Genomic DNA, 226,724 nt, shown 5'->3' with positions numbered 1-226,724 from the left:
TGCCGAAGACCTCCGCCCAGCTGCCGGTGGAGCGCGCGCCCTGCGAGGTCCACAGCTCGCGGAGCCACGGCTGCAGGGCGTCGCCGCGCTCGGCGAGCCCGTCGAGCAGTGCCGGCGGCACCGGGGCCGACCAGGCCGCCTCGGCGAGGGGACCGCGGTCGCGGCTGTCGCCGAGCAGGCCGACCTCGTTCTGCACCTGCACGGCGATGACGGTGTGCTCGGGATCGACCTCGCGCAGGTGCGCCATCAGCGCGGTGAAGGCGCGCGCGTCGGCGCGGAGCAGGTCCTCGCCGAAGACGCTGAGGATCGGCCCGTCGAGGCTGAAGCGGCCGGTCAGCAGGTTCTCCTCGTCGCGCTCGGCCCGCGGGAAGCGCTCCTCGTCGCGGCGCACCCAGCTCGGCGCGTAGGACGACTCGGCGTTCTTGTACGAGCCGAACCAGATCAGGATCAGCCGGATGCCGCGGGCCCGAGCCTGGGCGATCTGGTCGTCGACGGCGGTGAAGTCGAAGACGCCCTCCTCCGGCTCGACGAGCTGCCAGCTCGCGGCGCCGATGACGGAGCGCACACCGGCGGCGGCCAAGCGATCCCAGACGGGAGCGAGGTAGGCCGGGCTGGACGGGCTGGAGTTGTGCAGCTCGCCGCCGAGGGCGAGGAAGGGCTCACCGTCGACGATCAGCCGCGAGCCGGAGCCGCGGCGCTCGATCCGCGGGAGGACACGGTCGGCGCTCACTGGACGGACCAGCCGCCGTCGGAGGCGAGCACGGCACCGTTGATGTTCACGCCGTCGTCGGAGAGCAGGAAGCAGATCGAGGCGGCGAGCTGCTCGGCGGTCGCGATCGTCGGGATCATCGCCTGGAACGGCTGCAGCCGGGCCGAGCCCTGCTCGGACATCGTCGGCGGCATCGGGATGCCGGTGGCGACTCCGCCGGGAGCGACCGCGTTCACGCGGATCCCCTGCGGACCGTACATGAAGGCCGCCGAGCGGGTGAGGCCGAGGACGCCGTGCTTGGAGACGGTGTAGGCGTTGCCGGAGCTGTTGCCGCGCAGCGCCGCCTCGCTGGCGACGTTGACCACCGAGCCCCGGCCGGCGGCGAGCATCGTCGGCAGCACCGCGCGGAGCACCTTGAACGGTCCGGTCAGGTTGATGGCGATGACGCGGTCCCAGACGGCGTCACTGGTCTCGTGCGCGGGGGAGAAGTCGTCGTTGATGCCCGCGACGTTCGCGAGGGCGTCGATCCGGCCGTCCGCCGCGGCGACGAGCGCGTCGACGTCGGCCTGCGCCGTGATGTCGGCGCGCACCGCGACGACCTCGAGACCGGGGTGGCTCGCCACCAGCTCGTCCAGGCGCTCCGCCGAGACGTCGACGGCGACGACGCGGCCGCCCTCGCGCGCGATCCGGGAGGCGGTGGCGTGGCCGATGCCGGAGGCGGCGCCGGTCACGACGACCGTGCGGCCGGCGAAGCGTCCGGGCGTCACCCGCTCGGCCCAGCCGGAGGACTCGGCGTCGGCGGGGAGCACTCCGTCGTTCGCAGCGAGCACCAGCTCGTCGATCACCGACTGCGGCATCTGCCCGTTGCTGACGGCGACGAGCTGCTGCAGGGGGAGGCCGCGCAGCGGCGCGAGCATCTCCTCCTGCGTGCCGCTCTGCGCGAGCAGGGCGCGCACGAGCGGCCCGCCCTCCGGGTGGTCGAGCCATTCGCCGATCGTGCTGCCGGCGGTGACGGGGGCTGTCGTGCTCACGGTGTGCTCATCTCTGATCGAGGGGACGACGGTCGAGGGATCGACGGTCGAGGGGTCGCGGGTCACCAGTCGTGGACGGTGCCGTCGGCGAGCCGGTTGTAGGGGAGGTAGGCCTGCACGTAGGGGTACTTGCCCGCCTCGTCGACGTCGAGCTCGACGCCCAGGCCGGGCTCGTCGCCGGGGTGCAGGAAGCCGTCGGTCCAGGTGAAGGACTGCTGGAACGTGGCGTTCGTCTTCGCGCCGTGCTGCATGTACTCCTGGATGCCGAAGTTGTGGATCGACAGCCCCAGGTGCATCGCGGCGGCCATGCCGACGGGCGAGATGTCGGTGGGCCCGTGCATGCCGGACTTGATCTGGTACTGCGCCGCGTACTCGAGGGTCTTCTTCAGCGCGGTGATGCCGCCCATGTGCGTGACGGCGCCGCGGACGTAGTCGATCTGCTGGTCGCGGATGAGGTCCTTGAAGTCCCAGACGGTGTTGAAGATCTCGCCGATCGCGAGCGGCGTGGTGGTGTGCTGGCGGACCAGGCGCAGCGCCTCCTGGTTCTCGGCCGGCGTGCAGTCCTCGAGCCAGAACAGGTCGTACGGCTCGAGCGACTTGCCGAGCTTCGCGGCCTGGATCGGCGTCATCCGGTGGTGGCCGTCGTGCAGCAGCGGCAGCTCGGGACCGAACTCGTTGCGCACCGCCTCGAACACGGTCGGCAGGTGGCGCAGGTAGGAGCGGGTGTCCCAGTCCTCCTCGGCCGGCAGGCCGCCGCGCTGGGCGGGCTCGTGGTCGTAGCGGACGCCCTTGTTCGCCTCGGCGGTGATGTTCGAGGCGATGCCGTAGATCGACTTCAGCCCCGGGACGGCCGTCTGCACGCGGATCGAGCGGTAGCCCTGCTCCTGGTGCGAGCGGATGCTGTCGAACAGCTCGCTGTTCGACTTGCCCGAGGCATGGCCGTAGGCCATCAGACCGGTGCGGGAGGCGCCGCCGAGCAGCTGGTAGACCGGCATGCCGGCGGCCTTGCCCTTGATGTCCCAGAGCGCCATGTCGACGGCGGCGATCGCGGCCATCGTCACCGGGCCGCGGCGCCAGTAGGCGGAGCGGTAGAGGAACTGCCAGGTGTCCTCGATGGTCGACGCGTCGCGGCCGATCAGCAGCGGCACGACGTGCTCGCGCAGATAGGCGACGACGGCGAGCTCGCGCCCGTTGAGCGTCGCGTCGCCGAGGCCGGTCAGGCCGTCGTCGGTGGTCAGCTTCAGGGTGACGAAGTTGCGGTCGGGACTGGTGACGATGACGTCGGCTCTGTCGATGCGCATGCGGCGGTCTCTCCGGTCTGGCCCGCGGGGAGCGCGTCGCAGGCGGTGCGGCGACGGCGCGGGCTCGGCCAGTGAAACAGACTCATCCACGGTTTGGCAAGCGGTTCCACACCGTCGAACCACCTAGGGTCAGAAGGTGGGTGGACGCGCGCGGCGTTAGGTTGACAAGCGATTGCCATCTGCCCAGACTGTCGGCATGCTCTCTCCACATCGTCGTGATCCTGACCGGCTGTTCCCGGCCGATCCGCGGACCCGCGAGATCGCTCGCGGTCTCTACGAGGCCGTCGCACAGGCCCCGATCCTCTCTCCGCACGGACACGTCCCCGTGGAGCTGCTCCGCGACGACCTCGCCTTCGAGGACCCGGTGGCCCTGCTGGTGACCAAGGACCACTACGTCACCCGCCTCCTGCACGCGGCCGGCGTCGACTACGCCGCGCTCGGCCTCGGCGGGCACCGGGCCGATCCCCGCGAGGTCTGGCGGACCCTCGGGGCGCACTGGCACCTCTTCGCCGGCACCGCCTCCGGCTACTGGCTCGAGGAGGAGCTGTCGCAGGTGCTCGGCGTCGACGCCGAGCTCGACGCCGGATCGGCCGACCGCCTCTACGACGCGATCACCGAGCGCCTGGCCGCGCCCGGCTTCCGGCCCCGGGCGCTCTTCGAGCGCTTCGGCATCGAGGTCCTCGCCACCACGGACGATCCGCTCGACGATCTCGCCGCCCACGCAGCCCTCGCCGGCACCCTCCCGGGCCGGGTCCTGCCGACCTTCCGGCCCGACCGCTACCTCGACCCCGACGCCGAGTGCTTCCGCGAAGACGTCGAGGCGCTGCTCGGCGGCACCGGGAAGCCGACGACGTTCGCCGGCTACCTCGGCGCCCTCGAGGAGCGGCGCGCACACTTCCGCGCCCACGGCGCCGTCTCGGCCGATCACGGCGTCGAGCAGCCGCTCACCGTCGATCTCGACGCAGTCGAGGCGCAGGCGCTGTTCGCGACCGTCGTCGCCGGCACCGCCACGGGGGAGGAGCGAGCGCTCTTCCGCGCGCACATGCTGCTGCAGATGGCGCGGATGAGCGTCGAGGACGGCCTGGTGATGACCGTCCACGCCGGTGTCCTGCGCAACCACAGCAGCGCGACCCGGCGCCGCTTCGGCCCGGATACCGGGCACGACCTCCCCGTCGCGACCGACTACGTCCGCGGTCTGCGGCCGCTGCTCGAGCGCTTCGGTCTCGAGCCCGACTTCCACCTGGTGCTCTTCGCGGTCGACGAGACCGTCTACTCGCGCGAGATCGCCCCGCTGGCCGGCTTCTACCCGTCGGTCTACATCGGCGCCCCGTGGTGGTTCCTCGACGCGCCCGACGCGATCGGCCGCTTCCGCTCGGCGGTGACCGAGACCGCCGGCTTCTCCCGCGGGTCGGGCTTCATCGACGACACCCGCGCCTTCCTCTCCATCCCCGCCCGCCACGACACCGCCCGACGAGCCGACGCGGCGTTCCTCGCGCGCCTGGTCGCCGAGGGCCGCCTGAGCGCCCGCGCCGCCGAGCGCATCCTCCTCGACGGTGTCGGGGACCAGCCCAGAAGGGTCTTCAAGCTGTGAGCACCACCACGACTACCGTCTCGACCGACGCCGCGCCGCACCTCGCCCGCGCCGTTCCCGCGCCTCCCGTCCGCATCGTCCACCTCGGCCTCGGCGCCTTCAGCCGATCGCACACCGCCTGGTACACCCAGGCGAGCGACGACGGCTCCGAGTGGGGGATCGCCGCCTACACCGGCCGCACTCGCGATCTCGCGGACCGGCTCACCCGGCAGGACGGGCTCTACACGCTCGTGGAGCGCGCGGAGGACGGCGACCGGGCCGAGGCGATCGGCAGCGTCGTCCGTGCGCACGCCGGCGACGATCTGCCGAGCCTGCTGCGCGATCTCTCCGCGCCGGAGACGGCGGTCGTCACGCTGACCATCACCGAGATCGGCTACCGGCTCGCAGCGGACGGCGGCCCCGACCTCGAAGATCCGCTCGTGCGGCGTGATCGCGAGGAGCTCACCGCTGTCGCCGCCGGCCGGCTCGGCCCGCAGGACGCGGCAGCGGAGACCGCCCTCGGCCGCCTGCTGCTGGGGCTAGAGTCCCGCCGCCGAGCGGGGAGCGGGCCGATCGCGATCGTCTCCTGCGACAACCTCCCCGACAACGGCGGTCGCCTCGCCCGCGGCGTCTCGGCCTGGGTCGAGGGGATCGCTCCGGAGCTCGGCGGCTGGCTCGACGCGCACGCCTCCTTCGTCTCCACCTCGATCGACCGCATCACCCCCCGGATCTCCGCCGAGGAGGAGGCCGTGCTCCGCGCCCGCTACGGGGACGAGGCGCCTGTGGTGGCCGAGCCGTTCCGCGACTGGGTGCTGAGCGGCCGCTTCCCGGCCGGCCGGCCGGCCTGGGAGAGCGCCGGCGCGCGCTTCGTCGACGACCTCGACCCGTGGGAGTCGCGCAAGCTCCGGCTCCTGAACGGCGCGCACACCCTGCTCGCGGCGCTCGGACGACTGCGCGGGCACGAGACCGTCGCGGCGGCCGTCGCCGACCCGGTCTGCCGTGCCGCGGTCGAGGCGCTCTGGGACGACGCCGCCATCGTGCTCCCCGCGGACCTCGGGATCCCTGAGTACCGAGTCGCGCTCCTCGAGCGCTTCGCGAACCCCCGCATCGAGCACCGGCTGCAGCAGATCGGGCAGGACACCGAGACCAAGCTCCGGCTGCGGATCATGCCGGTCGCCGAGCTCGTGCTCGCCGCCGATGGCCGGGCCGTGGGGAGTATCGCCGCGCTCGGAGCGTGCCTGGCCGCCCTGCGCCGCGGTCTCGTCGGCGCGAGCCCGGCGGACGTCACCGCACGCGACCTCGTCCGCGGCTCCTCGCCCGCGCTCCTCGACGGCGAGGTCCTCGAGCGCGTCGAGCGCGCCGCCTCGGCCCTCGCCGAGTAACGAATAGACCACACTTCCCGTCCGATCTGGCAATCGATTGTCAAATCGGATCAGCCCTGCTTTACTAGCCGCACGGCCGCCGAACTCGCTTCCCGCGCAATCGGTCTCCGCCCGCTCATCCAAAGGAGTATGAACACCATGCCGATCCCCCTGCCCCGCCGCCGAGGCGCCGCCGCCCTCGCGCTTCTGGCCGCGAGCACCCTGGTCCTCACCGGCTGCACGAGCGACGCCGCCGAGCCCGCCACCGGGGGAGCTGCCGCCGCCGCCCCCGATCTCAAGGTCGCGGCCGTCTCGGCGCCGAACTCGCTCGACCCGGCTCAGCTGGTCGACGGTCAGCAGATGCTGGTCTGGGGCTCGGTGCTCGACACCACGGCGAGCCCTTCTACTTCACCGGCTTCGGCAAGCACGAGGACACCCCGATCCGGGGCAAGGGCCACGACGACGCCTACCTCGTGCACGACTTCCAGCTGCTCGAGTGGATCGGCGCCAACTCGTTCCGCACCTCGCACTACCCCTACGCCGAGGAGGTCCTCGAGTTCGCCGACCGCCACGGCATCGTCGTGATCGACGAGACCGCCGCCGTCGGCCTGAACATGGGCGTCGTCGGCGGGATGAGCGGCACGCCGCCCTTCCCGACCTTCTCCGAGCAGTTCGCCAACGACAACACCCAGGCCGCGCACGCGCAGCACCTCCGCGAGCTGCTCGTCCGCGACCGCAACCACCCCTCTGTCGTGATGTGGAGCATCGCCAACGAACCGGCCTCGAACGAGGAGGGCGCCCGCGAGTACTTCGAGCCGCTCGTGAAGCTCGCCCGCGAACTCGACCCGACCCGCCCGCTCACCTACTCCCTGGTGATGTTCGCGACCTTCCAGAACGACCGGATCATCGACCTCTTCGACGTGATCAGCCTCAACCGCTACTACGGCTGGTACATCGCCGGCGGCGAGCTCGACGTCGCCCAGGCCTACCTGCAGGGCGACATCCAGGGCTGGATCGACCGCATCGACAAGCCGATCATGATGAGCGAGTACGGCGCCGACACCGAGCCCGGACTGCACTCCGTCTGGGAGGACCGCGTCTGGACCGAGGAGTACCAGATCGCCTACCTCGAGGCCAACCACCGCGTCTTCGACCGCTTCCCCCAGTTCGTCGGCGAGCAGGTCTGGAACTTCGCCGACTTCGCCACCGACAACGGTCTGCACCGGGTCGACGGCAACAAGAAGGGCGTCTTCTCCCGCGACCGCAAGCCCAAGGCCGCCGCCTGGGCGCTGCGCAAGCGCTGGCGCGGACTCGACGGCGCGAAGCCGTCCAGCGATGAGTAGCGAGGGCGGCGCCGACGCACCGCCGCTGCGCTGGGGGATCCTCGGCACCGGCCGCATCTCGGAGTCCTTCGTCCCCGACATCCGCGCGGCCGGCGGAGTCGTCGGCGCGGTGTGGGGGAGGCGCACCGAGACGGTCGAGGCCTTCGCCGCCGCGCACGGGGTCCCGCGCTCCACGACGGAGCCGGACGCCCTGCTCGGCGATCCCGACATCGACGTCGTCTACGTCGCCACGCCGCCGGCCACCCACCTCGAGTTCGCGACGCGCGCGCTCGAGGCGGGCAAGCACGTCCTCGTCGAGAAGCCGATGACGACCAGCGCCGCCGACTCCGCACGCCTCTTCGAGACCGCCGCGGAGCACGGCCGCTTCGTCATGGAGGCGATGTGGATGACGTTCAACCCCCTCCACCTCGAGGTCGCGCGCGAGGTGCGCGACGGCGTCCTCGGAACACCCCGCTACGTCCGCGCTGCCTTCGGGATGCCCTTCCCCGCCGGCGGCAGCCGCTGGCAGGCCGATCTCGGCGGCAGCACGGTGCTCGACCAGGGCATCTACCCGGTCACCCTCGCCGAGTGGCTGCTCGGGCCGGTCGTCTCGGTCTCCGCGACCGGGGTGGTGCGGGACGGTGTCGATGTGGCGGCGCAGATCTCGCTGCAGCACCGGGACGGCGGCTCGTCCCAGCTGGCCTGCTCCGTCCTCGAGTTCCTCGACCCGTCCGCCTCGGTCAGCGGCACCGCCGGCTGGATCGAGATCCCGGCCATGTTCTGGGCCGGCGACGTCGCCCGAGTGCACGCGGGCTCGCAGGGAGCGCTGTTCGGCGAGCCGATCCCGCTCCGGCGCCCGCGCGAGGGCAACGGCTACGTGCCGATGATCCGATCGGTGGCGGCGACGGTCTCGGCGGGTCTCCTCGAGCACCCCGAGCACGACGCCGCGGCGACCCTCTCCGTCGCGCGGGTGCTCGACGAGATCCGCGGACAGGTCTTCGCGGAGGCTGCCCGATGACCGTCGCGGGGGGTGGTGCCGCGGCCGCGGTGCGCGGCGGGTTGGCGTCGCGCACGGTCAGCAGGGATGATCGCTCCATGCCCCTCGCCGCACCCCTCCGCCGGTCGACCGATGCCTGACGGGATCGCGGCCGAGATCCCCGCCGAGCTGGCGGCCCGCCTGCACCGGCGCGGGGGCGCGGCGACGATCTACGACATCGCGGAGCTGGCCGGCGTCGCCCCCTCTACCGTCTCGCGCGCTCTGTCGAAGCCGGGGCGGATCAGCGCGAAGACCGAGGCGCGCGTCCGCGCGGCGGCGGATCAGCTCAACTTCCGCTTCAACCCGATGGCTCGCGCCCTGCTGTCCGGGCGGAGCCACACGCTCGCCCTGGTCGTCGCCGACATCACCAACCCCGTCGTCTTCGGTATCGTCCGCGGCGCCGAGCACGCCGCCAGTGCGGCGGGCTACACGCTCGTCATCGCCGAATCGCAGGAGTCCGGCGAGGCGGAGGCCGAGGCCATCGAACGGCTGATCCCGACCGTCGACGGCATCGTGCTGGCCACGACCCGCCTCTCCGACGAGCGGATCGTCAGCATCGCCGAGCGCAAGCCGGTCATCCTCATCAACCGCGCCGTCCCGGGGGTGCCGAGCATCCTTCCCGACGTCGAGAGCGGAGTCGGGGAGCTCCTCGAGCACCTGGCCGCGCTCGAGCACCGATCGATCGTCTACCTCTCGGGCCCGGACACCTCGTGGATCAGCGACCGGCGGTTCGAGCGCATGCTCGAGGACGCGGACCGTCTCGGCTTCGCCCTGGTCGAGATCGGGCCGAACGCGCCGACGATCGACGGCGGGAAGGACGCCTTGAGGCGAGTCCTCGCCGCTCGGCCGACGGCGGTCATCGCCTTCAACGACCTCCTCGCCCTCGGACTGATGCAGGCGGCGGCGGGACAGGGGATCCGCGTGCCGGAGGAGCTCAGCGTCGCCGGATTCGACGACATCTTCGGCAGCGAGCTGATCTCGCCGCCGCTGACGACCGTGCGCGCGCAGCTGGTCGAAGCGGGTCGGCGCGCCGTGGCCGACCTTCTCGCGGGCCTCGCCGGCGAGGCCATGAGCGAGGGCCGGCCGTCGCTGACGACCACCTTGGTCGTCCGGGGTTCGACGGGAGCCGCTGCGCCGAAGCGGCCGTGAGCGGTCGCGGGCCGTGGTTCATCACGATGTGCCGGTCGCAGACCTGGTAGGCGTGGTGCAGGTTGTGGGTGACGAGGATCGAGCTCACGCCCTCCGTCTTCAGCTGGCGCAGGCAGTTCAGCAGCGCCTCCGTCGCCCGGACCGCGACGGCCGAGGTCGGCTCGTCGAGGATCAGCAGGCTCCGCTTGAAGTGCACGGCCCGGGCCATGGTCACGGCCTGCGCCTGCCCACCGGAGAGCGAGGCGACGAGTTGACGCGAGCTCGTGGTGCCCTCGATGGTGACGACCGTGTCGAGGATCTCGGTCGCGATCGCGTCCATCTCCTTCGTCCTCGTGAAGCCGAGGCGGTCGGTGATCTCGCGGCCCCTGAAGATGTTGCGGCTGATCGACATCGTCGGCACGAGGGCCGAGTCCTGGAGGATCGTCTCCACGCCGAGCTCCTCGGTCACCGGGCGGTCCACCTCGGGCTGCAGCCTCCCGTCCCAGGAGTAATCGCCCCAGGTCATCGGGACGACTCCGGAGAGGATCTTCAGGAGGGTGCCTTGCCGGCGCCGTTGTCGCCGAGCAGGCCCACCACCTCGCTCTGGTCATGCTGATCGAGCAGCCCGCGCAGCGGGCGCATCGAGATCCACCCGCCTGAGGGCTACTTCAGGGTCACGGTGACGGGCGCGCTGACGGTGCTGTTGCCGGCGGCGTCGGTCGCCCGGGCGGTGAGCGGGAAGGTCCCGTGCGTGCCCGCGGTGCTGGTGGTCAGCGACCAGGTGCCGTCGGCGTTCCGCACGGCGTCGCCGACCTCGGTGCCGCCGAGGAGGAAGGTGACGCGGCTGACGACGGTGTCGTCCGTCGCGGTGATGGTGGCGGTCGTCGTGCCGCCCAGCACCGTGCCGGTGCGCGGCGAGGTGATCGCGACGGTCGGCGCGGTCCGGTCGACGGCGGCCTTCTTCGGAGCGGGCGTCGCGGCGGCCGGAGCAGGGGTGGCGGCGGGCGCGGGCGTCGCGGGAGCCTTCGGGGCTGTCGTGGCCTGCGGAGCGCTGGTCTTCGGAGCGCTGATCTTCGGAGTGGAGGTCGACTTCGGAGCCGGCGTGGCGGTCTTCGGCGAGGCCGAGGCTGCGGGCGTCGGAGCCGCCGTCCGTGTGGCGACCTTCGCGGACGCGGCGGTCGTGCCGCCCGAGACGGTCACCCGATCCCACGCGCCGGTGAGCAGGGCGGTGGTCGGCCGCGGAGCCAGCGCGTCGAGGCCGGCGGCGGTCAGCGCGCTGAGCGCGGTGTCGACGGAGAAGCCGCCGCTCCGGGCGACCTTGCCGGTGAGGGTGGTCCGGGAGCCGGAGACGGCGTTCCAGGTGGGCTGCAGCGAGCCGGTGAAGATCGAGTCGGTGGCGTCGACGTTGCCGCCGCCCTTGCCCTGGATCGCGCTGACGCTGCCCTTGCCGTTGATCGCGCCGGGGGAGCCCGCGCCGCCCGGGAGGAACGGGTAGCGCTGCGCGGCGACGTCGCCGCCGACGATCAGCGCGTGGTCGAAGAGGACGTTCTTCACGCCGCCGACGATGACGGCGCTGTTGTTCGAGCTGAACACGACGGAGTCGCGGACGGTGACCTGACCAGTGATACCGGCGCCCTCGATCTGGAGGCTGTCCGTGTGCGGGCGGGCGGGGTTCGCGCCGCCGCCGTACTGCTTGTCGAGGTAGTACGAGGGGGCGATGTAGTCGCCCGCGACCAGCACGTCGCTCACCGTGTTCGGCGCGTACGCCTTGATCTGCGCCGAGTCGCCGCTCTTGAGCTTCGACTCCGGCTCGACGATCTCGAGCAGCTCGACGTCGCGCACGGGGATCCCCGACGAGGCGGCGAGGCCGATCCAGTTGTTCGCGATCCGCAGCCAGGCGAACGAGGAGTGGGTCGCGCCCTTCACGTCGATCGAGCCGATGTCGAAGCGCATCAGAGTGATGCCGGTGACGCCCTTCAGCATCCAGCTGCCGCCGGTCACGGACTGGAAGCCGTCGCGCGCGGTGATCAGCACCTTGAGCGGGCCGGAGTTCGTATAGCCGTCGAGCGCGGAGAGGTCGTCGATGCGTCCCGGGGCCACGCGGACCACGGCACCGGCCGCGATCTGGGCGGGCGTCAGGGCGTCGAGCGCCGCGCGGACCGCGGAGCCCGAGGCGTCGACGTCGACGACGGTCGTGCCGGCGGGGAGCGCGGAGCGGATGTCGGGGGTGTCGGAGGGGTAGTGCGTGCCGTCCGGCCCGAAGGTCGAGGCGCTCGCGGCGGCCGCGGCCGGGGCGGCGGAGGCGGCCGGCGCGACCTGGAACGAGGCGCCGGTGACGGCGATCCCGACGGCGGCGGTGACCGCGAGGGAGCGGAGGAGCGCGCGGGTGCGGCGGGTGGACGGGGTGGCGGAGGTGATGCGCGACATGGCGGTGTCTTTCGATCGGAGGGCGGAGTGACGGATCGCCGACGCAGGGGTCGAGGACTCCGAGGCGCGACGGACCGGGGACCTCGCACGGGGGAGGAGCCCCGGAGACACGCAGCGGTGCGTTCCGGGCGGCTCAGCAACGGCCGGGCCGCCCGCACCCGGTCGCAGTGAGGACCGGTGGGGCGGCGGCACCCGGATGAACCGGGCCGTGCGCTGAGCAACAGTCGGAAACGTACGGCGACGCGTCCCGCGACCGAAAGAAAGTGGCACGGATTGTGCAACTTGTCCGAGATCGTCCTCGAACTCGCTTCAGAAGATGGAGATCATGCCGTGCCGGTGGGTGACCGCCATCACCCACCGGCACGGCACGGCGATCACTCGGTGGTGGTGCGGTTCCGCCGGCGGCGACCCAGGAACAGGCCGACGGCACCGAGCAGGGCGAGGACGCCGGCCGCGGGCAGCACGGCGGCTGCGTCGGAGCCCGTCGAGGCGAGCTGACCCGCCGCCGAACGCTTCGAGGCCGTGCTCGCAGCTCCCGAAGACGCCGTGGGCACCGTGACCTCAGCGGCCGGCCGAGTCGACGCGGCCGCGGCCGGCGCCGGGGTCGGCGTCCCGGTCGGAATCGGGGTCGGCGTGGGCGTCGGGGTCGGAGTCGGGACGGGCACGACCGCCGGGATCGCGAGGGTGCCGAGGGTGTTCTTCGTGAAGGTCGTGCCGTCGGGCGTGGTGGCCGTGGCGGGCGACGCGACCCAGATGGAGTGGTTGAAGACGTCGCGCTCGGTCACGGTGCTCTCGAAGGAGACCGTGCCGGTCTCCCCGACGGGGAGCTCGGCGATCTTCTCGCTGTCCGCGACCTGGACGTCGCGCAGAGCCACGTTCCCGGTGTTCATGACCGCGGCGACCCACTTCACCTTCGTCCCCGCGACGACCGGCTCACCCTCCTTCACCTGGAACGTACCGGAGACCTTCACATCCAGATCCGGCGCCTGAACGGGGATCGGAGGCTTCTCGGGGATCGGCAGCTTGTACACGAACGGTGCCGAGACCGTGACGCGCGACCCGTCGGGGAGGGTGCCCCTCACCAGCTTGGACTCGGCCGGGACGAACCCGTCCTTCAGGTTCTGCGCACTGACCACGGCCTCCGTCGTGTTCAGCAGGAACGACTCCCCGACCTTGAACGTCTTGTGCCCGAGGACGTCCCTCAGATCCACCCCGCCGGTGTTCTTCACGTCGTACGTGAACTGGACACGAGTGCCCTCCTTCACCAGCTCACCCGGCTCCGTCAGGAACTTCCCCGTGATGGTCACCGTCACCGCCGGGTCAGCGCTGGCCGGTTCAGTCGAAGGCGCGGGCGTCGGACTGCTCGGCGTGCTCGGCTGCGACGGCACAGGGGACGGCGTGGCGGGCTGCGACGGAGCAGGCGTCGGTTTCGCTCCGGGAACGGGCACTGAAGCATCGATACCTGCGTCGATGCTGACTCCCTGAGGGGTGTACGCCGCCCCGATCGTCCTGAAGCGCCAGAAACCGTTCACCAATTGGCGCTGAAAGACGATGACGTCTCCCGGGAGGTCTTTGGATTCGCCCACCGCGAGCGTGATCGGAGCATCATCCCGCTGCCTGTAGGCCTCGAGGAACACGTTGAGCGGAACATCGCCGGTGTTCTTGAGGTGAATCGTGAAGTCGGATCTGAAAAAGGGCTCGCCTCCCTCGGTCGTGGTCCCGAGGAGCTGGAACGTGGCGGTGACCGTCCGCTCGAGGGCGGGGTGCTCGACAGCCGGCGACGACGTCGGCGCGGGCGAGGGGGGCAGCGACGGTGCGGCCTGAGGCTGCGCGGTGGCCGCCGCGTCGGCCGCCAGGGCGGCGGGCGCGGCGGAGCCGAGCAGGCCGACGGTGAGGACGAGCGAGGCCGCGACCTCGAGCGGGCTGCTGCTCGAGCGGCGCGTGCCGTGCGGACGAGGTGAGGGTGTGTGCATCTGCGACTCCTGTAAGTGCTCGGCGGAGCAAGGTGTGTGACCCGAGGAAGCTTCACAGGTCTGTGCGGTACCGAGGGGCTTCGCATGGTGGTTGGCGCGGCGCGTCGGTCGCCGGGCGCGCAGAAGGGCCGCCATGCGTCGTGCACGGCGACCCTTCGAGGAGCGCGGGGCCGAGGCGGCGGGCGACAGAGCCCACCCACCGGCTCGGCGCATCGTCACTCGGTGGCGGTGCGGCTCCTGCGGCGGCGGCCCAGGAAGACGCCGACGGCGCCGAGCAGGGCGAGGACACCGGCAGCGGGCAGCATCGCGGCGGCATCGGAACCAGTGGAGGCGAGGTGACCCGCCGTCGACCGGGTCGCCCCCGAGGACGCCGAAGTGGCGACCTCACCGCGGCTGGACGAGGTGGCGACCTCGGTCACCGACCGGGCTGCCGCTGCGCTGGACGGCTGAGTGTCGGGTCCGGCTGGGGCGGGGGACACAGGTCCCGCCGACGCGGGGGTGTCGGGTCCGGCCGGGGCAGGAGCGACCGCAGGGATGGCGAGGGTGCCGAGGGTCTGCTTCGAGTAGTCGTAGCCGTCCCTCGTGATCGCCGTGGCCGCGGCGGCGACGGAGATCGAGTGATCGACCGCGTCCCACTCGCTGACGGTGCTCTCGAAGGTGACCTCGCCGGTCTTCCCGACCGGCAGCTCGGCGATCTTCTCGCTGTCGGCGACCTTGACGTCGCGGAGAGCGGTGTCCCCGGTGTTCGTGAGCGCGGCGACCCACTTCACCTTCGTGCCCGCGACGACGGGCCCACCCTCCTTCACCTGGAACGTGCCGGAGACCTTCACGTCCAGGTCCGGCGCCTCCGTGGACACCGGAGCCTTGTCGGGGATGGGCAGCTTCGGCGCCGTGACGATGACCCGGGTTCCGCCCGGAAGGATCTCGTTCGAGGACTCCGAGTCCGGCGTCACGAACCCGTCCTTGATGTTCTGCGCGGTGACGACGGCCTCGGTCGTGGTCAGGTGGAACGACTCGCCGACCGCGAGCTTGTCGTGCCCGAGGACGTTAGTGATGTCGACCGCTCCCGTGTTCTTCACGTCCTGCGAGAACTCGACGCGAGTGCCCTCCTTCACGAGCTCGCCCGGCTTCGTCAGGAACCTCCCAGTGACGGTCACCGTCATCTCCTGGGTGGCGACCGTCGGCGCCGGGACGGGTTCCGGGATCGGCTCGCTGGTGCTCGGCGCACTGGGACTCGGCTCAGGCTTCAGCGCGGACGGCTCCCAGAACCACGGGACACGCTTCTCCACCTGCGCGCTCGGAAGGGGGATGTCGGGAACGACCGTCACCGTTGTCGTCTCGTTGTACGAGGTGGTCCATGTCTTGAGCTCGATCGGGTCCGACCAGACGCCCTTGCGCAGTGAGTCACCGCCGAGGAACACGCTCTCGGAGAAGACCTTCGACTGACCCGGACCGAGAAGAACGGTGTTCCCGAAGCCCGGTGAGTCGGTGAGTTCCACGTTGAGCGGTGCGTCGGTGATGTTCGTGGCGGTGAGGACGTAGTGGACCCTCGAGTAGATGTTCAGGATCTTGTCGGGCGCGCTGCCGAAAGTCGCCGTGATCGACGTCGTCAGCCCCCCGTTCACCAGCGGGGCGGGCGACGGGGTGCCGGTCGGTGACGCGGTGCTTCCGGCGGCCGGCGTGGCGGCTGCCGCGGTCGACGGCGTCGTCTCGGCCTGGGCGACGGGCGCGGCTGCGCCGAGCAGTCCGACAGTGAGGACGAGGGACGCCGCGACGTCGAGCGGCCTGCTGCTCGGTCGGCGCTGTCCGTGGGATTGCGGTGGGCGTGTGTGCATCTGCGACTCCTGTAGGGGGCTCGGCGGAGCAAGCGGGTGACCTGAGGAAGTGTCACACCCTTCTCCCCGTCGTGCAGTGCAGGAGGCGCGAGTGGCGCGGGCTGTCGCGTCGCCCGGGCGCAGGGCGAAGGGCCGCCGTGCGCACAGCACGGCGGCCCCTCGTCGGTGCGCGGACGCTACTGCAACGTCACGGTGACCGGAGCGCTCTCGGTCACGTTGCCCGCCGCATCCGTCGCCCGGGCGGTGAGCGCGAACGTGCCCTGCACGCCCGCGGTGTCGGAGGCGAGCGACCAGGTGTCCTCGCCGGTCGCGACGCCGTCGCCGATCTCGACGCCCTCGACGAGGAACACGACTCCGGTCACGGCGACGTCGTCGGTCGCCGTGACGGTGGCGGTCGCCGGGCCGCCGAGCACGTCACCGGGCTCCGGCGCGGTGATCTCGACCTCGGGGGCGGTGGTGTCCTCCACGGGGGGCTCGGGCTCCTCGGGCGACTCGGGCTCGTCGGGCGCGGACGGGCTCGCCGTCGGTGCCGGAGCGGGGGTCGCCGGGGCGGTCGTGGGCGTCGGCGTCGGCGCGGCGCTCGGAGTCGCGGTCGCCGCCGGGGCGCTGCCGCCGCCGCGGAGGTCGACGTCGTCCCAGATGCCGGCGAGGTAGGCCGTGGTCGGCCGGGGGCTGCGCGCGTCGAGGTCGGCGGCGGTCAGCGAGCCGAGGCTCTGGTCGACCGTGAAGCCGCCCGACCGCGCCGTCTTGCCGGGCAGGTTCGTCCGCGTGTTCGTCACCGCGTCCCAGGAGGGCTGCAGCGAGCCGATGAAGGTCGAGCCGGAGGCGTCGACATTGCCGCCGCCCGAGCCCTGGATCGCGCTCAGGCTGCCGGGGCCGTTCTGCGCTCCGGCGGAACCGGCGCCGCCACGGAGGAACGGGTAGCGCTGCGCCGCGACGCTGCCGCCGACGATGAAGGCGTCGTCGAAGGCGACGTTCCGGACGCCGCCGATGATGACGGCGCTGTTGTTGGAGGCGAACACGACGGTGTCGCGGAGCGTGACCTGGCCGGTGATCCCGGAGCCCTCGATCTGCAGGGTGTCGGTGTGCGGGCGCGGCTCGCGGTTGCCGCCGTACCTCGCATCGACGTAGTAGGAGGGCGCGAAGTAGCCGCCCTCGACCAGGACGTCGCTCAGCTGGTCCGGAGCGTAGGCCTTGATCTGCGCCGAGTCGGCGTTCTTGACCGTCGAGTCTGGCTCGACGACCTCGATCAGCTCGACGTCCCGGACGGGCCGGCCCGCCGACGCGGCGAGACCGAGCCAGTTGTCGGCGATGCGGAGCCAGGCGAATGAGGCGTGCTTCGCGCCCTTGACGTCGAGCGAGTCGATGTCGAAGCGCATCAGCGTGATGCCCGTGACTCCGCGCAGCGCCCAGTCGCCGCCGGTCACCGAGCGGAAGCCGTCACGCGCGGTGATCAGGACCTTGGATGCCCCGCTGTTGGTGTAGCCGTTCAGGGCCGAGAGGTCGGCGACGCGGCCGGGGGCGACGCGGACGACCGCGCCGTTCGCGATCTGGTTCGCGGTGAGCCGGTCCAGTGCTGTGCGGATCGCCGGGCCCGAGGCCGCGACGTCCACGACGGTGGTGCCGCGGGGGAGCCCGGAGCGGATGTCGGGGGTGTCCGAGGGGTAGTGCGTGCCGTCGGGCCCGGAGGTCGTGGCGGAGACGGCGGCCGAGGCGGCCGGTGCGTCCTGGAGCACTGTCGCGCCGACGGCGATCCCGACGGCGGCGGTGATCGCGAGGATGCGGGCGAGGGCGGTCCTCGCTCGGGGGCGCGCGTGGCGCGCGGCGGGGCGGAGGGGACGGGAGGGGGACGACCTGGGGGGAGTGGCTCGTGCCATGGGGTGTCTTCCGATCGGGTCGGGCAGCGGGGGAAGGGGTGCCCGGAGCACGGCGCGGCAGGAGCCTCGAGGCGCTGAACGGTCCGGGGCTCCTGAAGGGGCCTCGGAGTCCCGCGGCGGTGCGGTCCGGGCGGTCGGTGCGGGGAGAGCAGGGCGGGTGGTGCGCGGAGGAGGATCGGGGACGGCGGCGCGTCGGAGTCGACGGGGGAGGTGGAGGCAGCGCGGCAGGAAAAGGGGAGGGGTGGCGTGCTTCCACGGCCAATGTACGGGACGTGCCCCGTCAGTGGGGCACTGGCGCTGACGCTGATTCGGGCTCTACTATGCCGCGGCCGGTGAGGGTGTGGGGACGGCGGGTCTCGATACGCCGCTGCGCGGCTACTCGACCAGCATGCGGGGGCCGCTGCGCGGCTACTCGACCAGCGTGCGGGGGGGCGCTGCGCGGCTACTCGACCAGCAGGGGGCGGGCTGCTGTGGGCCTGCGCGATCGGTGGGGACGGCGAAGGGCCGGCGCCTCGTCGCCGAGGGGCCGGCCCTTCAGGGCTGAGCGCGGGGAGCTAGCGCAGCGTCACCGTCACGGGAGCGCTCGCGGCGACGTTGCCCGCCGCGTCCGTCGCCCGGGCGGTGAGCGGGAAGGTGCCGCGCATCCCGGCGGTGCTGGTGGTCAGCGACCACGTGCTGCCGCCGGTCTTCGTGCCGTCGCCGACCTTGAGGTTGCCGAGGTAGAACGCCACGCCGGTGACGGCGGTGTCGTCGGTCGCGGTGACGGTGGCGGTGGTCGAGCCGCTGATCACGGCGCCGGCCGACGGCGAGGCGATCGCGACCTTCGGGGCGGTGGTGTCGGCGACGGGTCCGCTTCCGCCGTCCTCACCGTCGGGCGTCTCCGCGGGGAGCTCCGGGGTCTTGGTCGGCGTCGGGGTCGACGTCGGCTCGGGGGTCGCGGTCGGCTCGGGCGTCGCGGTGGGGGTCGCCGTCGGGGTCGCCGTCGGCGTCGCGGTCGGCTCCGGCGTCGCCGTGGGAGTCGCCGTCGGGGTCACGGTCGGGGTGGGCGTCGGCGTGGGCGTCGAAGTGTCGACGTCGTCCCAGATCCCGACCAGGCGGGACGTGGTCGGGCGGGGCGTCCTCGAGTCGAGCTCGTCGACGCTCATCGAGCTCAGCGTGCTGTCGAGCGTGAAGCCGCCGCGGGTCGCGGTCTTGCCCGCGATGTTCGTGACGGTGTTCGTCACGGTGTCCCACTTCGGCTGGAGCGAGCCGGCGAGGATCGAGTCGGAGGCGTCGATGTTGCCGCCTCCGGTGCCCTGGATCGCGCTGACGCTGCCCGCGCCGTTGATCGCACCGGCGTAGCCGGCACCGCCGCGCAGGAACGGGTAGCGCTTCATCGCGAGCGGGCCGCCGACGATGAACGAGTCCTCGAACGCCACGTTCCGGACGCCGCCGACGATGACGGCGCTGTTGTTGGAGGTGAACACGACCGTGTCGCGGAGGGTGATCTGGCCGGTGACGCCGCTGCCCTCGATCTGGAGGGTGTCCGTGTGCGGTCGCGCCGGGTTCGACCCGCCGTAGACGGCGTCGACGTAGTAGGAGGGCGCCAGGTAGCTGCCCTCGACCAGGACGTCGCCCATCACGTCCGGCGAGAACGCCTTGATCTGCGCGGAGTCGGCGCTCTTGACCGTCGAGTCCGGCACCACGACCTCGATCAGCTCGACGTCGCGCACCGGCACGCCCGCCGACGCGGCGAGGCCGAGCCAGTTCTTGTTGATCCGCAGCCACGCGAACGAGGCGTTCGTGGCGCCCTTCACGTCGAGCGAGTCGATGTCGAAGCGCATCAGCGTGATGCCGGTGACCGAGCGCAACGCCCAGTTGCCGCCGGTGACCGACTGGAAGCCGTCGCGGGCGGTGACCAGGACCTTCTCGCTGCCGGTGTTGCGGTAGCCGTTGAGCGCGGACAGGTCGGAGATGTGACCGGGAGCGACCCGGACGACGGCTCCCTCCGCGATCTGCGTGCGGGTGAGCGAGTCGAGGGCCTTGCGGATCGCCGCGCCCGAGGCGGCGGCGTCGACGACGGTGTAGTCCGCGACACCGGAGCGGATGTCGGGGGTGGCCGAGGGGTAGTGCGTGCCGTCCGGCCCGTGGGAGGCGCTGCCCTCCGCGGCCGACGCGGCCGGGATCGACACTCCGGTGACGCCGATCGCCACCGCGGCGGCGATCGCCAGGACGCGCAGGGCGTCCTTGGGGCGGCGGAGGAGGGGGAGAGCGGTTCTGGAGCGGGTGGTCGGGGGCATGTGGTGTCGTCCGATCGACTCGTGCTGTGCGGGGAGGGGACTGGTGCTGTGCGGGAGGTCGCCCGGTGCGCGTCGACGAGGGAGCCTCGAAGCGGGCGGCGGATCGGTGCCGCGCCGGGGAGCGGTGCCGAAGGACGCGTCGCTGCGGTCCGGGCTGTGGGGTGCGGCACTGCCGCGGTGACGCCGCCGCGGCGCGGACGCCGGAGCGGCCGTGCAGCGGGTGGTCGGGTAGGCGCTTCTCGACCCTCCCGAGGGAGGGCGAACCGCGTGCTCGCGGACCTCCGAGGGCGAACCTCCGGAGCGAGTGCCGAGCCTGTGGAAGGATTCAGGGAGCCTCCCAGCTTCGTCAGGATAGGGACTCCCTGACGAGCGACACACCACCCCGAGGGGGGTCGGAGCGGCAGACAGCCGCTCACCTTCGTCCGGCTACTCCAGAGCTCCCAGCACGACCGCCGCCGCCCGCGCGACGAGGGCGTCGTCGTAGTCCGCCTCCGGGTCGTTGCGGGAGGTCAGGACGGACAGCACGATCGGGTCGCGGCCGGGAGACGTGACGACGGCGACGTCGTTGCGGAGGCCGCCCGCTCCGCCCGACTTGTCCGCGACCGTCCAGCCCTCGGGAGCGCCCGCGCGGATCAGCGCGTCGCCGGTCGCGTTGCCGCTCATCCAGTCCAGGAGCAGCGCGCGATCCGCGCTGGGAAGGGCCTCGCCGAGTGCGACGGCGGTGAGATCGGCGGTGAACGCCGCCGGAGTCGTGGTGTTCGCGGTGCTGCCCGGGGCGATCGCGTTGAGCGCGGGCTCCTCGTCGACCACGTCGGTCGTCGTGTCGCCGAGCTGCTCGAGGGCCCGGTCGAGGGCGGCCGGTCCGCCGAGGCGGTCGAGCACCAGATTCAGCGCCGTGTTGTCGCTGCGGCGGACCGCGGCCTCGGCCAGCTGCGCCAGCGGCAGCCCGCCGTCGATGCTCTCGCCCGTGACGGGGGAGTAGCCGGCGGCCTCGACGTCGGCCGCGGTCCAGGTGACGACCTCGTCGCGCTCGTCCGCGGGGACGCTGCGCAGGAACTCCGCGGCGGCCAGGGCCTTGATGCTCGACGCGTAGGCGAAGCGCTCGTCCTGCCGGTGCAGGACCTGCCGGCCGATGCCGGTGTCGACGGCGCTGATGCCGATCCGCGCGTCGAACTCGGCCTCGAGGGCGGCGAGCTCGGCGGAGACGTCGACGGGGGCGGGTTCCGGAGACGATGCGGCGGAGATCGACGGGAGCGCCGTCGGCGGACTCGAGGTGGCGGGCCCGCTCGGCGCCGCGCACCCGGAGAGCACGAGCGCGAGGCCGGCGGCGAGGACGGGGAGGGATCGAGCGAGCGATCCGGGGCGGCGGCGGCTCACAGGACGGAGTAGACGACGACGAAGGCGAGCGCGGCCGCCGCCGTGACCGCGACGGCCGCGAGGGCGATCGGCCGGCGCGGTCGCCTCCGGATCACCGCGAGAGCGAGGAACGCCGTACCGAGGACGATCTCGAGCCACCAGTAGACCGGGCTGGTGGTGTCGGCGACGTTCTGCAGCGCCCAGACGCCCTCGCCGATCAGGACGCCGGACAGCGGGGCGACCGCGAGCACGCGCCAGGGCGTCGAGCCGTGCAGCGTCAGGGCGGCGGCGGCACCGAGGATCGGCCCGGCCGGCACGGCCAGCAGCCAGAACACGTCGGTGAAGGGCGGGGAGTAGCCGAAGCCGCGCGCGGCGGTCACCAGGTCGTAGCCCTCGAGCAGCGCCCAGAAGGTCAGGAGGCCGAGCGCCGCCGCCGCCACGGGCCGCGCGCCGCCGAGCCGCACCAGCGCGAAGACCAGCATCGACCAGCCGCCCGAGGAGTTGGCGAAGGAGTTCACCGGCCCGGGCAGCGAGCCCTGCAGGAGGCTGGTGAGCCCGCCCAGGAGCAGGCCGCCGACCAGGGCGACGAGGAGGGCGCGCGCGAGGCGCGGGCGGGACGGGGCAGGAGGCATGAGTCGATTCTCGGAGGTCGTGGGCGGCGCGGCATCGGGGATGACCCTGATCGCGGTGCTGAGTCGGACTGCGGGGGCGGGTCGGTCTCGATCCGCGCCATCAGCGCTGCTCGACCAGCAACGAGCGGGCGGGTCTGCATGCCCCCCGAGTGCGCCGCGGTTCAGTCGAGGACGGCGTAGGCCTCGAGCTCGACCAGGACGTCGGGCTCGAAGAGGAAGTCGACGCCGATGGCGGAGAGCGGCGGGAGCGGGTCCGGCAGGCCGAGCTCCTCGCGCACCTGCTCGATTCCCGCGACCCACTCGGCGAACATCTCGGGGGTGGAGCGGGTGAGGAAGAAGCGGAGCCGGACGACGTCGTCGAAGGTGGCGCCGGCTCCGGCGAGCCCCCGGGCGGTGCTGCGGAGGACCTGGGCGACCTGGCCGGCGAGATCGTCGGGGGCGAGGCGGTTCCCTGCGCCGTCGCGCGCGATCTGACCGGCGACGTGCACGTGACGGCTGCCGGTGGCGACCGCGACGTGGTCGTAGTTCACGGGCTGGAGCATGCCCTCGGGGGAGCTGGTGCTGACGGTCATGGTGTCCTTCTCTCGGGTAGGTGGTTCCTTCTGTCTACCTGGTGCACGAAGGGCACTTCAACGAGACTAGGTCGCATGGACGACACCGCGCCCGCCGCCCCGACCGCAGCAACCCCGACCGCAGCCGCCCCGACCGTGACCGAGCTGCTGCAGGTCGACGCTCCGCACCGGGAGCTGCTGGACGAGCTGCTCGACAAGTGGTCGCTGCAGGTGCTCGATCAGCTCTGCGAGCGGCCGCTGCGCTTCAACGAGCTGCGGCGGGCCGTTCCGGCGGTGGGGCAGAAGTCGCTGACCGCGACGCTGCGCCGGCTCGAGCGCAACGGGATGATCAGCCGCGTCGTCCTCGAGACCCGGCCGATCGCGGTCGAGTACCGCATCTCGCCGATCGGGGACACGCTGAACGAGCTGGTCGACGCGCTGCTGCGCTGGACCGACCGGCAGCTGCCGGCGGTGCAGGCGGCGCGGGCGCGGTACGACGGGGCGGAGCCGGCGGCGGGTGGGGGTGCGGTGGATCTCGATGCGCGCCCTGCGGGCGCTACTCGATCAGCATAAGGGGGCGCTCTGCGGATGCTGGTCGAGCAGCATGAGGGGGCGGGTCGGCGTCGTGCTGGTCGAGGAGCCGCGCAGCGGTGTATCGAGACCCGGCGTCCCTGCTCGAGCTAGGCGAGGCCGCCGTTCACGAAGAGGACCTGGCCGTTGATCCAGCGGCCGGGGCCGGCGAGGAAGGCGACGGTCTCGGCGATGTCCTCGGGCTGCCCGAGGCGCTCGAGCGGCACCGCGCCCGCGAGGCGGGCGACCTCCTCCTCCGACTTGCCGTCGAGGAAGAGGGGGGTGGCGGTCGGGCCGGGCGCGACGGCGTTGACGGTGATGTCCTTGCCGCGCAGCTCGCGGGCGAGGACGAGCGTGAGCGCCTCGACGGCCGCCTTCGACGCGACGTAGGGGCCGTAGCTCGGGAACGAGGTGCGGGTGACGCTGGTGGAGAAGGTGATGATCGCCCCGCCCGGTCGCAGGCGGGCAGCGGCGAGCTGCGCGACGACGAACGAGCCGCGGACGTTGGTGCGGTGCATCCGGTCGAGGTCCGCGAGATCGAAGGTCGCCACGGGGCCGAGGATCATGACGCCGGCGGTGTTCACCACGACGTCCAGGCCGCCGAGCGCGTCCTCCGCCTCGGTGAAGGCCGCGGCCATCGCGGCCTCGTCGGCGACGTCTCCGCCGACGACCACGGCCTCGACACCGTGCTTGCGTGCGGCAACCGCGACCTCCTCGGCGCGCTCGCGGTTGCCGGAGTAGTGCACGGCCACCGAGAGCCCGTCGCGGGCGAGCCGCTCGACCACGGCGCGGCCGATACCGCCGGACCCTCCGGTCACGAGGGCGGTGCGGGGCTGGTCCTGGGTGGTCATCGGTTCTCTCCCTGAGCTGCGGTCGTGGCGGGGACGCCGGTGTCGGCGGGGCTCAGCAGGTCCTGCATCCGGATCCGCTCGTAGAACTCGCGGCGGACCGTGTCGCCGAGCGCGAAGACGCGGGCGGCGCCGTCGTCGGCCGGGTCGATGACGACACGGAAGGGGCGCTCGCCGCGGGGCAGCCCGACGACACGGGTGATCTCGACAGCGATCTCGCGCGGGTCCGCGTCGGCCGGCGCGAGCTCGGCGAGGCGCGCCGAGACGTCGTCCATCAGGCCCGGATAGCGGTCCTCGTAGGCGGCGGCGATCTCCGCGCGCGCGGCCCGGCCGGCGTGCGCGAAGTGTTTGGTGCCCGTCGTGTACGAACCGGGGACGACGATGACGGTGTCGATCCCGAAGCGCGCGACCTCGACCGCGCAGCCGACGGCCAGCGCGTCCTCCGCCGCCTTCGCCGCGAAGTACGGCCCGAGGTACGGGGGCGTGCCGCCGCGGGAGCTGGACGAGCCGACCCAGACGAGCAGGCCGTCCTCCTGCGCGCGGAGGATCGGCAGCACCGCGTGGTTGAGCCGCTGGGTCGAGAGCACGTTGACGTCGTAGACCTCGGCGAGCTGCTCGACGGTGAACGCCTCGGTCGGCCCGAGGACCATGTGGCCGGCGTTGTGCACCACCACGTCGATCCGCTCGCACTCCTCGGCGATCCGGGCGACGGCGGCGTCGACCGACGCCTGGTCGGAGACGTCGAGCTCGACCGGGCGGAGGTCGACGCCGTGCTCACGGGCGAAGGCGCGGGCGTCCTCGGCGGCGGGAGCGTTGCGGCCGTCCATCGCCCGCATGCCCGCGTAGACGCGGTGGCCGGCGAGGGCGAGCTCGCGGACGGTCATCGCCCCGAAGCCGCTCGAGGCGCCCGAGACGATCACGACTCTCGACATGGTGGTCCTTTCCTGGGGGAGAACGGGTCGGTTCCACTCTCGGTCGGACGCGGCCGCCGCGGTGTCGTGATCCTGCGCAGGAGGAGCGCGATCCTGCGGAGTCGGTCGTCGGAGTCGCCGGGCAGCCGTTCGTGCTGGTCCAGCAGCCCGCAGGGCGGCCGGTCGTGCTGGTCGAGTAGCCGCCTCCGGCGGCGTATCGAAACCCACCATCGCCGAGACATCCGGGAGCGGGTCTCCTCCACACTCGCGATCCGACGGTGTTGTCCCCGATCAGCCGGTGGTTCCGTCCGAGCTGTCGGAGGCCCCTGCTTCACTACGCGTATGTCAGAAGATGAGATGCGGCAGCACTCGCGGAGGTGCGCGACTGCTTCACCGACGCCGCCGCCACCGAGCGCACCGCATCCCCGACGCGCCTGAGAACCGCGGAACGCATCCACCGCGGCTACCGCGTCGCGCTCACCGTCCCGGAATCATTCGCTCGCGGCACGTCCCGCAGTGAGACCCGAGACCTCGTCGAGCGCTCCATCCGCGCCGAACTCGCGGTCACGCTCGGCGTCTCCGAGCGGGAGGTCTGCCGACGGCTTGAGACCGCGCAGATGCTGATGGAGCACCTGCCGCTCACTCGCGCCCTGCTCAGGGACGCGCGGATCCTCTGGGAGGCGGGCGAGGCGATCTGTAGAACCGCAATCAACCTTCCCGAGGCCTCCCGCGCGGCCCTCGACGAGCGCGCGGCCGACGCCGTGCTCACGATGACGACGACCCAGCTGCGCCGCGCCCTGAGTCGATGGCGCGAGGAACTGCACGAGCAGCCCCTTGCCGAGCGCCACTCCCGCGCCACGCTGGACCGCGCGGTCTGGGTCACCCCGGATATCGACGGCATGGCCACGCTCTGCGTCCACGCTCCCGCGCCGGCGGTGACGGGCGCGTACGACCGGCTGCGCCGCATCGCGCGCACCCTCCGCGATGGCGGCGACCCCCGCACCCTGCAGCAGCTCAGCGCGGACGCCGCGGTCGATCTGCTCTGCGACGGCGACATCGCCGGCACCACCCCGGACCCCGAGCACCGACCCGACCCGACCTTCGTCCCCGGAGTGCGGGCCGAGGTGCGCCTCACCCTCGCCGCCTCGACCGCGGTCGGTCTCGACGACGCGCCCGCGGATCTCGACGGCTACGGCCCGGTCCCCGCGCCGATCGCCCGCGAGCTGATCCGCACCGCAGCCTCCTTCACCCGCGTCCTCACCGACTCCGATACCGGCGCGGTCGTCTCGGTGGGCCGCACCCACCGCGTCCCGCCACCGCAGATGCGCCTGCACCTGCAGCTGCGGGACCAGACCTGCCGCTTCGCCGGCTGCACCCGGCCCGCCGCGACCAGTGAGGCCGACCACACCCTCGAATGGCGCAACGGCGGCGAGACCTCCCTCGACAACCTCGTCTCTCTCTGCACCTCGCACCACCACGTCCGGCACGGGGACCAGTGGAGCTACGACAGAGTCGACGACCAGGGGACCCTCGTGTGGACGAGCCCCACCGGCCGCCGGATCAGCAACCGGCCGCCCCCACTGCCCGGGCGTCCGCCCGACCCGCCCCCTCGGCCGCACTTCGTCGATGTTCCCGCGCCGTTCTGATGGTGGGGGGATCTCGACACGCCCGCTCCGCGGGCTACTCGATCAGCATGCATCGCCCCCAGGACGTCGGTGTGAGCCTGCTCGTGCTGCAGGAACCGCACAGGGTGCGCCGGCGTGCGTCCGCACATGCTGGTCGAGTAGCGCGCAGCGCGTATCGAGACCTACGACGTGCAGAGCGGTGGATCTCGATACGCCCGCTGCGCGGGCTACTCGGTCAGCATGCATCGCCCGCAGGACGCGTCCGTGTGAGCCCGCACGCGCTGCCTGAAACGCGCGTTCGGTGCGCCGGCGTGCGTCTGCACATGCTGGTCGAGTAGCGCGCAGCGCGTATCGAGACCCACGTCGTGCAGGGCAGTGGATCTCGAGACGCCCGCTCCGCGGGCTACTCGATCAGCATGAATCGAGCGCGCAGGACGTCGGTGTGAGTCCGCACATGCTGGTCGAGGAGCCCGAAGGGCGTATCGGGACCCGCCGCGGTCAGGCAGGCACCCGCTCAGGCTGCGACACGGGGGACTCGGTGGGCACGGCGGCGGCGGCGATCGACGCCGGGTCCTCGCCGCTGCGCAGGGGGAGGAGGCGGAAGTGCTGGCGGTAGGGGCCCTTCTCCGGAGTGTTGCTGTACTTCTCCGGGCGGGTCTGCACGTCCCAGTTGCCGCCCTGGAGGCCCTCCTGGGCGGCGTCGACCCGGACGACCGTCCTCGTAGAGGCCGGTACCTCGTGCCAGTGTCGGCGGTCGGCCAGCTCGTCCGGGCTGTTCGGCTGAGCGTTGAAGAACATGCTCTCGACCGACGTGCCGCCGCCTGACGTGCCGCCGCCCGACGTGCCGCCGCCGGCCAGGACGAGCACGCCCGCGCCGCTGCCGTCGACGAGGGCGGCCCAGCGGGTATCGACCTTGTTCGCGCTGTCCTGCGGTCGGCTGTAGCGGGTCGGCTGGTCGGCCACGGCGCCGCTCCAGCGGCCGAAGAACGCCGACGCCCGGCGGTCGGCGGACGACTCGTGCAGGCCGCGGCCGTGCCAGTGCAGGGTCGAGAGCTCCGGCGCGAGCCCGAACGTGGTGCCGACGACCTGCGGGTTCGGCGTGCCCTCGACCGGCGAGAAGGTGGAGAGCACGTCGACCTGGCCCGTGCCGTGGATCGTGTAGACGATCGACTGCGGAGAGGTCGTCACCCGGCCGCTCGGCCGGAACGGCACCGCCGTGGTCACCGACCCGTCGACCGTGATGCGGACGGCGCCCGGCGTCTCCTCGACGTCGACCCGATCGATCGCCCACTCCTCGCCGACGCCGCGCCAGGGCAGCGACGGCTCCGGGCGCTCCAGCCGGATGTCCGGGATCGAGAGCTCGGGGTCGTTCGGGGTGCGCCAGAAGTTCGGCAGCAGCGGCGCGGCGAGCCGCTCGCGACCGCCGTAGCGGAGCGAGGTCAGGCGGCCGGTGGAGCGGTCGACGGTCGCGGAGAACGCGGGCCCGCGCACGACGATCGCCGTGCCCTCCTCGGTCGCGGTCACCGGCGGCAGATCCCGCGGCGCCCGGCGGCGGGCGGGCGAGGCGTCGACGGGCAGCTCGAACTGGGCGCGCGCGACGACGTGTCCCTCCTCCGCCCAGGCGGTGGGAGCGGCGAGGGCCAGCTGCACGTCGAGGCGGTACTCGCGCGCCGCGTCCTGCGCAGCCGGCTCCGGCAGCGGGTAGGGCAGCGTGACCCTCCCCTCCTCCTGCGGGCCGACGGCCCACTCCGCGCCGGGCAGCGAGCCCTGCTGCACCGGCTCGCCGTCCGCCGACACGGTCCAGTGCACGACGTAGCCGTCGAGTCCGGTGAACAGGTGCTCGTTGGCGACGAGGAGCGCGCCGGCGCGCAGATCGACCGCGGTGACGGAGACCGGCTGGTAGGCGAGCGCCGCCTCGGCCAGCTTCGGGGTCGGCGTGCGGTCGGCGAGGACGAGGCCGCTCATGTGGGCGCTCTCCTGGTTCGGCTCGTCGCCCCAGTCGCCGCCGTAGGCGAGGAACTCCTCCTCGGGCCGATCGGGGCGCGGCCAGTACAGGCCCTTGTCGGCCCAGTCCCAGAGGAAGCCGCCGGGCATCCCGCGCGGGTCCTCGCGGGCGGCCGCCCAGTACTCCTCGAGGTAGCCGGAGGTGTTGCCCTGGCTGAAGGCGTACTCGACCAGCAGGTAGGGCCGCGGATCCCGGCGCGAGCGCTCGGCGAACTGCGCGACCGGCGGGTAGAAGTCGCCGTCGAAGTCCGAGAGACCGGCCGGGACGACCCAGGTGCCGGAGCCGACGGGGTCCTGGTAGCTGACGGGGCGGGTCGGGTCGTCCTCCTTCGCCCACTCGTACATCGCCTGCAGGTTCGCGCCGACTCCGGACTCGTTGCCGATCGACCAGGCGATCACGCTGGGGTGGTTCTTGTCCCGCTCGACCATGCTGCGCATCCGCTGGAGCAGGGGAGCGCGCAGCTCCGGGCGGTCGCCGGGCAGGAAGGGCGCCCCGTCGTCGTCGATGCGGTTGATGTGCGTCTCGTTGTTCGCCTCGTCGACGAGGTAGAGCCCGTACTCGTCGGCCAGGTCGTACCAGCGCGGGTCGTTCGGGTAGTGCGAGGTGCGGACGGCCGTGATGTTGCTCTGCTTCATCAGCCGGATGTCCGCGATCATGTCGTCGCGGCTCAGCGTGCGGCCGGTGCGCGGGCTCCACTCGTGCCGGTTGACGCCGCGGAGCGAGACCACCCGGCCGTTCACGAGCAGCACGCCGTCCACGATCTCGACGCGGCGGAAGCCGACCCGCACGGCGACGCGCTCGAGGACGGCGCCGGTCGCGTCGCTCAGCTCGACGACGAGCGTGGAGAGCTCGGGCGTCTCCGCGGACCAGAGTCGCGGGGATGAGACGGGGATGCTCGCCAGGCTCGCCGCGCGGCCGTCGGCGTCGAGAGCGACCGTCCGGCTCTGCTCGCCGACCTCCGCCGCACCCGGCGCGGTGCCGTCGAACAGCCGTGCGCGGAGCTCGAGACCGGCCGCGGACGCTCCGGGGCGCGCGTCGACCGCGACCGAGACCTCGACCGACCCGGCGGTGAACGTGTCATCGAGCGGGGTGCGCACCGTGACGTCGCGGATCATCGCCGCCGCGCGCGAGAGCAGCCGCACGCTCCGGAAGATCCCGGAGAGGCGGACGTTGTCCTGGTTCTCGAGGTAGGAGCCCGTGCACCAGCGGTGCACCTCGACCGCGAGGACGTTCGAGCCGGCCCGCACGTGCTCCGTGACCTCGAACTCGCCCGTCGTGTAGCTGTCCTCCCGGTAGCCGAGGCGCTGCCCGTTGAGCCAGACCGAGTATGCCGACTCCACGCCGTCGAACTGGAGGAAGGTGCGGCGCTCGGCCCAGCCGTCCGGCAGCTCGAAGGCGGTGCGGTACTGGCCGACCGGGTTGTAGAGGGTCGGCGCGTTCGGGTAGTCGCCGCGCGGGTCCGGCTGCTCGTGCCGCCCGTTCGCGCCGGTCCACGGCAGCACGACATTGGTGCCGATCGGGAAGTCGTAGCCGTGCAGCTGCCAGCTGGCGGGGACCGGGACGGTCGGCCACGCCGAGTCGTCCCAGTCCTCGGCCGCGAAGCCGTCCAGGCGGGCGGCCGGGTTCGGCGCCCAGTGGAAGCGCCAGTCGCCGTCGAGGCTGTGCGCGAGCGGCGTGCTCGCACGGTCGCCCTCCAGTGCGGCGTCAAGCGTGGCGAAGGGAGTGAGCACGGCGTGCGCCGGCTCCGTGCCCCACTCGAACACGTCGGGGTCGTTCCACTCCTGGGCGAGGGTCATGCGGTGCTCCTTGGGGTGCGTCGTGCGGAAGGCGTGCGGTGCCGCGCGCCGGGCGCCGGGCGCGGCGTGCGTCGTACTGCGTGCGGCGTGCTGCGCGGTGACAGCGGAGTCCCCTCCCGCCGCCCGGGTCGCGGGCGAGGGGAGGGGACGGGTGAGCCGCTACTGGTCGTAGGCGCTCTGCCAGATCTCGGCGTAGCGGTCCGCGCCGAGGCTGGTCAGGGCGTCGAGGTAGGACTGCCAGTCGGCGTCGCTCGCGGGGTCGCGGACCCCGGTGACGAACTCGGCGGTCGCCGTCGCGACGCTGCTCTCGACGTTGGCGGTGAGGGTGGAGAGCTCGCTGGCGTCCTCGGAGGGGACCCAGATGTTCCAGTAGGGGAACATCGCGTCGGACTCCTTGCCGGCGTACTGGTCGGTCGCCTCGAACAGGCGGCGCTCGAAGCCCGCCTCGGTGTAGATGTCGAGCGGCTGGACCTGGCTGGCGCGGAACTCGGCCGTGTCGAACACCTGGGCCATCGGGCCCCAGTTGCCGTTGTAGTCGGCCTCGTTCGACTCGTCCATCTTGGTGTCGACGAGGGACGGCTCGAGGCTCTGGTCGAGCGCGATCTCGCCCTCCTCGGGGGCGCGCCAGCCGATGCCCTCCTCGCCGAACTCACCGCGGACGTGGCCCTCGGGCGAGAAGAGGTAGTCCATCATCTCGACGATGACCTTCTGCTCCACCTCGTCGGCCGCCTTGGTCACGACGAAGGTCGCACCGGGGACGCTCGGGAGCAGGAAGGTGGCGTTCTGGCCGCCGGGGCCCGTCAGCGGCGGGAGCAGGTCGTACTGCGTGTCGCGCCCGTCCTCCTGGCCGATGGTCACGGCGAAGCCGGGGTGGATGGCGGTGAAGCCGCCGATGAGCACGCCCTGCGCCGCGTTGCCGGTCGCGGTCATCTGGTCGCCGCCCTGCGAGAAGGTGGCGGGGTCGATCAGGCCGGCGTCCCACAGCTTGCGGAGGAACTTCAGGCCGTCGCGCCAGCCGTCCTGCATGGTCTGCAGCTGCACGGTGTCGCCGTCGAGTCCGAGCGAGACGGGCTGCCCGTTCGCGCCGGAGCCGGTGTTGAACGCGTTGTAGATGAAGGCGTTCATGATGTACGGCACCAGCGACTGCTGGGTGCTGCCGGTCAGCGGGATCTCGTCCGCCTGGCCGTTGCCGTTCGGGTCCTGGGTCTTGAAGGCCTGCATCACCGCGAAGAACTCGTCGGGCGTGGTGGGAGCGGCGAGGCCGAGGGTGTCGAGCCAGTCGGTGTTGATCCAGAACTTGTAGGGGTAGGAGCAGTGGTAGCAGTCGTTCCACTGCGGCAGGCCCCAGATCTTCCCGTCCGGGGTCTCGGTGAGCTCCTTGAAGCCCGGCTCCGCGTCGAGGGCCGCCTTGATGTTCGGGCCGTTCTCGTCGATGAGGTCGTTGAGCTGCACGAGCAGGCCCTGGTCGCCGTAGCGCTGGAGCTCGGCGCGGCTGAACTGCGAGGCCCACGGGACGAGCATGTACGCCTCGGGCAGATCGCCGCCGGCGAGCGAGATCTGCCGCGCCTCGGCCGCCTCGGACGCACCGTACGAGGTGGTCTCGAACTGGATGTCGACGTCGAACTTGTCCTCGAGGACCTTCGTGAACGAGTTGGTGTTCAGGTCGATCTGCGCGCCCTGCTCGCCGAAGATCCGGATGACCTTGCGGTCGGCCTCCGGGCTCTCGCCGGTGCAGCCGGTGAGCCCGATGATCGCGGTGGTGAGGACGGCGCCGAGGAGGAGGTGCTTCCTCCGCGCGGCGACTCTGCCGTGCTGTGTGCGAGAGAACAAGGTGTTTCCTTCCATGGGTGAGAGAGCCGCGGGGGAGTTCCGCGCGACCGGGGGGAGTCGGCCCTGTGCGGGCCGGGCTCGGAGTGCTCAGCCCTTGACGGCGCCGAGCATGATGCCCTTGTTGAAGTACCGGGCGACGAAGGGGTAGAGGATCATCACCGGGACCGTCGAGATGACGATCAGCGAGTACTTGAGGAGATCCGCGAGCTGCTGGCGCTCGATCTGCGCGGCCGCGTCCATGCCCGGTGTCGCCTGATTGAGGATCAGGACGTTCCGCAGTACGAGCTGCAGCGGATAGAGGCTCGGATCGCGGAGATAGAGCAGGGCGTCGAAGTAGGAGTTCCACTGGTAGATCGCGTACATCAGCGCGACCACCGCGAGCAGCGGCTTCGAGAGCGGGAGCACGATCGTCCAGAGGAAGCGCAGATCGCTCGCGCCGTCCAGCTGCGCCGCCTCGTACAGCTCGTCCGGGATGGAGGAGCGGAAGAAGACGACCGCGATGATCACCTGCCAGACGCCGACGGCCTGGGGGAGGATCAGCGCCCAGCGGGTGTCGAGCAGGCCGAGCTGCTGCACCACCAGATAGGTGGGGATGATGCCGCCGGCGAAGAGCATCGTGAAGATGACGCCGAGGGTGATCCCGCCGCGGCCCCAGAAGTCCTTCCGCGAGAGCGGATAGGCGATCGCGACGGTCAGCGCGAGGCTGACGAAGGTGCCGGCGGCCGTGTAGAAGAGCGAGTTGGCGAAGCCGGTGACGATCGTCGAGTCGCCGAGGGCGCGCTCGTAGCCCTCGAGGGTGAAGTCGATCGGCCAGAAGCTCACCCGGCCGGACGAGACGGCCAGCGGCGAGCTGAACGAGCTGGCCAGGATGTAGAGCAGCGGCAGGAGGACTGCGAGCAGGAACGTCGTGAGCAGGACGTAGACGGCGATCATGAAGACGCGGTCGACCATCGGGTCCTTGATCCGGGTCGCGCGCTGCCGGCGACGCGGCGGCCGGGCGGCCTCGCCGTCCTCGTGAGCGGTGGTCGATGGCGTGTCGAGTGCGGTCACCAGAGCCCCTGTCCCGTGATCCGCTTCGCGAGCGCGTTGACGCCCAGGAGCAGGACCAGATTGATCATTCCGTTGAAGAGCCCGATGGCCGCGGCCTGACTGAAGTCGGCGTTGAGCAGACCCACTTTGTAGACGTAGGTGGGGATGATCTCGGACTGCGAGAGATTGAGGGAGTTCTGCAGGAGGAAGGCCTTCTCGAATCCGATCGCCATCACATTGCCGACGCCGAGGATCAGGATGGTGATCGCCGTGGGCATGATGCCCGGGATGTCGACGTGCCAGATCTTCTGCAGCCGGCTCGCGCCGTCCATCCGGGCGGCCTCGTAGAGCGAGGTGTCGATGGAGGAGAGGGCCGCGAGATAGAGGACCGCGGAATAGCCGGTCGTCTGCCAGACGTCGCTGAAGACGTAGATGTGCCGGAAGAAGTCCGGGTCGCCGAGGAAGTCGATCGCCCCGAGTCCGAAGAACGACGTGACGTCGCTCACCGGGCCGAGCTTGGGCGAGAGGAACAGGATCGTCATCGAGATCACGACGACCGTGGAGATGAAGTACGGCGCGTAGGTGACCATCTGCACGGTCCGCTGGAAGAAGCGCAGCCGCACCTCGTTCAGGGCCAGCGCGAGCAGGATCGGGAACGGGAAGCCGGCCAGCACCACGTAGGCGGAGAGCAGGAAGGTGTTCTTCAGCAGCGTCCAGAAGATCGGGTTCGAGAAGAACCGCTCGAAGTGCTTGAAGCCCACCCACGGGCTGCCCCAGACGCCGTCGATGACGTTGTAGTCCTTGAACGCGATGATCGCGTTCGACATCGGCACGTACTTGAAGACGATGAAGTAGAGCAGCGGCGGCAGGATCAGCAGGTAGAGCTGCCAGTGCCGCCGGAAGCTGCGCCGGGCGGCGCGGAAGCCGCGGGCGTTCGAGCGGCCACGGATCGACGCCGGGCCGCCGGGGACGGGCGCCTCCGGGCCGGGGGCGCCGGGCACGGTCGAGCCGGGGACGGTGGTCCCGGGCGCGCCGGTCAGCGGCATCACCATGCCGTGCCGACCGGTGTCGGGAGGAGGGGCGGACGGGTCGCCGTGCAGGCGTCGCGTGCCCCAGGTCGGGTCGTCATGTCGAGAGCATCCAATCGCCGGTGATTCGGAACGAGGACGAGACTAAGCAGCCGATAACACCCGTGTCAATAAGAAAACGAAACGTTTCGTGTACTTCTCGATCGGCGCCCGGAAAAGACGGGCGCGATGATTCTTTCGAAATTCGGAGAAGGCGTTGTTGCGAAAGTTCCGGCTATTCTTGCGAAAGCGAGTGATGGCCGATCTGCGTTAGTCCGATGACTCCGAGAACGGCCATGTCTGCGCCATCCATGCTGGTCGAGCAGCGCGCAGGGCGTATCGGGACCCGGGCTCCGGCGGACGGTGGATCTACTTGGAAGAGACGCCCGCGCACATGCTGGTCGAGTAGCCCCGCAGGGGCGTATCGAGACCCACCCACCGCGAGGACGTCGGTCTCTTCCCCGCCTTGTGCTGGCGCCGAAGGCGCCCCCTCCGCTCGATACGCCCGCTGCGCGGGCTACTCGATCAACACGGCCGGGGCTCCTCGATCAGCAGGCGGCCGCCGCTGCGCGGGCTACGCCGGCGGCTGCTCCGGCATCGCCGCCGTGCCCGTGGCGCGCAGGCGCTCCTTGACGAGCTCCGGGAAGAGGGGGCGGCCGTAGAAGTAGCCCTGGGCCCGGTCGGCATGCAGGCTCGTCAGCAGCTCGTGAGCGGAGGTCGTCTCGACGCCCTCGACGATCGTGTGCATGTCGAGGTCCGAGACCAGGTTGATGATCGAGCGGAGGATCGTCGCGTGCCGGGGGTTCTCCTCGTCGGCGAGGAAGACGCGGTCGATCTTGACGATGCTCAGCGGCACCGTCAGCAGCGCCGCAGCGGCCGCGTGCTCCTGGCCGTAGTCATCGAGCGCGATCGCGATGCCGTCCGCGGTGAGGGCGCGGACCCGCTCGATGACGGCCTCGTCGACGTGCCCGATCGAGCCCTCCGTCAGCTCGAGGCAGAGCTGGATGCCCTGCTCGGCGGTGCGATGTGCGCAGATCACCTCGGTGACGCCGTCGTGCATCAGCTGCTCCGCCTCGATGTTGACGCTGAGGAACGTGACCGACGGATCGATCGCACGGAACTCGATCATGCAGGCCACCGCCTGGTCGACGATCTGCACCGTCAGCTCGTCCAGCAGGCCCAGCGAGCGCGCGATGTCGACGAGCGTGATCGGGCTCAGCGCCGTGCCGTCGGTCCGGGTGTAGCGGGCCAGCGCCTCGAAGCCGACGATACGCCGCTCGGCGACGTCGATCACCGGCTGGAAGGCGACCCGCACCGTCCCGTCGGCGACCGCGGTGCGGACCTCGGCGACGAGATCCAGCTCCTTCGACTCGGCCTCCTGCACCGCCGCCTCCTGCGCCGCCTCGCCCTTGCGCTCCTTCTTCGTCTCGTACATCCGCTCGTCCGCCTCCTGCATCACCCGGTCGAATGAGCCGCCGTCGACAGCGACCGGGGCGCCGATGCTGATGCGGGGGTGGAGCTCGGCGTCGCCGACGACCAGGGGCCGCTCGACGGCGCGCGAAATGCGGAGCGCGACGGCCCCGGCGGTGACCGAGTCCAGGAGGACGGCGAACTCGTCGCCGCCGATGCGCGCGACCACGTCGTCCCCGCGCACGCTCTCGCGGATGCGACGGGCGACCTCCTGCAGGACGGTGTTGCCCGTCGAGTGGCCGTGGGTGTCGTTGACGGCCTTGAAGTCGTCGAGATCCATGAACAGCACCGCCCGCTCCTCCTGGTCGCTGATCGCCGCGAACTCCTCGTACAGACCGCGGAGGTTGCTGAGACCGGTGACCGAGTCGGTCGTGGCCTGATCGCGCAGCACGCGGGTGCTGCGGCGATCGTAGAGGGCCTGGGTCGCGATGTGCGCGAGGGCGAGGAGGGTGCGGTGCTCGAGGGTGGTGAAGCCGCCGGAGTCGGGGCGCCGCGTCAGGACCACGTGCCGCAGGCCCAGACCGGGCGTGGCGATCGGCGCCGACAGCTCGAACGCGCGCCCGGGAGTGGCGGAGATCCGCGTGCTCGCTGACGGGATCGCCGTGCGAGCCGCCCGCTCGAGCGTCTCGAAGATCGCCTCCTGGTCGCCCCACGGCAGAGCCAGCGCCGCCTCGATCAGGCCGTTCAGCTTGCGCTCGATCCGGGCGCGGCGGAGGTACTGGCTGACGACGGCGACCGCCAGCGCGACGATCAGGAGCGTGTTCGCCGAGCGGATCTCGAGGCCGGCGCCGAGATCGATGCGCTCGACGCCGGCGGAGAGGTGCGCGCCGTAGGCGAGGGCCACCAGCACGATGTTGAGGCCGAGGGCGAGCAGCACCCGGCCGGGCCGCAGCGCCGGCCGCGGCACGTCGCTGACGTCGGCCAGGGTCAGCCAGGCCTGCAGGTACTCGGCTCCGATCGAGAGCAGTCCGTAGGCCAGCACCGCCGGCACCGCCGCGAGGACCGGCCACCAGCCCGTCTGCGGGAAGAGGGAGAGGACGAGCAGGAAAGCCCCGCCCGACAGCGCGGCGAGTCCGGTCCAGTAGACGACGGCGGCCCAGGGGCGCCGCGAGATCACCTGGAAGAGCGCGATCGCGAGCACCCAGAGCAGCAGCGCCTGGACGCGCGGCACGTCCTGGGCCAGGAAGGCGAGCACCGAGACGCCGACCCCGAAGGTGACCGTGCCGATGCCGGAGGCGAGTTCGAGCCGGAACGACGCCGTGATCCACATCGCGGCGAGCAGCACCAGGAACGCCAGCCACAGCCCCGGGAGCGCCGGTGCGTGCGGGACGAGCAGGACCAGCGTCAGGAGGAGGCCCGCGCCGCCGACGCCGAGCCGCAGCGCGCGCACCGAGCGCGGTCCGCTGCGCTCCGAGAGCACCTCGGGCACCATCACGGGCTCCTCGGCTCGCGCCGCGGAGAGTCCCGCCGCCGTGTCGCTCATGCGTCGGCCACCCCCTTCACACCGCATCGGCCGCCTGGAGACCCGGCGCGTGACCACCTTGGCAGAGACGCGGAGCCCCCGCCCGCGCCAGGAGGCGGGGCTGCAGGCCGCACTGCTGAGGGCGGTGGGTCTCGAGACGCCCCTGCGGGGCTACTCGACCAGCATGAAGGGGCACGCGCATCCGCGGGTGCGTGTGCATGCGGATCGAGTAGCCCGAAGGGCGTATCGAGATCCGCCGCGTCAGGAGCCGGGTCTGCAGGCCGCACTGCTGAGGACGCCGGGTCTCGATACGCCCCTCTCGGGGCTACTCGACCAGCATGAATGGAGGCACGCCCATCCAACGGTGCGGATGCATGCTGATCGAGTAGCCGCGCAGCGGGCGTATCGAGATCCACCCGCGTCAGGAGCGGGGTCCGCAGGCCGCACTGCTGAGGACGGTGGGTCTCCGGGCCGGTCGGTCAGTCCTCCGCGGCGAGGACCCGCACGTCCCACGGGCCGAGCTCGAGCTCGGTGCCGGCGGGCAGCTCGGCTCCGGTCAGCACGTCGGTGGCGGCAGCCGGCAGCGGGTACACCGAGGGCTCCCAGGACCAGTTGTGCACGAAGCGGATCCGCTCGCCGTGGCGGTTGGTCGCGCTGGTGACCGTCTGCGACGCGGTCGCGCGGCGCCATCCCGACGCGGCGTCGCCGAAGGCCCAGGACATCAGGGCCCGCGCCAGCTCGAGGTCCGGCACGGTGCCGACGGTCGTGACCCGGCCCGCGCCGTGCGCGCGCGTCGTCACGGCGGCGAACCGGCCGTGGTGCGGGTGGACGTAGCGGACCAGCACCTCGGCGTCGTCGGGCTGCAGGCCGTCGGCCCAGAGGGTCGCCGTCGCGCCGGCCGGCAGCGGGAAGCCCGACTCCGCGACGACCGGCAGCGGGACCGCGAGGTTCGCGAACTCGTCGTAGTGCACGCCCGCGGCTTCGTCGAGGAACGCCGGCTTGCGCTGCAGCCGGGCCCGCGCCTCCTCGTCCTCGTAGCCGGTGCGCACGCCCACGACCAGGTGCCCGCCCGCTGCCGCGTACGCCTCCAGCCACTGCAGCTGCGCGTCGTCGGCGATGGTGAACGCCGCGGCGACCAGCACGGGATGAGCGGCGGCGAACGCGGCGGGCGTCGTCCCGGTCAGCTGCGAGGGGTGCACCGAGTTCGACTGCAGCCCCGCGTCGAAGGCGCCGCGCGCGAAGGAGTCGAAGACGGTCTGGAAGGTGCGCGTCGACGCGACGGGCACGCCGCGGGCGGCGCCGGTGCCGTGCGCCGAATCACTGAACGAGGGGTACTCCTCGAGTGCCCACTTGCTCTCGTTCGAGAACAGGATCGCCACATCGGAGTCGGGGGTCAGCTCGGTCACCCGATCGCCGGCGGCAGCGAAGTCGGCACCCAGCGCGGCGATCTGCTCGTAGACCCGGCCCGGCTCCTGCGAGTGCGGCAGGATCCCGCCCCAGTAGGTCTCGGCACCGTGGTGCAGCGTGTGCCAGTGCCAGTACTCGATCATCGTCGCGCCCCGCGAGACCAGAGCCCAGGCGGCCTGGCGCCACTGCCCGTCGTAGCCGGGCTCGTTCGACCACGGCATGCCGATCGCCTGCGCGTCGGTCTCGGTCACCAGGAACGGCGCCTGCTTCGATCCGTACATGCGGTCCGCGGTGGCGTACAGCGCCCAGGTGCCCGAGGTCGTCCAGTGCTGATCGAACACCCGCGCGTCCGGCAGCTCGAGCCCGTCCTGCATCCGGTAGTAGGGATTGCCGGCGGCGATGTCGAGGGAGCGCACGAGCTCCTCGTCCTGCACCGTCCTGCGCTCGTAGGAGATGCAGGTGGTGACGAACTGGTCGTCGCGGCCGGCCCGCGCGGTGATCTCCCGGACCATGTCGGCCTGCCAGCCGATGAAGTCCGTGGTCAGCGAGGCCTGGAAGCGGCGCCAGGCCAGGTCGTACTGCGGCTGCTGATTGGCGTCCGGGGTCCAGAGGTCGGCCCAGGTCGACAGGCGGTGCGACCAGTAGGTGAGCCCCCACTCGTCGTTCAGCGTCTCGACGGTGCCGTAGCGCGCGCGCAGGTGGTCGACGAAGCGCTGGAAGACCTGCCGGTTGTGGAAGATCTCGTTGCCGGGCTCGTTGTCGACCTGGAAGCCGATCACCGCGGGATGCGCGGCGTAGCGCTCGACGATCCTCCGGATGAGCCGCTCGGCGTGGAAGAGGAAGGCCGGGTGCGAGTAGTCGATCTCCTGCCGGGCTCCCCAGCCCATCGGCCGACCGCTCGAGCGCTCGACGTTGATCTCGGGGTACAGCCGCGCGAGCCACATCGGCGCCGCGTAGGTCGGCGTGCCCAGCACGACCGCGATGCCGTGCTCGTGGGCCGCGTCGAGCACCGGCTGCAGCCAGTCGAGCGCGAAGACGCCGTTCTCGGGCTCCCAGGTCGACCAGACCGACTCGCCGACGCGGACGACCGTGAAGCCCGCGGCCTTCATCAGCCGGAAGTCCTCGGCGAGGTCGCGGCGGCCCAGCCGGGAGGTCGGCTGGTACTCGTGGTAGTAGGCCGCGCCGAACAGGATGCGGTCGGTGAGGTGCTGCATGGGAGGGCCTTTCGGACGTTCGGAAGAGGAGTGGCGGAGGAGGGCGATGGGGGTGTCAGCCCTTGACGGCGCCCGCGGTCAGCCCGTCGAGCAGCTGCTTGCGCAGCAGGAAGAACACCAGGATCGTCGGCACCGAGGCGAGGACCGCGCCCGCCAGGACGAGGTCGTAGGAGCGGTTCTCCGACGCGAAGAGGATGTTCAGGCCCAGCGGGATCGTGTATTGCGACGAGTCCGAGAGCAGTACGAGCGGCCAGAGGAAGCTGTTGTAGCTCTGCAGGAAGCCCCAGACGCCCAGCGCTCCGAGGGAGGGGCGCAGCAGCGGCAGCACCACGCGCCAGAAGGTGCCGAACTCGCTGTTGCCGTCGATCCGGGCCGCCTCGATGATCTCGTCCGGGATCGACTGGACGATGAACTGCTGCATCATGAAGATCCCGAACGCGGGGGCGACCCACGGCACGATCAGCGCGAACCACGGGTTCGAGAGCCCCGCCTTCACGATCAGGATGAACAGCGGCACCAGGATCACGACGAACGGCACCGACAGCGACGAGAACATGATCGTGAAGAGCACCTTCTTGCCGCGGAAGGCGAACTTCGCGAAGCCGTAGCCGGCCATGGCGCAGACGAAGACCGAGACCGCGGTCGCGAGCAGCGAGGTGCCGACGCTCATGCCGAACCAGGCCCAGAAGGGCTGCGTGGTCAGCAGGTTGACGTAGTTGTCGGTGGTCGCGGGGTTCGGGACGAGCGACGGGGGAGTGGAGAAGATGTCGCCGCGGTTCTTGAACGAGCCGCTCAGCGCCCACAGCAGCGGGAACACGAAGACGAGCAGCAGGGCCGAGAGGGTGACGTAGAGCAGTCCGCGGCGGGCGCGCTCACCGCCGCTCGCCCGGCGCTGCCTCCGCGGGATGCGGCGCTCCGGAGCGTCCGCGGTGACGATTCCCGTGGTGGCGGTCATGAGGTTCTCCCGATGGCGAGGGCGCGGTTGAGGATCTGGCTGACGGCGAAGACGAGCCCGAAGAGCACGACTCCGGCCGCGGCGGCGTAGCCGAACTGCTGGCGTTCGAACGCGGCGCGGTAGATGAACATCGAGACGGAGAGGGTCGCCTCGCCCGGTCCGCCCCGCGTGAGCAGGTACGGCTCGTCGAAGAGCTGGGCGGCGCTGATGAAGGAGGTGACGACGACGAACGCGGTCACCGGGCGGATCGCGGGGAGCGTGACGGTGCGGAACTTCGCGAGCACGCCGGCGCCGTCGAGCTCGGCCGCCTCGTACAGCTCCTTCGGCACGGCCTGCAGTGCGGCGAGGAAGAAGATCGTCAGGTAGCCGACCGTGCGCCAGAGCAGGACGAAGCCGATCGCGACCTTGGCCAGCGTCGGGTCGCCGAGCCAGTCGATGTCGCCGAATCCGAAGACCGCGCGGATCAGCGAGTTCAGGAGTCCGTAGCTGCGGTCGAAGATCAGGCTGTAGATCAGCGCGATGACGATCGGCGAGAGCACCATCGGGATGAAGAAGGTGAGCCGGAAGAGGTCGCGCGCCTTGAGCCCGCGGGCGTTCAGGCCCTGCGCGATCAGCAGCGAGCACGGCACGATGACGAACACCGCGATGAGCGTGTAGATCAGCGTGTTCACCAGCGCGGCGCCGAAGCTCGTGTCGCCGAGCAGGTTGCCGTAGTTGGCCAGCCCGACGAACTCGGGGGAGCCGAGGCCGACCCACTCCGTGAGGCTCAGGTAGATCGCCGCACCGACCGGGACGATCATGAACAGCGCGTAGAGCAGGTAGAACGGCGCGATGAAGAGGTACGGGGCCCGGCCGCCGGAGGTGTTCAGGCGCTTCCGCTTCGCGGCGCGCCGGGCCTCGAGCGGTGAGCCGCCGCGGCCGTCCTGAGCGGAGGCGGGCGCCCCGGCCGTGGTGAGAGTCGACATCATCGATCCTTAGCTGCGGGCCTGGCCGCGGAAGTCCTCGGCCGTGGCGCGGAGCGCCTGCGCCGGGGAGAGGGTGCCCTTGTAGGCCTGGAGGAGGTAGCCCGACAGCACGGTCGTGAGGATCTGCTGGTCCTGGCTCTGGAAGAGCGACGGGACCTCGTCGATGATCTCGCCGTAGACGTCGAAGAGCGCCTGGCCGCCGAAGTAGTCGTCGGTGATCGTCGCGAGCTCGGGGTCGTCGTAGACCGAGCGCAGCGTCGGCAGATAGCCGAGGTCGCGGTAGCGCTTCACCTGCTGGGCCGGATCGAGGTAGGCGGCGAGGACGAGCTCGACCGCGGCGTCGCTGTTGGCCTTGCCGGTGACCGCCGCGAAGCCGGTGCCGCCGCCCACGGCCGTGCGGCTGCCGCCGTTCGCGAAGCGGGGGAGCGTCTTCACCCGCCAGAGGCCGGCCTGCTCGGGCACGTTCGGCTTGATGCCGTAGCTCGAGTACCAGGTGGGCATGTCGACGCCGAGGATCGAGCCCTGCTTCAGGCCGCTCTGCATGCTCGGGCCGTAGTAGTCGGCGACCGTCGTGAAGAAGCCGGAGGCGAGTCCGTCGACCGCGAACTGCAGGGCCTCCTCGGCCTCCGGAGTGGCGAGGTCGAGGTTCCCGTCGCGGTCGAAGAGCTGTCCGCCGCACTGCATCAGCAGCAGCTGGTAGCCCTGCACGACCTGCGGCAGATCGCTTCCGACGGAGAGCGCGCCGAAGGACACGCCCTCCCGCGCGCTGATCCCGCCGCCGACACGGGCGAACTCCTCCCAGGTCTCGAGGTCGGTCGGCACGCCGAGGCGCGCGAACTCGTCCTCCCGGTAGTAGTAGACGGCGAGCGGAGTGTCGGAGTCGAGCGCGTAGAGGGCGCCGTCCTTGCTGAACGCGTCGACGCGGGCGGCGATCAGGTCGTCGCGGTAGGGGGCGGTCGCCTCGGTGAGGTCCACCAGCAGCTCAGGGGCGATCGAGCCGCGGAGCGTGCGGGCGAAGTTCGCGACCTCGATGCCGACGAGGTCCGGCGTGCCGGAGCCGGCGACGGCCTGCGCGATCAGCTTGGTGACGATGTCGGTCGCGCCGATCTTGGTGACATCGAGCGAGTAGGAGAAGTCGGTGCGTGCATCGGCGAGGGCGAGCGCCTCCGTGAAGAACGTCACGTAGCCGTCGTCGTGCGTCCAGAACGAGAGGTCGACGGCTCCGGACTCGACGGCCGCCTGCGGGCCGGTCGCGGCGCACGAAGCGAGCAGGGAGGCGAGGGCCGCCGAGCCGCCGGCGGCGGCGCCGAGACGGAGCAGCCCGCGGCGCGAGAGCGCGGGGGACAGTGGGTGCATGGAGGAGCTCCTTCGGAGAAGGGGGAGGGACGGGCCTGCGGGCGCGCCGGCGGGACCGCGCGGACGCGGCTCGTGCTGACCGCACGGACGGCGGTGGGAAGGGACGGGGAGAGAGCTGGAAGGGGGGGGGAGCCGAGGGCCGAGAGCCGGGACGGGGAGCTACGGGACGGGGAGCTACGGGACGGGGACGGGCGACGCCGGCGCCAGCGCCGCGCGCTCGGGGTTCGCGGGCCCGCTGGATGCGCGGACGATCAGCTGGGCGGGGACCGAGCGGTGCCGCTCGGTCGGCGCGTGGCCGTCCAGGGTGCGGATCATCCGGTGCATCGCGATGCGCGTGACCTCGGCGAAGTCCTGCTTGACCGTGGTGAGCGGCCGGTGCAGGAACTCCGAGATCGGGTCGTCGTCGAAGCCGACGACGCTGAGGTCCTCGGGGATGCGCAGGCCGGCGGCCTCGGCGGCGTGGATCGCCCCGACGGCCATCTGGTCGTTGGCGGCGAAGACGGCGGTGACATCGCGGCGGTGCAGGATCGACGCCATCGCCTCCGCCCCCGAGCGCGGGCTCCAGTCGCCGCTCAGCACGGGCGGCTCGGCGGCGTCGGCGTCGGCGAGGGCGGTCCGCCAGCCGTCGATGCGACGGCGGGTGGCCGACCAGGTGCCGGCGCCGGCGATGTGCCAGACCGTCTCATGGCCGAGGGCGAGGAGGTGCTCGGTGGCGCTGCGGGCGGCCCCGGCCTCATCGGTGCCCACGACGAGCTCCTCGGGGCGGTGCGCCTCGCTCGGGTGGTCGAAGCTGAGCACCGTGACGTCGGCGGGGATGGCGAGGCGCGGATGCCCGAAATCGACCGGCTCCGAGAGGATGATGCCGTCGACGCCCTGATCGACGAGGGCGTCGACCGCTTCCTGCAGCTCCGCGCCGCTGTTCTGCGCCGTGCGCACGACGCTGAGGGAGTAGCCGGCGGCACGGGAGGCCTGCTCGACGCCGTCGAGGATCGCGGACGGACCGTAGAGGGAGGTGCTCATCGTCACCATGCCGATCCGGCGGCTCCGCTGGGTGACCAGAGCTCGGGCGGCGGCGTTCGGCCGGAAGCCGAGGGTCCGGATCGCCGTGGCCACGCGCTCGCCGATCTCGGGGGAGACGTGCGCCTCCCCGTTGACGACGCGGGAGACCGTCTTCTGACTCACGCCGGCGGCGCGGGCCACGTCGGCCATCGAGACCCGGCGACCGCGGTCGTCCGGCTGCGGCACAGCCTTCGATGCGTCCACGTCGCAGCTCCTTCGCTCGTCCTCGGACCCGAGGTTGACAGCGCAGTCAACTGCGCGGTCCGACGAGTACAACACGGTTTGACTGCGCAGTCAATCGCGCCGTGGAAGGCCGTGCACGCTTCACCCGACGAGTGAGGGCGTATGCCTGCAGATCGACCAGCGCGCGCAGCGGGGAACCATGCTGATCGGGCAGCCCGCGGAGCGGGCGTATCGAGATCCACCCGCACCAGAAGGCGGGTCTGCAGACCACCCCGCTGAGGACGGTGGGTCTCGATACGCCGCCTGCGGCGGCTACTCGACCAGCATGCGAGGGGCATGCCGGCATGCGGCCGTCGAGCGAGGATGCATGTTGATCGAGTAGCTCGCGCAGCGGGCGTATCGAGATCCACCAGCGTCAGAAGACGGGTCTGCCCGCCGATCTCGCGGGTCAGCCGCCGAGGGTCACGCGGAGGATCTTCTCGCTGCTGTTGTTGGGGATGCTGTCCTTGTCGCCGGTGTTGGAGGTCGTCATCCAGAGGCCGCCCCGGCCGTCGGGCTCGACGGTGCGCAGGCGGCCGTAGGTGCCGACGAAGGCGGAGGTCGGGGTGGCCGGCGCGTCGCCGGTGATCGGGGCACGGTAGAGGCGGGTGCCGCGGAGGCAGGCGATGTAGAGGACGTCGCGGACAACCGTGAGGCCGGAGCAGGAGCCGGCGGAGGTCGGGTACGTCGCCTTCGGGGCGAGGAAGCCGGCGGTGCCGCAGCTGCCGGAGGTGCCCTCGCAGGCGGGCCAGCCGTAGTTGCCGCCGCGGACGATGAGGTTGGTCTCGTCCATGACGCTGTTGCCGAACTCCTGCTCCCACAGTCGGCCCTGCGAGTCGAACGCGAGTCCCTGCGGGTTCCGGTGTCCGTAGCTCCAGACGGCGTTGCCGAACGGATTGTCGGCCGGGATGCTGCCGTCGGGGTTGATCCGCAGGATCTTGCCGCTGAGCGAGTTCAGGTTCTGGGCGGTGGCGGTGTTCTGGCCGTCGCCGGTGCTGACGTAGAGCTTGCCGTCGGGGCCGAAGCGCAGGCGCCCGCCGTTGTGGTACTTGTTCCGCAGGATCCCGGAGGCGAGGACCTGCACCGTGCTCGTGTCGAGGCGGTCGCCGACGAGCTTCAGTCGGATCACCCGGTTGTCGGTGGGGGAGGTGTGCATCACGTACAGCCACTGGTCGGTGGTGAACGTCGGCGACACCGCGATGCCCAGCAGGCCGCCCTCGCCGTCCGTGCTCTGCACGTTCGGCACCGTCCCCAGGCTGGTCTTCACGCCCGTCGTGGGGTTCAGGCGGACGATGTCCTGCGCGTCGCGGCGGGAGTAGAGCACGGTCCCGTCGGGGACGGTGGTCAGCCCCCAGGGGATGTCGGTGTCGGTGGCGACCTGGGTGACTGTGCAGAACGCGGTGCTGCAGGCCCCGCCCGTGGTCACGGCGGCAGCGGCGCTGCGAGCGGAGGTGTTGCCCTGCGCGTCGACGGCCGCGACGGTGTACGAGTACGCGGTGTTCGCCGCGAGGCCGCTCTCGGTGAAGGTCGTGACGGGCGCCGTCGCGCCGCTGCCGGCGACCGTGCCGACCTGCGCGGAGCCGCGGAAGACGGTGTAGCTGCGGACCCCGACGTCGTCGGTGCTCGCGGTCCAGGTGAGGGTGACGGCCGTGCCGGACGCCCGCGCGGTGAGCCCGGTCGGGCTCGTCGGCGCCTGCGTGTCGGTGCTGCACTGGGGGATGGTCACCGCGACGGTGGCGCTGGCCTGTGAGACGTTGCCGGCGGCGTCGCGGGCGTTCACGTAGAGGCCCCACTGCGCGCCCGGCACCACGTCGAGGCCGGTGGACAGGACGTTCCCGGCGACGGACTTCATGAACTGGCCGTCGTGGTACACGTCGTACCCCGCCACTCCGACGGCGTCCGTGGACGCGTTCCAGGAGAAGATCGCCGTGCGGCAGGCGAGGTTCGTCACCCGCGGGCTCCCCGGCGCGGACGGGGCCGTGGTGTCCGCGACGGCCGCGCTGGTCCGCCACTGCTGCCAGTCGCCGCCGGCGCAGGCCGCGATCTGCACGGACGAGCGGTTCGCCGTCTTGCGGTCCTTCACGCTCAGGCAGAGGCCCGAGGCGACGGCGCGGATCGTGCCGTCGCTCTCGACTCGCCAGCGCTGTCCGTCTCCGCCGACGCAGTCCGAGATCTGCACGTCGGCGCCTGCCGTCCTCGCGCGGTTGCGCACCTCCAGGCACTTCGCGCCGCCGTAGACGGTGATCTCGCCGGTCGTGGCGATCGTCCACTTCTGGTTGGCGCCGCTGTTGCAGTCGTAGAGGACGACGATCGTCCGGTTCGCGGTCGACCCGTTCGGCACGTCCAGGCAGCGCTTCGACGCGACCCCGATGATCGGGCCGACCACGGGAGCTGCCGCTGCTGCCGCTGCGGCCGCCGCCTGCGCCGGAGCGGGCGCCGCCTGGGCGGGAGCGCCCGAGACGATGAGCGCGACGGCCAGCACGGCGACGGCGAGACTGCGGGGGACAGCGGATCGGCGGACAGTGGATCGCATCAGCGGGTTCCTCCAAAGACGGAGCGATCGCGCGCCTGCACGGCTCGCCCAGTGCCGACCATGGCACTCGAGGCGATCCGCGACAACGGGTCCCGGCCGTCATCTCGCGCCGTCCCTACCCCCCGAACGAGCGAGACCCGTCACCCCACGACCGGAGACCGCGGTCCTCCGCCAGCGGCCAGGGCGCCGGTCGCAGACGACTCGTCATCAGCCTCCGCGAGAGCTTCAACAGTCCGTCGGCAGCAAAGGGACATGCGCATCGGCGGGTCGACCGAGCCCTCTCGAGCGATCGCTGTCCTCTCGCCGGCACGAGCTGCGAGTGCGCAGCGCACGACAGCGGTTCGCGGCACAGCGCCTAGGACGAGCACGAGCGGAGAACATGACGGGGTGAGAACACCATCACCGCGTCGCTCAGGCGGCTCGCTGCGCGCGGGCACAGGCGATCTGTCAGAACGCTCGGGGTCTCGTCGTGTCGGGGCTGCCCCGTGAGTGGCAGAGCGAAGCGTTTCTGCGCGTTCATCGGCCTCGCCTCTGCCGTCGCCGGTGCACTCCTCGGCTACATGCTGCGCGGTTTCCAGCCGCCCTCAGTGGTCGACGACCAGTTCTGGCGCGATGCTCTGACCGGTCCGCCGATCGCGGGCCTGTTCGCCGTCGTCGCCGCGGCGATCGCCTTCTTCCCGGCGTACCGCTCCACCGCCATCGCCCGCGCGAACGCCGCACGCGAGCAATGGTGGAAGCGGGCGGAGTGGGCGCTGGGTCTCGCCGGTTCGGACGACCTGACGGACCGTGAGGTCGCCAACGATGCGCTCCACGCGTTGCTCGACGAAGCGACCGCGACGGAGGGCCGGATGATCATTCGCACGATCCAGAACCTGCAGAGCAGAGCGAGCATGGACACGCTGCCCGAGGCGACGGAAAATGGAAGACGGAGGTGGTTCCCGTGGTCGAGGTGATCAGGCGAGCGAACAGCCTGCAGCGTCGGATCGCTGCGGGACAGGCAGATCCGATCAGCGACCGCGAGCGTGAGCAGCTCGAGGAGCTGCGCCAGACGTTCATCCGCCGCTTCGGGAAAGAGCCAGACGCCCGGCCGACCAGGAAGACGGCCTGACGGCTCCCGGTCAGCCGGCCCGGCTCAGCCAGAAGTCGACCGTGTCCGGGGAGGGGCGATCGGTGACGCGGACGACGTCGACGAACTCCAGGACGGTGTCGGGAGATTTCTGGAACGTGGGCCAGCGCTCCTCGCCGGGGGTGTCCGGCTCGTCGCCTGCGACGAACGCGAGCCACCTCCGCACCGTGGTAGGCGCCGAAGCGGTCCAGGCCGCGGTCGGGTCGGGTGCGGGTGGAGGAGTAGACGCGGACGGGACCCTGCCCCGGTGCGCCCGCCACGGCCGCCCGATCGGTGTCGAGCGCGAGGGCCGTGAGGGGGCTCGATCGGGTCCGCCCGACAGGAGGACACGCACAAGAGGGACGACGAGATCCGATGACCGATGAGGCACGGGTCGACCAGAGCAGGAGCGACGAGACGGAGAGCGACGAGCAGATGCACGACGAGGCGCTCCTCCGGGGCGACGGCGGGCTCGAGCGGCTGTGGACGGGCGCCGTCTGGAGCGAGGGGCCGCTGTGGATCCCGGCCGAGGGGGGCCTGCGCTGGAGCGACGTCCCGAACGACCGCATCCTGCAGTGGGACAGCGCGACCGGGGAGACCTCGGTGCACCGCGAGGGCGTGGAGTTCACCAACGGCCGGCTCCTCGACGCCGACGGGAGCGTCGTGCAGTGCTCGCACGGGCTGCGCCGACTGGAGCGCGAGCGGCCGGACGGCACGGTCGAGGAGCTCGTCTCGAGCTGGGACGGCGGCCGGCTGAACTCGCCCAACGACGTCGCGGTCGCGCCCGACGGCTCCTACTGGTTCACCGATCCGGACTACGGCATCCGGCAGCCGGCCGAGGGGCACCCGGGCGAGCGCGAGTACGAGAAGCGCTGGGTCTTCCGCTGGAGCGCCGAGGACGGCCTCACGCCGGTCGTCACCGACATCGTGCAGCCGAACGGCATCGCCTTCTCACCGGACGGCGCGACCGTCTACGTGACCGACACCGCGATGAGCCTCGAGGACGGCCCCGGACACTGGATCCGCGCCTACGACGTCGTCGACCGCGGCGCCGGCGCCCGCGACGGCCGCCTCTTCGCGGTGATCGAGCACGGCCTGCCCGACGGGATCGCCGTCGACGAGCGCGGCCGGGTGTGGTCCTCCGCCGGAGACGGCGTGCACGTCTTCGCCCCGGACGGCGCCGAGCTGCTGTTCGTGCCCGTGCCGGAGGTGGTGGCGAACGTCTGCTTCGGCGGACCGGACGGCACCGACCTCTTCATCGCCGCCACCACCAGCCTCTACCGGCTGCGGACGCGCAGCCGGGCCGCGGGGGCCTTCCCGGCGTAGTGCGAAGCACCCCGCCTCCCGGGGACCGCGGCCGCAGGGCGCTCCGGAGAGCTCGGCCGCGCTCCGAAGCGCAGGACTCATCGGCTGAGCCGCCCCCACTCCTCGTCCGTGATCGCGAGCACGGAGCCGTGGCTGGCACCGGGCGGCAGCGCGAAGTCCTCGGCGAGCGTCCACGCGTCCGTGTCGAGCGCGGCACCGACGAACGGCAGGTAGCGGCGCAGGCCGAATTCGTCGATGAGCAGGACGACCGGTCCGCCATCGGCCGCGGGCACGACGATCGGGCCCTCGCCGTGCGCGACGCCCGGCCGGTCGGCGGTCCCGGCGCCGACGCGGTCCTGCACGAGCTCCCACTCGGTGGCGCGCAGATCCCGCGAGCGCTCCACCGTGATGAACTTCGCCGCGGGCGTGTCCGAGGCGGGGCTGCGCTCGTCCTTGACGAACCGGTACCACCACTCGCCCTCGCGCACGACGGTGGCGTCGATCACCGAGTGGCCGGGGTCGCTCCAGACCACGGGCTCGGACCACTGCCGGAAGTCGCGGGTGGTCGCGGCGAGCATCCGGTTGTAGGAGTCGCCGCGCTCGGCGCCGTCGCCGTGCAGCTGGGAGGCCCAGAACACGAGGTACTCGCCGCGCTCGGCGTCGAAGACGGCCTCGGGCGCCCAGGCGTTGCCGGCCGCGGACGGAGCGACGAGCTCCAGGCGCGGCTCGCCCCAGGTCACCAGGTCCGCGGACTCCCAGACGACGATGCCGCGGCTGCCGTGCCGCTGCTCCGCGTCCCAGAACTCCCGGGTGTCCTGCCCGTGCGCCCGCATGTCCGTGCCGAGGAGGTAGAAGGCCGCCGTCTCGCCGGGCAGGCCGGCGGCGCGTAGGAGGAACGGATCGCGCACCCCGCCGCGTCCGCCGGTCCAGCGCAGCACGGGCTCGCCGCCGCGGAGCGCCTCCCAGTGCAGCGGGTCGTCGGCGACGCTCCGCGCGAAGCGCACCTGCTCGCCGTCCGGGTCGTTCTGCGAGGTGAAGTAGGAGAAGAGGTAGCGGGTCATCCCTTCACACTGCCCTGCACGAGTCCGGAGACGATGTGCCGCTGCATCGCGATGAAGAACACCAGCATCGGCAGCAGGACGATCACGCTGAGGGTCATGAACACCGGCCAGTTGGTGGTGAACTGCCCGACCGCCGAGTAGACCTGCAGCACCAGCGTCTGCTTCGCGGGGCTGGAGAGGAAGACGTTCGGCGTGATGAAGTCGTTCCACACCCACATCGTCTGGAAGACGCCGACGGTGACCAGGATCGGGCGGATCAGCGGCAGGATCAGCGACCAGTAGATCCGGAACGAGCCGGCGCCGTCGATCCGGGCGGCTTCGATGATCTCGGTGGGCACCGTCCTCATGTAGCCGAGGATCAGGAAGTAGCAGAAGATCGCGCCCGCGCTGTAGAGCACGATCAACCCGTTGAGGTCGTCGACGAGCCGGAAGGTCGTCAGCATCCGGTAAAGGGGGATCAGCGTCGCCTGCCCCGGGACGAGGAAGGCGATGACGAGGATCACGCCGAAGACGACGGCCACACGTCCGCGGGCGATGATCATCCCGAAGGCGGCGAGCGAGCCGATCAGCAGCATCAGCGCGATCGAGAGGACGGTCACGTAGAGCGTGTTGCCGAAGCTCTGCAACAGGGGCGTGGTCTGGAAGACAGTGACGTAGTTGTCCAGATTCAGCGTCGACGGGAGGGCGAGCGGGGCGTTCGCGGTCTCGGTCTGCGTCTTGAAGGTGTTGACGACGATGTAGTAGAACGGCACGGCCATCAGCGCCGCGATCGGCAGCATGACCGCCGTCAGCAGCAGGCGGCTACGCTGCAGCAGGGGGTTGCGGGTGCTCATGAGTACCTCCTCTCGAGGCGGCGCGAGGCGGCCAGTTGGACGACGACGACGAGGGCTACGACGATCAGGAACAGGACGGCCAGCGCGGACGCCTGGCCGACACGCGACTGCGCGATGCCGCTCTCGATCAGCGACTGGGTGAGCGTGCGGGTCGAGAAGCCTGGTCCGCCGCTGGTGAGGGTGAAGGGCAGGTCGTAGACCTTCAGCCCGTTCGTCATCAGCAGCAGCTGGCTCACCGAGATCGCCGGGACGAGCATCGGCAGGGTGATGGAGCGGAAGGTCTGCCAGCCGGTCGCGCCGTCGATCCGGGCGACCTCGTAGTAGTCCTGCGGGTGGCCTGCAGGTAGGCGAGGTAGAGGATCGCGTGCCAGCCGGTCTGCGCCCAGATCGCCACGGCGATGACCGAGATCTGCGCGAGCGTCGAGTCCGAGAGCCAGCCGATCGGCGCGATGCCGGCGATTCCGTCGAGGGCCGAGTTGAGCACTCCCGAGCCGAGCGGGCTGAGGATGAAGCCCCAGACGAGACCGAGGATCGCCACGGACGGCACCGCCGGGAAGAAGAAGACGCTGCGGACGATGTTCCGGCCGAGGAAGCGGCGGTTGAGCACGAGCGCGAGCGGGATCGCGAAGGCGGTGACGAGCACCGTCGTCGCGAGTGCGTAGCTGAGGGTGAAGACCAGCGCCTGCAGCATCGAGGGGTCGCGGAAGATCGACGCGTAGTTGTCGAGGCCGATGAAGCTCGGCTCGGAGTAGCCGTCGAAGTCGGTCAGGCTGAACCAGAGCGACTGCCCCATCGGGATGACGTAGAGCACGACGAAGACGATCGCGATCGGCACGAGGAAGAGGCCGCCGGCGAAGCTCTCCCGGAAGCGGGCACCGCGGGCGCCCGGGAGGTCGGCGATCGCGCGGGCGGCGAGCGGTTCCGTGGGGGCGGTCCCGCTCCGGCTTAGCGGAGTGGTGAGTGCCATCGTCGGCACGTCCTTTCAGAGGGGGGCGGCGGGGGGGGGGGGGGGGGGCGCCCGCGGGGGGGGGGCCCCCCGCCGCGGGGTCAGCGCGGCAGGATCAGCGCAGGGAGGGTCAGCGCAGGGAGGGTCAGCGCAGGGAGGCGAGCTTCGTGTCCATCGCCTGCGCGACCTCCTCGGGGGAGAGCTGACCCTGGATCAGCTGCTGCAGGAGCGCCGTCACCTCGGTGCCCAGCGCGGCGTTGTTGTCGATCCAGGAGACCTGGGGGAGGTAGAACTGCCCGTCGCGGACGGCGGGGGCCATCGTGTCCAGGGCGGGGTCGAGGGTGGGAGTGAAGTCCTTCGTGGTCGTGATCGAGGCGGTCGCCTTCTGGTACTGCTCGATGCCCTCCGTCGAGAGGAGGTAGGAGACGAGCTTCGCGGCGGCCTCCTGGTGGGTCGACTTCGCGTTGATCGCGTAGCCGGGCGAGACGGCGCCGGCCCAGTACGAGGCGGAGTCGCCGGGGACCGGCATGAAGGCGATGTCCAGATCCGGAGCGGTCGTGCGGACCGTCCCGAGACCCCAGGAGCCGGTGGTGGTCATCGCGACCTTGCCGGTGGCGAACTCCTGGGTGACGGCGTCCCCGGTCAGGCCGACGACCGTGGGAGGCTCGACCCCGGACTCGAAGAGCTCGCTCCACTGCGTCAGCGGCTCGGTCCAGGTGTCGGCGAAGGTCGTCTTCCCGGACCAGATGTCGGCGTCCATGGTGCCGCCGAGCTTCTCGTTCTGAAGGCCCAGGAGGGCTGCCAGGCTGATCGGAAGCTGGTCGCCGGCCTCGTAGAACGGCGTGATCCCCGCATCCTTCAGCTTCTGACAGAGGTCGAGGAACTCCTCCCAGGTCGCCGGGGGAGCGGTGAAGCCGACCTGCTCGAGCAGCGCCGCGTTGTAGAGGATGCCGCCGCCCCAGGAGGCCGGCGCGGCGCCGTAGAGGGCGTCGTCGCGGGAGTAGGTCTGCTTCGCCGCGTCGGCGAGCTGCTCGGCGAACGGCTGGTCGGCGAGGTCGGCGACGAAGCCGCCGTCCATCAGCTGCGTCTTGTTCTCGGCCGTGATGATGAAGACGTCGGTGCCGGTGTTCGAGCCGAGCTGCGTCTGCAGCTTCGAGATGTACTCCGCGACGGGCGGCGCGTACGACATCTGCACGTCGATGTCCGGGTTCGCCTTCTCGAAGGCGGTGATGATCGGCTCCATGGTCGCGGCGTTGTCCCAGGAGAGGAAGCTGACGGAGTTCGCGTCGCCCGACCCGGCGCCGGAGCAGCCGGTCAGTGCGAGCGCGGTCGCGGCGACCACGCCGAGGCCTGCGAGCAGCCGGCGGGGGCCCGGACGGTGCGCGGGGAGGGACGGACGGCCGGCGGCGCGGACGGAGGATGAAAGCGGCATTGCTTCTCTTTCTCGCAGGGGTGGATCGAGGCGGGGGTGGAGAGGGGTTCGAAGGGGCGTCTCTCAGGCGGAGACGCCGAGCGTAGCGACGCGGGTCGACCCCGGGACGATCTCGGGGATCGTGCCGTCGGGGGAGTGGCGGAAGGTGTCGAGGGCGATCTCGCGCCGGTAGCCGTTGCCGCCGGGGATCGCGAAGCGGTGGTAGGCGATCACCCACTCGTCGGCGCTGACGCGGAGGACCGAGTGGTGCCCCGTCGCGAGGACTCCGCGGCCGGCGTCCTTCTGCAGCAGCACGCCGCGATCCGTCCACGGCCCGCGCACCGAGGGCGACGTCGCGTAGCGGACGCGGTAGTCGGCCTCGCGGGTGTCGTTCTCCGACCAGGACAGCACGTAGACGTCGCCGGCCCGGTGCAGCGAGGGAGCCTCGCGGAAGCCGGTCGGCGTCCAGGCCGTCTCCGTCGCAGGGTCGAACGACACCATGTCGTCGTTCAGCACGACCAGGTGCGCGACGGAGTTGCCCCAGAGCAGGTAGGCGGTGCCGTCGTCGTCGACGAAGACCGATGGGTCGATCGCGACCCCGGCGTACGCGCCGCGGGCCACGAGCGGCCGGCCGGAGTCGACGAAGGGTCCGGCCGGACTCGCGGAGACGGCCACTCCGATGCTGTCGTCGGCCGTGAAGTAGAGGTAGTAGCGCCCGTCCCGGCCGACGACCGCGGGGGCCCAGGCGTGCCCCTCGGCCCAGTCCGTGCCGCGGGCGACGGAGAAGATCTCGCCCTCGGCCCGCCAGGTCACCAGGTCCTCGGAGGAGAAGGCCTCGAACGCCGTGGCGGACCAGCCGTCCGTGCCGTCGGTCGTGGGGTAGAGGTAGAACCGGCCGTCGAGCGACACCAGGGAGGGATCGGCGTAGTGGCCCGGGATGGCGGGGCTTCCGGCCGTCCTCGTCGTCGTCTCGGTCGTCATCGGCCGCACTCGCTTCCTCGGCGCCCTCGCCGAACTTGTATCGATACACAAATCATCGAGCGGCGGCGCGATGCTGTCAAGAGTGGATTTGTATCGATATCGTTTCCCGTGCCGACCACTCGACCGGCGACGACCAGGAGGTGCTCGATGGCGACCATCCGAGACGTGGCGACGGCGGCGGGGGTCTCGCCGATGACGGTCTCGAACGTGATCAACAACCACCCGCACGTCAAGGCGACGACGCGCGAGAAGGTCGTCCGGGCGATGGACGAGCTCGACTACCGGATTAATGTGGCCGCCCGGAACCTGCGCGCGGGGCGGACTTACACCATCGGACTGGCGGTCGCCGAGATCGACCGACCCTACTGGGGCCAGCTCGCCGCGCGCATCATCGCCGAGGCCCGCGTGCACGGTCTCTCCGTGGCCATCGAGCAGACCGGAGCCCGTCGCGAGAGCGAGATCGACGCCCTCCGTGCCTCGCGGAACCGGATGTACGACGGCCTGATCCTCAGTACCGTCGGCCTCGGCGCCGCCGACGTCGACAAGCTCCGGGTCGACTACCCGGTGGTCATCCTGGGGGAGCGGATCTTCGACGGCCCGGTCGACCACGTCGCGATGGCGAACGTCGACGGCGGCGCGCTGGCCACTCGGCACCTGCTCGAGCAGGGCTGCCGGCGGATCGCGATCCTCGACGAGCGCACCGACGGCGAGCCCAGCGCCGCCAGCCTGCGGTATCGGGGCTACGCCGACGCGCTGGCCGCAGCCGGGACCGAGGCGGACCCGGCGCTCTTCCTCCCGGTCACCGCCTTCACCCTCGCGGCCGGGCGCGACGCCGTCTCCCGCGCGTTGGCGCAGGGCGCCGACTTCGACGGCCTCTTCTGCGTGACAGACACCCTCGCTCTCGGCGCGCTGCGGGGGCTCGCGGACGCGGAAGTCGCCGTCCCGGATCGGGTGAAGGTGATCGGCTTCGACGACCTCGAGGAGAGCGGCTTCTCCGTTCCGTCGCTGTCGACGATCGACCCCGACCACGCGGCGATGGCTCGGGCCGCCGTCGAGCTGCTGGTCAGCCGGATCGACGCCGGTCGCGCCGGCGGCGCCGCCCCCGTCGAGTTCGTCAGCACCGTGCACGTCGTCGAGCGCGAGTCGAGCCGCGCGGCCCCGCCCGCGCGCCCCTAGGCCGAGCCGGGTGTACCGGTCCCGGGAGGCGCCTCGACGATTCGCGGGAACTCGGAACCAGGGCCTACGAGCGCGTCGACGGAGAAGTGGATGTCGAAGACGACCGCTGGGCCGACGTCATGCGGAGGCACTCGAGCCCGGGGGCTTCCTCACGAGGGCGGTGATCTCTTCTGGGGAGATCACCCGGTCGGCGAGCTCCTCGCGAGCTCGGTCCTGCAGCCCTCGCATCTTCTCGGCACACATGTCGTGCGCCATCCGGTTCATCGCCACCCGAAGGAACTCGGACCGGTTGCCGTGACCGAAGTGGTCGACGAGGGCCTGCAGTTCGGCCTGGTCCTCGTCCGCGATCACGGCACTCTCAGCTCGTGCAGGGGATCCCTGCTCGCCGCCCGCTGAGCGGGGAGCAGAGCGGCGACGACGGAGACCACGATCGCCAGAGCGCCCGTGGCGACCAGGAAGTCGACGCCGGGGAGCGGGTCGCCGCCGGCCACCAGGAGCACGGCGGAACCCGCCGTCCCCAGCAGAGCGCCGACCGTCGCGACGAGGAGGACCTGACAGACGACGAGCAGGACGATGAGGCCTCTCGTGGCGCCGAGAGCCCTTCGGCGTCCGAAGTCCTTGCGTCGCATCAGGACGAGACCGTACTGCGTCGCACCGACCAGGACGGCGCCGGCGCCGGCGATGAGACCGACGAGATCTCGCCCGAAGCCCCCGAGAGTGCCCTCGAGAACGGCGCGCAGGTCCGCGTACCGAGCGCTCGTGGTCACGGTGACGCCCTGCGGGTCCGTCGGAGCCAGAAGGGAGCCGATCGCTCGCGTCAGCGGGCGGATCATCTCGGGATCCGAAGCGATGACGATCACGTAGCCCACACTCCCGGTCGAGGACGGAGGCATCGGGACCAGGACGGACGGGCCGAGGAAGGACAGGTACTCGGACGAGGTGAAGGTCCCGACGACGTCTACCCCGGCGCCACTGCCGGTCGAGACCGAGCCGGTCTCCTCGGCGAAGCCCAGAGCCGCGAGCGCGTCCTCGGACGCCCACGCCGATCCGCGGGGGAAGCGCGCCGACTCGATGCCCAGCTCTGCGAAGTCGGAGGACCACACCGATCGAAGAGCGACCTTCCTCCCCTCCGCGATCCGGGAGTTGCCGACGTCACTGGCGTCCGAGAACGCGGCCGCCCACTGCACTCCGGAGAGTCGGGAGATCCTCTCGAGTGCGTCCGACGACAGGCCCGCCTGCGCCTCTCCGCGGACCAGGATGGACCGCGTCCCCGCCGAGTCCACCGTCGCGAGAACGCTCTGCTCCGCTCCCACGGTCCGTCCGGTCGTCAGAACGATCCCGGCGCACATCGCCACCACCATCACCAGGGTGAGGAGGGAGGTCACCGGTTGCGCGAGCGAGGAGGCGAGGGCCTCCCGGAGCACGGGCAGGACGAATCTGCGTTTCACAGGCGGATCCTCCGATCGCAGGAGGCGACGACCGTCTCGTCGTGAGTGACCACGATCACCGAGGATCCCGAGCGGGCGCGCTCTCGCAGTGCGTCGACGACCGCCGCCGCGGAGCCCGGATCGAGATTCCCCGTCGGCTCGTCCGCGAGGAGGATCGTCGGATCGTTGATGAGTGCCCGGCACAGTGCTATCCGCTGCGCCTGGCCGCCGGAGACCTGGTGGGGTCTCGCCGAGGCGCGCAGGGCGACCCCGAAGCGCTCCATCAGCCCGTGCGCCGCGAGTTCCACTGCCGAGTTCCTGCACCCGCGATAGAGAGCCGTCTCGACGATGTTGTCGAGGACCGTTCTCGTGGGATCCAGAGCGGCGTCCTGAAAGACGAACCCGATGTTCTCGGCTCGGTACTCCGACCTCGATCGATCGCTCATGCCACTCACATCGACGCCGTCGATCCGGACTCGTCCCGATTCCGGAGTCGCCATGAGGCCCAGGATGTAGAGCAGGGTCGACTTGCCCCTCCCCGACGAGCCGGTGATCGCGACCATCTCGGAGTGCGTCACGGCAGCACTGAAGTCGGTCAGTATCCGAGGACCTCGTCGATAGCGGAAGCCGATGCTCTCAGCAGTGATCATCGGGGTGCGGCGTCATCGCCGTAGACGCGCACTTCCACGCCCTCCACGAGACCGGTCACGACCGAGACGCCCTTCGCGGCAGCGACGACCTCGACACGATGCCTCTCGCCGGCCGAATCGGTCACTTCGAGATCCCCGTTCACGTCGGTCCGGATGCTCGCGGTCGGGACGGTCAGACCGGATGTCTCGGGTGTCGTCGTGAGGAGGACGGGGAGGAGGGTGTCCTGCGTCACATCGAGATCCGCGCACTCCTCGCCGCAGATGACCTCGCCGTCCACGCCGGCGAGCGCTATCGACACCCCGACCTCGGGTTTCACCTCCTGGACCGCCGTCACCGCCCGCCAGGGTCCGTCCGGTCCGGTGATCTCCGCCGCGACTCCCACGCCGATCTGGGCGGCCTGCGCCGCTGTCGCCGTGACGGAGAAGGTCGGAGTCTTCGGCAGCGTCCTCGCGACGACCTCGCCGCCCGAGACCACTGCTCCTCGAGCGATAAGGGTCTCGTCGACGACCAGCCGGGTCGGAACCTCGGGCACGAAGACCAGATCGCCCCGTCGGACGACGCCGTCCACCGGAAATCCTGCGGCCTTCTGCCACTCCTTGATCGCGGCCGCGGTCCGACGCCCGGGTGCACCGTCCGCAGCGCCGCGGTAGAACCCGAGGTCGCCCAGCAGCTCCTGCAGCTGCTCCACGTCCTCGCCCTCGCTCGTCCCGTCGATGTCCCGGAACGCGGGGATCACGCCGCGCGCGAGAACCACGGGCCGAAGGTCCACGGTGTAGAGCTCCTCGCCCTGGTCGGCGACGTCGCCGGGCACATGACTCACCGTCGTCACCGTGCCCTGCGCCGAATTGGTCCCCGCGGGGGACTGGGTCCAGTGGGCGGTCGCCACCAGGTTCACCGCCGCGCCGACAGCACCGGCGCGAGCGACAGCGGTCGTGTAGTCGGTCCCCGCCACGACCTCCTCCGCGGGCGCGAAGATCACCGCTCCGGCCCAGACACCCGCCGCGGCGGCCAGCACCACCAGGCAGGAGGCGAGAGCCGCGACGGGGGAGAGAAGACCTCTCCGAGGCGATCGATCGGCTTTCACCAGCACAGTCCTTTCACCAGCACGGTCCTTTCACCAGCAGAGGCCTTTCGCACGGAGATCGGTCGGAGGACGACTGTCACCCTCCGACCGACCACGCCTGATCAGCGATTGCTGATCGAGGGCGAGAGCTCTCTTACTGGTAGCAACTCGCGCCCGAGCTGTTCAGGCTGGCCGTGCCGTTCGTTCCCACACTCCAACTCGAAACGCCGCGGAACGCCGACTGGGAGAACGTGCTGTGCGTGCCCGGCGAGTTCTCGGACGAACTGAAGTCCTGGCCGTAGGTTCGGCCATCGGTCGACGTGTACCCGTGAAGAATTCCGCCGTCCCCGTCGTTCGACGTCGAATAGACCGCCGTGATTCCTACCGTCCGGATGCCGCCGCACGAGTAGGACGCAGCGCTGGCCGCCGTTGGGACCACCAGTGTCACCGCGATTCCGCCTACCAGAGCCAGTGCCGCTGCAGGAAGCAGTCTTTTCATTGTGTTCTCCATTCTGTTGGTGCCACGACATGCGTGACGGTGGTGGAGGCGGTCGCAGTGTTCAAGCGTGTGGAGCAGCGAGGCGCTCATCACTCCCCGAAGTAGCCCGGAGGCGTTTGCGGGCAGTCCCTATTGAAGGTCAGCCACTGCGTCTTGCCGGTCGGCTCGTAGCTGAGGTAGGGACTCCATGCGTCTCGCGAGTTGATGGTGTCGCGGAAGGTCTCATAGGTGGGCGCCTCCGGCACGTCGATGTCGTGACTCTTCAAGCACTCGATGAGGTCGTGTGCGTAGTAGTGGTAGAGGTACTCGTACTGCGCTTCGGTCGGTGGCGTGTCGAATCTCGGATCCATCGGGTACTGCGCTCTGCACGCGAACAGGGCGATGTCGTGAGTCTGCGTCTGCTCCGTGGGGAAGGAGCCGTAGTCGAGTCCGCCGTCCGGACCAGCCTTGGTCTCCGGAAAGCCGACTGAGACCATGCAGTCCGCGATCGCCGACGTCGACTCCACGGGGTTCACGGTGCGGATCACGTCGACCTCGGGTCGGACAGCGTCCGGATACTTGACTGCCAGCTCAGCCCAGTCTTGATCCTGCTTCTCGGCCAGTGCGCGCTCCACCTCAGCAGCCGGGAGCGGAGCGACAGTGGGCTTCGGCGGCGCGGCGTCTCCCGCTGTGCACCCGGAGAGCGAAGCTGCGATGGTGACGATCGAGACGACGGCGACAGCCCTCGTCGCCGATGATCGCAGCGAGTTCTCAGTACGGATCCTCATGTGTCTGCCTCCACTGAAGGACCATACTGGTCTGGTCGGCATCGCTGCCTGACTGGCGCGAGACACAGCCGACCTCGTCGCGGTCCGAACCCGATCGCGTCAGGAGACCGTTAGGTTTCCGGATAGGCAGCCGGGAATGCGGTAGAGATGCCCCTGGGCTCGCGGCGACGCGGGGCGCCGACGGCGGAGACGCCGCAGCACGCTCGACGCTCCGAGACCCGTCCCCTTCCGGAACCCTTGATGATCGGACCATCATGTCGACGACGACGACGACCCCCACCAGCCTCCGCCGCTCCATCTCCAACACGTTGAAGGGCTCCGCGGGCAATCTCGTCGAGTGGTTCGACGTCTACGTCTACTCCGTCTTCGCCGTCTACTTCGAGTCGCAGTTCTTCGCTCCCGGCGAGAAGAACTCGACCCTCTACATCTGGGCGATCTTCGCGGTCACCTTCCTCATGCGGCCGATCGGGTCCTGGTTCTTCGGCCGCTTCGCCGACAGGCACGGGCGCCGCCTCGCGCTGACCGTCTCGGTCTCCGTGATGGCCGCCTGCTCCCTCCTCGTCGCGTTCGCGCCGACGGCCGAGTCGATCGGCGGGGGAGCGGTGGTCCTCCTGGTGCTCGCGCGCCTGCTGCAGGGCTTCGCCACCGGCGGGGAGTACGGAACGAGCGCCACCTACATGTCGGAGGCGGCGATCCCCGGTCGGCGCGGCTTCCTCTCGTCGTTCCACTACGTCACCCTCGTGGGCGGCCACGTCCTCGCTCAGCTGACGCTGCTGGTCATGGTGCTGACCCTGCCCGACGAGGCGATCTCGGCCTGGGGCTGGCGGGTGGCCTTCGGCATCGGCGGCGTCGCCGCGGTCGTCGTGTTCTGGCTCCGCCGCAGCATGGACGAATCGCTGGCGACGACCCGGATCGACGCCGTCAGAGCAGGGGAGTCCCGCCGGAGCGGCTCGATGCGGGAGCTCCTCGTCCACCAGTGGCGGCCGCTGCTGCTCTGCTTCGCGGTGACGATGGGCGGCACGGTCGCCTTCTACACCTACTCGGTGACCGGTCCGAGCATCATCAAGAGCGCGTTCGCCGGAGACGACGTCGTCACGGGCACCGTCATCAACCTCATCGCCCTGACGACGCTGATGCTCCTGCAGCCGCTCGGCGGCTGGCTCTCGGACCTCATCGGCCGGAAGACCCTCCTGGTCTTCTTCGGGATCGGCGGAGTGCTCTACACCTGGTTCCTCCTCACCGCCCTGCCGCAGCAGACCGCCCCGCTCGCCGCCTTCGCGATCCTGGTCGGCGGCTTCGTGATCCTCACCGGCTACACCTCCATCAACGCCGTCGTGAAGGCGCAGCTGTTCCCCACGCACGTCCGCGCCCTCGGGCTCGGCTTCGGCTACGCGCTCGCCAACTCGGTCTTCGGCGGCACCGCGCCGCTGCTCTACGCCGGCGCGCTCGGCGCCGACCAGGTGCCGGCCTTCATCGGCTACGCGACCGCCGTGATCGCCGTCTCCCTGGTGGTCTACGCGGTGTTCCTCCGCAACACCGGGCCGAACTGGCTCGACGACGAGGCCGCGATGCGGCTGCGGGAGGAGTCCCGCGGTGCGGAGTCAGCGCGCTCGCGCTCGTGAGCTCGCCTCGGAGCTGGCTGGTCCAGCAGCAGGGCGGATCTCCTCGGCACGGACGCCCGCAGACCTGAGCGGGCGGGAGTCCGTCACCCCTCGGATCGCGTCGTATTGCCCGCTCGTCCCGCGCCCCATGCCGCGCCGAGCCCGAAGAGCGTGTCCACGCCGTAGTGCTCCATCGCGGCGGAGATGCGGCGGCGGCCGGTGCGGGGGTTGATGCCGAGGCGGTTGGAGGCGCTGTCGAGGGTGTTGCCCTGCTGCATCAGGCGCAGGAGCGGCAGCCAGGAGTGCTCGCCGCTGCCCAGCGGGTCCGCGCGCTGCCAGAGCTCGTCGAAGTAGGCGCGGACGATGTTCGCGAGGCCCGCGTGGCGGACTCCGAGCACGCTCGTCGGGGTCGCCTCGCCCCAGACGAAGGGGAGCGCGATGTGGTCGCCGTCGACCCAGAACCAGCCCGGCGGCCGGTCGAGCGAGCGGTACTCGAGCCCGACACGTCCGTAGACGGCCATCCGCTCGAGCACTCGCGGGTCGGCGGCCGCGGACGAGGGGACGATGATGCGCACCGTGTCCCTCTCCTGCAGGGCGTCACCGAAGCGGACGGCCCGGTCGATCGGCGCCGTCATCAGCCGGTCGATGCTGGCGAACACCGCGACCAGGGAGCCCGACGGGGTCCCGACGAGCTCCCACAGCAGGTCCTCCGCGGCGTAGGGTCCGTGGCGCAGCACCGTGGGCACCAGGTCGGCGGCCGCCTCGCCGGTCGACCAGGCGCGGAGCACGGTGGGCAGGTTCTCCAGGATCTTCTCGATGCCGGACATGGCGTCCTCGGCCGCGACCCGGACCCGGCGGGTGTGCACCGAGACGGCCTCGTTCGCCCAGTCCGCGGGCGGGGGATAGGCCAGCAGATCGCCCGCGCCGCCGATGAGCCCCCGGTCGCGGAGCCGCTGCACGGCCGCCGCGACCTGCGCGGGCTCGAGGTGAGTCGCGAGCACCGCGTCCTCGAGCGTCGCGGGCCGCCCGCGCAGCAGGATGCCCAGCAGGGTCTCGTCGTCCATGACTCCCTCTCGGTGACGAACAGTCCGTCTCGGCACGAGAGTGCCGGGACGAGGACTCGCCCACAAGGTGCTCCGGAAGCCGCTCGGACCTGGTAGGGCTGCGGGTCAGCGGGGACGGTCGGCGGCGGCGTCCCGCGTCAGGCGCTGCGGGTCGTCCGCTGGAGCAGGTGGCGCGCGACGTCGACGGCGAGCCCGCGGTCGTGAGTGAGCACGAAGTCGTAGAGCCCGGCCGCGTGCCGAGCCGGGTCGACCTCCCGCGCGACGAGGGTCGCGGCGAAGTCGGCGGTCAGGACGACGACGTCCCACTCCGCCGCGAGCGGCTCGTCCTCGTCGATCTCCTGCACCCGGATCGCGGGGGAGAGGGAGTCCGGCGCTCCCGCCGCGAAGGCGAAGACCAGAGCGCACTCCTCCGCCAGCGCGGCGTAGCGGTCGGCGGTGCGCGGCGTGAGGTTCGACCCCTGCTGGAAGGTCGAGAGGAGGATCGCGGAGTCGCCGCTCGCTCGCGCACGCGCCTCGAGGAAGTGGCTCATCTGCAGGAGCAGATCGCGGGAGGAGCGGCGGCTGGGCAGCACGGAGGCCACGATCTCGAAGGGCGTCCCCGCGCCCGCCTCGTCCGCCGTGGGCTCGACGACGTGCCGGAGGAGCGAGGCGGAGGGCGCCGCCGGGACGACCGGGGACGGCCGGCCGAGGAGCCAGCCCTGCCCGTGCGTCGCGCCGATCGCCCGCGCGGTGAGCAGATGCTCCTCGGTCTCGATGCCCTCCGCCACGACGACCACGTCGCGCGCCGCCGTCAGCGTGTTCACGGTGCTCATGATCCGGGCGGCGTCGGTGTCCGCGTGCCCCTGGATGATGCGCATGTCGATCTTGATCACGTCGGGATCGATCAGCGGCAGCAGAGCGAGGGACGCGGGGTCGGTCCCGAGATCGTCGATGGCGATCGCGTGGCCGGCCCGGCGCGCCTCCTCGATCACCGCGAGCAGGCCGCCGGGCGAGGCCAGGAGGGCGCGCTCGGTGACCTCCAGGACGATCGGCGCGGGGGAGGCGACCTGCTCGAGGAGGCCCCCGCGCAGCGACTCCGCCTCCACGTTCACGAAGAGCGCGTGCGGAGTCGTGAGACCCGCCGCGGTCGCGGAGCCGAAGGCGCTCCGCCAGCAGGCGCCGTCGAACTCGGCGATCCGGCCGTCGGCCTGCGCCGCCTCGAGGAGCTCGAACGGGAACGCGTCCCCGCCGGCCCCCCGGACCCGCGTCAGCGCCTCGTACGCCGCCGGCCGACGGGTGGCGAGGTCGACGATCGGCTGGAAGACGGTCGTCAGGACGGGGGAGTGCACGGCCGCGATTCTACGGGCGGGACGGCGGGTCGCCTCCGGCGCACGGCCTCGCCGACCGGCCCCTTCCGAGGGCGGCCGAGGACTCGCTGCGTCCCCGGCACCGGAGAGAGCCGGGAGCCTGGAGGAGCGTCAGCGACGGGAGCGGCCGAGCGCCTCCTGCAGGAGGGGCCGAAGGGCGTCGCCGTCGACGCCGCGCACGACCGGGACGCCGGCGACGTCGTCGACGTCGGGCGCCGCTCCGGGACGGGCCGGTGCGACCCTTCGCAGGGCGATCGCGGTGACGGCGTCCGGGTGGCGGCGGGCGAAGTCGCTGTAGAGCTGCGGGTCGTGCTCGCCGTCGTCGCCGACGAGGACCCAGGAGAGGTGGGGGAGGTCCTCGCGCAGGCGGGCGAGGCAGTCCCGCTTGTGCTCCTCGCCGTCGCGGAACCACCGCCGCGGGCTCGTGCCCCAGTCGGTCATCAGGACCGGTCCGGCGGGGAAGCCGCGCCGGGCGAGGAACCGCGAGACGACGCCCGCCAGATTCCACGGCCCGTTGCTCACGTAGACGACGGCGGTCCCGTCCTGCCCGGCGATCGCCTCCTGCAGCAGCTCCGCCATCCCCGGCACCGACCGCCGGGTGGCGCTCGTCGTCGAGAAGGTCCGCCAGGCCGCGCGCGCCGGATGCGAGATCCCAGTCACCCACACGGTGTCGTCCACGTCGCAGACCACCCCGCGGGCGGGCTCCGAGGTGACCACGTGCACCGTCACCGGAACGGGAGCACGCCCTGCGACCTGCAGCAGGGCCTCCGCCGGCCCGGGCTCGAGACCGTCGGGAACGGCGAAGCGCGCGTCGACGATCCCCGCGTCGTCGCTCGTCCCCGTGGCGCTCGCGCCCGCGAACTCGATCCGCACCGGCACTCCGGGGCTCTCGAGGGTGAGCAGGCGGTGCCAGGCGCGCAGTCCCCGCCGTGCGGACGGCTCCACCGCGGCCGGGGCGAGGACGACCCGCGCCAGGACCCGCGCCGTTCCCGCGCTCGCGTAGCCGGAGAAGGGGAGCAGCGCGGGGGACCAGCCCTGCTTCCGGGCCCGAGCGGAGAGACGACCGCGCAGCCCGGTCTCGGCGCGGTTCGCGACGGAGAGCGAGACGCTGCCGAGGCGGCGGAGGACACGGGGCGGAGTGGGCATGGGGCACGCTACCCCGGGCCCCGCTCGAGCGCGAGGAGAGCCGACCGCTCGGCCGGCCGGGGCCCTCCAGGACCGCCGATGTCGGTGGTCGTTCGTAGCCTGCTGAGCAGGCTCGATCATCCGGTCGAGGCCTTCTCCCGACCGTGAGGACTTCTCCAGCTCGTGGGCACACTGCTCTACGGATCCCCGCCCGTCCCCTTCCAGTTCGACGATCGCGCGCTCGTCCACCTCCAGGCGGTGATCCTCGCGAAGCTCCGTCGCGGCGAGGGCTTCTGCTTCCAGCTCCCGATCGGCGCGGCACTCGGCCACGGCCGCCGCACGCTGTGGATGCACCCGTCGACCGCTCTGGCCTTCACCCTCCGCGGCACCGCCGAGGTCGCCCCGAACCCGCTCTGGCTGCGCGCCCTGATGGCGGAGGCGAACAGCAGCCGAGGCCTGAGCGTGCTGCCGGAGCCGCCGGTGGGCGCGCCCGCGCCCTGATCGCATGGGGCGGTCACCCGCGCTCTCCATGCGCGCTTTCACCGCTGCCTGGCCCGAGCCGGGAATCGGGCAACAGGCTGTTGCCCGATTGCCGTGGGGTCATGTCACCGTGCCGCTCGACCGGCTCGACGAACGCGCAGCACGCGACTGGTGCGCGGAAGCAACGGTGGACCGTGGCGGGTCGCCCAACATGCGCTCCCGCCCGCTCATTGCGCAGACATCCGATAATGCACATTATGTCAGTTTGTTCGCACACACTCCGCTCGACGGGCTCCGAGGTGTCGTTGCACACGAGCCTCGGAACCCGCCGGAGTCCCGCCGGCTAGGCGCCGGGTGCGAGGCCGAGCTGCGTGAGGATGCCGAGCTCGTCGCTGCTTCCCCAGCGCTCGGCGAGCTTGCCGTCGACGAAGGTGCTGATCTGCATGCCGCGGATCTTCACGGACTTGCCCGTCGGCGCGTGGCCCTGGAACACACCGGTCTGCGTGCCGGTCAGTGTGTAGGCGAACGCGACGCTGTCGTCGTCCGCGACGAGCTTCTCGACCTCGAGTGCCATGTCGGGGAACGCGGTCCGCAGGTCGCCGAAGAACGCGGCGTATCCCTCCGGGCCGGGTGCCTGGCCGGGCGCCGGGTCGTGATCGACCGAGTCGGGCGCGACGAGTGCGTCGAACGCGGCGAAGTCGCCGGCGTTGACCGCCTCGCCGAAGGCCTGCTGGGAGGCGATGTTCTGCTCGCGAGTCATGTGCTGTCACCTGTTCTGCACCGGTCCGGTGCCTCGAGGAGTGGTGCGGGTCGTCAGCGACGGTACGCAAGCCCGTCGAGGGCGGTACAGGGCTTGCGCGCTCCCCCGGGCGTTTCCCAATGCCGCTTAGCGTAATCGAGATTATGTCAGTTTTTACGTCGAGCGCGCTTGATCCTCATCGGAGGTCAGCGCTCCCAGCGCGTCTGGTTGCGCGATCCGAGTTCAGAGTGCTGTCAGAGCGGCGTCAGAACGCCTGCTTGTCGTACCCCTCCGAAGCGGTGTTCATCGGATCTTCCCATTGGAGGCCGGCGGCGGCCGCGTGGGCCAAGCTCTCGAGGCCGGTGCCGAAGTAGCAGTACCCATGGGTCGTCTCGATCTGCTGGTGCGGCAGCATCACCACGAGTCGCCAGTTGAACAGCATTTTCCAGACCTCGATCGTGAAGGTCTTCGTCTCCTGCAGCCGGAAGCCGTTCTCCGTCCGCACGATCCTCTGCCCCGCGACGTCAGCCTCGGAGCGCAGCTGCTGCTCGAGGTGGTCGAGCGCCTCGGCTCGGGTGCGCAGCATCGCCTTCTGATCCACCATTCCAGTGTCCCGATAGCCGCCCCGTCACCGGGCATTTCATCGGGCGGGTCTTACGGGATACTGCCGCCCGCGCCCGCGCGCGATGCTGTCAGTTTTCGAGGTCCTCTGCACGAGTCTTCGAGGTCCTCTGCACAACACTCTGCTGCGTCAGTTGATCCCGAGGGCCTGTTGCAGCTCGGGCCCGAGGGTGAGGTCGTTGTCGGGATCCGGGACGACTGTCCCGACCTGCACCTCGTAATAGGCCTGCCAGGGATTGAGGAGCGACGCCGGTACCGAGTCGTACGTTTCGAGGAAGAGGACGTACCTGCTGTCGATGTCGAGATTGGGGTCTGGCTCGGCAACGTTGGTGTTCAGCTTGACCTCGATCAGGTCGCCCGGCGCGTACAGCGACTTCGCGTCGGCGAGGACCTTGATCGACACAACTCGGTAGTCGAAACCTTGAATGGCTTCTCTGCGGTCCGAGAGGACGTCGCCCACCACCACGGCATGGGAGCTCTCGGCCATCTCGGTGTCCGAGGAGTACGCAGGGTAATCGCCGTCCGAGCCTGCTGGAGCGCAGCCGCTCGGTGCCATCACTGCCACCGCTGCGACCAGCGCCAGTCCCAACCGACGCGCTCGCTGAGGTGAGGTCCGATCCATGAAGTGACCCTTCTCAGTGTCCGACGCTCGCTGTTGACCGCAGTCAAGCACGAGTGTCGAGCCTCAGCGATGCCCCTCGTCAGCGGAAGTCGTCGCTGGGGCGCGAAGGTAGGCGTAGACGGTCTCCCGGCTAATGCCGTACTCCGTCGCCCGAGCCGTCTTCGACATGCCGGCAGCAGTGCGGTCGCGCAGTTCGGCGGTCTGGGACGGGGAGAGCGATCGGGCGCGGCCGCGGTAGACGCCGCGCTGCTTGGCGAGGGCGATGCCCTCGCGTTGGCGCTCCCGAATGAGTTCGCGTTCGAACTCCGCGAACGCGCCCATCATGTTCAGCAGCAGGTTCGCCATCGCGCTGTCCTCACCAGTGAAGGTGAGCTGCTCCTTCACGAACTCGACCCGCACCCGCTTGGCCGTGAGACGGCGCACCAGCCGGCGGAGGTCTTCAAGGTTCCGCGCTAGCCGGTCCATCGAATGCACGAGCACCGTGTCGCCATCGCGGACGAACCCGATCATCTCTTCGAGCTGCGGACGGTTCACGTCCTTACCGGAGGCCTTGTCCTCGAACACCCGATCCAGCGCCACGCCATCGAGCTGGCGCACGGTGCTCTGATCCAACGTGCTTACACGCACGTACCCGACTCGCTGACCCGACACGGCGCCTCCGACCCCTACTTTGTCCAGTTGAAGTCTAAGAGCCACGAAGGTAAGTGTCAGACAAGCCGCAAAGTGACCCTATTCGGACGCGTCTCAGCGGTAACGCTTGACGTCCAGTTGGGGTGTACTACAGATGGACAGCTGTCCGCCCTCGTGCCCACGTAGCGGTGGGGTCATTTGGTCTCCGCGAGCCGCGGGATGCGCCCTGGCGTCGAGCTGGGGCGCATCCCGTGTTGCGGGTTGGTGGTTACTGCTGGATGAAGGCGAGCAGGTCGGGGTTGATGATGTCGGCGTGGGTGGTCAGCATGCCGTGGGGGAAGCCCTCGTAGATCTTGAGGGTCGCGTTCTGCAGAAGCTCGGCTTGCTTGAGTGCGGCGTCGCGGTAGGGGACGACCTGGTCGTCGTCGCCCTGGGTGACCAGGACCGGAACCGTAATGGCCTTGAGGTCGTCGGTCTGGTCGGTCTCGGAGAAGGCCTTGATGCCCTCGTGGTGGGCCAGGGCGCTGCCGGTCATCCCCTGTCGCCACCAGTTGTCGATGACGGGCTGCGACACGGTGGCGCCCTCGCGGTTGAAGCCGTAGAACGGGCCGGCGGCGACGTCGCGGAAGAATTCAGCGCGGTTGGCGGCCAGCGCGGTCCGGAACCCGTCGAACACGTCGATCGGCGTTCCCTCGGGGTTCGCATCGGTCTGGACCATCAGCGGGGGCACGGCTGAGACCAGGATCGCCTTCGCGACTCGGCCCTGCGGCTGCCCGTACCGGGCGACGTAGCGGGCGACCTGCCCACCGCCGGTCGAGTGGCCGATGTGGACGGCGTTCTGCAGGTCGAGGTGTTCGACGACGGCGTTGACGTCGGAGGCGTAGTGGTCCATGTCGTGCCCGGTTCCGATCTGCGAGGAGCGGCCGTGTCCGCGGCGGTCGCTCGCGATGACGCGGAAGCCGTGTCCGAGGAAGTACAGCATCTGCGCATCCCAGTCGTCCGAGGACAGTGGCCAGCCGTGGTGGAACACGATCGGCTGGGCGTCGGTGGTGCCCCAGTCTTTGTAGAAGATCTCTGCGCCGTCATCCGTGGTCACAAAGGGCATGGTCATCCTCCGATTTCGTGCCGCCGCGGACTGCGTCCGGGCGACGATCATCTGCCGGCTCACGTGCTCGTGAGACGACTGCGGCCGCGGTTGCGGCCCGTTCTCTGAAGCGGACAGCGGTGGCCGCTGCGCGTGTGAGTGGTTACGCGGTCTCGCGGGCCGCGGTCTCGATGACGTCGGCGACGTCGGCCGGGTGGGTGTGCATCACCAGGTGCGGGGCGTCGAGCTCGATGACCGCGCGGACGCCCGCGCGCTGGTAGCCGAAGCGCTCGACCTCCGGGTTGATGGTGTGGTCGGCGGCGGACACGATGCCCCACGCGGGAGTGGTCTTCCACGCCGCGACCGAGGCGGGCTCACCGAAAGCAGCGCCGGTCAGCGGGCGCTGCGAGACGGCGAGCCCCTGCGCGGTTGCACCGTCCACTCCGTCTGCAAATACGCGGGGGAACGCGTCGATGCGCACGGACACGTCGACCCCGTCCTCGCCGCCCTCGACCGAGAACGGGGTGTAGACGAGGTTGGCGGCGAGTTCCGAGTCGGGGAATCCGCCCTGCAGCTGCCCGAGGCTCTCGCCTACTTCGAGCACGTAGCCGGACACGAGCACCAGGGCGATGACGTTCTCGGCGGCTCCTGCGACCGTGATGACCGCGCCGCCGTAAGAGTGGCCGGCGAGTACCACGGGGCCCTCGATCTGCTCGACGAAGGCGCGGATGGAGGCGGCGTCGGCGGCCAGGCTGCGGTTGTACACCGGCGGCACCAGAACGGTGTGTCCGCGGTCGAGTAGCTCGCGGGTGACGGGCGCCCATGACGCGGAATCCGCGAATGCTCCGTGGACGAGGACGATGGTGGGGGTGGTGGGCATGACGAGCCTCCTTCAACGGCCGGGCACCGGTGGTGGAGCGCTTTCACGGCCAGGATCAGAGTGGCCGCGCTCATCAGCGCCTCGCGCCGATTGCGCGGATCGTCATGCTTTCGTTCGCGTCAGAGCATGAGCGGGGGCGACCTCAGGCCTCGGCGGCGGGGTGTCCGCGGTCGCGCCAGGTACTGGGTGCGGAGCCGAAGTGGTGCGCGAAGGCGCGGCTGAGGGCCGACGCCGACCGGAAGCCGCTGCGCTCCGCGACGCTACGAATGCTGACGGCATCGCCCGCCTGGCGCTCGAGCAGAGTGCGCGCGCGGGCCAGACGGGCCGCCAGGATCTCCTCCGCGACAGCGGAACCGTCGCGCTCGAACACCTTCTGCAGGGTGCGCAGCGACACCCCCATCTGCTCCGCGATGACGGAGGGCGTCGTCGACGGGCTGGCTGCGTGGCGGGTGATGTGGTCCCGTGCTCGCCCGAGGAGCATCCGCCGCTCCACGGCCGGCTCAGTGCGCTGATCGAGGACATCGTCGACGAACGCCCGGGTCAGGTCGATCACTGACTGCGCGAACGCCGCCTCCGACGCCGCACCCAGGGGAGTGCGCAGAGCCATCACATACGACGCCATCGAGCCCAACAGCCGAGGTGCCCCCTCCTCCAGAATGAACGTCGTCGTCGACACCGCCTCGACCTCTGCTGGAGTCAACGGAAGCGCGGAGCGCGCTATCCGGATCGACAGGCACCGAAAGTCAGGCGTGACCTCGAACCCCGACACCTGAGGCATGTGACTGACCGCGAGATGCCCGGCGTCGCAAGGAATCTCGAGTGAACCGCGGTGGCTGACGATCGCGCCCGACGTCACGAACGCCCACACAAAGGCGTCCTTCGGATCCGTGTACCCCGATCCAACATCGTCCCGCGCATGCGGCGCCTTCACCTGAGCCAACTGAACCGGCCCCAACGTCTTGGACGCCAGGACCGTCGCCACGGTGGGTGAGAACCCGTGCGAGGTGCGGTCAGCCCGCTCCAGGAAAACCATTACGACCGCCCTTCCGCTGACGTGTGTGCAGAGCATGACACGCGCCCGATGAGGACATGGCAGGTTGATCGTTCACCTGTGCCGATGCGAGTTGAGCGGAACCGTGTTCTGCGCGCACCGTCTGCCAAAGTAGGGCTGGTACGGCGTGTTCAACAGCACGCATCCTGGCTGCCAGGGTGTACTCCAGTTTGGCGAATAACGGCACCTTGACCGTCTCGGGAGCTTTTAAATCGCTACCGGCTGCCCGGTGCGACCGTGATTCACTGATCGACATGAGCTGGAATCGGTCACGAGCGTGTGGATCAAGCACCGCCGTTCTGTTCATCGCCCTCTGCGTCAATGGCTGCGCGCCCGGCGACACCACCAACAGTGGATCTGCGAGCTGCGCAGCGCCGACGATCGAGCTTCAAGAGTCTTCCCTGCATCCCGGTGGGGCGTGATCGGGGTCCTCTGGCTCGTCAACCTGTCAGGAGACGGGTCCCAGGAGAAGGTGCGGCGAGACACCTGCATCGGCGCCCTTGTCGTCAGCATGCTGTTCGTCGTCGGAGCCGTCGTCCTCTGGTTCGTGCCGGTGGACACGAGCAACGATGCTCAGGGGTCGTTCGGCGCTTCCGCTGTCGCCGTCTCAGCGCTGCTCGTCAGCGGCATCCTCGGCCTCGTCCTCACCTTGATCCTCCGGCTCACGATGCCGGGAGAGGCCCGCGTCGATCGCAGGTGACGCTGAGCTCGGACGATCGGGCTCGCCGCAGGCCGCGCAGCGCGGCTCAGCACGCCATCGGAGCGCAGGTCCGGGCCGGGAGCCACTGCGGAAGAACACGAGAGATCCGGTCGGCGCTCCGCCGTACTCTCTCCCCCATGACGGACTACGCCCGACCCGCTGTCGAGGACCGCGTCTTCACCGACGAGGACGGCCGGCCGATCCCCTACGGGAACCGCTGGCGAGGAGGACCACCTCCGGACGAGAGCTACTCCGTCACCCGCGACACCGAGCGGTTCCGACCCGTCCACACGATCGCGGACGCCCTGCTTGAGTACCTCGCTCGCAGCTACGACGTCACGATCGAGGACGACCCGGCCCTCGCGGCCCGGGACGAAGCCGAGATCTCCTGGGCCGCCCGCGCCGTCCGCGTCACCCCGCGATCGGTCGACGCCGCCCCGCTGACAATCGTCTGGACCGTCTTCCCCGGCGTCCTCCTCCACGCCGGAGCACTGCAGCGGTTCAACTACCCCGTCTGCGGCTGCGACGCCTGCGACGACGACTGGACCGCCCTCGCGGACGACCTCGAGCGAACCGTCCTCGACGTCGTCGCGGGACGCTACGAGGAGAGCATCACCGCTCACGACGGCGGCATCACCGTCGCCTACCGCATCGGAGGCGGTGGTGAGCTGGGCATGTCGAGCGGCTACACCAACGAGGAGGGCGTGCATGAGGTGACCAGTCACGACGGGCAGCAGCTGTCCGCGCCCTGGAGCCGGGCGTGGCAGGCCTGGCCGGAACGCAGGCGCTGACGGACGCTCCGCACGGAGTCACCTCAGCAGGAGCGCGCCGGTCGCGGCGACCGCGACCCCGCGCCGCCCTTGACCTCCCTCCCCTATCTTCCTATTCTTCGGTCATGCCCAGACGGAAGCAGGGAGCGGTCCTCCCCCTCGAGCTCGACCTCCTGGACGCGCTCATCGATGCGGGCGAGCCGACGCACGGCTTCGCTCTCGCCGCATCGCTCGCCAGTGGAGACGGCCGGCCGCTCACCGCGCACGGCACGCTCTACAAGGCGCTGGGGAGGATGCAGGAGCGCGGTCTCGTCTCGTCGTCCTGGGAGGACAAGGCGGAGGCGAACGCGCAGGGCCGCCCTCCGCGCCGCCGCTACGAGGTGACCGGCGAGGGACGCGCCGTCGCCCACGCGGCCGCCGCTGCCCGCTCGAGCGCTGCCGGTCGCGCCCCGTTCGTCCTCGGTGGAACGGCGTGAGCGCCCGATCGTCGGCGGCGGTGCGCCGCTCCACGGTCGCCGCGCTGCGCTGGTGCCGCTTCTACACCCGCGGACTGGATCCGCACTTCGCGACCGAGCGGGCGGAGGAGATCGCGTCCGACCTCTTCGAGCACACCCGGTGGGCCGAGGAGAGGGAGCAGGCTCCCCGCCGCACGGCTCGGCAGATCGCCTCGCGCACGGTCCGGGGCGCCGGGGCGGATCTGCTGTGGCGCCGCGCCCGACTCCACGAGGGAAGCGCGGAGATGCTCTTCGACGCGCGAGTGGGGTCGCTCTCCACCGCCCTCTGGGCTGTCGTGTTCGTGCTCGTCCTGGCCTCCGTCGTCGTCGGCGGGTGGGCGAGCACCCGCCTAGTCACGGAGAGTCCGGTGCCGTTCGCGACGACGGCACCGGTGTTCGCGGCGACCGCCGTCGCCGCGCTGGCTCTGCTGCTGCTCCTGCACCACCGGACCCGCCGTGCCGGCGCCGTGCTGGGAGCGGTCGCCGTCTCGGTCCTCCCGACGGTCGCGGTAGACGCGCTCTGGTACATCAGCGCCACGGTCCCCGTGCTCGTGTCCTCGGTGCCCTCCCTCGACCTCCTTCTCCTGCTGCTGGGAAACGCGCAAGGACTCGTCCTGCTCGCCGCCGCCCTCTGCTGGTCCATCGCCCGACGCCCCACCGGAAGCCAGGTCACGACATGACGGATCCCCGCCCTCGAGGCACCACCCGGCTGCGCGCCACGATCGCCCTCGCCGCGGGAGGACTGCTCCTCACGGCAGGCCTCGGCGCCGTCCTCGCCGCCACCACGGCGTCGGCCGTCCAGGACTACGACGACCGCTTCGCCGCCGCGCGGGCGGCCGACCCGCCCGTCGTCGAGGACGACGTCGCCTCGTCGCCGCTCCCCTCGATCACCCCCGCCGCCCACGAGCCGGGCACGCCGTTCGAGGAGGCGACGCCGACCGCCGCCCCCGACGGGCACCGCTACGACCAGTGGGGCGTCCGCCTCTACGACGTCTCCGACGCACCGGACGACATCACCTACCCGGCGAGCCTCGTCGGCGACGAGCTCGGCAACGCGGTCAGCTGGGTCGACATGCAGCTGCGCATCGCCGGCTGCATGCGCGAGGAGGGCTTCGACTACACCTTCAAGCTGTGGTGGGAGCGCTCGCCCGAGGACCGGGGCTCCGAGCCCCTCGCGGAGGACAGCGAGGCCATGGCCGCCCTCTACGGCACGAACCTCACCTCGACCGGCCCCTACGACTGGACGCAGGCCGGCTGCCAGGGCCGGATCGTGCACGAGATGGGCAACGACGACGCCCACTGACACCCCGACGACGGAGCCCCGCGACGGGCGGGTCCTCGCGGCCCCTCGCCGACCGTGCTCCGCTCCTGCGGTGCGCTCAGACCTCGTCCTGACGTGTCGCCCAGCAGGCGACGGAGGCCGACCCGCGTCGCAGAGGCGGCAGGCTGCCGACGGCAGCGCGACCGGTGAGCACCAGGCGGACCGGAGCACCCGAAGCCAGGACCGAAGCCGCCGCGGAGGGGTGCGGCGGACCGACTTCGAGTCGCTCGCGCGGACGTGTTCGCGGCTCCTCCGTTCGAGGCCTCGAGAAGGGCGTATGGTCCGGCCATGACCGCACTCATCAGCACGGCGCCGACGACCGGATCCCCGATGACACGCCTCCCGGTGGCACCTCGACCGCGCACCGCCGTGCCGGTCGTCCCCGCGGACGATCTGCGGGAGGAGGCGGCTCGCCACACGCGGTTCTGGGCCTCGTACGACGCCGCACCCGGGTCGGTCACCGCCTGGGCCGACGCCGCTCTGTCGACGTGGCGGCGCCCCGCCCCGGCCCCCCGGTCGCCCGCCCGCGAGGGTCTCGACCAGTGGGACGAGGAGGGCGGGTACGACCCCGCCTGACCCCCGATGTCACCGACACGCGCCGTCCCCGAGTCGCGCGGCGCACGTCGGTGACGCCTCGACGCCACCGCCGGGGGCGCGGTGGTCGAGTGCTGTCGATCTCCGCGGTCCGGGCGCCCCGCTCGGACCGAGCGGAACTCCGGGCGGTCACTCCCCGCTGGTCTGAACGCTCGCCACGCCGTCGCAGGTCGCCGTCATCGCGGCGACGACTGCGGGGTCGTCCTGCGCGAGGTCGTCGCCGCCGCTCGTGACAGCGCCGTTGGTCGCGGTGCGCCCGTCGGCCGAGAGCGCCACCCGCGTCGAGGTGATGCTGTAGCGCCCATCGGCGTCCTGCGCGGCGAGGACGCCGGAGATCGAGTGGTGGCCGTCGGCGTCTGCCGTGCCGCAGGTGACGCCCGTACCGGCGTCGCCGAACCCGGCGAGCACGAACCGGTAGGGCTCCCCGTCGACGCCGACCGGCGTCACGAACGCGCAGTCGGTGAAGGCGAAGAGCGCGGCGGTCCTGCCGTCGCTGAGGACGGTGGCCGCGAGGGTCGGGCTCACCGCGACCGTCCAGCCGCGGTGGGTCGCCGGGCCCGCCAGCGTGTCCTGCTGCAGGAAGGTCGCGCCCGAGGCGGTGCGGATGCCGTAGTCGAAGCCGCCGTCCTCGTCGTAGAACGCCTGGTCCGCCCGGCCGTCGCCGTCGACGTCGCCGATCTCCGCCGTCGCGACGCCGGCCGGGACGGGGGTGTCGTTCGGGATGCAGCCGGTCGACGACGCGGGCGGTGCGGACGACGGTGCCGATGCGGAAGGGCTCGCCGGTGCGGCCGTCGCGCTGGACGCCGGCGTCGACGTGGACGCCGAGGGCGCCGAGGGCGGCGTCGACGCCTGCGTCTCCTCAGCCGCCCCCGTCGAGCAGCCCGTCACGCCGGCGAGTCCGCCGATCACCGCGACGGAGAGCACGAGCAGACGGGGCGTGAACGGACGGGTCTTCCTGCTTGCCGAACGAACCATGACGACCTCCTCGATCACGATAGGACTGCCGGGCCGCTCGCGCCTCCCCGTGATCGCCGTCTCCCGGCGCCGGCTCAGCGCCCCGGCAGGGTGTCGAGCGCCCGGGACCGGGCGGCGAGGAGCTCGGCGTAGGTGCCGTCCCGCTCGGCCCAGCGCAGTCGCTGTGCGGCCCGGACGACGATCTCGTCCGGGGTCGGCTCCTGCGTCAGCAGCTCCAGGACCTCGTCGAGGTAGGCGTCGAGGGGCAGGGCCGCCGGGTTGACGGCCTCCTGACCCGCGGTCGCGACGGCCGGCGGGACGAGCTCGGTCACCCGAACGCCCGTGCCGGCCAGCTGCGCCCGCAGCGACTCGGTGTACGCGTGGACGCCCGCCTTGGACGCGCCGTAGCTGGGCATCAGCGGGAACGGCAGGAAGGCGATCCCCGAGGACACCGTGACGATGTCGCCGCCGCCCCGGCCGAGGAGGTGCGGGGTGAAGGCGTCGACGGCGCGGATCGTGCCGAGCAGGTTGACGGCGACGGTCCGCTCCGCGGTGGCGAAGTGGGCGGGGTCGCGGAGGTCCTCCTGGAGCAGGACCCCGGACATGGTGACGATCGTGTCGAGGCCGGGATGCGCCGCCAGCACCTCGTCCCTGGCGCGGGTCACGGAGTCGGCGTCGGTGACGTCGATCCGGACGGTCTCGAGGTCCTCGACCCGGTCGGTGTCGCGTCCGCCGACGACGACGGTGCTGCCGGCGGCGGCGAAGCGGCGGGCGAGGCCGAGGCCGATACCCGAGGTGCCGCCGATGACGAGGACGGTGCGGTCGGTGATGTCCATGGTGTCTCCTCCTGGGGGAACGGGTCCGCGGTGAGCGGCTCGGCTCGATGGTCGCCGCCGCCGCGGGGGGCAGCCAGGTCCCGGCGGATCCGGGGAGTGGCAGGGCCTCTCTCCGCGCGCGACGGGGTGGGTATCGTCGGCCCCATGGATGTCGACGCACCGGCGAACGCGCTCGGCGAGTACCTGCAGGCCCGGCGCGCGCTCGTCGCTCCCGAGCGGGTGGGCCTGCCGTCGGGGACGCGGCGGCGGGTGCCGGGCCTCCGCCGGGAGGAGGTCGCCCTCCTCGCCGGCATCAGCGCCGACTACTACGTCCGCCTCGAGCGCGGCCGCGATGACAACCCCTCCGCGCAGGTACTCGAGGCCATCGCCCGCGTCCTGCAGCTGGACGACGTCGAGACCGCCTGGCTGCACGACCTCGCCGCGCCGAAGCCCCGCGTGCGGCGGCGCGCGCGGTCGGCGGAGCAGGTCCCCGCGCGGCTGCACCACCTCCTCGCAGCACTCGAGGTCCCCGCGTTCGTCGAGGGCCGCTACTTCGACGTCCTCGCCTCGAACCGGGCGGCCGTGTCGCTCTCGCCGCGGCTCGCTCCCGGCCACAACCGCCTGCGGTCGCTGCTGCTCGATCCGGAGGAGCGCCTCTTCCACCGCGACTGGGAGACGGCCGTCGAGTCGTTCGTCGGCGTCGCCCGGCAGACCCTCGGCCAGGACGCGAGCGACCCCCGCGCGGTCGAGCTCGTCGGCGAGCTCTCCCTCGCCAGCGCCCGCTTCCGCACCCTCTGAGCCCGGCACGACGTCCGCCCGCTCCGCGGCGGCACCGCGACGATCGACCACCCCCGGGTCGGCCCCCTCGACCTGCACCGCGAGAAGCTGCCGGTCGACGGGCTCGTCCTGGTGATCTACTACCCCGACGAGCACGGCGACAGCGGGGACAGGCTCCGCCTGCTCGCGGCCTGGGACGGCAGCACACCCGAGTCCGCGCTCGGGGCGCGCGACTGAGGGTCCCCGGGACGACGTCAGAGCCGAGGTGCCCGCGGTGACGGCACAGGAGTCCCGGTCCTCGGCGGACGGTCCCCCTCGGGCTCCGGCTCGTCGGTGAGGCGCAGCCCGCCCGGGGCGTAGGAGTCCGCGATCCAGCGCCGCACCCAGGCCTGGTTGAGGACGACGCGATCGGCACTGGCGTAGCGGAACCGGAGCGCGCTCGCGGGATGCAGCCAGATCGAGGTGCGACCGCTGCCCACGGCCGGCAGGTCCTTCCAGGAGAGGTAGAAGCTCTCGCCCCGGCCGAGCTTGGTGCCGATGACGACCTGGAGGTGACCGAGGAGGCGGTCCTCGAAGTCCACGTCGAGCCGCGAGTCGTAGACGAGTCGTCCCACGGGGATCCTGACGTCGGGTGCATCCGGAATGGATGCCGTGGCCACGCGAAAGGGGTCCGGATGGGGTCGGAACGGAGGCTACGCCCGAACGGGCCGGAATCCTCACGCTTCGTCGATATCGGTGCGACATCCCCCTCCTGGCTCCCCCGAGCGCTTCCCAGAGCGACTCGGGAGGTCTGGGTTGCAGACACACGGGGTTCCGGATCCGGATCGGAGGCCGTGAGGAGGGGGCTCACTGTCCTGGCGGCGCCGCCTCTGCGCGGGTTCCCGTCGGCTGCGCGCACTTCGGCGTGACCGACGGGCGCCGCAGTGCGGAGCCGACCCGGCCTGCGCGGCCGCGCGGAGCGCCTCGCTCCGCAGGACGAGCGGCGGTCGGCTACCTCCTGCTCGCCGGTCCCGGCAACCCCGTCCCCGCCCGGGCGTCGCATCGCCGACCATGGAACGGTGCAGCAGCTGAGCAACGCCCTCCGGAGCTCCTTCCCGGCCGGCGGCGGAGACCGCCGTGACTGAGCCGGGCGAGGAGCCGGGCCCCTTCCTGTCCTGGGTCGGCGCGCTCGAGGAGGTGGGCGACGACGACGTGCCGGTCCTGCAGGCGGTCGGCTTCCTCAGCGTGAGCCTGCGCCTGAGCGCGGACGCGGCGTTCGCCGCTCTGCGCGACGAGGCCCGAGCGCTGACCCTCGACCTGCGGGAGGTCGCTTCCGAGGTGATCACCTTCCGCCGGACCATCCCCGCACCCGAATGAGGGGCCGGCGGGCGGACGGCGGGGCACCGGTCGGATCGACGAGCGGCCGGGTCCGCGGCACGGATCTCTTGCCCCGCATCCCTGTCCGCAAGCGGACATGTCCGCTAGAGGATCTTGCCGCGGACACTCCCCCACTGCGACACTCGCCCCGATGAGCACACACGGCGTCCGCGGCCCCCGCCCCTCCGACGTCGCGAGGCGCACCGTGCTCGGGGCGGCCTGGTCGACCCCGGTCGTCGCGGTCGCGACGGCCGCGCCGATGGCCGCGGCGAGCACCGCCGGGCTCACGGCCCGCCTGTCCTGGGACGGCCCGAGGGGCGTCCAGACGGAGTCGTCCCTCCTGTTCCTCACCCTGGAGTCGCCCTCGCGCGGCACTCCGGTCGTCCGCGGAACCGGCACTCTCACCCTGACCGTCCTCGAGGAGTACGCCTTCTCCCCCGCGAAGTCGGTCGTCGCGCCGGCGGGGTGGACGGTGATCAACGACAGCGGCCGGACGATCACGATCCTCGCCCCCGACGGCGTGACCGCGGGGACCAAGGGCTTCAACGTCGAGTGGGGTGAGCTGTCCGGCAACTGGACGACTACGGCCACCTGGACCGAGAGCGAGGTCACCGGCTCCGTCTCGTCGACCATCGAGGTCGGGCCGCGGGGCTTCCCCGTGCTCGAGTGGCTGACGAACCCCGCCGTCTTCGGCGGGACGTCGACGCTCCGGCTGCTGGTGCCCGCCGACTGCTACGCGATCGGCTACCCCGGGCTCCTGCTGATCCCCGCCGAGTTCTTCGACGCGTCGACGATCGCCCTGCCCGCGGGCTGGACCGTCGTCGACGAGGACAGCGCCGCGTTCGCGTACCTCACCGGTCCGACCGTCGCCGGTGCGGCCGACTTCGCCTTCACGTTCGGCCCGGGCTCGACCCCGACCAGCCCTGTCGTGCAGTGGATCTCCCCGATGGCACCGGGAACGACGCCGATCCAGCCCCGCCCGCCCCTCCGGCTCACGCCCGCCTGACGCGCCGCCGCCGGCGCACGGCTGCCGGCCGGTCTCGATACGCGCCTGCGGCGCTGCTCGACCAGCATGCAGAGGGCTCGGCCTCCGCCTGCTGCGGTGCGGCGCACCGCTCCGCCGGCTAGGCCGGGTTCGACTTCAGCAGCCGGGTCACCGCGATCATCGCGCCGCCCACCACCGCGGGGATCCCGCCGCCGGGGTGCACCGACGCTCCGACCCGCCACAGCCACGGCCGCAGGCGGTCGTGGTACGCGGGCCGGTGGAAGGGCCCGCTCTGCCAGGAGGGCCGCGCCGCGCCGTAGAGCGCGCCGTGCGCTTCGCCGCCCTCGCCGTAGTACTGCGGATCGAGCACCGTCTGCTCGTCGAGGAGGTCGGTGAGGAGCCCGTCGAGTCCCATCGCCCGCGAGACGCGCTCGACCTCGCGCCGCACGAAGGGGTGCTCGGCGGTGTACCGGCCGCCGTCGGCGGGCGCGGTGAGCAGGACGCCGAGGGTGCTGTGCGGATTCGGGTACACCTCGCCCGCGCGGTACTGGTTGACGAACACCATGGTGTCCGCCGGCTCGTCGCCCGCCTCGAGGCTGCGATGCAGCGCGGCGGGCCGGGTCGGCAGCACCACGCTGTGCGTCGCGATGCTCGCCGGCAGCTCCTCCCGCAGCACGCCGTAGAGCGCGATCGCCGAGCAGGAGAGGGTGCGGGGGCGCAGGCGGGGCAGCGCCGGCAGCCGCGACGGACCCGTCAGCGCCTCGAGCCGGTCGGCGTCCAGGGCGCTGACGACGAGGTCGGCCGGATAGCGCCCGGCGTCCGTGGTGACCGACCCGCGCTCGATGCGGACGACCGCCTCGCCGGTGCGCACCTCGACGCCGGCCGCCTCTGCCAGCCGGCTCAGCGCCAGCACGATCTCGTACACGCCGCCGCGGGGCACCCAGGCCCCGGTCTCGGCCATGATCGCCGGCATGCTCGCGTAGAGGGCGGGGGTGCGCGCGGGCGAGACGCCCGCGTTGAGAGTGTGGATCGCGATGATCTCGCGCAGCCCCTCCGGCAGCCAGGGCAGGCCGTCGAGGTAGGCGCGCGTGGTGAGCCGCGAGCCGTAGACGGCCAGCAGCCGGCGCAGCGCCGGGAGCGCGGCCCGGTCGAGCGGGTCGGCGAGCAGCAGCTCGGTCACGTCGTCGGCGAGGGGCGCGTGCAGCTCGGAGAAGCGCCGCCAGGCCGGGTACCAGGGGTGGTCCGGCGCGACCGGCAGCGAGGTCTCCTCCCCGTCGTAGTAGTAGCGGCCCACCTCGGGCATCCGCACCAGGTCGAGCCGGCCGGCGTCCCGGATGCGCTCGGGGGCGCGCTCGCCGTCGCCGAGGCGCCGCAGCAGCTCGTCCCACACCGCCGGGAACGTCACCAGGGACGGCCCGGTGTCGATGCGGTCCTCGCCCAGCTGGAGGCGGCGGCTCTTGCCGCCGAGCTCGGCGGAGGCCTCCAGGAGGGTGACCCGGTGGCCGGCGTGCGCGAGCAGCGCGGCCGCGGTGAGCCCGCCGATCCCGCCGCCGACGACGACGACGCGGCTCATGCGGAGCCTCCCAGCACGATCGAGACCAGCAGCAGGACCCCGGTGAAGGAGCCCGCGATGTACGGGAAGGCGACCGACAGGCGGTAGAGCCGGTGACCGGTCTCCGGCGTCGGGTCGCGCAGCAGGCGCACGACGAGGACACCGGCGATCAGGAGGTTGACCGCGGCGACCGGCACGCTCACCAGGGCGAACAGCACTGTGGAGACGAGCCACCAGGCCCCGCTCCACAGGGCCGTCCCGCGCGCCCCGAGCCGCACCGCGGTGGTGGTGATGCCCGCGTCGCGGTCCTCCACGATGTCCTGCACCGCGTCGAAGGCGTGCTTGGCCACACTCCAGGCCATCAGCCCGAGGGCGGCCGGCCAGACCGGCGGCACCTCGAAGGCGGCGGGCACGATGACCAGCGGCAGCGCGTAGGCCGCGTTGCTCAGCGAGTCGAGGAAGGGCCGCGCCTTGAAGCGCAGCGGCGGCGCGGAGTAGAAGACGAAGACGCCGGCGTAGAGCAGGATCGCGGCGTTCGCGAGCGGCGGCAGCGCGAGGAGGAAGTAGACCAGGAACGGGACGTTGGTCGCCGCGACGGCCCAGGCGATCAGCCGCACCTCGGACTGCCGGATCCTCGCGCCCTCGATCGAGCCCTTGCGGGGATTGGACGCGTCCGTGTCCTGGTCGTAGACGTCGTTGACGCCGTAGATCAGCAGATTGAACGGCAGGGTGAGCCACAGGATGATCGGCAGCGCCCGCAGGTCGAACAGCGCGCCGGTGAGCCACACGGCGACGAGGCCGGAGCCGATGGTGTTGATCCAGAGCACCGGGCGCGAGATGTGCACGAGGCGGCGCACGACCGCGCCGATCGCGAGCGGTGCGGTGCTCGCCGTCCGCTCACTGCCATCAGTCACTCGCCCGAGGCTACCCGGCCCCTCGACGCGGGGTGATGACTTGCGGGCCACACTGGGGGGATGCGTATGATGCTCGCCACCGCCGGCACCCGCGGCGATGTGGAGCCCTTCGCGGCCCTCGCCCGGCACGCCGTCGCCCGCGGTCACGAGGTCCTGCTGGCCCTGCCCGACGACGCGGACGCCCCCGAGGGCGTCGACACCGTGGCGCTCGGCCTGGACGCCCGGCGGATGCTCTCCCCCGCCGGCCGCACCCCGTGGGCGCTCGCGAACCATCTGCGCCGGGAGGTGCGGCCCGCGATGCGGCGGATGCTGGCCACCGCGGTGCGGGAGACGATCGCCTTCGAGCCCGACGTGGTGGTCCACCACCCGCTGATCCTCAGCGCGCCGATGGCGGCGGACGCTCTCGGCGTGCCCCGCGTGCTGGTGGAGTTCGCGCCGGTGGCCACCCCGAGCGAGCGGTTCCCCGCCGCCGGCGGTCCCACGGCCACCCGCGACCTCGGCGCCTGCAACCGGCACACCTACGCCGTGCCGCGCAGCGCCGCCCGGCTCTTCGAGGCCGATGTCACCCGCGCCGCCGCCGAGCTGCCGGGCGGCCGTCGTCCGGACCGGCGGTCGCCGTCGCGCGCGACGCTCATGGCGGTGAGCCCCGCGCTGCTGCCTCGTCCCGACGACTGGCCGGAGCGGGTGCACCAGACGGGGGCGTGGTTCGCGGAGCCGGCCGCGTCCCCCGACCCCGCGGTCGCCGAGTTCCTGGCCGGCGGACCCTTCCTCGTCGCGTCGTTCGGCTCGATGACGACCGGAGACGCCTCGGCTCGCGGCGACGCGATCGTCACGGCCGCCCGCGCCCACGGCCTGCGGGTGCTGCTCGTCACCGGGTGGGGCGGACTCGCGCTGCCGGAGGAGTGCCGCGGTCCCGACGTGCTGGCGGTGCGGTCGGCGCCGTTCGACGCGGTCCTGCCGGGCGCCGCGCTCGCCGTGCACCACGGCGGGGCCGGCACCTCGCACGCCGTCGCCCGGGCCGGCGTGCCCGCCGTCGTCGTGCCCGTCACCGCCGACCAGCCGTTCTGGGCCGCCCAGCTGCACCGGCAGGGCCTCGCCGCCGCCCCGGTCCCGCTGCGCCGCCTCTCGGCCGCCGCCCTCGTGCCCGCGACGAGCGACGCCCTGTCGCGGCGGGAGCGGGCCGCGGAGGCGGGCCGCCTCATGCGGAGCGAGCACGGGGTGCAGCGAGCGGTCGAGGTGCTCGAAGCCCTCTGAGGCGAGGCGGCCCGGTCGAGGACCGCGCGGAGGATCGGCTCGTGGACAGCGACAAGACCGAGGGCGATTCTCGGTGACCTGAGTGAAGACGACGGCGCGGGTCCGCCCGGAAGAATGGACGCGTGGATCAGGACAGCGTCAGCATCTCCTCCGAGCTCGCCCAGGTGTCGTCGCACTGGACGCCCCGGGTCGTCGGGCGGGTGAACGACCAGTACGTGAAGGTGGCCCGGCTCCTCGGCGAGCTCGTCTGGCACTCGCACGACGAGGAGGACGAGATGTTCCTCGTCGTCTCGGGCCGGCTGCGCATCCAACTCGAGGACCGGCCCGACGTGCATCTCGCTCGCGGGGAGTTCTTCGTCGTCCCGCGCGGCGTGCGGCACAATCCCGTGGCCGAGGAGGAGGTCGAGATCGTGCTGATCGAGACCGTCACCACCGCACACACCGGCGACGTCGTCGTCGCCGGCACCGTGCCGATCGCCGCGCAGCTGAGCGGCTCCTCCCAGCCCGGGACCTGACCGCTCACTCGACGCGGGCGGAGCGGCTCGGCGGCGGTCCCTTCCCAAGACGGTCGCCGTCGGACCGCTCGCGCTCCGTGTGCGCCGGATCCGCGCGGCGAAGGCCGACCTCCGGGGACGCGGCCGGGCAGGCGTCCGTCGGGCTCCACCCCGGCAGGGCCGGCCCGGGCTGCTCGCTCGAAGCGGGCGCCCCCCTGCTCGACGCCGTATTCCGATCGCCGGGACTCCGCCCGGGTGTACTCTCTCCTCATCTGAGGTAAAAAGCAGTCCGCGCTCGTTCGCGGCCTGTGCGCACACGCGGCATCGAGTGATCCGCCACTTCTTCCCCGTGAAGGAGTGCGCCCATGGTGCTCGACGCCCCCGATCCGCCCCGCGAGGCACGGCCCCACGCCGCCTGCGCGAGGAGCGGGTCGCCCTCACCGGCCTGTCGGCCGCGTCCCTGCTCGGGATGCTCGACAGCTCGATCCTCACCGTCGCCCTGCCCGCCCTCGGCCGCGGCCTGCACCCGTCGACCACGGGCCTGCATCGGGTGACCGGCGCCTCCTCGGTCGCGTCCGGCGGCCGCGGTCCTCGCGGGGACCGGCTTCGTGATCCGTCAGCGCACCGCCCGACCTCCTCCGCTTCCAGGACGCGATCACCGTCGCCGCCCTGGCCCTCTCTCTCGCCGCCGCGGTGCTCGTCGCCGCCGGCGCCCTCCGTTCCCGCACCACCTCGACCCAGGAGACCACCGATGTCCGACACCCTCACGCCGCCGCCCTTCGACCCCGAGCTCGCGACCTTCCTCGACCGGCTGCAGGAGCGCGGACCCTTCACCCTGACCACGGCGATGCTCCCGCGCATGCGCGAGCTGGAGACGACGGAGCACGAGCTCGACGACGCACTGCGCGCCCGCGGCCTCGAACGGCGCACCGTCACCGTCCCCGGGCACGACGGTGATCCGATCGACCTCGGCATCCTCCAGCGCGCCGGTCGCTCCGGCACCGCCCCCTGCTTCTTCACCATTCACGGCGGCGGCATGATGTTCGGCCACTACCTCGGGAACCTCGACTCCTACGACGACTGGCTGCTCACCCACGACGTCGTCCTCGTCACCGTCGACTACCGCCTCGCCCCCGAGCACCCCGATCCCTACCCCGTGGAGGACTGCTACGCCGGTCTCGTCTGGACCGCCGAGCACGCCGACGCACTGGGCGTCGACCCCGACCGCATCGTCCTGGTCGGCCAGAGCGCCGGTGGCGGACTCGCCGCGGGCACCGCCCTGCTCGCGCGCGACCGCCGGGGACCGTCGATCCTGGCCCAGATCCTGATCTCCCCGATGCTCGACGACAGCGATTCGACCGTCTCGACGAGGCAGATCGACGGGATCGGCGTCGCCGACCGAGCCATGACCCGGTTCGGCTGGGACGCCTACCTCGGCGCCCGGCGCGGCGGCGAGGACGTCTCCGTCTACGCCGCGCCTGCACGAGCCGGCGATCTGTCCGGACTCCCCCAGGCCTACCTCGACTGCGGCAGCGCCGAGGTTTTCCGGGACGAGACGGTCGCCTACGCGAGCCGCCTCTGGGAAGCCGGAGTCCAGGCGGAGCTCCACGTCTGGCCCGGAGCGTTCCACGGCTTCACCAGCATGATGCGCGGCGCCGAGCTGTCCCGCGCCGCCGTCACCGCGCTGGCCCGGTGGACGACCCGCCTCCTGGAGGGACGACCGTGAGCGGCGAGCGGGCGGGGCGCTGAGCGGTTCGCGCGCCGCCCGTTCGCCGGGTCGGGCCGCGTCCCGCAGCGCGCGCCCGTCCTCCGCGGGGACTGCGACCTCAGGGGGAGGCTCGCGCCGAGCCCCGCGGCTACCGTGAAGGGATGGCTTCGAACGAGAATCCCGCCGCGCCAGTCGCGGTCTGGTACTTCGTGGGAGCGACGTTCGTCGCCGCCCTGCCGATGATCCTGCTCCCGGACCTGCCCTGGCCGCTGCGCCTGGGCAGCATCGCGCTCGCGCTCGCCCTGATCGCGGGCGGCGGTGCGCAGCTGCGCCGCGAGAAGCGCGACGCCGCCCGTCGCGGGGACCAGCCGCCCGAGGCGTAGCGCCGGCTTCCGCAGCAGTTGAGCGCCGCCGCGCGGAGCTTCTCGGGGTCGAGAGCGTCGACTCCCTCGTCCCGGACCCTCTCGACCCCCCTGTCCGAGACCGACGGGGTGGGGCGGATGATGGTCGGGTGAACCGCACCGATCGTCTCTACGGGCTCGTCGAGGAGCTGCGAGCGGTCTCGCCGCGGCCGCGGAGCGCACGGCGCCTCGCCGAGCGGTTCGAGGTGTCCGTGCGGACCATCGAGCGGGACCTGTCCGCGCTGCAGCAGTCCGGACTGCCGATCTGGGCGGAGCCGGGCCGGACGGGCGGCTACGTCATCGACGCGTCCGCGACCCTCGGCCCGGCGGGATTCACCCTCGACGAGGCCCTCGCCGTGCTGATCGGCCTCAGCGCGCTGGAGCGCAGTCCCTTCCGGCACGCAGCCCGGACCGCCGCCCGGAAGACGCTCGCGGTCCTGCCGGACGGGGAGGCCGCCCGTGTCGGCGCGGTCGCCTCGCGGGTGCACTTCCTCGAGAGCGAGGAGGAAGCGGTCGTTCCGGCGGAGTTCGCGACGGCCCTCCGAGCGGATCGGGTCGTCCGGCTCCGCTACCGGGACAGCAGCGGTGCGGAGTCCGTGCGCGACGTCGAACCGCTGGGCTCGATCGGGAAGGAGGAGCACTGGTACCTGATCGCCTGGTGCCGGCTGCGCGAGGGGGTCCGCGCGTTCCGCGGCGACCGCATGCTGTCGGTCGAGGTGACCGAGGAGCGGACCCCGCAGCGCACCCTCCGAGCCGAGGACCTCGCGCTCCAGTACGGACGGCTGCGGTCCGTCGTTGACGGCTGATCCGGCGCGCGGATCTCCCGGAGACGCCGACGATCGCCGGAAACACCGACAGGACGGTGTCGCGACGACCGACGAGCCTGGTGCGACGGCCTCACCCGCACCGGCCTCACCCTCACCACTGAAGGAGCTCCATGTCGTTCACCTCCCTCCGCATCGTCACCGACGACCTCGAAGGCCTCGTCGCCTTCTACGAGAAGGTCATCGGCCGGCCGGCCGAGCGCCCGGCGCCGGTCTTCGCGCAGTTCACCGGAGCGGGCGCGACCCTCGCCATCGCTCGCACCGCGACGGTCGGGATGCTCCACGGCGCCGTCGCCCCTGCGTCGAACCACTCCGTCCTGCTCGAGTTCGAGGTGGCCGACGTGGACCGCGCCTTCACCGAGCTCGGAACCGGGAGCGAGGACGTGGTGCTCGCGCCGACCACCATGCCGTGGGGCAACCGCTCCGCCCTCGTGCGCGACCCGGACGGCAACGTCGTCAATCTGTTCAGCAGGCCCGCCCGCACCGGACCTCCTCCGACGCCCTCTTCCGGACATGACCGCTAGAGGACGTTGCGGCCCGGATCGGGCAGCTGTCACGGTTCGAGAGCGACCGATGACGGTCGGCCCCACCCGACCTGAAAGCCGCCCATGCGCTCCGCCTCCCTCCCGACCACCGCCGACATCCCTCCGTCCCGCACTCCCCGGCGACTGGCAGCCGTGCTCACCACCGTGACCACGACGGTCGCGCTGCTCCTCACCGGCGTCGGACCCGCCGCCGCCGCGGAGACACCGCCGACGGCGCCCGCGGGCGGGATCGCGATCTGGGGCTGGAACTACTACGGCCAGAAGAACGTCCCCGCCGACGTGGGCGGCCTCGTCGCCGTCTCGGGGGGCGGCTTCCACAGCGTCGGCCTGCGGGACGACGGGACGGTCGTCTCCTGGGGGAACGACCGGTCGGGCCAGACCGCTGTCCCCGGCGACCTGAAGCCGGTCGTCGCGGTCGGCGCGGGATGGATCCACAGCCTCGCCGTGCAGAACGACGGGACCGTCATCACGTGGGGCGGCCAGGGATCGGGAGAGATCGTCCCTCCCGCGGGCCTGACCGACGTCGTCGCCGTCTCCGGCGGCGAGCAGTTCAGCCTCGCGCTGCAGAAGAGCGGCACCGTCGTGGGCTGGGGGCAGGATGCGACGACGAGCAACGCCGTCCCGGCGGGCCTCACCGGCGTCACGGCCATCGCGACCGGCTTCGATCACAGCCTCGCGCTGAAGGACGACGGCACGGTGGTCGCCTGGGGCACCGGAGCGCAGGTCACGGGCAAGCCGGCCGGCCTCAGTGGCGTGGTCGGCATCTCGGCCGGCTGGTACCACAGCCTCGCGGTGAAGAGCGACGGGACCGTCGTCGCGTGGGGGTCGGACGAGTACGGGCAGACCGATGTCCCGGCGAACCTGACGGACGTCGTCGCGGTGTCCGGCGGCGCGCGACACAGCCTCGCCCTCCGGAAGGACGGGAGCGTCGTCGGCTGGGGCAGCAACGAGGACGGGCAGCTCGATCAGCCCATCGGCGTCGTCGGCGCCCGCCCCACCGCGCTCGTCGCCGGCGGCTACCACAGCATGGCGCTCGGCGCCCGACCGGCCCTCACGGCGGACGCTCCCCCGGCGACCACGGAGGTCGGGGCGCCCTACTCGTACACGTTCGCGGCGGACTCCGCCTCCGCCACGTTCTCCCTCGCCTCCGGCAGCCTCCCGCCCGGCCTGACCCTCGATCAGGCGGGCGAGCTGTCGGGCGCGGTGACCGAGCCGGGCGACTCCACCTTCACCGTGGCGGCGAGGACGAGCTTCGGCAGCACCAGCGGCGCCCAGCACACGATCCGCGTCGCCGCGACCGCAGTGGCTCCCGCGCTCTCGGGAGACGCCCCCGCCGGCACGGTCGGAACCGCCTACGACTTCGGCTACACGATCACCGGCACACCGGCGCCGACCGCCACCCTGCTGTCCGGCAGCCTTCCGCCCGGCCTGTCCCTCAGCCCGAGCGGTCGCGTCACCGGCACCCCGACAGCGGCGGGGACGTCCTCGTTCACCGTCCAGGTCTCGAGCAGCGCGGGTTCCGCGCAGCTCGCCGACTCCGTCACGATCACACCGGCGGCCGTCGCGCCGGGCATCTCGGGGACGGTCGCGGCCGGCATGGTCGGCTCGGCGTACGACTACACCTACACGGTCACCGGCTTCCCCGCCCCGGCCGTGTCACTGAAGTCCGGGACGCTCCCGCCCGGTCTCACCCTCGAGCCGACCGGCCGCCTCTCCGGCACGCCCACCACGGCGGGCATCTTCGTGTTCACCCTCCAGGCGACCAACGCCACCGGGAGCGCGACGGCGACCAGCACGCTGACCGTGTCGCCGCAGAAGGTGACCGCGCGCGCCGATCTGCGCGTCGACCTCGCCGGGCCGACGTCCGCGGTCAAGGGGAGGACCGCCGTCCACACCCTCACCACGACGAACGCCGGGCCGTCCACCTCGAGCAGCGTCTTCTCGAAGGTCGTCCTCCCGCCGAACACGCAGTTCGTGTCCGCCACCGGCACGTACACCCGCGTCGGGAACCTCGTCGTCTTCCAGCGCTCGAAGCTCACCAACGGGCAGAGCGTCATCGAGAAGATCACGGTCACGGCGACCGCCACCGGAAAGGGCACCGCGCTCGCGACGACGTTCTCGGTCAGGACCCCCGATCCGTCGATCCGCAACAACGCCGACACCGCAGCCACCACGGTGCGCTGAACCTCGGCGGACGAGGGAGGCGGGCGGTCCTCGCCGACCACCCGCCTCCCTCACCGTCCTCCGTCGGAACCGCCGGAGCACCTCGATGCTCAGGGGCGGAAGACCGCCCGCACGCACCCGTCGGTCTTCTCCTTGAACATGGCGTAGCCGGCGGGGCCGTCCTCCAGCGGCAGGACGTGCGTGGCGAGGTGCTCGGTGACGATCTCGTCCCGCGCCATCCGCTCGAGGAGCATCGGGATGTACCGGTGCCCGTGCTGCTGAGCGGACCGGAGCGTGAGGCCCTTGTTCATCACCGCCCCCAGGGGGAACTTGTCGACGAAGCCGCCGAAGACGCCCAGCACGAAGACGCTGCCGCCCTTGCGCGCGGCGAAGATCGCCTCACGGACGGCGGTGGGTCTGTCCGTCTGCAGCCGCAGCTGCTGCTTCAGCTGGTCGTAGGCGAAGTCGGGACCGTCGCGGTGCGCCTCCATGCCGACCGCCTCGATGCACACGTCGGGGCCGCGTCCGCCCGTCAGCTCGCGGAGCTCGGCCGTCACCTCGCTGGTCTCGTAGTTCATGGTCTCCGCGCCGATGACCTGCTCGACCTGGGTCAGCCGCTCCTGGAAGCGGTCGATCACGATGACGCGCTCGGCGCCGAGCAGCAGCGACGCGCGCGCCGCCATCTGCCCGACACCGCCGGCGCCCCAGACCGCGACGGTGTCTCCGGGCCGGACGCCGCCGAGGTCCGCTCCCATCCATCCGGTCGGAGCGGCGTCGGAGGCGAAGAGCGCCCGCTGGTCGCTGATCCCGTCGGGAACGGGGAAGGCGCCCTGGTCGGCGTACGGCACGCGGATGTACTCGGCGTGGCTGCCGGCCCATCCGCCCAGCGCGTGGGAGTAGCCGTAGCAGCCGCCGGGCGCCTGGCCCCAGAGCATCTCGGGGATCCCCGCGTTCGGGTTGCCGTTGTCGCACAGGGAGTAGAGCTCGTTGCGGCAGTACCAGCACCTCCCGCAGCTGATGAACGAGCAGACCACGACACGGTCGCCGACCTTGCGCTTCGTGACGGCCGAGCCGACCTCGACGATCTCGCCGATGAACTCGTGCCCGAGCACGTCGCCCGCTCGCATGGTCGGGACGTACCCGCCGAGGAGGTGGAGATCCGAGCCGCAGCTCGTGCTCAGGGTCACCTTGACGATCGCGTCCTGAGCATTGAGGATCCCGGGATCCTCGACGGTCTCGACCGAGAGCTCGTTCACTCCGGTCCAGCACAGAGCCTTCACAGCACACCTCCGCCTTTCGCCTCGTCCTCTGCCTTGTCGACCGCGCCACCGAGCAGGGTGCGCGGTCGTTCTCCGTGCGGTCTCGGGGTCGCCCGCAGGACCTCGCCCGTCTCGAAGATCTGCTTGGCGTCGCGCAGAGCCGCGCGCAGCGCCTTGCCCGGGTCGTCGTCCACCCCGGGATCGGCACCCTCGCGGACTCGGGCGTGCACCTCGAAGCCCTTGTCCCCGGGGGCCGGATCGATCCGGATCTCGAGCGACTCCGCCAGACGCGCCAGCGGCTCGGGATACCCGCCGCTCTCGAAGTCCCGGGCCTCGCCCAGGACGGTGACCGCCTTCCACCCTTCCGGGTGCGGCCCGTCCCCGTCGGACTCCCGTTCCTTCTTCACGAGGGAACGGGCGACGAGGCCCACCGCGACTCCTGCGATGCCGACTCCGACTGCCGCAGCCGCTCTGCCCGCCATGATCACGCCGCCTTTCCCGGCTTGAGGACGACCTTGGTCCAGCCGTCGTCCCGGTTGTCGAAGTGCTCGTAGGCGTCCGGTGCCTGCTCGAGCGGCAGCTGGTGACTCACGATGAAGGACGGCGTCGCCTTGCCGGCGGCGATCAGATCGCGGAGCCGGCGGTTGTACTTCTTGACGGGCGCCTGCCCGGTGCCCATGGTCTGGCCCTTGAACCAGTGCAGTCCCGCATCGAACGCGATGCGCCCCTGCTTCGCGAGCTCGTCGGGGCCACCGGGGTCCTGCGGCACGAAGACGCCGACGGTGCCGATCCGCCCGGTGAAGCGCACCGACTGGACCAGGCGGTTCAGCGTGAGGTTCGGCTGCTCGTCGCCGCCGGGGTCGTGCGCCTGGTAGCCGACGCACTCGCAGCCGTTGTCGGCGCCGAGCCCCATGGTGTACTCCAGGACGGCCTCCACAGGATCGACCTTCGAGTCGTCGATCGCGATCGCGCCGAGGGACTCCGCCAGTCGAAGACGGTCCGGGTGCCGATCCACGACCATGACCTTGCTCGCACCCTTGATGGTGGCGGACAGCGCGGCCATCAGTCCGACGGGGCCGGCACCGTAGATCACGGTCTGGTCCCCCGGCTTCACTCCCGCCATCTCCGTCGCGTGATAGCCGGTCGGGAAGATGTCGGCGAGCATCACGTAGTCGGCGGCCTTCTCCTCCGCGTCCTCTCCCAGGCGGAGGCAGTTGAAGTCCCCCCAGGGCACCCGCAGCAGCTCGGCCTGGCCTCCGGCCCACGGTCCCATGTCGGCGAAGCCGTAGGCCGCACCGGCCCACTCGGGGACGGGCTGGGCGGTGAGGCAGTAGTTGGTCAACCCTCGCTCGCAGTTCTTGCAGTGCCCGCACGCCACGTTGAACGGCAGGACGACGTGATCCCCCGCCGCGACCTTGTCGACGCCGTCGCCGACCTCGATCACCTCGCCCATGTTCTCGTGACCGAACCACCGCCCGGTCTCGAAGCTGGTGCGCCCCTCGTACATGTGCAGGTCCGACCCGCAGATGTTCGTGGTCGTGATGCGCACCAGCACGTCGGTGGAGCGCTCGATCCGTGCGTCCGGGACGTCTCTCACCGCGACGGTGCGCGGCCCCTCGTACACCACTGCTCTCATGCTCGTTTCCCTCCCGTGCGTGACGTGCTCTCGAACGTTCCGCGGCCCGGTCGACCGCGCGACACGCCCATGTCACGCCCTGCGGAGAGGGGAGCGCCATCGGCAGACCTGCCGATGCGATCTGCCGTCGAGGGGGTCCCCGTGAAGGGGCTCCTGGTGGTACCCCAGTAGCACCGGTCTTCGGACAATCCCTCCGTTTCCCCTGCCCCTGGTCCTGAGGTGGTCGAGTCCCGTGTCACGCACTGCTGCGCTCCAGCTCGCCGAGACGGCCGCGCGCCCCGGCCCGGTCCGCGAGCGGGCTCAGGCGATGCTGGACGAGCTGCACCAGCACATCCCCTTCGACGGCGCGTGGCTGGCACTGGCCGAGCCGAACGGCACGGGGTACCGCTCGGTCGCGAGCACCGACCTCGACGAGTCCTGCGTCCGCTACCTGAGCGGTCCGCAGATGGCGCTCGACATCGAGAGGACCGGTGCGGATCGCGATCGGCCCCCCACCAGCCTGTCGGACGTCCCCTACTCCCCGAGGGACCTGCAGACCTGGGCGGAGTGCCTGCTCCCCGCGGGATTCCACGAGACCCTGTCCGTCGCTCTGTTCGAGGACGGGGGCCGGCACGTGGGCTTCATGACGGTGCTGTTCCGGAGCGCGGAACCGCCGTCGCCGGCGGTCCGCCGACGCCTCGCTCGACTCGTGCCGACGCTCACGTCGGGCATCGACCCCGTCCGCTCGCTCGCCGCGTCGGCCTCGGTCGTCAACGGAGCCGGAGCAGGCGTGGTCCTCCTGCCCGACCACGGCGTCGCCTCCCTTCCGGGCCTCTCCGCGGACGAGCTGCTCGCCGCCGATTCGGCTCTGATCGACGCTGCGAGGGACGCCCTCGCCGAGGGGCGGAACTACGCCTCGTTCCTGTGGCCCCGCGGACGCCGGCAGTCGCCGGACGGCTACGTGCGGGTGACGGTGCTGGCCTGCGAGAGAGACCTCGCCGCAGTGAGCCGCGGAGTCGTCGTGCTCTCCCCCGCGACGCGCCTGCGCGGCCTGACACCGCGGGAGCTCGAGGTGCTGGGCCACGTGATCGAGGGGTGCTCCAATCTCGAGATCGCCCGGGCGCTGAGAGTCGCTCCCCGCACGGTCGCCGCCCACCTCGAGCACATCCTGGTCACGCTGGACGCCACATCGCGCACGCTCGCCGCCGTCCGCGCCGAGCGCGCCGGCCTCTACGTCCCCCTCTCGCGAGCCCGGGCCGGGCGAGTCCACCCCGGATGAGCTCCGCGTGGGGCATCAGTGCACTGCGCGACCGGGCGAACCACCGTTCAGAAAGGAACCGTCATGTCCCACCTGTCCGTCAAGGCCGGTGTCGCCGCACTCGTCGGGGCGGCCGTCGCGGCGATCACCGCGCTCCTCGGTGTCCCCGATCTGTCACCTCTGCTCGGCTGGGCGATCGCCGCGGCGGTGTTCCTCGTCTGGGCCTGGTCGACGGCGTGGCCGGCCGACCCCGAGCGCACCCGCGACCTCGCCCGCCACGAGGACCGGTCCCGGAAGCTGGTCGACTCGCTCATCATCGCCGCCACCTTCCTCAGCCTCGTCCTCGTGGTCGTCGCGCTCCTCCGCAGCCAGCAGAAGGACCCCGTCGGATCCGCGGCCGCGATCCTCGCGGTCGTCGGGGTCGTCGCGGCCTGGGCGCTCATCAACACCGTCTACGCCTTCAAATACGCGCGCATGTACTACCTCGACGACCGCCACCGCTTCGACTTCGACCAGGACGAGGAGCCGTCCTACAGCGACTTCGCCTACACCGCCTTCTCGATCGGGATGGCCTACAGCGCGAGCAACATCACCCAGTCCTCCACCCCCTCACGCCGCATCGCCCTGGCCCACGCCCTGCTGTCCTACTTCTTCGGCACCTTCGTCGTGGCCGTCGCCATCAACCTGATCACCGGCCTCACCCAGGGAGGGTGAGAAGCGCGGCACGCCGTCCGCCGCAGGGTCGCGTCCGCGAACCTCGTCGGAAGCGGGTACCGGATCCTCAGAAGACGGCGATCGGGTTCACCGGAACACCGGTGAGTCCGAGCAGGCGGGGCGGAGCCACGCTGAGCAGGAACGACGAGCGTGACAGCTCCGCGCAGAGTGCACTGACCTGTTCGACGTTCGCGCTGTCGATGAGCGGCATGCCCAGTCGCGCGAGCGCGACCATGTGCATCGGCATCGGGATCTCCGGGTCGAGAGGCGGGAAGCTGTCGCCGACGTCTCCGGCGTAGAGCGCCACACCTCGGTCGTGCATCCAGGTCACTGCATCGACGGTCATGCCGGGCCCCTGCTCCTCCGAGTTCCAGGAGAAGCCCCATCCGCTGCGCACGACCAGCGCATCACCGGGCTGCAGAGCGACGCCTGCGCGGTCCTCGGCCGCGTCGAGGTCGGCGGCGATGATCGCGTGCGCTGCGGGCAGCCGTCCCTGCGGCGCGAGGTCGAGGAGGACGCCGCGCGTGACGATGCCCGCGGCGAAGGACGTGGTGGATCCGTGCTGCACACCGCCGGCGGTGACCGCTTCGCCGACAGGCCGGCCCGGGTACACGACTCCGTCCTCGACAGGCAGGTGGGCGAACGCGTCCAGGTGGGTCATCGCCGGGTGGTGCGGCGTCACGACGAGCACCTCGGACATGCCCATCGGCGGCGTACCGGTGTGAAGCAGCGCCTGCTGCACGGGCGGCGACGGCGGGGACGGCGGGGCGAACGGCCCGCCGAGCATGGATGCGGGAGCGACCGGCAGGGCGAGCGAGGCCCAACGGCCGGTCCGCACCTCCTCCGCTGCACGCCGGCGAGCGGCGTCGTCGATGAGGTTGAGAGTGCCGAGGTCGTCGTCGGCGCCCCATCGGCCTCGGTTGTCGGGGATCGGCGTGCGGGTCATGGGGTGTCCTGTCGAATCGACGTGGCCCGAGGAGTGGTGCACACTCCAAGGAAGGATCTGCGGTAGCAGGTTCCTGCAGGTCACCCTAAACCAGGTTCCTGCTTCTGCGTCATGGGAGAGGACATCGGGATGGGCGATGACGAGGGACTCGACGCCGTCCTCGGCTGGAACGCGGTCAAGGTCGCGCGGATCATCGGCGCACGGATCACTGCCGGGCTCGCGGAGCACGACATGAGCCTGGTGCAGTTCGGCGTCCTCTCCTGCCTCACCGGTGGAGTGCAGCTGACGTCCGCCGAGATCGCCCGCGCGGTCTTCGTCCGCCCGCAGACGATGTCCGAGGTCCTCGACGGCATGGAGCGGCGAGAGCTGATCGAGCGCGTCGGGATCCGAGGCAAGGGCCGACGCAACCCCGTGCGCATCACTGAAGAAGGGGGGCGAATGGTCACCGCGGCCCGCGCGGTCGCGATGGCGACCAATGACCTGAGCGACGTCGGCCTCAGCGCGGCGGCCGCCGGACAGCTGAACGAGCTCCTGCTCTCTGTCATCCGAAACGCCGAAGAACCGACGGGAGCCGGTTTCGGGGAGTGAGGACCGGCTGTGGACCGTTCCCGTTCGGGACGCCTGGAGCGGCGGAACGCCACCTGGCTGACCGACCTCCACACGGGACGGCCTCCGACTCGAGGACGGGGCTAGCGTGGGACCGGCGAGGAGGGCGAATGCACGCCGAATGGGACGAGTCGTACTTCGACGCACCGCGGGAGGACCCGTCGATCTACTGGGTCTGTTTCTGGACCGGAGACGACATCGAGCAATCGGCGCGCCACGACCCGCAGCGGATCACCGGTGCGGGTTCGGTCGCGGAGGTGCTCGAGTGGGTGCACGAGGTGAAGGAGGAGCGCCGGTTCGAGCTCTCCGTGGAGACCACGGACCGCGCCGAGTCGAGAGCCCACGGTTGGCTCGACCACCGCAAGCTCATCCGTCTCGCCGGCGACTTCACGCCGGGAGGCACGACGTTCACCATCGCGTCGTACGCACCGGAGTGAGGGTGAAGCGGTCCGGTGAGCCGACCCTCCCGCCTTTGCGGCGAACTGCATCCATACGCTGACGGCGACGGTTTCGGCCCGCAGACGATTCAGACGATCCCTTCACGGGACGCTCGGCTGCGCAGAGAGCAGCTGAGTACGATCGGGCCGTGCAGCGCGCAGTAGGCGGAGTAGTGATCGAGATCACTCACGCGAGAACCGATGACGCGACTCGGACAGCCGACACTCCCGTCCAGGCGTGGACGGTCACCCTCTCCGGAGCAGGTATCGCTCACACTGCGACCGTCGCCCTGGTCGGCACTCTCAAGGAGCCGGACGACGACGTGTTCGCCACGGTTCTCGAGGTGGCCGTGCTGGAGTACGTCTCCCTGTCGGAGGACACGGATCCGCTCGCGACCCCTGTGATCCGCGAGTGGAAGCGGGCCCACGCAGCCGAACTGCAGGAGCTCGTGGCGACGCTCCGAGCGACGGACAGCTAGCGCCCTCCCTGACGCACTCGACAGCGGACTGCTCATGACTCACCGCAGGCCGACGCTCGAACCAGAGCCGCCGGCCGACCTGGCGGGCCGACCCCGACGGGACGATCCGGACCGAGGTTCACGCTTCCCGAAGCATCGACCGAACGGCCTCGAGCGTGAACCCGGTCGCGACGGCGAGCTCGTGCTCGTCGGCACCGAGAAAAGCAGCGGAGCGCGCAGCAGAGAGGACTTTCTCCCACTCACCGGATCCCGAGAGCTGACTGCGAAGAAGTGCACTCTCCTCCGAGGCGTGCACGAGAGCCGCTTCCTCTTCGCCTGCCAGAAGCCTCGGCGGGTCGCTGAGATCGATTCGCCACCCACGAGCAGACGGCTCAGTGGCCTCATCCATATCCCGAAGCTACCCGACGCCGACGTCGAGCACCCGTCGCTCCTCCACTCGCGTTCCTGCCCCGACCCCCTGCTGGACCCCACCTGCTCACAAGGACGGGTCAGAGCAGAGATCGGGGGCCTCTGAGCTGACCCCACCCGAACGAGCTCTCCGCGATGAAGTCCTGGAGATCGCTCCGGACCGCGAGTGCGAAATCAGCAGGATCGACGCCGCGCTGCAACCCGCGGGCCGATCCCGGTTCACCGAGGATCTCCCGGTGGACGCGCACGTCGCCATCGTCCAGGCTCTCGCCGCCGTTGAGGGGACGCTCTGTGCCGTCGATGAACAGGCGCGTGAAGAAGAGGCGCAGCGAGGCGAATTCGTGCTCGCTGAGCATCTCCTCGAAGACCGGGCTCAGCGCCTCACGAAGCTCAGCGTCGGTGATCACCGGTTCCCTCCACGTCCGGCCTCAGCCTGCCAGTGTGACGACCGGATCGCGACGGTCGCGGAACGATCTCTTCGGCTGAGGATGCAGCCGGCGCTCCCTCCCTGCCGAGACGAGATCCCGACGTTCCATCGGCGCGGAGCGATCGGCTAGGACTGCAGTGCCTCGAGGTGCTCGAGGAGGCTCGAGTGCGTCGGCTCCCATCCGACCGCTTGTCGGGTGCGTGCGCTGGAGGACGGCTGGTCCATCGCGAGGATCGGCCCGAAGGGGCCGAAGGTGTCGTCCGGCACGGACTCGACGGGCAGCCCCAGGCGGCGCCCGACCACGGTGGCGATGTCGAGCACGCGGTCGCCCTCGTCGGCCACGGCGTGCCAGGCGGTGCCGCCCGGCACGGACTCGAGCGCGATCCGGAAGAGCGAGGCGGCGTCCCGGGCGTGGACGGCCGGCCAGCGCTGCTCGCCGTCACCCGGGTAGCCGGCGACCCCGGTCCTTCGGGCGGCGTCGGTGAGCAGAGTTCCGGGAAGCGACCGAGCTCCTCGCCACGAGCGGGCGGCCCTCGAGCGGTCGTCGTGTGTGGTCTACTGGTCTCGATCCGGGGGGATGAGCGATGAACAGCACGGTGGAACGGTCGGCGTGGGCGCGGTTCTGGGACCACGGGCGGTGGTGGAAGGCTCTGATCCTCGCGGTCGGCTACCTCGCGATCTACGAGCCGGCCTCACTGCTGATGGCTCCGTTTGTGCCCTTCATCGGTGACGCGGATTCCGCGAGCTACGTCGTCGTCCTCATCGTCGTACCGGTCCTCATCGGCAGTCTCCTCCTGGTCGGCTTCGGCGCGAGCCTCGGCTGGCTGCGGAGCACGTTCGAGCGGCAGTCCCCTCGCGGCGGCGGCTGGATGTGGATCGCGATCGCGGTCGTCCTGCTCTTCAACGTGATGCGCTTCGCGAGCATCGACTACTCCGCGGCCGGGTTCGACTGGGTGGCCGCCTGGCTGCTCGCCGGACTCGTCATCGGCTTCTCCGAGGAGCTCCTCACCCGCGGCTACGTCGTGCGGATCATGCGCTCGTCGGGTCGCTCCGAGATCGCCGTCGGACTGGTCTCCGCCGCCCTGTTCGCCCTGCTGCACGCCACCAACCTCTTCGTCGGCCAGCCGCTCCTGCCGACGCTGCTGCAGATCCTCTACACGTTCTTCTTCGGCTTCTGCATGTACCTCGCGATGCGCGTGACCCGCACGATCATCGCGCCGATCCTGCTGCACGCCAGCACCGACCCCAGCATCTTCATGCAGGGCACCTACCCGGCCGGCGGCGCCCTCTCCGCCCTCGCCCAGCTCGGCAACATCGTCGTGATCCTGGTCGGAGTCGTCCTCCTCGTCGTCTTCCTCCTCACCGAGCGCCGAGCCGGCCACCGCCCCCGCGAGGCGCAGCACGAGGCCGCGCAGATCTCCTGAGCGATCGCGCGGGATCAGCTGCCGCGGGGTCCGCGGCGGAGGAGGACGAGCAGGGTCTGGGACATGACCGTCTCGTCGTGCTGGTCGAGCAGCTCGATGCCGATGCGGACGAGGCCCCTGTCGGGTCGTGAGGTGGAGGGGCGCGCGGAGAGGACGAGGAAGCGGCCACGCAGCCGGTCGCCCGGGCGCACCGGGAGGTGCCAGCGCAGGTCGTCCACTCCCGGCGAGGCGATGCTGGCGCGCTCGTTGAGGAAGGTGTCGACCAGGAGCCGCATCGTCATCGCCGTGGTGTGCCAGCCGCTGGCGATCAGGCCGCCGAAGTCGCCCGCACGGGCGGCCTCAGGGTCGGTGTGCATGCTGTGCGGGTCGAACGCCGTGGCGAAGGCGATGATCTCGGCTTCGGTCACCTCGATCGGCCCGGAGGTGCCTCCGAGTCCGGGACGGTAGTCGTCGAAGTACCGCTCGGCCAGGGGAACGGTGAAGGGCGTCATCGTCCGACCGTACTGACCGGCGCGAGACGCCCCGTCGACGACCGGGGAGCCCTCCTCCCCTGCCGACCGCATCGCGTCATGCCGTCTCGGGCTGGTCGGCGCGGCGCCGGCGTCCGATGAACAGTGTTCCGATGAGCCCTGCGATCGCGAGGATCCCGCCGGTCATGAAGGCGGCCTGCCCAGCGGAGACGGTCTCGGCGACGCTCAGCTGCCCTGCGTCCGCGGCGTTCGAGCCGATCGTGTAGGCGGAGATCAGCACCGCGCCGCCCGCGGCGCCCGCGAGCTGCTGCACCGTGGTGAAGGCGGCGCTGCCGTGCGGGTAGAGCTCCGAGCGGAGGGAGGAGAGGGCGAGGGTGGTCACCGGCGCCCAGATCATCGCCTGCCCGGCCGTCATCACGAGGTAGCCGGTCAGGTACATCCACACGCTGTCGGCGTCGGTGAGGGTGCTGAGGAACCAGATGCTCGCCGTCCAGATCACGGCGCCGGGGATCGTCAGGGGCAGCGGACCGAAGCGGTCGTAGACACGGCCGCCGAGCGCGGACACGACCGAGATGATCACGCCTCCCGGGAGGAGGAACAGGCCGATCGACAGGGTGCTCAGCCCGAGCGCTCCGGTCAGGACGAACGGGAGGACGAGGGCGACGCCGAAGCCGTTCATCGCGACGAACAGCATGATCACCACCGCGACCACGAACGTGCGGCTGCGGAAGATGCGCAGGTCCAGGAGCGCGTTCCCTCGTCGGCGCAGCGCCACCTGGCGCAGGACGAACGCGCCGACCCCGACGACCCCGATCACGAGGGGCAGGAGCGGAGGCATCGGCGCGTGACCGGAGACGGATTCGCCGATCAGGGACAGCCCGAGCACGAGTCCGCCGAAGCCGAGCGCGGACAGGACCAGGGAGAGGAGGTCCAGAGAGGCGCGCTCGGGCGTGGTGATGTTCCTCAGCTTCAGCGCGCCGGCGACGAGGGCGAGCACCGCGAGCGGGAGCACCAGCAGGAAGAGCCAGCGCCAAGGCAGGTAGGTCAGCACGAGGCCCGAGACGGCGGGGCCGACGGCCGGAGCGATGGCCGGGACCGCCGTCACGATCGCCATGATGCGGCCGCGCCGCGACTCGGGGATGAGCCGGATCGCGGTGGTCATCAGCAGGGGCACGAAGACCGCTGTTCCGACGGCCTGCACGATCCGCCCGACGAGCAGGAGCTCGAAGCCCGGAGCGGCGGCGGCGAGAGCCGTTCCGACGATGAAGACCGAGAGGGCGGTCAGGAAGATCGTGCGGAGGTGGAAGCGCCGCATCACGAAGCCGGTGGCCGGGATGAGGACCGCCAGGGTCAGCAGGTAGCCGGTCGTCAGCCACTGGCCGGCCGCCGGGCTGATCTCAAGATCGGCGATGAGGGTCGGCAGGGCGACACCGAGGAGCATCTCGTTGAGCAGCACGAGGAACGTTGACGCCATCAGCAGACCGATGACGAGCCCGTCCCCCTTCCTGAGCCGGTCGGAGTGCGGAGGCTGTGCGAGCGGGCGCGTGGAGGTGGTCATGACTCCATGCTCAACCTTGACATCAGTGGCAATGTCAAGCGATATCCGCGGAATCGGTGCTCAGTAGATCGCGCGATTGAGCCGCACGAGGTAGTCCGCGCTGATCGAGCCCTCCGCCTCGGCGCGCTCGGTCACGACGGCGATCGCGAGATCCCGCCGGCGGGGGGAGCGAGCGGCATCGGCCGCGGCGAGAGAGCCCGGCAGCTCGGCGGCCGTGCGCTCGGTGCAGTACGCGGGGGTGCCGGGCTGCTGCTGCCAGGAGTCGGCGAGGGGACCCGCGTCGAAGGCGTCGAAACCGGTCTCCTCGACGAGGGTCATCGCGAGGCGCTTGCCGTCGGGGTCGTCCCCGGCGACGGGGATCGCGATGCGATCGGGCGTGCCCGCGGCCGTGGCGTGCTCGCTGAAGGACTGCGAGGTGATCGCGTTCCACGCCTTCAGCACCGGGCGCCCGAGCTGCTCCTGCACCCAGAGGCTCTCCACCTGGCCGCTCTCGAGCTCAGCGATGCGTCCGTCGCGCAGCGGGTAGTAGTTGCCGGTGTCGATGATCACCGCGCCGGCGGGCGCGGCGCGCACGAGCGGCGCGAGATCGGGGATGCGGCTGATCGGGACCGTCACGATCAGGACGTCGGCCAGGAGAGGAGCGTCCCGCGCTTCGACGGCCTTCGCGCCCCCGCTCAGCGCCGCTGCGCTGATCGTCGAGGGGCCGCGCGAGTTGGCGATGCCGACGTCATGGCCGGCCTCGCCGAGCCGCTGCGCCAGTGTGGTGCCGATCATTCCCGCGCCGATGATGCCGATCTTCATGTCCGTCCGTCCTTCTGCTGAGTCCTCCCTCCATCCTGAACGTTCGCACTAGTGTGAAGGTCAAGCGATCAGGAGGAGACGGACATGCGCATCGGAGAGCTCTCGAAGAAGACGGGCGTCGCGGCGCGGATGCTCCGCTACTACGAGGAGCACGACCTCATCCGCCCGACCCGCCTCGACAACGGCTACCGCGACTACGACGACTACCTCGTCGACCGCGTGAAGAAGATCCGCGGCCTCGTCGACTCCGGGATCCCGACCCGGATCATCGTCGACATCCTGCCCTGCCTCGACAAGCCGCAGACGATCGTGGTCGAGAACGCCGAGCCGGGACTCCGGGACCTGCTCACGACCGAGCGCGACCGGATGAGCGAGAAGATCGACTTCCTGATCCAGAACCGCGACGCGATCTCGCGCTACATCGACGCGATCGACGCGGCGTCGGACCGAGAGCTGCTCCAGACCGGCTGACGCTCGACCTCGTCGCTGGCGTGATGGTCCACCCGATCCTGCAGGACGGAGGCCTGTTCCTCGTCCCCGCCGCTGGGCGGGGCCGCCGCCGAGCCCCGCTCAGCCGAGCAGGTCGAGGCCGCCCTCGGTCACGACGGCCCGCACCTCGGTCAGGTAGCGCCGGGCCTGCTCGGTGAGGGGGATGGCGGAGTGCCCGATCCAGCCGATCTCGATGCGCTCGTCGACGTCGAGCGGGACGGCGACGATGGCCGGGTCGAGGTCGTCGCTGATGATCCCGGTCGAGATGGTGTAGCCGTCGAGGCCGATCATCAGATTGAAGATCGTCGCCCGGTCGGACACCCGGATCTCCCGGTCGCTCGACAGCGTGGACAGGATCTCCTCGGCGAAGTAGAAGGAGTTGTCCGCCCCCTGGTCGAAGGTGAGCCGCGGCAGATCGGCGAGATCGGCGAGGGTGACCCGCTCGCGCGAGGCCAGCGGGTTCCTCCGCGAGACGAAGATGTGCGGCAGGGCGAGGAAGAGGGGATGGAAGGCGAGCCCCGCGTCCCGGAGGATCTTGTCGATGACGTCCCGGTTGAAGTCGTTCCGGTACAGGATCCCCAGCTCGCTGCGGAGCGTGCGGACGTCCTCGATGATGTCCCGGGTGCGGGTCTCGCGCAGCGAGAACTCGTACTTCTCCCCCTCCGTGCCCCGGACCATCCGCACGAAGGCGTCGACGGCGAACGAGTAGTGCTGCGTGGACACCCCGAGCAGGCGACGCGACGGCGGCCGCCCCAGGTAGCGCTGCTCGAGGAGCGCCACCTGCTCGATGACCTGCCGGGCGTAGCCGAGGAACTCGGTGCCCTCGGTGGTGAGGGTGACCCCGCGCGCGACGCGGACGAGGAGGGCGCGTCCCACCCGGGTCTCGAGGTCCTTCATCGCCGCGGACATGGTCGGCTGGGCGACGTAGAGCAGATCGGCGGCGGCGGAGATCGAGCCCTCGGAGGCGACCTCGACGAAGTAGTGGAGCTGCTGGAGCGAGATCCCGCCCGTTCGACGTGCCATAGGTCGGGACTATACCTCGGCATAGTCGCGCCGGATTCTTCGATGCCTCCCAGTGACGGGCACTCTTGTCCCGCACGCTTCCACCAGGGCCGGTGCGGCCTGCTGATCATCGGATTGGGCGCTCATGGCGAACGACGTCACCTTCAGGATCACCACGACCTGCTTCGACGAGCACTACTCGCCGTCGTCGAGCTCCCGGGCCACCACGAACTTCGCCAACCTCGCCCGGGGCGAGCACCGCCGGCAGAACCTCCGCAACGCCCTGACGATGATCGACCGCCGGTTCAACGACCTCGCCCACTGGGACAACCCCGGCCGGGACCGCTACGCCGTCGAGCTCGAGATCGTCTCGGTCGAGGTGCGGTTCCCCGCCGAGGAGGCGGTCCGCGACTTCCCTCTCCTCGAGGTCCTCGACGTCACGATCTGCGACAAGCTGACCGGCGTGCGCCACCACGGGATCGTCGGCAACAACTTCTCGTCCTACGTCCGCGACTTCGACTTCAGCGTGCGGCTGCCGGCGGCGAACAAGGGCGCGACGGAGTTCACCGTTCCCGACGACTTCGGCGACCTGCACGGCGCCCTGTTCCAGAGCTTCCTCGACTCCGACGCCTATCGGGAGCGCTTCTCCGCGCCGCCCGTCATCTGCATCAGCGTGTCGACGAGCAGGACCTACCACCGGACCTCGAACCACCACCCGATCCTCGGCGTCGAGTACCGGCAGGACGAGCGGTCCCTGACCGACGAGTACTTCGGCCGGATGGGGCTGCAGGTCCGGTACTTCCTGGCGCCCGGCTCCGTCGCGCCGCTCGCGTACTACTTCCGCGGCGACCTGCTCAACGACCACTCGAACCTCCAGCTGGCCGGCACGATCAGCACGATGGAGACGTTCCAGAAGATCTACCGCCCGGAGATCTACAACACGAACTCCGCCGCGGCGGACGTCTTCCGGCCGAGCCTCCAGCAGCAGGACTACTCGCGGACGCAGATCGACTACGACCGTGCCGAGCGCGATCGGCTCGCCGTCGAGCAGGGCGCGTACACGGCGGAGCACTTCATCGAGCCGCACCGGGAGCTGCTGGACGCCTGGGTGTCGAAGCACCGGACCCCCGCCCGCTGATCAGAGAAGGATCGCCACCCGTGAACACTCTCCTGCCCACCTCCATCGCCGGCAGCCTGCCCAAGCCCTCCTGGCTCGCCGAGCCGGAGACCCTCTGGTCCCCCTGGAAGCTCGAGGGCGACGAGCTGGTCGAGGGCAAGCAGGACGCCCTGCGCATCGCCGCCCACGAGCAGCACCGGCGCGGCATCGACATCATCAGCGACGGCGAGCAGACCCGGCAGCACTTCGTCACGACCTTCATCGAGCACCTCGCCGGAGTGGACCACGTGAACCGCGAGACCGTGCGGATCCGGGACCGGTACGACGCGAGCGTGCCGACCGTCGTCGGCGCCGTGAGCCGCGAGCGGCCCGTGTTCGTCGACGACGCGGCGTTCCTCCGCCGGCACACGTCGCAGCCGATCAAGTGGGCCCTCCCCGGTCCGATGACCATGATCGACACCCTCGCCGACCGCTACTACGGGAGCCGGGAGGAGCTGGCCTGGGAGTTCGCGGCGATCCTCAACCAGGAGGCGCGGGAGCTCGAGGCCGCCGGCGTCGACATCGTCCAGTTCGACGAGCCGGCCTTCAACGTCTTCCACGACGACGTGCGGGACTGGGGGGTCGCGGTCCTGGAGCGGGCGGCGGAGGGGCTGCGCGCCCAGACGGCCGTGCACATCTGCTACGGCTACGGGATCAAGGCCAACACCGACTGGAAGCAGACCCTCGGGCCGGAATGGCGCCAGTACGAGACGTCGTTCCCGCTGCTGCAGCGCTCCACGATCGACATCGTGTCGCTGGAGTGCCACCACTCCCGCGTCCCGATGGAGCTCATCGAGCTCCTCCGCGGCAAGAAGGTCATGCTCGGCGCGATCGACGTGGCGAGCGAGACCGTCGAGACCCCGGAGGAGGTCGCCGACACCCTCCGCAAGGCCCTCCGGTTCGTCGACGCGGCGGATCTCCTGCCGAGCTCGAACTGCGGCCTGGCTCCCCTGCCGCGCGGGGTCGCGCTCGGGAAGCTGAGCGCGCTGACCGCCGGTGCGGCGATCGTCCGCGCGGAGCTCGCCGGCTCGGCACTGTGACCCGGCTCTTCGCGCGGCCCGCGGAGCAGTAGCTGGTGTTCACGCCTCGTCGCGCAGCCCGATCGCGACCAGGGACGCCGCCGCGTCACAAACACGATCCGGCGCGTCGTCGGCGTGCCCGTGCTGTGCGGTGACGGCCGCGGTGAGCGCGTCGCCGCGCAGGTGCGGGTGCTGCCAGATGGTCGCGGCGATCCCGTCGAGCACGTGCACTGTGCCGGCGGCGAGGACGACGACCCGCTGCCCGTCCGTGACCGCGTTCCGGTCCTCGACCTCCCGCCAGCTCTCGTCCGGAGCGGGCGGCGCCGCGAGCAGCCCGGCGGTGATCGGGACGAGCTGCTCGGCATCGCGGTAGCGGGCCCGGTGCACGCCGCCGATGCCGGCGGCGAGGCGGGCGAGGATCGGGACGCCGTTCTCGAGCGCCGGCAGGGCACTCGTCTCCGGGACCAGGAGCGGGATCGCGTCGGCCAGGTCGAGGCGTTCGAGATGGGCCGGCCCGATCAGGTACGGGTCGCGGTCCAGGATCACGAGCGCGGCCAGCCGCGGGTCGGCGGGTGCGGGGAGGAGGCCGAGCTCGTCCGGGGAGAAGGGCCGCTTGGGCATGCCCTCCGCGGTGCGGAGCAGGAGGGGCTTCTCGTAGGGGAGGATCCGCCCGTCCGGAGTGATGCCGGTGGTCTCGTCGGTGAGGTACCCGTAGGAGCGGCCCAGGGTCGCCGCGGCCGTCGTCTTCCCGCGGCCGGAGGGTCCGACGAGCACGATCGCCGCGCCGGTCGGGTCCGCGAGAGCGCAGGCGTGCAGCATCAGGAGCGAGCCCTGCGCGGCCTCGATCGCCCGCAGCGTCACCTCCGCGATCGCCAGGGCGGCACTGTGCTCGAACGGATCCGTTGTTCCGGCCATCGAGAAGGAGCTCTCCGCCGTCGTGTCGAGGTCTGCGAGACGTGCGCGACGCCAGAGCGCCTCGAGCGCACCCCGGTCGGTCGTCGAGAGGGCGCCGGTGTCGACGCTGATCCGCACTCCCAGCCCGCGGATCAGCAGTGCGGCGTCCGGCGTCGGGCAGGATCCGAGGGTCAGGAGCGGAAGACCTTGGTCGGGAAACTGGTCGGTGCGGGTCTGGTGTTGAAGATGGCGAACGGGGCGAGGACAGGGACGAGTTCGACGACGCTGCCGGGGGCCTGCCCCAGGGAGACATCGATCACGAGCTGTCCGCCGGGAACGATGACGCCGGACTCCTCCTGGCTGTAGAGCACGCAGGGGATCCCGGCCGAGCGGTTCAATCGACCGGTGTACGTGGCTTCGTTCGTCTGGATGTACCCACTGAGGCCCATGATGACGAGAGCCCCCTGGTCGCCGCTCTCGGCGGAGTTGTGGCTGAACATCGTCATCGAGTTGAAGTCGTAATTGCTCGTGCCGGTGTTGACCACGGTGAAGGTGGTGTCGAACATCCTGCGCTCCGTGGAGACGGCACCCCAGAATCCCGTGAGACCTTCGAACGCCGCAGGCGGAGTCGCACTCGCATGAGCGGCAGGAGCGCCGACTGCAGCGATCAGGAGGGGCGCGGACCAGCCGGCGGCCTGCGCGACGCGGCGCCGCGAAGGGCCGGTCGGGTCGATGGCGGTGTGGTCGTGCTCAGTCATGGGGCGCTCCGCAGCGGTCGGTCCGACGAGGGATCGGAAGGAGTGCCGGCCGGGGAGGGAGCCGGGCCGGCATCGGTGCCGCGAAGCGTCGCCGCGGTCCGGTCGAAGGGCATGGGGACGCGATCCTCGACGGGCTCAGTGTGACGCATCCCCTTCGATCGCCCGCGGACCGGGGTACCCCCCGTTAAGCACGTGCGTGCAGCGACCGTCCGGCCCCTCGCCTGGTCGGTGATCCTCTACCGCGAGGCGATCTTCTCCTCGAGGACGGTGCGCTCCGCCGCGTTCGTGCACCGCGCGAGCGCCCGCGTCCACTCGGCGCGCGCGTCGGCGGTGCGGCCGAGCCGGGCGAGCAGCTCTCCGCGGACCGCGGGGAGGAGGTGGCTGCCGGCGAGCACCCCGCGCGCGTCGAGGTCGTCGACGAGGGCGAGCGCGTCCCGGGGTCCGGTCGCCATCGCGACGGCGACCGCCCGGTTGAGCTCGATGATCGGCGAGGGCGTCAGCCGACCGAGCGCCTCGTAGAGGACCACGATCCGCCGCCAGTCGGTCTCCGCGACCGACGGGGCGACCGCGTGGCACTCGGCGATCGACGCCTGGAGACCGAAGGCGCCGAGACCGCGCGGCGAGACGGCCTGCGCGAGAGCGGCGCGCCCGCGCCGGATCGCGCTCCGATCCCAGAGCCGCCGGTCCTGGTCCTCGAGCAGGATCGCGCGCCCGTCCGCTCCGAGCCGGGCGGGGAACCGGGCGGCGGTGAGCTCGAGCAGGGCGAGGAGCCCGAGCACCTCGGGCTCGGGTGCGAGGGCGACCAGTCCCCGCGCGAGGCGCCGGGCCTCGTCGGCGAGGTCGGTGCGCATCCAGTCGTCCCCGGCGGTGGCGGACGAGCCCTCCGTGAAGATCAGGTAGACCACCTGCAGCACCGAGCCCAGGCGGGCGGGGCGCTCCTCCGCGTCGGGGACGGCGAACGGGATCCGGGCGGCGGAGAGGGTCTTCTTCGCCCTCGTGATCCGGGCCTGGATCGTCGCCACCGGAACGAGGAACGCCTGCGCGATCTCGGTCGTGGTGAGCCCGCCGACCAGCCGCAGCGTCAGCGCGATCCGGGCCTCCTTCGCCAGCAGCGGATGGCAGGCCGTGAACATCAGCGCGAGCACGTCGTCCTCGATGGCGTCGGGATCGAAGAGCGCATCCGGACCCGGGCCCGCCTCGTCGAGATCGCGGGCGAGCAGCGCGTACCGCGCGTCGCGCGCCCCGCGCCGGCGGAACGCGTCGATCGCGCGGCGCCGGCCCGTGGTCAGCAGCCAGCCGACGGGCTCCGCCGGCACGCCGCCGACCGCCCAGGAGACGAGCGCTTCCGCGACCGCCTCCTGGGCGAGATCCTCGGCGAGATCGACGTCGCCGGTGTAGCGGGCGAGGGCGCCGACGATGCGGGCGGACTCCATCCGCCAGACCGTCTCGACGGCGGCCCTCGCGTCAGAGCTGGCCGGTCTGCTCACGCCAGGCGCGCTCCCGCTGCACGTACTCGTTGTCCTGCGGGAACTCGTCGATCGAGGGGATCCGGCGGATCTCGGCCTTGCCGCCGCCGGTCATCGGCGCCCGCTTGGCCCACTCGACCGCCTCCTGGATCGAGGCGACGTCGAGGACGTAGTAGCCGTTGAACAGCTCCTTCGTCTCCCCGTAGGGCCCGTCCGTGACGACCGGGGTCTCGCCGCTGAAGTCGACGACGACCCCCTGGCTCGGGTCGTCCAGCCCCTCCGCGGCCAGCAGCACTCCGGCCCGGATCAGCTCGTCGTTGAAGCGCCCCATCGACTCCAGCATCTGGCTGAAATCGGTGTTCATCATCGCGGCCAGCGACTCGTCGGTCGCGCGCCAGATCAGCATGTACTTCGGCATCAGGGGATTCCCGGCTCTCGGTGATGGAAGGAGCGTCTCGCGACCTTCTCACCTCGAGGTCGAACGGCGCGATCCCGGATCGACACCCGGCCCGAAGAAAGTCCGGCCGGCACTTCAGTGGTGTCGATTCTCGAGGGTCAGCGGCCGCCGCGCATGCCGCCACCTCCGGCGGCAGCCGTGCCCGCGGTGACGGTGGCGAGGGTCGTGCCGTCGGCGGTGAGGGTGTAGCTCTCGCCGGAGGTGATCTCCGGGCCGGCGTAGACGACGCCCGCGATCGTCTTCGACGTCGTGAACGTCGTGACGGTGGTGCCGTCCGCGTCGGTGATCGTCACATCGGTGCCCGCGGGGAGGGTGCTGCTGAGGGCGGAGGAGATCCAGCCCTGGGTCGAGGACGCGTCGGGCGAGACCATCATCCCGGCGCTTCCGGTGGCGAGCACCTCTCCGCCGGTGACGACGAGGGTGCCGTTGACGTCGAGTGCGCCGTTGCCGCTCTGCTCGGGGCCGTTCACGACGAGGCTGCCGCCGCTGATCGTCGCACTGCCGTTCGAGTCGAAGCCGTCGCCCTCGGCATCGATGGTGACCGTGCCGCCGCTGAGGGTGATCACGGAGCCGTCGTCGCCCTCGCCGCCCATGCCTCCGCCGGGGCCGCCGGTGGTGCCGGTCGCGGCTCCGTCGGAGTCCGTGCCGGTTCCGCCGGAGGCGTTCAGGCCGTCGTCGCTGGAGACCACGGAGACGTCGCCGTCGGTGATCCGGATGTCGGCGCTCTCGATCCCCTCGACCGAGTCGGTCACGGCGATGTCGGCTCCATCGAGGAGCAGGGCCGAATCGGCGTGGACGCCGTCGTCGCCGGTGGCGAGCGTCAGGGTTCCGGCGGTGGTGTGCACCCAGGTGTCGGAGTGCACGGCGTCGTCAGCGGAGTCGATGGTCACGTCGCCGCCCTCGAGGTCGACGATGATCCCGGCCTTGAGACCCTTGGCGGAGGCGTCGGTCGCGAGCTGCGCGCCGCTGCCTCCTCCCGCGGTGAGGTCCAGGTTTCCTCCGGTGACGACGATGTCCGTGACGGCGACGACGGCGTCGCCCTGCGCGTCGACGGTGATGTCGCCTCCGGCGATCGAGACGAAGCCCGCGGTGGCGTCCTCCTCGTTGTCGGAGGTGAGTCCGTCGCCGCCGGCGGTGACGGCGAGGGTGCCGCCCCGGACGACGAGGTAGTCCTTGCCGCGGATGCCGTCGTCGACCGCATCGACGGTGATGGTGCCGGAGAGGATGACGAGGCCGTCCTTGCCGGTGATGCCGTCGTTGCCGTTGCCGTGCACCTCGAGCGAGCCCTCGCCCGTGACGGTGAGGTCGGCGGCGCTGTACAGCGCGGCGTTCGACTCCGCGTCCTCGGCGTAGGAGGCGGTGTCGCTGAGGGTGTTCGTCGATCCGGTGGCGAGTTCGACGACGACGTCGGAGGCGGCGGTGACCGTGATCGCGGAACCGGTGGAGCTCGTGATGTCGACGCCGTCGAGCACGAGTCGCACGGTTCCTTCGGCGGTGGTGTCCACCACGACCTGGCCGTCGGTGAGGGTGCCGCTGAGGACGTAGGTGCCGGCGTCGGTGATGGTGACGGTCGAGCCGTCGACGCGCACGGCGTCCCCGTCTGCCGCGGCGCTGTCGCCGGAGAGGGTGATGCTCGTCGAGGCGGCGTCGGCGGCCTGGTCGGTGGCGTGCACGGCGGTGTTCGCCGCGAGGATCTGCGTGGCGGTGGAGTCGAGGGAGGTGCCGACGGCCTCGACGGTGGTGCCCGCCTCCGTGTCGTCGGTGCTCGTGCCGGTGGGGGCGGTGGAGCTCGAGTCGGTGGTGGTGCCGAAGGCGGAGCCGGCGACCGCGGCGGCGCTGCAGCCGGTGAGGAGAGCGCCGGTGAGACCCAGGACGGCGAGGACGGACAGCGGGCGGGAGCGGTTGTGCATGGTGGTCCTATCGGGGAGAGACGACTCGGGCGGGGGCCCGGTCGAAATGACGGTCGAGGGTGCGGGTCCACTTGTTGGCGGGGAGCTCGGAGCGGAACGCGGCCATCCCGGTCCCGTACTTCGAGAGCGAGACGGGGCGGTGGCCTTCGGCCCAGAGCGCCCGGTCGACCTCGGACGGGCGGGAGGCCGACTTGGTCTCGACGACGACCACGGCCGGTCGATCCAGCACTCGGGCCGGTGCGCTGCGCAGCCGCCAGACGAGGCGGGTGTCGATCGTGGCGCGGGTGGCGGATCCGGGGAGGAAGAGCGTCGTCCGGGCGTACTCGGTGGACAGCACCGGGGCGAGTTCTCGGGAGTCCAGGGCGATGCCGGTCGCGGCGAGGGTCTCGTCGATGTAGGTGAGACCCTCCGCGGTGAGCTCGTCGCGCCGTCCGGCCGGGTGGTCGATCCGCTCCTTGACGGTGCTGCTGCGGGATCCGCGCGTCTTCACCTCGAGGTAGCTCGTCGCGGAGTCCAGATAGGTGCGGGTGCGGATCTTGAAGCGCCGCCGGCGGCCGCGCACGGCGAGGTGGTAGCTGTCCAGCTGCGGGGTATCGAAGTAGACCGATTCGTAGTCGCAGTCGCGGCGCCCGCCGATCTCGAGCACGCGCGTGCTGTCGTCGAGTCGGGCGAGCACGGCGTCCAGGCTGCCCGCGGGAATCAGGTACTTGCGGTCGATGCGGGTCTGCAGCGACGCCTGGTCGACGAGCTCGGGGAGGCTGATCGGGGCGAACGACTGCAGGCGCGACGCCGTCACGGCGGTCATCGCGAGACCGGGACGCCGACGGCGGAGGTGGCCGGGGCGAGCTCGTCGTGCTGCCCGCCGCGGGCGCGGCGCTCCGCGACGTCGAAGCGGACGTCGACCTGCGTGGTGTCGTTGACGAGATCGAGCTGACGGACCTGCACCGACCGGATGCGGCCGCCGAGCAGCGCGGCCAGGTGAGCGGTCAGGGCGCCCTCGTCGGTGAAGGCGCTGTCGAGAGTGATCGTCTGCTGACGGGTGCGCGGGAACAGCCGCGGGTGGTCGGCGATGAACAGGACCGCGATGATCAGCGCGATCAGACCGACCGTCAGCGCGGACGGCGCGGTGCCCAGGCCGCTGATGAGGCCGATGGCCAGAGCGGAGAAGTAGTAGGCGACCTCGTGCTGCTCGATCTCGTCCGAGCGCAGACGGATGATCGAGAGGACCCCGAAGAGGCCCAGCCCGAGACCGGCTCCGACCGTGCTGGAGGCCAGGACCAGCGAGACGGCGAGGACGCCGACGTTCACGCCGAGGAAGGCGGCGACGAGGTCCCGACGCCGGTGGCGGGGGAAGTAGATGCCGAACGTCAGCAGAGCGATGGCGACGAGGTCGATGGCGACGGTGGCGAATGCGAGCACGAGAACTCCTGAAGACGGGCCGACCCGAGGTCGGCGAGCGAGGTGTCCCCATTCAGCCGCCGCGTCCTTTGCGCTTCCTATGACCCGTCTATGACGCTCGCCTGCATTGTCGGGCGAGCGCTGATCGCCGCGCGGAGCCGGTCGGAGACCAGCAGGTCTCCCCCGGTGCCGCAGGCGAGGACGTCCACGTCCCAGCGGGAGAGGACGCGGTCGAGGGTCGGCTCGCCGCCGGCGAGGACCGCGGTGGCGAGAACGTCGGCGGTGAGGATGTCGCCCGCGAGGACGGTGACCTGGCGGAAGCGCACCCCGTTCGCGTCGTGCGGGCGCCGCCAGACGTGCTCCCCGCGCTCCGCGGTGCCCGACGTCGCGACGGCGCGCCGGTCGCCGGTGAGCTGGACGGCGCACAGGAGCGAACGGCGGTCGTCGGGGTCGACGATCCCGATTCGGACCGGTGCGTCGTGGGCGTCGACGGCGCGGGATCCGAGGACGTCGCCCCCGACGGTCAGGAGCCACGGCGCGTCGCCGCCGCGCTCCAGCAGCCTCCCCGCCGCCGCGATCGCGCGGGCCTTGACCGTGCCGGCGAGGTCGAGCACGCCGTCCGGGCGGTGCGGGGTGAAGGCGCCGTCGGTGGCGGTCCGCCACTCGAGGGCCTCGGCGTAGGCGTCGCGCATCTCCGCGCTCGCGTCGGCGAGGCGGAGGCGGCCGTCGGCGATCCTGCTCGCCTCCGACTCCGGCCGGTACAGGCTGAACCGCTCGTCCGCGGACCGGAAGACCGCCCGGATCGCCGCCAGCGGCGCGTCGGCCTCGGCCCGGAGGCTCGCGACCGTTCCCATCGTGGCGAAGCTGGAGATCACAGGCCGGCCTGGTCGATCGCGGACTGCAGCGAGTCGAGGTAGGCGTCGCTGGTGTAGGTCGCGCCGCTGACCGAGGCGACGTCGGCGCTCTGCGCGGCGAGGACTTCGCTGCGCAGGATCGGCGCGGCACGGTTCGAGATCGAGACCGACCGGTTCTCCTTGTCCGTCAGCTGCAGCGCGGTCACGTCCGTGATCGCGCCACCGGCGACGGTGATCGCGACCTGCACGTCGCCGTAGCGGGTCGCGACGGCGGTCCCCGTGTAGGTGCCGTCCGTTCCGCCGGTGCTGTCGGTGTCGCCGCTGCTGTCGGTTCCGCCGGTGCCGGCGGGCGCCGAGGGCGTCGACGGAGTGGAGCTCGGCGTCGGAACCTCGAACGTGCCGGAGCCGCTCGAGCCGCTCGAAGAGGTCGGAACCGGAGTCGGAGTCGAGACGGCCGGCGCTGCGGCCTCCGGGGCCGGTGCGGCGGGAGTGCTCCCCGCGGCGCCGAGGTCCCAGCCGATGACGAGGACGGCCGTGGACGCGAGGACGCTCACGAGGGCGGCGCGCGTCCTCACCAGCTGAACCTCTCGACGTGGATCCGGTGCTCGGGGAGGCCCGCGCTGCGGGCGTCGCGGAGGACGACCTCGCTCCAGGCGTCCGGTCCGCAGACGTAGAGGTCGGAGTCGAGCAGCCGCGGGAACACCGAGGTCAGCGTGACGCCTCGCGAGAGAGCCTCGGCGGACAGCCAGGTGTCGCTGCCGGACGGGCGATGCCCCTGCATCCAGTAGAGCGTGCCGCCTCCGCGGCGCACGAGCTCGCCCGTCTCGTCCCAGAGGCGGTCCTGCGCGTGGTCCGCCCCGCGCAGGAGGACGGTGGCCTCGCCCGACTGCAGGGCACTGTGCTCGAGGAGTGCGCGCGCGGGGGTGATGCCGATGCCCGCGGCGACGACGGCGAGGAGTGGAGCGGTGCGCGCCGTGTCGGTGAAGATCCCGTAGGGGCCCTCGATCGACACGGCCGTGCCCGGCCGCAGTCGAGCGAGGCGTGCGGTGCCGGCGCCCAGCACGCGGACGGTGATCCGGGCGGTGCGGTCGGTGGGGACCGCGGAGAAGGAGACGGGGTGGGCGTGCCACCAGGTGCCGGCGCTCCAGAACCGCCAGATCGCGTACTGACCGCCGACGGCGCCGAGGGAGCGCATCCGTCGCCCCGTCAAGTGCAGCGAGAACACCCCGGGTGCGATCGTCTCGACCGCCTCGACCCGGATGCGGTGGCGGAGGGTGCGCACGACGGGCACGGCGAACCGGAACCACGCGACGGAGCCGAACGCCGCGACGTAGAGGGCGATCCAGTAGGCGCGCTGCGCGGACCCCTCGGCGAGGACCTGACCGGCGGAGAGCTGATGCGGCACCGCGACGAGCACGGCCGCGTAGCTGAGGAGGTGGATCGCGTGCCACGCCTCGTAGGCGAACCGGCGGCGCACCGCGACCAGCGAGGTGACCACGACGAGCAGCAGCAGCGCGGTCGCGAGCAGGGCGAGCAGCAGGTCGCTGCCGGAGTAGAGGGCGAGGCTCTCCTGCACGAGGTCGAGACCGTCCGTCATCGCGTAGCCGACCGTGAGGAGCAGGCCGTGACCGAGGATCAGCAGGAGGGCGGGCTTGCCGAGCCGCCGGTGCAGCGCCGTCGCGACGTCCTGACCGAAGGTGCGATCGATCCACGGGATGCGCGCGGCGAGGACCAGCATCAGCAGGAGCAGATCGGTCCCCACCAGCCCGGCGACGATCCCCGCCGCCGACAGCGCAGTCGGCAGGTCGGTCACGGCCTCGGGACCACCGGAGGCGAGGAACAGCGCGATCGCGACAGCGACCGACACGACGCACGCGGTCACCAGCGCATCGGCCGAGCGTCTCCGCCGCCGGAGGGCCCGGCGGCGGCGCTCACCCGAAGAGACGTCCACCCCCGGGCCGTCCGCCGCTGCGGGCGCCGGTCGAACTGTTCGCAGCACCGTGCTCATCGCATCGACCTTCCCTGAGCATCACCCTTTGCGGGGTCCCCGCCGGGAGATCAGGATCGGCGACGACGCTATGCACTCCCGATGAACCCGCCATGGCCTGCATCGGAGTCGGCCCGCGCCCGGGCCGGCGCCGCAGCGCTCCGATGCTGAGGCTCTCCGCGATGCCGCTGCCGGCGACCTCGACGACGGTCTGCCAGGGCGGGGAGGAGGTCGTCGTCCGCCGTCGCTCACCTGCCCGCGCGCCTTCATGGACAACCGGTCGAGCGGGACGAAGCGGATCAGCGCGCGTGCGCCGTCGCCAGCTCCCCCCAGTGCGTCGTGGCGCGCAGCGACAGCGCGGCGCGCTTCATCGTCCAGACCGGTCCCTTGCGGATCCCGGCGAGCCCGAGGCCGACGGCGGAGCGGCCGTGGCGCTTGGTCACGGCGTCGATCGTCGCGCCGAGACCCTTGCTGTCGAACGCGGTGTCGAACACCTCGAGGAGGGCGTGCGAGTCGCGCGGCGACAGGTTCGTCAGGATCACGCCGGCCCGCACGTAGCGGGCGCCCTCGCGCAGCCGAGGCCGCAGCGTCCCGATCGCCGCCTTCACGATCGCCACCGGGTCGTCCGTGGGCACGGGAAAGCCGGCCAGCCCACCCGCGGACTCGTACGGCGCGTCCGCGAACGGCGACGTCGACGCGAAGACGCTCATCGTCTTCGTCACCGACCCCTGCGCGCGGAGGCGGTGGGCCGCGCGCTGCGCGTAGACGGAGAGCACCTGCTCCATGTCCGCGATCGTCGTCACCGGAGTGGCGAACGAGCGCGAGAAGATCAGCTGGTCCCGGACGGTCCGCGCCGCCTCGAGCGGGATGCAGTCGACCCCGCGCAGCTCGTAGACGGAGCGCTGCAGCACCACCGAGAACTTCTTCCGGATCAGCGCCGGGTCGGCATCGCGCAGGTCCCGGATCGTGTGGATGGACAGCTCCGCGAGGCGCTTCCCGGTGCGGCCCGCGACGCCCCACAGCTCGGTGACGTGCTGCGACGCCATCAGCGCGTCGAGCTGCTCGGGGGTGTACCAGTCGGTGTCGCAGACGCCTCCCAGGCGCGGGTGCTTCTTCGCACCGCCCTTGTTGACGAACTTCGCGAGCGTCTTGCTCGGCCCGAACCCGACGCACACGGGCAGGCCGACGTTCTTCGCGACGGCCGCCCGCATCGCCCGGCCGATCCTCGCCCGCTCCGCCACGTCGCCGTCGACGCCGAGGAAGCTCTCGTCGATCGAGTACACCTCCTGCCAGGCCGAGTAGCGGCCCAGCAGCTCCATCACCCGCGCGGACAGCTCGCCGTACAGCTCGTAGTTGCTGGAGCGGGCGATCACCTCCGGGAGGCGTCCCGAGCGGATCAGGGGCAGGACCTTGAACCAGGGCGTCCCGTTCTCGATGCCGAGCTTCTTCACCTCGTCCGAGCGGGCGACCACGCAGCCGTCGTTGTTCGAGAGGACGACCACCGGCCGCCCCTGCAGCTTCGGGTCGAACAGCCGCTCGCAAGAGACGTAGAAGCTGTTCACGTCGACCAGGCCGATCCGCCGCTCAGAGCGCACGGTGCAGCCGGTGCAGGCAGACGGTGACGACGCCCCAGATCTGGAGGTCGCTGAGTTCGGCGACGAGGATCGGCGGGTAGTCCGGGTTCTCCGCGCGCAGCACCACTCCCCCGGGGCTCAGCTCGAGCCGTTTCACGGTCAGCTCACCGTCGAGGATCGCGATCACGACGCTGCCGTGCGTCGGGGTCAGCGAGCGGTCGACCACCAGCTCGTCGCCGTCGCTGATGCCGGCGCCGGTCATGCTCTCGCCCGAGACGCGGACGATGAATGTCGAGGTCTTGTCCCGGATGAGGTGGTCGTTGAGGTCGAGCGAGCCGTCGAAGTAGTCCTGCGCCGGCGACGGGAAGCCCGCCGCCACCGCGTCGGCGGGGACGAGGAGGGAGACGGCCACGGCGTCCCGGGCCGGGGTCGCGATGCGGTCCACCACGGTCACGCTCATTCTCGGCCCTCCTCACGGGATCGAACATGTGTTCGAATACGTCCGAGTGTAGGTCGACTCCACCGACATCGGCACCGGAGGCTCCTCGCTCGCGGACGCCCCGATGCGCGAGGATCGGATCCGTGGATGCGGAGCGGGTACTCGGGGACGGTCGTGCCGACGGGGTGTGGTGCCGGCTCGGCGAGCCGCTGACGGTGGCGCAGATCGCGCGGGGCAAGCCGGCCTGGCTCTGCCTGGACGCGCAGCACGGCGCCTTCGACGACGCCGCGGTGCTCGCGACCATGCGCGCGCTGGCGACGGTGCGCGAGCGGCCGCCCGTCGCCGTCCGGGTCGCCGGGCTCTCGGACCCGCTGATCGGGCGGGCGCTCGACGCCGGAGCGGACATCGTCGTCGTCCCGATGATCGAGTCGGTCGAGGACGCGGCCGCGGCGGTCCGCGCCGCGCACTACCCGCCGCTCGGACGGCGCAGCTGGGGTCCGATGACCGACCTCTGGGACGCCGCGCCCCCGTCGGCCGCCGAGTCGCGGCCGGCCCTCTGGCTGATGATCGAGACGCAGTCCGGCCTCGACGCGGTCGAGGAGATCCTCGCGGTGCCGGGGGTCGCCGGCGTCTTCGTCGGCCCGTTCGACCTCGCGATCGGACTCGGCCGGGAGCTGCCCGACCTGCTCGCCGCGGACGGACCCGAGGACCCGCTGCCGAGGATCGCCGCGGCCGCCCGACGCGCAGGCAAGGGCGCCGGTGCCTACGCCGGCGACCCGGACCGCGCCCGGCAGCTTCGCAGCCTCGGCTTCCCGCGGGTCGCCGTCGCGACCGACCAGTCGCTGATCGCGCTCGGCACGGCGGCGGCGCTCGGTGCGGTGGCGGACGGCTCCGGATACTGAGGCTCCGAAGAATGCGACGATGACGACGACTCTCGAGCGGCTGATTCAGCGGACCGCCGACGCCGCAGACGACGACCTCGCCCCGGGCGCTCGGGCCGACGCGCGCCGCACGCTGACGGCGGCGCTGGAGGCGCACCTCCGGGGCGACCGCGAGTCCGAGGCCGCGCTGCTCACCCCTCTCGCCCGCCGCATCTCGGACTCCTGGCCGCACACGTCAGCGCTCGGACGGGACGTGCTCGGCTACGTGCAGGCCGTGCGGCGCTGAGGCGCGGGTGTGAGCGGACGCTGAACCGAGTCCGAGGTCAGCAGCCGGGTCCCCGCGATCGACGTACCGCCCGCTTGCGGAACTCCGCCGTGAGGATGCTGCGGGCGATGGTCTATCGTTCCTCCGGGAGGCCGCGTCGATCGACGGCTCTCCGAAGGCGGTGTGGGACTCGTCGACGTCGAGCGTGCGCGGGTCTCCTTCCGCCGGGGTGCTGCAGCGGTACCGCATGACGGCCGGTCCGGTGCGGGCCGACTGCTCGGCGGCGACATCCGTGAGGGAGCGACCGCCCGATCCTCAACTCCGACACGATGAACTCAAGCGGCGTCCGAGCGGGCGGTGCGGCTGCTCGGCTGCCGTCTGCGTTCTCCGTCCACACGATCCGCTCCTCCGTCAAACGGGGATCGGAACGCAGCTGCCGCTCGACGTCGCCGAACACCACGGCTCGAGTGCGCGGCCTCGTCTTGAAATCCACCATCCTTGTGTCCCGATAGCCGCCCCGTCATCGGGCATCTCATCGGGCGGGTCTAACGGGACGCTGCCGCCCCCGCCCCTACGGGGTGAACCCCGCTCGTCGACCTGACGCGGTGAACGACCGGCTATCGGACGCCCGCTTCGCCAACTGATCCCCCTCTGCATCGCGGCTTCACGGCGCGCAAGGGCGAGTCCGGCGTCGAGGGCCCGGGACGATAGGTGCCTAAGGCATGCTCCCCGACAGCCTCGGTGCAGCCTGGTTCATCAACGTCATCGTCCTCTGAGGCTGACCGAGTAAGGCACCGGTGTGCCGGTCGGATCGGCGTTCTGCACAGCGACGTAACGCTCGAGTGAGGCCCACAGCTCGTCGGGCTGGGTGGGAATGGCGAGCAGGGGCTTCCCCTTCGTGAGTCGCGGGTTGCTCAGTGCCCGAGCAGCATGTTGTTGCGGGCCCGGATCTGCTCTTCGGTCGCGGGGAAGTAGCTGCTGACGCCGATGTGCTCGGCGTCGTGCTGGATCTCGTCGACGACCGGGCGGAGTGCGTGCTCGTAGTGGGCGAACGCCTGCTCGACATCGCCATCCGCCGCCTGGAAGGCGTCGAAAAGCGCTGTGGCGCCAATGACGGCGAGCGACCCTCCCATGCCCGCGGCAGGCGATGCGCAGTAGCCGGCGTCGCCGACGAGCGCGACGCGTCCTGATGTCCACGCCGGCATCTTGATCTGGCTGAGCTTGTCGAAGTAGAAGGTCTCGACGTCCATCGCCTGTTGGAGGTGATCAGAGAACGGCGGGCCGGCGTGCAGCAGGTGCTCGCGGAGGATGCTCTTCTGCTCCTCCTCGTCGTGGTGGTCGTACGGGATCTCCTTCTCGGAGCGGAAGCCGAGAACGAGTTCGGTGGTGGAGTCGTACGAGTTCACCAGCATCGTCACGCCCGGCGCATTGGTGATCCGGGTCGTCTGAGGGGCGATGAGGAGGGTGTCGAGGGTGGCGATGGAGAAGTATGTCTGGAGGAAGTGGCTGTAGAGCGCTTCCTGACCGAAGTGCAGTCCGCGCACCGTGGAGTGGTTGCCGTCGCAGCCGAACACCAGGGAGAAGTCTCTCTCGGTGCCGTCATGGAAGGTGACGCGAACGCTCTCCTCGTCGAGCTCGTGCAGCGACGCGATGGAGTTGCTCCACAGCATCTCCACCTCGCCCTCCGTCGCCGCGGCGAGGATGTCGAGCAGATCATCACGGTGGATCTCGTAACCGTCGCCCGCCGTGTCCGCTGTGGGCGGCTCGGGGTCGATCCGTGCGATGAGGTCGCCTTCCGGTGTCGTGAACTCCGTCACGCGAGGAGCAAGTGCCTTCGCCGAGATCTGCTCGAGCAGGCCCATCCGCTCGACGATCGCGATGGTGTCGTCGCGGATATCGACCGGGGTGCCTCCTCGCTTCAGGCCGGATCCGATCTCAACGATCGTGACCTCGTAGCCGAGCCGGCGCATCCAGAGCGCCGTCGCGAGCCCCGCGAAGCTCGCTCCCGAGATGAGCACTCGCCTCTGCCTGTGCGCGTTCATCGGACATCCTCGTTCCCCGGCTCCCGCCGAATGTGTAGTGACTCGAACTTCGTCACCGTAACAGAAACTTTGAGTCACTCAACTCTTCATGGCAGACTGGCGGAATGGGGGAAGCAGGCACGGTCGTCGCGTCGGGACTTCGAGAGCGCAGGAAGCGAGAGACCCGCGCGCGCCTGGGCGACGTCGCTGCACGCCTCTTCGCGGAGCACGGGTACGACGAGGTGTCCATCTCGGACGTCGCGCGTGCCGCTGCCGTCTCGGATCAGACGGTCTACAACTACTTCCCGACCAAGCCCGATCTCGTCTTCGATCGAGCGGACGAGGTGCTCGAGAGAATTCGAGCCGCGGTCGCCGAGCGAGGCGCACAACAGTCCCCGGCCGAGGCGATGCGCGCCATCGTCCTCGAGGACATCGATCGGTACGTCGAGGAGGATCCGGCCCTGGCACGAGGGGAGTTCCCCGCTCAGTGCAGACTCAGCACGGTGCTCCGGCGCCGGGCTCTGGAGTTCTACAGCGACGCCACGACCGCGGTTGCAGCGGAATTGGCTGGCAGGGGGATGGACTCGATGACTCGGCGTGCCCAAGCAGCCGCACTCGTCGCGGTCGTGCAGCAGACCACCGAAGCCATCGGCGACGCGGTCCTCACCGGTGCCGATCGGGAAGCGACCCGCACGCGTTTGACGAAGGCGAGTACGGCGGCGCTCGACCATCTGTCGGCTTGGTGGCGCACGGAGCTGACCGACCAGCCGCCGTCTCGGTGATCCATCCCTCAACGGGACGGTTGCTGCGTCTGCATCCGTAGACCTAGGCGAAGGTGTCGGAGGAACTTTCGGTGGCAAGGGAACGTTCTGCGCGGTCGCGGACACTTCCTAGTGTGAGTGAGCACAGCGATGAAGAGGTCTGGGCCCGAGCCGTGGCGGGCGACGGGGATGCCTACGGGATCCTCTTCGACCGTCACCGGGGACGTCTCTACCGCCACGCTCACGCCCTGGCACCAGGCGGGACCGACGCGGACGACGCCGTAGCTGTCTCCTTCTTCGAGGCGTGGCGCCGGCGAGAGGCGATCCGCTTCGTGGACGGCTCGATGCTGCCCTGGCTGCTGCGCACCTGCACCTACGCGATGAACAATCTCGCCCGGGCGTCCAAGCGGTACCAGGCGGCCCTGAGTCGACTACCCACGCCCGAGCCGCACGAGGACCCCGCTGACCTAACCGATGAGGGCGAAGCGACCTCCGCGCTGCGCAACCTCTCCCTCCTCGACCGCCAGGTAGTGACCCTCTGCGTGCTCGAAGACCTCACGGACCAGGAGGCAGCCCACGTGCTGGGCGTCCGGGTCGGAACCGTCAAGTCGCGCCTCTCCCGCGCGAAGAGTCGATTGCGCCAGCAACTCGACATCACTACTGCTCTCTCTGCGAAAGGAATCACCCGTGAAATCTGAACCGGGTCTGTCGGACCGCGACCACGAGCTGCGACGGATGCTCGTTGCAACACCTACCGCCACGCCGGTGCGCGCTCCTCGCAGCCGACGCACCCTCGCCGCCTCCGTCAGTGCATTCGTGGCAGCCGGGATCCTTTCCGGCGCCGTCTCGGCAGCAGCGCTCGAGAGTGATGCACCGGATTCGACCGTGAACATCGCAGAGGTCACCCAGGCACTCACCGAAGGGGATGCCACGTTCTACGGAACGCCTGTTGTCATCAACGGGCAGGGTCGGACCGAAGTGCAGCTGGGCCCGGCGCCGGACCCCTCCGCGAAGATCGCGACCGCCTTCGTCTGCGTCGACCGCGGCCGCTTCGATCTGGAAGTCGACGGGGAAGCCAGGCCGGGGATCAACTGCGACGGCAACCTCCGCAGCATCACGAACGGCGGTGCGTTCCTGCCGGTCTTCGGCGATGGAGAGCACACGGTCACGGTGGTTGCGGACGGACGGGCTCGGTACACCTTCTGGGCATCGTGGATCAAGCCGGCCGACGATCCCGAGCCCTCCGCTGCCCTCACGGAGGCCCTCGCAGACGGTGTCGTGACTGAGAGCGAGTACCGCGACGGATTCGCCCGTTATCGAGCCTGCATGAAAGACGCCGGGTTGAAGCTCTTCCGCGTGGACGAGTCCGGACCGATCATCAGCTACTCGAACCTCACCGACAACATCGACTCGGGAGACGAGAAGCGCTGCTACGACGGAGAGTTCGGCCAGCTCGACGCCGAGTGGCAGGTCGGCATCAACGGGTAGCGCGCCACAACCAGCGGCAGTCCGGCGCCCGCTGCGCGTGATCACGCCGTGACCAAGAAGCGGCCGCCGGCGCCCCGCCAACGGCCCGATGGTCGTCGGCGGGGCGTCCTATCGAACCCATCAACTCTCGTGTCCGATGACCGATGGCCTGCCGGTCGCTCACCAGGCGAGCCGGTGGTCGTCCTCGAAGACCGCGCCGGTCGGGCCGTCGGCGGGCAGGGTGGCCAGGCGGACGGCGACCGCCGCGCCTTCGTCCGGCGTCCTGCTGCCGCGGAAGTCGTTGAAGTCAGTGGCGACGTGTCCCGGGGCCGCGCCGTTGATCTTCAGCGTCGTGGCGGCGAACTCGCGGGCGTAGTGCACGGTCAGCGCGTCGAGGGCGGTCTTCGAGCTGGAGTAGGCCATGGAGGGCTGCCCCACCCAGGCGCCCTCCTCGCCGAGCGAGCCGCGCTTGCTCGTGATGTTCACCACCCGCCCATCCTCCGCCCGGGTGAGGAGCGGCAGGAACGCCGTCATCATCCGCACGACGGCGAAGACATTGACCTCGTACACGCTCCTGATGTCGTCGACTGTCTCCTCGGTCGGCGTCGGCAGGTGATCCATCGGGTGGAAGGTGAGCGTGTTGACGCCGGCATTGTTCACCAGCACGTCGAGACGCCCGAACTCCTGCGCGACGCGCGCCGCGAGGGCATCGACGTGGTCCTGCCGGGTGACGTCGAGAAGGACGGGCCGGACGTCGCCGTCGAGGGTCCCCGCCGCGTCCCGGCCGGCGTCGACGCTCCTCGCTCCGAGCAGGACGGTGAACCCCTGCCGTGCGAGGCCGCGCGCGATGGCCAGGCCGATGCCCTTGTTGCCGCCGGTGACGAGGGCGAGCTTCGTCGCAGAATTTCTGAGTGTTGTCATGTCAACACTCTGCGCTCCGGCCGTTGTCGTGTCAACACCGGCGCCGTAGGCTGGGTGGATGACCGCACCGCTGAGCGAGCAGGAGCAACTTCTCTGGCATGCGTGGAAGATCGCAGCGGACCAGGTCCGGCAGCGCGTCGCCGAGGAGATCAAGACCGGCACGGGTCTCTCCGACCCGGACTTCGGCATCCTGACGCGCCTGGTCGAGCTCGGCGGCGGGGAGCTCCGCCAGAGCGACCTCGCCACCTCGATGCAGTGGCACCGCAGCCGCCTCTCGCACCAACTGACCCGCATGGAGCAGCGCGGTCTGCTCGGTCGTCGGAGCGCGGACGCCGGCGTCCACGTGCAGATCACCGATGAGGGGCGGGATGCCGTCCGCGCTGCCCGGCCGATCCACGCCGCCGCTGTCCGCAGGCACCTCGTCGATCGCACCGACGGCATCGATCGCGCGACCCTGATGCAGGTGCTCGAGCGGCTCGCGCAGGACTCCTCGCCGTCCCGATGAGGAATCCCCTCACGGGACAAGCGCGCCGGCTTGGACTGGGGTGACAAGTTCTCATCGGACTCACTTCGCCCACCGCTCGACTCGACAGACGCGCCGGCCCTGAGCTCGCTGGTCAGAGGTCTCGTCGGGCGGTGAGCGGCTCGGAGCCGAGAACCTCCAGCAAGGCGAGGTTCTCGGCGTCCCGTGAGCCTGCCGGCGCGGTGTAGAGCACGAGATGCTGGTCGCGTTCGGTGATGGCGAGGGAGTCGCAGTCGACGGTGATCGCCCCCACGGGTGTACGGCGGAACGTCTTCCGCAGGGGTGGCGGCGTCTGAACGTCGTGCCGTTTCCAGAGCCGTGCGAACTCGGCGCTGCCGGCAAGGAGGTCCTCGATCAGTTCCGCGACGACGGGGTCCGAGGGGTACGTGGCGTGAGCGCTGCGGAGCTGCGTGACGACGCCCTCTTGGAACGCGATCTCGTCCGAGATGCCGTAGATCGCTTCCGGTGGCTGCTCTGCGGCGAGGAAGGTCTTCCTCGCGAGGTTGCGGTCGCGCGGCGGCAGCAACGAGAAGTCCTCCATGAGGGCTGCTGCGAGATCGTTCCACGCGAGCACCTCGAAGGTGGCGGACAGGACGATGCCGGCGGTGTGCGGGAGTCGTTCGAGGAGCGCGAGGACGCTCGGTCGAACGTCGCGACGGTGCAAGCCCGACGGGGTCGGAGCGGTGCCGGCGAGCCGGTGCAGGTGGTCGGACTCCTCGGACGTGAGACGGAGAGCACCAGCGATACCACCCAGGACGACGTCCGAGGGTCGAGGAGCGCGGCCCTGTTCGAGACGGGCGTAGTACTCGGTGGAGATGTGCGCGAGAACGGCGATCTCCTCCCGGCGCAGTCCCGGTGTTCTGCGGCGTGGTCCCGACGGTAATCCGACGTCCTCCGGCCGAAGACGCTCGCGGCGACTTCGGAGGAACGCTGCAAGCTCACCCTTGTCCATGCTCCCCAGTGTGCGCCTGAGCCGGCGATGGATCCTCGTACCGTTTGTGCCTGGATGCGGATTCTTCGGGCGGCGACGGTGTTCGCATGACACACACCAACGAATCCACACCGATCGGCCTGCTGACCGGCAAAGTCATCTTCATCAGCGGAGCCAGCCGTGGCATCGGCGCCGCAGCGGCTCGCCTCTTCGCCGGCGAGGGTGCCGCTGTCGTGCTGGCGGCCCGCAACACGAAAGCGCTCGGCTCGATCGTCGACGAGATCCGCGGTCAGGGCGGCACGGCTGATGCCGTTGCCATGGACCTCGCTGACCGGGCGAGCATCCGCGCCGCCGTGGACCACGTCGAGGAGCTCCACGGACGCCTCGACGGCGCCTTCAACAACGGCGGCGTGAACCAGCAGAACGTCGGTCCCCTCGACACCACTTCCGACGACGACATCGACGAGCAGTTCGCGGTGAACTTCCGTGCTCACTAGGTCGCGATGCTCGCCGAAGCAGCCCTCATGAGGAGATCCGGAGGAGGTGCGATCGTCAACACCTCCAGCATCGGCAGCCGCCGCGCCGTTCCGCCCCTGCCCGCCTACGGGGCGATGAAGCGAGCACTGAACAGCATCACCGAGACCGCGGCCGTGACCTGGGCCGGGGAAGGCATCCGCGTCAATGGGATCACGCCAGGTGGAACCGCAACGGAAATGATGGACGAGTGGGAGAAGAGGACGCCGGGCATCATCGAGGCGAACAACGCAGCCAGCCCCCTCGGCCGCATGGCGACCGCCCTCGAGGTCGCCGAAGTCGCCGGATTTCTCCTGAGCGACCGAGCCTCAGCCGTGACGGGCGCCATCGTGCCCGTCGACGGCGGCGCCGGCGCCTGAGGCAGGGGCCGCTGCCACGGCATCCGGGCTCCAACGCCGTGGCGGCGAACTCCTCGTCAGCGGCGGACAGGACTGGCGCCGGCACAGCTGATCACGACCCCGCTCGTCCGTCACGCCCGAGCGGAGACACCGACACTCGATTCCCGAGGCGCTCAATGCGCGCCGTGGAACCCCTGCCCCGCCGCGGCCGACCATCCTCTAGCGGGACGCTTCGACAGCGACGGCGGGCGCCTGAGCCGGAGCTCCCGCTCGGATCTGCACGAGGGTGAGGTCGAGGAGCGGCGTCGGGACGCTCAGCTCCCGCGCTCGGCGAGCGAGGTCGCCGAGCAGGTGCTCGGCCTCGGTGGGCAGGCCGGCGACGAGGTCGCGGTAGAGCGAGGTCGTGAAGGCGGACCCCTCCTCGGTGAGGATCGCGAGGGACTGCTCGTGCGCCGAGGCGGACACCGGCAGGCCTGCCGCGCCGGCGACGGTCTCCGCCTCCTCGATCGCGTCGAGGATCCACGGGAGGGCCCCCGCCTCGAGGGCCGGGCCGATCGCACTGCGGAAGAGACAGGTGACGACGCCCGCTGCGGCGATGAAGACCCACTTCTCCCACAGCGCGGAGAGCACGTCATCGGACACCCGCAGGTCGATGCCGGGGACGTCGAGCGCCTCGGCCACGTGGGCCGGCATCGGTGCGTCCGTCAGCGAGCCGATCGTGAGCACCGAGAGCCCGGTCATCTGGCGGACCGCGCCGCCGTCGAGAGTCGCGACGATCTTGGCCGAGCCGCCGAGCACTCGCCCGGGGAACTCGGTCTCCAGCAGGTCGATGTGCGCCGTGCCGTTGAGGATCGGCAGCACGAGCGTCTTCGCGTCGACCCAGGCACGGACATCGGCCACGGCGTCCTCCAGCGCCGACGCCTTGACCGTCACGAGCACCAGATCGAAGGCGGGCGCCTCCTCCCCCACGACCAGTGTCGTCACGTCGAGGGTGCGGTCCTCCGAAGGCGAGACGAAGCGGAGTCCGTCTCTCCGCAGCGATTCGGCCCTGCCGGCACGCACCAGGTAGGTGACGTCGCGGCCGGCTTCCTGCAGGCGGCTCCCGAACGCACCACCGGTCGCGCCCGCTCCGATGATGAGAATCCGCACGGCGATGCCCTTCTGTCGCGACCACGAGTCCTCCGAGAGTAGGACGTGGCCGCCACCCCGCTCGACCAGCCGCAGCGTTCACCGGCAGCTCCGCACCCGTGGACAGCGGACCCGGTCACCGGTCAGCGGGCAGGAACGGCCCGCCGTACTCGCGGATGTGCGCGATCCTCCCGTCGCGGAGGGTGAGAACGGAGATGTACCGTCGGCGCTGCGCTCCCGGCATGTCGGCGCGGACGAGGACGCCGACGTACTCGCAGACCAGGACATCGGGTCGATCGGTCGGCAGGACGCTGGTGAAGTCGACCCGCTCGAAGCGCAGGAAGCCCGCGAGACCGGCGACCATGCGCTCGATCGCGGGCCGGCCGACGATCGGCGCGCTGTCGCCGTCGCCGTCGAACGGCACCTCGATCGTCCCGTCCTCGCAGAAGAGGTCGGGGAAGGTCCTGACCTCTGGATCGATCCGCCCTTCGAGGGCAGCCGAGAACGCGACGACCGCCGCGTCGAAACCGCTGGAGTCCGAGGTCATCAGCGGACCCGCGTGCTGCGGCGGAGGGGACAGAGACGATCGGGAGTGGACGGCATGGTCCCTTCCTAGCGTGAGAGCCCTCGGAACGGTGGTGAATCGCCCTCGTGGAGTACCCCGTCGAGTCGGAGCGCTCGCTGTCAAGCATCCGATCCGCTCTTGCCGGGCGTCCGCGATCGCTGTTCTCCGAGTCCGGAAGCTCTCCCGCCGGCCGGACCGCGGACCGGCCCCGCACCCGGGCGCCTCGACGAGGCCGCTGCCACGACCGATCGAGGAGCACCCCATGACCGACCCCGCACCCGAACGCTACTACCGCACCAACGGCATCTGGACCGACCGCCTCGTCCGCCGCGACGGCCGCTGGCTCTTCGCTGAGCGCAGCTACCGATACCTGTGGCTCGACCTCTCCCCGTTCAACGGGGACGTCTTCCCGCTCCAGGGCGACTGACGACGAACGGGCGGAGACACCGTCGGGGCTCCGTGATCCCCTGGCGATGCGCTCGAGGGCGGCGACCTGGTCGGCGGAAGGCCCGCCCGAGACGCGCGCTCAGTGTCCCGTTGAACGATCCCCATACGGGACATCGATCGTGCTTGACAAGAGGATCCGACCGGAAGCGCGCAGCACCCCCGATCGAGCTGCGGCCGACTAAGAGAATGCGCGCACGCCCGTGACGTCAGAGCCCCTTGGATGGCTCAACGCGGCATCTGAAGAGACGCACGGGGCCTCCCCGCCGGACGGATCGGCGGGGAGGCCCTTCTGCACGCGGTCCTCCGGTCAGCAGGCCTTCAGTCGTGCGACGTCGTCGGAGAGTGTGCCGGGTCCTCCGAGGAGGATGACTCTGTCGGCGCCGAGGGCGGTGATGTCGTCGAGGACCTTGCGGGGGACGCAGTCGGGGCGGACCGCGAACAGGGGACTGCTCGTGTAGCCGGCGGCGGTAGCGCCGGCGAGGGCGTCGGGGAAGTTCTCGCCGGTGGCGAAGTAGACGGTCTCGGCCGCTGTGAACGCGGCCCGGTTGAGCTGCTCGGAGGTGTCGTAGCGGTCGGTCCCGCCGATTCTCGTCGAGGGGACGCCGAGTGAGCTGCGGATGCCCTCGCTCACCGAGAGGCTGCTGCCGGCGATGGTGAGCGAGCTCGTGCCCAGGTCGGTCAGGAGCTGCCGGGTCGCGGGTGCAGCCGATGCCTGTCCGCCGTTCACGAGGAGCACGGGGGCGTCGACGGATCCCGCCGCGGCGCTGGCGCCGAGGGCGTCGGGGAACTTCTCACCCGTGGCGATCCAGGCCCTGCTCGCGCCGGAGGGGAACGCGTAGCGGACGATCCTGTCGGCCGTGTCGTAGCGGTCGACGCCTCCGATGCGCTGGATCCCGCCCGAGCCCGCGTAGCCTCGCAGCTCGTTCAGGAGTCCGTCGCCGACGCTGAGCGCGGAGCCCACGACGACGATCTTCGCCGGCCGGAGGCGGCTCAGCTCGTCTCGGACGCTCTGGCTCATGGTGTCGCGGTCGACGAGGAGCAGCGGGCCTCCCTGCGTCGCAGCGGCCGGGGCGGCGGCGAGCGCGTCGGGGAACTTGCCGCCCGTAGCGACGTAAGTGACGGGCACTCCCGGCGCGAAGGTCGCCTTCGATATCTCGACGGCGGTCCCCTGACGATCGCTCCCCGCAAGGCGCGTCACATCGACGTCGGGTGCGGGAGTGTCGGTGCGGGTGACGGTGAGCCGATACGGCAGGCCTGCCGTGACTCCTCCTGTGCGAGCGGAAACGAGGAAGTACACGTTCCCTGCGGGAGCGGCGACGGTCATGGCCCGCAACGTCTCCCCTTCGCAATCCGAACCCTGGAGGTCGGCTGTCGTCAGCCGGTTCCCGGCGTTGTCGTAGGAAGAGACCGAGTAGACCTTCCCCGTCCCGAGGTCGCACGCGAACCGGAAGTCGATGCTCAACCGTGCGGGAGAGGGGAGCTGGAGGCGGAAGTAGTCGCAGTCGGAGCTGTTGCAGTCACCGTCGAAGATGGATCCCTCGATGGTCTGTCCGAGGGTGATGACGTCGGCCGTCGCGGTCGTGCCGTTCTTCTCCGTCTCGACGACGCCCGGAGTGAGGCTCGCGCTGAGGGAGTAGGCCTGACCGGACCAGATGTACCCGCTGCTGAATCCGGCCACGCGGGTCTTCAGCTGGACATAGGACGTGCCCGAGTCTACGTACATCCCGAGGCCTCGCAGTCGGCTTCCGTCGTAGTCGGCTGAAGAGATCGTCTCGGTGTAGATGTAGTCGCCTCGGGCGTCCTGGACCACCAGCTCGAACGACGAGGCGGTGCCCAGGGAGTCCGAGAACCGCAGGTCGAGGACGAGCCGCCCCGCGCTCGGCGCCGCGATCCGGTAGACGTCGCAGTCGTAGAAATTGTTGTCGCAGTCTCCGGACGGCCCGAAGACGGCGGCGACGCCCGTTCCGAGCGCCAGCGGTTGAGCAGTCGCCGTCGACCCGTTCGGCTCAACCTCCAACGCCTCCGCCGCCCGCGCGGGTGGCGCTGCGATCAGCGTCGCGAACAGGAGCAGCAGGACGAGCACTGCGAGCAGTGGACGGGCGAGCGGACGAGGAGCGGCGTAGGACGACATCGGTCGCCTTTCTCGGCAGTGAGGAGTGGTTCCGGACGCCGCGGCCGCATCGAAGGAGCCCGAGGCCGCGTGCCGCTCACTGTAGGCATTCCGCCCCGACCTGTCGATGAGTAGGACTACCCACCCGCACGGGGAGCCACGTCACGGCCGGGGACCGAGGCTGACGCCGCCGAGCCGGAGGAGCGGTGCGGGGGCGTCCGGCCCACGCGCACCGCTCTTCTGCTCAGTCGCGCTCTGCGTGCGGCTCGGACGTGTCCCGGTCGCCGATCGGCTGTCGGACACGCTTGCGTTCCCATGCCCGGTCCCGCGGGTCGCGCAGCCGCCGCGGCTGGGGCTGAGCATCCGAGACCTCTCCGACGCGCAGTTCGCTCTGTTCGAGTCGCTGTTGAAGGCGACCATCGGCACGGCCACCGGCCTCGGCTATGACGAGGTCCAGCAGCACCTCAACGCGGACGACTACCTCGCGGACAACGGGGGCGGCGACGACTGGGCGTTCCCCCCGACCAAGGAAGGCCTCCAGGTCTCCTCGCTCTCCGCCGACCAGAAGTCGCTCGTCCTCGCCGCGATCGCCAGCTACGTCGACGACATCGCCGACGCGGACGCCACCACCATCCTGGCGAACACCGCGGGCGCCCTGCTCGGCACGGTGCTCGCTCCCGTGCTCGTCCTGCTCACCGGGCGGCGCACCGAGCGCGACGCCGAGCAGCCGCGGCCGGTCACCCTGCGCCGCCGGCTGTTCGGGATGCTCTGCGACGCCCTCGTGCTGACCCTGGTGTCGGGAGCGCTGGCGTCGGTGACCGCGCTCGGCCTCGCGCTCCTCGAGCCGGGCGTGCCGCCGGGGCTCGCGCCGCTGGTGCTGGGCGTCCTCGCGTTCGTGGCGCCGGCGCTCCAGCTCGTGCTCGTGCTGCGCACCGGGCGGACGATCGGCGAGGCGGTCGTCCGGCTGACGCCCTCGACGACGCCGGCACTGTGGCAGCGGCTGGTCCGCTGGGCGCTGGGGTCCGGCGGATGGGCGGCCGCGCTCGCCTCGCCACTCCCCGGCTCCGGGAGCGGCGCGACGCTGCTCGTCCTGGCGGCGCTCGTCGGGGTGCTCGCCACCCGGGACCGCCGCGGTTTCGCGAGCGCGGTCGCAAGGCTGCGGGTGATCGACGACCGGGCGGCACCTGCCGAGGACGCTGTGGACGCGATCGACTCCCCCTGACCACAAGGTCCGCACATCTCGCTGGAGTGTTGTTATAGTGAGAAACGCGAAGTCGCACGATACCGCCACGAGCGATCCGCCTCCCTCCGCACCCACCACCTCTCGACTCCTGGAGACACCTCCGTGACCGCCGCACCCATCCGCGCCGCGACTTCCCCGGCGCCCGCCGCCGTGAGCCCGTCGGGATGAGCGGCGGCGACGAGCAGAGGGCGGCCTCCCGGCCCTACGACGCCCGGCGGCGGCGTGAGCGCGGCGACACCGATCGGGCGCAGACCCGGGCGCGGATCCTCGACGCCGCCGCGGGACTGTTCCTCACCCAGGGCTACGCGGGGACGACGATCTCGCAGCTGGCCCGCGCGGCCGGAACCTCCGTGCAGACCATCTACCTCGCGATCGGCGGCAAGGCCGACGTGCTCCGCGCGCTCACGGCGGCGATGACGACCGGGGAGGACTCCGAGGTGGGCGTCACCGACCAGGACTGGGTCGCGGCGGTCGCGGCGGAGTCCGATCCCGAGCGGCAGCTGCGGCAGCTCGCGCACCACTCCGTCGCCCTGGCGCAGCGGGCCGCGCCGCTCTGGAACGTGATGGCCGCCGCCGCGCAAGACGACCCCGCCCTCGGCGAGGACCTGGCCCGGCAGAGCGCCGGCCGTCTCGCCGACCAGCAGGCGTTCGCCCGGCTCGTGCGCGGTCCGCTGCGCGACGACATGACCCCGGAGCAGGCGGGCGACATCCTCTACGCCCTCGCCAGCCCGCAGCTCTGGAACCTGCTCGCCCTCGACCGCGGCTGGAGCGCCGAGCAGCTCGAGCGGTTCCTCGGGGACGCGCTCACCCGCCTGCTCCTCCCGCCGCACGCCGAGAGCCCCGCGAACCACCCCGAAGACCCCGAGCACCACCCCGAACCGACCTGATCGAGGAGCCGTCGTGGCCACCATCCTGCTCTGCAGCACTCCCCTCTACGGTCACCTCGCACCGCTGCTCGCCATCGGCAGGCATCTCGCGGAGCGGGGGCACCACGTCATCGTGCTGACCGGCTCCGCCTTCGAGGAGCGCGTGCACGACGCCGGCCTGCACCACGAGGCGCTGACCGGTCGAGCCGACTTCGACGAGCGCGACGAGGCGAGCTTCCTGCCCGATCTGCACCGGCACCGCGGCCTCGCGCTCTCGCGGTACCAGGTCGAGCAGACCTTCGTGGCGACCCTGCCGGAGCAGCACCGCGCCGTCCGGGCGATCCTCGACCGGGAGCGGATCGACGCGGTCCTGACCGACTCCTTCTTCGCCGGGATCCTGCCGCTGCTCGAGGCGGACCCGGCCTCGCGACCGCCGATCCTCGGCGTCGGCATCGGCCCGCTCGTGCAGGTCAGCCGCGACGTCGCCCCGTTCAACACGGCACTGCCGCCCTCCGCCACGCCGCTCGGGCGGCTGCGGAACCGCGCGCTGAACCTCCTCGTGGCCCGCCTGCTCTTCGCGAAGACCCAGCGGCTCGCGGAGCGGCTGACCCAGGAGTCCGCGGGCGTGCCCCTGCGCACCTTCGTCCTGGACTTCACCGCGGCGTTCGACCGCTTCGTGCAGCTGGGCCCGGCGGAGTTCGAGTACCCCCGCTCGGACCTCAGCGCGAACGTGGTCTTCGCCGGTCCGATCCCGAGCACCCCCTCTCCGGCCGCCCTGCCCGACTGGTGGTCCGACCTCCACGACGGCCGCCCGGTGGTGCACGTCACCCAGGGCACCCTCGACAACCACGACTTCGGGAAGGTCGTCCGCCCCACCCTCGAGGCGCTCGCGCACGAGGACGTGCTCGTCGTCGTCAGCACCGGCCGCGCACCGCTCGCCTCCCTCGGCCCGCTGCCGGCGAACGCCCGCGCCGCGGAGTTCCTGCCCTACGAGCAGCTGCTGCCGCTGACCTCCGTGATGGTCACCAACGGCGGCTTCGGCGGCACCCTGCTCGCCCTCCGCCACGGCGTCCCGCTCGTGGTCGCCGGCGCCGCCGAGGACAAGCCCGAGGTCGCCGCCCGCGTCGCGCACTTCGGCGTCGGCCTCGACCTGCGGACCGGGCGTCCCTCGGCCGAGGCGCTCGGCACGGCGATCCGCGCCGTCCTGCGCGACCCGTCCTACCGCGCCCGAGCGGTCGAGATGGCGGCGTCGATCGCCCGCTGCTCCCCGCTGGCCACGATCGACGACGAGCTGAGCCGCCTCCTGCGGCGGGACCGGAAGGGCTGAGAGCGCTCCCGGGGCGACCGGCCCCCGCCTGACCCCCGAGGGGGAGCACGACCGACGCCGGCGCCTCCCCCGCCGCTAGCGTGGTGCCGTCGGCTCCGCACCGGGCCGGCACGAGGGGGGTACTCGTGGACGATCAGCGGACGGCATCGGCGTGGCGGCGGTTCTGGGAGCGCGGCGGGGGCCGGCGGGCGCTGCTGCTGGCGGCCGTGTTCTACGGCCTCTACGAGCTGATCGGCTACCTCCTCGGCTTCGTGGTCGGCGACACCGGCAGTCCCCTCCGCGGCGAGGAGGGATCCGCGACGGACGTCTTCTTCTCGATCGGGCTGCCGATCCTGCTCGCGAGCGTGCTGCTGGTGCTCTTCGCGCTCTCGCTCGGCTGGCTGCGCGAGCTGTTCGCGCCGCAGCGGATCCGCGGTCGCGGCTGGATGTGGATCGGGGTCGCCGTCGTCCTCGCGATCAACGTGTCCGCCCTGCTCGATCTCGACTACGCCGGCGCGGGCGGCGCGCTCATCGCCTCCTGGCTGCTGACCGGCCTGTTCGTCGGCTTCGCCGAGGAGACGCTCACCCGCGGCTTCGTCGTGAACCTGATGCGCAAGCGCGGCCACGGCGAGATCCGGGTCGCCCTGGTCTCGGCCGGGATCTTCGCGGCCCTGCACATCGGCAACGTCTTCACCAGCGACCAGGGGCTCGCCGTCACCGCGCTCCAGGTCGTCTACACCTTCGGCTTCGGCGTCGTGATGTACCTGGCGCTCCGGGTGACCGGCACGCTGCTCGGGCCGATCCTGCTGCACGCGTCCACCGATCCCACGCTCTTCCTGCACGGCGCGCACCCCGCCGGCACGATCGCCGGGATCCTGCCCGCCCTCAGCACCCTCCTGATCATCGCGACGGGGCTGATCCTGCTGCTCGTCCTCGTCCTCGGCGAGCGCCGTCGGACCCGGGGCGCCGTCTCGGAAGGAGCACTCGCATGACCGCGAGCACCGATCACCGCCCGGTCCCCCGCACGATCCCGGTCGGGATCGCGGCCGCCATCCTCTACGTGCTGATCGCGGCCGGCGTCGGCACGGTGCTCGATCCGCTCGCCGGCGGCGACGAGACACTCGACTTCGTGATCGGGACCTGGCTGCCCGTCGGCGTCCTCATCGTGATCGGCCTGCTGTTCGCGCGGCGCGCGGGCTGGCTGCGCGAGGCGTGGACGGCGCCGTCGCCGTTCACCGAGCGGCGGCGCTGGTGGCTGCTCGCGATCCCGGTCGTCCTCGTCGTGCAGACCGTGCTGCTGCTGCTCGCCGTGCCCTGGGCGGAGCGGGCGCTGCCGATGGTCCTCGTCTACCTGGTCGGCTGCCTGCTGATCGGCGTCGGCGAGGAGCTCTACTTCCGCGGTCTCTTCCGCGTGGCGGTCCGCGGGCACCACGGCGAGCTGGCCGCGCTGCTGATCACCTCGATCACGTTCGGCCTCGCGCACACCGCCGGCTATCTGATCAACGGCGTCCCGCTGCCCGCAACGGCGCTCGCCGTGGCGTTCCTGGCGATGGACGGCGCGATCTTCTACGGCGCCCTCCGCGCGACGGGGACGCTGTGGGTGCCGACCCTGCTGCACGGGCTCGGCGACTTCGCCCGCTTCCTGCAGCAGGGCGGCGACGACCAGTCCACCACTCCGGGCTTCGGCGGCGACGTCGTCGCCGCGCTCGTCGAGTACGTCCTGATCGGCCTCTCGATCGCGCTGGTGGTCAGCGTCGCCCGGAGCGGCCGCCGCGAGCGGAAGGCGAGGAGGGCCGCCGCCGTCCGGGAGTGACGCGGCGTCGGGAGCTCCCGACGGCAGGCGCTCGGCCGCTGTCGTAGGGAACCCGTGAGGTTCCGCCGTCAACCCGTATGGGAACCGTGAGCACCGCCGACCGGCGGGCCGCGGAGGTGTCTAGTGAGTGCTCGTGCCAGCTCTGGCACGTGCCCGCGGATCCGCGGTCACGATCCGCCTCCGGATGGAGTCCTCCCGTGCTCGACCTCGTCTCCGTGATCGGCGTCCTCGCCGTCTTCACCCTCCTCGGCGTCCTCGCCAAGGGGGTCGAGAAGCTGAGCCCCCGGGCCGGCGTCGCCGACCCCCGCGACGCGCGGAAGGGAGGGGACCGGGCGTGATCGTCCTCGACACCCTCGCCGCGGTCCTCGCGATCGCCGCGATCGGCTACCTCGTCGTCGCCCTCGTGAAGCCGGAGCGCTTCTGATGGCCGCCTTCCTCGCGATCCTGCAGGTGGCCTCCGCCGCCCTGATCCTCGTGCTGCTGCACCGCCCGCTGGGCGACTACATGGCGCACCTGTACTCCTCGCCGAAGGACCTCGCCGTCGAGCGCGGCTTCTACCGCCTCATCGGCGTGGACGCCCGCGCCGAGCAGAGCTGGCAGGCCTACCTGCGCGGCGTCCTCGCGTTCTCGCTCGTCAGCGTGCTGATGCTCTACGCGATCCAGCGGGCGCAGGCCGTGCTGCCGTACTCGCTCGGCTTCCCGGCGATCCCGGAGGGGCTCTCGTTCAACACGGCGATCTCGTTCGTGACGAACACGAACTGGCAGTCGTACTCCCCCGACGTGACGATGGGCTACTCCGTCCAGCTGATCGGCCTCGCCGTGCAGAACTTCGTCTCGGCCGCGGTCGGCATCGCCGTCGCCATCGCGCTCGTCCGCGGCTTCGCCCGGCGCGGCAGCGGCACGATCGGCAACTTCTGGGTCGACCTCACCCGCGGCCTCCTCCGGCTGCTCCTGCCCTTGGCCGTGCTGAGCGCGGTCCTGCTCCTGGCCGGCGGCGTGATCCAGAACGTCACCGGCTTCACCGACGTCAGCACGGTCACCGGCGCCACGCAGAGCATCCCGGGCGGCCCGGTCGCCTCGCAGGAGGCGATCAAGATGCTCGGCACCAACGGCGGCGGCTTCTTCAACGCCAACTCGGCGCACCCGTTCGAGAACCCCACCGCCTGGACCAGCCTGCTGCAGGTGGTCCTCATGCTGGCGATCCCGTTCTCCCTCCCCCGCACCTTCGGGCGGATGGTCGGCGACGCGAAGCAGGGCTCCGCGATCCTCGCCGCGATGGCGACGATCTTCCTCGTCTCCCTCACCCCGCTCACGCTCCTGGAGCTCGGCGGGAGCGGCGGCGCACCGCAGGCCGCCGGCGGCGCGATGGAGGGCAAGGAGACCCGGTTCGGGATCACCGGCTCGACGCTCTTCGGCGCCACCAGCACCCTCACCTCCACCGGCGCGGTCAACTCGATGCACGACTCCTACACCGCCCTCGGCGGGATGCTGCCAATGCTGAACATGATGCTCGGCGAGGTCGCCCCCGGCGGCGTCGGCTCCGGCCTCTACGGGATGCTCGTGCTCGCGGTCCTCGCGGTCTTCATCGGCGGGCTGCTCGTCGGCCGGACGCCGGAGTACCTGGGCAAGAAGCTCGGCCCGCTCGAGATCAAGCTCGCGAGCATCTACATCCTGATCACGCCGACCCTGGTGCTCGCCGGCACCGCGCTCAGCTTCGCGATCCCCGCGGTGCGGGCCGACGTCGAGAGCACGTCGATCTGGAACCCCGGCCTGCACGGCCTCTCCGAGGTGCTCTACGCCTTCACCTCCGCGGCCAACAACAACGGCTCGGCCTTCGCCGGGCTGACCGCGAACACGCCGTGGTTCAACGCCGCTCTCGGAGTCGCGATGCTGCTCGGCCGGTTCCTGCCGATCGTGATGGTGCTCGCCCTCGCCGGCTCGCTGGCCCGGCAGGGCGCCGCACCGGCCACCGCGGGCACGCTCCCCACCCACCGGCCGCAGTTCGTCGGCCTCCTCGTGGGCGTCACCGCCATCGTGACCGCCCTCACCTACTTCCCCGTGCTCGCACTCGGACCCCTCGCAGAAGGACTGCAGTCATGACCGCCACTCTCGACCGACCCGCCGCCTCCCCCTCCCCCGAGAAGACCCCGCGGCGCGGCGCCTCCGCGTTCAGCCCCGAGCAGATCCTCGCCGCCGTGCCCGGCGCGCTCCGCAAGCTCGACCCGCGCCTGATGGTGCGGAACCCGGTGATGTTCCTGGTCGAGGTCGGCGCCGCGCTGACCACGGTCCTCGCGATCGCCGAGCCGTTCCTCGGCGGCGCGCAGGAGTCCGGCGGCTCCCCGGTCCCCGGCTCCTTCACCTGGGGCATCGCGCTCTGGCTCTGGGCGACCGTCGTCTTCGCGAATCTCGCCGAGTCGGTCGCCGAGGGCCGCGGCAAGGCGCAGGCCGACAGCCTCCGGCAGACCCGCACCAGCACGATGGCCCGCCGCCTGCTGGAGTACCGCGCCGGCGACGGCGCCGCGGCCCACGGCCAGGTGCGCGAGGTCTCCTCGGCGGACCTGCAGCTCGGCGACCACGTCGTCGTCGAGGCGGGCGACCTGGTCCCCGGCGACGGCGACATCGTCTGGGGCATCGCCTCGGTCGACGAGTCCGCGATCACCGGCGAGTCGGCCCCCGTGGTCCGCGAGTCCGGCGGCGACCGCAGCGCCGTCACCGGCGGCACCCGGGTGCTCTCCGACCGGATCGTGGTGCGGATCACCTCGAAGCCGGGCGAGACCTTCGTCGACCGGATGATCGGCCTGGTCGAGGGCGCCTCGCGCCAGAAGACGCCGAACGAGATCGCGCTGAACATCCTCCTCGCGAGCCTCTCGATCGTCTTCCTCGTCGTCACCCTCACCCTGAATCCGATCGCCTCCTACGCCGCCGCGCCCGTCAGCGTCCCGGTGCTGGTCGCCCTGCTGGTCTGCCTCATCCCGACCACCATCGGCGCCCTGCTCTCCGCGATCGGCATCGCCGGCATGGACCGGCTCGTGCAGCGCAACGTGCTCGCGATGTCCGGCCGCGCGGTCGAGGCCGCCGGCGACGTCACCACGCTGCTGCTCGACAAGACCGGCACCATCACCTACGGCAACCGCCGCGCCACCGAGTTCGTCCCCGTCGGCGCGACCGGCGAGGACGAGCTGATCCGCGCCGCCGCGTCCTCCTCCCTCAGCGACCCGACGCCCGAGGGGAAGTCGATCGTCGACCTCGCCGCCGCCCGCGGGATCCGCGAGGAGCCGCTCGCGAGCGAGGTCCTCTCCGCCGAGATCGTGCCCTTCACCGCGCAGACCCGGATGAGCGGCCTCGACCTCCCCGACGGCGCGATGATCCGCAAGGGCGCCGGCTCGGCCGTCACCGCCTGGCTCGCGGACGGCGGCCCGCTCGCCGCCGCCGCCGAGCTCGAGGCGCAGGTGCACCGCATCTCGGAGAGCGGCGGCACCCCGCTGGTCGTCGCCGTGAAGGACGCGAGCGGCACCGGCAGGATCCTCGGCGTCGTCCACCTCAAGGACGTCGTCAAGGAGGGGCTCAAGGAGCGCTTCGCCGACCTGCGCGCGATGGGCATCCGCACCGTGATGATCACCGGCGACAACCCGCTCACCGCGAAGGCGATCGCCGCCGAGGCCGGCGTCGACGACTACCTCGCCGAGGCCACCCCCGAGCAGAAGCTCGCGTACATCCGCCGGGAGCAGGAGGGCGGCAACCTCGTCGCGATGACCGGCGACGGCACCAACGACGCCCCGGCGCTCGCGCAGGCCGACGTCGGGGTCGCGATGAACACCGGCACGTCGGCGGCGAAGGAGGCCGGCAACATGGTCGACCTCGACTCCGACCCGACCAAGCTGATCGACATCGTCCGGATCGGCAAGCAGCTGCTGATCACCCGCGGAGCGCTCACCACCTTCTCGATCGCCAACGACATCGCGAAGTACTTCGCGATCATCCCCGCGATGTTCACCGGGGTCTTCCCCGGCCTCGCCGTGCTGAACGTGATGCAGCTGCACTCGCCGTCCTCGGCGATCCTCTCGGCGATCGTCTTCAACGCGCTCGTCATCATCGCCCTCATCCCGCTCGCCCTCCGCGGCGTGGCCTACCGCGCGCTCAGCGCCTCGAAGGTCCTCAGCCGCAACCTCCTCGTCTACGGGCTCGGCGGGGTGATCGCGCCGTTCGTCGGCATCAAGCTGATCGACCTCGTCGTCTCCCTCCTCCCCGGCTTCTAGCCGGACCCAGCACTCCCAGCACTCCCAGCACTCCTCAGCAGGAAGCAGACCATCCCATGACCACCCCCCGCACCGGGCTCCGGCAGTACGGAGTCGCCCTCCGCGCCCTCCTCGTGCTCACCGTCGCCCTCGGCGTCCTCTACCCCCTCGCGATCACCGGAATCGGCCAGGTCGCCTTCGCCCGCCAGGCGAACGGCTCCCTGCTCACCGAGAACGGCGAGACCGTCGGCTCGAGCCTCATCGGCCAGTCCTTCACCGACGCCGACGGGAACCCGCTGCCCGAGTGGTTCCAGTCCCGGCCCTCCGCCGCGGGCGACGGCTACGACGCGAGCGCCTCCAGCGGCTCCAACCTCGGCCCCGAGAACGAGGACCTCATCGCCGCGATCCAGGAGCGCCGCGCCGCGATCGCCGCATTCGACGGCGTCGACCCGGCCGCCGTCCCCGCCGACGCCCTCACCGCCTCCGCCTCGGGTCTGGACCCGCAGATCAGCCCCGCCTACGCCGCGATCCAGGTGGCCCGCGTCGCCGCCGCCCGCGGGCTCACCGAGGAGGACGTCCGCGCTCTCGTCGCCGAGCACACCCAGGCACGCGATCTCGGGTTCCTCGGCGACGAGACCGTGAACGTCCTCGAGCTCAACCTCGCCCTCGCGGCGCAGGCGAGCTGAGACGGCGATGAGGACGGGGCGGCTCCGGGTGCTGCTGGGCGCCGCCCCGGGCGTCGGCAAGACCTACGAGATGCTCGAGGAGGGCCGGCGCCTCCGCAGCGAGGGCCGCGACGTCGTCGTCGCCTTCGTCGAGACCCACGGCCGCGCCGCGACCGCCGCGATGGTCACCGGGCTCGAGGTCGTCCCGCGGACCACCCTCGAGCACCGCGGCGTGCGGCTCGACGAGCTGGACCTCGACGCCGTCCTCGCCCGGCGCCCCGGGATCGCCCTCGTCGACGAGCTCGCGCACACCAACGCGCCCGGCTCGGCCCACGAGAAGCGCTGGCAGGACGTCCGGACCCTCCTGGACGCCGGGATCGACGTCGTCTCCACCGTCAACATCCAGCACATCGAATCGCTCAACGACGTCGTCCAGCAGATCACCGGAGTCCCGCAGCGCGAGACGATCCCCGACGCGATCCTGCGCGGCGCCGACCAGATCGAGGTCGTCGACCTCGCCCCGCAGGCCCTCCGCGACCGGCTCGCGGCCGGCCGCGTCTACCCGTCCGAGCGGATCGACGCCGCCCTGTCGAACTACTTCCGGCTCGGCAACCTCACGGCGCTGCGCGAGCTCGCGCTGCTGTGGCTGGCCGACGAGGTCGACTCGGCGCTGAACGGCTACCGCGTCGAGCACGGCATCGACAGCACCTGGGAGGCGCGCGAGCGCGTCGTCGTCACCCTCACCGGCGGACCCGAGGGCGAGACCCTGCTCCGCCGCGGCGCCCGCATCGCCGCCCGCTCCTCCGGCGGCGAGCTGCTCGCCGTGCACGTCACCAGCCAGGACGGCCTGCGCGCCGCCCGCCCGGAGGTGCTCGCCGAGCAGCGCGCCCTCGTCGACACCCTCGGCGGCAGCTACCACCAGATCGTCGGCGAGGACGTGCCCCGCGCCCTCGTCGAGTTCGCCCGGTCCGTCAACGCCACCCAGCTCGTCCTCGGCGTCAGCCGCAGGAGCCGGCTCGCCGCCGCGCTCACCGGCCCCGGCATCGGCGCGACGGTCATCCGCGAGTCCGGGACGATCGACGTCCACATCGTCACCCACGCCTCGGCGGGCCGCTCGCCCGCGCTGCCCCGGCTCGGCGGAGCGCTGACGCTGAAGCGGCGCGTCCTCGGCCTGCTGCTCGCCCTCGTCGGCGGGCCGCTGCTCACCTGGCTGCTCGCCGCCTTCCGGAGCGACGAGTCGATCACCAGCGACGTCCTCGCCTACCAGGTCCTCGTCGTCCTGGTCGCCCTCGCCGGCGGCCTCGGGCCGGCACTGTTCGCCGCCGTGCTGTCCGGGCTCACCCTCGACTTCTTCTTCGTCGACCCGCTCTACACCGTCACGGTCGACGAGCCGCTGCACGCCCTCGCCCTCCTGCTCTACATCGCCAACGCGATCCTGGTCAGCGCCGTCGTGGACCGCGCCGCCCGCCGCGCCCGCACCGCCCGCCGGGCCGGCGCCGAGGCCGAGCTGCTCGCCACCATCGCCGGCGGCGTCATCCGCGGCCAGGACGCCCTGCAGGCGATCCTCGAGCGCGCCCGCGAGGCCTTCGGGCTGACCGGCGTCCGCCTGCTCCGCGGCTCCGAGCTCGTCGGCGCCGACGGCGAGCCCGGCGGCCAGCACGAGACCGTCCCCGTCGGCCGCACCGCCGTCCTCGAGCTGCACGGCCGCCCCGTCGGCGCGGGCGAGCGGCGCCTGCTCTCCGTCGTCGTCGCCCAGCTCGACGCCGCCCTCGAGCACGAGGACCTCAGCGAGACGGCCAGCGGCCTCGCCCCCCTCGCCGAGACCGACCGGGTGCGCAGCGCCCTGCTCTCGGCCGTCAGCCACGACCTGCGCCGGCCGCTCGCCGCCGCGACCGCCGCGATCAGCGGACTGCGCTCCACCGACATCGCCTGGAGCGCCGCGGACCGCGCGGAGCTCCTCGCCACCGCCGACGAGAGCCTCGGCACCCTCGCGGACCTCGTCACGAACCTCCTCGACGTCACCCGGCTGCAGGCCGGGGTGCTCGCCGTCTCCCTCGCCCCCGTCGACCCTTCGGACGTCGTCCTCCCCGCGATCGACGAGCTCGGCCTCGGACCGGCGGAGCTCGACCTCGACCTCGACCTCGACCTGCCGCCGGCGCTCGCCGACGCGGGCCTGCTCCAGCGCGTGGTGGTGAACCTGCTCGCCAACGCCGTCCGGCACTCCCCGGCCGGCCGGCGCGTGCGGATCTCGACCAGCGGCTTCGCCGGCACGCTCCAGATCCGGGTCGCCGACCACGGACCGGGCATCGCCCCCGAGCGCCGGGCCGACGTCTTCGTCCCGTTCCAGCGCCTCGGTGACACCGACAACACCACCGGCCTCGGCCTCGGCCTCGCCCTGTCCAAGGGCTTCACCGAGGGGATGGGCGGCACGCTCGACACCGAGGACACCCCCGGCGGCGGGCTGACCATGGTCGTCACCCTCCCGCTCGCGCCGCCGCCGACCGCTTCCGCGCCCGCACCGACGCCCCGGGAGGGAGACCGATGAGGGTCCTCCTCGCCGACGACGACGCGCAGCTGCTGCGCGCCCTCCGGATCACCCTCGGCGCCCGCGGCTACCACGTCGTCACGGCCGAGGACGGCACCAGCGCCCTCGCGCTCGCCGCCGAGCGGCGTCCCGACCTCGTCGTGCTCGACCTCGGCCTGCCCGGGCTCGACGGCCTCGACGTGATCCGCGGACTGCGCGGCTGGAGCACCGCGCCGATCCTCGTCGTCTCCGGCCGCACCGGCGCCGCCGACACGATCGACGCCCTCGACGCCGGCGCCGACGACTACGTCACCAAGCCCTTCGCGATGGACGAGCTGCTCGCCCGCCTCCGCGCCCTCACCCGGCGGCTCGGCACGCAGGAGACCGGCTCGCTGGTCGTCCTCGGCGACCACGTCGTCGACCTCACCGCGCGGGCCGTCACCCGGCGCACCGGCGACGGCCCGACCGCGGTCCGGCTCACCCCCACCGAGTGGCGCGTGCTGGAGCTGCTCGTGCGGAACCCCGGCCGGCTCGTCACCCGGCAGACCCTGCTGCACGAGATCTGGGGACCGAGCCACAGCACGGACACCGGCTACCTCCGCCTCTACCTCGCCCAGCTGAGGAAGAAGCTCGAGCCCGAGCCGGCCCGCCCCCGCCACCTGCTCACGGAGTCGGGGATGGGCTACCGCTTCGTCCCCGGCGACGGCCCGGACTCCGGCTGAGCACGCGCGGCGCCGTCGCACTTCGGCTCTCGCCATCGATACAGCACTGCGTGTACTGTGGCCGCGTGACCGACACCGCGACCGTGACCGTGACCCACTCCGCCGCCCTCGCGCGCCTGGGCTCCGCTCTCGCGGACGAGACCCGGGCGCGGATCCTGCTCGCACTGCGCGAGGCGCCGGCCGTCCCCTCCGATCTGGCGGACGCGCTCGGCGTGTCCCGGCAGGTGATGTCCAACCAGCTCGCCTGCCTGCGCGGCTGCGGACTCGTCGAGGCCGTCAAGGACGGCCGCTACACCTGGTACCGCCTGGCCGAGACCCGCCTGGCCGGCGCGCTCGACGACCTGCTGCGCCTGGTCCTCGTGGTCGACCCGGACTGCTGCTCCGGTACGGACTGCCACTGCGCATGAGCGCCCTCCCGCTCCGCGCCCCGCTCGCCCCGGCCCGCCGCCGCGTCCTGCAGCGGCGCATCCGCTGGATCGTCGCGGCGACCATCGGCTACAACGTCGTCGAGGCGGTCGTCGCCCTCGCGGCCGGAACGGTCGCGTCCTCCAGCGCGCTCGTCGGATTCGGCCTCGACTCCGTCGTCGAGGTGCTCTCGGCGGCCGCCGTGGCCTGGCAGTTCTCCGGCCGCGATCCGCACGCCCGCGAGCGCACGGCCCTGCGCGTGATCGCCCTGTCCTTCCTCGGCCTGGCCGCCTTCGTCGCGGTCGACTCCGTCCACGCCCTGCTCGGCTTCTCGGAGGCGCAGCACTCCCCCGTCGGCATCGTGCTCGCAGCCGTCAGCCTGCTCGTGATGCCGGCCTTCTCCCTGGTCGAGCGGCGCACCGGCGAGGAGCTCGGCTCCGCCTCCGCCGTGGCCGACTCGAAGCAGACCCTGCTCTGCTCCTACCTCTCCGCCGCCGTCCTCGTCGGCCTGCTGCTCACCAGCACCCTCGGCTGGACCTGGGCCGACCCGGTCGCCGGTCTCGCCATCGCCGCCTTCGCCGTCCGCGAGGGCCTCGAGGCGTGGCGGGGCGACGCCTGCACGCAGCCGGTCGCCGCCCTCACCGCCGAGAGCACCGCCTCCTGCACCTGCTGCTGACCACCCGTGCGGACCAGGACCGGCCGGCGCGCGCATTCCCATGCTGATCGAGTAGCCCGCGAAGCGGGCGTATCGAGCGGAGGGGGCGCCTCCGGCGCCAGTGCAGGACGGGGAAGAGACCGACGTCCCCGCGGTGGGCGGGTCTCGATACGCCCCTCCGGGGCTACTCGACCAGCATTTTTGCGGGCGTCTCTTCCAAGTAGATCCACCCCGGCAAGGACCTGGGCCGCAGCACACCCGCCTCACCCACCCGAGCCCGGGGCTTCCTGCACATCCTGCGTCCGGCGCTGAGAACGTCCATATCTCCGCGGATCCGGCCGACTCCCACCCGTCGCCGGTGCGACCATGACCGTGGGAGGCCCTGATGCGTGACGCGGTGCTGGTCGTGGAGGACGACGTCGAGATGGGGGAGCTCCTCGTGCGAGGTCTCACCGGCGACGGCTACGACGTCGACCTGTTCCCCGACGGCATCGGTGCGCTGAACGCGGCGCGCGGCACCGACTACGCGGCGGCCGTCCTGGACGTGATGCTTCCCGGCATGAGCGGCTTCGAGATCTGCCGGCACCTGCGCGCGACCGGCGCCACGCTCCCGGTGATCATGCTCACCGCCCGCGACGCGCTGCAGGACCGGGTCTTCGGCCTCGATGCCGGCGCCGACGACTACCTCGCGAAGCCGTTCCACTTCGAGGAGCTCTCCGCCCGCCTGCGGGCGATGATCCGCCGCGAGCGCCTGACGAACCGCGCCCCGGTCGTGCTCGGCGATCTCCGGGTGGACCCCTACACGCACACCGCCTCCGTCGACGGGTCCGTGCTGCCGTTGAGCCCGAAGGAGTTCGGGGTGCTCCGCGCGCTCGCAGCGCGGGCCGGCGACTTCGTGCCGCGGGGGGAGATCCTGCTCGAGGTCTGGGGCTCCGCGGAGTTCGTCGACCACAACATCGCGGAGCAGTACGTCAGCTACCTCCGCCGCAAGCTCGCTGCCGGCGGGGCGTCGGTCGAGATCACCACCCGGCGCGGTGCGGGCTACCGCCTCGAAGTGAAGCCGTGAGCTGGCGGTCGCTGTCGATCCGCGTGCGGATCACGGTGTCGAGCCTGCTGGTCGCGATGCTGTTCTTCGGCGTCGTCGCGGTCATCGTCCGCGAGCAGCTCGATCACATCCTCGACGCCTCCACGATCGAGCTCGTCCGCTCGGGAGCGTCGCAGGCGCTGATCGAGGAGAGCCGCGACACCGCCGAGGCGGTCGTAGGCGGTGTCAGCACCACCCTGCTGATCGCCCTGGCGATCCTGTTCGTCGCGTTCGCCGCCACCTCCTGGCTCCTCGTCGGCCTCGCGCTGCGCCCCGTCGGCCGGATGCGCGCGATCGCCGACCGGCTGCGCCACGGCCGCTCCACCGAGCTCCTCCCTGTCGGGCCCGCCCGCGACGAGCTCTCCGACCTCGCCGCGACCCTGAACGCGCTGATCGCGGATCTGCGGGAGTCGGCGGACCGGGAGCGGCGGCTCGTCGCCGACGCGAGCCACGAGCTGCGGACCCCCCTCGCTGCCCTGCGCACCCGCCTCGAGCTCGCCGAGCGCGTCCGCGACGATCCGGCGGCGCTCTACGCCGACGTCGTCGACGCGCGCCGCTCGATCGACCGCCTCCAGTCCCTGACCGACGGGCTGCTGATCCTCTCCAGGATCGACGCCGGCACCGTCGCCGGCGACGCCTCCTCGGCGGCCCTGCGCGAGGAGGTCGCCGACAGCGTCGACCGCGCCCGGATGCTCGCCCGCGACCGGGATCTCGCGATCGACTTCGTCGCCCCCGCCTCGATCACCGCAGCCCGCTACCCGGTCTCCCCGACCGACTTCGGCCGCATCCTGGACAACCTGCTCGCGAACGCCGTCACCGCGACGCCCGACGGCGGCAGCGTCACCGCGACCCTCGTCGAGCGCGCCGACGAGATCGTCCTCTCCGTCGACGACGACGGCCCGGGCGTCCCCGACGCGTTCCTCGCCGTCGCGACCGACCGCTTCACCCGCCCGGACGACGCCCGCTCCCGGGAGGGCGGCGCCGGCCTGGGCCTCGCCATCGTCGCCGGGCTCAGCCGGGCCGCCGGCGGACAGTTCACGATCCGCAACCTCGCCCCCCACGGCCTCGGTGTCGAGATCCGACTCCCCACGACGCATCCCGACCACACCCCTCCCAAGGAGAACCGATGATCGACCCCCAATCCCTCCTCGACGGCGCCGGCCCCTGGGCGATCGCCCTGGTCTGCCTGATCGCCTTCGTCGAGACGGGCCTGCTGATCGGGTTCTTCCTCCCCGGCGACACCCTCCTCTTCTTCACCGGAGTCTTCGTCGCGACCGGCGTGATCTCCCTCCCGGTGCCGCTGGTGATCCTGATGGTCGCCGCGTCCGCGTTCCTGGGCGATCAGCTCGGGTTCGTCATCGGCCGCGAGACCGGCCCGCGGATCTTCGAGCGCAAGGACAGCGGCCTGTTCAGCCGCTCGAGCGTCGCCCGCACCCAGAAGTTCTTCGACCGCTTCGGCGGCTGGGCGGTCACCATCGCCCGCTTCGTCCCGGTCGTCCGCACCTTCGCCCCCGTCGCGGCCGGCGTCGGGAAGATGCACTACGCCCACTTCGTCGGCTTCAACGCCCTCGGCGCGGCCGTCTGGTCCACCGGCGTCATCCTGCTCGGCTTCTTCCTCGGGCGGATCCCCGGCGTCGCGGACTTCGTGGGGAAGTACATCGACATCGTCCTCGTCGGCATCGTCGTGATCAGCCTCGCCGGGATCGCGCTCACCTACTGGCGGCAGAAGAACCGCGCCCGCCGCGACGCCGCCTGACCGCGGTCGTCAGACGGTCGGCGCCGGTGCGGCCGCGCGTGGCCGACGGCCGACCGCGATCACGGCGACCAGCAGCAGGAACACCGCCAGAGCGGCGAGCGTGACCGGGCCCGTCCCCAGGCCGAGCCCGCTGCGGCTCACCGGGTCCGCGAGCCAGTCGCACACCGACGCACCGAGCGGCCGGGTGACGACGTAGGCGGACCAGAACGCGAGGACCGCAGTCATCCCCGCGAACCGGTGCGCGACGGCCGGCACCGCGATGATCAGCGCGAACAGGACCGCGGAGGGCAGGTAGCCGAACCCGAGGGTCGACGCGGTCAGGTCGCCTGCTGCGGTGCCGAGCGCGAACGTCCCGGAGACGGCGAGCCAGTAGAACAGGGCCCGGCGCGGCGTCGTGATCGAGTGGATCGACAGCGTCCGCTCCATCCGCCACCACACGGCGAAGACTGCGGCGAGAGCCACCGCGAACCCGAGGGTGGAGACGAGGTAGGGGACGCCGGCGACGACGTGCAGCACGTCGGCGGCCATCGTGCCGAAGACGCTCACCATCAGCACGGCCAGCCAGTACACCCAGGGGAGGTACCGGCGGACCGCGAACTGCAGCCCGAGGGCCGCGAGGAACGCGAGCCCGGTCGCGACGACCACTATCACGGGGTCGAACGCGGTCGCGAGGAAGTCCGACGCCGTCTCGCCCATCCCGGTGGTCAGCACCTTCAGGATCCAGAACAGCGCCGTCGCCTCGGGCACCGTGGAGGCGCCGTACCGCCCGGCGAGGAGGCGGCGCGGGTCGGGACGGGACCGGAGGCGCGGGGCGGCGAGGTGCGTCATCCCGCCATGCTCGACGACCGCGGCGGCGTGCCCGCTGTGCCCTCGGCCGTCGTCGTTGAAGATGTGTACAGCGCCCACCCGCCCCCGGACCGGCGCGCTGTCAGCGCCGTTGCCAGCGGATCGGCCGAGCCGGAAGGAGCCGACGGATGACCGGCGCCGTGGACGCTGCTGCCGTGATCCTCGCCGTCGCCGTGTGCGGGGCGGTCTCGATCGCCGCACTCCGCACGTTCGGAGTCGTCTCGTTCGCGCGGCCGGCGCTGGCGATCCTCCGTGGGGCTGTTCAGCTCGGGGTGCTCGCGGTGATCCTCTCGGGAGTCATCGCGGACCTCCACTGGGTCCTGCTCTTCCTGGCCGTCATGTTCGGTGCCGCGGTGCTCACCGCGGCCGGTCGCCTCGGCCGCACCCGGCGCACGGTCCTCGCCGTCACCGCGGCGATGGCGGCCGGGGTCGCGGTGAGCGCCGGGATCGTCTTCGGGCTCGGGGCCGTCCCGTTCACCGGCCGCTACGTCCTCGCGGTCGGCGGGATCCTCCTCGGCGGCGCGATGACCGTCGCGACCGTCACCGGTCGAGCGCTGGCCGCGACGCTCGCCGACCGCTGGGATCAGGTCGAGGGCTGGCTGGCTCTCGGCGCGCGGCCGCGGCAGGCCACGCTCGGCCTGGCGCGGGAGGCGGCCTGGACCGGGCTCGTGCCGCTGACCGACCAGACGAGGACCACGGGTCTCGTCGTCCTGCCCGGTGCGTTCATCGGCGCCGTCTTCGGCGGACTCTCGCCGGTGGCGGCGGGCGTCTTCCAGATCGTCGTGCTCGCCGGCCTGGTCGCGTCCGGGTCGGTCGTAGCCGTCGTCCTTCTCGTAGTCCTTCGCGGCGATCTGGTGAAGCCTCGGCCCTGACGGGGCATCAGCCGAGTGAGCGTCGCTGGTCGACCCGCCGCCAGAGGGGCGGCGGTGACGACACGCGCTCGGTGTGCAGCCGGACCGCGAGCGGCGCCCAGACGATCAGCGCTACGCCGGCGCCCAGGAGCAGCCCGCCGACGGTGTCGGAGATCCAGTGCGCACCGAGGTACGTGCGGCTGAGCATCATCGCCACCGTGTAGAAGGCACCGGCGATCCGGACCCACCACAGCGGGAAGACGATCGCGAGGACCACCGCGGTCGTGGCGGCGTTCGCGCTGTGGCCGGAGGGGAACGAGCCGAAGTCGGCGTTCACGAGGATCTCCAGCGGCCGCGGACGCCCCACCGCGTTCTTGAGGATCTGCACCAGCAGCCCACTCAGCGGCGCGGCGATCGCGAAGTACGTCGCCGCCCACCGACCCCGCCAGACCAGCAGCGCCGCGAACACGACGAGCGGGACCACGATCGTGCCGACGATCCCGCCGCCGAGGCTGTTCATCACCAGCGACGGCACCAGCCAGAACGTGGACCGGTGCTCGACGACCTCGTTCATCCACGCGGTGTCGAACCCGAACGGCTTGTCGTGCTCGCGGTAGAAGATCAGCGCGGCCAGGAGTCCGGTGAGCAGCACCGCGAGGCCCGCCGAGATCAGCGGCCAGCGCCGCGCCGCCCGATAGGCGATCGCACCGTCTGTCGCGGGTTCCCGGTTCGGCATCAGTGTCGTCCTCGTCTCTCGACGCGGAGCGCGCCGAAGGAAATACACGCTACGAACGCGCGGCCTGTGGTGGCGGAGGATTCCCCCGCATCCGTTGTGAAACCACAGAGCCTCGGCTCCTCGGCTCGGTGCCGACCCGATCGCGTTCGGGAGCTTCTGGTCGTTGTGAGCGAACACAACGCAGCAGGGCGCATCCCGAGCCGCCGCCCCCGTCCCGGCTGGGACTCCGCGGGCATGGACACGTCAACGACGACGACCCGCTTCCCGGTGCACCGGCTGCTCAGCAAGGTCCCCGAGGTCACGATCTGGTTCTGGATCATCAAGATCCTCTGCACCACCGTCGGCGAGAGCTTCGCGAGGCGCTCTACTGGCTCACCGTCCTCGTCACCTTCGCGCTCGGCACCGCCCTCGGCGACTGGACCCTCGAGCTCACCGGCTGGGGCCCCGGCGTCTCGATCCTCCTGCCCCTCGCCCTGATCGCGGGAGCGGGCACGGCCGGAAGCCCGGCCGTCCGCAGGGGACCGGGGCGGTCTGCAGCGGCGGTCCCCTCGGCCGGAGTGTGCGGAGGAGGACACGGCTGAGCGCCCGCCTCTACACTCGCAGCAGGGCGTGTCGAGGATGACGCGCACCGACGGAACGAGTGCCCCCATGGACGTGGACGTCGCGCAGCAGCGCTCCCGCGAGACCGGCGCCCCGGCGTCGACGCCCGAGGGCGCCCGCCCGCTCACGACCTTCGCCGTCCGTCACAGGAGCGGACTCGACGTCGCCTTCCTCCTCGACGGCACCGACGGCGACTTCCAGATCGGCATGGGAGCCGCCTCGGAGGACTTCCGGAGCGTCCTCACCATCGGCGTGGATCAGCAGCGCGGCCGGTTGCGGGCCGTGTCGGAGTGGATGCTCGACGGCCGCAGCGTCCACGTCCCGGTCCGGATCCTGTACCGCTCGCCCACCGCGATCCTCGTCGAGGCCGAGCACCTGCCGCTGGAGCGCCGCCCCGCCTCGCTGAAGTGCTGGTCGTTCCTGCGCCGGCGGTCCGTCGACCACTGCGCCGAGGTCCTCGCCTGCGTGTCGCCGGAGCTGGCCGGCCTCCCCGCGATCAGGTTCGTAACCGACCCGAGGACGACGGCGACCCGCTGACCGCCCGGAGATCCCGACCAATCCGCCGCGGCCGCCGCTGCGAACAGCATCAGGACGTCCTGGTCCCGCAGGGCGGTGCCGAACCCGATGAGGCTCCGCCCTGCAACGCCGGACGCGCCCCTCAGGCGCCGGAGTCAGGCGAAGTCGGCCGTGTCGCCAACGAGGCGGGTGTTCTCGGCGGGGATCGGCTCGACCGCCGCGAGGGCGACCTCGGCCGCGAACTCGCCGACGTTGTAGAGCTTCCCCGCCGATTCGCGACGCGAGCTGATCGCCCCGGGGTTCGAGCGCTCGAGCAGCGTCGCGGTGATGGTGCCCTCGATCATGTCGCCGGAGACGACCACGAACTCGACACCGCGCTCGGTCAGCGCCGGGATCCGCTCGCGCAGGGCGTCCTCGCCCGCGCGCTTGGACAGCGCGACCGGCTCGTACTCCGGCATGGTCGGCGTGGTCCGGATGAAGTGCGCCTGGTGGCTGGTGACGAAGACGATGCGCGAGCCCTCGCCGAGCAGCGGCAGCGCCGCCTCGAGCGTGGCGACCTGCGAGTCGCGGTTGAGGACCATCGCGTAGTCATCGCCCATGTTGCTCTCCATGCCGCCGGAGGCGTTCAGCACGAGCACGTCGAGCCCGCCGAGCTTCTCCTCGATCTCCGCGAACAGCGCGGTCCGCGACTCCGCGTCGGTGAGGTCGGCGCCCACGGCGAAGGCGGAGCCGCCCGCGGCGGTGATCTGGTCGACGAGCTTCGTCGCGCGCGGCGCCTTCGAGCGGTAGTTGACGACGACGCTCGCGCCGGCCTCGGCGAAGTAGCGGACGGTGTCGGCGCCGATGCCGCGCGAGGAGCCGGTGACGAGGACGCGCTTGCCGTCGAGCGAGCCGGGAGCGAGGGGGTTGGACACGAGGAGATCCTCCAGGACGCCGGCGCAGGAGCCGGATCGGGCACGGGTGACGGGCCCACGGCCCGACGCAGGAGCCTACCAAGCCGCCGCCGCCGGCGCCGGTCCCGCGCCGCCCACTCCCCTCCCAGCCCCCCTTGCTACCGTTGACTCCCGTGCTCGTAAGGGGAAGGAGCACCGCATGGACGCAGTGACTCAGTACGCCTGGATCCTCTGGATCGCCCTCATCCTGATCTTCGTGATCGTCGAGATGATCACTCTCGAGTTCACCTTCCTGATGCTCGCGGTCGGCAGCATCGGCGGCCTCGCGACCGGCCTCGCCGGCGCCCCGTTCTGGGTGCAGGTCCCGGTCGCCGCGGTCCTCGCCGTGCTGCTGCTCTTCCTGGTCAGGCCCCCGCTGCTGCGGCTGCTCAAGCGCGGCGGCGACCCCACGCCGACCGGAGCCGACGCGCTGCTCGGCCTCGCCGGCAGCGTCGTCATCGCGGCGCCCGGCCCGGGCCAGGTGAAGCTCGTCAACGGCGAGACGTGGACGCTCAAGCTGTCCCCGCTCGTCGAATCCCGTCCGCTCGGTCTCGGCGAACGTGTCGTCGTCACCGCCATCGAGGGCGCGACCGCGGTCGTCGTCCCCGCCGAAAGGAGCTCCTCGTGAACACCGCAGCAGTCGTGACCACGGTGATCATCGCGGTCATCGTGCTCTTCGCCCTGGTGGTGCTGTTCAAGGCCATCCGCATCGTCCCGCAGGCCACGGCCGGGGTCGTCGAGCGCCTGGGCAAGTACCACCGCACCCTCCTCCCGGGCCTCAACCTGGTGATCCCCTTCATCGACCGGGTCCGCCCGTCCGTCGATCTGCGCGAGCAGGTCGTCTCCTTCCCGCCGCAGCCCGTCATCACCGAGGACAACCTGGTCGTCTCGATCGACACGGTCGTCTACTTCCAGGTGACCGACGCCCGGGCCGCGACCTACGAGATCGCCAACTACCTCGGCGCCGTCGAGCAGCTCACCACCACCACGCTCCGCAACGTGGTCGGCGGGCTGAACCTGGAGGAGGCGCTGACCTCCCGCGACAACATCAACGGCCAGCTGCGCATCGTCCTCGACGAGGCCACCGGCAAGTGGGGCATCCGCGTCGGACGCGTCGAGCTCAAGGCGATCGACCCGCCGATCTCCATCCAGGACTCGATGGAGAAGCAGATGCGCGCCGAGCGCGACCGCCGTGCGGTGATCCTCACCGCCGAGGGCACGAAGCAGTCGCAGATCCTGAACGCGGAGGGACACCGCCAGGCGGCGATCCTCGCGGCCGAGGGTGACGCGAAGGCCGCGGTCCTCCGCGCCGAGGGTGAGGCGAAGGCGATCACCACCGTCTTCTCCGCCATCCACGAGGGCCGCCCGGACAACGAGCTGCTCGCCTACGAGTACCTGCAGATGCTGCCCAAGATCGCCGAGGGCAGCGCCAACAAGCTCTGGATCGTGCCGAGCGAGCTCACGGAGGCGCTCAAGGGCATGGGTCAGGCGTTCGGCAAGAACTCGCCGACCCGCCCGGAGCGCGAGCAGGACGGCTCGGGGATGACTCCCCCGGCCCCGTCCTTCTAGGGCTCCTCTGCCATGACGACCACGCGGCCGCCGTTCCTCTCGGGACGGCGGCCGCGCGTCATCGCCCACCGCGGCTTCGCGCCGGGCGGTGAGGGGAACACGCTGGAGTCCTTCGAGCGCGCCCTCGCCGCGGGCGCGGACCTGCTCGAGACCGACGTCCGCGCCTCGCTCGACGGCGTCGCGGTGCTCGTGCACGACGAGGAGGTCGCGGACGAGCGCGGTGTCCGCCATCGGATCGAGACCACCCGCTGGGAGGAGCTGGCCGATCTCGTCCTGCCCTCCGGGGAGAGGCTGCTCCCCCTCGTCGAGGCGCTCCGCCTGCTCCCGCACGCCCGCTTCAACATGGACGTCAAGGCGAGGACCGCCGTCGTCCCGGTGGTCGAGGCGGTCCGGGCAGCAGCTGCGCGGGACCGCGTGCTGATCACCTCCTTCTCGGAGTCGCGGCGCCGCGCGGCCGTGCGACGGCTCCCGGGGGTCGCGACCTCCGCCTCCGCGCCCCGCTTCGTCGCCGCCCTCGTCGGCGCGCACCTCGGGTCCCCGTCCCTCGTCCGGCGGGCGCTCCGCGGCATCGACGCCCTCCAGGTCCCCGAGCGCGCGGCCGGACTGCGGGTCACCGCGCCCCGGATCCTCGCGCGACTGCGGATCACCGGAGCCGAGATCCACCTCTGGACGATCAACGATCCGCGGCGGATGCGCGCCCTCCTCGACCTCGGCGTCGACGGCCTCGTGACCGACCGGACCGACCTCGCCCGCACCGCCGTGGACGATGCTTCAGGCCGCGACGACGGCCCCTCCGATCACGCCGGAGAAGGCCGGTTCACCTGACGATCCTCTGGCAAACGGAGGCCTCCCCGGACCACCCCCAGGTCCGCGGTCGACACTTGTCGGAGCACAGCGAGAGGAGACCACACAATGGCAGATCGAAGCTTGCGCGGGATGAGGCTCGGCTCACAGAGCCTGCAGAGCGAAGAAGGCGTCGTCTTCTCACCGCGATCGACGTTCACGTACCACTGCTCGGATTGCGGCCACGACACCGACATGGTGTTCTCGGCCGACGCCGAAGCGCCCGAGACCTGGGAGTGCCGCAACTGCGGCCACGAGGCCGTGCTGCTGGTGGATTCGAAGCCCGTCGTCGTCGACCGGGGCGAGCAGAAGGCACCGCGCACCCACTGGGACATGCTGCTGGAGCGCCGCACCCGTGCGGAACTCGAGGAGCTGCTCGAGGAGCGCCTCGCCTACCTCCGCGCCCGTCGCGGAGAGCACAAGATCGGCGCATAGCGCCCCAGGGTCCTGCTCGGCCGGCGTCCTCGCCGGCCGGCGGACCCTTCTTCGTGCCCGGACGCGCTTAGCGCGCTAGCGCCGACGCCGCGGCGTGCGCGTCCGCAGCACGAACGACACCAGCCCGATGAGACTCGCGGCGAGGAAGTACCAGCCGAGGTTCCGGGCCCACACCAGAGCCGGGGTCGTGACCGAGGCGAGCGGCACCTCGTCCACCATCGCACCCGGCTCGAACCACTCCAGCGAGTCGATCGTCGACCCGTCCGGCGCGATGATGGCGCTCGTGCCGACCGTCGAGATGTTGACCACGCTGCGGCCCGTCTCGATCGCCCGCAGCCGCGCGATCGCCAGCTGCTGGACGCTCTCGTCCGTCCGCCCGAAGTCGGCGTTGTTGGTCTGCGCGAGCACCAGCTGCGCCCCGCCGTCGACCATGGCGTTCGTCAGCGAGTCGTCCGAGATGTCGAAGCAGATCGCGATGCCCGCCAGGATCCCGTTGATGTCGAAGACATTCGAGCGGGTGCCGATCGAGTAGTCGCGGCTGACCAGGTCCACGAGGTCGGGCGCGAACATCCGCCAGAAGGCGCGGTCCGGCATGTACTCGGCGAACGGCACCGGGTGCACCTTGTCGTAGATCTGGGTCGCGCCCTCCCCCGCCTTCCAGAGCAGCGAGCTGTTGTAGAAGACGTCGTCGGAGGGGTTCGTGATCGTCCCGACGATGAAGGGCGCGTCCATCCGGCTGCTGAGGTAATCGAGGACGGCGGCCGACTGCGCGTTCCGCGTCGGATCGACGTCGACGCCGTTCTCCGGCCAGACCACCATGTCGACGTCCTCGTCGATGATCGGCAGCGTGGCGGAGGTGTGGTCCTCGAGGATCTGCCCGCGGTAGCTCTGCGAGAACAGACCTGCGTCGGAGTCGCCCTGCACCGCGGCGATCCGCGTCGTCCCCTCGGTCGGCGCGGGCCAGGCCGGGAAGACGAGCGCCACGATGGAGAAGCCGGCGACGACGGCCGCGCGGCCCGAGGCCGGAACCGACGTCGTCCGCACCGCCTGCGCCAGCGTCGCCGCGAGGAACGCGACCACGAAGCTCAGTCCGGAGAAGCCGACCCAGGCGGCGAGGTCCGCGAGCGGCCCCGTCGACTGCGAGAGCGCGAGCCGCCCCCAGGCGAACCCGCCGTACGGCCACTGGATCGTGATCGTCTCGCGCCCCACCCAGAGCGCAGCGACCAGCGCGGGCAGCCCGATCATCCGGCCGAGCGGCCCCGCCCAGACCCGCTGCCCCCGCGTCAGCAGCATCGCCGTCAGGCCGGAGGAGAGCGCGAAGAAGATCGCCTGCAGCCCGGCCAGCGCCGCCCACGGCACGAGGCCGAGGTAGAGCGTCAGCCACTGGATGTGCACACCCCAGAAGACCGCGCCGCCGACCAGGCCGACCAGCGCACCGCTCAAGAAGCCGCGGCCGGCCAGCGCGAACAGGATCGCGGCGGTGCCGACGATCGCGAGCGGCCAGACGTCGGAGTCGGGGAAGCCGCGGTCGAGGGTCGCCCCGCCGAGGGCCGCGAGCGGGATCGCCAGCCACAGCGGTGCCGTGCGCCCGGTGGGCGCCGAGATCACCGCCCTCATGCGACCGTCGAGTAGGCGACGATGCCGTGCCGGACGAGCTCGAGCGCGGCACGGGCGGCGCGCCCGACCTTGCCCTCGGCCACCAGCGAGAGCTGGTCGAGCAGGTCGATCGTCTGCTTCGCCCAGCGGACGAAGTCGCCGGCGGCCATGTCGGACTCGCGGAGGACCGCGTCGAGCGGCATCCCGCGCGCCCACATGTTCATCGGCAGCGCCAGGCTGGTGGAGATCGGGTTGCTGCCCGGGAGCCGGTGGTCGCGCTCGACGTCGTCGAGCTTCGCCCACAGCAGCTGCGTCTTCTCGAGCGCCTCGGGGAAGGTGCCGCGCGGGAGGTGCTTCTCACCGAGGGTGCCCTCCTCGCGGCGGGGCTCGAAGACCAGGCAGCACGCCATCGCGGCGAGACCGGCCGGGTCGAGCTCGGTCCAGGCCTGCTTGCGCAGGCACTCCGCCACGAGCAGGTCGCGGTCGCCGTAGATGCGCTTGAGCGTCCGGCCGTTCGGGGTGAGGGACAGCTCGCCTGCCTCGTCGAGCCGGAAGTAGCCGAGCTCCCTCAGCACGTCCGTGATCCGGTCGAAGATGCGGGCGACCGCGCCGGTGCGCGAGCGGATCTGACGCTCGATCTCGTCGGTCTCCTTGCGCAGCTTCCACCAGCGCTCCGCCCAGCGGGCGTGCTGCTCGCGATCCGAGCACGCGTGACAGGGGTGCGCCTTCATCCGGCGGCGCAGATCGCTGAGCTGCCCCTGCCGCTTCTCGCGCTCGCTGTGCGATGCGGACTCGCCGCGGACGGCGCCGCGGCGCTCCAGCTCGCCGATCTCGCGGCGGATCGCGGCGTACTGCTCGAAGTCGCCGAGGTGGCACTGCATCGCGGTGACGTACCCCTCGAGCGAGGTCTCCTGCTGCCGGACGCGACGCGCCAGGTCGACGACGGAGCGGTCCGCCTGGAACTGCGCGAACGAGGACTCGAGGATCTCGCGCGTGCGCGCCCGGCCGAACTGGTCGATCAGGTTGGCCGCCATGTTGTAGCTGGGCCGGAAGGAGGAGTTCAGCGGGTAGGTGCGGCGCGAGGCGAGCGAGGCGACGGCCTGAGGGTTCATCCCGCCGCGCCACTGGATCACCGAGTGGCCCTCGACGTCGATCCCGCGGCGGCCGGCGCGACCGGTCAGCTGGGTGTACTCGCCCGGGGTGATCGGCACCCGGGATTCGCCGTTGAACTTCTCGAGCTTCTCGAGCACGACGGTGCGAGCGGGCATGTTGATGCCGAGCGCGAGCGTCTCGGTGGCGAAGACCACGCGGACCAGGCGGCGGAGGAACAGCTCCTCGACGACCTCCTTGAACGCGGGCAGCATGCCGGCGTGGTGCGCCGCGACGCCGCGTTGCAGCCCGTCGAGCCACTCCCAGTAGCCGAGGACCGCGAGGTCCTCGTCGCGGATCGTCCGGCAGCGCTCCTCGACGATCGCGCGGATCTCGTCGCGCTCGTGCCGCTCGGTGAGCCGGACGCCCGAGCGCAGCACCTGGCGGACGGCCTGGTCGCAGCCGTTGCGGCTGAAGACGAAGAAGATGGCCGGCAGCAGGTTCTTGCCGCGCAGGATCTCGACCACCTCGGAGCGCGGGACGAGGTCCTCGGTGCGGGTCTCATGGAAGCGACCGCCGCCACCACCCCGGCCGCGACCGGAGCCGCGACCGCCGCGCTCGACGCGGGTGCCGCCCTGCGCGAGGCGCGCCAGCTCGGGATTGACGCGGTTGGTCGCCGCGCGCCCGGACGAGTCGAAGAGGTCGAGCAGCTTGCCGCCGACGAGGACGTGCTGGTCGAGCGGCACCGGCCGCTCCTCCGAGACGATGACCTCGGTCTCGCCGCGGACGGTCTGCAGCCAGTCGCCGAACTCCTCGGCGTTCGACACGGTCGCGCTGAGCGACACCAGCCGGACCGACTGCGGGAGGTGGATGATGACCTCCTCCCAGACCGCGCCGCGGAAGCGGTCGGCGAGGTAGTGCACCTCGTCCATCACGACGTAGGCGAGGTCGCGGAGCAGGTCGGAGTCCGCGTAGAGCATGTTGCGGAGCACCTCGGTCGTCATCACGACGATCCGGGCGCGCGCGTTGACGTTCGAGTCGCCGGTGAGCAGGCCGACCTCGGACGCTCCGTAGTCCTCGACGAACTCCTGGAACTTCTGGTTGCTGAGCGCCTTCATCGGCGTCGTGTAGAAGACCTTGGCGTTCGGATCCTGCATCGCCAGGTGGATGGCGAACTCGGCGACCGCCGTCTTGCCGGCGCCGGTCGGTGCGGCGACGAGGACGCTCCGCCCGTCGTCGAGCGCGCTGCAGGCCTCGTACTGGAAGGGGTCGAGGTCGAACGCGAGGGTCGAGCGGAACGCCTCGACCCTCGCGTGGCCCTGTCGTGTGCGGAACGCCGCGAAGCGCTCGGCGGGAGTGGCGCCGGTCACGCCGGCAGGTCGGAGGGACTGCCGTCGAAGACGATCTGCCGCTTGGCGACGCGCCTGTCGTGCAGGATCGCGATGCCGCAGGCGGCGAAGAACAGGATCGTGATCGGGATCGCCAGCAGGAACATCGAGATCGGGTCCGCCGCCGGGGTGGCGATGGCCGTGAAGAGCACGATCACCATGATGGCGACACGCCACGACTTGATCATCAGCGAGCCGGGCAGGATGCCGACGAAGTTCAGCAGCACCAGGAAGACCGGCAGCACGAAGGCGATGCCGACGACCAGCACGAGCTTGAGCACGAAGTCGTAGTACGTCTTCGCGCTGAGCACGCTCGCCGCGTCCGAGCCGGTGAAGCTCGTCAGCAGCTCGACGATGTGCGGGAAGACGAACCAGCCCGAGGCGCAGCCCGCGAAGAACAGCGGGATCGCGGTGAGGATGAAGCCGAGGCCGTAGCGGACCTCCTTGCCGGTCAGACCGGGGACGAGGAACGCCCAGATCTGGAACAGCCAGACCGGGCTCGCGATCACGATGCCGATGGTCATCGCGATCTGGAGCTTGAGGTCGAACGCGCCGGTGATCGTCTCGAAGTTGAGGACCGCGGTCTTGTTCTGATCGCGGGCGACCTCGGCGATCGGGGCCTTGAGGGCCTCGAGCACCCAGTCCGAGAGGAACCAGCCGGCGACGCAGCAGACCGCGATCGCGATCGCCGCGATGAAGAGCCGGTTGCGAAGCTCGATCAGGTGGGACCCGAGGGACATGCGTCCCTCGGGGTTCTTCCCCGCTCGCTTCGTCCGTGGCTTCTTCGCTGCCACGGAGGTCATTACTTGAGCGGGGACTCGGGCGGCAGCGTCGTGCCGGTGCCGGTGGTCGTACCCGTGGCGGTGGTCGAACCCGAAGCCGTGGTCGAGTCCGTCGCGTCCTTGCGCTCGGTCCCGTCCTCGTCCTTCATGGTCTTGACCTCGCTCTTGAAGATGCGCATCGACTGCCCGACGCTGCGCGCGAGCTGAGGAAGCTTGGGCGCACCGAAGAGGAGGAGGATGACGGCGAGGATGATGAGGAGGTGCCACCCCTGGAGGCCAGCGAACATTGCAGTCTCACTTCACTTGTCGGTTGCGGTGTACCAGGAGCCTACCCCGTTCGACCCGGAGTGACCGGCGATCCTCGGTCCTCTCCCGGCGGGCGTCCCGGCGGGACTCGTGACCGCGGCGGACCTCGTCGCGGTCGGCGAAGAGCGAGGACGGCGGCCGGGTCGACGCCTCGGCGGGCTCCGGCACCTGCAGGGCGTCGAGCTTCGCGGTGATCTCCTCCAGCTGGCCGAGCAGCAGCCGGCCCTTCCGCCAGTAGGACAGCCCGAACAGCACGAGCACCGCCAGGGCGGCGATCGCGAGGGCGAGCCAGATCAGGATCCAGGACCACCAGGTCACGGGGTCTCCTCTCCGTTGGCCGTCAGCGCGGCGCGGGTCCACTCGGCGACGGCGGTGCGCGCCGCCTCGGGGGCGACGACGGTCACGAGCCCGGGCAGCGAGGCGACCAGGCGAGTGAGGCCGGCGAGGTGCGCGACGCGGATCCGGACGAGCACTCCCGCGCCCTCGTCTCCGGCGGGAACCGACGGGAACTCGGCGTCCGCGGCGTAGTCGCCCAGCAGCGCGACCGAGCCCGGGGCGATCCGGAGGTCGATCAGGAGATCGGAGGCGGACGCCTCGAACAGCCGGTCGGGCAGCGTGACCTCGTTGCGGCGGCGGACGATCGGGGTCCCGGTGTCGGTGAGCGCGCGCATCCGGTCCACGCGGAAGGTGCGGACGCCCTCGCGGAGGTGGTCCCAGCCGCGCAGGTACCAGTCGCGGTCGACCGACTCCAGCAGGAACGGGTCGACGAGCCGCGACTCCGTCTCGCCGCGGGCGCTGCGGTAGTCGAAGGCGAGCTGTGTCCCGGCCGCGAGCGAGGTGCGGAGGGTGGCGAGCGAGGCGTCCGCGCCGACGCCCCGGGCGACCGCGACGGCGGTCGGGGCCGAGGAGGCGCCGCGGGCGAGCTTGCCCATCAGCGAGGCGATGCGGTCGTTGCCCTGGTTCTCGGGCAGGGCGGCGAGGTACTGCATCCCGGCGATGAGCGCCGCGGCCTCGCGCGCCGAGAAGCGCGGCGAGTCGTCGATGGCGACCTGCTGGGTGAGGACGATGTGGTCGTTCTCCTCGAAGTCGTCCCAGCTGATGTCGAAGAGGTCGTTGGACTGGTACTGCGAGGTCTCGCCGGGGATGCCGGAGACGGCGATCAGGCGGACGGCGCGGCGGACCTCCTCCTCGGCGATCTCGAAGTGCGCGGCGACCTCGGCCACGCTCACCCGGCCGCGATCGAGGAGGTACGGGACGAGCGAGAGCAGGACGGCGAGGCGGTCCCGCGCCTGGAGCGAGCGGGGCCTAGCCACGGGCGGCTCCCCCGTGCTCGGTGACGGAGTGGTCGCCGGAGGAGTGGTTGCTGAGGGAGCGGCGCAGGCGGTCGACGACCTTGCGGCGCAGCTCCTCCGGCTCGAGGACGACGACCTCGGGGCCGTAGCCGGCGAGCTCGTCCGCGAGGACGTCGGCGTCGGTGAAGTGCAGGCGCAGCAGGTCTGCGCCCTCCCCCGCCGCCTCGGCGCGCACGCCGAGCCGGAGTGCCGCGTCGGAGTCGGGCGCGACCTGCAGGAGGGCGGTGCTGCGGGCGAGGATCTCGTCGAGCTGGGCGAGGGCGGTGGCGGCGTGGTCGCCCGGCTCCGCCGGGGCGGTGCGACCGGTGGTCGCGACGGGTCCGACGATGCGGGAGAGGAGGAAGGTGCGGGTGCCCTCGGCGGTCTCGTCCCAGCCGTGCAGGTGCCAGCGGCCCTGGTGGTTGACGAGCGCGCGCGGACGGACGGTGCGCGTCCGCGGCTCGTCGCCACCGGGCTTGAGGTAGGGGAAGCGGACGACCTGCCCGCGGTCGAGCGCCGCGTTGAGCGGCTCGAAGGAGGCCTCGCGCACCCGGATCGAGGGGCTGATGCCGATCACCGGGTCGACCGAGTCGACGCCGAGCGAGCGCAGCTTGATCAGGGCGCGGCGCGACTCCGCGGAGAGCGTGCCCTCGCGCCAGACCGCGCCGGCGAGGCGCAGCAGCGCCATCTCCTCCTGGTCGAAGGAGAGGTCGGCGGGGAGGTCGTAGCTGCGCTTCGCGATCCGGTAGCGGACCGTCTGGGTGTTGCCCGGGTCGCCGGGCGCGTCGACCGTCTCGATCGGGATGCCGAGTTCGCGCAGATCGTCCTTGTCGCGCTCGAACTGCCGCTCGAGCGAGGCGCGGTCTCCCGGGTCGGAGCGCTGCCGGTAGCCCTGCACCGTGGAGAGCACGTCGGCCTTCGTCAGCCCGTTCTCGGCGGCCACGAGCGCCAGCACCAGGTTGAACAGACGCTCCTCGGCCGGGATGCGGCTCGAGGTCGAAGCGTCGGCGGGCACGCCCTCCAGTCTAGGGCCGGGCCCCGCCGCCCCCGACGTGCCCCTACACGCCTTGCGGACTGGCGACCTGCCCACGCAAGCATGCTGGTCGAGCAGCCCCGCAGGGGCGAATCGAGACCCGCCGTCCCCAGCAGGACGGGCCTGCAGAGCAGACGTCCGACGCTGGTGGATCTCGATACGCCCGCTCCGCGGGCTACTCGATCAGCATGAGGGCGCGGCTCCCGGAACGAACGAGGCCGCAACGACCGGCCAGCGCACAAGCATGCTGGTCGAGTAGCCCCGGAGGGGCGTATCGAGACCCGGCTCGATCAGCGAGGACGGAGCAGCGCGCTCAGTCGATCGCGAGGACGTCGGCGACGAAGACGAGCGTGGAATCGGCGGCGATCTGGCCGCCCTGCGGCGGGTTGTCGCCGTAGCCCTCGTCGGGCGGGATGATCGCGATGACCTGGGAGCCGACCGGCTGGCCGATCAGGGCCTTGGCGAAGCCGGCGATGACGCCGCCCTGGCCCTCGGTCGCGACGAAGGTCGCCGGGGCGCCCTTCTGCCAGCTGGAGTCGAAGATCTTGCCGTCGGCCCAGAGCCAGCCGGTGTACTGCACGACGACGGTGTCGCCGTCCTCGACGACCGCGCCGTCGCCCTTCTTGAGCTGGGCGATCTCGAGCTTCGTGGGCGCGTCGCCCGAGGGCTTGGCCAGACCGGGGACGCCGTCCGGGTCCAGCGTCACGGCGGGGAAGCCGTTCGGGACGGGCTGGGCCTCGCCGTTCGCGCGGGCCAGCGACGCCTTCTCGATGTCCGCGACGAGCACGAGGGTGTCGTCGGCCGAGATGCCGAGCTGGGCGGAGGAGTCGCCGAAGCCGTCCTCCGGGGCGATCGCGATCGCGACGCGCGAGCCGACCTGGCTGCAGAGCAGACCCTGGTTGAGGCCGACGAGCCCGGCGCCGCCCACCGTGAAGGTGGCGGTGCTCGCGCCGTCGTAGGGCGAGGCCTCGAGGACCGAGCCGTCGGCGCCGTTGACCAGCGTGTAGTCGATCGTGACGAGCTGGCCCTTCTCGAGCGGGTCGCCGGAGCCCTCGATCAGCGTGCTGACCTGGGTGCCGTCCGCCTTCAGCGGCGAGGGCACCGTCACGTCGGGCTGCTCGCCGAAGTCGCCGGTCGCCTTCACGGCCGACGACGAGGCGCCGGACGAGTAGGGGGCGTCGCAGTCGGCCTTCGACGAGGACGCGGAGCATCCGGTCAGGGCGGCGACGATGCCGATGCCGGCGATGAGCGCGGTGGTCCTGCGCACGGGTCCTCGTTTCACGAAGTGGGAGTGGTGGGGCCCGAGTGCGAGACGATCGGGACGGCGGCTCGGCCCGGGGACCGGAAAGCCGGGATCAGCTTAGACGATGCCCTCGTCGTCACCGGAGCCGGTCGCAGGACCGCCGTCACCGTCCGCGTCGGCCTCGCCGAAGCCCCGCGCCCGCGAGAGCTCGGCGCTGGTGGCCGACTCCCGCACCCGCTTGCGCAGGCTCTTCGGGCTGACGGCCCGCTCCCCGAGCGCGCCGGGGGTCCAGGCCTCGACGTCCTCGTCGCTGAAGTCCGTCTTGGACGGGCGGCGCTTGAGCTCGGGCAGGACCGCACCCGGCGCCAGGCGGCGGGCGGTGATGAGGAAGCCGGTGTGGCCGATCATCCGGTGGTCGGGGCGGACGGCGAGACCCTCGACGTGCCAGCCGCGGACCATGGTCTCATTCGACGCCGGGTTGGTGAACAGGCCCGAGGCCCGGATCGCCTCGGCGACGCGCGAGAGCTGGGTGACGGTCGCGACGTAGCAGAGCAGGACGCCGCCGGGCGTGAGCGCGTCGGCGGCGACGTCGAGGCACTCCCAGGGCGCGAGCATGTCGAGGACGACGCGGTCGGCCTCGCCGGGGGCGACGGCGCCGGGCAGCTCCTCGACGAGGTCGCCGACGGTGACGCTCCAGTTGTCGGGCGTGTAGCCGAGGAACGTCTCGATGTTGGCGCGGGCCACGTCCGCGAACTCCTCGCGGCGCTCGAAGGAGGAGAGCCGGCCGCCCGGGCCGATCGCGCGCAGCAGCCAGAGCGAGAGCGCTCCGGAGCCGACACCGGCCTCGACGACGCGGGCGCCGGGGAAGACGTCCGCGAGCGCGAGGATCTGCGCCGCGTCCTTCGGGTAGACGATCGCCGCTCCGCGCGGCATCGACATCACGAAGTCGGCGAGCAGCGGACGCAGGGCGAGGTGCTCGACGCCGACGGTGTTGACGACGACGGAGCCGTCGGGCAGCCCGATGACCGTGTCGTGCTCGATCCCGCCGCGGTGGGTGTGGAAGACCTTGCCCGGGACGAGGGTGATGGTGTTCATCCGCCCCTTCGGTCCGGTCAGCTGCACGCGGTCGCCCGCGCGGAAGGGTCCGGAATGCTGCAGTGCCTCACCGGTCATCGGCGGGCCTCCGTCTCGGTCGTGAGCACGCGGGAGCGGTGCTCGGAGGACACCAGCGCGAGGTCCGCGACGGTTCGGCCCGCGAGGGTGGGCCAGAGGGAATAGGGAGCGTCGGCGTCCAGCTCGAGCTGGTGCGGCACGCCGATCGCGGCGGCGCCCGAGGCGACCGCGGAGGCGAGGCCGGCGTGCGAGTCCTCGATGGCGACGCAGGCGTCCACCTCCACGCCGAGGGTGCGCGCGGCGAGGAGGTAGGCCTCGGGGTGCGGCTTGCTCCGCTCGACCATGTCGCCGCTGACGACGGTGGCGAAGGCGGGGAACGGGAGGCGGTCGACGACGGCGTGCGCCATCCGGCCGATCGACATCGTGACCAGCGCCTGGGGCACCCCCGCGTCGCGGACGGCGGCGAGCAGCTCGAGCGCGCCGGGGCGCCACGGGATGCTCTCGGCGAGCTGCGCGACGACCTCGTCGGTCATCCGGTCGATGATCGCCTCGATGGAGAGGTCGACGCCCTTGCCCTGGAGGATGCGGGCGGAGGCGGGGAGGCCGGAGCCGACCAGGCTCATCGCGTCCTCGTGCGTCCAGACGCCGCCGAAGGAGGCGACCAGCGCGTGCTCGGACGCCATCCAGTAGGGCTCCGTGTCGACGAGCGTGCCGTCCATGTCCCAGAGGACCGCGGCGGGGGCGCCCTCCGGAAGCGGGGGCTGCGGCCGGGACACGGGGAGGGAGGTGTCGGAAGTCACGAGCGACCATCGTACCGGCAGCCCTGATCGGGCCGACCGTACGCGCACAGCGGAAAGACGCGGGCCGGACGGAGGGGTCCGGGGCCGGGTCCTATCCTTGACGAACGGGTTCAGCGCACGCAGCGCTCCCCGGACATCGAGCCGAACACGGAGACCTCGCCTATGAACGTGATCAAGGGGAACGTCCTCGTCGTCGCCTTCGAGGGCTGGAACGACGCGGGCGACGCGGCCAGCGGAGCGGTGCGCCTGGTGAAGGACGCGGGCGAGTTCGTGCCCCTCTTCTCCGTCGACGCCGAGCAGTACTACGACTTCCAGTACACCCGCCCGATGCTCTCGATCGGCGAGGACGGGCGCCGCAGCCTCTCCTGGCCCGGCACCCAGATCTTCGGCCCGGCCGACACCTCGGTGGACGCGGAGAGCGCCCTCTACGTGATGATCGGCACCGAGCCCTCGCGCAGCTGGAAGAGCTTCGCGTCGGAGGTCGTCGACGCCATGCTCGCGATCGACATCTCGGCCGTCGTCTTCCTGGGCGCGATGCTCGCCGACGTGCCGCACACCCGACCGATCTCGCTCTTCGCCTCGAGCGAGAACGCGGAGATGCGCGCCCAGTTCGAGCTCGAGCGCTCCACCTACGAGGGGCCGGTCGGCATCCTCAGCGTCATCGGCGAGGCCGCGCAGAAGGTCGGCATCCCGGCCGTCTCGCTCTGGGCCTCCGTGCCGCACTACGTGCACAACGCGCCGTCGCCCAAGGCGATGCTCGCGCTGCTGGAGAAGCTCGAGGAGGTCGTCGGCCTGGCAATCCCCCGCGGCGATCTGGTCGAGGAGGCCGGCGAGTGGGAGCGCGGTATCGACGCCCTCGCCCTCGACGACGAGGAGATGGCGGCCTACATCGCCCAGCTCGAGCAGGCGCGCGACACCGTCGACTCCCCCGAGGCGAGCGGCGAGGCCATCGCCCAGGAGTTCGAGCGCTACCTGCGCCGCCGCGGCGACGGCCGCTCCGGCGAGGAGCCCTGGCGCCCGTAGCCCGCGGCGCGGGTCTCGATGCGCCGCGTACCGCGGCCATGCTGATCGAGTAGCCCGCGCAGCGGGCGTATCGAGATCCGGCGGGCCGAAGGCTCAGCCCAGGCGGACGCCGAGCAGCGCGTCGATCGCGTCGATCAGGAGCGCGGGGTCGTCGACGCCGCCCGCCGTCGCCGCGTCGAGCACCGCGAGGGCGCCCGGGGTGTCGAGGTCCACCGCGAGCACGGCGCGCAGGCGCTCGAGCACGTCCGCGGCCGACGCCGGCCCGCTCGTGGCGAGCGACGCCTCCCACCGCGCGAGACGCTCCTCGGCGGCGGGCAGGTCCTCGGGCAGCCACTCCCAGTCGGAGCGGTAGTGGTGCGCCAGCAGCGCCAGGCGGATCGCGCGCGGATCCGTCCCCTGCGCCCGCAGCCGCGACACGAGGACGAGGTTGCCGAGCGACTTGCTCATCTTCTCGCCCTGGTACGCGACCATGCCGGCGTGCGCGTAGGCGCGGGCGAGCGGTCGGCCCGACAGCGACGCGGCGTGCGCGGCGCTGAACTCGTGGTGCGGGAAGACCAGGTCGCTCCCGCCGCCCTGCAGGGTGAACTCCGGACCGAGGCGGTCGAGCGCGATCACCGAGCACTCGATGTGCCAGCCCGGCCGGCCCCGGCCGACGGCGGCGTCCCAGGCGGGCTCGCCCGCGCGCTCGGCGCGCCAGAGCAGCGGGTCGAGCGGGTCGCGCTTGCCGGCGCGGCCGGGGTCTCCCCCGCGCTGCGCGAAGAGGTCGGCCATCGTCGCGGCGTCGAGGTTGCTCTCGCTGCCCAGGCGCCAGACGTCGCTCTCACCGGCGGCGATGTCGTAGTAGAGGTCCTCGCCACCGTCGACGGCGGCCTCGGGAGTGGCGACGCGGTAGGCGATCCCGGCGCTCTCGAGGCGGGCGACCGCCTCCGCGATCGGCGCGATGGCCTCGGTGACCCCGTCGTAGTGGTCCGGCGGCAGGATCCGCAGCGCCGTCATGTCGCCGCGGAACAGCTCGACCTGCTCCTCGGCGAGGTCGCGCCAGTCCATACCGTCGCGCGTCGCCCGCTCGAGCAGCGGGTCGTCGACGTCGGTCACGTTCTGCGCGTAGAGCACCGAGTACCCCGCGTCGCGCCAGAGCCGCTGCACCGTGTCGAAGGCGAGGTAGGTCGAGGCGTGGCCGAGGTGCGTCGCGTCGTACGGCGTGATGCCGCAGACGTAGAGGCGCGCGGTGCCGTCCGCGGCGACGAGCTCGACGGGCGCACCCGTGGCGGTGTCGTGCACGGCCGGCACGGGTCCGCGACCGGGCAGGGCCGGGACGACCGGCGCGTTCCAGGTGCGCATCTACGCGGCGAGGAGGCCCGTGCTCAGCGCGACCATGAGGACGACGCCGAGGACGATGCGGTAGATCACGAACGGCAGGAAGCTGCGTCGCGAGATGTAGCTCATGAAGAAGGCGATCACGACGAAGCCGACGACGAAGGCCACGATCGTCGCGACGAGGGTCTCGAGCCCGCCGACCTGGATCTGGTTGGGCAGGATCTCGGGGTCGCTGATGCTCTTGTACAGCTGGTAGAGCCCGCTGCCGAACACCGCGGGGATCGCGAGCAGGAAGGAGTAGCGCGCGGCGGCCTTGCGCTCGTAGCCCATGAAGAGGCCGGCAGTGATCGTGCCGCCGGAGCGCGAGACGCCGGGGACGAGGGCGAGCGCCTGCGCGCCACCGAAGATCAGGCCGTCGCGGCCGTTCAGGTCGCGCAGTCGGCGCTTCTTCGCGCCCACGGCGTCGGCGACGCCGAGCAGGATGCCGAAGACGATGAGCGTGGTGGCGACGACCCAGAGCGAGCGGAGCGTGGTCTCGATCTGGTCCTGGAAGAGCAGGCCGAGCACGATGATCGGGAGGCTGCCGATGATGATCAGCCAGCCCATCCGGGCGTTCGCATCGGTGCGCGGGACCTTGCCGACCAGCGAGCGGCACCAGCCCGACACGATCTTCACGATGTCGCGCCAGAAGTAGATGATGACCGCGGTCTCGGTGCCCAGCTGCGTGATGGCGGTGAACGCCGCTCCGGTGTCCTTGCCGTCCAGTCCGGGGAGCAGCTCGCTCACGATCCGGAGGTGGGCGCTGGAGGAGATGGGGAGGAATTCCGTCAGACCCTGGACGAGTCCCAGGATCAGCGCTTCGAGCAGGCCCATGCGTCACTTTCGAGGAGGGCTGGGGCGTCGTCGGCCAGCAGGCGGTCGGTGGTGGTCGTCGATCTGACCATCAGGATCGCAGGAGGAGATCGGTCAGGACCTTCCTGCCAAACACTAGTGCGTCGAGCGGAACCCGCTCATCGACCCCGTGGAACAGCGCCGGGAAGTCGAGCGAGCCCGGCAGCTGCAGCGGCGCGAAGCCGTAGCCGGTGATCCCGATCGTCGAGAGAGCCTTGTTGTCGGTGCCCCCGGACAGGAGGTACGGCAGCACCTCCGCCTCGGGGTCGAAGCGGCGGAGCGAGGCCGCCATGCTCTCCACGAGCGGACCGGCGAAGGGCACCTCGAGTCCGATGTCGCGGTGCTGGACCAGGATCTCGACGTGCTCGCCCGCGAGGACCTTCAGGCGCTCGAGGACGGCGTCCTCCTCGCCGGGGAGCACGCGGACGTCGATGGTCGCCTCCGCGGTGTCCGGGATGACGTTGGCCTTGTAGCCGGCGGAGAGCATCGACGGGTTCGCCGTGGTGCGCAGCGTCGCCGCGATGAAGCGCGAAGCGGTGCCGGTGGCGAGCGCGAGCTCCTCCGGGGTGCTGCGCTGCGGGTCGTGGCCGAGGATGCGGGCGACCTCGCCGAGCAGCTCACGGGTGGTGTCGGTGAGGCGGGTGGGCCACTCCTCGCTGCCGATGCGCGCGATCGCCTGGGCGAGGCGGGTGACCGCGTTCTCGCCGTTGATCTGCGAGCCGTGGCCGGCCGTGCCGCGCGCGCGCAGGGTGAGCCAGAGCAGCGCCTTCTCGCCGGTCTGCACGAGGTAGGCGCGCTTGCCGCCGAGCTCGATCGAGTAGCCGCCGACCTCGCTGATCGCCTCGGTCGCGCCGGCGAACAGCTCGGGGCGGGTCTTGACGAGGTGGCCGGAGCCGCGGACGCCGCCGGCCTCCTCGTCGGCGAAGAAGGCGATGACGAGGTCGCGGGAGGGCTTCCGGCCACTGCCGAGGATGTCGCCGAGGGAGGCGAGGATCATCGCATCCATGTTCTTCATGTCGACCGCGCCGCGGCCCCAGAGCATGCCGTCCTTGATGACGCCGCCGAACGGGTCGACGCTCCAGTTGTCCGCGATGGCCGGGACGACGTCGAGGTGCCCGTGCACGACGAGGGCGCCGCGCTCGCGGTCCTCGCCCGCGACCCGGGCGACGACACTGGTGCGGCCGGGATCGGAGTCGATCAGCTCGGGCTCGAGGCCGAGATCGCGCAGACGGGCGGCCACGTACTCGGCGGCCTCGCGCTCGGGCTCGGCCTTCCCGTCGCCGTAGTTGCTGGTGTCGAAGCGGATGAGGTCCCGCGCGATGATCGCGGTCTCGTCGAGATCCGACTCGGAGGGGGCGGCGGCGCTGTCGGAGGACGTCATGCTCCCACGCTAGCGGGCGGGCTCCCGGCACCCCTCTCCCCCGGTGTCATCCGAGGCGTTCGAACCGTGCTAATGTCTTCTTCGGCCGCGGAAACGCAGGCCGGAAACAACACTCGTCCGGGTGGCGGAAATGGCAGACGCGCTAGCTTGAGGTGCTAGTGCCCGTATAGGGCGTGGGGGTTCAAGTCCCCCCTCGGACACCGGCAGAACCCCTCGATCTCATGGAGATCGGGGGGTTCTTCTCGTTGGCGGCGGCGGTTCGATCTCAGAGGTGGTCGAGCCCTCCCGGCGTCGCGGTCTTCCAGCGAAGCGACAGAGCGGTGATGTGCTCGACGATCCGACGCGCGCACTCCACTGCTGAAGTTCGTCCGGAGTCGATCTCGAGGTCGTAGGCGACGCCGCGATGGACGGACTCCGCCTGGTGTGCCGCCATCCCGGTGGTGCGGTCGCCTCGGGCTCGCTCACGCGCGGTCGCGACCTCGGGGGCGCAGCGGATGCCCACCCAGACGACGTCGAGTCCGCGGAGGTGGCTGCGCAGGCGCTCCTGCGACTCCGACGCATCGAGGAACACGTCGTCGAAGACGATGCGTGCGCCGGCACTGGCGGTCGCGACGACGCCGGCCATCCAGGCCGACTCGAGTCGACGGAAGGCGTCGCCGAGCTCCACCGCGCCGTCGTCGCCGTAGGAGACGCCCTCTCCACCTCCGTCGAGGTCGGGCGGCAGCGCGTCCACCAGGGTGTCGATCGAGACGCTCAACCACGGATCGGGCAGGAGCGCCTGGAGACTCCGGGCGATCGTCGTCTTGCCGGAGCTCGATCCGCCGTTCAGGACGATGACGTCCGGAGTCACGGGGCACTCCGGGCGGGATCGCAGAGGGAGCTCGCCAGGGAGAGCGCATCAGGGCCGTTCATCCCGGCAGCCTGGGGCGGTCCGCCTCGGTAGGTCGGTGCCCTGCGCAGCATCGACGCTCGACGATCGAGAGGACGGTGCCCCCTCCTTGACGGTCAGCTGCGCCGCTCCTAGGCTCTCGCCGGGTGAGAAACCGAATGAAACAGTTTCCTCATGGGGAGCACGGGTCTCATCCCTCGCCCGGCGACGTGCCGGACGACCTCGATCGAACGGACGCGACATGACGACCACCTCCTTCACCTCCGGCTGGATCGTCCGGGCGCCGCGCGGGCCGTTCGCCGCCGTGCAGGGCGGGGTCGACGACTCCGTCGCGGTGACGCTGCCGCACGACGCGCTCCGCGACGCCGAGCGCTCCCCGGACGCGGTGTCGAAGGGCGGCGCGGCCTACTACCCGGGCGGTGCCTCCAGCTACGTCACGACGTTCGAGGTGCCGGCGGAGTGGGCGGGCAAGGTGGTGCGGCTCGAGGTGCAGGGTGCCTACCGGCACGCGATGGTCTTCCTCAACGACGAGTTCGCGGGGAACCGCGCCGACGGCTTCGCGCGCTTCTTCGTGGAGCTGACCCCGTTCCTCCGCTTCGGCGAGACGAACACGCTGAGGATCGAGGTGCGCGCGGGGCAGGACTCGCGCTGGTACGCCGGCGCCGGGCTGCACCGGCCAGTGCTGCTGCACGTCGACGAGCCCGTGCACATCGAGCTGGACGGCGTGCGGATCACGACCGTGCGCGTCGAGGACGACCAGGCCGTCGTCGAGGTCGCGACGAGCATCGTCAACCGCGGGCTCACGACGTCGTCGCTCACGGTGGCGACCGAGCTCACCGGGCCGGCCGGCGACGTCGTCGAGAGCGCGACGACACCGGTCACCGTCGCCCCCGGCCGCACCGCCCTCGTGCGCCAGCGCCTCTACGTGCAGGAGCCCGCCCTCTGGAGCGTCGACTCCCCCGCCCTGCACAGCGCCAGAATGAGCATCGGCGTCGGCGACGACGTCGTCACCGTGCACGGCATCCGCACCGTCACCGTCGACCCGCGCAAGGGGCTGCGGATCAACGGCGAGAGCGTGCTGCTGCGCGGCGCCTGCATCCACAGCGACAACGGCGTCCTCGGTGCCGCCTCGATCGACCGGGCGGAGGAGCGCCGGATCCAGCTGCTCAAGGAGGCCGGCTTCAACGCGATCCGGATGGCGCACAACCCCGCCTCGCCGTCGATGCTCGACGCCTGCGACCGCCTCGGCATGCTCGTGATGGACGAGGCCTTCGACATGTGGGTGCGCGGCAAGACGCACCACGACTACTCGCTCGACTTCGCGCAGTGGTGGCGAGCCGACCTGGAGTCGCTGGTGGCGAAGGACTACAACCACCCCAGCGTGATCCTCTACTCGATCGGCAACGAGATCGTCGAGGTCGGCACCCCGCACGGCGCGGTGCTGGCCCGCGATCTCGCGGAGCACGTGCGCTCGCTCGACCCCACGCGGCCCGTGACCAACGGCGTCAACCCGACTCTGGCCGTCCTCGACGAGCTCGACAGCATCCTCGCCTCGGAGCAGGGGCTGAACGAGCTGATGGGCGAGGCCGGCGCCGGGATGATGGCGGCGATCGGCTCCTCCGACGCCGTCACCCGCCGCACGGCGGAGTCGAGCGCGGCGGTCGACGTGCTCGGGCTGAACTACGCCGACGGGCGCTACGCGAGCGATGCGGAGCTGTTCCCGCAGCGCGTGATCGTCGGGTCCGAGACGTTCCCCTCGCAGATCGGCGAGCTGTGGCCGAAGGTGCTGGCGAACCCGAACGTGATCGGCGACTTCACCTGGACCGGCTGGGACTACCTCGGCGAGGTCGGCATCGGAGCCACCTCCTACGCGGAGGACCCGGCGGCGAACGGCGCGCTGGAGCGCGAGTACCCGTACCTGACGGCGTGGTGCGGCGACCTCGACATCACCGGCTGGCGGCGGCCCGCCTCCTACTACCGCGAGATCGTCTTCGGACTGCGCTCGGAGCCGGCGATCGCGGTCGTCCGGCCGGAGCGGCACGGGCAGACGGTGACGATGCAGTCGCCGTGGGCGTGGAGCGACTCGGTCGACTCCTGGACCTGGCCCGGCTTCGAGGGCTCTCCCGTCACCGTCGAGGTGGCCGCGGACGCGGACGAGGTGACGCTGCTGCTCGACGGGGTCGAGGTCGGGCGCTCGGCGGTCGGGGCGGTGCGGCCGATGCTGGCGTCGATCGAGACGGTGCACCGGCCGGGCACGCTGACGGCGGTGGCCTACCGGTCCGGGAGCGAGACGGGGCGCAGCTCGCTCGTGTCCGCATCCGGGCCCGCGGTGCTCACTGCGGCGGCGGACCGGACGTCGCTGCGCGCTGACGACACCGACCTCGCGTATGTGGCGATCGAGCTGCGCGACGCGGCGGGCGTGCTGGTCACCGGCGCTGACCGCGTCGTCTCGGTCTCCGTCGAGGGCGCGGGCGTGCTCGCGGGCTTCGGCAGCGGGGCACCCGCCACCACCGAGCGCTTCGACGCCACATCGCGGACGACGTTCGACGGCCGCGCGCTCGCCGTCGTCCGTCCGACCGGCGCGGGGCCGATCACGGTGCTCGTCTCGTCGGACGGACTCGACGACGTCCGCATCGAGCTCTCCGCGAGCTGACGATCGACAGCACAGCCTCTCCCCTTCCGCGGGCGGCGCATCTCTTGCTGATCGAGTAGCCCGCGCAGCGGGCGTATCGAGATCCACCGTCCTGCGAAGCGCGGGTCTCGATACGCCCCTGCGGGGCTACTCGACCAGCATGGCGGGATGCAGCCAGACCGGGAGCGCACCAAGCCCTCCGCCAGAGAGGGGACGCGCCCCATGCTGATCGAGTAGCCCGTGGAGCGGGCGTATCGAGATCCGCCCTCACCGGAAGCGGAGTCTGCAGACCCACCGTTCTGCAGAGCGTTGGTCTCGATACTCCCCTGCGGGGCCACTCGACCAGCAGGGGCGCGTCAGGCGGCGACGACTCCGGCGGGCGACCAGCCGAGGGCCGGGGCGATCGAGTCGGCGACGGTCTGCAGGAGGCGCGCGTTGTACTCGACGCCGAGCTGGTTGGGGACGGTGAGCAGGAGGGTGTCCGCCTCCTGGACGGCGACGTCGGCGGCGAGCTCCTCGGCGAGGCGGTCGGGCTCGCCGGTGTAGCTGCGGCCGAAGCGGGCGCGGACGCCCTCGAGGGAGGCGACCTGATCGCGCTCGCCGCGGCCGCCGAAATAGAGACGGTCGAGGTCGGTCGTGATCGGGAGGACGCTGCGCGACACGGAGACGCGCGGGGTCCGCTCCCAGCCGGCCTCCGCCCACGCCGAGCGGTACTCGCGGATCTGCCGCGCCTGCAGCTCGTCGAAGGGGATGCCCTCCTCCTCGAGCAGGAGCGTGGAGGACTGCAGGTTCATGCCCTGCTCGGCCGCCCAGCGCGCCGTCGCGAAGCTGCCCGCACCCCACCAGATGCGGTCCTCGAGGCCCGGCGAGCGCGGCTCGATCGCGAGCGGGCTCGACATCCCGGTGCGCGCGGGGTCGGTCTCGGCCACGGCGGCGCCCGAGAGCGCCTCGCGGAAGAGCTGCACCTTGCGGCGGGCGAGGTCCGCGTCGGAGGTGCCCTCCGAGGGGACGTAGCCGAACGCCTCGGAGCCGCGGAGCGCCGTCTCCGGCGATCCCCGGCTCACGCCGAGCTCGAGCCTGCCGCCGGAGATGAGGTCGGTCGCGGCCGCCTCCTCCGCCATGTAGAGCGGGTTCTCGTAGCGCATGTCGATGACGCCGGTGCCGATCTCGATCCGGCGGGTGCGGGCGGCGATCGCGGCCAGGAGCGGGAACGGCGAAGCGAGCTGCGGCGCGAAGTGGTGGACGCGGACGTACGCGCCGTCGATGCCGATCTCCTCGGCCGCCTCCGCGAGCTCGATGGTCTGCAGGAGGACGTCGCGCGCGGTGTGCGTCAGCGACCCCTCGACGGACTGGTAGTGGCCGAAGGAGAGGAAGCCGATGCGCGAGACCATGCCTGCTCCAGCGTCGGACGCGTCCCGGCTATTCCCGGCGGCGAGCGCCGAGCGCCGACCGCTCCGCTCAGCTCGCCTCGAAGTCGGCGGAGACCGAGGCCGAGACCTCGATGTCCTCGGGCTTCAGCGCGAGCTCCTCCTGGCCCTTGAAGGCCATCGCGCGGCTCATCACGGCCGAGCCGCCCTCGATCCGGGTGTGCGGGCGGAGCCCGGGCTCGAAGAGGGTGAGCACCCGGGGCTCGCCCAGGCCGAGGGCGGAGGCGTAGGCGGCGGCGCGCTCGCGGGCGTCGCGGACCGCGGCCACCCGCACCTCGCGCTCGGCGCTCGCGCGCCGGGCGGCGGTGACGTCCCAGTCGACCCCGGCGACGGTGATGCCGGGGGCCTCCGAGACGGAGGCGACCCAGCGCCCGAGGGCGTCGAAGTCGCGGTACTTCACCCGGACGCTCGCGGCGGCGACGTGGAACGGCTCGGTGACGTCGGAGTCCTTGAGGTACCGCTGGATGGTCGAGACCGAGACCTGGTCGGCCGACCACCAGGTCGCCGCGCCGGAGGCCTGCTCGGCGCGGGCCTCCTCGCGCACGCGAGCGTGGAGGGCGGTCACCTCGTTCAGCGCCTGAGAGCGCGAGCGCGACTCGCGGCGGATCTCGAGGCGGACGGTGCCGCGCTCGGCGGGGTGGAAGTGCTGGGCGATCCCGGCGACGGTGATGGTGACCATGGCCTCATCGTGCCCCATCGGGCTGCGGCGGGGGTGCGGACCCGGGGATCGGAGCTGCGGACCGGGAGGTCAGCGGTGCATGCCCAGAGCGCCGCGGAGGCGGTCGGCGAGCGAGAGCTCGATCGCGAGGTTGCTGAGGAGCTGGTCGCGGTGGGCGCCGCGCGCGGGCGGGACGACGGCTCCGGTGCGCGGGTCGGTGCCGCCGCGCAGGGCGCGCTCGCAGTCGGCGATCGTCTTCTCGATCAGCTCGAGGCGACGGGCCAGCCGGTCCGACTGGTAGTGCTCCCGCGAGATGGGGCCGTCGAAGGGGTGGCGGGTGGTGGGGGTCGTGAGGGTCGCGGTGGCGATTGCTGCTGCACTCATGCTGATCCGATCCGTCGGGGCGCGTAGTGGGCGCCGTTCGTGTGGGAGACAGATCAGCACGGGAGGCGACGCTCGCCACGATCGATGACGTGATGCGCATAGTGCTGGCACGAATCGTGCCGCTATCTGGCACGATTCGTTTTCCGTGGCGCGATTCGTCCATTCGGGCCACCGCGGCCCCTCGGGCGCCGTCAGTCGCGGAAGACGGCCAGCTGCTCGTTGCCGACGATCGCGAGGGTCCGGACGAGGCGGGTGTACCGTTCGACGAGCTCCTCGACCGCGGCACCCTGGCCGACCAGCGCGGCGATGCTCTCGGCGGGGAAGAGCGAGACGATCTCCATCGCGACCGCCCTGCCGTGCTCGAAGGAGAGGGCGCGCGCGTACTCCAGAGCGCGGGTCAGCTGCGGGCGGTCACCCTCGGAGGTGATCGCGGCGGGATCGGCGTCGGCGGCGTGTGCGAGGACGGCGACGAACACCCGGGCGATCTCGTCCACCCGCAGAGCCCGGACCAGCGTGAGCAGGCGCGAGGACACCCGCGACACCCCGCGCGCCAGCAGCTCGCCGCTGAGGGCGCGGACCTCGATCACGTCGCCGCCGACGAAGTCGCCGGAGACCCGCTTGATGCCGGACGCGAACAGGCTCGAGCCGGAGGCGATGCTGCGCTCGGCCTCGAGGTTGATCTCGACCCGGCCGCGCGAGGTCGCGACGCCGGAGATCCAGCGCTGCTCCACCGCGGGGTGCGCGTGGACGGCGCGGACGAGGGTGCCGGGGCCGGGGCCGTCGATGGCGCCGAGGATGACCTCGGGCGTGCGAGCGCCGGCGATGCGCGTCGAGACGCCGTTGTGCGCGGCGAGCTCGGCCGCCTTGAGCTTCGAGCGGATGCCGCCGCGGCCCGTCCCGCCCTTCTGCACCCCGATGCCGCGCAGCTCGGTGATCCCCAGCTCCTCGAGGTGCACGCCCTCGGCGATGCTGCCGGCGAAGACGCCGGGGACGTCGGTGAGCAGCAGCAGCAGATCCGCGCCGAGGAGCATCGCCAGGCCGCCGGCGACGCCGTCGTTGTCGGAGCCGGCGGAGTCGATGGTGTCGTTGCCGTTGACGATCGGCACGACGCCCGCGTCGAGCGCGTGCCGGATCGCCTCCGCGACGTGCGCCATCTGCCGCGGCGATGCGAGGTCGGACTCGCCGATCAGGATCTGCGCGACGAGCGAGCCGGAGAGCTCGGCCACCGAGCGGTAGAAGCCCATCAGGACGGTCTGGCCGACGGCGGCGGCGAGGCGCGGGCTGATCGGCGCGTCCTGCGAGCGGGCGAAGAGCGCGCGGCCGGAGGAGACGGCGCCGGAGGAGACGAGGACGACGTCCCAGCCGAGCGCGCGCGCGCCGAACGCGCTCTCGAGGGCGCTGGCGAGGAGCACGGGGTCCGGTCCGGACTGCTTGGTCACCGAGCTCGAGCCCATCTTGACCACGAGGGTCCGCCGCCGTGCCGGGAGGGAGGAGGGGTTCTCGGGGGCGGCTTCGGGCAGGGCGTCGGACATGGCTCCCATGGTAGGGGCGCACTCACGACGGGCCCGCCGCATTTCCCTAGTGCTGGTCGGTTTTCGGCGTATCCTTCTCGCGGGGCCGACGAGGGCTCCCCTTCGGAAGGACGCCCCCATGACATCGACGTCATCCCCCGCCGGTGAGCCGCTCGACGAGCAGGTCGACCGCCGCTACCTCGACCCGCTGCGCCCCCTGGCCGAGCGGGTCGAGATCCTGCTCGGTCAGATGACCCTCGAGGAGAAGGCCGGGCTCTTCTTCCAGACCATGGTCGTGATGGGCGAGGGCGGAGCGCTCGCCGAGGACGGTGCGTTCGGCCTGCCCTCGACCGCGACGATGGTGCTCGAGAAGCGGATGTCGCACTTCAACCTGCTCGGCGGCGGCACCGCCACCGCGCGCGAGCTCGCCGAGTGGCACAACCGGGTCCAGGAGCTGGCGTCGTCGAGCCGACTCGGGATCCCCGTGACCCTCTCCACCGATCCGCGCCACTCCTTCACCGACAACCCCGGCACGGGGGCGCAGGCGGAGGCGTTCTCGCAGTGGCCGGAGCCGCTCGGCCTCGCCGCGATCGGCGACGAGGACCTGGTCGAGCGCTTCGGCGACATCGCCCGCCGGGAGTACCTCGCCGTGGGCCTGCGGGTCGCGCTGCACCCGCAGATCGACCTGGCGACCGAGTCGCGCTGGGCGCGGCAGGTCGGCACGTTCGGCGAGGACGCCGAGCTCACCGGGCGGCTCGGCGCCGCGTACATCCGCGGCTTCCAGGGCGAGGCGCTCGGGGCGCAGTCGGTCGCGACGATGACCAAGCACTTCCCCGGCGGCGGACCGCAGAAGGACGGCGAGGACCCGCACTTCCCGTACGGGCGGGAGCAGGTCTACCCGGGCGGCAACGCCGAGTACCACCTGCAGCCCTTCGTGAAGGCCTTCGAGGCGGGCACGAGCCAGATCATGCCGTACTACGGGATGCCGGTCGGGACCGAGCACGAGGAGGTCGGCTTCGGCTTCAACCGCTCGGTGATCACGGGGCTGCTGCGCGAGCGGTTCGGCTTCGACGGCATCGTCTGCACCGACTGGGGGCTGCTCTCGGACTCCGACATCATGGGCGACCACCACGTGGCGCGCGCCTGGGGCGTCGAGCACCTGTCGGTGCCGGAGCGGATGGCGAAGGCCCTCGAGGCCGGTGTCGACCAGTTCGGCGGCGAGTCGATCCCCGAGGCGCTGGTCGCCCTGGTCCGGGACGGGACGGTCGCCGAGGAACGGCTCGATGTGTCCGCGCGGCGGCTGCTGCGGGAGAAGTTCGTGCTCGGGCTGTTCGACTCGCGCGCGGTCGATCCGGCCGCCGCCGAGGCGGTCGTCGGCTCGGCGGAGTTCCGCGCGGCGGGCGAGGCCGCCCAGCGCGCGGCGATCACGGTCCTCGCGCAGGACGGCGTCCTGCCGGCGCGGCAGGGGCTGCGGCTCTACGTCGAGGGGATCGATCCGGCGGTCGCCGCGGGTTACGGCACCGTCGTCGGGTCTCCGGAGGAGGCGGAGCTCGCGGTGATCCGGCTGCAGGCGCCCTTCGAGCAGCGCGCGACGGCGTTCGAGAACCACTTCCACGCCGGCTCGCTCGACTTCCCGGACGAGGTCGTGGAGCACGTCCAGGCCGTGGCGGCACAGGTGCCGACGGTCGTCGACGTGTTCCTGGACCGGCCGGCGATCCTCACTCCGCTGGTCGACTCCGCGGCGGCGCTGCTCGGTGACTTCGGCGCGTCGGGGGCCGCGGTGCTCGACGTGGTGTTCGGAGTGTCGGAGGCCCGTGGAACACTGCCGATGGACCTTCCGCGCTCGATGGCCGCCGCGGCGGCCCGCAGGCCGGACGTGCCGTTCGACACCGAGGATCCGCTGTTCCGCTTCGGTCACGGACTGCGCGTGACGGGGTCCGCGGAGGGGTAGCGCGGCGGGCCCCGGGCTCCTCCACAGGGGGCGATCCGGGGCCTTCTCCACCTGCTCCGGCACCCGGCGCGGCGGATGTCGGTGGCGATTGACATACTCGAACACATGTTCGAACATGGGTTGATGAGCCCCCCTTCACAGCACCCCTCGCCGGGGGTCGCCGACACCGCGGAACCGCTGCTGCGGCAGCTCGCGTCGGTGAAGGAGCTGCAGTCGCGGATCCGCGACATGCAGGCGACGACGCTCGAGTCGAAGAGCCTCGCGACTCTGCCGGCCTTCGCCTCGGTGCTGCCGGGCGGCTCGCTCAAGCAGGGCGCCGCCTACTCGGTCGAGGGCTCGATGAGCCTGGCCATGGGGCTGCTGGCCGGGCCGTCGTCCGAGGGCGCCTGGTGCGGCGTCGTCGGCGTCCCCGAGTTCGGCGCGGAGGCGGCGGCCGGCCTGGGGATCGACCTCGAGCGGCTCGTGCTCGTGCCCTCCCCCGCCGAGCACTGGCTCACCGTCACCGCGGCCCTGGTCGACGTCCTCACCGTCGTGCTGACCCGGCCTCCCGCCTCCGTCTCCTCGGCCGACGTCTCCCGGCTGGGCGCACGGCTGCGTCAGCGCGGGGCGGCGCTCGTCGTCCTCGGCGAGTGGCCCCAGGCCGAGGCGCGGCTCAGCATCCGCAGCAGCCGCTGGGAGGGGCTCGGCGCCGGCCACGGCTACCTGCGCACCCGCGAGGCGCTCGTCGACGTCGTCGGCCGCGCCGGGACGCGGGTGCGCACCGTGCGGATGAGCATGCCCGGCACCGGGCGCCCCTTCGGCGTGCTGGGCGGGCCCTCGCGTCTGCAGGAGCGCACCCTGCACGAGCGGGCGGTGTGAGATGACCCGTTCCGCAAGCGCTCTCGAGCTGCGCCGCACGATCCTGGTCTGGTGCCCCGACTGGCCCCTGCTCGCCGCCGCAGCGGACGCCGGGCTCGATGCGGAGACCCCGCTCGCGCTCACCGAGAAGAGCCTCGTCTTCGCCTGCTCCCCCGGGGCGCGGGCCGAGGGTGTGCGCCGCGGCATGCGGATCCGCGAGGCCCAGTCGCGCTGCACCGGGCTGGCCGTGCTCCCCTACGACCCCGTGCTCGACCACCGCGCCTTCGAGCCGCTCGTCCAGGCGCTGGAGGAGATCACCCCGGGCGTGCAGCTGATCCGGCCCGGGCTCTGCGCGATCCGCGCCCGCGGGCCGCGCCGCTACTACGGCACCGAGCAGTCGGCGGCCGAGGCCGTGCTCCAGCGGCTCGCCGAGCTGGGCGTGCCGCTCGCGCGCGCCGGAATAGCCGACGGCCTCTTCGCCTCCGAGCTCGCGGCCAAGCACTCCGGCACCGCGGTGGCGATCGTGCCGGCCGGCGAGAGCGCGGCGTTCCTCGCGCCACTGCCGCTCGACGCCCTCGAGACCGAGGCCGTCGGCGCCCGCACCCGCACGACCGGCAAGGGCGAGGACCTCATCGCCCTGCTGCGCCGGCTGGGTGTCCGGACCCTCGGCGCCTTCGCGCAGCTGCCGCGCGACGACGTCTCCGCGCGCTTCGGCCCCGAGGGGGCGCGCGCGCACGTGCTGGCCTCGGGCGCCGAGACCGAGACGGTCGTCCCGCGGCTCCCGCCCGAGCGGCTCGACCGCGTGCTCGAGTTCGAGCCGCCGCTGGACCGGATCGACCAGGCGGCCTTCGCCTTCCGCGTCCCGGCGGAGGAGTTCGTCGCCGGGCTCACCCGGGCGCAGCTGGTGGCGACCGCGATCAGGATCGAGGTCGTCAGCGACCGCGGCGAGGTGTCCTCCCGCAGCTGGCTGCACCCGCGCTGGTTCACCCCGGGCGACGTCGTCGACCGCGTCCGCTGGCAGCTCCAGGGCAACGGCGCAATCGACACGGGGCTCGGCTCCCCGATCGCCCGGCTGTCGGTCGAGCCCGAGGCGGTCGACGCGATCGGGAACCACGAGCAGGGACTCTGGGGCACGGCTCCGGAGGAGCGGGTGCACCACGGTCTCAGCCGCGTGCAGAGCATGCTCGGCCACGAGGCCGTCGTCACGGCGTCGGTGGGCGGGGGCCGGTCGCTCCGCGACCGCCAGCACCTGATCCCCTGGGGGGACAGGGAGCCGGGCGACGCCCGGCCGCGCGGGCTGCCGTGGCCGGGGGCGCTGCCGCCGCCCCTGCCGCCCACGGTCTTCGCGGAGCCGACGGCCGTCCTGGTGCGCGGTCCCCGCGGGGAGACGGTCTCGGTCGACGACCGCGGCTCCCTCACCTCCGTCCCCGCCTACTTCGCGCCCGGCTCCTCACAGGCCCGCCTGCAGCCGGTGACGGGGTGGGCCGGTCCTTGGCCGATCGACGAGCGCTGGTGGGACGCGCGAACAGCAGTCCGCTACGACCGCTTCCAGGTCGTCGACTCCGACGGCGTCGCCTGGCTGCTGCTCTGCCTCGACGGCGAGTGGGCGGCCGAGGCCCGCTACGACTGACTCCCCCGGCTGCTGACGGCCGCGATCCGATCCTCCCGAGCACGACGACCGAAGGAGCCCCCGATGGGCTGGAACAACCCCCCGATCCCCTGGTCGGAGTTCGAGCGCCGCCTCTCCAGCACGACCAGGAGCGACGGCACGACCGTCCGCGGCGACGGCGGCGACAGCCCCGCCTGGTCGCACAAGCGCCCCGCCTATACGCCCGGCGCCGACGTCCGGCCGCCGGACGAGAAGGTGCCCTATGCCGAGCTGCACGCGCACTCGCACTTCAGCTTCCTCGACGGCGCCAGCAAGCCGGAGGAGCTGATCGAGGAGGCCGTCCGGCTCGGCATCGACACCCTCGCCCTCACCGACCACGACGGGCTCTACGGGATCGTCCGGATGGCGGAGGCCGCGCAGGACCACGGGGTCCGCACCGCCTTCGGCGCCGAGCTCTCGCTGGGGCTCCGCGCCCCGCAGAACGGCGTCGCCGATCCCGAGGGCACGCACCTGCTCGTCCTCGCCCGCCGCGAGGAGGGCTACCACCGGCTCGCCCGCGCGATCACCACCGCCCAGCTCGCCGGCGCCGAGAAGGGCAAGCCGAGCTACGACCTCGACGAGCTCGCCCGGGCCGCCGACGGCCACTGGATCGTGCTGACCGGCTGCCGGAAGGGCGCCGTCCGTCAGGCACTGGTCGCGAGCGACGAGGCGGCGGCCGAGGAGGAGGTGCGCGAGCTCGTAGCCCTCTTCGGCGCCCGCAACGTCCTCGTCGAGCTCTTCGACCACGGCGACCCGCTCGCCTCCCTGCACAACGACCAGCTCGCCGGCATCGCCGAGCGGCTGCAGCTGCGGCTCGTCGCCACCGGCAACGTGCACTACGCCCGGCCCGAGGACCGCCCCCTGCAGACGGCGCTGGCCGCGGTCCGCGCCCGGAGGAGCCTCGACGAGATGGACGGCTGGCTGCCCGCCTCCGGCGGTGCGCACCTGCGCTCGGGTGCCGAGATGGCCGAGCGCTTCTCCCGCTACCCCGGTTCCGTCGAGAACACCGTGCTGATCGCCGACGAGATCGCCTTCGAGCTCGGGCGGGTCCGCCCCCGGCTGCCCCGTCAGGACGTGCCAGAGGGGCACACCCCGATGAGCTGGCTGCGCCACCTGGTGCAGCTCGCGGTGCCGTCGAAGTACCCGGGCGCCGACTCCGACGTGCACGAGCGCCTCGAGAAGGAGCTCGCCGTGATCGAGGCCAAGGACTTCCCCGGCTACTTCCTCATCGTCCACGACATCGTGCACTTCGCCAAGGGCAGGGGGATCCTCTGCCAGGGCCGCGGCTCGGCCGCCAACTCGGCGGTCTGCTACGTCCTGGGGATCACCGCGGTGGACTCGATCTTCTACGGGCTGCCCTTCGAGCGCTTCCTCTCCAGCATCCGCGACGAGGAGCCCGACATCGACGTCGACTTCGACTCCGAGCGGCGCGAGGAGGTCATCCAGCACGTCTACGAGAAGTACGGGCGGCTGAACGCGGCGCAGGTGGCCAACGTCATCACCTACCGCCCCAAGTTCGCCGTCCGGGACATGGCGAAGGCGCTGGGCTACAGCGCCGGGCAGCAGGACGGCTGGTCGAAGCAGATCGAGCACTGGGGCTCGATCACCGAGAGCCCCGAGCACGACATCCCGGACGACGTCGTCGCGCTGACAAAGAAGGTGCTCGGCACGCCCCGGCACCTGGGCATCCACTCCGGCGGCATGGTGCTCACCGACCGGCCGGTCGGCGAGGTCTGCCCGATCGAGCCCGCCCGGATGGAGAAGCGCACCGTCCTGCAGTGGGACAAGGACGACTGCGCCTGGATGGGCCTGGTCAAGTTCGACCTGCTCGGGCTGGGGATGCTCGCCGCCCTGCAGTACACCTTCGACCTCGTGGCCGAGCACGTCGGCGAGAAGTGGGACCTCTCGACGATCCCGCGCGAGGAGAAGGGCGTCTACGACCAGCTCTGCCGGGCCGACTCCATCGGGGTGTTCCAGGTCGAGAGCCGCGCGCAGATGGGCACCCTCCCCCGGCTCCAGCCGCGGCGCTTCTACGACCTCGTGATCGAGGTGGCGCTGATCCGCCCCGGTCCGATCCAGGGCGGCGCGGTGCACCCCTACATCCGGCGGAAGCTCGGCGAGGAGCCGATCACCTACCAGCACCCCCTGCTGGTCACGCCGCTCAAGCGCACCCTCGGCGTTCCGCTGTTCCAGGAGCAGCTGATGCAGGTCGCGGTGGCGGTCGGCGACTGCAACGCGGAGGACGCGGATCTGCTGCGCCGCGCGATGGGCTCCAAGCGCGGCACCGAGAAGATCGAGTCGCTCCGGGAGCGGCTCTACGAGGGCATGGCTCGCAACGGGATCACCGACGAGGTCGCCGACGACATCTACCGACGGATCCAGGCCTTCGCCAACTTCGGCTTCGCCGAGAGCCACGCGATCAGCTTCGCGCTGCTGGTCTACGCCAGTGCCTGGCTGCGCCTGCACTACCCCGCCGCCTTCACCGCGGCCCTGCTCCGGGCTCAGCCGATGGGCTTCTACGCCCCGCACACCCTGGTCGCCGACGCCCGCCGGCACGGTGTCCGCGTCGAGTCCCCCGACGTCAACCGCTCCCTGTCGCACCCCGGGCTCGAGGCGCTCGACGGGCCGCCGGCCCCGCGGCGGGGCGGGGCGCCGCACGGGCAGGACTCCTGCCTCTCCGCCGAGCAGGCGCCGACGGGCCTCTTCGACCGGTCGCAGCACTTCGACACCGACGACCACCGCCGCGACGCCGGCTTCGTCATCCGCCTGGGCCTCGCCGGGGTGAAGGGCATCGGCACCGCGCTGGCCGAGCACATCGTCGCCGAGCGGGAGCGCGGCGGGCCCTACGCGAGCATGGCCGACCTCTCGCGCCGAGTCGGGCTGAACGCGACCCAGCTCGAGGCGCTCGGCGCCGCGGGATCCTTCGACTCGCTCGGGCTCCAGCGCCGCCAGGCGCTCTGGGAGGCGGGCTCCGCCGCCGCCGACCGCCAGGAGTTCCTGCCCGACTCGATCGTCGCCGTCCAGCCGCCGCTGCTGCCGATGCTCTCGGCGCAGGAGCGGGTCGTCTTCGACTTCTGGGCCACCGGCATCTCGCCCGACGACCATCCGCTCCGGCATTTGAGGGAGAGCCTCACCCGCCGGGGAGCGCGGTCCACGGCCGACCTGCCCGGCACGCCCTCGGGCACCCGGATCGAGGTCGGCGGTGTCGTGATCCACCGTCAACGTCCCTCCACAGCCGCCGGAGTGACCTTCATGAACCTCGAGGACGAGCACGGGATCCTCAACGTCATCTGCTCCGTCGGAGTATGGAACCGCTACCGGCGCACCGCGCGCGAGGCTCCCGCACTCCTCATCCGCGGGATCCTCGAGCGCTCCGACGAGGGGGTGACCAACCTCCTCGCCGACCGCTTCGAGGCGCTGTCGGTCACCGCCCGGACCACCGCCCGCAACTTCCGATGACCGCCCGTCGGACCACGACCGCCCCAGCACCGCGAGCGCTTCCGCGCCCGCATCACCCGCGAGAAAGCGACACCATGACGAACACGGACCACGCCCTCCACCCCTCGGCGCTCGATGTGCCGCTGCGCGACGACCGGGACCTGCGCGAGCGCGTCTCGTCCCTCATCGGGCCCGCCTACCGGCGTGCACTCTGGCCGATCCTGCTCGACCGGGCCGGCTACCAGCTGCCCATCCTCTACCCCGTGGACGGACTCCCCGTGCACCCCGACGAGGAGAAGACCGAGCGCATCGTCGCGACCCTCGCGAAAGCGGTCGCGCATCACGACGTGGGCTCGCTCGCCTTCGCGCTCGAGCGCCCGGGCCGGGCGTTCCTCGGCGAGACCGACCGGGTGCTCGCCCGCCAGCTGAGCGCCGCCTGCCACCGGCGGGCCATGCCGCTGCGTGCCCTGCTGCTCGTGCACGACGACGGCGTGCGGATCATCGCCGACGCCGAGCACTCCGTGCCGGCCCGCTGACAGGTCTCCGGCGGGCGGAGGCGTTCACGGGCTCGGGCGCGATGGGTGAGAGGAACGACACGCGCGCCGGCCCGAGTCGGCTCGGACCGGCGCGGCGGACCCCTACTCGGCGTCGCTGAGCGTGATCAGCAGCGAGGACGCGGCGAGGTCGACCTCGGTGTCGCCGGGCTGGACCGCGTACTCGCCCACGGCGAGGAGCGACTCCGCCACCTCGGGCAGCGGGACCCGCGCCGACGACTCGCCGACGTTGATCGCGATCGTCACCCGGCCGCGGCCGAGGGTGAGCCAGCGCTCGTCCTCGTCGAGCTCGACGCGCACCGAGCCGAAGCGCGGGTCGGTCAGCTCGGGGAAGCGGCGGCGCAGCGCCGCCAGCTCGCGGTAGACGGCGAGGATGCGCGCACCGCGCCCCTCCTCCGCCTCGGACCAGTCGAGCTTGGAGCGCTCGAAGGTCTCGGGGTCCTGCGGGTCGGGCACGACCTCCGGGTCCCAGCCCATCTTCGCGAACTCCTCGATGCGGCCCTTCGCCGTCGCCTCGCCCAGATCCTTCTCCGGGTGCGAGGTGAAGAACTGCCACGGGGTGGACGCCGCCCACTCCTCGCCCATGAAGAGCATCGGGGTGAACGGGCCGAGCAGCGTCAGCGCGGCGGCGATCGCCAGCCGGCCCTCGTCGAGGGTCGCGGTCAGCCGGTCGCCGATCGCCCGGTTGCCGATCTGATCGTGGTTCTGGCTGCAGACCACGAGGCGCCAGGTCGGCATCCGCTCGGTGTCGATCGGGCGGCCGTGATGCCGGCCGCGGAACGTGGAGAGGGTGCCGTCGTGGAAGAAGCCGCGGGTGAGGACCTTGCCGAGCGCGCCGAGCGGCGCGAAGTCCTCGTAGTAGCCGGTCGTCTCGCCGGTGAGGGCGACGTGCACGGCGTGGTGGAAGTCGTCGCTCCACTGCGCGTCGAGCCCGTAGCCGCCCGCCTCGCGCGGGGTGATCAGCTTCGGGTCGTTGAGGTCCGACTCCGCGATCAGGGTCAGCGGGCGCCCGACGTCGGCCGAGAGCACCGCGACCTCGGCGGCCATCTCCTCCAGCACGTGCACGGCGCGCTCGTCCGACAGGGCGTGCACCGCGTCGAGGCGCAGGGCGTCGACGTGGTAGTCGCGCAGCCACATCAGCGCGTTGTCGAGGATGTAGCCGCGGACGACGTCCGAGCCCTCCCCGTCGAGGTTGATCGAGCTGCCCCAGGTGTTGGCCTTCTCGTTCTTCAGGTACGGGCCGAACTCGGGCAGGTAGTTGCCGCTCGGGCCGAGGTGGTTGTAGACCACGTCCTGCACGATGCCCAGTCCCGCGCGGTGCGCCGCGTCGACGAAGCGCTGGTAGGCCTCCGGTCCGCCGTACGCCTCCGAGACGGCGTACCAGAGGACGCCGTCGTAGCCCCAGTTGTGCGTGCCGTTCACCGCGTTGACCGGGAGGATCTCGATGAAGTCGACGCCGATCGAGCGCAGGTGCTCCAGCCGGCCGGCGGCCGAGTCGAGCGTGCCCTCGGGGGTGAAGGTGCCGATGTGCAGCTCGTAGATCACGGCCCCCGCCAGCTGGCGGCCCGTCCAGGCCTGGTCGGCCCACTCGAACGCGCTCGGATCGTAGCTGCGGGAGAGCTCGTGGACTCCCCCGGGCTGGCGGCGCGAGCGCGGGTCCGGGAACGGCCCCTTTCCGTCCACCAGGTAGCCGTAGTCGACCTCGCCGGTCGCGGCGACCGACCCGGAGACCCGCCACCAGCCCTCGTCGCCGAAGCGGGCCATCGCGACCGTCCCGCCCGCACCCAGGGCGAGCTCGACGGAGGACGCGTCGGGCGCCCACACGTCGAAGCGCTCGGGTCCGGAGGCGGGCAGGGCGTAGCGGTAGGGCGTCGTGCTGATCACGGGGTTCTCCAGGGTCGTTCGAACGGGGTCGGCAGGAAGGGACTCGCCGGGTCAGGCGACCGGCGCGAGCAGGGCGACCGGGTAGCCGCCGCCGAGGATCTCCGACACGGCGGTCGGCCCGCCGGCGAAGGTGCGCCCGGTGAGGACGTCCACGACCGGGTGCCCGGGCAGGACGATCAGGGTCTCGCCCCAGCCGCCCTCGGCCGCGAGCCGCGCGGGCAAGCGGGTGGCGACCGTCAGCGCACCGCCGCGGTCGAAGGCGATCGCGTGCTCGGCGGCCGGCCCGATGGCGGGGACGGCGGCGTAGCGCGTGAACAGCTCCGGCCGGTCGCGGCGCAGGCGCAGGGCCCGCGAGGTGACGAGCAGCTTGGCCGCGCCCTCCGCGTCGATCTCCGGCAGCCAGCCGCCGTCGATCCGCTCGAGCAGCGCCCGGCGCTCGGCGAAGTCGACCGGGCGGCGGTTGTCGGGGTCGACGAGCGACGTCTCCCACAGCTCGCTGCCCTGGTAGACATCCGGGATGCCCGGCGCCGTCAGCTGGACGAGCTTGGCCGAGAGGCTGTTCGACCAGCCGTCGGCCGAGACGCGCGCCACGGTGTCCTCGATCAGGCGGCGCACGGCCGCGTCGTCGAAGGCGGCGTCGACCGCCGCGTGCATCCGCTTCTCGAACGCCTCGTCCGGAGCGGTCCACATCGTCGAGCTGCCGGCCTCGCGCGACGCCTTCTCGGCGTAGGCGTGCAGGCGCTCGCGGGACGCGGGCCAGGTGCCGACGATCGCCTCCCAGAGAAGGTGCTCGACCGGTCCGTCGCCGAAGCCGGCGTGCTCGTGCAGCGAGCGGAGCGTCTCGGCCCAGGCCTCGGCGTCCTCCGCGAGGGCGGTGATGCGGGCGCGGGTGTCCTCGCCGCGCTTGGTGTCGTGCGTCGACAGCGTGGTGAGCGAGGCCGGGAAGGACGCCTGGCGGACGCCCTGGCGGCGGTGGAACTCCTCCAGGTCGATCGCGAACTCGTCCGGGTCGGCGCCGACCTCGTTGAGCGAGGTGAGGCGGCTGTAGCGGTAGAACGCCGTGTCCTCGACGCCCTTCGCCATCACCATGCCGGAGGTCTGCTGGAAGCGGACCGACACGGGGGTGCCGGTCTCCTCGAGCAGCGCGGCGACCTCGTCGATCGTCGCGGCGATCTCGGGGCGGCGGTGCCGCGCGTCGAGCCGCGCGTGCTCGAGGTGCTCGGCGCCGTAGGGCAGGTAGCTGCGGTAGACCGGGAAGGTCGCGAGCAGCTCGGCGATCGCGTCGTCCGCGCCGTCGACCTGCGGGATCAGGCGGGCCAGGCGGAGCACCTCGGAGCGGAGGATGCCGTCGGCGATGCCGCGCTTGGTGTCGTGGATCAGGTCGGCCCAGTCCACCGGCTCGCCGCCGTCGCCCAGCTCCGCGTCCAGGCCCTCGAGCACCGGACGGGCGTCGGGGTCGACGAGGATGCGGTCGATGTCGGCGAGCGCGTCGTAGCCGGTGGTGCCCACGGTCGCCCAGTGCGCGGGCAGCTGCTCGTCGCCCTCGAGGATCTTCTCGACCCAGACGGGCGCGCCGTCGATGGCGCGGGCGAGGTCGTCCAGGTAGCCGCCCGGGTCGGCCAGGCCGTCCGGGTGATCCACGCGCAGGCCGTCGGCGAGGCCCTCGGTGAACCAGCGGACGATCTCGCGGTGCGAGGCCTCGAAGACCTCGGGCCGCTCGACCGTGATCGCGGCGAGGGTGTTGACCGCGAAGAAGCGGCGGTAGTTCAGCTCGGCGTCGGCGCGGCGCCAGTTCACCAGCTCGTAGCTCTGGCGGGCGTGCACGGTGCGGCCGGAGTCGCCGGGCTCGGCGGTGCCGGGGGCGATCGGCAGGCGGTTCTCGTAGTAGTGCAGCTCGTCGCCGACGACCTCGAGCGCATCGAGCTCGCTGTCACTGTCGCCCTCCGAGGCCCCGTCGCCGAGGATCGGCACGCGCAGCTTGCCCGCGCCCGCCGCCCAGTCGATGTCGAACGCCTCGGCGTAGCGGGAGTCCCGGCCGTGCTTCAGCAGGTCCCACCACCAGGCGTTCTCCACCGGCGTCGCGACGCCCATGTGGTTCGGCACGATGTCGATGAGGACGCCGAGGCCCTCCTTCCTCGCCGCCGCGGAGGCGTGGGCGAGGCCCTCGCCGCCGCCGCGGGCCGGGTCGACCTGCGAGTGGTCGACGACGTCGTAGCCGTGGTCCGAGCCGGGCTCGGCGGTCAGCAGCGGCGAGAAGTACAGCCAGTCGGCGCCGAGGGAGCGCACGTAATCGGCCACCGTCGCGGCCTCGTCGAGATCGAAGCCGGAGCGGATCTGGAGTCGGTAGGTGGAGGCGGGCAGTCGCAACGTCAGGCTCCTGTCGAGGGTGCGGTCGCGGAGTCGGTCGACTCCTCGTGAGGGCTGGTGTGGCCCGTGGTGGTGATGATCGGGATGGCCGAGGTGGCGGCGAGCGAGGCCAGCGAGGCCGCGACCGAGTGGTCGACCTCGGGCTCGGGGGCGCTGTGCTCCTGGAGGATCACGAGCGACTTCGCCTGCACGGTGAGGAGCGCGCCGGCGGGACGCGGGACCGAGTCGGCCTCGGCTCCGGCGGTGTCGACCAGGACGGCCCACTCCACTGCGTACTCGTCGCTCGGGATGGTGAACTCCACGTCCACGTCGTCGGCGTTGAAGTAGAGCAGGAAGCTGTCGTCGACGACCGGCTGGCCGCGCTCGTCGCGCTCGCGGATGCCGTTGCCGTTGAGGTAGATGCCGACCGAGCGGTCCAGGCCCGAGTCCCAGTCCGACGGCGTCATCTCGGTGCCGTCGGCCTTGAACCAGACGATGTCCGGCAGCGGCTCGCCGGTGCCGCGGAGGACCGGGCGCCCGTCGAAGAAGCGGCCGCGGCGGAACGTCGGGTGCTCGGCGCGGAGCCGGATCAGCGCCGCGGTGAACTCCACCAGCGGCCGGTCCGCCTTCTCCCAGTCGATCCAGGTCAGCTCGCTGTCCTGGGCGTAGGTGTTGTTGTTGCCGTTCTGGGTGCGGCCGAGCTCGTCGCCGTGCAGGATCATCGGCACGCCCTGCGAGATCAGCATCGTCGCGAGGAAGTTGCGCTGCTGGCGGGCGCGCAGGCCGAGGACCTTCGGGTCGTCGGTGGGGCCCTCGGCGCCGTGGTTCCAGGAGCGGTTGTGCGACTCGCCGTCGTTGCCGTCCTCGCCGTTGGCGTCGTTGTGCTTCTCGTTGTAGGAGACGAGGTCGCGCAGGGTGAAGCCGTCGTGCGCGGTGACGAAGTTGATCGAGGCGACCGGGTAGCGGCCGGAGCGCGCGTAGAGGTCGGCCGAGCCGGTGAGCCGCGAGGCGAACTCGCCCAGGGTCGAGGGCTCGCCGCGCCAGAAGTCGCGGACGGTGTCGCGGTACTTCCCGTTCCACTCCGTCCACTGCGGCGGGAAGTTGCCGACCTGGTAGCCGCCGGGGCCGACGTCCCACGGCTCGGCGATCAGCTTGACCTGCGAGACCACCGGGTCCTGCTGGACGAGCTCGAAGAAGGTGGAGAGCCGGTCGACGTCGTAGAACTCGCGGGCCAGCGCCGAGGCGAGGTCGAAGCGGAAGCCGTCGACGCGCATCTCGGTCACCCAGTAGCGCAGCGAGTCCATGATCAGCTGCAGCGAGTGCGGGTGGCGCACGTTGAGGGTGTTCCCGGTGCCGGTGTAGTCCATGTAGTAGCGCTTGTCGTCGTCGACCAGGCGGTAGTACGCCTCGTTGTCGATGCCGCGGAACGACAGCGTCGGGCCGAGGTGGTTGCCCTCCGCGGTGTGGTTGTAGACCACGTCGAGGATGACCTCGATGCCGGCCGCGTGCAGGGCCTTCACCATGCTCTTGAACTCCTGGACCTGCTGGCCCAGGTCGCCGGTGGCGGTGTAGGTGTTCTGCGGCGCGAAGAAGCCGATCGTGTTGTAGCCCCAGTAGTTCGAGAGGCCCTTCTCGATCAGCGTCGAGTCGTTGACGAACTGGTGCACCGGCATCAGCTCGAGGGCGGTGATGCCGAGGTGCTTGAGGTGCGCGATCACGGCGGGGTGGGCGACGCCGGCGTAGGTGCCGCGCAGCTCCTCCGGCACGTCGGGGTGGCTCTTGGTGAGCCCCTTCACGTGCGCCTCGTAGATCACGGTGCTGTCGTACGAGGTGCGCGGACGGCGGTCGCCGGCCCAGTCGAAGAACGGGTTGATGACGACGCCCATCATCATGTGCGGCGCCGAGTCCTCGTCGTTGGTCGAGTCCGGGTCGCCGAAGGTGTACGAGAAGAGCGACTGGTCCCAGTCGATCTCGCCCGAGACGGCCTTCGCGTACGGGTCCAGCAGCAGCTTGTTCGGGTTGCAGCGGTGTCCGCCGGCCGGGTCGTACGCGCCGTGGACGCGGTAGCCGTAGCGCTGGCCGGGCTGGACCTGCGGGAGGTAGCAGTGCCAGACGTAGGCGTCCGACTCGAGCACCTCGACGCGCGTCTCGGTGCCGTCCTCCTCGAAGAGGCACAGCTCGACGCGCTCGGCGGCCTCGCTGAAGAGGGCGAAGTTCGTGCCGCTTCCATCGAAGGTGGCGCCCAAGGGGTAGGCGGTTCCGGGCCAGGTCTCCACGAGACTCCTCTGAGTTCTGGTCTCGGGCGATCCGGGGGAGGCCGACGGGCGGTCTGCGGATGCCCGACGTCGGGGGTGATGGTCCGTCACCTTCGCGACGGACCGACTGCCCAGCTTAGCGAGAGGCTCCTCCCGCGCTTCCGGGGAGGCCACGCTCAGACAGTACGGACCCCGCCGATCCGCGGCGAGGGCTGGACCGCCCGCCGCGCATCCAGTAGAGATCCGCCGTTCTCGGGGGCTCAGTGCGAGCCGATCCGCTTCCGCAGCAGGTCGATCCGCGCCTGCAGCTGGGTCACGCTCGCCTGCGCGACCGCGGGCCCGCCGCAGAGCCGGCGCAGCTCGGTGTGCACCTGGCCGTGGGTCTCCCCCGTGTTGCGCGCCCAGAGCCCGACCAGCGAGTTCAGCAGGCTGCGCTGCTCCTTGAGCGTGCGGTAGAGCGGCGCGGGGATCTCGCTCTCCTTCGCCTCCACCGGAGCCTGCGCCCCGTGAGCGCCGGCGCGCCCTCCCGCGCGCTTGGCCTGCCGCTGCTGGCGGTGCTGCAGCAGCTCGCGGACCTGCTCGGGCTCGAGCAGACCGGGGAGGCCGATGAAGTCGAGCTCCTCCTCGCTCTCGACCTCCACCTCCATGCCGAACTCCGCGCCCTCGTACATCACGCGGTCGAAGGTGGCGGCCGAGCCGAGCGACTCGAAGCGGCCCTCCTCGAGCAGGTCGGAGGAGGCCTTGGCCTCGCGCTCCGCGTCGGCCATCAGGTCGGCCTCGGGGTACTCCTCGTCGTCCGAGACGCGTCGGTCGAGGGCGTGGTCGCGCTGCTGCTCCATCGAGCCCGCGAGCGCGAGCAGCCCCGGCACGTTGGGCAGGAAGATCGAGGCGGTCTCGCCGCGGCGCCGGGCCCGGACGAAGCGCCCGATCGCCTGCGCGAAGAACAGCGGGGTCGAGGCGGAGGTGGCGTAGACGCCGACGGCCAGGCGCGGCACGTCCACGCCCTCCGACACCATCCGCACGGCGACCATCCACCGGCTGTCGCCCTTCGAGAACTCCTCGATCCGGTCGCTCGCCTCCTTCTCGTCGGAGAGGACGACGGTCACGGGCTGGCCGCTGATCTCGCGGAGCATCGCCGCGTAGGCGCGCGCCGCGTAGTGGTCGGTCGCGATGACGAGGCCGCCGGCGTCGGGGATCCCGCGGCGCACCTCGGTCAGCCGGGTGTTCGCCGCGCGCAGGACCGAGGGGATCCACTCCCCCTTCGGGTCGAGCGCCGTCCGCCAGGCCTGCGAGGTGATGTCCTTGGTGTTGCCCTCGCCGAGCCGCGCCTCCATCTCGTCGCCGGCCTTCGACTTCCAGCGCATCTGGCCCGCGTAGACCATGAAGAGCACCGGCCGGACGACGCCGTCGGCGAGCGCACGGCCGTAGCCGTAGGCGTAGTCGGTCAGCGAGGTGCGGATGCCCTCCTGGTCCGGCAGGTAGCTGACGAACGGGATCGGCGCGGTGTCGGAGCGGAACGGGGTCCCGGTGAGCGAGAGCCGGCGGGCGGCCGGCTCGAAGGCCTCGCGGATCGCGTCGCCCCAGCTCAGCGCGTCGCCGCCGTGGTGCACCTCGTCGAGGATGACCAGCGAGCGGCCGGAGAGGGTCAGCTCGCGGTGCAGCTCGGGCCGCACGGCGACCTGCGCGTAGGTGACGGCGACCCCGTGGTAGTGCTTGGCGTGCCGGCCCATCCGGTTGGTGAAGGTGGGGTCGAGCCGGATGCCGACGCGGTGCGCCGCCTCGGCCCACTGGCGCTTGAGGTGCTCGGTCGGGGCGACGACGGTGATGCGGTCGACGGTGCGGTTGTGCAGCAGTTCGGCGGCCAGGCGGAGGGCGAACGTCGTCTTGCCGGCGCCGGGCGTCGCGGCCGCGAGGAAGTCCCGCGGCTCGTGCTGGAAGTAGGCCTCGAGGGCCTCCGCCTGCCAGGCCCGCAGCTTGTTCGCGGTGCCCCACGGCGCCCTGCCGGGGAACGACGGGGACAGGTGCTCCGCGGCGGAGGTGCCGACCTGATGACCGAAGTTCGAGGGACTGTTCACGTGGACCGAGGCTAGCCGACACCTCCGACGCCGAGCGCCGGTCCGCGCACCCACGGGGCAGGGCCCGGCGTGTCGGGATCGTCCGGGCGACGGACCCCCTCCGCCCGCTCGGAGCGCAGAATGGAGGGATGGTCGAGCAGCGTCATCCGTGGTCCCGCTACGTCGCCCTGGGCGACTCCTTCACCGAGGGGATCGGCGATCCCGAGCCCTCCAGCCCCGGCGGTCACCGCGGCTGGGCCGACCGCGTCGCGGAGGTGCTCGGCAGTCAGAACGACGACTTCGCCTACGCGAACCTGGCCGTGCGCGGGCGGCTGCTGCAGCAGATCGTCGACGAGCAGATCGAGCCGGCTCTCGCGCTGCGCCCGGACCTGATCACCATCTCCGCGGGCGGCAACGACGTCATCCGTCCCGGCACCGACCCGGACGACATCGCCCGCCGCTTCGAGGAGGGACTGGCGCGGCTGCGCTCCGACGGCGCGACGGTGGTGCTCTTCACCGGTGTCGACGTCAGCTTCTCCCCCGTCTTCGCGCGGATCCGCGGCAAGGTGGCCATCTTCAACGAGAACCTCCGCGCGCTCGCCGAGCGCTACGACTGCATCGTCGCCGACCAGTGGTCGCTGCAGGAGATCCAGGACGTGCGGATGTGGGCGCCGGACCGCCTGCACCTCAACCCGCACGGCCACCACGAGGTGGCGCGGATGGTGCTGAAGGCCCTCAACGTCGAGAACACCCTCCGCCCGTTCGCTCCGGAGCCGGCGCCGACGCCGACCTGGCGGGCCGCCCGCCGCGAGGACGCGAAGTGGGCCCGCGAGTACCTCGTCCCGTGGGTGCTGCGCCGGGTGCGCCACCAGTCCTCCGGCGACTTCATCACCGCCAAGCGGCCGGACGCCGGCCCCTACCTGCAGCGCCCGCCCGAGTCGATCCCCGGCACCCCCGTCCCCGGCAACGCGACCCCCGAGGAGGTCGCCGCCGACATCGCGACGGCCGGCGTCCGCATCGTCGTCGACGACACCGACTCGTAGGCGGCCCCTGCTGGTCGCGGAGCCGCGCAACGGCGCCGTTGCATGCTGGTCGAGTAGCCGCGCAGCGGCGTATCGAGACCCACCCTGCTGAGCAACGTGGATCTCGATACGCCCTCTGCGAGGGCTACTCGATCAGCAAGGAAGCGGCGTCTCGAGACCCGCCTAGCCGAAGAGCTCGCCCGGATTCGTCACGCGCCACCCGAACCCCGGGTCCGTGATCGCCCCGTCCGCGACGAGCGGCACCGGGTACGCCTGCCCGTTGACGGCCACGTTCACCGTGCCGACCTCCTGCCCGTCCGCGACGACCTCCACCGGATCGAGCGACACGCTCGTGGTGACCGTGGTCGCGCCCCAGACCAGGAGCGACTGCGCCTCGCTGCTCTCCGCCACCGCCGACTCGCCCCAGGCGCTGGTGTAGCTGCCGAAGTCCTGCCCCTCCTCGGTCAGCGTCACCGTCCGGAAGCCCGCCTCGACGGTCGGGATCAGCGTCAGGACGTCCGCCGCGAGCTGCGGATGCGTCCGAGCACCGACCACGACGCCGACGAGCGTCACCGGCCGTCCCTCGACCGTGGTGTCGAGCGAGAACAGCAGGCACGCGCCGGCCTCGTCGGTCGTGCCGGTCTTGATCCCGTCCACGCCGGCCTGCCCGAGGAGCTTGTTGGTGTTCTCCACCGTCCCCACGCCCGGGATCACCGCGGAGGGCATCGCCACGATCGGCGCAAGCACCGGATCCCCGATCAGCAGCTCGCCGAGCACCACCATCTCGAGCGTGGTGCTCACCGTCGCCGGCGACAGCCCGCTCGTGTCGGCGACCACCGTGCCGGTGAGCCCGCGCTCGTCCAGCCAGGTGCGGGCGGCGGCGAGGTAGCCCTCCTCCGAGCCGAAGGCCCAGACGGCGAGCGACTTCGCGTAGTTGTTGGCCGAGGGCAGCATCAGCACGGTCAGCGCCTCGCGCTCCGTGAGCTCCAGCCCGGCGGAGACCGGCGCGACCGAGCCGTTCTCGGCCACGGAGTCGTTGTAGTAGCCGACATCCGTGCTCGTGAACGCGATCGTCTCGCCGTCCGTCCCCTCCGCGATCGGCTTCGCCGACAGCACCACCAGCGCCGTGACGACCTTCGCGATACTGCCGATCGGCAGCTGCCCGGTCGAGCCGTAGGTGGAGAGCATCCCGCCGTCCGCCGGCCCCTGCACGCCCACCGCCGAGATCGCCCCGGCGCCGTAGGACGGCCACGCGACCGCGGGCGCGTCGATCACCGTGGGCGGCGTCTCCTGGACGACCGCTGTCGCGACGGGCAGCTCGGCTCCGGCCGCGTTCGCGGCGTACGCGCCGCTCGCGCTGACGAGCACCGCCGCGAGGACGACGCCGATCACGGCGAGCGGACGCGGGCGGCGGCGCCGGGGTGCCTCGGGCGCGGGCGCAGGCGTGACGCTGCCCACGACGTCGATCGGCGAGCGGTCGGGGCGCGTCGGAGAAGTCACCCGGTCATCGTAGGCGGACCCCCGCCGGACACCGCGGAGGCGGCGCGGGGCTGCCGCCCGCCGTTCCGCACCGCCTGTTCGGAGCAGACGGCTCCGCCCAGTCGACTCAGCGCCCCCGCGTCAGCGCCCACAGTGCGACGGCGCTCGCCGAGGCCACGTTCAGCGAGTCGACCCCGTGCAGCATCGGGATGGTCACCACGGTGTCGGCCGCGTCCAGTGCCGCCCGGCTCAGCCCGTCACCCTCGGCCCCCAGCACGATCGCCACGCGCTCGGGCCGGTCGGCCGCGTACTCGTCCAGCGGCACCGCGTCGGGCGCGAGCGCCAGGGCGGCGACCGAGAACCCCGCGGCGAGCAGCTCGGTCCGCGCCGGCCCCCACTCCGGGATCCGCGTCCACGGCACCTGCAGCACCGTCCCCATGCTCACCCGCACGCTCCGCCGGTAGAGCGGGTCCGCGCAGCGCGGGCTCACCAGCACCGCGTCCGCGCCCATGCCCGCCGCCGCGCGGAAGACGGCGCCGACGTTGGTGTGGTCGACGAGGTCCTCGAGGATGACGACGAGCCGCGCGTCCTCGAGCAGCGACGCCATCGACGGCAGCTCCGGACGCCGCATCGACGCGAGCGCCCCGCGGTGCAGATGGAACCCGGTCAGCTCCTCGATCATCGCGTCCGGCCCGACGAATACCGGCACGTCCGGGAAGCGCTCGAGCACCTCCGCCGCATCCGGCAGCCGCTTCTCCTGCACCAGCACCGACTTCGGCACGTGCCCGGCGTCGAGCGCGCGGACGATCACCTTCGACGACTCCGCGATGTAGAGGCCGCCCTCGGGCTCGAGCACCCGGCGCAGCGCCACGTCGGTCAGGCGGTGGTAGTCGGCCAGGAGCGGGTGGTCGAGGTCCTCGATGTGCACGATCGGCATCCCGGAACCCTAGGGCACGCCGCGGTCTAAACTGGCCGATGGAGTGCCCGCGTGCGCGGGTGTCCGAGGGAGGCGTGGATGGAGTCGGGTCCGACACCGATCGCCGACGGCAGCAGTGCCGATCAGGCCGACGAGCAGCAGGCCGATCTGCAGCGGGCCGACGAGCAGCGCTCCGCCGCCCTCGATCGCACCGTCGAGCTCCTGGCCGGCCGCCGCATCGCCGCCGTCACCGGCGCGGGCGTGAGCACCGACTCCGGCATCCCCGACTACCGCGGAGCGGGAGCCCCCGTCCGCAGCCCGATGACCTACTCCCAGTTCGTCGCCGACCCCGACTACCGCCGCCGCTACTGGGCCGGCAGCCAGCTCGGCTGGCGCCGCTTCACCGCCACGCTGCCGAACGACGGACACCGCGCCCTCGCCCGGCTCGAGGAGCGCGGCCTGCTCGCCGGTGTCGTCACCCAGAACGTGGACGGCCTGCACGTGCGCGCCGGCTCGCAGCGCGTGGTCGATCTGCACGGCTCCGCCGACCGGGTCCGCTGCATGACCTGCGGCCAGTACTTCGCCCGCGACGCGATCGCCGAGCGCATCGAGGCGCTCAACCCCTGGCTCGACGACCCCGACATCTCCTCGCTCAACCCCGACGGCGACGCCGAGGTGCACGACGTCTCGGCGATGACCGTCCCGGAGTGCACGGTCTGCGGCGGGATCCTCAAGCCCGACATCGTCTTCTTCGGCGAGTTCATCCCGACCGAGCGGTTCGAGGAGGCGCGCGCCATCGTCGCGGGCGCCGACGCGCTGCTCGTCGCGGGCTCGTCGCTCGTCGTCAACTCCGGCATCCGCTTCCTCGAGATCGCCCGGCGCGCGAAGATGCCGATCGTCATCGTCAACCGCGGCGCCACCAAGGGCGACTCGCGGGCCGGCATCAAGATCGACGGCGGCACGAGCGAGGTCCTCCGCGCCCTCGCCGAGCGCCTCCCGTCGCGCTGACCCACCGCTCCCCCACCACCCGAGAGGCCCTCGTGACCCAGCTCACCCTCGTCCGGCACGGCCAGACCGACTGGAACGCCGCCCGCCGCATCCAGGGCGCGAGCGACATCCCGCTGAACGACACCGGCCGCTCGCAGGCCCGGGCCGCCGCCCGGCTGCTGCGCGAGCGCGACTGGGACGTCGTCGTCGCCAGCCCGCTGCAGCGCGCGCACGAGACCGGGGCGATCATCGCCCGCGGTCTCGGCCTGCCCGAGCCCGAGGTCGTCGAGGGCGTCGCCGAGCGGGCCTACGGCGAGGCGGAGGGCATGACCGGCGACGAGCTCCGCGAGCTCTTCCCCGGCGGCATCGAGGGCGCGCGCATCCCCGGCTGCGAGACCCGCGCCCAGGTCGTCGAGCGCGCCACGGCCGCGCTGCTCGAGATCGCCGAGCGCTTCCCGGAGCAGCGCGTGATCGTCGCGACGCACGGCGCCGTCATCGGCAGCCTGCTCCGCGCCCTCAGCGAGGACGAGCTGCCGGCCCAGGGCACGACCGTCGGCAACGGCTCGCGGCACGACTTCGCGATCGTCGACGGCGCCCTGCAGATCGTCGCGGTCGACGACTCCGGCGACGTGGTCGTCGTCGACGCCGATCTGCAGTCCGACCTGGACGACGTGCTCAGCCCGAGCGCACCCGCCTGACGCCCGGCCCGGGCGCCGCTCAGCGCCCGACGCTCGTCAGCAGCTCCAGCAGCACCCGCGCGGAGTCGCGCCACGAGTACGCCGCCGCCCGCTTCCGCGCCTTCGCCGACAGCTCCCGCCAGCGCTCCGGGTCCTCGAGCGAGCGCACGCCCTCGGCGATGCCCTTCGCGCTCGACGGATCCACGTAGACCGCCGCGTCGCCGCCGATCTCGCGGAAGATCGGGATGTCGCTGACGACGACCGGCGTGCCGAGCGCCATCGCCTCGACCAGCGGGATGCCGAAGCCCTCGTCCCGGCTCGCCGTCACCAGCGCCGTGGCACGCGCGAGCGCCTCGCGGTAGGAGGCGTCGTCCGCTCCCTGGTGGAAGATCAGCTTCGCCGTCGGCGCGAGCGAGCGGAGGGTCTCCACCGTCTCGTCGCTCGCCCGGCTCATCAGGTGCAGCTCGTAGTCGGGCAGCAGCCGCATCGCCCGCGCCAGCGACTCCACGTTCTTGTAGGGCATGAACGAGCCCATGTAGACGAGCGAGCGCGCGTCCGAGCGGTCCGGCAGCGCCGCCGCGAGGGCCGCGCTCGCCTCGTCCGGAGCCGTCGCCGCGTTCGGCACCACGACGACCGGCCGGGTCGTCAGCCGGTGCGTGCGGAGCAGCCCGCGGGTCGTCTCGGACACCGTCACGATCGCGTCGGCGCGCTGCAGCAGGCGCCGCTGCGGCCACCAGGCCAGGTGGTAGAGCCGCCAGAGCCCGCGCACCGGGAGCGGAAGATCGCGTGGCGGCGTGCGGTGGCGGTAGTAGATCAGGTCGTGCACGGTCAGCACGAGCTTGTAGCGCCGGCCGAGCGAGCCCATCGTCTGCATCGGCGAGAAGACGACGTCGGGCCGCAGCCGGTTCACCAGCAGCGCCACGAACGGCTCGAACGGCCCGGTCGGCGAGGTGACCTTCTCCCACGGCAGGTCCGGCAGCATCGCCCGCTGGCGGCGGTCGCTGATCAGCATCGTCACGTCGTGCAGCTTCGCCAGCTCGGCCACGATCTCCGCGGTGTAGCGGCTGATGCCGTCGTGGCGCTCGAGCCGGGTGTACCGGCAGTCGACGACGATCCTCATCGGTCGATCCCCTCGTCCAGGGCCGCGCGGAGGACGGCGGCCGCCTCGTCCGGCGTCTCGTAGTGGATGAGGTGCCCGACTCCGTCGATCACGTGCAGACGCCCGTGCGGCAGCGCCTCGAGCAGGCGGTACTGCGCGGAGAGCGGGGTGATGTCGTCCTGCGCCGCGGCGATCAGCAGCGTCGGCGCCGCGATCCGCGCGGCGTACTCGCTGACGTCGTGCGAGACCGAGGCGCGGAACGCCTCCAGCACCGTGTCGCGCGAGGCGAAGGCGCTGAAGTAGCGGTCGTGCTGGTCGTGCACGAAGCGGCGCAGCGGCCCGTCCTTGGTCTTCACCATCGCGAGGCTCATCACCCGCACGATCAGCGGATCGCCGAGCAGGCGCAGCCCCAGCGGGCGGGGCAGCACCGCGCCGAGGCGGTAGTAGAGCACCGCGAGCCGGGTCAGCACGCCACGGGGCCCCGCGAGGGCGGGCGCGGCGATCGGATTGACGAGCACGAGCAGCGGAGTCTCCAGCCCGCCCGCGACGGCCGCCGCGGAGACGATCGAGCCGAAGGAGTGCCCCAGCACGACCGCGCTCCCCCGCAGCCCGAGCGCGTCCAGGAACTCGCCGAGCCAGGCCGCGTAGCCCTCGACGTCGTGCGCGTGCGCCGTCATCGCCGGCGACGCGCCGAAGCCGGGCAGGTCGGGCGCGATCACGCGGGCGTCCGCTCCGCCGGCCAGCAGCCTCGCGATCACCGGCTCCAGCCCGTGGTGCTCGCCGCGGAATCCGTGCACCAGGACCAGCACGGTCCCCGCGTCGGGGTCGCCGTAGCTCCAGTAGGCGGTGGTGGCCCCGGCGACGTCGACGGCGCTCTCGCTGATGGCGAGTCGCCCGAGGTCGGCGGCGTAGGGGGAGGCTATGGTCATGACGGTCCCCATCGTAGGGAAAGCCCGTCGAACTTCCCGCCGCAACGCCTTGCGGGCCCTCGATCCGAGCCGCAAGCATGAAGGCGCGTTCGCACGCGACGCACCGCCCGTCCCCCGTCCTCCGCTCCGATCCCGGCGCGGCGCCGGTCATCCGCTCAGGCAGCAGCAGAAGGAGCACCGTGAGCTTCACGTCCCCGATCCAACTCCCCGGGCTCGCCCTCGATCCGCAGTGGTACCGCAGGGCCGTGTTCTACGAGGTCATGATCCGGTCGTACTACGACTCGAACGGAGACGGCGCCGGCGACATCAACGGCCTGGCGTCCAAGCTCGACTATCTGCAGTGGCTCGGCATCGACGCGCTCTGGCTGCCGCCCTTCTACATGTCGCCGCTGCGCGACGGCGGCTACGACGTCTCCGACTTCAAGGCGATCCTCCCCGAGTTCGGCACCATGGAGGACTTCCGCGAGCTCGTCCGGAAGGCCCACGAGCGCAACATGCGCATCGTGATGGACTTCCCGCTCAACCACACCAGCGACCAGCACGAGTGGTTCCAGCAGTCGCGCTCCGACCCCGAGGGCCCCTACGGCGACTTCTACGTCTGGAACGACACCGACGACAAGTACCCGGACATCCGGATCATCTTCGTCGACACCGAGGACTCGAACTGGGCCTTCGACGCCGAGCGCCGCCAGTTCTACTTCCACCGCTTCTTCTCGCACCAGCCCGACCTCAACTTCGAGAACCCGGCCGTGCACGAGGCCATCCACGACGTCGTCAAGTTCTGGCTCGACCTCGGTGTCGACGGCATCCGGCTCGACGCGATCCCCTACCTCTACGAGTCCGACGAGGGCAACGGCGAGGGCGAGCCGCCCACGCACGACTTCATCAAGAACCTGCGGACGATGGTCGACCGCGACTACCCCGGCCGCATCCTGATCGCCGAGGCGAACCAGTGGCCGCGCGAGGTCGCGGCGTTCTTCGGCACCGAGGAGGAGCCGGAGTGCCACATGGCCTTCGACTTCCCGGTCATGCCGCGCATCTTCTACTCCCTCCGCGCGCAGACCGCGAACGAGCTGAAGAAGGTGCTCTCCGAGACCTTCGACATCCCCTCCGGCGCGGCCTGGGGCGTCTTCCTCCGCAACCACGACGAGCTCACCCTCGAGATGGTCTCCGAGGAGTACCGCCAGGCGATGTACGGCTGGTACGCCTACGACCCGCGGATGCGCTCCAACATCGGCATCCGCCGCCGGCTGGCGCCGCTGCTCGACAACTCGCGCGCCGAGCTCGAGCTGATCAACGCCCTGCTCTTCTCGCTCGCCGGCAGCCCGTTCCTCTACTACGGTGACGAGATCGGGATGGGCGACAACATCTGGCTGAACGACCGCGACGCCTCGCGCACCCCGATGCAGTGGACCCCGGACCGCAACGCCGGCTTCTCGGCCGCCGACCCGGGCAAGCTCGTCCAGCCGATCGTGCAGTCGCTCGTCTACCACTACAACCAGGTCAACGTGGAGGCGCAGCTCGCCCAGTCGCGCTCGCTGCTGCACTGGATGCGGAACGTCCTGCACGTGCGCCGCGGCCACCCCGCCTTCGGCCTCGGCTCGATGCGCGTCCTCGAGACCGACCACGAGTCGGTGCTCGCCTTCGTCCGCGACTACGCCGGCTCCGGTACCGCGATGGGCGACCAGCCGGAGGAGGTGCTCTGCGTCTTCAGCTTCAACCACAACCCGGTCTCGGTGACGATCACCGACCCCGAGAACCCCGGCTCGACGCTGACCGACCTCTTCGGCGGCGGCCGCTTCCCCGGCTTCTCCGAGGACGGCTCGCTGACGATGACGCTCGGCACCCAGGGCTTCTTCTGGCTGCACGTCGCGAAGGCCGGCCAGGCCCGCGAGGGTCTCACCCGCTGATCCGGCCTTCGCCCGCCCGACCGCGCAGCACGCCGCGGGGCCTCCCGACGATGTCGGAGGCCCCGCCTAGGCTGTCGGCGTGAGCACCACCGAGACGAACCAGGCACCGACGCTCTTCGACGAGACCCTCCTCGACGAAGCCGGGTCCACCGGCGGGTCCGCAGGTTCGTCGGAGAGGTCGGAAGGCTCCGACGGCGCCCGCTGGTACGACCGTCTCGCCGTCTTCGACCTCGAGACCACCGGCATCGACGTCCGCACCAGCCGCATCGTCACCGCGCACGTCGGCGTGATCGACGCCGACGGCACCCCGGTCGAGGGCACGACCTGGCTCGCCGATCCCGGCGTCGAGATCCCGGCCGGCGCCAGCGCCGTGCACGGCATCAGCACCGAGCACGCCCGCGAGCACGGCCGCCCCGCCGGCGAGGTCGTCGCCGAGGTGTCGGAGGCGCTCCGCTCGCTCCTGGCCCGCGGCATCCCCGTCGTCATCTACAACGCCCCCTACGACCTCTCGCTGCTCGCCTTCGAGGCGCGCCGCTGGGGCGTCCCGGTGCTGATCGACCCGAGTCCCGTCATCGACCCGCTCGTCATCGACAAGGCGGTCGACCGCTACCGCAAGGGCAAGCGCACACTGGTCCAAGCCGCGCTGCACTACGGCGTCCCGCTGACCGAGGCGCACGACGCCGGCGCCGACGCGATCGCCGCGGGCCGCGTCGCCCAGGCCCTCGGCCGCGCCTTCACCGAGGAGCTCGGCGGCGGTGCCGACGCGCTGCACGCCCTGCAGATCGACTGGTGCCGCACCCAGGCCGAGTCGTTCCAGGAGTACATGCGCCGCATCCGCGACGAGAGCTTCGTCGCCGACGGCGCCTGGCCCGTCCGGCACTGAGCGTCCGGTAGCGACCTCTCGGCACTGATGTCGCGGCTCAGGTGAGCGTGCGACCCTCCGCGAGCAGCGCCACGTACTCCGCGATCCGCCGTTCCCGCGTCTCCGGCCGCTTGAGCTGCGACAGCCGGAAGAGGAACGCGAAGCGCTTCTGCCCGCCGACCGTCGCGAAGAAGGCGGCGGCCGCCGGATCCGCGGCCAGTGCCGCCGTGAAGTCGTCCGGCACCTCCGCGTCGCGCTGCCGGTAGGCGGCCTCCCAGCGCCCGTCCGCCCGTGCCCGCTCCACCTCGGCGAGTCCGGCCGGCAGCATCCGGCCCTCCTCGAGCAGCCGCGCCACGTGGTCGCGGTTCACCTTCGACCACGGGCTCGCCCGGCGCCGCGGTGTGAACGCCTGCAGCTTGAACTGCTCGTCGAACGCGCCCGCCTGCCCGTCGATCCAGCCGTGGCAGAGTGCGACGTCGAGCGCCTCCGCGTAGGTGATGCCCGGGTCGACGGCCGCCTTCTTCCGCAGCTTCAACCGCACACCGCCCGGGTCCGGCTCACCGCGGAGGTAGGCGTCCCACTCCTCGGGCGTCGTGAGCGGCAGGATCGGCTTGTCGGCGAAGGACACCATCCCCGGACGCTACCGCCTCTCGGCCCGCCGCGTCACGGGCCCGGAACCGGTGATGCCGTCACGAGGACATGCGGCGGCCCCCGCGCGCAACCGCTCGACCGCTGCCCCGCGCTGCGCTGGGATCGGAGGACAGCGGGACCACCCGGGTCCCCGGCGAGGAGCAGTCATGCCCACCATCCGCACGGTCACCGTCCTCGGCAGCGGAGTCCTCGGCTCCCAGATCGCGTTCCAGGCCGCCTTCCACGGCTTCGCCGTCACCAGCTACGACGTCACCGACGAGGTGCTCGACGCCGCGCGCGAGCGCTTCCGCGGGCTCGCCGGCGTCTACGAGTCGGCGCAGGTCTCCGGAGGGATGCCCGGCGGCGCCGCCGCGGCCCTCGAGTCGCTGCGCCTCACCTCCGACCTCGCCGAGGCCGTCGCCGACGCCGACCTCGTGATCGAGGCCGTCCCCGAGGACCTCGCGCTCAAGCAGGAGCTCTACGGCCGCCTCGGCGCGCTCGCCCCCGAGCGGACGATCTTCGCGACCAACTCCTCGACGCTGCTCCCCAGCGATCTGAAGGAGTCGACCGGCCGCCCCGACCGCTTCCTCGCCCTGCACTACGCCAACCACGTCTGGGTGCAGAACACCGCCGAGATCATGGGCACGGCCGACACCGCCCCGGCCGTCGTCGACGCCGTCGTCGCCTTCGCCGTCGAGAGCGGACTCGAGCCGATCCGCCTGCAGAAGGAGAAGGCCGGCTACCTGCTCAACTCGCTGCTGGTGCCGCTCCTGAACGCCGCGAGCGGCCTCCTGATGGGCGGCTACGCCGACCCCGAGACCATCGACAAGACCTGGCGGATCGGCACCGGTGCCCCGCTCGGCCCCTTCCAGATCTTCGACGTCATCGGCCTCAACACCGCCTACCACGTCGCCGTCGCCGCCCCCGACGAGGCCTCGCAGGCCTTCGCCGCCCACCTCAAGACCGAGTACCTCGACCAGGGCAGGCTCGGCACCGCCACCGGCGAGGGCTTCTACCGCTACTGATCCGCGCGGCGACCGATCTGCGGGCGCGGTCGATCTCGATACTCCCGCTTCGCGGGCTACTCGATCAGCAGGGAAAGGCGGGCCGCGCAAGCGAGACGAGCGCGCTGCACATGCTGGTCGAGTAGCCGCGCAGCGGCGTATCGAGACCCGCCGTCGTCAGCAGGCCGGGACTGCAGACTCGACTTCTGACGACAGCGGATCTCGAGACGCCCGCTCCGCGGGCTACTCGATCAGCAGGGGGGGAACGACGAAGGGCCCCCGACCGCGAGGTCGAGGGCCCTTCGGAGGCGGGAGACCGGAGCCTACTTGCCGAAGTTCTTGTAGCGCGAGTTGAACTTCTCGACGCGGCCGGCCGAGTCCATGATGCGCTGCTTGCCCGTGTAGAACGGGTGCGAGGCGGACGAGATCTCGACGTCGATGACGGGGTACGTGACGCCGTCGAGCTCGATCGTCTTGCTGCTGGTCGCCGTCGAGCGGGTGAGGAAGGTCTCACCGGAGGCGAGGTCGCGGAACACGATGGCCTCGTACTTGGGGTGGATGTCGGTCTGCATGATCGTGTCCTGTCGCTTGTGGTCCTGAACCGCGCCTGTCGTCGACGGGTGCGGGTGGATGAGTGGCGGGCGCACCGCGAACGGGCCCGAACCAGCTACCAAGAATAGCAGACCGCCGCCGCCACGGGGAGGTGCGGCACGCGGTCGCGCGAGCCCGCGCTCAGCGGGCGCGGGCCGAGTAGCGCCCGTTCTCGTGCGTCAGCGCGATGTCGAGCCCGAAGGCGTCCGCGAGGGTCGCCTCGGTGAGCGCCTCGGCCAGCGGGCCGGCGGCGACGACGGCGCCGTCGCGCAGCAGCAGCGCGTGCGTGAACCCGGCCGGGATCTCCTCGACGTGGTGGGTCACCATCACGATCGCGGGCGAGGCCGGGTCCTGCGCGAAGCCGCCGAGCAGCTGCACGAGCTCCTCGCGGGCGCCGAGGTCGAGGCTGCCGGCCGGCTCGTCGAGCAGCAGCAGCTCGGGGTCGGTCATGATCGCGCGGGCGATCTGGACGCGCTTCTGCTCACCGTCGGAGAGCGTGCCGAAGGTGCGGTCGGCGAGGTGGTCGAGCTTCCACTCCACCAGGACGCGGCGCGCGCGGCGCTCGTCGATCTCGTCGTAGCCCTCGTTCCAGCGGCCGGTCACCGCGTAGGCGGCGGTCATCACGACGTCGAGCACCGTCTCGCCCGCGGGCAGGCGGCGCGCCATCGCGGTCGAGGCGTAGCCGATCCGGGGGCGCAGCTCGAAGACGTCGACGCGGCCGAGCGTCTCCTCGAGCAGGTGCGCCGAGCCGGTCGACGGATAGTTCTGCGCCGCGGCGATCTGCAGGATCGAGGTCTTCCCGGCTCCGTTGGAGCCGAGGATCACCCAGCGCTCCTCCTCGGACACGGTCCAGTCGACGTGGTCGAGGATCCGCTTGCCGTTCCGGACGAAGGACACATCGACGAACGAGACAACGCTGGGCATGCGGACCAGTCTAAAGGGAGCGGGCGGCGGGCTCAGACGAGCGAGTCGTAGATCGCACGGGTGTCCCGGGCGATCTGCGTCCAGCTGAAGTCGCTCTGCGCCCGGAGGCGGCCGGCCTCGCCCATCCGCTTCGCGGCGGCCGGATCGGCGACGACCTCGGCCATCGCGGCCGCGAGATCCGCGATGTAGCGCTCCGGATCCACCGGCGTGCCGGTGCCGTCCGTCACCTGCTCGATCGGCACCAGGCGCCCGGTGACGCCGTCGACGACGACCTCCGGGATGCCGCCGGTCGCGGTCCCGACGACCGCGGCGCCGCACGCCATCGCCTCGAGGTTCACGATGCCCAGCGGCTCGTAGATCGACGGGCAGACGAACGTGGTCGCGGCGGTCAGCACCGCGGAGAGCTGGTGGCGCGGCAGGTGGCGGTCGATCCAGACGACGCCGGTGCGCTCCTGCTGGAGCCCCCGCACCAGCGCGGTGACCTCGGCCATGATCTCGGGGGTGTCCGGGGCGCCGGCGCAGAGCACGAGCTGCACCTCCGGCGGCAGCATCGCGGCAGCGCGCAGCAGATAGGGCAGCCCCTTCTGCCGGGTGATCCGGCCCACGAAGACGACGGACGGACGCGACGGGTCGATGCCCAGCTCGGCGAGGACCGCCTCGTCCTCCACCGGGTGCCACGCGTCGAGGTCGATGCCGTTGTAGACCACGTGCACCTTCGCCGGGTCCAGGGCGGGGTACGAGCGGAGGATGTCGTTCCGCATCCCGCCGGAGACCGCGATCACCGCATCGGCGCTCTCGTACGCCTCGCGCTCGATCCAGCTCGAGACGCGGTAGCCGCCGCCGAGCTGCTCGGCCTTCCACGGGCGCAGCGGCTCGAGGCTGTGCGCCGAGACGACGTGCGGGATGCCGTGCAGCAGCTGCGCGAGGCGCCCGGCCGCGTTGGCGTACCAGGTGTGCGAGTGCACGAGATCGGCTCCGGCCGCGTCCTGGGCGATCTGGAGATCGACGCCCAGGGTCTGCAGCGCGCCGTTGGCCTGCGCCAGCTCGGCCGGCACCGGGTACGCGAACGCCCCCTCCTCGTCCCTCGGCGCGCCGAAGCAGCGCACCACGACCTCGATGTCGTGGCGGAGGGCCTTGGTGAGCTCGGCCACGTGCACACCGGCTCCCCCGTACACCTCGGGCGGATATTCCTTGGTCAGCAGATCGACTCGCACACCCCGAACCGTAGTACAGCGCGATCCCCCGGCGACAGCCGCAGCCACGCGGGTTCGCGGACCATCGCCAACCCCTACTGTGGAGCCATGCAGTCAAAGAAGATTTTCGGCATCGTCCTCGCGGGTGGCGAAGGCAAGCGGCTCATGCCCCTCACGGCGGACCGGGCCAAGCCCGCGGTGCCGTTCGGCGGGCAGTACCGTCTGATCGACTTCGCGCTGTCCAACCTCATCAACTCGGGTCTGACCCAGATCGTGGTGCTGACGCAGTACAAGTCGCACTCGCTCGACCGCCACGTCTCGCAGACCTGGACGCTCTCGGGGCTGCTCAACTCGTACGTCGCGTCCGTCCCGGCGCAGCAGCGGCTCGGCAAGCGCTGGTTCAGCGGCTCGGCCGACGCGATCCTGCAGAGCCTCAACCTGATCCGCGACGAGAAGCCCGACATCGTCGTCGTGGTCGGCGCGGACCACGTCTACCGCATGGACTTCTCGCAGATGATCGAGGCGCACATCAAGTCGGGAGCCAAGGCGACCGTCGCGGCGATCCGCCAGCCGATCGAGCTCGCCGACCAGTTCGGCGTCATCCAGCTCGCGGGCGACGAGGCCGGCGACGGCGTCGTCCCGACCAAGATCGCCGAGTTCCTCGAGAAGCCCAAGGACGCGGTCGGCCTCGCCGACTCCCCGCACGAGGTCCTCGCCTCGATGGGCAACTACGTCTTCGACGCCGACGCGCTGATCGACGCGGTCATCCGCGACGGCGAGCTCTCCACCTCCGACCACGACATGGGCGGCGACATCATCCCCGACTTCGTCGCGCGCGGCGAGGCCGGCGTCTACGACCTCAAGCTCAACGAGGTCCCCGGCTCCACCGATCGCGACCGCTACTACTGGCGCGACGTGGGGACGATCGACTCGTTCTTCGAGGCGCACCAGGACCTCATCTCGGCGCTGCCCGTCTTCAACCTCTACAACCAGCAGTGGCCGATCTTCTCGTCGCAGCTTAACTCGCCGCCCGCGAAGATCGTGCGAGACGGCAAGGGCAACCTCGGCACCACCGTCGACTCGGTGGTCTCCCTCGGCACGGTCATCTCCGGAGCCCACATCGAGCGCAGCGTCGTCGGGCCCTGGGCGATCATCGAGTCGAACGCCACGGTCTCCGACTCGGTCGTCTTCGACAAGGTCCGGATCGGCCCGGACGCCGTGGTCGCCCGCGCTATCCTCGACAAGGACGTCGTCGTCGAGCCCGGCGCCCGTGTCGGCGTGGACCACGACCACGACCGCGAGCGCGGGTTCACCGTCACCGAGTCGGGCATCACCGTCGTCGGCAAGGGCGTCGTCGTCCGCCCGTAGCACCCCCGCGGGTCGAGAGCACTGCGCTTCCGCGCGCCGGCCGTGTCGGCGCGCGGACCCGACCGATTGGCCCGTCCTTGAGTGAGCCTCTGCGCACACCCGCCCGCTTCCTGGTCGTCGTCGACGCCGACTCCACGCTGCTGCAGGACGAGGTGATCGAGCTGCTCGCCGCGCACGCGGGCTCCGAGGAGCGCGTCGCCGCGATCACCGAGCGCGCGATGCACGGCGAGATCGACTTCGGCGAGAGCCTGCGCGAGCGCGTCGCCACCCTCGCCGGCGTGCTCGACGACGTCTGCGCCGGAGTGAGCGGCCGCGTCAGGGTCACCCCGGGAGTGGAGGAGCTGATCGCCGGCATCCACGCCGCCGGTGGCCGGATCGGCGTCGTCTCGGGCGGCTTCCACGAGGTGCTCGATCCGGTCGCCGGGGCGCTCGGCCTCGACTTCGTCCGCGCCAACCGGCTCGGCAGCCGCGACGGCCGCCTGACCGGCGCGGTCGAGGGCCCGGTCATCGACGCCGCTGCGAAGGCCGCGGCCCTCTGCGAGTGGGCGGCGGAGTCCGGCGTCCCGCTCCGGCGCGCGATCGCGGTCGGCGACGGCGCGAACGACCTCGAGATGATGCGGGTGGCCGGCCTCTCGGTCGCCTTCAACGCGAAGCCCGTGGTCCGCGAGCGCGCCGACCTCGTCATCGACGGCCTCGATCTCAGCCAGCTGCTGCCGGTCCTCGGCCTGCGCGGCTGACGCCGGTGGGGCGGCGCCTCAGCCGCCCGCCGTCGCGATCAGCGCCGCCGCGCTCAGGGCCAGCGCCCAGCTGACCAGCGAGCCGACCAGGAAGTACTCGGCCTTCGAGCCGCCCTCGCCGTCGCGGGAGATCTCCGGGAAGCGCACGATGCCCTTCGCCGCGAAGACGGCGCCGGCCAGCCCGATCGCTCCGGCGAGGGTGAGCCCGGTCACGAGCAGGCGCTCGAGCGGCCCGATGGCGCGACCGCCGCGGAGATCCGGAACGCGCACCTCCTGGGGTGCCGGCCGGGCGAATCGAGCACGGAGCGAGAAGCGGCTGCGGGCGGCGACCGGCTGCGGCAGCTCGCGGTAGAGCGCGGCGCGCACGACGACGTTGGCGCTCTCGAGGAGGAAGAGCGCGGCGCCCCCGGCGAGCAGCACCTGGGCGATCGGCGGCACCGGCCCGGATCGCCCGAGCTCCGCGTAGGCGTCGACCAGGAGGCCGGCGGCGGGCCCGGCCGCACGATCCAGCACCGAGAGCAGGAGGACCGCGACGACGAGGCCGACGGCGGGTCGGAGCCCACCGGGCGGTCGAGTGCCCGCCGCGGTCGTCGTGAGCAGCAGCCAGGCTCCGGAGAGGACCGCGACGATCGCGACCCCGAGCGGCGGAGCCCCGAGGCCCAGCACTGCGGAGAGCACCGCTCCCACCCAGAGCACGACGATAGCCCCGGCAGCGACCGGCCTGCCGAGGTGCGTCCGAGCGAGGTCGGCCAGCCCGACGAGCGCGAGCAGCAGCGCGGTCAGCACGCGTCCGCCAGCAGCCGCGCGCCGGTGAGCAGGGCGCCCGCGCCCGCGCGCTTCAGCGCCTGCGACACCGCCGACTGCGTGATCGACTCCTGCTCGGCCAGGACCTTCTGCGGCAGCCCGCGCGCGGTGCCGAGCACGAGCCGCCGGTCGCGGTCGCTCATCTCGCCGACGAGGGCGTCGCGGGCGAGGAGGTAGGCGTTCACCGCGGCCTCCTGCGCGTCCGAGGCGTCCGAGGCGATGAACCAGCCTCGGGCGGTCGGCACGGCTCCGTCCTCGAGGGCGTGCGCCCGCTCGATGGCCGCTCGCGCGCGCCACCAGCCGGGCCCGTCCTGCAGGTCGCCGGCGATGCCCGAGCCGACCACCCTGATCTCGCCGTGGCCGAGGCCGACCCGGCAGTCCACCCCGGGCGGCAGCGCCAGGCGCGCCTGGAGCGTCGCCCCGAGGGCCGCGGAGACGGAGGCGTAGACCGCCTGGAACTCGTCCCCGACCGTCGGGTGCAGTGGTTCGAGTGCCGGGACCGCCGCGTCGACCGCCGCGAAGCCGCGCTCGATCTCGCGCTGCACGGAGGACCGCGCGGTGATCTCCCGGGAGTCGACCAGGTCGAGCAGCACCGCGACGACGGGGGGTTCGGTCATCGCATAAGCCTACAGCTGATATCCGTCGGATATAAGCTCTCAGCTGATACGGTCAGTGGCCCATCCCGAGGCCGCCGTCGACGGGGATGACGGCGCCGGAGATGTAGTCCGCCTCGTCGCTCGCCAGCCAGCGGGTGACCTTCGCGACCTCGGCGGCCGTGCCGTAGCGGGCCAGCGGGATGCTCTTGCGGTACTCCGCCTGCTGCTCCGCCGGGAGCTCCGCCGTCATGTCGGTCTCGATGAACCCGGGTGCGACGACGTTCGCCGTGATGTTGCGGGCACCGAGCTCGCGGGTCAGCGAACGGGCGAAGCCGACCAGCGCGGCCTTCGACGAGGAGTAGTTGATCTGGCCCGGTCCGCCGTAGAGGCCGACGACGCTCGAGATCAGGACGATGCGGCCGAACCTCTGCTTCAGCATCGCCTTCGACGCCCGCTTGACGACCCGGAAGGCGCCGGTGAGGTTGGTGTCGATGACGGAGGTGAAGTCCTCCTCCGACATGCGCAGCAGCAGCATGTCGCGGGTGATGCCGGCGTTCGCGACGACGACCTCGACCGGCCCGAGCTCGGCCTCGATCTGCGAGAAGGCCGCGTCGATCGAGGCGGAGTCGGTCACGTCGGCGACGACGGTGAAGGAGCCCTCGGGACCCGAGCCGGAGCGCGCGGTGACCGCGACCCGGTGACCGGCCGCCACGAACTCCTCGGCGATGGCGAAGCCGATCCCCCGGTTGCCCCCCGTGACGAGGACGGTGCGCGGCGTGGTCATGGTGTCCCTCTCCGCCGGCGCGCGGGCGGCTCCGGACGACCCGTACATCTTAGAGGCGCTCGGCGCAACACATCCGCGGATAGGGCCGTCTCAGCCTTCGCTTGGCGCGCACGACGTAGTCTGGTCGGGCTGTGAAATCACGCGAATCGCTCACCTCCCTCCCGCCGTCGCCCAGTGCCGCGCGTCGCTCCCGCGCGATCAAGTACTCCATCGCCATGGGCATCAGGATGGTCTGCGTGATCTGCCTGATCTTCGCTCAGGGCTGGTGGCTGCTCTTCTTCGCCCTCGGCGCGATCGTGCTCCCCTACTTCGCCGTCGTGCTCGCCAACGTCGGCAGCGCCGGTGAGAGCGGAACGGTCGAGCGTCCCGGCGCGATCGTGCTGTCCCGGCCGGTGCCGCCCTACGCGCCGCCTACGTCGGACGACGCGGCGCCCTCCGCCGACGCGCCCGAGGGCGGCGACCCGACCGAGGGACGACGGTGATCCCGCTCGGCGGCGTGCCCGATCAGCACGCCTGCTCGCGCGCCGGCTGCGCGCTGACCGCGACCTGGGCGATCGAGTGGCGGAACCCGCGCATCCACACCGCGGACCGCCGGAAGACCTGGCTCGCCTGCGGGGAGCACCTCGACTACCTGCGCGAGTTCCTCGCGGCGCGGGAGTTCCCGCTCGAGGTGAAGCCGCTGCTGACGGTCGACCGCGGAGCCGCCCTGTGAGCGCGACGGCGACGCGGCCGTCCTGGCGCTTCGCCTTCTCGCGCCGCTGGTTCGGCTACCTGGCCCTCACGATCGTCTTCGCCGTCGCCTGCGTGCTGCTCTCGCGCTGGCAGGTCGCGCGGCTCGACGAGGCGGCGAGCACCAACCGGCTCGTCACCGCCAACTGGAACGCCGACCCCGTCGCGCTCGACGGGCTGCTCCCCGAGGGAGCGAGCTGGGACGACGCGCTCGAGTACCGGCCCGTCGAGGTCAGCGGCGTCTACGAGACCGACGGCGAGACGCTCGTCCGCAACCGGCCGTACAACGGCAATCCCGGCTTCGAGATCCTCACCCCGCTGCGCCTCGCGGACGGCAGCGTCTTCGTCGTCGATCGCGGCTGGGTCCCGGTCGGCTCCACCCAGGACTCCCCCGACGTCGTCCCGGCCCCGCCCGAGGGCGAGGTCACGGTCACGGCCCGGCTCAAGCCCGGCGAGGGCCGCATCGAGGGCCGCGGCGCGCCCGCCGGCCAGATCGCGACGATCCAGCTCGACGACCTCTCCGCCCAGCTCGACGAGCCGCTGCGCACCGCCGGCTACGGGCTGCTGGTCCAGGAGGACCCGGCTCCGATCGAGGAGCGGCCGCTCGCCGCGATCAAGCCCGTCGCCGACGAGGGCCTGCACATCAGCTACGCGATCCAGTGGGTGCTCTTCGCGATCATGGGCTTCGGCGGTCTCGCCTGGGCGATCCGGCACGAGTACCGGATCCGCAACGCCGACGACCCCGAGGTCATCGCCGCCGAGGAGCGCCGCGAGCAGCGCCGCCTCCGCCGCGGCCGCACCGACGCCGAGATCGAGGACGAGCTGCTCGACGCCCGCTGACCGAGCGGGATCCACTGGGAGGACACGCCCGCACACATGCTGGTCGAGTAGCCCCGCAGGGGGGTATCGAGACCCGCCGTCACCAGCAGGGCGGCTCCGCAGTGTCACGTCCGGATGCCGGTGGATCTCGATACGCCCGCTCCGCGGGCTGCTCGATCAGCATGAGCGCAGTCCCGAGACCTCGAAGGCCGAGGATCAGGCCAGCATGATCAGGTCGAGGTAGTCCGCGGTCCAGTGGTCCTCGGTGCCCTCGGGCATGATCAGCACGCGCTCGGGGTTGAGCGCCTCCACCGCCCCCTCGTCGTGGCTGACCAGGACGACCGCGCCCTCGTAGTGCGCGAGCGCGTCGAGGATCTCCTCGCGGCTGGCCGGGTCGAGGTTGTTGGTGGGCTCGTCGAGCAGCAGCACGTTGGCACCCGAGACGACGATCATCGCCAGGGCGAGGCGGGTCTTCTCGCCGCCGGAGAGGACTCCGGCCGGCTTGTGCGAGTCGTCGCCGGTGAAGAGGAACGAGCCCAGCACGCGGCGGGCCTCGGTCTCGGTGAGGTTCGGGCTCGAGGAGACCATGTTCTCCAGCACCGAGCGCTTGACGTCGATCGTCTCGTGCTCCTGGGCGTAGTAGCCGATGCGCAGGCCGTGGCCGGCCTCGATCACGCCGGTGTCCGGCGCGTCCACACCGCCCAGAATGCGCAGCAGCGTCGTCTTCCCCGCACCGTTCAGCCCGAGGATGACCACCTTCGAGCCGCGGTCGATCGCGAGGTCGACGGAGGTGAAGATCTCGAGTGAGCCGTAGCTCTTCGAGAGGTTCTGCGCCTGCAGCGGGGTCCGGCCGCAGGCGGACGGGGTCGGGAAGCGGAGCTTCGCGACCCGGTCCACAGCGCGGACCTCCTCGAGGCCGCTGAGCATCCGCTCGGCGCGCGCGACCATCTGGTGCGCGGCCGCGGCCTTCGACGCCTTCGCGCCGAAGCGCGCGGCCTGCAGCTGCAGTGCCCCGGCCTTCTTCTCGACGTTGACGCGCTCCTTCTTGCGGCGCTCCTCGTCGGCCGCGCGCTGGCGGAGGTAGTTCTTCCAGTTCATGTTGTAGACGTCGATGACCTGGCGGTTGGCGTCCAGGTAGAAGACGCGGTTCACGGTCTCGCCGACCAGCTCGATGTCGTGGCTGATCACGATGAAGCCGCCGCGGTAGTTCTTCAGGAACTCGCGGAGCCAGACCACGGAGTCGGCGTCGAGGTGGTTGGTCGGCTCGTCGAGGATGAGCGTCTGCGCGTCGGAGAAGAGGATGCGGGCGAGCTCGATGCGGCGGCGCTGACCACCCGAGAGCGTCTTCAGCGGCTGGTCGAGGATCCGGTCCGGCAGGTTCAGGTTGCTCGCGATCGACGCCGCCTCGGCCTCCGCCGCGTAGCCGCCGAGCGAGAGGAAGCGGTCGGTCAGGTTGCCGTACTTCTTCATCCCGGCCTCGCTGACGGCCGTGTCGCTGCTCGACATCGCGACGGTGGCCTCCTGCATGCCCAGCACCAGCTGGCCGAGGCCGCGGGCGTCGAGGATGCGCGTGCGCGCCAGCTCCTCGGGATCGCCGGAGCGCGGGTCCTGCGGCAGGTAGCCGATCTCGCCGCCGCGGTCGACCGATCCCTTCGCGGCGATGAGGTCGCCGGCGAGGACCTTGGTCAGCGTCGTCTTGCCCGCGCCGTTGCGGCCGACGAGGCCGACCTTGTCGCCGTCGCCGACTCTGAAGGACACGTTCTCCATCAGGAGTCGGGCGCCGACTCGGAGTTCGAGGTCGTGCACGCTGAGCACTGTGCTGTCCGTTCCCGCCAAGAAATGGCGTTCGGTTCGGGAGGTGTGGGGCAAGAGGCCGCGGAGCGGCAGCCCCCTAGTATATTTCCTGAGCCGCGGGGCGGATCCACGTCAGCTCACCGCGGACGCGCTCGCTCCTCGCTCTCGGGCGACACGGTCTTTGGAGAACAGACATGTCCAGCTACTCTCTCGCCCCGTCGCGACCGGTCCTGGCGGACCGGCTGCTCACCCGCTCGCTGGTCACCGATCTGGTGCTCGTCCTCGCCGCCGCCGCGTTCACGGCCGGCATGGCGCAGCTGTACATCCCGATGTGGCCGGTCCCGATCACGGGCCAGACCTTCGCCGTCCTGCTCGTCGGCACCACGCTCGGCGCCCTCCGGGGCGCGCTCTCGATGGGCGTCTACGCGCTCGTCGGCGCCCTCGGCGCCCCGATCTTCACCGAGGGCTCGAGCGGCTGGGCCGTCCTGGCCGGCCCGACCGGCGGCTACATCGTCGGTTTCGTCCTCGCCTCGATCGTCACCGGCTGGCTCGCGCAGCGCCAGTGGGACCGCCGCGTCGTCGGCACCGCCGTGACCTTCCTCGCGGGCACCGCCACGATCTACCTGGTCGGACTCCCCTGGCTCGCCACCGCGCTCGGCTCGATGGGCTACCCGGCCGACCTCGGCTCGGTGCTGACCGCCGGCCTCGTGCCCTTCCTCGTCGGCGACACCCTCAAGATCCTGCTCGCCGCCGCGCTCCTGCCCACCACGTGGGCGATGCTCGGCCGCCGCAAGGGCTGACCCGCCCCGCACGCACGACGAAGGGCCCGGAGGATGATCCTCCGGGCCCTTCCCCGTACCTGACGCCGATCGAGCGGCGCGGCTCTAGATCGAGAAGCCGAGGGCGCGCATCATGTCGCGGCCGTCCTCGGTGATCCGGTCCGGACCCCACGGCGGCATCCAGACCCAGTTGATCCGGAACGCCTCCACGACGCCGTCGAGCGACTCCGCGGTCTGCTCCTCGAGCACGTCCGTCAGCGGGCAGCCCGCCGACGTCAGCGTCATGTGGATGACCAGGGCGTCGTTCTCGTCGTCCCAGCCCAGGTCGTAGATGAGGCCGAGGTCGACGACGTTGACGCCGAGCTCGGGGTCCATGACGTCCTTGAGCGCCTCCTCGACCTGGTCGAAGAGCTTCGGGTCGAGCGTGGTGACCGCCATGATCAGGCCGTCGCCGGGGCGAGGAAGCGGTCGTAGCCCTCGTCCTCGAGACGGGTCGCGAGCTCCTTGCCGCCCTGCTCGGCGATCCGGCCGGCGACGAAGACGTGCACGAAGTCGGGCTGGATGTAGCGCAGGATCCGCGTGTAGTGCGTGATCAGCAGGACGCCGAGGCCGGTCGAGGCGTGCGCGCGGTTGACGCCCTCCGAGACGATCTTGAGCGCGTCGACGTCGAGGCCGGAGTCGGTCTCGTCGAGGACGGCGAACTGCGGGGCGAGCAGCTCGAGCTGGAGGATCTCGTTGCGCTTCTTCTCGCCGCCCGAGAAGCCCTCGTTGACGTTGCGCGCCGCGAAGGACGGGTCCATGCGCAGGTCGGCCATGGCCTTCTTGACGTCCTTGGTCCAGGTGCGGATCGCCGGCGCCTCGCCCGCGATGGCGGTCTTGGCCGTGCGGAGGAAGTTGGTGTTGGTCACGCCGGGGATCTCGACCGGGTACTGCATGGCGAGGAAGAGGCCGGCGCGAGCGCGCTCGTCGACGGTCATGTCGAGGACCTCGACGCCGTCGAGGGTGATCGAGCCGCCGTCGACGTGGTACTTCGGGTGGCCCGCGATCGTGTACGCGAGGGTGGACTTGCCGGACCCGTTCGGGCCCATCACGGCGTGGATCTCACCCTGGTTGATGGTGAGGTCGACACCGCGGAGGATCTGCTTGGTCCCCTGCTCGGTCTCGACACTGACGTGGAGATCGCTGATCTGGAGAACGGACATTCAGACTTCCTTCGTGACGGTCGGGTCGATGTAGACGTCGCCGTCGATGACCTCGACGACGAAGACGGGAACCGGCTCGAAGGCCGGCAGGTTCAGGGGGGCGCCGGTGCGCAGCGAGAACGCCGAGCCGTGGGCCCAGCACTCGAGGGTGTCGTCCTCGACGAAGCCCTCGGCGAGGGAGACCTCGCCGTGCGTGCAGGTGTCGCCGATGGCGTGGATCTCGCCGGCCGTGTCCTGCACGATCGCGATGGCGATGCCGTCGACGACGTAGCGGACGGCCTGATTGGGGATCAGCTCCGAGGCGGCGCAGATCTTCGCGGCGTCGCTCATGCGGACACCTCCGGCGTGTACGCGCCGGTCTGCCCGGCGCTGCCGGCCAGCTCGGCCTCGATCGCGAGCTGGAGGCGGTCCTCGAGCTCGGTCACGCCGATCTGCTGCACGATCTCGCTGAGGAAGCCGCGGACGACCAGGCGGCGCGCCTCGTCCTCGCGGATGCCGCGCGACTGCAGGTAGAAGAGCTGCTCGTCGTCGAAGCGGCCGGTCGCCGAGGCGTGGCCCGCTCCGGCGATGTCGCCGGTCTCGATCTCGAGGTTCGGGATCGAGTCGGCCCGCGTGCCGTCCGAGAGGACCAGGTTGCGGTTCTGCTCGTAGCTGTCGGTGCCGTTCGCGCTCTGGCGGATCAGCACGTCGCCGATCCAGACCGTCCGCGCGCCCTGACCCTGCAGCGCGCCCTTGTAGGTGACGCGGCTGCGGGTGTCGGGGGCGTCGTGGTCGACGTAGACCTGCTGCTCGAGGTGCTGGCCGCCGTCGGCGAAGTACAGGCCGAGGAGCTCGCCGTCGGCGCCGCGCTCGACGAGGTGCGCCGAGGGGTTCACCCGGACGATCGAGCCGCCGAGGGTGACGACGATGTGCTTGACCTTCGCGTCGCGGCCGACGCGGAGGAAGTGGTTCGCGAGGTGGCGGGCGTCGTCGGCCCACTCCTGCAGCGTCACGATGGTCAGCTGCGCGCCCTCGCCGACGAGGACCTCGACGTTCTCGGCGAGAGTCGCCTCGCCCTCGTTCTGCAGCACGACGACGCCGCGCGCGTACGGCGCGGCCTCGATGATCGTGTGCGCGGCACGGGGAGCGGAGCCGAGACCGGTGCGCACGAGCGTCGCGACCTTCTCGTCCTCGCCGGTCACCCGGATCGAGAGCGCCTGCTCGAACTGCGACCAGGCGTTCGCGGCGGCGCGGTCCTCGGGGAGGCCGGCGGTGCCGATCCGCGCGTCGTCGCGACCGACCCAGGAGACGTCGACGCCCTCGACCGCCGCCGACTCCAGTGGAGTCGGCGAGCCGTCGAGGGGGCCGTCGATCAGGTCGCCGAGGCGGGCGACCGGGGTCAGCTTCCAGGCGATCTCGCGACCGGTGACCGTCTCGAAGGCGTCGACGTCGGTGGACGCGAAGCGCTCGGAGCGGGTCTGCACGGGCGTGAACGCCCCGTCGGAGTGCGCGGCGATGCCCAGGCGCGCGGCGGCGTCCGCGCCGTCGATCGCAGGGGACGTCGGGGCGCTCGTGGGGACCGTCATCAGGCGGTGGTTCCTTTCGAAGGGTGCTGGCCGCCCGACTCGGGCGGCCTCGGGGCCGGTGGGGCGAGCGTCAGCCGACGCTGCCCTCCATCCCCATCTCGATGAGCTTGTTGAGCTCGAGGGCGTACTCCATCGGCAGCTCGCGCGCGATCGGCTCGATGAAGCCGCGGACGATCATGGCCATGGCCTCGTCCTCCGGCATGCCGCGGGACATCAGGTAGAAGAGCTGCTCCTCGCTGACCTTCGAGACCGTGGCCTCGTGGCCGAGCTGGACGTCGTCCACGCGGATGTCGATCGCCGGGTAGGTGTCCGAGCGCGAGATCGTGTCGACCAGGAGCGCGTCGCAGCGCACCGTGTTCGCGGAGTGGTGCGCGTTGGCGTCCACCCGGACCTCGCCGCGGTAGCCGGCTCGGCCACCGCCGCGGGCGATCGACTTGGAGACGATCGACGACTGCGTGTACGGAGCCATGTGGATCATCTTCGCGCCGGCGTCCTGGTGCTGGCCGGGGCCCGCGAACGCGACGGAGAGGGTCTCGCCCTTGGCGTGCTCGCCGACCAGGAAGATCGACGGGTACTTCATGGTGACCTTGGAGCCGATGTTGCCGTCGATCCACTCCATCGTCGCGCCCTCGTGAGCGATCGCGCGCTTGGTGACGAGGTTGTAGACGTTGTTCGACCAGTTCTGGATCGTCGTGTAGCGCACGCGGGCGTTCTTCTTCACGATGATCTCGACGACGGCCGAGTGCAGGGAGTCCGACTTGTAGATCGGCGCCGTGCAGCCCTCGATGTAGTGGACGTAGCTGCCCTCGTCCGCGATGATCAGCGTCCGCTCGAACTGGCCCATGTTCTCGGTGTTGATCCGGAAGTAGGCCTGCAGCGGGATGTCGACGCGCACACCCTTGGGGACGTACACGAACGAGCCGCCGGACCAGACCGCCGTGTTCAGCGCGGCGAACTTGTTGTCGCCGGCCGGGATGACGGTGCCGAAGTACTCCTCGAAGATCTCGGGGTGCTCGCGGAGGGCGGTGTCGGTGTCCATGAAGATGACGCCCTGCTCCTCCAGGTCCTCGCGGATCTGGTGGTAGACGACCTCGGACTCGTACTGCGCGGCGACGCCGCCGACGAGGCGCTGGCGCTCCGCCTCGGGGATGCCGAGCTTCTCGTACGTGTTCTTGATGTCGTCCGGGAGGTCCTCCCAGGTCTGCGCCTGCTTCTCGGTGGAGCGGACGAAGTACTTGATGTTGTCGAAGTCGATGTCCGACAGGTCGGCGCCCCAGGTGGGCATCGGCTTGCGCTCGAAGAGGGCGAGCGCCTTCATGCGCCGCTCGCGCATCCAGGCCGGCTCGTTCTTGAGCGCGGAGATGTCGGAGACGACCTCGGGCGAGATGCCGCGGCGCGCGGAGGCGCCGGCGGAGTCCGAGTCGGACCAGCCGAACTCGTAGACGCCCAGGCTCGCGAGCTCGGGGCGGTCGATCAGGATGTCTGACATAAGTACCTCGTTTCCTACCCACTGGTAACCGGTCGGGTTCCGGAGTCATTCCCCGAGGGGGATCCGAGGAGCGCATCCGGGCCGATCACGCCATCGAGTCGATGGGCGGAGCGGAGCGGTGCGTCCCGGGAAGTCCTGAGGCTTGCGGTGGCGCTCCATCGGGCCGAGGTCCGGGTCTCGCCGTCACGGCGACCGACGCGTCCCGCGTCGAACCTGAACCAACTACTCATCCTACGGAAGCCGTGCTCCCAGTGGAACCTCTGCACCTGGGTGTCGCCCGGGCACCGGAGCCCGCGCCGCCAGACCCGCATGACCATACCCGTGCCGGTGGTCCGTGCTGGAGTGTCCGCATGACGAACGACGACGGCATCCCGACCCTTCCCCGCCTCCTCCTCGCGCTCGCGCGCGCCGGCCTGGAGCCGAGGCTCGCCCGCGACTTCGGCTCGCTGGCCGAGCCGCTCGCGCGGTGCCTCCCGCTGCCGCGGCTCGCGCTCGCACTGGTCCGGCTGCGCCGGCACCTGCGGTCGGGCGGGAAGGGCCCCCGAGCCGACCACCGTCCGAGTCAGAGCGCGGGCGCGAGCTCCTCGACGGCCTGCCGACGCTGAGCGCGCACCGTGAAGAGCTGCGGATTCACGTCGAGCAGGACCCGCAGCGCACCGACCCACACGAACGCGGAGCCGAGGAGGTGGACGGCGACGAGCGCCTCCGGCAGGGCGAGGAGCGACTGGGCGACGCCCACCAGCGCCTGCAGCCCCACCACGACGAGGAAGGTGATCACGCGGCGCCGTGCCAGCTCGGAGCCCGGCACGCGCGCCAGCAGCACCAGCAGCACGAGGCCGAGCACGAGCGTGCCCGTCCCGAGGACCCCGTGCACGACGGTGACGCTCTCCCAGTGGAACCGCATCCGCGGAACCTCGGCCGAGTCGCCCGCGTGCGGACCGGTGCCGGTCACCAGGGTGCCGACGGCGATCACGGCCAGCGTCACCGCGACGAGCGCGATGCTCACGCCGCGCGTCAGCGCGTCCGGCTCGAACGCGACGGACTGCGAGCGGTGCGCGCGGTGCCAGGTCAGCGCCGTGGTCGTCAGCAGGGCGATCGCGAGCATGAAGTGACCAGCGACGATGTAGGGGTTGAGGCCCGAGTGCACGGTCGCTCCGCCCGCGAGCGCGTTCGCCACCACGAGCCAGAACTGCGACCAGGCCAGGCGGGTCATCGTGCGGTCGCGCGGCTTCTGCAGCCGGGCCGCAGTGATGGCCCAGCCGACCGCGACGATCAGCACGCCGGTGAAGGCGCGGTTGGTGAACTCGATGAAGCCGTGGATCCCGAGCTCGGGCGTCGAGGTCAGCGAGCCCGCGTCGCAGGCGGGCCAGGTCGGGCAGCCGAGGCCCGAGCCGGTCAGGCGCACGACGCCGCCGAAGAAGATGATCAGGATGCTCGCGACGAGGGCGGCCGTCGTCCCCCAGCGCAGGGCGCGGGGACTCAGGGTGACCCGCTCGGCGAGGAACGAGAACGGCGTCACCATCAGAACGGCAGCAGCGGGTCGATGCCGACGGCGAGGAACAGCAGCGTGAGGTATCCGATCGAGCCGTGGAAGACGCGCATCGGCGAGACGTGCTCGTGACGGATCGCGAGGCTGTAGAGGCGGTGCGTCTCGGCGATGAACCAGACACCGCTGGCGAGGGCGACGACCGTGTAGACGACGCCCATGCCGGCGACGGGGATGAGCAGCAGGGAGCACGCGACGGTGGCCCACGCGTAGAGGATGACCTGGAGACCGACGATGCTGCGCCCGCGGACGACGGCGAGCATCGGCACGCCGGCGGCGCGGTAGTCCTCGCGGTACTTCATCGAGAGCGGCCAGTAGTGCGGCGGCGTCCAGAGGAAGATGACCGAGAACAGGATGATCGGCGCCCAGTCGAGCGAGTTCGTGACCGCGGCCCAGCCGATCAGCACGGGCATGCAGCCCGCGATGCCGCCCCAGACGATGTTCTGCGGCGTGCGGCGCTTGAGGAACAGCGTGTAGAAGAGCACGTAGATGAGGATCGCGGCGAGCGAGAGCGACGCGGCCAGCCAGTTGGCAGTCAGGCCGAGCCAGACGATCGACAGCACGCCGATCGTGGTCGCGAAGACCAGCGCCTCCCGGTCGGAGACCTCGCCGGTGACGAGCGGGCGGTTGCGGGTCCGCTTCATCACGCGGTCGATGTCGCGGTCGATGTAGCAGTTGAACGCGCCGGCCGACCCGGCGCTGAGCGCCCCGCCGATGAGGACGTTGAGGACCAGCAGCAGGTTCGGGATCCCGTTCTGCGCCAGGATCATCGTGGGCGCGGTGACCACGAGCAGCAGCTCGATCACCCGCGGCTTCGTCAGCGCGACGTACGCCCTCACCTTGCGCGACAGGGGCGACCGGACGGGCCCTCCCCGCTCGATCGCGGTGGTCTCTGCGACTACGTCCATTGCTCCTCTAACGATCGATGATCCCGAACGAGTGTAATGCGCGCCGGACGGGGTCGGGCCCGGAGTGCACGCTTGTCCAATCGGACGCCGACATATGCGAGGCGCAACCCCCGATCCCCGGCGCACCCCCCTCCGTATACTCGGAACTGCTCGCCAGAGCGCCCGGCCCGCACCCGAGTTCCGCCCGACTGATCAGTCGCGCGAGGCCGAACGGGGCGTCGTCGGAAGCATCGTGTCGAAGTCGTCATGCGCGCTCCACCATGCGAGAGGGCGGACGGTCCCCGTCTGCCCCACGTCTCGAGAAGGGTCAGTACCTAGTGTCAGAACTGCAATGGGATTCCATTGACGAGAAGGCAGTCGACACGGCGAGGGTTCTCGCCGCGGACGCGGTCGAGAAGGTCGGCAACGGCCACCCCGGCACCGCCATGAGCCTCGCGCCGGCCGCGTACCTCCTGTTCCAGAAGGTCATGCGCCGCGATCCGTCCGACGCCACCTGGATCGGCCGCGACCGCTTCATCCTGTCGGTCGGCCACTCCTCGCTGACGCAGTACGTCCAGTTCTACCTGGGCGGCTACGGCCTCGAGCTCGACGACCTCAAGGCGCTGCGCACCTGGGGCTCGAAGACCCCGGGCCACCCCGAGTACGGCCACACCGACGGCGTCGAGATCACCACCGGCCCGCTCGGCCAGGGTCTCGCCTCGGCCGTCGGCTTCGCCTACGCGGCGCGCTTCGAGCGCGACCTGTTCGACCCCGAGGCCGCCGCGGGCACCTCGCCGTTCGACCACTTCGTCTACGTCATCGCCGGCGACGGCGACCTGCAGGAGGGCATCACCAGCGAGGCCTCCTCGCTCGCCGGCCACCAGCAGCTCGGCAACCTCGTCGTCATCTACGACTCCAACCAGATCTCGATCGAGGACGACACCAACATCGCCTTCACCGAGGACGTCAAGGCGCGCTACGAGGCCTACGACTGGCAGGTCCAGGTCGTCGACTGGAAGAAGACCGGCGAGTACCACGAGGACGTCGCCGAGCTGCACGCCGCGATCGAGGCCGCCAAGGGCGAGACCGACAAGCCGTCGCTCATCATCCTGCGCACGATCATCGGCTGGCCCTCGCCGAAGAAGCAGAACACCGGCAAGATCCACGGCTCCGCCCTCGGCGCCGACGAGCTCCGCGGCCTCAAGGAGGTGCTCGGCTTCGACCCCGAGAAGACCTTCGACGTCGCCGACGAGGTCATCGAGCACACCCGCAAGGCCGTCGAGCGCGGCCAGGCGCAGCACGCCGAGTGGAACGAGCAGCTCGAGGCGTGGGCGACCGCGAACCCCGAGAAGAAGGTCCTGCTCGACCGCGTCCTGAGCGGCGACCTCCCCGAGGGCGTCCAGGAGGCCCTCCCGGTCTTCGAGCCCGGCAAGGAGGTGTCGACCCGCGCCGCGTCCGGCAAGGTCATCAACGCCCTCGCCGGCGTCGTGCCCGAGCTCTGGGGCGGCTCCGCCGACCTCGCCGAGTCGAACAACACGACCATCGAGGGCGCCGGCTCCTTCGTGCCGAGCGAGTTCTCGACCCACGAGTGGACCGGCAAGAAGGGCGGCCGCGTGCTGCACTTCGGCATCCGCGAGCACGCCATGGGCGCGATCCTCAACGGCATCGTCCTGCACGGCAACACCCGCCCCTTCGGCGGCACCTTCCTGATCTTCTCCGACTACATGCGCCCGGCGGTCCGTCTCGCCGCGCTCATGAAGGCGCCGGCCATCTATGTCTGGACCCACGACTCCGTGGCGCTCGGCGAGGACGGCCCGACGCACCAGCCGGTCGAGCAGCTGGCGGCCCTCCGCGCGATCCCGGGACTGGACATCGTCCGCCCCGGCGACGCCAACGAGGTCGCCTACGCCTGGAAGACGATCCTGGAGCGCCGCGAGGGCCCGGCCGGCCTCGCGCTGACCCGCCAGAACATCCCCGTCTTCGAGCGCGGAGAGGGCGACGCCACCGGCGAGACCTTCGCCCACGCGTCGAACGTCGCCCGCGGCGCGTACATCCTCGCCGAGGCGCCGAACGGCACCCCGGACGTGATCCTCATCGCCACCGGCTCCGAGGTGCAGATCGCCGTCGAGGCGCGCGAGCTGCTCAAGGGCGAGGGCGTCAACGCCCGCGTCGTCTCGGCCCCGTCGCTCGAGTGGTTCGAGGAGCAGGACGCCGAGTACCGCGAGAAGGTGCTGCCCTCCGCCGTGAAGGCGCGCGTCTCGATCGAGGCCGGCCTCAGCCTCGGCTGGCAGAAGTACGTCGGCGACGCCGGCCGCTCGGTCTCCATCGAGCACTTCGGCGCCTCCGCCGACTACAAGACCCTGTTCCGCGAGTTCGGGATCACCACCGAGGCGGCCATCACCGCCGCCAAGGAGTCGCTCGCGGCGTCCTGACCACGAAGGCCGCGTCCACCCGGGCGCGGCCTTCGCCGTCGGCCCCACGACTCCCCACCGACCCGCACCATCTAGCGAGAAGAAGAGACATGACCGAGAACACCCCCAC

Annotated in this window: 214 protein-coding genes, 1 tRNA gene and 3 pseudogenes (2 of these 218 running past the window's edge); 93 read left to right on the top strand and 125 right to left on the bottom strand. The window is 71.7% G+C overall.

Features of this window, described 5'->3' with window-relative positions; all coding sequences use genetic code 11:
- The 3 genes from MT353_RS10730 to manD all read right to left on the bottom strand — a co-directional run.
- A protein-coding gene (locus MT353_RS10730; protein ID WP_243624384.1) for a DUF5597 domain-containing protein crosses the window boundary here: on the bottom strand, window positions 1–730 show its 5' end (the start). Its footprint begins 854 nt before the window's first position; only the first 730 of its 1,584 coding nucleotides appear in the window; it begins with the start codon at window positions 728–730; its stop codon lies off the left edge, out of view.
- Entirely contained in the window at window positions 727–1,740 is a 1,014-nt protein-coding gene (locus MT353_RS10725; protein ID WP_243624383.1) for an SDR family NAD(P)-dependent oxidoreductase, read from the bottom strand. The genes MT353_RS10730 and MT353_RS10725 overlap by 4 nt, the downstream gene beginning before the upstream one ends.
- Before the next feature lie 62 nt (window positions 1,741–1,802).
- Window positions 1,803–3,041 (bottom strand): D-mannonate dehydratase ManD, encoded by a 1,239-nt coding sequence (gene manD / locus MT353_RS10720; protein WP_243624382.1) that lies wholly within the window; start codon window positions 3,039–3,041, stop codon window positions 1,803–1,805.
- 196 nt (window positions 3,042–3,237) lie between these two features.
- Between manD and uxaC the strand changes: the two genes are divergently transcribed.
- From uxaC to MT353_RS10695, 5 genes are all read left to right on the top strand, one after another.
- The gene (gene uxaC, locus MT353_RS10715) at window positions 3,238–4,632 is read left to right on the top strand and encodes a glucuronate isomerase (protein WP_243624381.1); all 1,395 of its coding nucleotides are present in this window, start codon (window positions 3,238–3,240) and stop codon (window positions 4,630–4,632) included.
- The gene (locus tag MT353_RS10710) at window positions 4,629–5,993 is read left to right on the top strand and encodes a mannitol dehydrogenase family protein (RefSeq protein WP_243615551.1); all 1,365 of its coding nucleotides are present in this window, start codon (window positions 4,629–4,631) and stop codon (window positions 5,991–5,993) included. Before uxaC ends, MT353_RS10710 begins: the two co-directional genes overlap by 4 nt.
- Window positions 5,994–6,208: 215 nt before the next feature.
- Window positions 6,209–7,315 carry a glycoside hydrolase family 2 TIM barrel-domain containing protein gene (locus MT353_RS10705; RefSeq protein ID WP_308197522.1) on the top strand — a complete coding sequence of 369 codons (1,107 nt, stop codon included), beginning with the start codon at window positions 6,209–6,211 and terminating at the stop codon, window positions 7,313–7,315.
- Window positions 7,308–8,312, top strand: a complete 1,005-nt coding sequence (locus tag MT353_RS10700) for a Gfo/Idh/MocA family protein (RefSeq protein ID WP_243624380.1) — start codon at window positions 7,308–7,310, stop codon at window positions 8,310–8,312. Before MT353_RS10705 ends, MT353_RS10700 begins: the two co-directional genes overlap by 8 nt.
- Window positions 8,313–8,423: 111 nt before the next feature.
- Window positions 8,424–9,479, top strand: coding sequence for a LacI family DNA-binding transcriptional regulator (locus MT353_RS10695; RefSeq protein ID WP_159422827.1), 1,056 nt, complete (start codon window positions 8,424–8,426; stop codon window positions 9,477–9,479).
- 211 nt (window positions 9,480–9,690) lie between these two features.
- On the opposite strand, the pseudogene MT353_RS22120 reads toward MT353_RS10695, so the two are convergent.
- From MT353_RS22120 to MT353_RS21970, 3 genes and pseudogenes are all read right to left on the bottom strand, one after another.
- Window positions 9,691–9,984 (bottom strand): annotated as a pseudogene (locus MT353_RS22120) (hypothetical protein); the annotation flags it as partial.
- Window positions 9,985–10,121: 137 nt separating this feature from the next.
- Window positions 10,122–11,885: an Ig-like domain-containing protein gene (locus tag MT353_RS10685; RefSeq protein WP_243624378.1), complete on the bottom strand. Its 1,764-nt coding sequence runs from the start codon at window positions 11,883–11,885 to the stop codon at window positions 10,122–10,124.
- 374 nt (window positions 11,886–12,259) lie between these two features.
- Complete coding sequence (locus MT353_RS21970; protein ID WP_243624377.1) at window positions 12,260–13,192, bottom strand: LPXTG cell wall anchor domain-containing protein; 933 nt, start codon at window positions 13,190–13,192, stop codon at window positions 12,260–12,262.
- Between MT353_RS21970 and MT353_RS10675 the strand changes: the two genes are divergently transcribed.
- Window positions 13,182–13,370, top strand: coding sequence for a hypothetical protein (locus tag MT353_RS10675; protein ID WP_243624376.1), 189 nt, complete (start codon window positions 13,182–13,184; stop codon window positions 13,368–13,370). The two genes, MT353_RS21970 and MT353_RS10675, sit on opposite strands and share 11 nt — an antisense overlap.
- Before the next feature lie 703 nt (window positions 13,371–14,073).
- Here MT353_RS10675 and MT353_RS10670 read toward each other — a convergent pair.
- The 6 genes from MT353_RS10670 to MT353_RS10640 form a co-directional block, all read right to left on the bottom strand.
- Entirely contained in the window at window positions 14,074–15,693 is a 1,620-nt protein-coding gene (locus MT353_RS10670) for an LPXTG cell wall anchor domain-containing protein (RefSeq protein ID WP_243624375.1), read from the bottom strand.
- A 176-nt stretch (window positions 15,694–15,869) separates the two neighbouring features.
- Window positions 15,870–17,570, bottom strand: coding sequence for an Ig-like domain-containing protein (locus MT353_RS10665; RefSeq protein WP_279400667.1), 1,701 nt, complete (start codon window positions 17,568–17,570; stop codon window positions 15,870–15,872).
- A 554-nt stretch (window positions 17,571–18,124) separates the two neighbouring features.
- Window positions 18,125–19,849, bottom strand: coding sequence for an Ig-like domain-containing protein (locus MT353_RS10655; RefSeq protein WP_243624374.1), 1,725 nt, complete (start codon window positions 19,847–19,849; stop codon window positions 18,125–18,127).
- A 426-nt stretch (window positions 19,850–20,275) separates the two neighbouring features.
- On the bottom strand, window positions 20,276–21,226 hold the full coding sequence (gene bla, locus MT353_RS10650) for a class A beta-lactamase (RefSeq protein ID WP_243624373.1): 951 nt from the start codon (window positions 21,224–21,226) through the stop codon (window positions 20,276–20,278).
- Window positions 21,223–21,837 (bottom strand): DUF6518 family protein, encoded by a 615-nt coding sequence (locus MT353_RS10645; protein ID WP_243624372.1) that lies wholly within the window; start codon window positions 21,835–21,837, stop codon window positions 21,223–21,225. The genes bla and MT353_RS10645 overlap by 4 nt, the downstream gene beginning before the upstream one ends.
- A gap of 161 nt (window positions 21,838–21,998) precedes the next feature.
- A complete protein-coding gene (locus tag MT353_RS10640) occupies window positions 21,999–22,409 on the bottom strand; it encodes a Rid family hydrolase (RefSeq protein ID WP_243600218.1) in 411 nt (136 codons plus the stop codon).
- Between the two features lie 75 nt (window positions 22,410–22,484).
- On the opposite strand from MT353_RS10640, the gene MT353_RS10635 reads away from it, so the two are divergent.
- Window positions 22,485–22,961: a helix-turn-helix domain-containing protein gene (locus tag MT353_RS10635; RefSeq protein ID WP_243624371.1), complete on the top strand. Its 477-nt coding sequence runs from the start codon at window positions 22,485–22,487 to the stop codon at window positions 22,959–22,961.
- Window positions 22,962–23,068: 107 nt separating this feature from the next.
- Here MT353_RS10635 and MT353_RS10630 read toward each other — a convergent pair whose 3' ends face one another.
- Together MT353_RS10630 and MT353_RS10625 are read right to left on the bottom strand one after the other, a co-directional pair.
- The gene (locus MT353_RS10630; RefSeq protein ID WP_243624370.1) at window positions 23,069–23,809 is read right to left on the bottom strand and encodes an SDR family oxidoreductase; all 741 of its coding nucleotides are present in this window, start codon (window positions 23,807–23,809) and stop codon (window positions 23,069–23,071) included.
- Window positions 23,806–24,738: an SDR family NAD(P)-dependent oxidoreductase gene (locus tag MT353_RS10625; RefSeq protein WP_243624369.1), complete on the bottom strand. Its 933-nt coding sequence runs from the start codon at window positions 24,736–24,738 to the stop codon at window positions 23,806–23,808. Before MT353_RS10625 ends, MT353_RS10630 begins: the two co-directional genes overlap by 4 nt.
- Before the next feature lie 356 nt (window positions 24,739–25,094).
- Here MT353_RS10625 and MT353_RS10620 point away from each other — a divergent pair, with 356 nt between their 5' ends.
- On the top strand, window positions 25,095–26,363 hold the full coding sequence (locus tag MT353_RS10620) for an HNH endonuclease signature motif containing protein (protein WP_243624368.1): 1,269 nt from the start codon (window positions 25,095–25,097) through the stop codon (window positions 26,361–26,363).
- A gap of 477 nt (window positions 26,364–26,840) precedes the next feature.
- Here MT353_RS10620 and MT353_RS10615 read toward each other — a convergent pair whose 3' ends face one another.
- From MT353_RS10615 to MT353_RS10565, 11 genes are all read right to left on the bottom strand, one after another.
- Window positions 26,841–30,143 carry a glycoside hydrolase family 2 TIM barrel-domain containing protein gene (locus tag MT353_RS10615; RefSeq protein ID WP_243624367.1) on the bottom strand — a complete coding sequence of 1,101 codons (3,303 nt, stop codon included), beginning with the start codon at window positions 30,141–30,143 and terminating at the stop codon, window positions 26,841–26,843.
- Between the two features lie 159 nt (window positions 30,144–30,302).
- Window positions 30,303–31,973 (bottom strand): extracellular solute-binding protein, encoded by a 1,671-nt coding sequence (locus tag MT353_RS10610; RefSeq protein ID WP_243600212.1) that lies wholly within the window; start codon window positions 31,971–31,973, stop codon window positions 30,303–30,305.
- A gap of 87 nt (window positions 31,974–32,060) precedes the next feature.
- Window positions 32,061–33,023, bottom strand: coding sequence for a carbohydrate ABC transporter permease (locus tag MT353_RS10605; protein WP_243586899.1), 963 nt, complete (start codon window positions 33,021–33,023; stop codon window positions 32,061–32,063).
- Complete coding sequence (locus MT353_RS10600) at window positions 33,020–34,054, bottom strand: sugar ABC transporter permease (RefSeq protein ID WP_243600210.1); 1,035 nt, start codon at window positions 34,052–34,054, stop codon at window positions 33,020–33,022. The genes MT353_RS10605 and MT353_RS10600 overlap by 4 nt, the downstream gene beginning before the upstream one ends.
- Window positions 34,055–34,643: 589 nt before the next feature.
- Window positions 34,644–37,022 (bottom strand): bifunctional diguanylate cyclase/phosphodiesterase, encoded by a 2,379-nt coding sequence (locus MT353_RS10595; RefSeq protein WP_243624366.1) that lies wholly within the window; start codon window positions 37,020–37,022, stop codon window positions 34,644–34,646.
- A gap of 458 nt (window positions 37,023–37,480) precedes the next feature.
- Window positions 37,481–39,622, bottom strand: coding sequence for a beta-galactosidase (locus tag MT353_RS10590; RefSeq protein ID WP_243624365.1), 2,142 nt, complete (start codon window positions 39,620–39,622; stop codon window positions 37,481–37,483).
- Window positions 39,623–39,677: 55 nt separating this feature from the next.
- Window positions 39,678–40,577, bottom strand: coding sequence for a carbohydrate ABC transporter permease (locus MT353_RS10585; protein WP_123703850.1), 900 nt, complete (start codon window positions 40,575–40,577; stop codon window positions 39,678–39,680).
- A complete protein-coding gene (locus MT353_RS10580) occupies window positions 40,574–41,542 on the bottom strand; it encodes a carbohydrate ABC transporter permease (protein WP_243624364.1) in 969 nt (322 codons plus the stop codon). Before MT353_RS10580 ends, MT353_RS10585 begins: the two co-directional genes overlap by 4 nt.
- A gap of 9 nt (window positions 41,543–41,551) precedes the next feature.
- Complete coding sequence (locus MT353_RS10575; protein ID WP_243624363.1) at window positions 41,552–42,898, bottom strand: ABC transporter substrate-binding protein; 1,347 nt, start codon at window positions 42,896–42,898, stop codon at window positions 41,552–41,554.
- 174 nt (window positions 42,899–43,072) lie between these two features.
- Window positions 43,073–44,161: a LacI family DNA-binding transcriptional regulator gene (locus tag MT353_RS10570; RefSeq protein WP_243624362.1), complete on the bottom strand. Its 1,089-nt coding sequence runs from the start codon at window positions 44,159–44,161 to the stop codon at window positions 43,073–43,075.
- Between the two features lie 427 nt (window positions 44,162–44,588).
- Window positions 44,589–46,712: a PQQ-dependent sugar dehydrogenase gene (locus MT353_RS10565; protein WP_243624361.1), complete on the bottom strand. Its 2,124-nt coding sequence runs from the start codon at window positions 46,710–46,712 to the stop codon at window positions 44,589–44,591.
- Between the two features lie 587 nt (window positions 46,713–47,299).
- Here MT353_RS10565 and MT353_RS10560 point away from each other — a divergent pair.
- Both MT353_RS10560 and MT353_RS10555 read left to right on the top strand, forming a co-directional pair.
- A complete protein-coding gene (locus MT353_RS10560) occupies window positions 47,300–47,665 on the top strand; it encodes a hypothetical protein (RefSeq protein ID WP_243624360.1) in 366 nt (121 codons plus the stop codon).
- Entirely contained in the window at window positions 47,653–47,820 is a 168-nt protein-coding gene (locus MT353_RS10555; RefSeq protein ID WP_243624359.1) for a hypothetical protein, read from the top strand. Before MT353_RS10560 ends, MT353_RS10555 begins: the two co-directional genes overlap by 13 nt.
- 10 nt (window positions 47,821–47,830) lie before the next feature.
- On the opposite strand, the gene MT353_RS10550 is transcribed toward MT353_RS10555, so the two are convergent.
- Window positions 47,831–48,004 (bottom strand): hypothetical protein, encoded by a 174-nt coding sequence (locus MT353_RS10550; RefSeq protein WP_243624358.1) that lies wholly within the window; start codon window positions 48,002–48,004, stop codon window positions 47,831–47,833.
- 188 nt (window positions 48,005–48,192) lie between these two features.
- Between MT353_RS10550 and MT353_RS10545 the strand changes: the two genes are divergently transcribed.
- Window positions 48,193–49,143 carry an SMP-30/gluconolactonase/LRE family protein gene (locus MT353_RS10545; RefSeq protein WP_308197520.1) on the top strand — a complete coding sequence of 317 codons (951 nt, stop codon included), beginning with the start codon at window positions 48,193–48,195 and terminating at the stop codon, window positions 49,141–49,143.
- Between the two features lie 77 nt (window positions 49,144–49,220).
- Here MT353_RS10545 and MT353_RS10540 read toward each other — a convergent pair whose 3' ends face one another.
- From MT353_RS10540 to MT353_RS10515, 6 genes are all read right to left on the bottom strand, one after another.
- Entirely contained in the window at window positions 49,221–50,183 is a 963-nt protein-coding gene (locus MT353_RS10540) for a glycoside hydrolase family 43 protein (RefSeq protein ID WP_243624357.1), read from the bottom strand.
- Window positions 50,180–51,016, bottom strand: a complete 837-nt coding sequence (locus tag MT353_RS10535) for a carbohydrate ABC transporter permease (protein WP_166649648.1) — start codon at window positions 51,014–51,016, stop codon at window positions 50,180–50,182. The genes MT353_RS10540 and MT353_RS10535 overlap by 4 nt, the downstream gene beginning before the upstream one ends.
- Complete coding sequence (locus MT353_RS10530) at window positions 51,013–51,321, bottom strand: carbohydrate ABC transporter permease (protein ID WP_243624697.1); 309 nt, start codon at window positions 51,319–51,321, stop codon at window positions 51,013–51,015. Before MT353_RS10530 ends, MT353_RS10535 begins: the two co-directional genes overlap by 4 nt.
- Entirely contained in the window at window positions 51,249–51,983 is a 735-nt protein-coding gene (locus MT353_RS21965) for a carbohydrate ABC transporter permease (protein ID WP_243624356.1), read from the bottom strand. The genes MT353_RS10530 and MT353_RS21965 overlap by 73 nt, the downstream gene beginning before the upstream one ends.
- 124 nt (window positions 51,984–52,107) lie before the next feature.
- Complete coding sequence (locus MT353_RS10520) at window positions 52,108–53,394, bottom strand: ABC transporter substrate-binding protein (protein WP_243624355.1); 1,287 nt, start codon at window positions 53,392–53,394, stop codon at window positions 52,108–52,110.
- A gap of 63 nt (window positions 53,395–53,457) precedes the next feature.
- Window positions 53,458–54,354, bottom strand: a complete 897-nt coding sequence (locus MT353_RS10515) for a family 43 glycosylhydrolase (RefSeq protein WP_243624354.1) — start codon at window positions 54,352–54,354, stop codon at window positions 53,458–53,460.
- A 147-nt stretch (window positions 54,355–54,501) separates the two neighbouring features.
- Between MT353_RS10515 and MT353_RS10510 the strand changes: the two genes are divergently transcribed.
- The gene (locus tag MT353_RS10510) at window positions 54,502–55,530 is read left to right on the top strand and encodes a LacI family DNA-binding transcriptional regulator (protein WP_123446493.1); all 1,029 of its coding nucleotides are present in this window, start codon (window positions 54,502–54,504) and stop codon (window positions 55,528–55,530) included.
- Between the two features lie 117 nt (window positions 55,531–55,647).
- Here MT353_RS10510 and MT353_RS10505 read toward each other — a convergent pair whose 3' ends face one another.
- The 5 genes from MT353_RS10505 to MT353_RS10485 all read right to left on the bottom strand — a co-directional run bounded on the left by MT353_RS10505 (window position 55,648) and on the right by MT353_RS10485 (window position 59,937).
- Window positions 55,648–55,881 (bottom strand): hypothetical protein, encoded by a 234-nt coding sequence (locus MT353_RS10505; RefSeq protein ID WP_243624353.1) that lies wholly within the window; start codon window positions 55,879–55,881, stop codon window positions 55,648–55,650.
- Entirely contained in the window at window positions 55,878–56,978 is a 1,101-nt protein-coding gene (locus MT353_RS10500; RefSeq protein WP_243624352.1) for an ABC transporter permease, read from the bottom strand. Before MT353_RS10500 ends, MT353_RS10505 begins: the two co-directional genes overlap by 4 nt.
- Window positions 56,975–57,607: an ABC transporter ATP-binding protein gene (locus tag MT353_RS10495; protein WP_279400666.1), complete on the bottom strand. Its 633-nt coding sequence runs from the start codon at window positions 57,605–57,607 to the stop codon at window positions 56,975–56,977. Before MT353_RS10495 ends, MT353_RS10500 begins: the two co-directional genes overlap by 4 nt.
- Complete coding sequence (locus MT353_RS10490) at window positions 57,604–58,692, bottom strand: peptidoglycan-binding protein (protein ID WP_243624350.1); 1,089 nt, start codon at window positions 58,690–58,692, stop codon at window positions 57,604–57,606. The genes MT353_RS10495 and MT353_RS10490 overlap by 4 nt, the downstream gene beginning before the upstream one ends.
- A gap of 567 nt (window positions 58,693–59,259) precedes the next feature.
- The gene (locus MT353_RS10485) at window positions 59,260–59,937 is read right to left on the bottom strand and encodes a hypothetical protein (RefSeq protein WP_243624349.1); all 678 of its coding nucleotides are present in this window, start codon (window positions 59,935–59,937) and stop codon (window positions 59,260–59,262) included.
- 254 nt (window positions 59,938–60,191) lie between these two features.
- On the opposite strand from MT353_RS10485, the gene MT353_RS10480 reads away from it, so the two are divergent.
- On the top strand, window positions 60,192–61,559 hold the full coding sequence (locus MT353_RS10480; RefSeq protein ID WP_243624348.1) for an MFS transporter: 1,368 nt from the start codon (window positions 60,192–60,194) through the stop codon (window positions 61,557–61,559).
- Between the two features lie 83 nt (window positions 61,560–61,642).
- Here MT353_RS10480 and MT353_RS10475 read toward each other — a convergent pair whose 3' ends face one another.
- The 3 genes from MT353_RS10475 to MT353_RS10465 form a co-directional block, all read right to left on the bottom strand.
- Window positions 61,643–62,602, bottom strand: a complete 960-nt coding sequence (locus MT353_RS10475) for a hypothetical protein (protein WP_243624347.1) — start codon at window positions 62,600–62,602, stop codon at window positions 61,643–61,645.
- 137 nt (window positions 62,603–62,739) lie between these two features.
- Entirely contained in the window at window positions 62,740–63,930 is a 1,191-nt protein-coding gene (locus tag MT353_RS10470) for an EAL domain-containing protein (RefSeq protein ID WP_243600196.1), read from the bottom strand.
- Between the two features lie 129 nt (window positions 63,931–64,059).
- Window positions 64,060–65,094 (bottom strand): App1 family protein, encoded by a 1,035-nt coding sequence (locus MT353_RS10465; protein WP_243600195.1) that lies wholly within the window; start codon window positions 65,092–65,094, stop codon window positions 64,060–64,062.
- A 162-nt stretch (window positions 65,095–65,256) separates the two neighbouring features.
- On the opposite strand from MT353_RS10465, the gene MT353_RS10460 reads away from it, so the two are divergent.
- Window positions 65,257–65,574: an ATP-dependent DNA ligase gene (locus MT353_RS10460; RefSeq protein ID WP_243600194.1), complete on the top strand. Its 318-nt coding sequence runs from the start codon at window positions 65,257–65,259 to the stop codon at window positions 65,572–65,574.
- A gap of 322 nt (window positions 65,575–65,896) precedes the next feature.
- On the opposite strand, the gene MT353_RS10455 is transcribed toward MT353_RS10460, so the two are convergent.
- From MT353_RS10455 to MT353_RS10425, 7 genes are all read right to left on the bottom strand, one after another.
- Window positions 65,897–66,313 (bottom strand): ester cyclase, encoded by a 417-nt coding sequence (locus MT353_RS10455; RefSeq protein ID WP_056045707.1) that lies wholly within the window; start codon window positions 66,311–66,313, stop codon window positions 65,897–65,899.
- Between the two features lie 244 nt (window positions 66,314–66,557).
- Window positions 66,558–66,893: a hypothetical protein gene (locus MT353_RS10450; protein WP_243624346.1), complete on the bottom strand. Its 336-nt coding sequence runs from the start codon at window positions 66,891–66,893 to the stop codon at window positions 66,558–66,560.
- Window positions 66,894–67,043: 150 nt separating this feature from the next.
- Entirely contained in the window at window positions 67,044–67,535 is a 492-nt protein-coding gene (locus MT353_RS10445; protein WP_243624345.1) for a hypothetical protein, read from the bottom strand.
- Between the two features lie 63 nt (window positions 67,536–67,598).
- Window positions 67,599–68,186 carry a recombinase family protein gene (locus MT353_RS10440; RefSeq protein ID WP_243624344.1) on the bottom strand — a complete coding sequence of 196 codons (588 nt, stop codon included), beginning with the start codon at window positions 68,184–68,186 and terminating at the stop codon, window positions 67,599–67,601.
- Between the two features lie 247 nt (window positions 68,187–68,433).
- The gene (locus tag MT353_RS10435) at window positions 68,434–69,270 is read right to left on the bottom strand and encodes an alpha/beta fold hydrolase (RefSeq protein WP_243624343.1); all 837 of its coding nucleotides are present in this window, start codon (window positions 69,268–69,270) and stop codon (window positions 68,434–68,436) included.
- Between the two features lie 142 nt (window positions 69,271–69,412).
- Window positions 69,413–70,129 carry an alpha/beta fold hydrolase gene (locus tag MT353_RS10430; protein WP_243624342.1) on the bottom strand — a complete coding sequence of 239 codons (717 nt, stop codon included), beginning with the start codon at window positions 70,127–70,129 and terminating at the stop codon, window positions 69,413–69,415.
- A gap of 142 nt (window positions 70,130–70,271) precedes the next feature.
- Complete coding sequence (locus MT353_RS10425) at window positions 70,272–71,162, bottom strand: AraC family transcriptional regulator (protein ID WP_243624341.1); 891 nt, start codon at window positions 71,160–71,162, stop codon at window positions 70,272–70,274.
- 295 nt (window positions 71,163–71,457) lie between these two features.
- Between MT353_RS10425 and MT353_RS10420 the strand changes: the two genes are divergently transcribed.
- From MT353_RS10420 to MT353_RS10395, 6 genes are all read left to right on the top strand, one after another.
- Window positions 71,458–71,880 carry a hypothetical protein gene (locus tag MT353_RS10420; RefSeq protein WP_243624340.1) on the top strand — a complete coding sequence of 141 codons (423 nt, stop codon included), beginning with the start codon at window positions 71,458–71,460 and terminating at the stop codon, window positions 71,878–71,880.
- A gap of 137 nt (window positions 71,881–72,017) precedes the next feature.
- Window positions 72,018–72,671 (top strand): DUF6226 family protein, encoded by a 654-nt coding sequence (locus MT353_RS10415; protein ID WP_243600116.1) that lies wholly within the window; start codon window positions 72,018–72,020, stop codon window positions 72,669–72,671.
- Between the two features lie 104 nt (window positions 72,672–72,775).
- Window positions 72,776–73,126 (top strand): PadR family transcriptional regulator, encoded by a 351-nt coding sequence (locus MT353_RS10410; protein WP_243600115.1) that lies wholly within the window; start codon window positions 72,776–72,778, stop codon window positions 73,124–73,126.
- Window positions 73,123–73,824 (top strand): hypothetical protein, encoded by a 702-nt coding sequence (locus tag MT353_RS10405; protein WP_243624339.1) that lies wholly within the window; start codon window positions 73,123–73,125, stop codon window positions 73,822–73,824. The genes MT353_RS10410 and MT353_RS10405 overlap by 4 nt, the downstream gene beginning before the upstream one ends.
- Window positions 73,821–74,447 (top strand): hypothetical protein, encoded by a 627-nt coding sequence (locus MT353_RS10400; RefSeq protein WP_243600113.1) that lies wholly within the window; start codon window positions 73,821–73,823, stop codon window positions 74,445–74,447. Before MT353_RS10405 ends, MT353_RS10400 begins: the two co-directional genes overlap by 4 nt.
- A 306-nt stretch (window positions 74,448–74,753) precedes the next feature.
- On the top strand, window positions 74,754–75,041 hold the full coding sequence (locus MT353_RS10395; RefSeq protein ID WP_243624338.1) for a hypothetical protein: 288 nt from the start codon (window positions 74,754–74,756) through the stop codon (window positions 75,039–75,041).
- Between the two features lie 147 nt (window positions 75,042–75,188).
- Here MT353_RS10395 and MT353_RS10390 read toward each other — a convergent pair whose 3' ends face one another.
- On the bottom strand, window positions 75,189–76,034 hold the full coding sequence (locus tag MT353_RS10390; protein ID WP_243624337.1) for a hypothetical protein: 846 nt from the start codon (window positions 76,032–76,034) through the stop codon (window positions 75,189–75,191).
- Between the two features lie 74 nt (window positions 76,035–76,108).
- A complete protein-coding gene (locus MT353_RS10385; protein ID WP_243624336.1) occupies window positions 76,109–76,849 on the bottom strand; it encodes an SDR family oxidoreductase in 741 nt (246 codons plus the stop codon).
- 144 nt (window positions 76,850–76,993) lie between these two features.
- Between MT353_RS10385 and MT353_RS10380 the strand changes: the two are divergent.
- Window positions 76,994–77,842: pseudogene (locus MT353_RS10380) on the top strand (helix-turn-helix domain-containing protein).
- Between the two features lie 17 nt (window positions 77,843–77,859).
- Here the strand turns inward: MT353_RS10380 and MT353_RS10375 are convergent.
- The gene (locus MT353_RS10375; RefSeq protein ID WP_243624334.1) at window positions 77,860–78,219 is read right to left on the bottom strand and encodes an ATP-dependent DNA ligase; all 360 of its coding nucleotides are present in this window, start codon (window positions 78,217–78,219) and stop codon (window positions 77,860–77,862) included.
- A 502-nt stretch (window positions 78,220–78,721) separates the two neighbouring features.
- On the opposite strand from MT353_RS10375, the gene MT353_RS10370 reads away from it, so the two are divergent.
- The gene (locus tag MT353_RS10370) at window positions 78,722–78,961 is read left to right on the top strand and encodes an ANTAR domain-containing protein (protein ID WP_123737003.1); all 240 of its coding nucleotides are present in this window, start codon (window positions 78,722–78,724) and stop codon (window positions 78,959–78,961) included.
- 151 nt (window positions 78,962–79,112) lie between these two features.
- Window positions 79,113–79,967, top strand: a complete 855-nt coding sequence (locus MT353_RS10365) for a hypothetical protein (protein WP_243624333.1) — start codon at window positions 79,113–79,115, stop codon at window positions 79,965–79,967.
- 118 nt (window positions 79,968–80,085) lie between these two features.
- Here the strand turns inward: MT353_RS10365 and MT353_RS10360 are convergent, their stop codons facing one another.
- Together MT353_RS10360 and MT353_RS10355 are read right to left on the bottom strand one after the other, a co-directional pair.
- The gene (locus tag MT353_RS10360) at window positions 80,086–81,519 is read right to left on the bottom strand and encodes an NAD(P)/FAD-dependent oxidoreductase (RefSeq protein ID WP_243624332.1); all 1,434 of its coding nucleotides are present in this window, start codon (window positions 81,517–81,519) and stop codon (window positions 80,086–80,088) included.
- On the bottom strand, window positions 81,516–82,412 hold the full coding sequence (locus MT353_RS10355) for a UbiA family prenyltransferase (RefSeq protein WP_243624331.1): 897 nt from the start codon (window positions 82,410–82,412) through the stop codon (window positions 81,516–81,518). Before MT353_RS10355 ends, MT353_RS10360 begins: the two co-directional genes overlap by 4 nt.
- A gap of 60 nt (window positions 82,413–82,472) precedes the next feature.
- Between MT353_RS10355 and MT353_RS10350 the strand changes: the two genes are divergently transcribed.
- The 7 genes from MT353_RS10350 to MT353_RS10320 all read left to right on the top strand — a co-directional run bounded on the left by MT353_RS10350 (window position 82,473) and on the right by MT353_RS10320 (window position 89,822).
- Complete coding sequence (locus MT353_RS10350) at window positions 82,473–83,666, top strand: glycosyltransferase (protein WP_243624330.1); 1,194 nt, start codon at window positions 82,473–82,475, stop codon at window positions 83,664–83,666.
- Window positions 83,667–83,788: 122 nt separating this feature from the next.
- Window positions 83,789–84,181, top strand: a complete 393-nt coding sequence (locus MT353_RS21960; RefSeq protein WP_243624329.1) for a cupin domain-containing protein — start codon at window positions 83,789–83,791, stop codon at window positions 84,179–84,181.
- A 730-nt stretch (window positions 84,182–84,911) separates the two neighbouring features.
- Window positions 84,912–85,886: an alpha/beta hydrolase gene (locus MT353_RS10340; RefSeq protein WP_159422711.1), complete on the top strand. Its 975-nt coding sequence runs from the start codon at window positions 84,912–84,914 to the stop codon at window positions 85,884–85,886.
- A 143-nt stretch (window positions 85,887–86,029) separates the two neighbouring features.
- Window positions 86,030–86,251 (top strand): hypothetical protein, encoded by a 222-nt coding sequence (locus MT353_RS10335; RefSeq protein WP_123446411.1) that lies wholly within the window; start codon window positions 86,030–86,032, stop codon window positions 86,249–86,251.
- A gap of 128 nt (window positions 86,252–86,379) precedes the next feature.
- Window positions 86,380–87,075: a YafY family protein gene (locus MT353_RS10330; protein WP_243624328.1), complete on the top strand. Its 696-nt coding sequence runs from the start codon at window positions 86,380–86,382 to the stop codon at window positions 87,073–87,075.
- Between the two features lie 131 nt (window positions 87,076–87,206).
- On the top strand, window positions 87,207–87,617 hold the full coding sequence (locus MT353_RS10325) for a VOC family protein (protein WP_243600099.1): 411 nt from the start codon (window positions 87,207–87,209) through the stop codon (window positions 87,615–87,617).
- An 84-nt stretch (window positions 87,618–87,701) separates the two neighbouring features.
- Window positions 87,702–89,822: a putative Ig domain-containing protein gene (locus MT353_RS10320; protein WP_243624327.1), complete on the top strand. Its 2,121-nt coding sequence runs from the start codon at window positions 87,702–87,704 to the stop codon at window positions 89,820–89,822.
- Window positions 89,823–89,911: 89 nt separating this feature from the next.
- Here MT353_RS10320 and MT353_RS10315 read toward each other — a convergent pair whose 3' ends face one another.
- From MT353_RS10315 to MT353_RS10305, 3 genes are read right to left on the bottom strand one after another with little or no spacing between them, the layout of a single operon-like run.
- Window positions 89,912–91,081, bottom strand: a complete 1,170-nt coding sequence (locus MT353_RS10315; protein WP_243624326.1) for a zinc-dependent alcohol dehydrogenase — start codon at window positions 91,079–91,081, stop codon at window positions 89,912–89,914.
- Window positions 91,078–91,542, bottom strand: a complete 465-nt coding sequence (locus MT353_RS10310; RefSeq protein WP_243624325.1) for a hypothetical protein — start codon at window positions 91,540–91,542, stop codon at window positions 91,078–91,080. Before MT353_RS10310 ends, MT353_RS10315 begins: the two co-directional genes overlap by 4 nt.
- Before the next feature lie 2 nt (window positions 91,543–91,544).
- Window positions 91,545–92,696 carry a glutathione-independent formaldehyde dehydrogenase gene (locus tag MT353_RS10305; RefSeq protein ID WP_243624324.1) on the bottom strand — a complete coding sequence of 384 codons (1,152 nt, stop codon included), beginning with the start codon at window positions 92,694–92,696 and terminating at the stop codon, window positions 91,545–91,547.
- A 232-nt stretch (window positions 92,697–92,928) separates the two neighbouring features.
- Here MT353_RS10305 and MT353_RS21955 point away from each other — a divergent pair, with 232 nt between their 5' ends.
- Window positions 92,929–93,954 carry a helix-turn-helix transcriptional regulator gene (locus tag MT353_RS21955; protein ID WP_243624323.1) on the top strand — a complete coding sequence of 342 codons (1,026 nt, stop codon included), beginning with the start codon at window positions 92,929–92,931 and terminating at the stop codon, window positions 93,952–93,954.
- 63 nt (window positions 93,955–94,017) lie between these two features.
- The gene (locus tag MT353_RS10295; RefSeq protein WP_243624322.1) at window positions 94,018–94,647 is read left to right on the top strand and encodes a DUF1345 domain-containing protein; all 630 of its coding nucleotides are present in this window, start codon (window positions 94,018–94,020) and stop codon (window positions 94,645–94,647) included.
- 67 nt (window positions 94,648–94,714) lie between these two features.
- Here the strand turns inward: MT353_RS10295 and MT353_RS10290 are convergent, their stop codons facing one another.
- Window positions 94,715–95,821, bottom strand: coding sequence for a cyclase family protein (locus tag MT353_RS10290; RefSeq protein ID WP_243616298.1), 1,107 nt, complete (start codon window positions 95,819–95,821; stop codon window positions 94,715–94,717).
- 3 nt (window positions 95,822–95,824) lie between these two features.
- Here MT353_RS10290 and MT353_RS10285 point away from each other — a divergent pair, with 3 nt between their 5' ends.
- The 3 genes from MT353_RS10285 to MT353_RS10275 all read left to right on the top strand — a co-directional run bounded on the left by MT353_RS10285 (window position 95,825) and on the right by MT353_RS10275 (window position 97,115).
- Window positions 95,825–96,181 (top strand): MarR family winged helix-turn-helix transcriptional regulator, encoded by a 357-nt coding sequence (locus MT353_RS10285; protein ID WP_243624321.1) that lies wholly within the window; start codon window positions 95,825–95,827, stop codon window positions 96,179–96,181.
- A gap of 128 nt (window positions 96,182–96,309) precedes the next feature.
- Entirely contained in the window at window positions 96,310–96,636 is a 327-nt protein-coding gene (locus tag MT353_RS10280) for a hypothetical protein (RefSeq protein ID WP_243600090.1), read from the top strand.
- Window positions 96,637–96,785: 149 nt separating this feature from the next.
- Window positions 96,786–97,115: a hypothetical protein gene (locus tag MT353_RS10275; RefSeq protein WP_243600089.1), complete on the top strand. Its 330-nt coding sequence runs from the start codon at window positions 96,786–96,788 to the stop codon at window positions 97,113–97,115.
- A 118-nt stretch (window positions 97,116–97,233) separates the two neighbouring features.
- Here MT353_RS10275 and MT353_RS10270 read toward each other — a convergent pair whose 3' ends face one another.
- The 3 genes from MT353_RS10270 to MT353_RS10260 all read right to left on the bottom strand — a co-directional run bounded on the left by MT353_RS10270 (window position 97,234) and on the right by MT353_RS10260 (window position 98,319).
- Window positions 97,234–97,503, bottom strand: coding sequence for a hypothetical protein (locus MT353_RS10270; RefSeq protein ID WP_243600088.1), 270 nt, complete (start codon window positions 97,501–97,503; stop codon window positions 97,234–97,236).
- Window positions 97,504–97,603: 100 nt separating this feature from the next.
- Window positions 97,604–97,930 (bottom strand): hypothetical protein, encoded by a 327-nt coding sequence (locus MT353_RS10265; RefSeq protein ID WP_243600087.1) that lies wholly within the window; start codon window positions 97,928–97,930, stop codon window positions 97,604–97,606.
- Window positions 97,931–98,076: 146 nt separating this feature from the next.
- The gene (locus MT353_RS10260) at window positions 98,077–98,319 is read right to left on the bottom strand and encodes a nucleoside-diphosphate sugar epimerase (RefSeq protein ID WP_243600086.1); all 243 of its coding nucleotides are present in this window, start codon (window positions 98,317–98,319) and stop codon (window positions 98,077–98,079) included.
- A gap of 215 nt (window positions 98,320–98,534) precedes the next feature.
- Here MT353_RS10260 and MT353_RS10255 point away from each other — a divergent pair, with 215 nt between their 5' ends.
- Window positions 98,535–99,374 carry a CPBP family intramembrane glutamic endopeptidase gene (locus tag MT353_RS10255; RefSeq protein WP_243600085.1) on the top strand — a complete coding sequence of 280 codons (840 nt, stop codon included), beginning with the start codon at window positions 98,535–98,537 and terminating at the stop codon, window positions 99,372–99,374.
- Window positions 99,375–99,388: 14 nt separating this feature from the next.
- Here MT353_RS10255 and MT353_RS10250 read toward each other — a convergent pair whose 3' ends face one another.
- The 3 genes from MT353_RS10250 to MT353_RS10240 form a co-directional block, all read right to left on the bottom strand.
- The gene (locus tag MT353_RS10250; protein WP_243624320.1) at window positions 99,389–99,865 is read right to left on the bottom strand and encodes a MaoC family dehydratase; all 477 of its coding nucleotides are present in this window, start codon (window positions 99,863–99,865) and stop codon (window positions 99,389–99,391) included.
- Between the two features lie 76 nt (window positions 99,866–99,941).
- Window positions 99,942–101,402 carry a DHA2 family efflux MFS transporter permease subunit gene (locus MT353_RS10245; protein WP_243600083.1) on the bottom strand — a complete coding sequence of 487 codons (1,461 nt, stop codon included), beginning with the start codon at window positions 101,400–101,402 and terminating at the stop codon, window positions 99,942–99,944.
- 60 nt (window positions 101,403–101,462) lie between these two features.
- Complete coding sequence (locus MT353_RS10240) at window positions 101,463–102,203, bottom strand: NADPH-dependent F420 reductase (protein WP_243600082.1); 741 nt, start codon at window positions 102,201–102,203, stop codon at window positions 101,463–101,465.
- Window positions 102,204–102,287: 84 nt separating this feature from the next.
- On the opposite strand from MT353_RS10240, the gene MT353_RS10235 reads away from it, so the two are divergent.
- Window positions 102,288–102,674 (top strand): MerR family transcriptional regulator, encoded by a 387-nt coding sequence (locus tag MT353_RS10235; protein WP_127886746.1) that lies wholly within the window; start codon window positions 102,288–102,290, stop codon window positions 102,672–102,674.
- 99 nt (window positions 102,675–102,773) lie between these two features.
- Here the strand turns inward: MT353_RS10235 and MT353_RS10230 are convergent, their stop codons facing one another.
- The gene (locus MT353_RS10230) at window positions 102,774–103,715 is read right to left on the bottom strand and encodes a LysR family transcriptional regulator (protein ID WP_123703993.1); all 942 of its coding nucleotides are present in this window, start codon (window positions 103,713–103,715) and stop codon (window positions 102,774–102,776) included.
- 124 nt (window positions 103,716–103,839) lie between these two features.
- On the opposite strand from MT353_RS10230, the gene MT353_RS10225 reads away from it, so the two are divergent.
- On the top strand, window positions 103,840–104,832 hold the full coding sequence (locus MT353_RS10225; protein WP_243600081.1) for a putative oxygenase MesX: 993 nt from the start codon (window positions 103,840–103,842) through the stop codon (window positions 104,830–104,832).
- Window positions 104,833–104,852: 20 nt separating this feature from the next.
- A complete protein-coding gene (locus tag MT353_RS10220) occupies window positions 104,853–105,890 on the top strand; it encodes a methionine synthase (protein ID WP_243624319.1) in 1,038 nt (345 codons plus the stop codon).
- 39 nt (window positions 105,891–105,929) lie between these two features.
- On the opposite strand, the gene MT353_RS10215 is transcribed toward MT353_RS10220, so the two are convergent.
- From MT353_RS10215 to MT353_RS10160, 12 genes are all read right to left on the bottom strand, one after another.
- Window positions 105,930–106,901 carry a hypothetical protein gene (locus MT353_RS10215; RefSeq protein ID WP_243600079.1) on the bottom strand — a complete coding sequence of 324 codons (972 nt, stop codon included), beginning with the start codon at window positions 106,899–106,901 and terminating at the stop codon, window positions 105,930–105,932.
- A gap of 53 nt (window positions 106,902–106,954) precedes the next feature.
- The gene (locus tag MT353_RS10210) at window positions 106,955–107,329 is read right to left on the bottom strand and encodes a hypothetical protein (protein WP_243600078.1); all 375 of its coding nucleotides are present in this window, start codon (window positions 107,327–107,329) and stop codon (window positions 106,955–106,957) included.
- Window positions 107,330–107,757: 428 nt separating this feature from the next.
- Window positions 107,758–108,954 carry an RNA polymerase sigma factor gene (locus MT353_RS10205; protein WP_243600287.1) on the bottom strand — a complete coding sequence of 399 codons (1,197 nt, stop codon included), beginning with the start codon at window positions 108,952–108,954 and terminating at the stop codon, window positions 107,758–107,760.
- A gap of 31 nt (window positions 108,955–108,985) precedes the next feature.
- Window positions 108,986–109,405 carry a YciI family protein gene (locus tag MT353_RS10200; protein ID WP_123704001.1) on the bottom strand — a complete coding sequence of 140 codons (420 nt, stop codon included), beginning with the start codon at window positions 109,403–109,405 and terminating at the stop codon, window positions 108,986–108,988.
- Between the two features lie 137 nt (window positions 109,406–109,542).
- Entirely contained in the window at window positions 109,543–111,354 is a 1,812-nt protein-coding gene (locus MT353_RS10195; protein ID WP_243616294.1) for a carbohydrate-binding domain-containing protein, read from the bottom strand.
- 7 nt (window positions 111,355–111,361) lie between these two features.
- Window positions 111,362–112,159 (bottom strand): polyphosphate polymerase domain-containing protein, encoded by a 798-nt coding sequence (locus MT353_RS10190; protein WP_243600076.1) that lies wholly within the window; start codon window positions 112,157–112,159, stop codon window positions 111,362–111,364.
- The gene (locus MT353_RS10185; RefSeq protein WP_123733210.1) at window positions 112,156–112,773 is read right to left on the bottom strand and encodes a DUF4956 domain-containing protein; all 618 of its coding nucleotides are present in this window, start codon (window positions 112,771–112,773) and stop codon (window positions 112,156–112,158) included. Before MT353_RS10185 ends, MT353_RS10190 begins: the two co-directional genes overlap by 4 nt.
- A 77-nt stretch (window positions 112,774–112,850) precedes the next feature.
- Entirely contained in the window at window positions 112,851–113,627 is a 777-nt protein-coding gene (locus tag MT353_RS10180; RefSeq protein WP_243600075.1) for an FAD:protein FMN transferase, read from the bottom strand.
- On the bottom strand, window positions 113,624–114,181 hold the full coding sequence (locus MT353_RS10175) for an FMN-binding protein (RefSeq protein WP_243600074.1): 558 nt from the start codon (window positions 114,179–114,181) through the stop codon (window positions 113,624–113,626). The genes MT353_RS10180 and MT353_RS10175 overlap by 4 nt, the downstream gene beginning before the upstream one ends.
- A complete protein-coding gene (locus tag MT353_RS10170; RefSeq protein WP_243616293.1) occupies window positions 114,178–115,488 on the bottom strand; it encodes a ferric reductase-like transmembrane domain-containing protein in 1,311 nt (436 codons plus the stop codon). Before MT353_RS10170 ends, MT353_RS10175 begins: the two co-directional genes overlap by 4 nt.
- A gap of 404 nt (window positions 115,489–115,892) precedes the next feature.
- Window positions 115,893–117,188 carry a Y-family DNA polymerase gene (locus MT353_RS10165; RefSeq protein ID WP_243600072.1) on the bottom strand — a complete coding sequence of 432 codons (1,296 nt, stop codon included), beginning with the start codon at window positions 117,186–117,188 and terminating at the stop codon, window positions 115,893–115,895.
- Complete coding sequence (locus tag MT353_RS10160; protein ID WP_123446383.1) at window positions 117,178–117,627, bottom strand: LexA family transcriptional regulator; 450 nt, start codon at window positions 117,625–117,627, stop codon at window positions 117,178–117,180. Before MT353_RS10160 ends, MT353_RS10165 begins: the two co-directional genes overlap by 11 nt.
- A gap of 122 nt (window positions 117,628–117,749) precedes the next feature.
- On the opposite strand from MT353_RS10160, the gene MT353_RS10155 reads away from it, so the two are divergent.
- Entirely contained in the window at window positions 117,750–118,508 is a 759-nt protein-coding gene (locus MT353_RS10155; protein WP_243624318.1) for an aldolase/citrate lyase family protein, read from the top strand.
- A 19-nt stretch (window positions 118,509–118,527) separates the two neighbouring features.
- Window positions 118,528–118,773, top strand: a complete 246-nt coding sequence (locus MT353_RS10150; RefSeq protein ID WP_243624317.1) for a hypothetical protein — start codon at window positions 118,528–118,530, stop codon at window positions 118,771–118,773.
- An 893-nt stretch (window positions 118,774–119,666) separates the two neighbouring features.
- Here MT353_RS10150 and MT353_RS10145 read toward each other — a convergent pair.
- A complete protein-coding gene (locus MT353_RS10145) occupies window positions 119,667–120,794 on the bottom strand; it encodes an FAD-dependent monooxygenase (protein ID WP_243624316.1) in 1,128 nt (375 codons plus the stop codon).
- Between the two features lie 104 nt (window positions 120,795–120,898).
- Here MT353_RS10145 and MT353_RS10140 point away from each other — a divergent pair, with 104 nt between their 5' ends.
- The 3 genes from MT353_RS10140 to MT353_RS10130 all read left to right on the top strand — a co-directional run bounded on the left by MT353_RS10140 (window position 120,899) and on the right by MT353_RS10130 (window position 123,022).
- Window positions 120,899–121,555: a TetR/AcrR family transcriptional regulator gene (locus MT353_RS10140; RefSeq protein WP_243624315.1), complete on the top strand. Its 657-nt coding sequence runs from the start codon at window positions 120,899–120,901 to the stop codon at window positions 121,553–121,555.
- Between the two features lie 113 nt (window positions 121,556–121,668).
- Window positions 121,669–122,232: an RNA polymerase sigma factor gene (locus MT353_RS10135; protein WP_243624314.1), complete on the top strand. Its 564-nt coding sequence runs from the start codon at window positions 121,669–121,671 to the stop codon at window positions 122,230–122,232.
- A complete protein-coding gene (locus MT353_RS10130) occupies window positions 122,222–123,022 on the top strand; it encodes a hypothetical protein (protein WP_243624313.1) in 801 nt (266 codons plus the stop codon). Before MT353_RS10135 ends, MT353_RS10130 begins: the two co-directional genes overlap by 11 nt.
- Before the next feature lie 159 nt (window positions 123,023–123,181).
- Here MT353_RS10130 and MT353_RS10125 read toward each other — a convergent pair whose 3' ends face one another.
- Window positions 123,182–123,922: an SDR family NAD(P)-dependent oxidoreductase gene (locus tag MT353_RS10125; protein ID WP_243624312.1), complete on the bottom strand. Its 741-nt coding sequence runs from the start codon at window positions 123,920–123,922 to the stop codon at window positions 123,182–123,184.
- Window positions 123,923–123,980: 58 nt separating this feature from the next.
- Between MT353_RS10125 and MT353_RS10120 the strand changes: the two genes are divergently transcribed.
- Entirely contained in the window at window positions 123,981–124,427 is a 447-nt protein-coding gene (locus MT353_RS10120) for a MarR family winged helix-turn-helix transcriptional regulator (protein WP_127886769.1), read from the top strand.
- Window positions 124,428–124,539: 112 nt separating this feature from the next.
- Here the strand turns inward: MT353_RS10120 and MT353_RS10115 are convergent, their stop codons facing one another.
- Window positions 124,540–125,397, bottom strand: coding sequence for a helix-turn-helix transcriptional regulator (locus tag MT353_RS10115; RefSeq protein ID WP_243587000.1), 858 nt, complete (start codon window positions 125,395–125,397; stop codon window positions 124,540–124,542).
- A gap of 86 nt (window positions 125,398–125,483) precedes the next feature.
- On the opposite strand from MT353_RS10115, the pseudogene MT353_RS10110 reads away from it, so the two are divergent.
- A pseudogene (locus MT353_RS10110) lies at window positions 125,484–126,269 on the top strand (SDR family NAD(P)-dependent oxidoreductase).
- Window positions 126,270–126,467: 198 nt separating this feature from the next.
- On the opposite strand, the gene MT353_RS10105 reads toward MT353_RS10110, so the two are convergent.
- Window positions 126,468–127,397 (bottom strand): 2-dehydropantoate 2-reductase, encoded by a 930-nt coding sequence (locus tag MT353_RS10105; RefSeq protein ID WP_243624311.1) that lies wholly within the window; start codon window positions 127,395–127,397, stop codon window positions 126,468–126,470.
- Between the two features lie 115 nt (window positions 127,398–127,512).
- Window positions 127,513–127,923, bottom strand: coding sequence for a nuclear transport factor 2 family protein (locus MT353_RS10100; protein ID WP_123735699.1), 411 nt, complete (start codon window positions 127,921–127,923; stop codon window positions 127,513–127,515).
- Window positions 127,924–128,203: 280 nt separating this feature from the next.
- Between MT353_RS10100 and MT353_RS10095 the strand changes: the two genes are divergently transcribed.
- The gene (locus tag MT353_RS10095) at window positions 128,204–128,368 is read left to right on the top strand and encodes a hypothetical protein (protein ID WP_243600041.1); all 165 of its coding nucleotides are present in this window, start codon (window positions 128,204–128,206) and stop codon (window positions 128,366–128,368) included.
- A 327-nt stretch (window positions 128,369–128,695) separates the two neighbouring features.
- On the opposite strand, the gene MT353_RS10090 is transcribed toward MT353_RS10095, so the two are convergent.
- Window positions 128,696–130,519: a cell wall-binding repeat-containing protein gene (locus tag MT353_RS10090; RefSeq protein WP_243616281.1), complete on the bottom strand. Its 1,824-nt coding sequence runs from the start codon at window positions 130,517–130,519 to the stop codon at window positions 128,696–128,698.
- Window positions 130,520–130,904: 385 nt separating this feature from the next.
- On the opposite strand from MT353_RS10090, the gene MT353_RS10085 reads away from it, so the two are divergent.
- From MT353_RS10085 to MT353_RS10005, 17 genes are all read left to right on the top strand, one after another.
- Window positions 130,905–131,720 (top strand): RDD family protein, encoded by an 816-nt coding sequence (locus MT353_RS10085; RefSeq protein ID WP_243624310.1) that lies wholly within the window; start codon window positions 130,905–130,907, stop codon window positions 131,718–131,720.
- Between the two features lie 185 nt (window positions 131,721–131,905).
- Entirely contained in the window at window positions 131,906–132,628 is a 723-nt protein-coding gene (locus MT353_RS10080) for a TetR/AcrR family transcriptional regulator (RefSeq protein ID WP_243624309.1), read from the top strand.
- Window positions 132,629–132,641: 13 nt separating this feature from the next.
- On the top strand, window positions 132,642–133,934 hold the full coding sequence (locus MT353_RS10075) for a glycosyltransferase (RefSeq protein ID WP_243624308.1): 1,293 nt from the start codon (window positions 132,642–132,644) through the stop codon (window positions 133,932–133,934).
- A 125-nt stretch (window positions 133,935–134,059) separates the two neighbouring features.
- On the top strand, window positions 134,060–134,905 hold the full coding sequence (locus MT353_RS21950) for a CPBP family intramembrane glutamic endopeptidase (RefSeq protein WP_243624307.1): 846 nt from the start codon (window positions 134,060–134,062) through the stop codon (window positions 134,903–134,905).
- The gene (locus MT353_RS10065) at window positions 134,902–135,726 is read left to right on the top strand and encodes a CPBP family intramembrane glutamic endopeptidase (RefSeq protein WP_243624306.1); all 825 of its coding nucleotides are present in this window, start codon (window positions 134,902–134,904) and stop codon (window positions 135,724–135,726) included. Before MT353_RS21950 ends, MT353_RS10065 begins: the two co-directional genes overlap by 4 nt.
- Window positions 135,727–135,923: 197 nt before the next feature.
- On the top strand, window positions 135,924–136,064 hold the full coding sequence (locus MT353_RS10060) for a hypothetical protein (RefSeq protein WP_159422630.1): 141 nt from the start codon (window positions 135,924–135,926) through the stop codon (window positions 136,062–136,064).
- Complete coding sequence (locus MT353_RS10055; RefSeq protein ID WP_123446358.1) at window positions 136,061–136,150, top strand: potassium-transporting ATPase subunit F; 90 nt, start codon at window positions 136,061–136,063, stop codon at window positions 136,148–136,150. Before MT353_RS10060 ends, MT353_RS10055 begins: the two co-directional genes overlap by 4 nt.
- Complete coding sequence (gene kdpA / locus MT353_RS10050; protein WP_243624305.1) at window positions 136,150–137,826, top strand: potassium-transporting ATPase subunit KdpA; 1,677 nt, start codon at window positions 136,150–136,152, stop codon at window positions 137,824–137,826. Before MT353_RS10055 ends, kdpA begins: the two co-directional genes overlap by 1 nt.
- The gene (gene kdpB, locus MT353_RS10045; protein ID WP_243624304.1) at window positions 137,823–139,982 is read left to right on the top strand and encodes a potassium-transporting ATPase subunit KdpB; all 2,160 of its coding nucleotides are present in this window, start codon (window positions 137,823–137,825) and stop codon (window positions 139,980–139,982) included. Before kdpA ends, kdpB begins: the two co-directional genes overlap by 4 nt.
- A gap of 56 nt (window positions 139,983–140,038) precedes the next feature.
- On the top strand, window positions 140,039–140,647 hold the full coding sequence (gene kdpC, locus MT353_RS10040) for a potassium-transporting ATPase subunit KdpC (protein ID WP_243616275.1): 609 nt from the start codon (window positions 140,039–140,041) through the stop codon (window positions 140,645–140,647).
- A 7-nt stretch (window positions 140,648–140,654) separates the two neighbouring features.
- Window positions 140,655–143,171, top strand: coding sequence for an ATP-binding protein (locus MT353_RS10035; protein ID WP_243624303.1), 2,517 nt, complete (start codon window positions 140,655–140,657; stop codon window positions 143,169–143,171).
- The gene (locus MT353_RS10030) at window positions 143,168–143,872 is read left to right on the top strand and encodes a response regulator (protein WP_243624302.1); all 705 of its coding nucleotides are present in this window, start codon (window positions 143,168–143,170) and stop codon (window positions 143,870–143,872) included. Before MT353_RS10035 ends, MT353_RS10030 begins: the two co-directional genes overlap by 4 nt.
- A 65-nt stretch (window positions 143,873–143,937) precedes the next feature.
- Window positions 143,938–144,279, top strand: a complete 342-nt coding sequence (locus tag MT353_RS10025; RefSeq protein WP_243616273.1) for a helix-turn-helix transcriptional regulator — start codon at window positions 143,938–143,940, stop codon at window positions 144,277–144,279.
- Window positions 144,276–144,953 carry a cation diffusion facilitator family transporter gene (locus MT353_RS10020; protein ID WP_243616272.1) on the top strand — a complete coding sequence of 226 codons (678 nt, stop codon included), beginning with the start codon at window positions 144,276–144,278 and terminating at the stop codon, window positions 144,951–144,953. Before MT353_RS10025 ends, MT353_RS10020 begins: the two co-directional genes overlap by 4 nt.
- A gap of 364 nt (window positions 144,954–145,317) precedes the next feature.
- Window positions 145,318–145,998, top strand: a complete 681-nt coding sequence (locus tag MT353_RS10015; protein ID WP_243616271.1) for a response regulator transcription factor — start codon at window positions 145,318–145,320, stop codon at window positions 145,996–145,998.
- On the top strand, window positions 145,995–147,146 hold the full coding sequence (locus MT353_RS10010; RefSeq protein ID WP_243616270.1) for a HAMP domain-containing sensor histidine kinase: 1,152 nt from the start codon (window positions 145,995–145,997) through the stop codon (window positions 147,144–147,146). The genes MT353_RS10015 and MT353_RS10010 overlap by 4 nt, the downstream gene beginning before the upstream one ends.
- Window positions 147,143–147,772, top strand: a complete 630-nt coding sequence (locus MT353_RS10005; RefSeq protein WP_243600025.1) for a DedA family protein — start codon at window positions 147,143–147,145, stop codon at window positions 147,770–147,772. Before MT353_RS10010 ends, MT353_RS10005 begins: the two co-directional genes overlap by 4 nt.
- Before the next feature lie 9 nt (window positions 147,773–147,781).
- Here MT353_RS10005 and MT353_RS10000 read toward each other — a convergent pair whose 3' ends face one another.
- Window positions 147,782–148,600, bottom strand: a complete 819-nt coding sequence (locus MT353_RS10000) for a hypothetical protein (RefSeq protein ID WP_243616269.1) — start codon at window positions 148,598–148,600, stop codon at window positions 147,782–147,784.
- Between the two features lie 146 nt (window positions 148,601–148,746).
- Here MT353_RS10000 and MT353_RS09995 point away from each other — a divergent pair, with 146 nt between their 5' ends.
- Window positions 148,747–149,490 carry an ABC transporter permease gene (locus MT353_RS09995; RefSeq protein ID WP_243600024.1) on the top strand — a complete coding sequence of 248 codons (744 nt, stop codon included), beginning with the start codon at window positions 148,747–148,749 and terminating at the stop codon, window positions 149,488–149,490.
- A 7-nt stretch (window positions 149,491–149,497) separates the two neighbouring features.
- Here the strand turns inward: MT353_RS09995 and MT353_RS09990 are convergent, their stop codons facing one another.
- Window positions 149,498–150,205 carry a phosphatase PAP2 family protein gene (locus MT353_RS09990; protein WP_243600023.1) on the bottom strand — a complete coding sequence of 236 codons (708 nt, stop codon included), beginning with the start codon at window positions 150,203–150,205 and terminating at the stop codon, window positions 149,498–149,500.
- Window positions 150,206–150,853: 648 nt separating this feature from the next.
- Between MT353_RS09990 and MT353_RS09985 the strand changes: the two genes are divergently transcribed.
- Window positions 150,854–151,342, top strand: a complete 489-nt coding sequence (locus tag MT353_RS09985) for a hypothetical protein (protein ID WP_243624301.1) — start codon at window positions 150,854–150,856, stop codon at window positions 151,340–151,342.
- A gap of 134 nt (window positions 151,343–151,476) precedes the next feature.
- On the opposite strand, the gene MT353_RS09980 is transcribed toward MT353_RS09985, so the two are convergent.
- Complete coding sequence (locus tag MT353_RS09980) at window positions 151,477–152,235, bottom strand: SDR family oxidoreductase (RefSeq protein ID WP_243624300.1); 759 nt, start codon at window positions 152,233–152,235, stop codon at window positions 151,477–151,479.
- A 178-nt stretch (window positions 152,236–152,413) separates the two neighbouring features.
- Between MT353_RS09980 and MT353_RS09975 the strand changes: the two genes are divergently transcribed.
- From MT353_RS09975 to MT353_RS09960, 4 genes are all read left to right on the top strand, one after another.
- Window positions 152,414–152,881: an NfeD family protein gene (locus MT353_RS09975; protein WP_243624299.1), complete on the top strand. Its 468-nt coding sequence runs from the start codon at window positions 152,414–152,416 to the stop codon at window positions 152,879–152,881.
- A 23-nt stretch (window positions 152,882–152,904) separates the two neighbouring features.
- Entirely contained in the window at window positions 152,905–153,822 is a 918-nt protein-coding gene (locus MT353_RS09970) for an SPFH domain-containing protein (protein WP_372487865.1), read from the top strand.
- A gap of 12 nt (window positions 153,823–153,834) precedes the next feature.
- Window positions 153,835–154,647 (top strand): glycerophosphodiester phosphodiesterase family protein, encoded by an 813-nt coding sequence (locus MT353_RS09965; protein WP_243624298.1) that lies wholly within the window; start codon window positions 153,835–153,837, stop codon window positions 154,645–154,647.
- Window positions 154,648–154,734: 87 nt separating this feature from the next.
- Window positions 154,735–155,100, top strand: coding sequence for an RNA polymerase-binding protein RbpA (locus MT353_RS09960; RefSeq protein ID WP_123446336.1), 366 nt, complete (start codon window positions 154,735–154,737; stop codon window positions 155,098–155,100).
- Window positions 155,101–155,175: 75 nt separating this feature from the next.
- Here the strand turns inward: MT353_RS09960 and lnt are convergent, their stop codons facing one another.
- The 10 genes from lnt to MT353_RS09910 all read right to left on the bottom strand — a co-directional run bounded on the left by lnt (window position 155,176) and on the right by MT353_RS09910 (window position 165,781).
- Window positions 155,176–156,717 carry an apolipoprotein N-acyltransferase gene (gene lnt / locus MT353_RS09955; protein WP_279400664.1) on the bottom strand — a complete coding sequence of 514 codons (1,542 nt, stop codon included), beginning with the start codon at window positions 156,715–156,717 and terminating at the stop codon, window positions 155,176–155,178.
- Window positions 156,714–159,155: an RNA helicase gene (locus MT353_RS09950; protein WP_132436206.1), complete on the bottom strand. Its 2,442-nt coding sequence runs from the start codon at window positions 159,153–159,155 to the stop codon at window positions 156,714–156,716. The genes lnt and MT353_RS09950 overlap by 4 nt, the downstream gene beginning before the upstream one ends.
- Complete coding sequence (gene tatC / locus MT353_RS09945) at window positions 159,152–159,913, bottom strand: twin-arginine translocase subunit TatC (RefSeq protein ID WP_123704207.1); 762 nt, start codon at window positions 159,911–159,913, stop codon at window positions 159,152–159,154. Before tatC ends, MT353_RS09950 begins: the two co-directional genes overlap by 4 nt.
- Before the next feature lie 62 nt (window positions 159,914–159,975).
- The gene (gene tatA / locus MT353_RS09940; RefSeq protein ID WP_123446332.1) at window positions 159,976–160,242 is read right to left on the bottom strand and encodes a Sec-independent protein translocase subunit TatA; all 267 of its coding nucleotides are present in this window, start codon (window positions 160,240–160,242) and stop codon (window positions 159,976–159,978) included.
- Window positions 160,243–160,249: 7 nt separating this feature from the next.
- Window positions 160,250–160,579, bottom strand: a complete 330-nt coding sequence (locus MT353_RS09935) for a hypothetical protein (RefSeq protein WP_123446331.1) — start codon at window positions 160,577–160,579, stop codon at window positions 160,250–160,252.
- Window positions 160,576–161,574: a YafY family protein gene (locus tag MT353_RS21945; RefSeq protein WP_243624296.1), complete on the bottom strand. Its 999-nt coding sequence runs from the start codon at window positions 161,572–161,574 to the stop codon at window positions 160,576–160,578. The genes MT353_RS09935 and MT353_RS21945 overlap by 4 nt, the downstream gene beginning before the upstream one ends.
- Window positions 161,567–162,607 carry a YafY family protein gene (locus MT353_RS09925; RefSeq protein WP_243624295.1) on the bottom strand — a complete coding sequence of 347 codons (1,041 nt, stop codon included), beginning with the start codon at window positions 162,605–162,607 and terminating at the stop codon, window positions 161,567–161,569. The genes MT353_RS21945 and MT353_RS09925 overlap by 8 nt, the downstream gene beginning before the upstream one ends.
- Window positions 162,608–162,938: 331 nt before the next feature.
- Entirely contained in the window at window positions 162,939–163,892 is a 954-nt protein-coding gene (locus tag MT353_RS09920) for an FKBP-type peptidyl-prolyl cis-trans isomerase (protein WP_243624294.1), read from the bottom strand.
- 93 nt (window positions 163,893–163,985) lie between these two features.
- The gene (locus MT353_RS09915; RefSeq protein ID WP_243624293.1) at window positions 163,986–165,041 is read right to left on the bottom strand and encodes a tRNA (adenine-N1)-methyltransferase; all 1,056 of its coding nucleotides are present in this window, start codon (window positions 165,039–165,041) and stop codon (window positions 163,986–163,988) included.
- Window positions 165,038–165,781 (bottom strand): HAD family phosphatase, encoded by a 744-nt coding sequence (locus MT353_RS09910; protein ID WP_279389002.1) that lies wholly within the window; start codon window positions 165,779–165,781, stop codon window positions 165,038–165,040. Before MT353_RS09910 ends, MT353_RS09915 begins: the two co-directional genes overlap by 4 nt.
- 162 nt (window positions 165,782–165,943) lie before the next feature.
- Here MT353_RS09910 and MT353_RS09905 point away from each other — a divergent pair, with 162 nt between their 5' ends.
- Window positions 165,944–166,804 (top strand): proteasome assembly chaperone family protein, encoded by an 861-nt coding sequence (locus tag MT353_RS09905; RefSeq protein WP_123704219.1) that lies wholly within the window; start codon window positions 165,944–165,946, stop codon window positions 166,802–166,804.
- A gap of 93 nt (window positions 166,805–166,897) precedes the next feature.
- Here MT353_RS09905 and mshC read toward each other — a convergent pair whose 3' ends face one another.
- The 3 genes from mshC to MT353_RS09890 all read right to left on the bottom strand — a co-directional run bounded on the left by mshC (window position 166,898) and on the right by MT353_RS09890 (window position 170,393).
- Window positions 166,898–168,145, bottom strand: coding sequence for a cysteine--1-D-myo-inosityl 2-amino-2-deoxy-alpha-D-glucopyranoside ligase (gene mshC, locus MT353_RS09900; protein WP_243624292.1), 1,248 nt, complete (start codon window positions 168,143–168,145; stop codon window positions 166,898–166,900).
- A complete protein-coding gene (locus tag MT353_RS09895; protein WP_243624291.1) occupies window positions 168,146–168,994 on the bottom strand; it encodes an undecaprenyl-diphosphate phosphatase in 849 nt (282 codons plus the stop codon).
- Window positions 168,995–169,064: 70 nt separating this feature from the next.
- On the bottom strand, window positions 169,065–170,393 hold the full coding sequence (locus MT353_RS09890; protein ID WP_123735753.1) for a M20/M25/M40 family metallo-hydrolase: 1,329 nt from the start codon (window positions 170,391–170,393) through the stop codon (window positions 169,065–169,067).
- A gap of 115 nt (window positions 170,394–170,508) precedes the next feature.
- Between MT353_RS09890 and MT353_RS09885 the strand changes: the two genes are divergently transcribed.
- A tRNA-Leu gene (locus MT353_RS09885) sits at window positions 170,509–170,593 on the top strand.
- Between the two features lie 65 nt (window positions 170,594–170,658).
- Here the strand turns inward: MT353_RS09885 and cpt are convergent.
- Window positions 170,659–171,243, bottom strand: coding sequence for a chloramphenicol phosphotransferase CPT (gene cpt / locus MT353_RS09880; RefSeq protein WP_243624290.1), 585 nt, complete (start codon window positions 171,241–171,243; stop codon window positions 170,659–170,661).
- A gap of 280 nt (window positions 171,244–171,523) precedes the next feature.
- Between cpt and MT353_RS09875 the strand changes: the two genes are divergently transcribed.
- Window positions 171,524–173,935, top strand: a complete 2,412-nt coding sequence (locus tag MT353_RS09875) for a glycoside hydrolase family 2 TIM barrel-domain containing protein (protein WP_243624289.1) — start codon at window positions 171,524–171,526, stop codon at window positions 173,933–173,935.
- A gap of 335 nt (window positions 173,936–174,270) precedes the next feature.
- On the opposite strand, the gene MT353_RS09870 is transcribed toward MT353_RS09875, so the two are convergent.
- The 4 genes from MT353_RS09870 to proB form a co-directional block, all read right to left on the bottom strand.
- Window positions 174,271–175,305 (bottom strand): LLM class flavin-dependent oxidoreductase, encoded by a 1,035-nt coding sequence (locus MT353_RS09870; RefSeq protein WP_123735758.1) that lies wholly within the window; start codon window positions 175,303–175,305, stop codon window positions 174,271–174,273.
- Between the two features lie 67 nt (window positions 175,306–175,372).
- Window positions 175,373–176,020, bottom strand: coding sequence for an SIMPL domain-containing protein (locus tag MT353_RS09865; RefSeq protein WP_243600007.1), 648 nt, complete (start codon window positions 176,018–176,020; stop codon window positions 175,373–175,375).
- Window positions 176,021–176,089: 69 nt separating this feature from the next.
- Window positions 176,090–176,383 carry a hypothetical protein gene (locus tag MT353_RS09860; protein ID WP_243600006.1) on the bottom strand — a complete coding sequence of 98 codons (294 nt, stop codon included), beginning with the start codon at window positions 176,381–176,383 and terminating at the stop codon, window positions 176,090–176,092.
- Between the two features lie 191 nt (window positions 176,384–176,574).
- Window positions 176,575–177,915, bottom strand: a complete 1,341-nt coding sequence (proB, locus tag MT353_RS09855; RefSeq protein WP_243600005.1) for a glutamate 5-kinase — start codon at window positions 177,913–177,915, stop codon at window positions 176,575–176,577.
- Between the two features lie 118 nt (window positions 177,916–178,033).
- Between proB and MT353_RS09850 the strand changes: the two genes are divergently transcribed.
- The 5 genes from MT353_RS09850 (at window position 178,034) to MT353_RS09830 (ending at window position 186,304) form a co-directional block, all read left to right on the top strand.
- Window positions 178,034–179,845 (top strand): glycoside hydrolase family 3 protein, encoded by a 1,812-nt coding sequence (locus MT353_RS09850; RefSeq protein WP_243600004.1) that lies wholly within the window; start codon window positions 178,034–178,036, stop codon window positions 179,843–179,845.
- A gap of 123 nt (window positions 179,846–179,968) precedes the next feature.
- The gene (locus tag MT353_RS09845; RefSeq protein ID WP_123446314.1) at window positions 179,969–180,703 is read left to right on the top strand and encodes a hypothetical protein; all 735 of its coding nucleotides are present in this window, start codon (window positions 179,969–179,971) and stop codon (window positions 180,701–180,703) included.
- 1 nt (window position 180,704) lies between these two features.
- The gene (locus tag MT353_RS09840) at window positions 180,705–182,312 is read left to right on the top strand and encodes a DNA polymerase Y family protein (RefSeq protein ID WP_243616266.1); all 1,608 of its coding nucleotides are present in this window, start codon (window positions 180,705–180,707) and stop codon (window positions 182,310–182,312) included.
- 63 nt (window positions 182,313–182,375) lie between these two features.
- Window positions 182,376–185,789, top strand: a complete 3,414-nt coding sequence (locus tag MT353_RS09835; RefSeq protein ID WP_243624288.1) for an error-prone DNA polymerase — start codon at window positions 182,376–182,378, stop codon at window positions 185,787–185,789.
- A 74-nt stretch (window positions 185,790–185,863) separates the two neighbouring features.
- Window positions 185,864–186,304, top strand: a complete 441-nt coding sequence (locus MT353_RS09830; RefSeq protein ID WP_123704248.1) for a hypothetical protein — start codon at window positions 185,864–185,866, stop codon at window positions 186,302–186,304.
- Window positions 186,305–186,406: 102 nt separating this feature from the next.
- On the opposite strand, the gene treZ is transcribed toward MT353_RS09830, so the two are convergent.
- The 4 genes from treZ to MT353_RS09810 all read right to left on the bottom strand — a co-directional run bounded on the left by treZ (window position 186,407) and on the right by MT353_RS09810 (window position 194,882).
- The gene (gene treZ / locus MT353_RS09825) at window positions 186,407–188,206 is read right to left on the bottom strand and encodes a malto-oligosyltrehalose trehalohydrolase (protein WP_243624287.1); all 1,800 of its coding nucleotides are present in this window, start codon (window positions 188,204–188,206) and stop codon (window positions 186,407–186,409) included.
- 51 nt (window positions 188,207–188,257) lie between these two features.
- Window positions 188,258–190,573 (bottom strand): malto-oligosyltrehalose synthase, encoded by a 2,316-nt coding sequence (treY, locus tag MT353_RS09820; RefSeq protein WP_243600000.1) that lies wholly within the window; start codon window positions 190,571–190,573, stop codon window positions 188,258–188,260.
- A gap of 2 nt (window positions 190,574–190,575) precedes the next feature.
- On the bottom strand, window positions 190,576–192,828 hold the full coding sequence (gene glgX / locus MT353_RS09815) for a glycogen debranching protein GlgX (protein ID WP_243624286.1): 2,253 nt from the start codon (window positions 192,826–192,828) through the stop codon (window positions 190,576–190,578).
- Window positions 192,829–193,067: 239 nt separating this feature from the next.
- Window positions 193,068–194,882: a DEAD/DEAH box helicase gene (locus MT353_RS09810; RefSeq protein ID WP_123704255.1), complete on the bottom strand. Its 1,815-nt coding sequence runs from the start codon at window positions 194,880–194,882 to the stop codon at window positions 193,068–193,070.
- 128 nt (window positions 194,883–195,010) lie between these two features.
- Between MT353_RS09810 and MT353_RS09805 the strand changes: the two genes are divergently transcribed.
- Complete coding sequence (locus MT353_RS09805; protein WP_123735767.1) at window positions 195,011–195,904, top strand: SGNH/GDSL hydrolase family protein; 894 nt, start codon at window positions 195,011–195,013, stop codon at window positions 195,902–195,904.
- Between the two features lie 162 nt (window positions 195,905–196,066).
- Here the strand turns inward: MT353_RS09805 and MT353_RS09800 are convergent, their stop codons facing one another.
- Window positions 196,067–197,383: a D-alanyl-D-alanine carboxypeptidase family protein gene (locus tag MT353_RS09800; RefSeq protein ID WP_243624285.1), complete on the bottom strand. Its 1,317-nt coding sequence runs from the start codon at window positions 197,381–197,383 to the stop codon at window positions 196,067–196,069.
- Window positions 197,384–197,489: 106 nt separating this feature from the next.
- A complete protein-coding gene (locus MT353_RS09795) occupies window positions 197,490–198,299 on the bottom strand; it encodes an RNA methyltransferase (protein WP_123735769.1) in 810 nt (269 codons plus the stop codon).
- Between the two features lie 78 nt (window positions 198,300–198,377).
- Between MT353_RS09795 and MT353_RS09790 the strand changes: the two genes are divergently transcribed.
- Window positions 198,378–199,286 (top strand): Sir2 family NAD-dependent protein deacetylase, encoded by a 909-nt coding sequence (locus MT353_RS09790; protein ID WP_243624284.1) that lies wholly within the window; start codon window positions 198,378–198,380, stop codon window positions 199,284–199,286.
- Window positions 199,287–199,318: 32 nt separating this feature from the next.
- A complete protein-coding gene (locus tag MT353_RS09785; protein WP_164874486.1) occupies window positions 199,319–199,963 on the top strand; it encodes a histidine phosphatase family protein in 645 nt (214 codons plus the stop codon).
- A 19-nt stretch (window positions 199,964–199,982) separates the two neighbouring features.
- Here the strand turns inward: MT353_RS09785 and MT353_RS09780 are convergent, their stop codons facing one another.
- Window positions 199,983–201,062 carry a glycosyltransferase family 1 protein gene (locus MT353_RS09780; protein WP_123735772.1) on the bottom strand — a complete coding sequence of 360 codons (1,080 nt, stop codon included), beginning with the start codon at window positions 201,060–201,062 and terminating at the stop codon, window positions 199,983–199,985.
- Window positions 201,059–201,970, bottom strand: coding sequence for an alpha/beta fold hydrolase (locus tag MT353_RS09775; protein ID WP_243624283.1), 912 nt, complete (start codon window positions 201,968–201,970; stop codon window positions 201,059–201,061). The genes MT353_RS09780 and MT353_RS09775 overlap by 4 nt, the downstream gene beginning before the upstream one ends.
- A 179-nt stretch (window positions 201,971–202,149) precedes the next feature.
- On the opposite strand from MT353_RS09775, the gene treS reads away from it, so the two are divergent.
- Window positions 202,150–203,880, top strand: a complete 1,731-nt coding sequence (gene treS / locus MT353_RS09770; protein ID WP_243599992.1) for a maltose alpha-D-glucosyltransferase — start codon at window positions 202,150–202,152, stop codon at window positions 203,878–203,880.
- 79 nt (window positions 203,881–203,959) lie between these two features.
- Window positions 203,960–204,763 (top strand): 3'-5' exonuclease, encoded by an 804-nt coding sequence (locus MT353_RS09765; protein ID WP_308197519.1) that lies wholly within the window; start codon window positions 203,960–203,962, stop codon window positions 204,761–204,763.
- A gap of 37 nt (window positions 204,764–204,800) precedes the next feature.
- On the opposite strand, the gene MT353_RS09760 is transcribed toward MT353_RS09765, so the two are convergent.
- A complete protein-coding gene (locus tag MT353_RS09760) occupies window positions 204,801–205,373 on the bottom strand; it encodes a YdeI family protein (protein ID WP_123446298.1) in 573 nt (190 codons plus the stop codon).
- A 166-nt stretch (window positions 205,374–205,539) separates the two neighbouring features.
- On the opposite strand from MT353_RS09760, the gene MT353_RS09755 reads away from it, so the two are divergent.
- Window positions 205,540–206,397, top strand: a complete 858-nt coding sequence (locus tag MT353_RS09755; protein ID WP_243599990.1) for a 3-hydroxyacyl-CoA dehydrogenase — start codon at window positions 205,540–205,542, stop codon at window positions 206,395–206,397.
- A gap of 302 nt (window positions 206,398–206,699) precedes the next feature.
- Here the strand turns inward: MT353_RS09755 and MT353_RS09750 are convergent, their stop codons facing one another.
- The 3 genes from MT353_RS09750 to glgA form a co-directional block, all read right to left on the bottom strand.
- Window positions 206,700–206,948 carry a type B 50S ribosomal protein L31 gene (locus MT353_RS09750; protein WP_123446296.1) on the bottom strand — a complete coding sequence of 83 codons (249 nt, stop codon included), beginning with the start codon at window positions 206,946–206,948 and terminating at the stop codon, window positions 206,700–206,702.
- Between the two features lie 160 nt (window positions 206,949–207,108).
- Complete coding sequence (locus MT353_RS09745; protein ID WP_123446295.1) at window positions 207,109–207,891, bottom strand: ABC transporter ATP-binding protein; 783 nt, start codon at window positions 207,889–207,891, stop codon at window positions 207,109–207,111.
- Window positions 207,892–207,923: 32 nt separating this feature from the next.
- Window positions 207,924–209,105, bottom strand: a complete 1,182-nt coding sequence (gene glgA / locus MT353_RS09740; protein ID WP_243599989.1) for a glycogen synthase — start codon at window positions 209,103–209,105, stop codon at window positions 207,924–207,926.
- A gap of 87 nt (window positions 209,106–209,192) precedes the next feature.
- Here glgA and MT353_RS09735 point away from each other — a divergent pair, with 87 nt between their 5' ends.
- Together MT353_RS09735 and serB are read left to right on the top strand one after the other, a co-directional pair.
- Window positions 209,193–210,452, top strand: coding sequence for a glucose-1-phosphate adenylyltransferase (locus MT353_RS09735; RefSeq protein WP_243599988.1), 1,260 nt, complete (start codon window positions 209,193–209,195; stop codon window positions 210,450–210,452).
- Window positions 210,453–210,529: 77 nt separating this feature from the next.
- Window positions 210,530–211,189, top strand: a complete 660-nt coding sequence (serB, locus tag MT353_RS09730) for a phosphoserine phosphatase SerB (protein WP_243599987.1) — start codon at window positions 210,530–210,532, stop codon at window positions 211,187–211,189.
- Between the two features lie 18 nt (window positions 211,190–211,207).
- Here the strand turns inward: serB and MT353_RS09725 are convergent, their stop codons facing one another.
- The 3 genes from MT353_RS09725 to MT353_RS09715 are packed head-to-tail and all read right to left on the bottom strand — an operon-like array spanning window position 211,208 to window position 213,373.
- Window positions 211,208–211,975: a hypothetical protein gene (locus MT353_RS09725; RefSeq protein WP_243599986.1), complete on the bottom strand. Its 768-nt coding sequence runs from the start codon at window positions 211,973–211,975 to the stop codon at window positions 211,208–211,210.
- Window positions 211,969–212,610: a SatD family protein gene (locus MT353_RS09720; RefSeq protein ID WP_243624282.1), complete on the bottom strand. Its 642-nt coding sequence runs from the start codon at window positions 212,608–212,610 to the stop codon at window positions 211,969–211,971. The genes MT353_RS09725 and MT353_RS09720 overlap by 7 nt, the downstream gene beginning before the upstream one ends.
- A gap of 52 nt (window positions 212,611–212,662) precedes the next feature.
- Complete coding sequence (locus MT353_RS09715; RefSeq protein ID WP_243599984.1) at window positions 212,663–213,373, bottom strand: beta-ketoacyl-ACP reductase; 711 nt, start codon at window positions 213,371–213,373, stop codon at window positions 212,663–212,665.
- Between the two features lie 131 nt (window positions 213,374–213,504).
- Here MT353_RS09715 and MT353_RS09710 point away from each other — a divergent pair, with 131 nt between their 5' ends.
- From MT353_RS09710 to MT353_RS09700, 3 genes are read left to right on the top strand one after another with little or no spacing between them, the layout of a single operon-like run.
- Window positions 213,505–213,855, top strand: a complete 351-nt coding sequence (locus MT353_RS09710; RefSeq protein ID WP_243624281.1) for a DUF3099 domain-containing protein — start codon at window positions 213,505–213,507, stop codon at window positions 213,853–213,855.
- Window positions 213,852–214,085, top strand: coding sequence for a hypothetical protein (locus tag MT353_RS09705; RefSeq protein WP_243582970.1), 234 nt, complete (start codon window positions 213,852–213,854; stop codon window positions 214,083–214,085). The genes MT353_RS09710 and MT353_RS09705 overlap by 4 nt, the downstream gene beginning before the upstream one ends.
- Complete coding sequence (locus tag MT353_RS09700; protein WP_123735783.1) at window positions 214,082–214,942, top strand: SURF1 family protein; 861 nt, start codon at window positions 214,082–214,084, stop codon at window positions 214,940–214,942. Before MT353_RS09705 ends, MT353_RS09700 begins: the two co-directional genes overlap by 4 nt.
- Before the next feature lie 195 nt (window positions 214,943–215,137).
- Here the strand turns inward: MT353_RS09700 and MT353_RS09695 are convergent, their stop codons facing one another.
- Window positions 215,138–216,736 carry an ABC-F family ATP-binding cassette domain-containing protein gene (locus MT353_RS09695; RefSeq protein ID WP_123733093.1) on the bottom strand — a complete coding sequence of 533 codons (1,599 nt, stop codon included), beginning with the start codon at window positions 216,734–216,736 and terminating at the stop codon, window positions 215,138–215,140.
- Between the two features lie 173 nt (window positions 216,737–216,909).
- Here MT353_RS09695 and MT353_RS09690 point away from each other — a divergent pair, with 173 nt between their 5' ends.
- Complete coding sequence (locus tag MT353_RS09690; protein ID WP_123735784.1) at window positions 216,910–217,515, top strand: biotin transporter BioY; 606 nt, start codon at window positions 216,910–216,912, stop codon at window positions 217,513–217,515.
- An 84-nt stretch (window positions 217,516–217,599) separates the two neighbouring features.
- On the opposite strand, the gene MT353_RS09685 is transcribed toward MT353_RS09690, so the two are convergent.
- The 5 genes from MT353_RS09685 to sufB form a co-directional block, all read right to left on the bottom strand.
- Window positions 217,600–217,932 carry a metal-sulfur cluster assembly factor gene (locus tag MT353_RS09685; protein WP_123446284.1) on the bottom strand — a complete coding sequence of 111 codons (333 nt, stop codon included), beginning with the start codon at window positions 217,930–217,932 and terminating at the stop codon, window positions 217,600–217,602.
- 2 nt (window positions 217,933–217,934) lie between these two features.
- Entirely contained in the window at window positions 217,935–218,696 is a 762-nt protein-coding gene (gene sufC, locus MT353_RS09680; protein WP_123446283.1) for a Fe-S cluster assembly ATPase SufC, read from the bottom strand.
- Window positions 218,697–219,026 carry a non-heme iron oxygenase ferredoxin subunit gene (locus MT353_RS09675; protein WP_123735785.1) on the bottom strand — a complete coding sequence of 110 codons (330 nt, stop codon included), beginning with the start codon at window positions 219,024–219,026 and terminating at the stop codon, window positions 218,697–218,699. It lies immediately after the preceding gene.
- On the bottom strand, window positions 219,023–220,261 hold the full coding sequence (gene sufD, locus MT353_RS09670) for a Fe-S cluster assembly protein SufD (RefSeq protein WP_243624280.1): 1,239 nt from the start codon (window positions 220,259–220,261) through the stop codon (window positions 219,023–219,025). The genes MT353_RS09675 and sufD overlap by 4 nt, the downstream gene beginning before the upstream one ends.
- Window positions 220,262–220,331: 70 nt before the next feature.
- On the bottom strand, window positions 220,332–221,750 hold the full coding sequence (sufB, locus tag MT353_RS09665) for a Fe-S cluster assembly protein SufB (RefSeq protein WP_123446280.1): 1,419 nt from the start codon (window positions 221,748–221,750) through the stop codon (window positions 220,332–220,334).
- A gap of 350 nt (window positions 221,751–222,100) precedes the next feature.
- On the opposite strand from sufB, the gene MT353_RS09660 reads away from it, so the two are divergent.
- Entirely contained in the window at window positions 222,101–222,355 is a 255-nt protein-coding gene (locus tag MT353_RS09660) for a hypothetical protein (RefSeq protein ID WP_243624279.1), read from the top strand.
- On the opposite strand, the gene MT353_RS09655 is transcribed toward MT353_RS09660, so the two are convergent.
- Window positions 222,313–223,272: a heme A synthase gene (locus MT353_RS09655; RefSeq protein WP_243599977.1), complete on the bottom strand. Its 960-nt coding sequence runs from the start codon at window positions 223,270–223,272 to the stop codon at window positions 222,313–222,315. The two genes, MT353_RS09660 and MT353_RS09655, sit on opposite strands and share 43 nt — an antisense overlap.
- Window positions 223,272–224,204, bottom strand: a complete 933-nt coding sequence (locus MT353_RS09650; RefSeq protein WP_123735788.1) for a heme o synthase — start codon at window positions 224,202–224,204, stop codon at window positions 223,272–223,274. The genes MT353_RS09655 and MT353_RS09650 overlap by 1 nt, the downstream gene beginning before the upstream one ends.
- Window positions 224,205–224,521: 317 nt before the next feature.
- Between MT353_RS09650 and tkt the strand changes: the two genes are divergently transcribed.
- Both tkt and tal read left to right on the top strand, forming a co-directional pair.
- A complete protein-coding gene (tkt, locus tag MT353_RS09645; RefSeq protein WP_243616264.1) occupies window positions 224,522–226,615 on the top strand; it encodes a transketolase in 2,094 nt (697 codons plus the stop codon).
- A gap of 89 nt (window positions 226,616–226,704) precedes the next feature.
- A protein-coding gene (tal, locus tag MT353_RS09640) for a transaldolase (RefSeq protein ID WP_123446275.1) crosses the window boundary here: on the top strand, window positions 226,705–226,724 show its start. The gene runs 1,102 nt beyond the window's last position; only the first 20 of its 1,122 coding nucleotides appear in the window; it begins with the start codon at window positions 226,705–226,707; its stop codon lies beyond the right edge, outside the window.

Source organism: Rathayibacter sp. VKM Ac-2927 (genome assembly GCF_022815525.1).
Lineage (GTDB): Bacteria > Actinomycetota > Actinomycetes > Actinomycetales > Microbacteriaceae > Rathayibacter > Rathayibacter festucae.
The sequence above is the reverse complement of the archived record's forward strand: the minus strand, read 5'-3'. Positions and strand labels throughout refer to the sequence as shown.

Coding starts and splice junctions, on each gene's coding strand:
- MT353_RS10655 (WP_243624374.1), bottom strand. CDS start 19,849: ATGCCCCCGACCACCCGCTCCAGAACCGCTCTCCCCCTCCTCCGCCGC.
- MT353_RS09995 (WP_243600024.1), top strand. CDS start 148,747: ATGACCGGCGCCGTGGACGCTGCTGCCGTGATCCTCGCCGTCGCCGTG.
- MT353_RS10200 (WP_123704001.1), bottom strand. CDS start 109,405: ATGCCGAAGTACATGCTGATCTGGCGCGCGACCGACGAGTCGCTGGCC.
- MT353_RS09975 (WP_243624299.1), top strand. CDS start 152,414: ATGGACGCAGTGACTCAGTACGCCTGGATCCTCTGGATCGCCCTCATC.
- MT353_RS10540 (WP_243624357.1), bottom strand. CDS start 50,183: ATGACCCGCTACCTCTTCTCCTACTTCACCTCGCAGAACGACCCGGAC.
- MT353_RS10210 (WP_243600078.1), bottom strand. CDS start 107,329: ATGTTCGACACCACCTTCACCGTGGTCAACACCGGCACGAGCAATTAC.
- MT353_RS09860 (WP_243600006.1), bottom strand. CDS start 176,383: ATGAGTGCAGCAGCAATCGCCACCGCGACCCTCACGACCCCCACCACC.
- MT353_RS10320 (WP_243624327.1), top strand. CDS start 87,702: ATGCGCTCCGCCTCCCTCCCGACCACCGCCGACATCCCTCCGTCCCGC.
- MT353_RS10305 (WP_243624324.1), bottom strand. CDS start 92,696: ATGAGAGCAGTGGTGTACGAGGGGCCGCGCACCGTCGCGGTGAGAGAC.
- MT353_RS10280 (WP_243600090.1), top strand. CDS start 96,310: ATGCACGCCGAATGGGACGAGTCGTACTTCGACGCACCGCGGGAGGAC.
- MT353_RS09835 (WP_243624288.1), top strand. CDS start 182,376: ATGGGCTGGAACAACCCCCCGATCCCCTGGTCGGAGTTCGAGCGCCGC.
- MT353_RS10410 (WP_243600115.1), top strand. CDS start 72,776: ATGCCCAGACGGAAGCAGGGAGCGGTCCTCCCCCTCGAGCTCGACCTC.
- MT353_RS09875 (WP_243624289.1), top strand. CDS start 171,524: ATGACGACCACCTCCTTCACCTCCGGCTGGATCGTCCGGGCGCCGCGC.
- MT353_RS09845 (WP_123446314.1), top strand. CDS start 179,969: ATGAGCCCCCCTTCACAGCACCCCTCGCCGGGGGTCGCCGACACCGCG.
- MT353_RS09735 (WP_243599988.1), top strand. CDS start 209,193: ATGCAGTCAAAGAAGATTTTCGGCATCGTCCTCGCGGGTGGCGAAGGC.
- MT353_RS10400 (WP_243600113.1), top strand. CDS start 73,821: ATGACGGATCCCCGCCCTCGAGGCACCACCCGGCTGCGCGCCACGATC.
- MT353_RS10125 (WP_243624312.1), bottom strand. CDS start 123,922: ATGACAACACTCAGAAATTCTGCGACGAAGCTCGCCCTCGTCACCGGC.
- MT353_RS09755 (WP_243599990.1), top strand. CDS start 205,540: ATGCCCACCATCCGCACGGTCACCGTCCTCGGCAGCGGAGTCCTCGGC.
- MT353_RS10590 (WP_243624365.1), bottom strand. CDS start 39,622: ATGCAGCACCTCACCGACCGCATCCTGTTCGGCGCGGCCTACTACCAC.
- MT353_RS10510 (WP_123446493.1), top strand. CDS start 54,502: ATGGCGACCATCCGAGACGTGGCGACGGCGGCGGGGGTCTCGCCGATG.
- MT353_RS10630 (WP_243624370.1), bottom strand. CDS start 23,809: ATGACCACCCAGGACCAGCCCCGCACCGCCCTCGTGACCGGAGGGTCC.
- MT353_RS09715 (WP_243599984.1), bottom strand. CDS start 213,373: ATGACCACGCCGCGCACCGTCCTCGTCACGGGGGGCAACCGGGGGATC.
- sufC (WP_123446283.1), bottom strand. CDS start 218,696: ATGTCCGTTCTCCAGATCAGCGATCTCCACGTCAGTGTCGAGACCGAG.
- MT353_RS09790 (WP_243624284.1), top strand. CDS start 198,378: ATGGAGTCGGGTCCGACACCGATCGCCGACGGCAGCAGTGCCGATCAG.
- tatC (WP_123704207.1), bottom strand. CDS start 159,913: ATGTCCCTCGGGTCCCACCTGATCGAGCTTCGCAACCGGCTCTTCATC.
- MT353_RS09650 (WP_123735788.1), bottom strand. CDS start 224,204: ATGGACGTAGTCGCAGAGACCACCGCGATCGAGCGGGGAGGGCCCGTC.
- MT353_RS09985 (WP_243624301.1), top strand. CDS start 150,854: ATGGACGTGGACGTCGCGCAGCAGCGCTCCCGCGAGACCGGCGCCCCG.
- MT353_RS10310 (WP_243624325.1), bottom strand. CDS start 91,542: ATGGCGGGCAGAGCGGCTGCGGCAGTCGGAGTCGGCATCGCAGGAGTC.
- MT353_RS10190 (WP_243600076.1), bottom strand. CDS start 112,159: ATGACCGCCGTGACGGCGTCGCGCCTGCAGTCGTTCGCCCCGATCAGC.
- MT353_RS09965 (WP_243624298.1), top strand. CDS start 153,835: ATGACGACCACGCGGCCGCCGTTCCTCTCGGGACGGCGGCCGCGCGTC.
- MT353_RS10465 (WP_243600195.1), bottom strand. CDS start 65,094: ATGCCCACTCCGCCCCGTGTCCTCCGCCGCCTCGGCAGCGTCTCGCTC.
- MT353_RS10665 (WP_279400667.1), bottom strand. CDS start 17,570: ATGGCACGAGCCACTCCCCCCAGGTCGTCCCCCTCCCGTCCCCTCCGC.
- MT353_RS09675 (WP_123735785.1), bottom strand. CDS start 219,026: ATGAGCGACGCCGCGAAGATCTGCGCCGCCTCGGAGCTGATCCCCAAT.
- MT353_RS10565 (WP_243624361.1), bottom strand. CDS start 46,712: ATGCGATCCACTGTCCGCCGATCCGCTGTCCCCCGCAGTCTCGCCGTC.
- MT353_RS10595 (WP_243624366.1), bottom strand. CDS start 37,022: ATGAGCGACACGGCGGCGGGACTCTCCGCGGCGCGAGCCGAGGAGCCC.
- MT353_RS09960 (WP_123446336.1), top strand. CDS start 154,735: ATGGCAGATCGAAGCTTGCGCGGGATGAGGCTCGGCTCACAGAGCCTG.
- MT353_RS10235 (WP_127886746.1), top strand. CDS start 102,288: ATGCGCATCGGAGAGCTCTCGAAGAAGACGGGCGTCGCGGCGCGGATG.
- MT353_RS10035 (WP_243624303.1), top strand. CDS start 140,655: ATGAGGACGGGGCGGCTCCGGGTGCTGCTGGGCGCCGCCCCGGGCGTC.
- MT353_RS10670 (WP_243624375.1), bottom strand. CDS start 15,693: ATGCACACACGCCCACCGCAATCCCACGGACAGCGCCGACCGAGCAGC.
- MT353_RS10395 (WP_243624338.1), top strand. CDS start 74,754: ATGACCGCACTCATCAGCACGGCGCCGACGACCGGATCCCCGATGACA.
- MT353_RS09915 (WP_243624293.1), bottom strand. CDS start 165,041: ATGACCGGTGAGGCACTGCAGCATTCCGGACCCTTCCGCGCGGGCGAC.
- MT353_RS10090 (WP_243616281.1), bottom strand. CDS start 130,519: ATGTCGTCCTACGCCGCTCCTCGTCCGCTCGCCCGTCCACTGCTCGCA.
- sufD (WP_243624280.1), bottom strand. CDS start 220,261: ATGACGGTCCCCACGAGCGCCCCGACGTCCCCTGCGATCGACGGCGCG.
- sufB (WP_123446280.1), bottom strand. CDS start 221,750: ATGTCAGACATCCTGATCGACCGCCCCGAGCTCGCGAGCCTGGGCGTC.
- MT353_RS10340 (WP_159422711.1), top strand. CDS start 84,912: ATGTCCGACACCCTCACGCCGCCGCCCTTCGACCCCGAGCTCGCGACC.
- MT353_RS09805 (WP_123735767.1), top strand. CDS start 195,011: ATGGTCGAGCAGCGTCATCCGTGGTCCCGCTACGTCGCCCTGGGCGAC.
- MT353_RS10160 (WP_123446383.1), bottom strand. CDS start 117,627: ATGAGCGTGACCGTGGTGGACCGCATCGCGACCCCGGCCCGGGACGCC.
- MT353_RS10415 (WP_243600116.1), top strand. CDS start 72,018: ATGACGGACTACGCCCGACCCGCTGTCGAGGACCGCGTCTTCACCGAC.
- MT353_RS10480 (WP_243624348.1), top strand. CDS start 60,192: ATGTCGACGACGACGACGACCCCCACCAGCCTCCGCCGCTCCATCTCC.
- MT353_RS09780 (WP_123735772.1), bottom strand. CDS start 201,062: ATGAGGATCGTCGTCGACTGCCGGTACACCCGGCTCGAGCGCCACGAC.
- MT353_RS09760 (WP_123446298.1), bottom strand. CDS start 205,373: ATGGTGTCCTTCGCCGACAAGCCGATCCTGCCGCTCACGACGCCCGAG.
- MT353_RS10295 (WP_243624322.1), top strand. CDS start 94,018: ATGTCCCACCTGTCCGTCAAGGCCGGTGTCGCCGCACTCGTCGGGGCG.
- MT353_RS09690 (WP_123735784.1), top strand. CDS start 216,910: ATGTCCAGCTACTCTCTCGCCCCGTCGCGACCGGTCCTGGCGGACCGG.
- MT353_RS10270 (WP_243600088.1), bottom strand. CDS start 97,503: ATGGATGAGGCCACTGAGCCGTCTGCTCGTGGGTGGCGAATCGATCTC.
- MT353_RS10635 (WP_243624371.1), top strand. CDS start 22,485: ATGGACGACACCGCGCCCGCCGCCCCGACCGCAGCAACCCCGACCGCA.
- MT353_RS10015 (WP_243616271.1), top strand. CDS start 145,318: ATGCGTGACGCGGTGCTGGTCGTGGAGGACGACGTCGAGATGGGGGAG.
- MT353_RS10100 (WP_123735699.1), bottom strand. CDS start 127,923: ATGACCTCGGACTCCAGCGGTTTCGACGCGGCGGTCGTCGCGTTCTCG.
- MT353_RS10205 (WP_243600287.1), bottom strand. CDS start 108,954: ATGGAGTCCGCCCGCATCGTCGGCGCCCTCGCCCGCTACACCGGCGAC.
- MT353_RS10475 (WP_243624347.1), bottom strand. CDS start 62,602: ATGGACGACGAGACCCTGCTGGGCATCCTGCTGCGCGGGCGGCCCGCG.
- MT353_RS10430 (WP_243624342.1), bottom strand. CDS start 70,129: ATGCCCACCACCCCCACCATCGTCCTCGTCCACGGAGCATTCGCGGAT.
- MT353_RS10115 (WP_243587000.1), bottom strand. CDS start 125,397: ATGGACAAGGGTGAGCTTGCAGCGTTCCTCCGAAGTCGCCGCGAGCGT.
- MT353_RS10065 (WP_243624306.1), top strand. CDS start 134,902: ATGACCGCGAGCACCGATCACCGCCCGGTCCCCCGCACGATCCCGGTC.
- MT353_RS10535 (WP_166649648.1), bottom strand. CDS start 51,016: ATGAGCACCCGCAACCCCCTGCTGCAGCGTAGCCGCCTGCTGCTGACG.
- MT353_RS10640 (WP_243600218.1), bottom strand. CDS start 22,409: ATGACCGTCAGCACCAGCTCCCCCGAGGGCATGCTCCAGCCCGTGAAC.
- mshC (WP_243624292.1), bottom strand. CDS start 168,145: ATGCGCACCTGGAACGCGCCGGTCGTCCCGGCCCTGCCCGGTCGCGGA.
- MT353_RS10515 (WP_243624354.1), bottom strand. CDS start 54,354: ATGACGACCGAGACGACGACGAGGACGGCCGGAAGCCCCGCCATCCCG.
- MT353_RS09750 (WP_123446296.1), bottom strand. CDS start 206,948: ATGCAGACCGACATCCACCCCAAGTACGAGGCCATCGTGTTCCGCGAC.
- MT353_RS10285 (WP_243624321.1), top strand. CDS start 95,825: ATGAGCCTGGTGCAGTTCGGCGTCCTCTCCTGCCTCACCGGTGGAGTG.
- MT353_RS10000 (WP_243616269.1), bottom strand. CDS start 148,600: ATGACGCACCTCGCCGCCCCGCGCCTCCGGTCCCGTCCCGACCCGCGC.
- MT353_RS09655 (WP_243599977.1), bottom strand. CDS start 223,272: ATGGTGACGCCGTTCTCGTTCCTCGCCGAGCGGGTCACCCTGAGTCCC.
- MT353_RS10360 (WP_243624332.1), bottom strand. CDS start 81,519: ATGAGCCGCGTCGTCGTCGTCGGCGGCGGGATCGGCGGGCTCACCGCG.
- MT353_RS10485 (WP_243624349.1), bottom strand. CDS start 59,937: ATGAGGATCCGTACTGAGAACTCGCTGCGATCATCGGCGACGAGGGCT.
- MT353_RS09870 (WP_123735758.1), bottom strand. CDS start 175,305: ATGGTCTCGCGCATCGGCTTCCTCTCCTTCGGCCACTACCAGTCCGTC.
- MT353_RS10390 (WP_243624337.1), bottom strand. CDS start 76,034: ATGGTTCGTTCGGCAAGCAGGAAGACCCGTCCGTTCACGCCCCGTCTG.
- MT353_RS09905 (WP_123704219.1), top strand. CDS start 165,944: ATGAACGTGATCAAGGGGAACGTCCTCGTCGTCGCCTTCGAGGGCTGG.
- MT353_RS10095 (WP_243600041.1), top strand. CDS start 128,204: ATGACCGACCCCGCACCCGAACGCTACTACCGCACCAACGGCATCTGG.
- MT353_RS10520 (WP_243624355.1), bottom strand. CDS start 53,394: ATGCCGCTTTCATCCTCCGTCCGCGCCGCCGGCCGTCCGTCCCTCCCC.
- MT353_RS10455 (WP_056045707.1), bottom strand. CDS start 66,313: ATGACTCGCGAGCAGAACATCGCCTCCCAGCAGGCCTTCGGCGAGGCG.
- MT353_RS10350 (WP_243624330.1), top strand. CDS start 82,473: ATGCGTATGATGCTCGCCACCGCCGGCACCCGCGGCGATGTGGAGCCC.
- MT353_RS10080 (WP_243624309.1), top strand. CDS start 131,906: ATGAGCGGCGGCGACGAGCAGAGGGCGGCCTCCCGGCCCTACGACGCC.
- MT353_RS09745 (WP_123446295.1), bottom strand. CDS start 207,891: ATGCCCAGCGTTGTCTCGTTCGTCGATGTGTCCTTCGTCCGGAACGGC.
- MT353_RS10435 (WP_243624343.1), bottom strand. CDS start 69,270: ATGCCCTTTGTGACCACGGATGACGGCGCAGAGATCTTCTACAAAGAC.
- MT353_RS10425 (WP_243624341.1), bottom strand. CDS start 71,162: ATGGTTTTCCTGGAGCGGGCTGACCGCACCTCGCACGGGTTCTCACCC.
- MT353_RS10120 (WP_127886769.1), top strand. CDS start 123,981: ATGACCGCACCGCTGAGCGAGCAGGAGCAACTTCTCTGGCATGCGTGG.
- MT353_RS09840 (WP_243616266.1), top strand. CDS start 180,705: ATGACCCGTTCCGCAAGCGCTCTCGAGCTGCGCCGCACGATCCTGGTC.
- MT353_RS10600 (WP_243600210.1), bottom strand. CDS start 34,054: ATGGTGATGCCGCTGACCGGCGCGCCCGGGACCACCGTCCCCGGCTCG.
- lnt (WP_279400664.1), bottom strand. CDS start 156,717: ATGAGGGCGGTGATCTCGGCGCCCACCGGGCGCACGGCACCGCTGTGG.
- MT353_RS10700 (WP_243624380.1), top strand. CDS start 7,308: ATGAGTAGCGAGGGCGGCGCCGACGCACCGCCGCTGCGCTGGGGGATC.
- MT353_RS09850 (WP_243600004.1), top strand. CDS start 178,034: ATGACATCGACGTCATCCCCCGCCGGTGAGCCGCTCGACGAGCAGGTC.
- MT353_RS10325 (WP_243600099.1), top strand. CDS start 87,207: ATGTCGTTCACCTCCCTCCGCATCGTCACCGACGACCTCGAAGGCCTC.
- MT353_RS10005 (WP_243600025.1), top strand. CDS start 147,143: ATGATCGACCCCCAATCCCTCCTCGACGGCGCCGGCCCCTGGGCGATC.
- MT353_RS10585 (WP_123703850.1), bottom strand. CDS start 40,577: ATGACCGCCACCACGGGAATCGTCACCGCGGACGCTCCGGAGCGCCGC.
- MT353_RS10250 (WP_243624320.1), bottom strand. CDS start 99,865: ATGACGCCCTTCACCGTTCCCCTGGCCGAGCGGTACTTCGACGACTAC.
- MT353_RS09830 (WP_123704248.1), top strand. CDS start 185,864: ATGACGAACACGGACCACGCCCTCCACCCCTCGGCGCTCGATGTGCCG.
- MT353_RS10145 (WP_243624316.1), bottom strand. CDS start 120,794: ATGAACGCGCACAGGCAGAGGCGAGTGCTCATCTCGGGAGCGAGCTTC.
- manD (WP_243624382.1), bottom strand. CDS start 3,041: ATGCGCATCGACAGAGCCGACGTCATCGTCACCAGTCCCGACCGCAAC.
- MT353_RS09895 (WP_243624291.1), bottom strand. CDS start 168,994: ATGGGCCTGCTCGAAGCGCTGATCCTGGGACTCGTCCAGGGTCTGACG.
- tatA (WP_123446332.1), bottom strand. CDS start 160,242: ATGTTCGCTGGCCTCCAGGGGTGGCACCTCCTCATCATCCTCGCCGTC.
- MT353_RS10615 (WP_243624367.1), bottom strand. CDS start 30,143: ATGACCCTCGCCCAGGAGTGGAACGACCCCGACGTGTTCGAGTGGGGC.
- MT353_RS09720 (WP_243624282.1), bottom strand. CDS start 212,610: ATGACCGAACCCCCCGTCGTCGCGGTGCTGCTCGACCTGGTCGACTCC.
- MT353_RS09795 (WP_123735769.1), bottom strand. CDS start 198,299: ATGCCGATCGTGCACATCGAGGACCTCGACCACCCGCTCCTGGCCGAC.
- MT353_RS10685 (WP_243624378.1), bottom strand. CDS start 11,885: ATGTCGCGCATCACCTCCGCCACCCCGTCCACCCGCCGCACCCGCGCG.
- MT353_RS10225 (WP_243600081.1), top strand. CDS start 103,840: ATGGCGAACGACGTCACCTTCAGGATCACCACGACCTGCTTCGACGAG.
- MT353_RS10195 (WP_243616294.1), bottom strand. CDS start 111,354: ATGCACAACCGCTCCCGCCCGCTGTCCGTCCTCGCCGTCCTGGGTCTC.
- MT353_RS10545 (WP_308197520.1), top strand. CDS start 48,193: ATGACCGATGAGGCACGGGTCGACCAGAGCAGGAGCGACGAGACGGAG.
- MT353_RS10575 (WP_243624363.1), bottom strand. CDS start 42,898: ATGCACCCACTGTCCCCCGCGCTCTCGCGCCGCGGGCTGCTCCGTCTC.
- MT353_RS09685 (WP_123446284.1), bottom strand. CDS start 217,932: ATGGCGGTCACCACGCTCGACCCGAAGCTCTTCGACCAGGTCGAGGAG.
- MT353_RS09990 (WP_243600023.1), bottom strand. CDS start 150,205: ATGCCGAACCGGGAACCCGCGACAGACGGTGCGATCGCCTATCGGGCG.
- kdpC (WP_243616275.1), top strand. CDS start 140,039: ATGACCACCCCCCGCACCGGGCTCCGGCAGTACGGAGTCGCCCTCCGC.
- MT353_RS09660 (WP_243624279.1), top strand. CDS start 222,101: ATGACGAACGACGACGGCATCCCGACCCTTCCCCGCCTCCTCCTCGCG.
- MT353_RS10695 (WP_159422827.1), top strand. CDS start 8,424: ATGCCTGACGGGATCGCGGCCGAGATCCCCGCCGAGCTGGCGGCCCGC.
- MT353_RS21965 (WP_243624356.1), bottom strand. CDS start 51,983: ATGGCACTCACCACTCCGCTAAGCCGGAGCGGGACCGCCCCCACGGAA.
- MT353_RS10385 (WP_243624336.1), bottom strand. CDS start 76,849: ATGGACATCACCGACCGCACCGTCCTCGTCATCGGCGGCACCTCGGGT.
- kdpB (WP_243624304.1), top strand. CDS start 137,823: ATGACCGCCACTCTCGACCGACCCGCCGCCTCCCCCTCCCCCGAGAAG.
- MT353_RS10245 (WP_243600083.1), bottom strand. CDS start 101,402: ATGACCACCTCCACGCGCCCGCTCGCACAGCCTCCGCACTCCGACCGG.
- MT353_RS10495 (WP_279400666.1), bottom strand. CDS start 57,607: ATGATCACTGCTGAGAGCATCGGCTTCCGCTATCGACGAGGTCCTCGG.
- MT353_RS10335 (WP_123446411.1), top strand. CDS start 86,030: ATGGCTTCGAACGAGAATCCCGCCGCGCCAGTCGCGGTCTGGTACTTC.
- MT353_RS10020 (WP_243616272.1), top strand. CDS start 144,276: ATGAGCGCCCTCCCGCTCCGCGCCCCGCTCGCCCCGGCCCGCCGCCGC.
- MT353_RS09890 (WP_123735753.1), bottom strand. CDS start 170,393: ATGACGTCCTCCGACAGCGCCGCCGCCCCCTCCGAGTCGGATCTCGAC.
- MT353_RS10240 (WP_243600082.1), bottom strand. CDS start 102,203: ATGAAGATCGGCATCATCGGCGCGGGAATGATCGGCACCACACTGGCG.
- MT353_RS10365 (WP_243624333.1), top strand. CDS start 79,113: ATGAGCACACACGGCGTCCGCGGCCCCCGCCCCTCCGACGTCGCGAGG.
- MT353_RS10445 (WP_243624345.1), bottom strand. CDS start 67,535: ATGGATCGGACCTCACCTCAGCGAGCGCGTCGGTTGGGACTGGCGCTG.
- MT353_RS10625 (WP_243624369.1), bottom strand. CDS start 24,738: ATGTCGAGAGTCGTGATCGTCTCGGGCGCCTCGAGCGGCTTCGGGGCG.
- MT353_RS10150 (WP_243624317.1), top strand. CDS start 118,528: ATGACGACGACTCTCGAGCGGCTGATTCAGCGGACCGCCGACGCCGCA.
- MT353_RS10030 (WP_243624302.1), top strand. CDS start 143,168: ATGAGGGTCCTCCTCGCCGACGACGACGCGCAGCTGCTGCGCGCCCTC.
- MT353_RS10255 (WP_243600085.1), top strand. CDS start 98,535: ATGAACAGCACGGTGGAACGGTCGGCGTGGGCGCGGTTCTGGGACCAC.
- MT353_RS10580 (WP_243624364.1), bottom strand. CDS start 41,542: ATGTCGACTCTCACCACGGCCGGGGCGCCCGCCTCCGCTCAGGACGGC.
- proB (WP_243600005.1), bottom strand. CDS start 177,915: ATGTCCGACGCCCTGCCCGAAGCCGCCCCCGAGAACCCCTCCTCCCTC.
- MT353_RS09775 (WP_243624283.1), bottom strand. CDS start 201,970: ATGACCATAGCCTCCCCCTACGCCGCCGACCTCGGGCGACTCGCCATC.
- kdpA (WP_243624305.1), top strand. CDS start 136,150: ATGGCCGCCTTCCTCGCGATCCTGCAGGTGGCCTCCGCCGCCCTGATC.
- uxaC (WP_243624381.1), top strand. CDS start 3,238: ATGCTCTCTCCACATCGTCGTGATCCTGACCGGCTGTTCCCGGCCGAT.
- MT353_RS10230 (WP_123703993.1), bottom strand. CDS start 103,715: ATGGCACGTCGAACGGGCGGGATCTCGCTCCAGCAGCTCCACTACTTC.
- MT353_RS10645 (WP_243624372.1), bottom strand. CDS start 21,837: ATGCCTCCTGCCCCGTCCCGCCCGCGCCTCGCGCGCGCCCTCCTCGTC.
- MT353_RS10140 (WP_243624315.1), top strand. CDS start 120,899: ATGGGGGAAGCAGGCACGGTCGTCGCGTCGGGACTTCGAGAGCGCAGG.
- MT353_RS09865 (WP_243600007.1), bottom strand. CDS start 176,020: ATGGTCACCATCACCGTCGCCGGGATCGCCCAGCACTTCCACCCCGCC.